The organism is Campylobacter concisus, from assembly GCF_050447445.1.
GTDB lineage: Bacteria > Campylobacterota > Campylobacteria > Campylobacterales > Campylobacteraceae > Campylobacter_A > Campylobacter_A concisus_BI.
This window is the reverse complement of the sequence record NZ_JALMFW010000001.1, coordinates 115,344-346,029: the sequence shown is the minus strand read 5'-3', so window position 1 is coordinate 346,029 and position 230,686 is coordinate 115,344. Positions and strand designations below refer to the sequence as shown.

General features: G+C 38.2%; 234 protein-coding genes, 4 tRNA genes and 7 pseudogenes (2 of these 245 only partly in view). 80 read left to right on the top strand and 165 right to left on the bottom strand.

The window, feature by feature from the left end:
* From napA to MTT30_RS01690, 16 genes and pseudogenes are all read right to left on the bottom strand, one after another.
* On the bottom strand, positions 1-1,256 hold the start of the coding sequence (gene napA / locus MTT30_RS01765; RefSeq protein WP_429800782.1) for a nitrate reductase catalytic subunit NapA. 1,525 nt of this gene lie to the left of the window's left edge; only the first 1,256 of its 2,781 coding nucleotides appear in the window; it begins with the start codon at positions 1,254-1,256; the stop codon falls past the left edge of the window.
* A gap of 538 nt (positions 1,257-1,794) precedes the next feature.
* Complete coding sequence (locus MTT30_RS01760; RefSeq protein WP_159070040.1) at positions 1,795-2,319, bottom strand: methyl-accepting chemotaxis protein; 525 nt, start codon at positions 2,317-2,319, stop codon at positions 1,795-1,797.
* Positions 2,320-2,976: 657 nt separating this feature from the next.
* Positions 2,977-3,717 (bottom strand): annotated as a pseudogene (locus MTT30_RS01755) (cache domain-containing protein); the annotation flags it as partial.
* Positions 3,718-3,945: 228 nt separating this feature from the next.
* Positions 3,946-4,386: a methyl-accepting chemotaxis protein gene (locus tag MTT30_RS01750; protein WP_374048479.1), complete on the bottom strand. Its 441-nt coding sequence runs from the start codon at positions 4,384-4,386 to the stop codon at positions 3,946-3,948.
* 795 nt (positions 4,387-5,181) lie between these two features.
* Positions 5,182-5,913: pseudogene (locus tag MTT30_RS01745) on the bottom strand (cache domain-containing protein); the annotation flags it as partial.
* 394 nt (positions 5,914-6,307) lie between these two features.
* On the bottom strand, positions 6,308-8,875 hold the full coding sequence (locus tag MTT30_RS01740) for a molybdopterin guanine dinucleotide-containing S/N-oxide reductase (RefSeq protein WP_429800781.1): 2,568 nt from the start codon (positions 8,873-8,875) through the stop codon (positions 6,308-6,310).
* Positions 8,876-9,121: 246 nt separating this feature from the next.
* Positions 9,122-9,697: a cytochrome C gene (locus MTT30_RS01735; protein WP_429800780.1), complete on the bottom strand. Its 576-nt coding sequence runs from the start codon at positions 9,695-9,697 to the stop codon at positions 9,122-9,124.
* A gap of 98 nt (positions 9,698-9,795) precedes the next feature.
* A complete protein-coding gene (locus tag MTT30_RS01730; protein WP_107785038.1) occupies positions 9,796-10,218 on the bottom strand; it encodes an EamA family transporter in 423 nt (140 codons plus the stop codon).
* A gap of 51 nt (positions 10,219-10,269) precedes the next feature.
* Entirely contained in the window at positions 10,270-11,193 is a 924-nt protein-coding gene (locus tag MTT30_RS01725; RefSeq protein ID WP_429800779.1) for a Dyp-type peroxidase, read from the bottom strand.
* 16 nt (positions 11,194-11,209) lie between these two features.
* Complete coding sequence (locus tag MTT30_RS01720; RefSeq protein ID WP_429800778.1) at positions 11,210-11,905, bottom strand: DUF4230 domain-containing protein; 696 nt, start codon at positions 11,903-11,905, stop codon at positions 11,210-11,212.
* Between the two features lie 115 nt (positions 11,906-12,020).
* The gene (gene ilvA, locus MTT30_RS01715; RefSeq protein ID WP_429801799.1) at positions 12,021-13,232 is read right to left on the bottom strand and encodes a threonine ammonia-lyase; all 1,212 of its coding nucleotides are present in this window, start codon (positions 13,230-13,232) and stop codon (positions 12,021-12,023) included.
* Positions 13,233-13,257: 25 nt separating this feature from the next.
* Positions 13,258-14,361 (bottom strand): tRNA (uridine(54)-C5)-methyltransferase TrmA, encoded by a 1,104-nt coding sequence (gene trmA, locus MTT30_RS01710; RefSeq protein WP_429800777.1) that lies wholly within the window; start codon positions 14,359-14,361, stop codon positions 13,258-13,260.
* Between the two features lie 2 nt (positions 14,362-14,363).
* Positions 14,364-16,058, bottom strand: coding sequence for a Na+/H+ antiporter NhaC family protein (locus MTT30_RS01705; RefSeq protein ID WP_429800776.1), 1,695 nt, complete (start codon positions 16,056-16,058; stop codon positions 14,364-14,366).
* A gap of 9 nt (positions 16,059-16,067) precedes the next feature.
* Entirely contained in the window at positions 16,068-16,814 is a 747-nt protein-coding gene (locus tag MTT30_RS01700) for an SDR family NAD(P)-dependent oxidoreductase (protein ID WP_429800775.1), read from the bottom strand.
* 8 nt (positions 16,815-16,822) lie between these two features.
* Complete coding sequence (locus MTT30_RS01695) at positions 16,823-18,034, bottom strand: ankyrin repeat domain-containing protein (RefSeq protein WP_429800774.1); 1,212 nt, start codon at positions 18,032-18,034, stop codon at positions 16,823-16,825.
* Between the two features lie 36 nt (positions 18,035-18,070).
* Complete coding sequence (locus MTT30_RS01690) at positions 18,071-20,656, bottom strand: bifunctional aconitate hydratase 2/2-methylisocitrate dehydratase (RefSeq protein ID WP_429800773.1); 2,586 nt, start codon at positions 20,654-20,656, stop codon at positions 18,071-18,073.
* Between the two features lie 125 nt (positions 20,657-20,781).
* On the opposite strand from MTT30_RS01690, the gene MTT30_RS01685 reads away from it, so the two are divergent.
* Positions 20,782-21,240: a methylated-DNA--[protein]-cysteine S-methyltransferase gene (locus MTT30_RS01685; protein ID WP_429800772.1), complete on the top strand. Its 459-nt coding sequence runs from the start codon at positions 20,782-20,784 to the stop codon at positions 21,238-21,240.
* 615 nt (positions 21,241-21,855) lie between these two features.
* Here the strand turns inward: MTT30_RS01685 and lon are convergent.
* Together lon and MTT30_RS01675 are read right to left on the bottom strand one after the other, a co-directional pair.
* Entirely contained in the window at positions 21,856-24,273 is a 2,418-nt protein-coding gene (gene lon, locus MTT30_RS01680) for an endopeptidase La (protein ID WP_429800771.1), read from the bottom strand.
* A gap of 8 nt (positions 24,274-24,281) precedes the next feature.
* Entirely contained in the window at positions 24,282-24,929 is a 648-nt protein-coding gene (locus MTT30_RS01675) for an outer membrane protein assembly factor BamD (protein WP_429800770.1), read from the bottom strand.
* Between the two features lie 112 nt (positions 24,930-25,041).
* Here MTT30_RS01675 and fliW point away from each other — a divergent pair, with 112 nt between their 5' ends.
* The 6 genes from fliW to hpf all read left to right on the top strand — a co-directional run bounded on the left by fliW (position 25,042) and on the right by hpf (position 32,427).
* Positions 25,042-25,425 (top strand): flagellar assembly protein FliW, encoded by a 384-nt coding sequence (gene fliW, locus MTT30_RS01670; protein WP_429800769.1) that lies wholly within the window; start codon positions 25,042-25,044, stop codon positions 25,423-25,425.
* 61 nt (positions 25,426-25,486) lie between these two features.
* Positions 25,487-29,695 carry a hypothetical protein gene (locus tag MTT30_RS01665; RefSeq protein WP_429800768.1) on the top strand — a complete coding sequence of 1,403 codons (4,209 nt, stop codon included), beginning with the start codon at positions 25,487-25,489 and terminating at the stop codon, positions 29,693-29,695.
* Positions 29,689-30,384 (top strand): type II secretion system protein, encoded by a 696-nt coding sequence (locus tag MTT30_RS01660; protein ID WP_103593077.1) that lies wholly within the window; start codon positions 29,689-29,691, stop codon positions 30,382-30,384. Before MTT30_RS01665 ends, MTT30_RS01660 begins: the two co-directional genes overlap by 7 nt.
* Positions 30,381-31,397 carry a type II secretion system protein gene (locus tag MTT30_RS01655; RefSeq protein ID WP_429800767.1) on the top strand — a complete coding sequence of 339 codons (1,017 nt, stop codon included), beginning with the start codon at positions 30,381-30,383 and terminating at the stop codon, positions 31,395-31,397. Before MTT30_RS01660 ends, MTT30_RS01655 begins: the two co-directional genes overlap by 4 nt.
* Positions 31,397-31,819 carry a hypothetical protein gene (locus MTT30_RS01650; RefSeq protein ID WP_103576256.1) on the top strand — a complete coding sequence of 141 codons (423 nt, stop codon included), beginning with the start codon at positions 31,397-31,399 and terminating at the stop codon, positions 31,817-31,819. The genes MTT30_RS01655 and MTT30_RS01650 overlap by 1 nt, the downstream gene beginning before the upstream one ends.
* Before the next feature lie 80 nt (positions 31,820-31,899).
* The gene (gene hpf / locus MTT30_RS01645; RefSeq protein WP_021090930.1) at positions 31,900-32,427 is read left to right on the top strand and encodes a ribosome hibernation-promoting factor, HPF/YfiA family; all 528 of its coding nucleotides are present in this window, start codon (positions 31,900-31,902) and stop codon (positions 32,425-32,427) included.
* Between the two features lie 462 nt (positions 32,428-32,889).
* Here the strand turns inward: hpf and MTT30_RS01640 are convergent, their stop codons facing one another.
* Together MTT30_RS01640 and MTT30_RS01635 are read right to left on the bottom strand one after the other, a co-directional pair.
* On the bottom strand, positions 32,890-33,432 hold the full coding sequence (locus MTT30_RS01640) for a DUF1523 family protein (protein WP_103589603.1): 543 nt from the start codon (positions 33,430-33,432) through the stop codon (positions 32,890-32,892).
* A gap of 71 nt (positions 33,433-33,503) precedes the next feature.
* A complete protein-coding gene (locus MTT30_RS01635) occupies positions 33,504-35,735 on the bottom strand; it encodes a nitric-oxide reductase large subunit (RefSeq protein WP_103604719.1) in 2,232 nt (743 codons plus the stop codon).
* 217 nt (positions 35,736-35,952) lie between these two features.
* On the opposite strand from MTT30_RS01635, the gene MTT30_RS01630 reads away from it, so the two are divergent.
* The 4 genes from MTT30_RS01630 (at position 35,953) to MTT30_RS01615 (ending at position 39,144) form a co-directional block, all read left to right on the top strand.
* On the top strand, positions 35,953-37,008 hold the full coding sequence (locus tag MTT30_RS01630) for an ABC transporter substrate-binding protein (protein WP_429800766.1): 1,056 nt from the start codon (positions 35,953-35,955) through the stop codon (positions 37,006-37,008).
* Between the two features lie 3 nt (positions 37,009-37,011).
* Entirely contained in the window at positions 37,012-38,019 is a 1,008-nt protein-coding gene (locus tag MTT30_RS01625; protein ID WP_429800765.1) for a FecCD family ABC transporter permease, read from the top strand.
* Positions 38,019-38,792, top strand: a complete 774-nt coding sequence (locus MTT30_RS01620; protein ID WP_429800764.1) for an ABC transporter ATP-binding protein — start codon at positions 38,019-38,021, stop codon at positions 38,790-38,792. The genes MTT30_RS01625 and MTT30_RS01620 overlap by 1 nt, the downstream gene beginning before the upstream one ends.
* 88 nt (positions 38,793-38,880) lie before the next feature.
* Positions 38,881-39,144 (top strand): excalibur calcium-binding domain-containing protein, encoded by a 264-nt coding sequence (locus MTT30_RS01615; protein WP_429800763.1) that lies wholly within the window; start codon positions 38,881-38,883, stop codon positions 39,142-39,144.
* A 62-nt stretch (positions 39,145-39,206) separates the two neighbouring features.
* Here the strand turns inward: MTT30_RS01615 and recG are convergent, their stop codons facing one another.
* The 3 genes from recG to MTT30_RS01600 are packed head-to-tail and all read right to left on the bottom strand — an operon-like array spanning position 39,207 to position 43,287.
* Positions 39,207-41,021: an ATP-dependent DNA helicase RecG gene (gene recG / locus MTT30_RS01610; protein WP_429800762.1), complete on the bottom strand. Its 1,815-nt coding sequence runs from the start codon at positions 41,019-41,021 to the stop codon at positions 39,207-39,209.
* Entirely contained in the window at positions 41,011-42,240 is a 1,230-nt protein-coding gene (locus tag MTT30_RS01605) for a M16 family metallopeptidase (RefSeq protein ID WP_429800761.1), read from the bottom strand. The genes recG and MTT30_RS01605 overlap by 11 nt, the downstream gene beginning before the upstream one ends.
* The gene (locus MTT30_RS01600; protein WP_429800760.1) at positions 42,241-43,287 is read right to left on the bottom strand and encodes a dehypoxanthine futalosine cyclase; all 1,047 of its coding nucleotides are present in this window, start codon (positions 43,285-43,287) and stop codon (positions 42,241-42,243) included.
* 132 nt (positions 43,288-43,419) lie between these two features.
* On the opposite strand from MTT30_RS01600, the gene MTT30_RS01595 reads away from it, so the two are divergent.
* Positions 43,420-43,632: a hypothetical protein gene (locus MTT30_RS01595; protein ID WP_429800759.1), complete on the top strand. Its 213-nt coding sequence runs from the start codon at positions 43,420-43,422 to the stop codon at positions 43,630-43,632.
* A 20-nt stretch (positions 43,633-43,652) separates the two neighbouring features.
* Here the strand turns inward: MTT30_RS01595 and MTT30_RS01590 are convergent, their stop codons facing one another.
* The gene (locus tag MTT30_RS01590; RefSeq protein WP_429800758.1) at positions 43,653-44,045 is read right to left on the bottom strand and encodes an NfeD family protein; all 393 of its coding nucleotides are present in this window, start codon (positions 44,043-44,045) and stop codon (positions 43,653-43,655) included.
* Positions 44,042-44,956 carry an SPFH domain-containing protein gene (locus MTT30_RS01585; protein WP_429800757.1) on the bottom strand — a complete coding sequence of 305 codons (915 nt, stop codon included), beginning with the start codon at positions 44,954-44,956 and terminating at the stop codon, positions 44,042-44,044. The genes MTT30_RS01590 and MTT30_RS01585 overlap by 4 nt, the downstream gene beginning before the upstream one ends.
* A gap of 80 nt (positions 44,957-45,036) precedes the next feature.
* On the opposite strand from MTT30_RS01585, the gene MTT30_RS01580 reads away from it, so the two are divergent.
* Genes MTT30_RS01580 through MTT30_RS01570 form a run of 3 tightly spaced genes read left to right on the top strand, consistent with a single transcriptional unit; the run spans position 45,037 to position 47,914 of the window.
* A complete protein-coding gene (locus tag MTT30_RS01580) occupies positions 45,037-45,465 on the top strand; it encodes a copper resistance protein NlpE (protein WP_429800756.1) in 429 nt (142 codons plus the stop codon).
* A 48-nt stretch (positions 45,466-45,513) separates the two neighbouring features.
* The gene (locus MTT30_RS01575) at positions 45,514-46,716 is read left to right on the top strand and encodes a copper resistance protein NlpE N-terminal domain-containing protein (protein WP_429800755.1); all 1,203 of its coding nucleotides are present in this window, start codon (positions 45,514-45,516) and stop codon (positions 46,714-46,716) included.
* A 1-nt stretch (position 46,717) separates the two neighbouring features.
* A complete protein-coding gene (locus tag MTT30_RS01570) occupies positions 46,718-47,914 on the top strand; it encodes an MFS transporter (protein WP_429800754.1) in 1,197 nt (398 codons plus the stop codon).
* A 48-nt stretch (positions 47,915-47,962) separates the two neighbouring features.
* Here the strand turns inward: MTT30_RS01570 and MTT30_RS01565 are convergent, their stop codons facing one another.
* The 9 genes from MTT30_RS01565 to MTT30_RS01525 all read right to left on the bottom strand — a co-directional run bounded on the left by MTT30_RS01565 (position 47,963) and on the right by MTT30_RS01525 (position 55,249).
* Positions 47,963-48,787, bottom strand: a complete 825-nt coding sequence (locus MTT30_RS01565) for a CheR family methyltransferase (protein ID WP_103624056.1) — start codon at positions 48,785-48,787, stop codon at positions 47,963-47,965.
* Positions 48,774-49,343: a CheB methylesterase domain-containing protein gene (locus tag MTT30_RS01560; protein WP_021090732.1), complete on the bottom strand. Its 570-nt coding sequence runs from the start codon at positions 49,341-49,343 to the stop codon at positions 48,774-48,776. Before MTT30_RS01560 ends, MTT30_RS01565 begins: the two co-directional genes overlap by 14 nt.
* A 111-nt stretch (positions 49,344-49,454) precedes the next feature.
* Positions 49,455-49,715: a FlhB-like flagellar biosynthesis protein gene (locus MTT30_RS01555; RefSeq protein ID WP_021090972.1), complete on the bottom strand. Its 261-nt coding sequence runs from the start codon at positions 49,713-49,715 to the stop codon at positions 49,455-49,457.
* Positions 49,715-51,361 (bottom strand): flagellar hook-length control protein FliK, encoded by a 1,647-nt coding sequence (locus tag MTT30_RS01550; protein ID WP_429800753.1) that lies wholly within the window; start codon positions 51,359-51,361, stop codon positions 49,715-49,717. Before MTT30_RS01550 ends, MTT30_RS01555 begins: the two co-directional genes overlap by 1 nt.
* Positions 51,362-51,364: 3 nt before the next feature.
* Positions 51,365-52,609, bottom strand: coding sequence for an MFS transporter (locus MTT30_RS01545; RefSeq protein ID WP_429800752.1), 1,245 nt, complete (start codon positions 52,607-52,609; stop codon positions 51,365-51,367).
* On the bottom strand, positions 52,599-53,147 hold the full coding sequence (locus MTT30_RS01540; RefSeq protein WP_429800751.1) for a hypothetical protein: 549 nt from the start codon (positions 53,145-53,147) through the stop codon (positions 52,599-52,601). Before MTT30_RS01540 ends, MTT30_RS01545 begins: the two co-directional genes overlap by 11 nt.
* On the bottom strand, positions 53,107-53,376 hold the full coding sequence (locus tag MTT30_RS01535) for an AtpZ/AtpI family protein (RefSeq protein ID WP_429800750.1): 270 nt from the start codon (positions 53,374-53,376) through the stop codon (positions 53,107-53,109). The genes MTT30_RS01540 and MTT30_RS01535 overlap by 41 nt, the downstream gene beginning before the upstream one ends.
* Complete coding sequence (gene hemL, locus MTT30_RS01530; protein WP_429800749.1) at positions 53,376-54,659, bottom strand: glutamate-1-semialdehyde 2,1-aminomutase; 1,284 nt, start codon at positions 54,657-54,659, stop codon at positions 53,376-53,378. The genes MTT30_RS01535 and hemL overlap by 1 nt, the downstream gene beginning before the upstream one ends.
* Complete coding sequence (locus MTT30_RS01525; protein ID WP_429800748.1) at positions 54,656-55,249, bottom strand: c-type cytochrome; 594 nt, start codon at positions 55,247-55,249, stop codon at positions 54,656-54,658. The genes hemL and MTT30_RS01525 overlap by 4 nt, the downstream gene beginning before the upstream one ends.
* A gap of 83 nt (positions 55,250-55,332) precedes the next feature.
* Here MTT30_RS01525 and folD point away from each other — a divergent pair, with 83 nt between their 5' ends.
* The 3 genes from folD to MTT30_RS01510 are packed head-to-tail and all read left to right on the top strand — an operon-like array spanning position 55,333 to position 57,744.
* On the top strand, positions 55,333-56,193 hold the full coding sequence (gene folD, locus MTT30_RS01520) for a bifunctional methylenetetrahydrofolate dehydrogenase/methenyltetrahydrofolate cyclohydrolase FolD (protein WP_429800747.1): 861 nt from the start codon (positions 55,333-55,335) through the stop codon (positions 56,191-56,193).
* Between the two features lie 2 nt (positions 56,194-56,195).
* On the top strand, positions 56,196-57,101 hold the full coding sequence (lepB, locus tag MTT30_RS01515) for a signal peptidase I (RefSeq protein ID WP_429800746.1): 906 nt from the start codon (positions 56,196-56,198) through the stop codon (positions 57,099-57,101).
* On the top strand, positions 57,088-57,744 hold the full coding sequence (locus MTT30_RS01510) for a site-2 protease family protein (RefSeq protein ID WP_429800745.1): 657 nt from the start codon (positions 57,088-57,090) through the stop codon (positions 57,742-57,744). The genes lepB and MTT30_RS01510 overlap by 14 nt, the downstream gene beginning before the upstream one ends.
* A 22-nt stretch (positions 57,745-57,766) precedes the next feature.
* On the opposite strand, the gene MTT30_RS01505 is transcribed toward MTT30_RS01510, so the two are convergent.
* On the bottom strand, positions 57,767-59,152 hold the full coding sequence (locus MTT30_RS01505) for a DUF4139 domain-containing protein (RefSeq protein WP_429800744.1): 1,386 nt from the start codon (positions 59,150-59,152) through the stop codon (positions 57,767-57,769).
* 109 nt (positions 59,153-59,261) lie between these two features.
* Here MTT30_RS01505 and rpiB point away from each other — a divergent pair, with 109 nt between their 5' ends.
* From rpiB to ychF, 6 genes are read left to right on the top strand one after another with little or no spacing between them, the layout of a single operon-like run.
* Positions 59,262-59,705: a ribose 5-phosphate isomerase B gene (rpiB, locus tag MTT30_RS01500; protein ID WP_429800743.1), complete on the top strand. Its 444-nt coding sequence runs from the start codon at positions 59,262-59,264 to the stop codon at positions 59,703-59,705.
* On the top strand, positions 59,702-60,034 hold the full coding sequence (locus tag MTT30_RS01495; RefSeq protein ID WP_002939538.1) for a hypothetical protein: 333 nt from the start codon (positions 59,702-59,704) through the stop codon (positions 60,032-60,034). Before rpiB ends, MTT30_RS01495 begins: the two co-directional genes overlap by 4 nt.
* A gap of 20 nt (positions 60,035-60,054) precedes the next feature.
* Complete coding sequence (gene apt, locus MTT30_RS01490) at positions 60,055-60,603, top strand: adenine phosphoribosyltransferase (RefSeq protein ID WP_002939787.1); 549 nt, start codon at positions 60,055-60,057, stop codon at positions 60,601-60,603.
* 1 nt (position 60,604) lies between these two features.
* Positions 60,605-61,210, top strand: a complete 606-nt coding sequence (locus MTT30_RS01485) for a DedA family protein (RefSeq protein WP_054196332.1) — start codon at positions 60,605-60,607, stop codon at positions 61,208-61,210.
* Positions 61,191-62,642 carry a leucyl aminopeptidase gene (locus MTT30_RS01480; RefSeq protein WP_429800742.1) on the top strand — a complete coding sequence of 484 codons (1,452 nt, stop codon included), beginning with the start codon at positions 61,191-61,193 and terminating at the stop codon, positions 62,640-62,642. Before MTT30_RS01485 ends, MTT30_RS01480 begins: the two co-directional genes overlap by 20 nt.
* The gene (gene ychF / locus MTT30_RS01475; RefSeq protein ID WP_429800741.1) at positions 62,642-63,745 is read left to right on the top strand and encodes a redox-regulated ATPase YchF; all 1,104 of its coding nucleotides are present in this window, start codon (positions 62,642-62,644) and stop codon (positions 63,743-63,745) included. The genes MTT30_RS01480 and ychF overlap by 1 nt, the downstream gene beginning before the upstream one ends.
* 481 nt (positions 63,746-64,226) lie before the next feature.
* Here ychF and MTT30_RS01470 read toward each other — a convergent pair whose 3' ends face one another.
* The 6 genes from MTT30_RS01470 to mscL form a co-directional block, all read right to left on the bottom strand.
* Complete coding sequence (locus tag MTT30_RS01470) at positions 64,227-65,021, bottom strand: phosphatidylserine decarboxylase (RefSeq protein ID WP_429800740.1); 795 nt, start codon at positions 65,019-65,021, stop codon at positions 64,227-64,229.
* A gap of 1 nt (position 65,022) precedes the next feature.
* On the bottom strand, positions 65,023-66,135 hold the full coding sequence (locus MTT30_RS01465) for a metallophosphoesterase (protein ID WP_429800739.1): 1,113 nt from the start codon (positions 66,133-66,135) through the stop codon (positions 65,023-65,025).
* A gap of 192 nt (positions 66,136-66,327) precedes the next feature.
* Entirely contained in the window at positions 66,328-67,695 is a 1,368-nt protein-coding gene (locus MTT30_RS01460; protein ID WP_084040848.1) for a multiheme c-type cytochrome, read from the bottom strand.
* A gap of 9 nt (positions 67,696-67,704) precedes the next feature.
* Entirely contained in the window at positions 67,705-68,277 is a 573-nt protein-coding gene (locus tag MTT30_RS01455) for a cytochrome c3 family protein (protein WP_054196326.1), read from the bottom strand.
* 120 nt (positions 68,278-68,397) lie between these two features.
* Positions 68,398-69,036: a Crp/Fnr family transcriptional regulator gene (locus tag MTT30_RS01450; RefSeq protein WP_429800738.1), complete on the bottom strand. Its 639-nt coding sequence runs from the start codon at positions 69,034-69,036 to the stop codon at positions 68,398-68,400.
* A 101-nt stretch (positions 69,037-69,137) separates the two neighbouring features.
* Positions 69,138-69,542 carry a large-conductance mechanosensitive channel protein MscL gene (gene mscL, locus MTT30_RS01445; RefSeq protein WP_103583782.1) on the bottom strand — a complete coding sequence of 135 codons (405 nt, stop codon included), beginning with the start codon at positions 69,540-69,542 and terminating at the stop codon, positions 69,138-69,140.
* Positions 69,543-69,687: 145 nt separating this feature from the next.
* On the opposite strand from mscL, the gene gltX reads away from it, so the two are divergent.
* Genes gltX through MTT30_RS01430 form a run of 3 tightly spaced genes read left to right on the top strand, consistent with a single transcriptional unit; the run spans position 69,688 to position 72,900 of the window.
* Positions 69,688-70,983 (top strand): glutamate--tRNA ligase, encoded by a 1,296-nt coding sequence (gltX, locus tag MTT30_RS01440; protein ID WP_429800737.1) that lies wholly within the window; start codon positions 69,688-69,690, stop codon positions 70,981-70,983.
* 8 nt (positions 70,984-70,991) lie between these two features.
* Positions 70,992-71,285, top strand: coding sequence for a YggT family protein (locus MTT30_RS01435; RefSeq protein WP_021090481.1), 294 nt, complete (start codon positions 70,992-70,994; stop codon positions 71,283-71,285).
* Positions 71,263-72,900, top strand: coding sequence for a lytic transglycosylase domain-containing protein (locus tag MTT30_RS01430; RefSeq protein ID WP_429800736.1), 1,638 nt, complete (start codon positions 71,263-71,265; stop codon positions 72,898-72,900). Before MTT30_RS01435 ends, MTT30_RS01430 begins: the two co-directional genes overlap by 23 nt.
* Here the strand turns inward: MTT30_RS01430 and MTT30_RS01425 are convergent.
* Positions 72,821-73,300 carry a hypothetical protein gene (locus tag MTT30_RS01425; RefSeq protein WP_429800735.1) on the bottom strand — a complete coding sequence of 160 codons (480 nt, stop codon included), beginning with the start codon at positions 73,298-73,300 and terminating at the stop codon, positions 72,821-72,823. The genes MTT30_RS01430 and MTT30_RS01425 overlap by 80 nt on opposite strands.
* 120 nt (positions 73,301-73,420) lie before the next feature.
* Here MTT30_RS01425 and mobB point away from each other — a divergent pair, with 120 nt between their 5' ends.
* From mobB to MTT30_RS01400, 5 genes are read left to right on the top strand one after another with little or no spacing between them, the layout of a single operon-like run.
* Positions 73,421-73,900, top strand: coding sequence for a molybdopterin-guanine dinucleotide biosynthesis protein B (gene mobB, locus MTT30_RS01420; RefSeq protein WP_429800734.1), 480 nt, complete (start codon positions 73,421-73,423; stop codon positions 73,898-73,900).
* Positions 73,900-74,763 carry a class 1 fructose-bisphosphatase gene (locus tag MTT30_RS01415; protein ID WP_429800733.1) on the top strand — a complete coding sequence of 288 codons (864 nt, stop codon included), beginning with the start codon at positions 73,900-73,902 and terminating at the stop codon, positions 74,761-74,763. Before mobB ends, MTT30_RS01415 begins: the two co-directional genes overlap by 1 nt.
* Complete coding sequence (locus MTT30_RS01410) at positions 74,763-74,981, top strand: hypothetical protein (RefSeq protein WP_085657632.1); 219 nt, start codon at positions 74,763-74,765, stop codon at positions 74,979-74,981. Before MTT30_RS01415 ends, MTT30_RS01410 begins: the two co-directional genes overlap by 1 nt.
* Positions 74,982-74,996: 15 nt before the next feature.
* Complete coding sequence (gene metG, locus MTT30_RS01405; protein WP_429800732.1) at positions 74,997-76,919, top strand: methionine--tRNA ligase; 1,923 nt, start codon at positions 74,997-74,999, stop codon at positions 76,917-76,919.
* Positions 76,920-77,903, top strand: coding sequence for a ferrochelatase (locus tag MTT30_RS01400; RefSeq protein ID WP_429800731.1), 984 nt, complete (start codon positions 76,920-76,922; stop codon positions 77,901-77,903).
* On the opposite strand, the gene ybeY is transcribed toward MTT30_RS01400, so the two are convergent.
* A complete protein-coding gene (gene ybeY / locus MTT30_RS01395) occupies positions 77,892-78,338 on the bottom strand; it encodes an rRNA maturation RNase YbeY (RefSeq protein WP_084108568.1) in 447 nt (148 codons plus the stop codon). The two genes, MTT30_RS01400 and ybeY, sit on opposite strands and share 12 nt — an antisense overlap.
* Positions 78,339-78,364: 26 nt before the next feature.
* Here ybeY and queC point away from each other — a divergent pair, with 26 nt between their 5' ends.
* Positions 78,365-79,078, top strand: a complete 714-nt coding sequence (gene queC, locus MTT30_RS01390) for a 7-cyano-7-deazaguanine synthase QueC (RefSeq protein WP_429800730.1) — start codon at positions 78,365-78,367, stop codon at positions 79,076-79,078.
* A gap of 206 nt (positions 79,079-79,284) precedes the next feature.
* On the opposite strand, the gene mrdA is transcribed toward queC, so the two are convergent.
* The 13 genes from mrdA to MTT30_RS01325 all read right to left on the bottom strand — a co-directional run bounded on the left by mrdA (position 79,285) and on the right by MTT30_RS01325 (position 90,902).
* Complete coding sequence (mrdA, locus tag MTT30_RS01385; protein ID WP_429800729.1) at positions 79,285-81,123, bottom strand: penicillin-binding protein 2; 1,839 nt, start codon at positions 81,121-81,123, stop codon at positions 79,285-79,287.
* A complete protein-coding gene (locus MTT30_RS01380) occupies positions 81,120-81,611 on the bottom strand; it encodes a hypothetical protein (protein ID WP_103579588.1) in 492 nt (163 codons plus the stop codon). The genes mrdA and MTT30_RS01380 overlap by 4 nt, the downstream gene beginning before the upstream one ends.
* Before the next feature lies 1 nt (position 81,612).
* Positions 81,613-82,227 carry a ribosome biogenesis GTP-binding protein YihA/YsxC gene (yihA, locus tag MTT30_RS01375; protein ID WP_107698080.1) on the bottom strand — a complete coding sequence of 205 codons (615 nt, stop codon included), beginning with the start codon at positions 82,225-82,227 and terminating at the stop codon, positions 81,613-81,615.
* Positions 82,224-82,700 (bottom strand): lipopolysaccharide transport periplasmic protein LptA, encoded by a 477-nt coding sequence (gene lptA / locus MTT30_RS01370; protein WP_429800728.1) that lies wholly within the window; start codon positions 82,698-82,700, stop codon positions 82,224-82,226. Before lptA ends, yihA begins: the two co-directional genes overlap by 4 nt.
* A complete protein-coding gene (locus MTT30_RS01365) occupies positions 82,673-83,212 on the bottom strand; it encodes an LPS export ABC transporter periplasmic protein LptC (RefSeq protein ID WP_429800727.1) in 540 nt (179 codons plus the stop codon). The genes lptA and MTT30_RS01365 overlap by 28 nt, the downstream gene beginning before the upstream one ends.
* Positions 83,191-83,679, bottom strand: a complete 489-nt coding sequence (locus MTT30_RS01360; RefSeq protein ID WP_429800726.1) for a KdsC family phosphatase — start codon at positions 83,677-83,679, stop codon at positions 83,191-83,193. Before MTT30_RS01360 ends, MTT30_RS01365 begins: the two co-directional genes overlap by 22 nt.
* Complete coding sequence (hisB, locus tag MTT30_RS01355) at positions 83,676-84,251, bottom strand: imidazoleglycerol-phosphate dehydratase HisB (protein WP_429801798.1); 576 nt, start codon at positions 84,249-84,251, stop codon at positions 83,676-83,678. Before hisB ends, MTT30_RS01360 begins: the two co-directional genes overlap by 4 nt.
* A 15-nt stretch (positions 84,252-84,266) precedes the next feature.
* Positions 84,267-85,124: a septal ring lytic transglycosylase RlpA family protein gene (locus tag MTT30_RS01350; protein ID WP_429800725.1), complete on the bottom strand. Its 858-nt coding sequence runs from the start codon at positions 85,122-85,124 to the stop codon at positions 84,267-84,269.
* The gene (locus tag MTT30_RS01345; protein WP_084040887.1) at positions 85,111-86,322 is read right to left on the bottom strand and encodes a lytic transglycosylase domain-containing protein; all 1,212 of its coding nucleotides are present in this window, start codon (positions 86,320-86,322) and stop codon (positions 85,111-85,113) included. Before MTT30_RS01345 ends, MTT30_RS01350 begins: the two co-directional genes overlap by 14 nt.
* A gap of 64 nt (positions 86,323-86,386) precedes the next feature.
* A complete protein-coding gene (locus MTT30_RS01340) occupies positions 86,387-87,172 on the bottom strand; it encodes a TatD family hydrolase (protein ID WP_429800724.1) in 786 nt (261 codons plus the stop codon).
* A complete protein-coding gene (locus MTT30_RS01335) occupies positions 87,169-88,425 on the bottom strand; it encodes a GGDEF domain-containing response regulator (RefSeq protein ID WP_429800723.1) in 1,257 nt (418 codons plus the stop codon). Before MTT30_RS01335 ends, MTT30_RS01340 begins: the two co-directional genes overlap by 4 nt.
* 88 nt (positions 88,426-88,513) lie before the next feature.
* Entirely contained in the window at positions 88,514-90,034 is a 1,521-nt protein-coding gene (locus tag MTT30_RS01330) for an AAA family ATPase (RefSeq protein WP_429800722.1), read from the bottom strand.
* A complete protein-coding gene (locus tag MTT30_RS01325; protein WP_429800721.1) occupies positions 90,027-90,902 on the bottom strand; it encodes an NAD(+) kinase in 876 nt (291 codons plus the stop codon). The genes MTT30_RS01330 and MTT30_RS01325 overlap by 8 nt, the downstream gene beginning before the upstream one ends.
* Positions 90,903-90,994: 92 nt before the next feature.
* Between MTT30_RS01325 and aspS the strand changes: the two genes are divergently transcribed.
* The 5 genes from aspS (at position 90,995) to MTT30_RS01300 (ending at position 94,740) form a co-directional block, all read left to right on the top strand.
* Positions 90,995-92,752: an aspartate--tRNA ligase gene (gene aspS / locus MTT30_RS01320; RefSeq protein WP_429800720.1), complete on the top strand. Its 1,758-nt coding sequence runs from the start codon at positions 90,995-90,997 to the stop codon at positions 92,750-92,752.
* Positions 92,753-92,937: 185 nt separating this feature from the next.
* Entirely contained in the window at positions 92,938-93,507 is a 570-nt protein-coding gene (locus MTT30_RS01315) for an adenylate kinase (RefSeq protein WP_429800719.1), read from the top strand.
* Positions 93,508-93,616: 109 nt separating this feature from the next.
* Positions 93,617-93,952, top strand: a complete 336-nt coding sequence (locus MTT30_RS01310; RefSeq protein ID WP_429800718.1) for a NirD/YgiW/YdeI family stress tolerance protein — start codon at positions 93,617-93,619, stop codon at positions 93,950-93,952.
* A gap of 70 nt (positions 93,953-94,022) precedes the next feature.
* The gene (gene ppa, locus MTT30_RS01305; protein ID WP_103579567.1) at positions 94,023-94,541 is read left to right on the top strand and encodes an inorganic diphosphatase; all 519 of its coding nucleotides are present in this window, start codon (positions 94,023-94,025) and stop codon (positions 94,539-94,541) included.
* Positions 94,542-94,663: 122 nt separating this feature from the next.
* Positions 94,664-94,740: transfer RNA gene (locus MTT30_RS01300), tRNA-Ile, on the top strand.
* Positions 94,741-94,856: 116 nt separating this feature from the next.
* Here the strand turns inward: MTT30_RS01300 and MTT30_RS01295 are convergent.
* The gene (locus tag MTT30_RS01295) at positions 94,857-96,749 is read right to left on the bottom strand and encodes an autotransporter domain-containing protein (RefSeq protein ID WP_429800717.1); all 1,893 of its coding nucleotides are present in this window, start codon (positions 96,747-96,749) and stop codon (positions 94,857-94,859) included.
* A gap of 25 nt (positions 96,750-96,774) precedes the next feature.
* Here MTT30_RS01295 and MTT30_RS01290 point away from each other — a divergent pair.
* From MTT30_RS01290 to MTT30_RS01280, 3 genes and pseudogenes are all read left to right on the top strand, one after another.
* A pseudogene (locus MTT30_RS01290) lies at positions 96,775-97,503 on the top strand (substrate-binding domain-containing protein); the annotation flags it as partial.
* Positions 97,496-98,308 (top strand): 4Fe-4S binding protein, encoded by an 813-nt coding sequence (locus MTT30_RS01285; RefSeq protein WP_429800716.1) that lies wholly within the window; start codon positions 97,496-97,498, stop codon positions 98,306-98,308. The pseudogene MTT30_RS01290 and the gene MTT30_RS01285, both read left to right, overlap by 8 nt.
* Positions 98,308-99,135 carry a radical SAM protein gene (locus MTT30_RS01280; protein ID WP_429800715.1) on the top strand — a complete coding sequence of 276 codons (828 nt, stop codon included), beginning with the start codon at positions 98,308-98,310 and terminating at the stop codon, positions 99,133-99,135. The genes MTT30_RS01285 and MTT30_RS01280 overlap by 1 nt, the downstream gene beginning before the upstream one ends.
* A 508-nt stretch (positions 99,136-99,643) precedes the next feature.
* Here MTT30_RS01280 and MTT30_RS01275 read toward each other — a convergent pair.
* From MTT30_RS01275 to MTT30_RS01240, 8 genes are all read right to left on the bottom strand, one after another.
* Positions 99,644-100,270 carry a sensor histidine kinase gene (locus MTT30_RS01275; RefSeq protein WP_429800714.1) on the bottom strand — a complete coding sequence of 209 codons (627 nt, stop codon included), beginning with the start codon at positions 100,268-100,270 and terminating at the stop codon, positions 99,644-99,646.
* Positions 100,246-100,809, bottom strand: a complete 564-nt coding sequence (locus MTT30_RS01270; protein WP_429800713.1) for a HAMP domain-containing protein — start codon at positions 100,807-100,809, stop codon at positions 100,246-100,248. Before MTT30_RS01270 ends, MTT30_RS01275 begins: the two co-directional genes overlap by 25 nt.
* A gap of 29 nt (positions 100,810-100,838) precedes the next feature.
* Positions 100,839-100,997 carry a hypothetical protein gene (locus MTT30_RS01265; RefSeq protein WP_429800712.1) on the bottom strand — a complete coding sequence of 53 codons (159 nt, stop codon included), beginning with the start codon at positions 100,995-100,997 and terminating at the stop codon, positions 100,839-100,841.
* Complete coding sequence (locus MTT30_RS01260) at positions 100,981-101,157, bottom strand: winged helix-turn-helix domain-containing protein (RefSeq protein WP_429800711.1); 177 nt, start codon at positions 101,155-101,157, stop codon at positions 100,981-100,983. The genes MTT30_RS01265 and MTT30_RS01260 overlap by 17 nt, the downstream gene beginning before the upstream one ends.
* Positions 101,158-101,243: 86 nt before the next feature.
* Positions 101,244-101,642 carry a response regulator gene (locus MTT30_RS01255; protein WP_429800710.1) on the bottom strand — a complete coding sequence of 133 codons (399 nt, stop codon included), beginning with the start codon at positions 101,640-101,642 and terminating at the stop codon, positions 101,244-101,246.
* Between the two features lie 31 nt (positions 101,643-101,673).
* Positions 101,674-102,342: a hypothetical protein gene (locus tag MTT30_RS01250; protein ID WP_429800709.1), complete on the bottom strand. Its 669-nt coding sequence runs from the start codon at positions 102,340-102,342 to the stop codon at positions 101,674-101,676.
* A 44-nt stretch (positions 102,343-102,386) separates the two neighbouring features.
* Positions 102,387-102,737, bottom strand: a complete 351-nt coding sequence (locus MTT30_RS01245; protein WP_429800708.1) for a PepSY domain-containing protein — start codon at positions 102,735-102,737, stop codon at positions 102,387-102,389.
* The gene (locus MTT30_RS01240) at positions 102,734-102,871 is read right to left on the bottom strand and encodes a hypothetical protein (protein ID WP_429800707.1); all 138 of its coding nucleotides are present in this window, start codon (positions 102,869-102,871) and stop codon (positions 102,734-102,736) included. The genes MTT30_RS01245 and MTT30_RS01240 overlap by 4 nt, the downstream gene beginning before the upstream one ends.
* Before the next feature lie 440 nt (positions 102,872-103,311).
* On the opposite strand from MTT30_RS01240, the gene MTT30_RS01235 reads away from it, so the two are divergent.
* The 5 genes from MTT30_RS01235 (at position 103,312) to MTT30_RS01215 (ending at position 106,560) form a co-directional block, all read left to right on the top strand.
* Positions 103,312-103,713, top strand: coding sequence for a hypothetical protein (locus MTT30_RS01235; protein WP_180382159.1), 402 nt, complete (start codon positions 103,312-103,314; stop codon positions 103,711-103,713).
* A 110-nt stretch (positions 103,714-103,823) separates the two neighbouring features.
* Complete coding sequence (locus MTT30_RS01230; protein ID WP_429800706.1) at positions 103,824-104,468, top strand: tyrosine-type recombinase/integrase; 645 nt, start codon at positions 103,824-103,826, stop codon at positions 104,466-104,468.
* Between the two features lie 96 nt (positions 104,469-104,564).
* On the top strand, positions 104,565-104,894 hold the full coding sequence (locus MTT30_RS01225; RefSeq protein WP_429800705.1) for a type II toxin-antitoxin system RelE/ParE family toxin: 330 nt from the start codon (positions 104,565-104,567) through the stop codon (positions 104,892-104,894).
* Positions 104,881-105,153 carry a helix-turn-helix domain-containing protein gene (locus MTT30_RS01220; RefSeq protein ID WP_429800704.1) on the top strand — a complete coding sequence of 91 codons (273 nt, stop codon included), beginning with the start codon at positions 104,881-104,883 and terminating at the stop codon, positions 105,151-105,153. Before MTT30_RS01225 ends, MTT30_RS01220 begins: the two co-directional genes overlap by 14 nt.
* A gap of 318 nt (positions 105,154-105,471) precedes the next feature.
* Positions 105,472-106,560: an acyltransferase family protein gene (locus MTT30_RS01215; protein ID WP_429800703.1), complete on the top strand. Its 1,089-nt coding sequence runs from the start codon at positions 105,472-105,474 to the stop codon at positions 106,558-106,560.
* A 216-nt stretch (positions 106,561-106,776) separates the two neighbouring features.
* On the opposite strand, the pseudogene gpmI reads toward MTT30_RS01215, so the two are convergent.
* Positions 106,777-108,253: pseudogene (gpmI, locus tag MTT30_RS01210) on the bottom strand (2,3-bisphosphoglycerate-independent phosphoglycerate mutase).
* A gap of 77 nt (positions 108,254-108,330) precedes the next feature.
* Here gpmI and MTT30_RS01205 point away from each other — a divergent pair.
* The 7 genes and pseudogenes from MTT30_RS01205 to MTT30_RS01175 form a co-directional block, all read left to right on the top strand.
* A pseudogene (locus MTT30_RS01205) lies at positions 108,331-108,641 on the top strand (phospho-N-acetylmuramoyl-pentapeptide-transferase); the annotation flags it as partial.
* Positions 108,642-109,443: 802 nt separating this feature from the next.
* Positions 109,444-110,226: a formate dehydrogenase accessory sulfurtransferase FdhD gene (gene fdhD, locus MTT30_RS01200; RefSeq protein WP_429800702.1), complete on the top strand. Its 783-nt coding sequence runs from the start codon at positions 109,444-109,446 to the stop codon at positions 110,224-110,226.
* Complete coding sequence (locus MTT30_RS01195) at positions 110,219-110,986, top strand: winged helix-turn-helix domain-containing protein (RefSeq protein ID WP_429800701.1); 768 nt, start codon at positions 110,219-110,221, stop codon at positions 110,984-110,986. Before fdhD ends, MTT30_RS01195 begins: the two co-directional genes overlap by 8 nt.
* Positions 110,987-111,013: 27 nt before the next feature.
* Positions 111,014-111,202: a hypothetical protein gene (locus tag MTT30_RS01190; RefSeq protein ID WP_004320751.1), complete on the top strand. Its 189-nt coding sequence runs from the start codon at positions 111,014-111,016 to the stop codon at positions 111,200-111,202.
* A 182-nt stretch (positions 111,203-111,384) separates the two neighbouring features.
* Positions 111,385-112,713, top strand: a complete 1,329-nt coding sequence (locus MTT30_RS01185) for an aminotransferase class V-fold PLP-dependent enzyme (protein ID WP_429800700.1) — start codon at positions 111,385-111,387, stop codon at positions 112,711-112,713.
* 70 nt (positions 112,714-112,783) lie between these two features.
* Positions 112,784-113,014, top strand: a complete 231-nt coding sequence (locus MTT30_RS01180; protein WP_429800699.1) for a hypothetical protein — start codon at positions 112,784-112,786, stop codon at positions 113,012-113,014.
* Complete coding sequence (locus MTT30_RS01175; RefSeq protein WP_429800698.1) at positions 113,011-113,976, top strand: hypothetical protein; 966 nt, start codon at positions 113,011-113,013, stop codon at positions 113,974-113,976. Before MTT30_RS01180 ends, MTT30_RS01175 begins: the two co-directional genes overlap by 4 nt.
* An 87-nt stretch (positions 113,977-114,063) precedes the next feature.
* Here the strand turns inward: MTT30_RS01175 and tupA are convergent, their stop codons facing one another.
* The gene (tupA, locus tag MTT30_RS01170) at positions 114,064-114,882 is read right to left on the bottom strand and encodes a tungstate ABC transporter substrate-binding protein TupA (protein ID WP_429800697.1); all 819 of its coding nucleotides are present in this window, start codon (positions 114,880-114,882) and stop codon (positions 114,064-114,066) included.
* 73 nt (positions 114,883-114,955) lie between these two features.
* On the opposite strand from tupA, the gene tupB reads away from it, so the two are divergent.
* The 6 genes from tupB (at position 114,956) to fdh3B (ending at position 121,386) form a co-directional block, all read left to right on the top strand.
* On the top strand, positions 114,956-115,648 hold the full coding sequence (gene tupB, locus MTT30_RS01165; protein WP_429800696.1) for a tungstate ABC transporter permease TupB: 693 nt from the start codon (positions 114,956-114,958) through the stop codon (positions 115,646-115,648).
* Between the two features lie 93 nt (positions 115,649-115,741).
* Positions 115,742-116,695 (top strand): tungstate ABC transporter ATP-binding protein TupC, encoded by a 954-nt coding sequence (gene tupC, locus MTT30_RS01160; protein ID WP_429800695.1) that lies wholly within the window; start codon positions 115,742-115,744, stop codon positions 116,693-116,695.
* A 301-nt stretch (positions 116,696-116,996) separates the two neighbouring features.
* A complete protein-coding gene (locus tag MTT30_RS01155) occupies positions 116,997-117,722 on the top strand; it encodes a TorD/DmsD family molecular chaperone (RefSeq protein ID WP_429800694.1) in 726 nt (241 codons plus the stop codon).
* Positions 117,709-117,885 carry a twin-arginine translocation signal domain-containing protein gene (locus MTT30_RS01150; protein ID WP_009496297.1) on the top strand — a complete coding sequence of 59 codons (177 nt, stop codon included), beginning with the start codon at positions 117,709-117,711 and terminating at the stop codon, positions 117,883-117,885. The genes MTT30_RS01155 and MTT30_RS01150 overlap by 14 nt, the downstream gene beginning before the upstream one ends.
* Positions 117,886-117,932: 47 nt before the next feature.
* A complete protein-coding gene (locus MTT30_RS01145; protein ID WP_429801797.1) occupies positions 117,933-120,743 on the top strand; it encodes a molybdopterin-dependent oxidoreductase in 2,811 nt (936 codons plus the stop codon).
* 1 nt (position 120,744) lies between these two features.
* A complete protein-coding gene (gene fdh3B / locus MTT30_RS01140) occupies positions 120,745-121,386 on the top strand; it encodes a formate dehydrogenase FDH3 subunit beta (protein ID WP_103604462.1) in 642 nt (213 codons plus the stop codon).
* Positions 121,387-121,584: 198 nt separating this feature from the next.
* Here the strand turns inward: fdh3B and MTT30_RS01135 are convergent, their stop codons facing one another.
* From MTT30_RS01135 to MTT30_RS01125, 3 genes are all read right to left on the bottom strand, one after another.
* Entirely contained in the window at positions 121,585-123,828 is a 2,244-nt protein-coding gene (locus MTT30_RS01135; protein ID WP_429800693.1) for a molybdopterin oxidoreductase family protein, read from the bottom strand.
* 515 nt (positions 123,829-124,343) lie between these two features.
* Complete coding sequence (locus tag MTT30_RS01130; RefSeq protein WP_429800692.1) at positions 124,344-124,586, bottom strand: hypothetical protein; 243 nt, start codon at positions 124,584-124,586, stop codon at positions 124,344-124,346.
* A gap of 102 nt (positions 124,587-124,688) precedes the next feature.
* The gene (locus tag MTT30_RS01125) at positions 124,689-125,348 is read right to left on the bottom strand and encodes a hypothetical protein (protein ID WP_429800691.1); all 660 of its coding nucleotides are present in this window, start codon (positions 125,346-125,348) and stop codon (positions 124,689-124,691) included.
* A 17-nt stretch (positions 125,349-125,365) separates the two neighbouring features.
* On the opposite strand from MTT30_RS01125, the pseudogene MTT30_RS01120 reads away from it, so the two are divergent.
* A pseudogene (locus MTT30_RS01120) lies at positions 125,366-126,120 on the top strand (IS1595 family transposase).
* On the opposite strand, the gene MTT30_RS01115 reads toward MTT30_RS01120, so the two are convergent.
* The 15 genes from MTT30_RS01115 to aroQ all read right to left on the bottom strand — a co-directional run bounded on the left by MTT30_RS01115 (position 126,092) and on the right by aroQ (position 136,545).
* On the bottom strand, positions 126,092-126,355 hold the full coding sequence (locus MTT30_RS01115; RefSeq protein ID WP_429800690.1) for a hypothetical protein: 264 nt from the start codon (positions 126,353-126,355) through the stop codon (positions 126,092-126,094). The pseudogene MTT30_RS01120 and the gene MTT30_RS01115 overlap by 29 nt on opposite strands.
* A gap of 148 nt (positions 126,356-126,503) precedes the next feature.
* Complete coding sequence (locus MTT30_RS01110) at positions 126,504-126,875, bottom strand: hypothetical protein (RefSeq protein ID WP_429800689.1); 372 nt, start codon at positions 126,873-126,875, stop codon at positions 126,504-126,506.
* 34 nt (positions 126,876-126,909) lie between these two features.
* Entirely contained in the window at positions 126,910-127,173 is a 264-nt protein-coding gene (locus tag MTT30_RS01105) for a hypothetical protein (RefSeq protein ID WP_054196281.1), read from the bottom strand.
* 335 nt (positions 127,174-127,508) lie between these two features.
* Positions 127,509-127,583 (bottom strand) — tRNA-Asn (locus tag MTT30_RS01100).
* 112 nt (positions 127,584-127,695) lie between these two features.
* Positions 127,696-128,718, bottom strand: coding sequence for a tRNA 2-thiouridine(34) synthase MnmA (gene mnmA, locus MTT30_RS01095; RefSeq protein ID WP_429800688.1), 1,023 nt, complete (start codon positions 128,716-128,718; stop codon positions 127,696-127,698).
* A 48-nt stretch (positions 128,719-128,766) separates the two neighbouring features.
* A complete protein-coding gene (locus MTT30_RS01090; protein WP_429800687.1) occupies positions 128,767-129,360 on the bottom strand; it encodes a TIGR00730 family Rossman fold protein in 594 nt (197 codons plus the stop codon).
* Entirely contained in the window at positions 129,360-130,208 is an 849-nt protein-coding gene (gene fliY, locus MTT30_RS01085) for a flagellar motor switch protein FliY (RefSeq protein WP_429800686.1), read from the bottom strand. The genes MTT30_RS01090 and fliY overlap by 1 nt, the downstream gene beginning before the upstream one ends.
* Positions 130,198-131,301, bottom strand: coding sequence for a flagellar motor switch protein FliM (fliM, locus tag MTT30_RS01080; RefSeq protein WP_054196277.1), 1,104 nt, complete (start codon positions 131,299-131,301; stop codon positions 130,198-130,200). The genes fliY and fliM overlap by 11 nt, the downstream gene beginning before the upstream one ends.
* Positions 131,301-132,005 carry an RNA polymerase sigma factor FliA gene (locus MTT30_RS01075; RefSeq protein WP_021090868.1) on the bottom strand — a complete coding sequence of 235 codons (705 nt, stop codon included), beginning with the start codon at positions 132,003-132,005 and terminating at the stop codon, positions 131,301-131,303. Before MTT30_RS01075 ends, fliM begins: the two co-directional genes overlap by 1 nt.
* Positions 131,977-132,321 carry a hypothetical protein gene (locus MTT30_RS01070; protein WP_021090750.1) on the bottom strand — a complete coding sequence of 115 codons (345 nt, stop codon included), beginning with the start codon at positions 132,319-132,321 and terminating at the stop codon, positions 131,977-131,979. Before MTT30_RS01070 ends, MTT30_RS01075 begins: the two co-directional genes overlap by 29 nt.
* A gap of 13 nt (positions 132,322-132,334) precedes the next feature.
* The gene (locus tag MTT30_RS01065; RefSeq protein WP_429800685.1) at positions 132,335-133,201 is read right to left on the bottom strand and encodes a P-loop NTPase; all 867 of its coding nucleotides are present in this window, start codon (positions 133,199-133,201) and stop codon (positions 132,335-132,337) included.
* Positions 133,194-134,561 (bottom strand): flagellar biosynthesis protein FlhF, encoded by a 1,368-nt coding sequence (gene flhF / locus MTT30_RS01060; protein ID WP_429800684.1) that lies wholly within the window; start codon positions 134,559-134,561, stop codon positions 133,194-133,196. The genes MTT30_RS01065 and flhF overlap by 8 nt, the downstream gene beginning before the upstream one ends.
* A 9-nt stretch (positions 134,562-134,570) precedes the next feature.
* Positions 134,571-135,047 carry a 2-amino-4-hydroxy-6-hydroxymethyldihydropteridine diphosphokinase gene (gene folK / locus MTT30_RS01055; RefSeq protein WP_429800683.1) on the bottom strand — a complete coding sequence of 159 codons (477 nt, stop codon included), beginning with the start codon at positions 135,045-135,047 and terminating at the stop codon, positions 134,571-134,573.
* On the bottom strand, positions 135,044-136,069 hold the full coding sequence (locus MTT30_RS01050; protein ID WP_429800682.1) for a M24 family metallopeptidase: 1,026 nt from the start codon (positions 136,067-136,069) through the stop codon (positions 135,044-135,046). Before MTT30_RS01050 ends, folK begins: the two co-directional genes overlap by 4 nt.
* Positions 136,066-136,545, bottom strand: coding sequence for a type II 3-dehydroquinate dehydratase (aroQ, locus tag MTT30_RS01045; RefSeq protein WP_004317604.1), 480 nt, complete (start codon positions 136,543-136,545; stop codon positions 136,066-136,068). The genes MTT30_RS01050 and aroQ overlap by 4 nt, the downstream gene beginning before the upstream one ends.
* 84 nt (positions 136,546-136,629) lie before the next feature.
* On the opposite strand from aroQ, the gene mqnF reads away from it, so the two are divergent.
* Both mqnF and sppA read left to right on the top strand, forming a co-directional pair.
* A complete protein-coding gene (gene mqnF, locus MTT30_RS01040; RefSeq protein ID WP_429800681.1) occupies positions 136,630-137,847 on the top strand; it encodes an aminofutalosine deaminase family hydrolase in 1,218 nt (405 codons plus the stop codon).
* Positions 137,835-138,698, top strand: a complete 864-nt coding sequence (sppA, locus tag MTT30_RS01035) for a signal peptide peptidase SppA (RefSeq protein WP_429800680.1) — start codon at positions 137,835-137,837, stop codon at positions 138,696-138,698. The genes mqnF and sppA overlap by 13 nt, the downstream gene beginning before the upstream one ends.
* A 69-nt stretch (positions 138,699-138,767) precedes the next feature.
* On the opposite strand, the gene MTT30_RS01030 is transcribed toward sppA, so the two are convergent.
* From MTT30_RS01030 to MTT30_RS01020, 3 genes are all read right to left on the bottom strand, one after another.
* On the bottom strand, positions 138,768-139,664 hold the full coding sequence (locus tag MTT30_RS01030) for a glutamate--tRNA ligase family protein (RefSeq protein WP_103640497.1): 897 nt from the start codon (positions 139,662-139,664) through the stop codon (positions 138,768-138,770).
* Positions 139,642-139,887, bottom strand: coding sequence for an RNA recognition motif domain-containing protein (locus tag MTT30_RS01025; RefSeq protein ID WP_009294719.1), 246 nt, complete (start codon positions 139,885-139,887; stop codon positions 139,642-139,644). The genes MTT30_RS01030 and MTT30_RS01025 overlap by 23 nt, the downstream gene beginning before the upstream one ends.
* A 223-nt stretch (positions 139,888-140,110) precedes the next feature.
* On the bottom strand, positions 140,111-140,662 hold the full coding sequence (locus MTT30_RS01020; RefSeq protein WP_429800679.1) for a DJ-1 family glyoxalase III: 552 nt from the start codon (positions 140,660-140,662) through the stop codon (positions 140,111-140,113).
* Positions 140,663-140,746: 84 nt separating this feature from the next.
* On the opposite strand from MTT30_RS01020, the gene MTT30_RS01015 reads away from it, so the two are divergent.
* Positions 140,747-141,004 (top strand): SelT/SelW/SelH family (seleno)protein, encoded by a 258-nt coding sequence (locus MTT30_RS01015; protein WP_257639230.1) that lies wholly within the window; start codon positions 140,747-140,749, stop codon positions 141,002-141,004.
* A 342-nt stretch (positions 141,005-141,346) separates the two neighbouring features.
* On the opposite strand, the gene efp is transcribed toward MTT30_RS01015, so the two are convergent.
* The 8 genes from efp to pheS form a co-directional block, all read right to left on the bottom strand.
* On the bottom strand, positions 141,347-141,913 hold the full coding sequence (gene efp / locus MTT30_RS01010; RefSeq protein WP_021090997.1) for an elongation factor P: 567 nt from the start codon (positions 141,911-141,913) through the stop codon (positions 141,347-141,349).
* 19 nt (positions 141,914-141,932) lie between these two features.
* The gene (gene serA, locus MTT30_RS01005) at positions 141,933-143,513 is read right to left on the bottom strand and encodes a phosphoglycerate dehydrogenase (protein WP_429801796.1); all 1,581 of its coding nucleotides are present in this window, start codon (positions 143,511-143,513) and stop codon (positions 141,933-141,935) included.
* Positions 143,507-143,989 (bottom strand): hypothetical protein, encoded by a 483-nt coding sequence (locus MTT30_RS01000; protein ID WP_429800678.1) that lies wholly within the window; start codon positions 143,987-143,989, stop codon positions 143,507-143,509. The genes serA and MTT30_RS01000 overlap by 7 nt, the downstream gene beginning before the upstream one ends.
* 5 nt (positions 143,990-143,994) lie before the next feature.
* The gene (locus MTT30_RS00995) at positions 143,995-145,671 is read right to left on the bottom strand and encodes a 30S ribosomal protein S1 (protein ID WP_429800677.1); all 1,677 of its coding nucleotides are present in this window, start codon (positions 145,669-145,671) and stop codon (positions 143,995-143,997) included.
* 80 nt (positions 145,672-145,751) lie between these two features.
* Positions 145,752-146,576: a 4-hydroxy-3-methylbut-2-enyl diphosphate reductase gene (locus MTT30_RS00990; RefSeq protein WP_103582460.1), complete on the bottom strand. Its 825-nt coding sequence runs from the start codon at positions 146,574-146,576 to the stop codon at positions 145,752-145,754.
* Positions 146,566-147,843 carry a 3-phosphoshikimate 1-carboxyvinyltransferase gene (aroA, locus tag MTT30_RS00985; RefSeq protein WP_103582459.1) on the bottom strand — a complete coding sequence of 426 codons (1,278 nt, stop codon included), beginning with the start codon at positions 147,841-147,843 and terminating at the stop codon, positions 146,566-146,568. The genes MTT30_RS00990 and aroA overlap by 11 nt, the downstream gene beginning before the upstream one ends.
* The gene (gene pheT, locus MTT30_RS00980) at positions 147,840-150,176 is read right to left on the bottom strand and encodes a phenylalanine--tRNA ligase subunit beta (protein WP_103582458.1); all 2,337 of its coding nucleotides are present in this window, start codon (positions 150,174-150,176) and stop codon (positions 147,840-147,842) included. Before pheT ends, aroA begins: the two co-directional genes overlap by 4 nt.
* Positions 150,173-151,168 (bottom strand): phenylalanine--tRNA ligase subunit alpha, encoded by a 996-nt coding sequence (gene pheS / locus MTT30_RS00975; RefSeq protein WP_087585548.1) that lies wholly within the window; start codon positions 151,166-151,168, stop codon positions 150,173-150,175. Before pheS ends, pheT begins: the two co-directional genes overlap by 4 nt.
* 118 nt (positions 151,169-151,286) lie before the next feature.
* On the opposite strand from pheS, the gene MTT30_RS00970 reads away from it, so the two are divergent.
* Positions 151,287-151,640 carry a histidine triad nucleotide-binding protein gene (locus MTT30_RS00970; protein WP_072594719.1) on the top strand — a complete coding sequence of 118 codons (354 nt, stop codon included), beginning with the start codon at positions 151,287-151,289 and terminating at the stop codon, positions 151,638-151,640.
* A gap of 40 nt (positions 151,641-151,680) precedes the next feature.
* Here the strand turns inward: MTT30_RS00970 and MTT30_RS00965 are convergent, their stop codons facing one another.
* From MTT30_RS00965 to argH, 3 genes and pseudogenes are all read right to left on the bottom strand, one after another.
* Complete coding sequence (locus MTT30_RS00965; protein ID WP_374048490.1) at positions 151,681-151,989, bottom strand: CZB domain-containing protein; 309 nt, start codon at positions 151,987-151,989, stop codon at positions 151,681-151,683.
* 84 nt (positions 151,990-152,073) lie between these two features.
* Positions 152,074-152,352: pseudogene (locus MTT30_RS00960) on the bottom strand (methyl-accepting chemotaxis protein); the annotation flags it as partial.
* A 461-nt stretch (positions 152,353-152,813) separates the two neighbouring features.
* The gene (argH, locus tag MTT30_RS00955; RefSeq protein ID WP_429800676.1) at positions 152,814-154,211 is read right to left on the bottom strand and encodes an argininosuccinate lyase; all 1,398 of its coding nucleotides are present in this window, start codon (positions 154,209-154,211) and stop codon (positions 152,814-152,816) included.
* A gap of 204 nt (positions 154,212-154,415) precedes the next feature.
* On the opposite strand from argH, the gene MTT30_RS00950 reads away from it, so the two are divergent.
* Entirely contained in the window at positions 154,416-154,805 is a 390-nt protein-coding gene (locus MTT30_RS00950) for a hypothetical protein (protein ID WP_148821238.1), read from the top strand.
* 2 nt (positions 154,806-154,807) lie between these two features.
* On the opposite strand, the gene MTT30_RS00945 is transcribed toward MTT30_RS00950, so the two are convergent.
* The 4 genes from MTT30_RS00945 to MTT30_RS00930 are packed head-to-tail and all read right to left on the bottom strand — an operon-like array spanning position 154,808 to position 158,284.
* Complete coding sequence (locus MTT30_RS00945) at positions 154,808-155,347, bottom strand: hypothetical protein (RefSeq protein ID WP_429800675.1); 540 nt, start codon at positions 155,345-155,347, stop codon at positions 154,808-154,810.
* Positions 155,348-155,350: 3 nt separating this feature from the next.
* The gene (locus MTT30_RS00940) at positions 155,351-157,528 is read right to left on the bottom strand and encodes a heavy metal translocating P-type ATPase (protein ID WP_429800674.1); all 2,178 of its coding nucleotides are present in this window, start codon (positions 157,526-157,528) and stop codon (positions 155,351-155,353) included.
* Between the two features lies 1 nt (position 157,529).
* Positions 157,530-157,733: a heavy-metal-associated domain-containing protein gene (locus MTT30_RS00935; protein ID WP_429800673.1), complete on the bottom strand. Its 204-nt coding sequence runs from the start codon at positions 157,731-157,733 to the stop codon at positions 157,530-157,532.
* Entirely contained in the window at positions 157,730-158,284 is a 555-nt protein-coding gene (locus MTT30_RS00930) for a GNAT family N-acetyltransferase (protein WP_429800672.1), read from the bottom strand. The genes MTT30_RS00935 and MTT30_RS00930 overlap by 4 nt, the downstream gene beginning before the upstream one ends.
* Before the next feature lie 152 nt (positions 158,285-158,436).
* Between MTT30_RS00930 and MTT30_RS00925 the strand changes: the two genes are divergently transcribed.
* Genes MTT30_RS00925 through MTT30_RS00915 form a run of 3 tightly spaced genes read left to right on the top strand, consistent with a single transcriptional unit; the run spans position 158,437 to position 161,018 of the window.
* On the top strand, positions 158,437-159,144 hold the full coding sequence (locus MTT30_RS00925) for a YebC/PmpR family DNA-binding transcriptional regulator (protein WP_429800671.1): 708 nt from the start codon (positions 158,437-158,439) through the stop codon (positions 159,142-159,144).
* A gap of 11 nt (positions 159,145-159,155) precedes the next feature.
* Positions 159,156-159,650 carry a peptidylprolyl isomerase gene (locus tag MTT30_RS00920; protein ID WP_429800670.1) on the top strand — a complete coding sequence of 165 codons (495 nt, stop codon included), beginning with the start codon at positions 159,156-159,158 and terminating at the stop codon, positions 159,648-159,650.
* Between the two features lie 12 nt (positions 159,651-159,662).
* The gene (locus MTT30_RS00915; RefSeq protein WP_103604243.1) at positions 159,663-161,018 is read left to right on the top strand and encodes a cation:dicarboxylate symporter family transporter; all 1,356 of its coding nucleotides are present in this window, start codon (positions 159,663-159,665) and stop codon (positions 161,016-161,018) included.
* A 358-nt stretch (positions 161,019-161,376) separates the two neighbouring features.
* On the opposite strand, the gene pckA is transcribed toward MTT30_RS00915, so the two are convergent.
* From pckA to MTT30_RS00880, 7 genes are all read right to left on the bottom strand, one after another.
* Positions 161,377-162,951, bottom strand: a complete 1,575-nt coding sequence (pckA, locus tag MTT30_RS00910) for a phosphoenolpyruvate carboxykinase (ATP) (protein ID WP_429801795.1) — start codon at positions 162,949-162,951, stop codon at positions 161,377-161,379.
* 105 nt (positions 162,952-163,056) lie between these two features.
* Positions 163,057-164,859, bottom strand: a complete 1,803-nt coding sequence (locus MTT30_RS00905) for a biotin/lipoyl-containing protein (RefSeq protein ID WP_103592986.1) — start codon at positions 164,857-164,859, stop codon at positions 163,057-163,059.
* A 122-nt stretch (positions 164,860-164,981) separates the two neighbouring features.
* Positions 164,982-166,370: a TRAP transporter large permease gene (locus MTT30_RS00900; RefSeq protein ID WP_054196248.1), complete on the bottom strand. Its 1,389-nt coding sequence runs from the start codon at positions 166,368-166,370 to the stop codon at positions 164,982-164,984.
* Positions 166,370-166,879, bottom strand: a complete 510-nt coding sequence (locus tag MTT30_RS00895; protein WP_021090735.1) for a TRAP transporter small permease subunit — start codon at positions 166,877-166,879, stop codon at positions 166,370-166,372. Before MTT30_RS00895 ends, MTT30_RS00900 begins: the two co-directional genes overlap by 1 nt.
* Positions 166,880-166,888: 9 nt before the next feature.
* Positions 166,889-168,229, bottom strand: coding sequence for a sodium-dependent transporter (locus MTT30_RS00890; RefSeq protein WP_429800669.1), 1,341 nt, complete (start codon positions 168,227-168,229; stop codon positions 166,889-166,891).
* Positions 168,229-169,560, bottom strand: coding sequence for a sodium-dependent transporter (locus MTT30_RS00885; RefSeq protein WP_429800668.1), 1,332 nt, complete (start codon positions 169,558-169,560; stop codon positions 168,229-168,231). Before MTT30_RS00885 ends, MTT30_RS00890 begins: the two co-directional genes overlap by 1 nt.
* A complete protein-coding gene (locus MTT30_RS00880) occupies positions 169,557-170,903 on the bottom strand; it encodes a sodium-dependent transporter (protein ID WP_429800667.1) in 1,347 nt (448 codons plus the stop codon). The genes MTT30_RS00885 and MTT30_RS00880 overlap by 4 nt, the downstream gene beginning before the upstream one ends.
* A gap of 205 nt (positions 170,904-171,108) precedes the next feature.
* On the opposite strand from MTT30_RS00880, the gene MTT30_RS00875 reads away from it, so the two are divergent.
* From MTT30_RS00875 to MTT30_RS00865, 3 genes are all read left to right on the top strand, one after another.
* On the top strand, positions 171,109-171,411 hold the full coding sequence (locus MTT30_RS00875) for a F0F1 ATP synthase subunit C (protein WP_004317263.1): 303 nt from the start codon (positions 171,109-171,111) through the stop codon (positions 171,409-171,411).
* 47 nt (positions 171,412-171,458) lie between these two features.
* Positions 171,459-171,543, top strand: a tRNA-Leu gene (locus MTT30_RS00870).
* A 54-nt stretch (positions 171,544-171,597) separates the two neighbouring features.
* Positions 171,598-172,461, top strand: a complete 864-nt coding sequence (locus MTT30_RS00865; protein WP_429800666.1) for a VIT1/CCC1 transporter family protein — start codon at positions 171,598-171,600, stop codon at positions 172,459-172,461.
* Here MTT30_RS00865 and ribD read toward each other — a convergent pair.
* The 12 genes from ribD to MTT30_RS00805 form a co-directional block, all read right to left on the bottom strand.
* Entirely contained in the window at positions 172,458-173,519 is a 1,062-nt protein-coding gene (gene ribD, locus MTT30_RS00860; protein WP_429800665.1) for a bifunctional diaminohydroxyphosphoribosylaminopyrimidine deaminase/5-amino-6-(5-phosphoribosylamino)uracil reductase RibD, read from the bottom strand. The genes MTT30_RS00865 and ribD overlap by 4 nt on opposite strands.
* Before the next feature lie 15 nt (positions 173,520-173,534).
* Positions 173,535-174,086 (bottom strand): hypothetical protein, encoded by a 552-nt coding sequence (locus MTT30_RS00855; protein WP_054196241.1) that lies wholly within the window; start codon positions 174,084-174,086, stop codon positions 173,535-173,537.
* A 12-nt stretch (positions 174,087-174,098) separates the two neighbouring features.
* Positions 174,099-175,748 (bottom strand): formate--tetrahydrofolate ligase, encoded by a 1,650-nt coding sequence (locus tag MTT30_RS00850; RefSeq protein ID WP_429800664.1) that lies wholly within the window; start codon positions 175,746-175,748, stop codon positions 174,099-174,101.
* A gap of 1 nt (position 175,749) precedes the next feature.
* Positions 175,750-176,166, bottom strand: a complete 417-nt coding sequence (rimP, locus tag MTT30_RS00845) for a ribosome maturation factor RimP (protein ID WP_429800663.1) — start codon at positions 176,164-176,166, stop codon at positions 175,750-175,752.
* Positions 176,159-176,524: a 30S ribosome-binding factor RbfA gene (gene rbfA, locus MTT30_RS00840; protein WP_021090755.1), complete on the bottom strand. Its 366-nt coding sequence runs from the start codon at positions 176,522-176,524 to the stop codon at positions 176,159-176,161. The genes rimP and rbfA overlap by 8 nt, the downstream gene beginning before the upstream one ends.
* The gene (infB, locus tag MTT30_RS00835; protein ID WP_429800662.1) at positions 176,521-179,169 is read right to left on the bottom strand and encodes a translation initiation factor IF-2; all 2,649 of its coding nucleotides are present in this window, start codon (positions 179,167-179,169) and stop codon (positions 176,521-176,523) included. The genes rbfA and infB overlap by 4 nt, the downstream gene beginning before the upstream one ends.
* Complete coding sequence (locus MTT30_RS00830; protein WP_429800661.1) at positions 179,156-179,410, bottom strand: hypothetical protein; 255 nt, start codon at positions 179,408-179,410, stop codon at positions 179,156-179,158. Before MTT30_RS00830 ends, infB begins: the two co-directional genes overlap by 14 nt.
* A gap of 21 nt (positions 179,411-179,431) precedes the next feature.
* Positions 179,432-180,316 carry a homoserine kinase gene (gene thrB, locus MTT30_RS00825; protein WP_429800660.1) on the bottom strand — a complete coding sequence of 295 codons (885 nt, stop codon included), beginning with the start codon at positions 180,314-180,316 and terminating at the stop codon, positions 179,432-179,434.
* A gap of 8 nt (positions 180,317-180,324) precedes the next feature.
* Positions 180,325-180,687, bottom strand: coding sequence for a glycoprotease (locus MTT30_RS00820; RefSeq protein ID WP_429801794.1), 363 nt, complete (start codon positions 180,685-180,687; stop codon positions 180,325-180,327).
* A gap of 80 nt (positions 180,688-180,767) precedes the next feature.
* A complete protein-coding gene (lpxC, locus tag MTT30_RS00815) occupies positions 180,768-181,652 on the bottom strand; it encodes a UDP-3-O-acyl-N-acetylglucosamine deacetylase (protein ID WP_429800659.1) in 885 nt (294 codons plus the stop codon).
* Positions 181,653-181,713: 61 nt separating this feature from the next.
* A complete protein-coding gene (locus MTT30_RS00810) occupies positions 181,714-183,084 on the bottom strand; it encodes a M23 family metallopeptidase (protein WP_429800658.1) in 1,371 nt (456 codons plus the stop codon).
* A gap of 62 nt (positions 183,085-183,146) precedes the next feature.
* Entirely contained in the window at positions 183,147-183,977 is an 831-nt protein-coding gene (locus MTT30_RS00805; RefSeq protein ID WP_084108777.1) for a prephenate dehydrogenase, read from the bottom strand.
* Positions 183,978-184,066: 89 nt separating this feature from the next.
* On the opposite strand from MTT30_RS00805, the gene bamA reads away from it, so the two are divergent.
* The 7 genes from bamA to recO all read left to right on the top strand — a co-directional run bounded on the left by bamA (position 184,067) and on the right by recO (position 190,734).
* Positions 184,067-186,322: an outer membrane protein assembly factor BamA gene (gene bamA / locus MTT30_RS00800; protein ID WP_429800657.1), complete on the top strand. Its 2,256-nt coding sequence runs from the start codon at positions 184,067-184,069 to the stop codon at positions 186,320-186,322.
* A gap of 129 nt (positions 186,323-186,451) precedes the next feature.
* Positions 186,452-187,366 (top strand): acetyl-CoA carboxylase, carboxyltransferase subunit beta, encoded by a 915-nt coding sequence (accD, locus tag MTT30_RS00795; RefSeq protein ID WP_429800656.1) that lies wholly within the window; start codon positions 186,452-186,454, stop codon positions 187,364-187,366.
* A gap of 2 nt (positions 187,367-187,368) precedes the next feature.
* Entirely contained in the window at positions 187,369-187,824 is a 456-nt protein-coding gene (locus tag MTT30_RS00790) for a 23S rRNA (pseudouridine(1915)-N(3))-methyltransferase RlmH (protein ID WP_103604259.1), read from the top strand.
* 10 nt (positions 187,825-187,834) lie between these two features.
* Positions 187,835-188,191 (top strand): RNA polymerase-binding protein DksA, encoded by a 357-nt coding sequence (gene dksA, locus MTT30_RS00785; protein ID WP_035167251.1) that lies wholly within the window; start codon positions 187,835-187,837, stop codon positions 188,189-188,191.
* A gap of 9 nt (positions 188,192-188,200) precedes the next feature.
* Positions 188,201-189,199 (top strand): uroporphyrinogen III synthase HEM4, encoded by a 999-nt coding sequence (locus MTT30_RS00780; RefSeq protein ID WP_107775896.1) that lies wholly within the window; start codon positions 188,201-188,203, stop codon positions 189,197-189,199.
* Positions 189,196-190,119, top strand: coding sequence for a tRNA dihydrouridine synthase (locus tag MTT30_RS00775; protein ID WP_429800655.1), 924 nt, complete (start codon positions 189,196-189,198; stop codon positions 190,117-190,119). The genes MTT30_RS00780 and MTT30_RS00775 overlap by 4 nt, the downstream gene beginning before the upstream one ends.
* The gene (gene recO / locus MTT30_RS00770; RefSeq protein WP_429800654.1) at positions 190,120-190,734 is read left to right on the top strand and encodes a recombination protein RecO; all 615 of its coding nucleotides are present in this window, start codon (positions 190,120-190,122) and stop codon (positions 190,732-190,734) included. It abuts the gene before it with no gap.
* A gap of 155 nt (positions 190,735-190,889) precedes the next feature.
* Here the strand turns inward: recO and MTT30_RS00765 are convergent, their stop codons facing one another.
* The 27 genes from MTT30_RS00765 to MTT30_RS00635 form a co-directional block, all read right to left on the bottom strand.
* Entirely contained in the window at positions 190,890-191,648 is a 759-nt protein-coding gene (locus MTT30_RS00765; protein ID WP_429800653.1) for a tRNA 2-thiocytidine biosynthesis TtcA family protein, read from the bottom strand.
* Positions 191,645-192,328, bottom strand: a complete 684-nt coding sequence (locus MTT30_RS00760; protein ID WP_429800652.1) for a 5'-methylthioadenosine/adenosylhomocysteine nucleosidase — start codon at positions 192,326-192,328, stop codon at positions 191,645-191,647. Before MTT30_RS00760 ends, MTT30_RS00765 begins: the two co-directional genes overlap by 4 nt.
* Positions 192,325-193,254: an ACP S-malonyltransferase gene (gene fabD, locus MTT30_RS00755; protein ID WP_429800651.1), complete on the bottom strand. Its 930-nt coding sequence runs from the start codon at positions 193,252-193,254 to the stop codon at positions 192,325-192,327. Before fabD ends, MTT30_RS00760 begins: the two co-directional genes overlap by 4 nt.
* A 9-nt stretch (positions 193,255-193,263) precedes the next feature.
* A complete protein-coding gene (locus MTT30_RS00750) occupies positions 193,264-193,866 on the bottom strand; it encodes an FKBP-type peptidyl-prolyl cis-trans isomerase (protein ID WP_429801793.1) in 603 nt (200 codons plus the stop codon).
* A 56-nt stretch (positions 193,867-193,922) separates the two neighbouring features.
* Positions 193,923-194,765: a tetratricopeptide repeat protein gene (locus MTT30_RS00745; RefSeq protein WP_429800650.1), complete on the bottom strand. Its 843-nt coding sequence runs from the start codon at positions 194,763-194,765 to the stop codon at positions 193,923-193,925.
* Between the two features lie 17 nt (positions 194,766-194,782).
* Positions 194,783-195,289, bottom strand: coding sequence for an OmpA family protein (locus MTT30_RS00740; RefSeq protein WP_021090913.1), 507 nt, complete (start codon positions 195,287-195,289; stop codon positions 194,783-194,785).
* Between the two features lie 64 nt (positions 195,290-195,353).
* Positions 195,354-196,610, bottom strand: coding sequence for a Tol-Pal system protein TolB (gene tolB, locus MTT30_RS00735; RefSeq protein ID WP_054196223.1), 1,257 nt, complete (start codon positions 196,608-196,610; stop codon positions 195,354-195,356).
* A gap of 15 nt (positions 196,611-196,625) precedes the next feature.
* Positions 196,626-197,582, bottom strand: a complete 957-nt coding sequence (locus tag MTT30_RS00730; protein WP_429800649.1) for a TonB C-terminal domain-containing protein — start codon at positions 197,580-197,582, stop codon at positions 196,626-196,628.
* Between the two features lies 1 nt (position 197,583).
* On the bottom strand, positions 197,584-197,982 hold the full coding sequence (locus MTT30_RS00725; RefSeq protein ID WP_021090535.1) for a biopolymer transporter ExbD: 399 nt from the start codon (positions 197,980-197,982) through the stop codon (positions 197,584-197,586).
* The gene (locus tag MTT30_RS00720; RefSeq protein ID WP_429800648.1) at positions 197,983-198,567 is read right to left on the bottom strand and encodes a MotA/TolQ/ExbB proton channel family protein; all 585 of its coding nucleotides are present in this window, start codon (positions 198,565-198,567) and stop codon (positions 197,983-197,985) included.
* Positions 198,568-198,957: an ATP synthase F1 subunit epsilon gene (atpC, locus tag MTT30_RS00715; RefSeq protein ID WP_429800647.1), complete on the bottom strand. Its 390-nt coding sequence runs from the start codon at positions 198,955-198,957 to the stop codon at positions 198,568-198,570. It lies immediately after the preceding gene.
* An 18-nt stretch (positions 198,958-198,975) separates the two neighbouring features.
* Positions 198,976-200,373, bottom strand: coding sequence for a F0F1 ATP synthase subunit beta (gene atpD / locus MTT30_RS00710; RefSeq protein WP_429800646.1), 1,398 nt, complete (start codon positions 200,371-200,373; stop codon positions 198,976-198,978).
* An 11-nt stretch (positions 200,374-200,384) separates the two neighbouring features.
* Positions 200,385-201,272 carry an ATP synthase F1 subunit gamma gene (atpG, locus tag MTT30_RS00705; RefSeq protein ID WP_148821208.1) on the bottom strand — a complete coding sequence of 296 codons (888 nt, stop codon included), beginning with the start codon at positions 201,270-201,272 and terminating at the stop codon, positions 200,385-200,387.
* A gap of 9 nt (positions 201,273-201,281) precedes the next feature.
* Entirely contained in the window at positions 201,282-202,799 is a 1,518-nt protein-coding gene (gene atpA / locus MTT30_RS00700; RefSeq protein ID WP_103640533.1) for a F0F1 ATP synthase subunit alpha, read from the bottom strand.
* 14 nt (positions 202,800-202,813) lie between these two features.
* On the bottom strand, positions 202,814-203,344 hold the full coding sequence (locus MTT30_RS00695; protein WP_429800645.1) for a F0F1 ATP synthase subunit delta: 531 nt from the start codon (positions 203,342-203,344) through the stop codon (positions 202,814-202,816).
* Positions 203,344-203,856, bottom strand: coding sequence for a F0F1 ATP synthase subunit B (locus MTT30_RS00690; RefSeq protein WP_429800644.1), 513 nt, complete (start codon positions 203,854-203,856; stop codon positions 203,344-203,346). Before MTT30_RS00690 ends, MTT30_RS00695 begins: the two co-directional genes overlap by 1 nt.
* 9 nt (positions 203,857-203,865) lie before the next feature.
* A complete protein-coding gene (locus MTT30_RS00685) occupies positions 203,866-204,288 on the bottom strand; it encodes a FoF1 ATP synthase subunit B' (RefSeq protein WP_429800643.1) in 423 nt (140 codons plus the stop codon).
* 95 nt (positions 204,289-204,383) lie between these two features.
* On the bottom strand, positions 204,384-205,244 hold the full coding sequence (locus MTT30_RS00680; RefSeq protein ID WP_087579660.1) for a ParB/RepB/Spo0J family partition protein: 861 nt from the start codon (positions 205,242-205,244) through the stop codon (positions 204,384-204,386).
* A gap of 15 nt (positions 205,245-205,259) precedes the next feature.
* Entirely contained in the window at positions 205,260-206,042 is a 783-nt protein-coding gene (locus MTT30_RS00675; protein ID WP_021090449.1) for a ParA family protein, read from the bottom strand.
* Complete coding sequence (locus MTT30_RS00670; RefSeq protein WP_429800642.1) at positions 206,039-206,674, bottom strand: biotin--[acetyl-CoA-carboxylase] ligase; 636 nt, start codon at positions 206,672-206,674, stop codon at positions 206,039-206,041. The genes MTT30_RS00675 and MTT30_RS00670 overlap by 4 nt, the downstream gene beginning before the upstream one ends.
* A gap of 1 nt (position 206,675) precedes the next feature.
* A complete protein-coding gene (thiD, locus tag MTT30_RS00665; protein WP_429800641.1) occupies positions 206,676-207,464 on the bottom strand; it encodes a bifunctional hydroxymethylpyrimidine kinase/phosphomethylpyrimidine kinase in 789 nt (262 codons plus the stop codon).
* A gap of 23 nt (positions 207,465-207,487) precedes the next feature.
* Positions 207,488-208,393 (bottom strand): methionyl-tRNA formyltransferase, encoded by a 906-nt coding sequence (gene fmt, locus MTT30_RS00660; protein WP_429800640.1) that lies wholly within the window; start codon positions 208,391-208,393, stop codon positions 207,488-207,490.
* Positions 208,394-208,416: 23 nt separating this feature from the next.
* Entirely contained in the window at positions 208,417-208,758 is a 342-nt protein-coding gene (locus MTT30_RS00655; RefSeq protein ID WP_429800639.1) for a hypothetical protein, read from the bottom strand.
* Between the two features lie 46 nt (positions 208,759-208,804).
* Positions 208,805-209,863, bottom strand: coding sequence for a GTPase ObgE (gene obgE / locus MTT30_RS00650; RefSeq protein WP_429800638.1), 1,059 nt, complete (start codon positions 209,861-209,863; stop codon positions 208,805-208,807).
* Between the two features lie 225 nt (positions 209,864-210,088).
* Positions 210,089-210,346 carry a 50S ribosomal protein L27 gene (gene rpmA, locus MTT30_RS00645; protein ID WP_002942569.1) on the bottom strand — a complete coding sequence of 86 codons (258 nt, stop codon included), beginning with the start codon at positions 210,344-210,346 and terminating at the stop codon, positions 210,089-210,091.
* An 11-nt stretch (positions 210,347-210,357) separates the two neighbouring features.
* Entirely contained in the window at positions 210,358-210,672 is a 315-nt protein-coding gene (gene rplU / locus MTT30_RS00640) for a 50S ribosomal protein L21 (protein WP_021090648.1), read from the bottom strand.
* Between the two features lie 112 nt (positions 210,673-210,784).
* Positions 210,785-211,741: a hypothetical protein gene (locus tag MTT30_RS00635; protein ID WP_429800637.1), complete on the bottom strand. Its 957-nt coding sequence runs from the start codon at positions 211,739-211,741 to the stop codon at positions 210,785-210,787.
* A gap of 131 nt (positions 211,742-211,872) precedes the next feature.
* Here MTT30_RS00635 and flhB point away from each other — a divergent pair, with 131 nt between their 5' ends.
* Positions 211,873-212,946 carry a flagellar biosynthesis protein FlhB gene (gene flhB / locus MTT30_RS00630; protein WP_429800636.1) on the top strand — a complete coding sequence of 358 codons (1,074 nt, stop codon included), beginning with the start codon at positions 211,873-211,875 and terminating at the stop codon, positions 212,944-212,946.
* Positions 212,947-212,997: 51 nt separating this feature from the next.
* Here the strand turns inward: flhB and MTT30_RS00625 are convergent, their stop codons facing one another.
* The 7 genes from MTT30_RS00625 to MTT30_RS00595 form a co-directional block, all read right to left on the bottom strand.
* Positions 212,998-214,665, bottom strand: a complete 1,668-nt coding sequence (locus MTT30_RS00625; RefSeq protein WP_054196208.1) for an anaerobic C4-dicarboxylate transporter — start codon at positions 214,663-214,665, stop codon at positions 212,998-213,000.
* 269 nt (positions 214,666-214,934) lie between these two features.
* Positions 214,935-215,010 (bottom strand) — tRNA-Phe (locus MTT30_RS00620).
* A 159-nt stretch (positions 215,011-215,169) separates the two neighbouring features.
* Positions 215,170-215,946 (bottom strand): energy transducer TonB, encoded by a 777-nt coding sequence (locus tag MTT30_RS00615; protein ID WP_087584630.1) that lies wholly within the window; start codon positions 215,944-215,946, stop codon positions 215,170-215,172.
* Positions 215,921-216,304, bottom strand: coding sequence for a TonB system transport protein ExbD (gene exbD / locus MTT30_RS00610; protein WP_429800635.1), 384 nt, complete (start codon positions 216,302-216,304; stop codon positions 215,921-215,923). Before exbD ends, MTT30_RS00615 begins: the two co-directional genes overlap by 26 nt.
* On the bottom strand, positions 216,291-216,719 hold the full coding sequence (gene exbB, locus MTT30_RS00605; RefSeq protein ID WP_429800634.1) for a TonB-system energizer ExbB: 429 nt from the start codon (positions 216,717-216,719) through the stop codon (positions 216,291-216,293). Before exbB ends, exbD begins: the two co-directional genes overlap by 14 nt.
* Before the next feature lie 135 nt (positions 216,720-216,854).
* Positions 216,855-217,799 (bottom strand): lipopolysaccharide heptosyltransferase II, encoded by a 945-nt coding sequence (gene waaF / locus MTT30_RS00600; protein ID WP_429800633.1) that lies wholly within the window; start codon positions 217,797-217,799, stop codon positions 216,855-216,857.
* A complete protein-coding gene (locus MTT30_RS00595) occupies positions 217,796-218,839 on the bottom strand; it encodes a glycosyltransferase family 4 protein (RefSeq protein ID WP_429800632.1) in 1,044 nt (347 codons plus the stop codon). The genes waaF and MTT30_RS00595 overlap by 4 nt, the downstream gene beginning before the upstream one ends.
* Before the next feature lie 119 nt (positions 218,840-218,958).
* Here MTT30_RS00595 and polA point away from each other — a divergent pair, with 119 nt between their 5' ends.
* Positions 218,959-221,595, top strand: coding sequence for a DNA polymerase I (gene polA, locus MTT30_RS00590; RefSeq protein ID WP_429800631.1), 2,637 nt, complete (start codon positions 218,959-218,961; stop codon positions 221,593-221,595).
* Between the two features lie 75 nt (positions 221,596-221,670).
* Here the strand turns inward: polA and MTT30_RS00585 are convergent, their stop codons facing one another.
* The 9 genes from MTT30_RS00585 to MTT30_RS00545 all read right to left on the bottom strand — a co-directional run.
* The gene (locus tag MTT30_RS00585; protein WP_429800630.1) at positions 221,671-222,069 is read right to left on the bottom strand and encodes a DUF2809 domain-containing protein; all 399 of its coding nucleotides are present in this window, start codon (positions 222,067-222,069) and stop codon (positions 221,671-221,673) included.
* A 380-nt stretch (positions 222,070-222,449) separates the two neighbouring features.
* Positions 222,450-223,538 (bottom strand): succinyl-diaminopimelate desuccinylase, encoded by a 1,089-nt coding sequence (dapE, locus tag MTT30_RS00580; protein WP_429800629.1) that lies wholly within the window; start codon positions 223,536-223,538, stop codon positions 222,450-222,452.
* An 8-nt stretch (positions 223,539-223,546) separates the two neighbouring features.
* Entirely contained in the window at positions 223,547-225,286 is a 1,740-nt protein-coding gene (locus MTT30_RS00575; protein ID WP_429800628.1) for an EAL domain-containing protein, read from the bottom strand.
* Positions 225,287-225,535: 249 nt separating this feature from the next.
* A complete protein-coding gene (locus tag MTT30_RS00570; protein ID WP_429800627.1) occupies positions 225,536-227,740 on the bottom strand; it encodes an endonuclease MutS2 in 2,205 nt (734 codons plus the stop codon).
* Positions 227,737-228,081 carry a hypothetical protein gene (locus MTT30_RS00565; protein ID WP_103623956.1) on the bottom strand — a complete coding sequence of 115 codons (345 nt, stop codon included), beginning with the start codon at positions 228,079-228,081 and terminating at the stop codon, positions 227,737-227,739. Before MTT30_RS00565 ends, MTT30_RS00570 begins: the two co-directional genes overlap by 4 nt.
* Positions 228,075-228,392, bottom strand: coding sequence for a hypothetical protein (locus tag MTT30_RS00560; protein WP_429800626.1), 318 nt, complete (start codon positions 228,390-228,392; stop codon positions 228,075-228,077). Before MTT30_RS00560 ends, MTT30_RS00565 begins: the two co-directional genes overlap by 7 nt.
* Positions 228,392-229,699, bottom strand: coding sequence for a UDP-N-acetylmuramate--L-alanine ligase (gene murC, locus MTT30_RS00555; RefSeq protein ID WP_429801792.1), 1,308 nt, complete (start codon positions 229,697-229,699; stop codon positions 228,392-228,394). The genes MTT30_RS00560 and murC overlap by 1 nt, the downstream gene beginning before the upstream one ends.
* An 86-nt stretch (positions 229,700-229,785) precedes the next feature.
* Positions 229,786-230,139, bottom strand: a complete 354-nt coding sequence (locus tag MTT30_RS00550) for an MmcQ/YjbR family DNA-binding protein (protein WP_429800625.1) — start codon at positions 230,137-230,139, stop codon at positions 229,786-229,788.
* Between the two features lie 74 nt (positions 230,140-230,213).
* Positions 230,214-230,686: the 3' portion of a carbon-nitrogen hydrolase family protein gene (locus MTT30_RS00545; RefSeq protein ID WP_429800624.1), read on the bottom strand. 322 nt of this gene lie beyond the right edge of the window; the window shows 473 of its 795 coding nt (coding positions 323-795); the start codon falls outside the window, past its right edge; it ends in the stop codon at positions 230,214-230,216.

Here is a 230,686-nt window from a genome sequence, read left to right as displayed (position 1 = left end):
ATCGTCCAGAAACTAACAACTTTGCGGTTTTTCTCTATATAAAGATCAGCAAGTGCTTTTAGTTTTGCTTTAAACTCATTAATGTCTTCGTTAGGATCGCCTTTTGCCACCTTTGCTGTAAAGTCAAGCGTGTAAGGATCAAGAGCTTTTTTAAACTCTTCAAATGTTATTTGCCAATGTGCGCCAGCTTTTGCAGCATTTTTATTTTCTAGTGTATCGCCAGCTTTTAGTCCAAGATATGCGAGTGTAACACCCTCAGCTTCACTTAGCACCTTTGACTTCTCAGTAGCAGCAGTGTCTAGCTCGCTTGGAGCATATTTTTTATGATTAATGTCTGGACGAAGACCATATCCGATATCGGCTGGACCAGTTGTAAATATACAGTGTTTTTTAACAAATTCTTCATCGATCATCTCTGGGTGGTTATAAACTATCTCACGAGCGATGTAGTTCCAGATAGCAAGATCAGATGACGGAGCAAAGATAATCTCTATATCAGCCAAATTTGATGTTCTAGTTGAGTAAGTGCTTAAATTTACAACCTTTACTCTATCAGGATCGCTAAGCTTTCTATCGCTTACGCGTGCCCAAAGGATCGGGTGCATCTCAGCCATATTTGCGCCCCATGCCACGATAGTATCAGTTAGTTCGATATCATCAAAACAGCCTGATGGCTCGTCTATACCAAAAACTTGCATAAAGCCAACAACCGCGCTTGCCATGCAGTGTCTTGCGTTTGGATCAATGCTATTGCTTCTAAAGCCACCTTTTATAAGCTTAACAGCAGCGTAACCTTCTGGAATTGTATATTGACCAGAGCCTAAAACTCCGATACCATGAGGTCCTAGCTCATCATATGCTTTTCTAAACTGAGCCTCCATAACATCAAATGCTTGCTTCCAGCTTACTTGCTTAAATTTACCTTTTTTATCAAATTCGCCTTTTTCATTTACACGCAAAAGCGGATGAGTGATCCTGTCTTCGCCGTACATGATCTTAGCATTAAAATAGCCTTTAATGCAGTTTAGACCACGATTTACTGGTGCTTCTGGATCTCCTTTTACAGCTACTATCTTGCCTTCTTTTGTAGCGACCATGATGCCACAGCCTGTTCCACAAAACCTACAAGCGGCCTTATCCCAGCGCCAGCCTTTTTCGGCTTCACTTGCTGCACTTAGCGAGCTTGGTACGGCTATACCAGCACTAGCACAAGCAGCACTAGCCGCAGCACTTTTTATGAATTCTCGTCGATTCATTCTTTCTCCTTTAAAGATTTAAAACAAATTTAATTGATATTAACCTTGCAAAACTTATTTACAACTGATTGACATTTACAAAAATTTCAAAAAACTTAAGATAAAAATGTAAATATTTTTCTACATAAAAATATTAATTTTCTTACAAAGTACGATTTTAAAAGAAAATACCATTTAATAAAATTTAAAAATTTTAGAGTAGTTATCAAAAAGCTAAAGAAATCAAAGTAAAATTGTTTTTAAATATTTGAGTAAAAAAGTAACATAAAGTATTATTAAAAATTTTATCTCCTTACTGAAATAGCAATAATTGTAAGGATAAATTCTAATAATTTTCACTACATTACGACAAACATAATCTATAAAAATTTAACTAGTAATATCACTATAAAGCTATAAATATTAGATTATTTTTAAAAATTTTATTATATTTATAAAACAAAAAATAATTTTAAGATTAGAGATAAAAAGGAGTTATTTTCATTCTCAAATTTTGAGAATGAAATATTAATAAAATTTTAGGTGTTAAGCTATAAGGTTAAAATTTATTCTTTTTAACATCAGCTACTATTGTCTTAGCCATTTCATCGATTTGAGCAGTGATTTCATTCGTTGAGCTCACGATATCAACATTTTGCTTTGTAATGCTATCAATCTGACTTACGCTTTGATTTATCATATTTATGCCTTCGCTTTGCTCTCTGATGCTCTCACTCATCTCATTGATACTTTGAGTAAGTATATTTGCATTAGTTTCGATCTCGCCAAGTGACTTTTGGGTGCGCTCGGCTAGTTTTCTAACCTCATCTGCAACTACGGCAAAACCTCGTCCATGCTCACCAGCACGCGCCGCTTCGATAGCAGCGTTTAGAGCAAGTAAATTTGTTTGATCGGCTATATCTCTAATAATAACGATGATGTTTTTAATCTCTTCAGATTGTTTTATAACATCTACAGTCTTTTGACTAATTGCACTCATTGAGCTACTCATTTGTTCGATTGCAGCAGCACTTTCTTGGAGAGAATTTGCCTGTGTGCTAGCACCTTGAGTTACTTGCTTCATTGATGCATCTAAATTTTTGGCTTTTTCTTCTAAAAATTGTGCTTGTTTTAGGTTAAATGCAAGCATATTAGCTATCTCTTCGCCAAGCTCATTTGTTACTAGCTCAACATTGCCTTTGGCATCCAAAATTCTTGAAGTAAAATCAGAATTTCTAAAATCATTAAAAGTTTTTTGGATCATATTTAAATCGCTACCGACTCTTTTTTCCAAAACATCTAGCATTTTATTTAAGACATCTTTTAATTCAATTAGTTTTGGATTGGCTGGAACATCTATTATCCTTGCTTTTAAATTTCCATTTTCTATCGCCTTTGCAGTCTCAACAGATTGAGATACCACTCTAGAGTCTTGATCGGCATTGTCAAAAATTTTAGCAATATTATCATTTATTAGTTTGCTCATTACGCCAAATTCATCTTTTGTTGCCACCTTTGAAACAACTGGCTCTTTTATCTCAAAATTTAAAAATCTAAAGAAACTAACCAAAGCATCTGTAATAGTTTTAATAGGATTAAGCGATCTTTTTAGCAAGAAATATACAAACGCAGACAAGACAACTATAAATATAAAGGCTAAAATAATCTGAACTTTTAAAATAGGCAAAGTATGCGAGCTAAAGATATTTTGATCCATTGCTGTTATTGCCAACCAACCTTTATCATTTATCTCTAACATATAGGCATAGACATCTTCGCCTTTTGTATTTTTATATGCTATTAATCCATTTTCATCAAATTTCTTTTCATTATATTGTTTTATTAGACTCTTTGCGATCTCGTGAGGTTTGCCGACTAATTCTTTATTTGGGTGCATTATAACGTTGCCATTTTGATCTGTAACAAAAGCATAGCTGTATTCAGTTTTACTGATTTGCGATATATTATTGCTCAACTCCTCAATAGACGCATCTATGCCCGTAACTCCAATATTTTTAATAGGTGCAGCAAAAGTTATAACCATCGCATTTAATGAAGCTGCCATATATGGATCAGTATATATTGGTTTATTCTCAGCTTTAGCTTGTTTATACCATCCTCTAACTCTTGGATCATATCCGGCTTTATTTTGCCCATTTGATCTAAACATAGCTCCATCTTCATATCCAGCATAGATAAGTGAAATCTCTTTACTAGATACAGCTTTTGCTTGAGATAAAGCTAAATTTATACCATCAGCATTCATCGAGCCATCACTTTTCTCGCTTATCTTACTAAGAGTCTCAGCCATTTTCTCTATAGCATACTGATTATTGTCAAAAAAGCTATTTAGTGTGATTTTCACATCTTTTAAAATTTGCTTTTGAGTTTGTATTACTAACTCAATGGCTTTATCATGAGCTGTGTTATAGCTAGCTAGAGATATTAGCAAGAATGATATGAATAATGCCAGTATAAGCATTAAAGATATTTTGTTTGCAATTGATCGCATTTACTTTCCTTTTACAAAAATTTTTAAGATGCGATTGTATATTTTTTTATATTAAATAGTATTTAATAATATTAATTACAAAATAGTGATGTATACATTAAATAATAATTTTGAATTATTTTTTCATTTTAGATAGTTAAAGTAAGTGAGATAAAATTAGAATTTAGGGGAAACAAACCCCTAAATTCGGCTCTAAGATTAAAATTTATTCTTTCTAACGTCGGCTACTATCGTCTTGGCCATATCGTCTATTTGGTCAGTAATTTCGTTTGTTGTACCAACAATATTAATATTTTGTTTTGTAATACTGTCGATCTGGCTTACACTTTGATTTATCATATTTATGCCTTCACTTTGCTCTCTAATGCTTTCACTCATCTCATTAATGCTTTGAGCTAGAACATTTGCGTTAGCTTCGATCTCGCCAAGTGATTTTTGAGTTCGCTCTGCTAGTTTTCTAACCTCGTCGGCAACTACGGCAAAGCCTCTGCCGTGCTCGCCGGCGCGTGCCGCTTCGATAGCGGCGTTTAGAGCAAGTAAATTTGTTTGATCGGCTATATCTCTAATAATAACGATGATATTTTTAATCTCTTCGCTTTGTCTCGTTACGTCGCTAGCTTTTTGACTAATGGCGTTCATAGAACTGCTCATCTCTTCTATAGCCGCCGCGCTTTCTTGGATAGAGTCTGCTTGCTTATGGGCTCCGTCGGTTAGGGTTCTCATAGATTCTGCTAGGATTTTAGCTTTTTCTTCTAGGACCTGAGCTTCTTTTAAATTTTCCCTTAGCATATTGCTTACGGCGTCGCCAGCGCTTTGAAGGCCTACTATCATATCTCTTAGATCGCTTTCAAGCTCCGGTTTTAGCTCTAGTCTAGGAGTGTAGTCGTTTTTATTGTAAGAAGCTAAAACTACCGCTATTCCTTTTAAATTTTCAGAAATTGATGCAAAGAATTTATTTAGCAGATCTTTTAACTGAACTAAAGCCGGATTATTAGGGACGGAGTTGATCTTAGCCCCCATGTGGCCTTTTATCATGAGATTTGCTATACCGTTCATCTCGTCTATTAAGGCGCTGTCTTTTTTAACGCCGTTAAGGACTTTTTCTATATTCTCGTTAATAGATTCGCTCATTCTGCCGAATTCGTCTTGCGTAGTTACTACTAGCTTTTCCGGAGCGTTAGGGGTTTCGTAAGTGATAAATTTAAACGCGTCTTCAAGCTTGGTTTGAATAGTTCTAATAGGACTAAGGGATTTTTTAAGAAGAGTAAATACGATAGCCGAAAGTATGACTATAAAAGCTACGGCAAGGATTATTTGAGCTTTTAATAAAGGCAAGGTATTAGACGAAAAAGTATCCGCTCCGATAGCGGCTACGGCTAGCCAGCCTTGGTCGTTTATAGGAAGGACTTTGGCAGTTACGTTTTCGCCTTTATAGTTTGTATAAGGAATAAGTCCATTTTCATCAAATCTTTTAGCTGCAAAAGCCTCAGCAATATATTTGCTAGCAGGAACGGTTTTACCAACATTGTTTGGGTCATTGTGCATTAGCATTACGCCTTCTTTGTTTATTAAATAGACGTAGCCATATTTTGTTTTACCCATTTCAAGAATTTTTTTACTTAAAGCATCCATATTTAAATCAAGCCCCAAAACACCATCAAAATTTCCATTTTTATTTACTGGAGCAGCAAAACTAATTACTAAAGCGTTAAACAAGGCAGCTTTATAAGGTTCGGTATAGATAGCACCATTTGCGCTCTTTGCTGCTTTATACCAACCTCTAGTTCTAGGATCGTAGTTATCGGCTGGAGTTGTTCTAGTGCCGTCAGACTGGAAAAAATGTCCATCACTCTCGCGACCATAAAAAATATCAGTAACTAGACGACTAACGCTTTCTTTTTGCATTTTTGTTTTTTCCATGTACGAGTCATCATTATTTGGTGTTTGTGCTATATCTAAAGCATACTTTTTAGCAACTTCTAAATATTCTTCAAAAAAAGAATCAGTAGTAGCTTTGATGTCACTTAGAATCTGATCCTGGGTCTGGCTGACCAACTCTACCACCTTACTTTCCGCTGTATAGTAGCTGACTGCCGAAATAGCAGCAAACGAAATAACAAGCAGCGAAATTATAATTATCGCTATTTTAGAAGTTATGGACTTCATCTTTCCTCCTTTAAATAAAAATCTGTTTAATCTATCTAAAAAAAATTAAAACTAAAATTAATTTTATACTACATTTAACGACTTTTAAATAATTAATCAAAAATTGTATCTATTAAGGTAAAAAAGTGAGTTTTTTAGTGATTATTTTGTCTTTAAAAGTCAGGTAGCTTGGCTTTAAAAAGGACTTTATAAAAATTTAATATAACTGGTCATTTAAATCTAGAAATTTTTATTTAACAATTAACAAAAATTATACCCATCACCTCAACATCCATTGTGAAATAAAATTTTATAGAGCTATAGGGCTTTAAATATAAATTTAAGCTTTTGTGAGTAGTAGATTTATTTTAAATTTTAAGTTCAAAAGCAGGAGAAGACTCCCCTGCTTTTAATATTATTTAGAAATTTTTGGCTCAGCAAAGGCTGTAAGATTTAACGCCTCGTCGCCTTTATATTTCTCGATATTTACAAGAGCTGTATGGCTAATATTGCCATTTGCTAGCTTGCTTGTTGGGATATCTATGGTTAGCACGTTTGCACCGCCATTTTTACAAATTCCACTATCAAAGCCGTCATACCAAGCGCCCTCAGCTAGTTTTACAACACCTTCTTTGATGTTTTTAGTGACATGAGCACCTGCTAAAACCTCGCCACGTGCGTTAAATACACGCACCAAGTCGCCGCTTTGTACGCCAAGCTCTTTTGCGTCTTTTTCGTTGATCCAGATAGGCTCGCGATTTGCGATAGCGTAGTTGTCACGAAGTGAAGTTTGGCTTAGCTGTGAGTGTAAGCGGTCAGTTGGGTGAGCGCTTATCATGTGGTATTTTGCAGGTTTGTCTTTCATGCCTAGCCACTCGATCGGCTCAAACCACATTGGGTGCGCCTTGCAGTCGTCATAGCCCATTTTCTCGATCGTATCTGAGTAAATTTCTATAAGACCGCTAGGCGTTCCAAGAGCATTTAGCACAGGATCTTCTCTAAATTCGCCAAATCTCACCCAGCTATCACTATCTTGAGATGAGGCAAATGTAACTGGCTTATTTTCATTCCAAAACTCTTCAAATGGCTTCATATCAGTAGTTAGCTCAGGCACAGCCTTGACCTGAGCGTAGGCTGCGTCATAGTACTCTTTGATCCAGTCAAACTCATCCTTGCCGTTATCTGTGTAGGCAACGACTAAATTTTTAGCATAAGCCTTGCAAAGATCAGTGAAAATTTGATAGTCATCTTTTGCCTCGTGGTATTTCTCAACGACTTGCTTCATTGGCACGATGTTCATATTTGAGTAGTCACCAGTCATGGTGATATCGTTTCTCTCATACTCTGTAGTGACTGGGAAGACAATATCAGCCATTTTTGCTGTTGGTGTCCAGTATGATTCATGTACGACAACCGTTCTTGGCTTTCTCCACGCTTTTAAATTTGTATTTGTATCTTGGTGGTGCACAAGTGGGTTACCGCCGACCCAGTAGATAAAGTCGATATCTGGATAGGTGATCTTTTTGCCGTCGTGGTCGATCACTTTACCAGGATGTAGCAATGCATCTGCAATCCTTGCGACCGGGAAGGCATAGTTGGTTGCTTTTTGTAGCCAACTTTGGCCTGTGCCTGCTGCTGCAGCTGCCTTTGCGACGAAGCGACCTCGTTTATCAAACTCGCCTGTGTCTGTGCCGATAAACTCACCTTTTTCGTTAAATTTACCCACACTTGCGCTATTTATGCCGCCGATGACTGCACCCTTGCAAGTCGGAGCGCCGCCGTTTGAGTAGTGATAGCTAAGGCCAAATCCCCCACCAGGAAGGCCGATCTGTCCTAGCATCGCCGCCAAAGTCACCATCGCCCAGTGTGGTTGCTCGCCGTGGTGAGCGCGCTGCATGCCCCAGCCGCTCATTATCATAGTGCGGTTTGCGATAAATGTATCAGCTAGCTCTTTTAAAGTATCTTTGTCGATACCACAAATTTTACTCGCCCACTTTAAATTTTTAGGAGTGTTGTCTGTTTTGCCAAGTAGATATGGGAGGAATTTATCAAAGCCAGTTGTGTAGGTTTCAATGAAATTTTTATCATACTTGCCGCTCTCATATAGGTAGTGCATCATACCAAGCATCATAGCTGTGTCGGTGTTTGGCACCGGAGCGATCCACTGAGCATTATCAAAGTATTGCGCTGTGTCACTCTTGATAGGATCGATGATGATCACTTTGATATCTTTTTTATTTTTGAGCTCTTCAAAGTATTTAAAGCCCTGCTCGTCGGTGCTAGTCCAAGCTATGCGAAGTGTCGCAAGTGGGTTTGCACCCCAGATGACTACGACTTTTGAGTTCTCAAGTACGACTGGCCAGCTGGTTTGCTGCTCATAGACCTCGATACTACCCACGACGTGAGGCATGATGATCTGGCTAGCACCTGTTGAATAGTCCCCTAACGAGCCAACAAAGCCGCCACTAAGGTTCATAAATCTATGAAGCAAAATTCTTGAGTTATGCACGTTTCCGCTTGACTTCCAACCGTAACTGCCTGCAAAAACGCTTTGCAAGCCCTTTTGCGCTCTTGTCTTTTTAAGCTCTCTTGCAACTAGCTTGATCGCCTCTTCGTAAGGCACCTCAACCCACTCATCCTTGCCGCGAAGCTCTGGCTTTGGATTATCTGGATTTTCAAGGTAGCTCTTTCTAACTGCTGGGCGTTTGATACGGCTTTTGTAGATCATATCTGGTGTGTAGTGCTGAAGTGGGTTGTAAATTTCACTTGTTTTTTGGATAGGCTCTGACTTTACTGCTACACCGTTTTTGGTTGTTACTTTTAACATACCCCAGTGAGCGGCTGTGATAACCTCGCTATCTCTTAAAACACTCTTTTTTACACCATCAGCAAATAAATTTGATGCTGTTACGCTTGAAAGCAAAGGTGTCGCTGCAATTGCTGTAGCACCTTTTTTTAGAAATTCTCGTCTGTTCTCGTTCATCTTATCTCCCTTTCATTTTTAACTTCTCGCTTGAGCAAGCCCAAGCTCCGACAAACCCCATCGGTTTGATCCCGCACTAAAGACAATGCTCTTTAGCGGCTTGGCAAAGCCAAACCTAAGAACCAACTCTAAAGCCTAAGATCGCAAGTCTGCGATCTAAATTTTGATTTTTATTAAGTAAAACCTTTTAAATTTAAGCCTTTTTCCTTGCTAAAATTTAGTGAAATTTAGCCTGCTAGGTTTTACTTATTTACCTAAATTTACGTCAGATGAGTGTTTTTGAAGGTATTCAACAACCAACCACTCGTCTTTTTTCTCTATTGCGGTTCTGCCAATCATTGATTTTAGAAGTGACGGCCATTGGTTTGCGTTGAAATGTGTGGTTTGAGGCAACGCATGGCAAACACCACAGCTCTCTTTATACATCTTATCAGCTTTTGCAAACATCGCATTTACGTCAGCACTAAAGCCATCTTTTTGAACAAAAACTGTTGTTTCTACCTCATTCCATTTGCCGTTTTTGCCCTCTTTTATGACTTTGATGTCAAAAGGTGCGGTTTTAGCAAATGCCACTGAGATGATCCTGGCACCATCAGCAAAATAAACTACGTTGCTAACGGCTGGATTTTGATAGCCTTTTACTTTAATTTGCGCTCTGTCACCGCTTATTTGTAAAATTTCAACTGCATTGGTTGGTAGCAGTCTACCTATACTTTTTGTTGAGCTAGCATCACCGTAAACATCTTTTACAACATCTGTGTAGTTTAGGCTAGCACCAAATGCCGCACAAGCCACGATGGCTGAAAAAATGATTTGTTTCATATTTCTCCCTTCAAAATGAAATCGTTCAAATTTTAGGAGCTTCTTGATTAATTACAAATTAAAATTAAAAATATACTTTAAGAATAATGCAGAAAATTTTATTTAAAAATGAGTAAAAATACGCCAGATACGATAAGACAGATGGCTAAAATTTCTTTTAAATTTAGCCTCTCACCAAGAAAGATGACAGCCAAAATGATAGCCAGCACAACGCTAAATTTATCAACTAGCGCCACTTGATAAACCTTGCCAACTTGCATCGCTTTAAAATACATGAGCCAAGATAGCCCGGTAGCTATGCCACTTAGTATGAGAAAGAGCCAGTTTTTAGGGCTTAGCGAGCTTAGTGGCTGCCATTTTTTAGCCACGCTTAAAAGCAAAACAAGCATCAAAATGACAACGATCGTTCTTATAAATGTCGCAAAATCACTGTCAATATCCTTTACACCAAGCTTTGCAAAGATCGCTGTAAGTGCAGCAAAAACAGCTGAAAGAGCTGCGTAGATAAACCACTCTGGCATTTTTATCCTTATAAATTTAAAGGGACAAATTTGCTTCGCCCCAAGCTAAATTTATCCCTCGTAATCGCCAATCATATCAACTGTTGGAACAAAGTATAGGGCACCAGTTACTGGCGTACTAAAGTCAAGCAGCCTATCTGAGTTACCCTTTGGCTCGCCAATAAACATCTTTTTAAGCATAAGCTCAACCGTTGAAAACGTACTCGCATAAGCGATGAAGTAAGTGCCTGTTTTACTACCTTCAGTAAATGGCATATTGCCACGCACGACTTTTTTATCATCTCCGACGTTTGCAGCAGCTGAGTGTGAATTTGTAGGTTTTACATCCTCACTCATCTCGATGTCAAGCTCTTTTGAACGACCTATTACCTTTTCTTGCTCACTTACGCTTGTAGCGTTCCACTCTTTCATATTGTGAAAGTATTTTTGTACAAAAACGTAGCTACCGCCTTTAAATTTAGCGTCCTCATCGCCAACTTTAGCAAAGAAGTCTCTCTCCTCGCCCTCAGGATTTTCAGTACCATCAACAAAGCCTATTATCGCCCTACCGTCATGATACTTAAAGCCTTGCGTCTCGTCTGTAAGCTCTGCAAATTTAAAAAGCACGGCCTTTATCGCTTGAGCCATATCGAAGCAATCAGGCACATTTAAGGCGCGGATATGGATGTGGATATCGCCCTTTGTGCTAACAGCCTCGTGTTTATCGCCCTTGATCGCTTTAAAATTTACAAGCTCTTTTGGCAGATCTTTTGAAATTTCAAGCTTTTTCCAAGCATCATGACCCACGCCAAGGACGCAGTTTACATTTTCATTTGCGCCAAATCTAATCTTGGCAGTTTTATTTAAATTTACAACCAAGGCGCAAAGCTCGGCAAAACCCTCTTTACAAGCCTTTTTATCAGCTGTTAAAACCCATGTTTGAAAGACCGTGTTGTTGCCTGGTGTCTGCGTGACCTCTTGTGAATTAAAACTCATTTTTTCTCCTTTAAATTTATACGATATTTTCTAAATTTAGCTGTGAATTTATCTGCTCATCGTTATCATCAAAAACAAATTCGACCTTGTTTGCCCCAAAGCTCTTTGCGATCGCTTCAAGCGTGTCGCGAGCCGATTTATGTATCTTGCTTTGAAGCTGTGATATAAGACGAACGCTCATCTTTTTCACTTCACTTCTAGCCTCTTCTATAAGTCTATTTTTATCCTCTTCTGTAAATGTGCTTCCAAAAAAGCCATTTAGCGAATCAGGCAGCAAAAATGGTATAAATTTGCCATTTTTCTCATCATAAAATTTCATATCTGCGATTGAGAATTTATACTTGCATGGTGGCATTTTTATCTTGTAGCTAGAGTTTGCGATCTGTATGATCTCGAGTTTTAGACTAGTTAGATCGTAGATGAAATTTATCTCAAACTCAAATATCATCGAAAGCTTCTTCTCGCTTACCAGCCACCTTAGATACTCTTTGCCAAAATTTCCAAACGCATGGTCGGTTTTTGTGACGATCTCTTTGCTATATACCTGAAAGACAGATAGCTCGCCTATACTTTTTAGCTGTGAAATTTCCGTACTGACAGATACATTTTGACTCTCATCTTTGGCCTTTTTTAAAGCCCTGCTCGCCCTATAAAATGCAAATGCAAGGACCGCAAGCAAAAGGGCTAATATCAAATTTACATATTCACTCATTCTTTCTCCTTTAAAGCTTGCTATTTTAGCTTAATTTTGTAAAGCAAAAAGAAATTTGGTTGAAATTTTGTTGGGTCTTGCCGCCTTAAAATTTCAAAAGGCAGCAAGGCTAAAATTAAAATAATTGAGTAAAAGAAAAACCGTTTTTAGCAAGAACTTCTTTGATCTTTTCTTGATGCTCAAGACCCTTTGTCTCAAGCGTGATCGTGATATTAGCATCACCGTAATCAAGCCTTGTTGAAAATCGGTCGTAATCGATCTTGACGATGTTTGCATTTGCTGATTTTAGGCTGTCAGTTAAGCTCATGAGCGCTCCTGGCTTATCCACAAGTGTTATTTGCAAGGTCATCTTGCGGTGAGACTTGATAAGGCCCTTTTCTATAATGATAGAAAGAACTTGCACGTCGATATTTCCACCACTTAGCACCACACCTATCTTTGCGCCTTTTTTAAATTTTATCTTATCATGCATAAGTGCTGCCACGCCAGCTGCGCCAGCTCCTTCAACTACGATCTTTTGAGTCTCTAGCAAAAATAAAATCGCAGTCGCAATCTCCTCGTCATCGACTTGTACAAATTCATCCACGCACTCTACGATATTTGCCAGTGTGATCTCGCTCGCATCACGCACAGCAATACCGTCAGCTATGGTGCGCACTGATTTTGAGTTTATGCTCTTTTTAGCGCCATAGCTATTAAACATAGCTGGAGCACCCTTTGCACCAACGCAGACCACTTTTGTCTTTGGATTGACCTGCTTTATGCAACTAGCCACACCACTAGCTAGCCCACCGCCACCAACTGGGACGATGACCATATCAAGATCACTTATCTCATCAAGCATCTCAAGCCCAACAGTACCCTGCCCTGCCATGACGTACTCGTCGTTAAATGGATGAACAAAGGTCATGCCCTTTTCTTTAGCATAGTTCACAGCAAAAGCGTATGCCTCGTCAAAGTTGTCGCCCTTTAAAATGACCTCTGCACCAAGGTCCTTTGTGCCAGCGACCTTTAAAAGTGGGGTTGATTCTGGCATGATGATGCAAGCATGCACGCCAAATTCCTTTGCGCTTATAGCTACGCCTTGAGCGTGGTTGCCAGCACTTGCAGCCACAACGCCACGTTTTCTCTCCTCATCACTTAGGCTAGCTATTTTATTGTATGCGCCTCTTATCTTATATGCACCAGTTCTTTGTAAATTTTCTTCTTTCAAATAGACACTTGCGCCTAAAATTTTACTAAGCTTTGCGCTTAGCGCAAATGGGGTCTTAGTCACGAAATGACCGATCGTGATCTTTGCTTGGATGATTTTATTTAGTGAAACCATTTTTTTCAAATTTTCCTTTTTAAAATTATTCTTTTGCCCTTAGTAACACGCCACACTCGATGTGATGAGTGTTTGCAAACTGATCAAAAATGGCAAATTTTATCACTTTATGGCTTTTACAAAGCTCTTTTAAATTTTCTTTTAGAGTCTCTGGATTGCACGATATATAGATGATATTCTTAAAATTTTTGATGAAATTTACGACACTTTCGCTTAGTCCTGCACGAGGCGGATCAACAAGGACATGAGAGAAGTTAAAGTCGCTTAAATTTATATCCTTGAGCCTATTAAATTCCCTAACACCAGCAAATGCGCTCATAAGCTCATCAGCATCCATACGCAAAAATTTGATGTTTTTAGCCTTGTTTAGCTCACAGTTTTTAAGGGCATTTGCGATCGAGCTCTTTGAAATTTCAGTGGCGAGAACGTTTTTAAATTTAAACGAAAGCGGAATAGTAAAATTTCCATGTCCGCAGTAGAGCTCAAGGAGGTCAGCACCGCCTTGCACGCACTCTTTTGCCCAAGCTATCATCTTTTCATTTACGGCTCTATTTGGCTGGATAAAGGCATTCTCAGATAGGCTAAATTTATAAATTTGCTCTCCAATATTTAGCTCATCGATCAAATTTAGCTCACCACTTAGTAGCTTTTGCCCACGCGATCTGGCAAGTATGGTAACGTCAAGCTTACTGGCTAGAATTTTCATAGCCACCTCAAACTCACCATCAAGCCTTTTATGATAAAGAAGTGTAACCAAAATACCACTTTTACAAGAGATAAATTCCACTCCAAAAAGCTTTGCGCGCAGTATTTCGTTCTCTTGCAAGTTATAAAGCAAGTTTGGCATAAGCTCTGAAATTTGCTCGCAAACCTTTGGGCAATCATCTATAAAGACCTTTTTGCCCTTTTCGCTTGCATACATCGTGTAGCTAAGCTTGCTGCCTTCATGCCAGATGCCAAATTCAGCCCTTGTGCGGTAGTATTTTGGGTTTGATCTAAAAACATCAAATTTACCGTCATAAAACTCTGAAAAATTTTGTTTTACAAGATCAGTTTTAAATAAAATTTGCTCATCATAAGGAGTAAAAAGAGTGCAAGAGCCGCACTCTTTTAGATAATTGCAATCCAAATTTACGCTTCCACCTTTTTGCCAACAAATCTAACTAGCGCCCAAATCGCTAAAAATCCACATGGAAGTGCCAGCCAAACACTAAGACCAAGAGCAACTGGCAAGTAACCAACTAGCACGCTTACCGCACAAACGCTTAGAGCATATACCATTTGCGTTGAGACGTGGTCGATGTGGTTACATCCTGCGCCCATCGATGAAAGGATCGTAGTATCCGAGATCGGCGAGCAGTGATCACCAAAGATCGCACCTGTAAGTACGCCTGAGATATTTACGATCATGTATGCATGCATAGCATCTCCGTCTAAGCCGTAGTTTTTACCAACAGCGTAAGCTAGTGGAATAGCTAAAGGCATCAAAATACCCATCGTGCCGTAACTTGTTCCAGTTGAAAAGCTTATAAACGAGCCAAGGATAAAAACAGCAACTGGCAGGATAAATTTAGGCGTTGAAGAGCTTAATAAATCAACCAAATATCTTGATGTGCCAAGCTCTTTGATAACTGCACTAAGGCTCCATGCAAGAAGTAAAATCACAACCGTAATTATCATAGTCTTCCAGCCCTTTACCCATGTGCTGATAGCCTCTTTTACGTCAAAAATTTTACGCCAAACACCCATTGTGATAGCTACGATACTAGCAAGTAGTGCTGCTTGAAATAGCGATGTAGCTGAGTCTGCTGCGCCAAAAGTATCTTTAAATGTAGAAAAAGCAAGAGGATTGGCAAGTGCATTTTTAAGAGCATCACCCTCAAGTGCAGCAAGACCACTAAAATAAAAACTAGTAAATGCGCCAATAACCAACACAAGAAGTGGCACAACAGCATTTGAGGCACTTAGTTTTACGCCCTCTTTTGGCTCAAGTGTTTTATCTTCTAGGTCTTGAATTTGAGTTTTACCTGAGTGAAGTTCGCCCTTTCTGGCACGTCTTTCAGCTAATAGCATTGGGCCGTATTCACGTTGCATCAAGGCAGTACAAACTATGAAAAACAGTATAAAAAGGTTATAAAATCTATATGGAATTGTCTCGATAAATACAGAATAAGCGTTAATTCCAGTTTCTCCAACTAGTTCATAGCCCTTTTCGATGAGTGAAACCTCAAGGCCAACCCATGTCGAGATGATAGCAATACCAGCGATCGGTGCTGCGGTAGCATCTATGATAAAAGCTAGTTTTTCGCGGCTTATTTTAAATTTATCACTTATTGGTCTCATTATAGGGCCAACGATTAGGGCATTTGCATAGTCATCGAAAAATACAAAAATTCCCATGAGCCATGTTGAAATTTGAGCCGAGATACCTGTTTTTGCCTTTTTGCTAAGCCAAAGAGCGACCGCCTTTGTACCGCCCATCTTTGTGATGAGTGCGACCACACCGCCGATACAAAGTACCTGAAGCAAAATACCTGAATCAGTCTTATCAGCCATTGATTCAACGACTCTTGAAACGATACCTGTAAAGCCTTTTACGATACCCATAAAGATATTTTCATTGATGATGTTTATGAGAAACGTTCCGCTAAAAACACCTATAAACAGCGACAATATAACGTCTTTTGTGATAAAAGCAAGTGCTATTGCCACAACAGGCGGTATAAGCGTAAATACGCCATAAATTTCAGCGTTTCTCTTTGCCACTTCTGGATCGACACCAAAAAGCGCAACGCTAAAAAAAAGTAATAATAAAATTTGTCTCACAAGAACTCCTTAAAATTTTTCTATCGCAAGCCCAGCCCAAGTCTGCGTATTTGCCATGACTTCGACCCTATTTATATTGACACTTCCAGGCATATTTAGACAATTTACCAAAATCGTCGCGATATCCTCAGATGTGATGAAATTTGTATTTTCATAAAGGCTATCTGCCTTTGCCTTATCTCCTCTAAATCTAACCTCGCTAAATTCGGTCTTACAAAGTCCTGGCTCGATGTTTGTCACCCTGATATTTGTACCGACTAGATCGTTTCTTAAATTTAGACTAAACTGCTTTACAAAGGCCTTTGTGGCACCATAAACGTTACTTCCAGGATATGGCCATGAGCCAGCTGTCGAGCCTAGGTTAAATATATAGCCCTTTTCTTGCTTATAAAGTAGTGGCAAAACCGCCTTTGTCGAGTAGATAAGACCCTTGACGTTGGTGTCTATCATCGCCTCAAAGTCCTCCACCTTCGCATCTATCGTCTTTTCAAGTCCAAGCGCCATGCCAGCGTTATTTACAAGCACTTCGATGTCTTTAAAATTTTCAGGCAAGCTATCAACTGCGTCAAAAACAGCTTCTTTATCGCGTATGTCAGCTACAATGATATGTGTATCGCCAAGCTCACCTGCAAGCTTCTTTAGCCTATCTTCTCGCCTTGCAAGAGCGACTATCTTGTAGCCCTCTTTTGAGAGTCTTCTGGCGATCGCCTCGCCAAATCCAGATGTTGCACCAGTTACAAAAGCTGTCTTTTTCATGATTTTTCCTAATTGAAATTTGGTTTTAAACCCAAATTTTCTAAAAATTTGATCGTATTTTCGTTTTGTTCTTTCATGGCATAGTCAAGCGCGTTAAATCCCGCATCATCAGTAGCGTTAATATCAGCGCCGTTATCTATCAAAAGCTTTAAAATTTCTGGCGTTGCGTGAGCTGCTGCGTGCATAAAAACGCTTCTATTTGTATGCTCTAGACCGCATGTATCTTCAACCTGCGCCATACCCAAATTTATCATATTCATCTTGGCATTTTCGTCTATGTAGCTCTCGTTTGCATTGGCACCATTTTTTAGCAAAAGCTCACAAAGTGGCTTATCGCTAAACTGCACAGCATAGAAAAGTACACTTTTTCCAAAGAAATTTTTATGATTTACATCGGCTTTATTTGCAAGTAAAATTTTTACGTTTTCTATATTTTTTAAAGCAAAAAATAGCGGCGTCTCATCACCCAAATTCACATCGGCCCCACGCTTTATAATCTCTTTTATCATATCGCTACTTTTTTCGTTTAAAAGAGCAGTATTAAGCAAATTTGTAAGCTCAGCGGTACTAAAATTTTTCGAGTAGAGCAAATTTGCCAGCTCATCAAAGCTTATCTTTTGGGCGATCATCTTTTGTTCAGGGGTTAAAATTTTAGCCTTATTTATATTTTTGCCAACGCTAAATGTCAAAAACTCATTTACCACGCTAGTTGCGTAATACGCAGCACTTGGTGTATCAAGTCCAAGGCTTTCATAAAATTTTACAAGTGGAGTTTGGGCATTTTTATAGGCTTCTAAAAATTTTTTATATTTTAAAAAATTAAACAAACTTTCATTTGCCCAGTATCTAAAATACTCCATTCTGGCATCTTTTTGCTCTTCAGCAATATCAGGCTTTGCAAGCTCTTTTGTGTAAAATTCAGGTGCGAATGACGCTTTTAGCAAAAGCCATCTAAGCTTATTTAAATTTTCTTTATAAACTCTATCACCAACGCAACTTTGAGACTCACTTCTCACAGCCACACTCGCATCAAAAAGCTCTTTTACCTCTTTTAAATTTAAAAGCGAACCATCACAGTAAAATAGCCCTTCATTCGCGTAAGCAAGATCATTTAGAGTAGTTTTAAAGCTCTCTTTTTTGGCAAGATCACTGCATTCTAAAGCGTGTAAATTTATCAAAAAACAAACGCTAAAAAAGAGAAAAAAAACTACTTTTTTCATCAAAGCTCCTTAAAATTTCGCGATATTGTAACAAATTTATATACTAAACTCACTTATTTCATTAAAATTTAGATATTTATAAATTTTATCTTTGTTTAAACTAAGACTATCTTTTACTATCTTTTTATATTCATCTACACTTGGTAAACGTCCAAGTAGTGCACAAACGGCGGCTAGCTCAGCACTTCCTAGATAAACCTTCGCACCCATGCCCATTCTGTTATCAAAATTTCTGGTTGATGTAGAAAAGACCACAGCATTGTCGTTTACTCTTGCTTGATTGCCCATACAAAGCGAGCAGCCTGGTACCTCTGTTCTTGCATTTAATCTTTTAAAAATTTCATAAACGCCCTCATCTTCAAGTGTGCTTTTATCCATCTTTGTCGGTGGTGCTATCCAAAGCCTAGTTGTAAGCTTGCTCTCATGCTCCAAAATTCTAGCGAGTGCCCTGTAATGGCCGATATTTGTCATGCAGCTTCCCACAAAAACTTCATCGATATTATGTACTCTTTTGTTATCAGCTAAAATTTCACTTAGCGTTGCCACATCGTCCGGGTCATTTGGACACGCCAAAATCGGCTCATCTATCTGCGATAAATCGATCTCCAAAATTTCAGCGTATTTTGCATCTTTATCGGCTCTTAAAAGAGTTGGATTTTCAAGCCATTTTTGCATTTTTTCTTTTCGTCTAAACAGAGTCTCACGGCTCTCGTAACCAGCTTTTATCATCGCGTCAATTAGCGCAACGTTTGAGCGAACATACTCCACGACACTATCAACGCTTAAATTTACCACGCAAGCAGCTGCCGAGCGTTCAGCCGAAGCGTCACTTAGTTCAAACGCCTGCTCTACTTTTAGATTCTCAAGCCCTTCTATTTCTAAAATTTTACCCGCAAAAACGTTCTTTTTATTTTTCTTCTCAACACTCAAAAGTCCTTTTTTGATGGCAAAATAAGGTATGGCATTGACTAGATCACGAAGCGTCACGCCCTCTTTTAGCTCGCCTTTAAATTTGATCAAAACTGACTCTGGCATATTTAGCGGCATCATCCCAAGCACCGCTGCAAACGCCACTAGGCCGCTTCCCGCTGGAAAACTAATGCCAATAGGAAATCTCGTGTGACTATCGCCGCCAGTACCCACCGTATCAGGTAGTACCATGCGGTTTAGCCACGAGTGGATGACGCCATCGCCTGGCTTTAGGCTCACCCCGCCACGTAAATTTATAAATTTTGGCAAGCTCTCATGCATCACAAGATCACTTGGCTTTGGGTAAGCAGCCGTATGGCAAAAGCTTTGCAGAACAAAATCCGCCCCAAAACTAAGGCTTGCAAGCTCTTTTACTTCATCTCTAGTCATTGGCCCAGTCGTATCTTGCGAGCCAACGGTCAAAATTTCAGGCTCCACGTAGGCCCCAGCTCTCACGCCGTCCGCGCCACAAGCCTTGCCAACCATCTTTTGAGCGAGCGTATAGCCACCACCTAGCTCTTTTGGCTGATCTGGCTTTATGAGGATCTGCTCCTCGCCAAGCCCTAGAGCTTCTCTGGCCTTTTTGGTCACTTGACGTCCTATCATAAGCGGTATCCTACCACCTGCTCTTATCTCATCGCTTAGAGTGTTTGGGTTTAGTTTGAAATTTGCCACGAGTTTTTTCTCAGTGCCTGCAAGCTTATAAATTTCGCCCTTAAATGGATAAATTTCTATCTCATCGCCCATCTCAAGCTCATTTACATTTGCAACTATCGGCATTGCGCCGCTATCTTCGGCGGTGTTAAAAAATATCGGAGCTATAGTAGTGCCTATCACGATGCCGCCCGTTTTTTTGTTTGGCACGCCCTCTATCTCATCGCCCAAATGCCACTGGATCGAGTTTATGCCGCTCTTTCTGCTGCTGCCAGTGCCAACCACATCGCCAACATACGCAACTTTTTTACCACGAGTTTTAAGTTCTTTTAAAATTTCTAGACCCTCAGGTATCTTTTTAACAAGCATTGCTTTTGCGTGAAGCGGTATATCAGCCCTTGTATAGGCCTCGCTCGCTGGACTTAGATCATCTGTGTTTGTCTCACCTGGTACCTTAAAAACGACTGCATTTATACAGGTTTCGATTGGCTTTTTATGCGTGAACCACTCTGCATTTGCCCAAGAAGCAAGTACATCTTTTGCAAATTTATTGTTGCTACTTAGCTTCACTATCTCGTCAAAATATTCATGCACCAGGATGATATTTTTTAGCTCATTTGCTGCAGCACGCGCGATATTTTCATCGCTATTTTTTAGAGCCCGCACCAAAATTTCCACGTTATATCCGCCAAGCATCTTGCCTAAAATTTTAATAGCACGCATAGCGTCAAGACCGCCAACAGCAAGCCCATCTATCACTTCGCCAAGAAAGTTTGCCTTTATCTTTGCAGCGTCATCAACGCCGGGATTGATACGAGTTTCAAGCAAACTTATAAGAAATTTTAGCTCGCTTTGCGCCTTTTCGTCACCACTAGACTTGCTGGCAATCTTTATTAGCTCGCAAACTTCACTTGTTTGCTTGGCATTTAGCGCAAGCGGTGGCACGCCCTCTTTTTCTCGCTCGCTCACGTGTTTTTCGTAGTCGGTAAAAAAGCTCATGAAATTCCTTTGTGGTTTTTGCTAGTTATTTTTAGTCTAAAATCGCTATTTTGCTTGCATTTTATCAAAAAGCAAAACAAACTAAAGTAAAATTTGCCCAAAATTTCAAATTTCAAGGAGCAAATGTGTCAAAAGCTTACCTAAAATCGCCTATCGGAATTTTGGAGATCATCGCTAGCGAAAATGGAATTTGTGAGATAAATTTTGTAGATAAATTTGAAAAGATAGCGGTAAAAGATAAAAATTTAAAGCTTTGCTTGAATGAGCTAGAGGCTTATTTTAATGGCAAGCTTAAAAAATTTAGCGTAAGGCTTGATATAAAAACAACTAATTTTAGAGCAAAAATTTACGAGGCTTTACAAAAAGTACCATACGGAGAAACGACCACATACGCGGCCCTAGCACTTGCCGTAGGTCACAAAAATGCCTACCGAGCAGCAGGCTCAGCCAATGCTAAAAATCCAGTGCCTATCATCGTCCCTTGTCACAGAGTGCTAGCTAGCAGTGGGCTTGGCGGATACTCGGGCGGCGAGGGCTTGCCAACTAAAATTTGGCTTTTAGAGCATGAAGCAAAGCATAAATAGCTAAAAATTTACAGCAAAATAAAAGTCCGGCAAATTTTAAAATTTACAAGCGAACATTTTTAAAATTTATTAGAGTATTTGAAACGCGTGAAGTGCTTTAGCGCCATTGTATACATCTTAAACGTGAGTGATTTAGCAGATTTAAAAAAAAGGAAGATAAGAGAACAGCCTCGTAATTTGAGTCCTCTTGTCTCTCTTTTGAATAAAAAAGGAATTTACAAATTTTAAAATTTCATTCACTCGCAAGAACTAAAATCTAAATTCGCTTACCGCTTAGTTCAAATTTTAGAACCAAAATTACTCATTCATGAAATTTTAAAATTTGCTTGACGCTCACTTGATTTAACAAAGCGAATTTGCAAATTTTAAAACTTTACTTGCTCGCCTTGGCAACTTACCAAATTCAGGTTTCATTATTTGCTTGTCACTGAAATCGAAGCGTGATATGTTCGCTCATAAATTTTAAAATTTGTTTTTCTCTAGTGTGCTGCATGTGCTTATAATGTTTAAATTATTAATTGCTTTTATGCGTTATATGGCTTTTTGTTTGGATTTTAGAATCGTCAAAATTTATAAATTTCTCTAGCCCTAATCTTACTTAGGACTAGAGAAAAATTATTTTTTAGTTACAAGAGCATTTTTTAACACATCATCGATCGTATCTACTGCGATGATCTTCATATCAGCTTTTACTTCAGTTGGGATATCGACAAGGTCGCGGTCATAGTTTTTACGAGGTATGAGAGCTGTTTTGATGCCAGCTTTGTGAGCGGCGATGAGCTTCTCTTTTAGACCACCGATCGGCAACACTCTACCAGTTAGCGTAATCTCACCAGTCATTGCGATGTCGTGTTTGACCTTTGTGTCAGTCAGTATCGATGCGATCGCAGTTGCCATCGTAATACCAGCGCTTGGGCCGTCTTTTGGCACAGCACCTTCTGGCACATGCAAGTGAAGGTCGTAACGTCTATAAACGTCGCTGGCTTCGAGCTTGTGCTTGTCATCATCTAGTTTTGGCACGATAGCCATTGGCACTTTTAGTTTTTTGTTATCGATCAGCACTTTTACCACGCTAAACGCGATCTGAGCGCTCTCTTTCATTACGTCACCTAGCTGACCGGTGATCTGCATATTGCCTTTGCCTTGGATCCTGATAGCCTCGATCCTTAGCACGTCGCCACCGACACTCGTCCACGCGAGGCCATTTACCAAGCCGATCTGATCTTTTTTATCCGCTGGCTCGATCTCATAGACCTTTTTCTCTAAAAACTCTTTTAAATTTTTAGCCGTGACGCTGATCTTGCCTTCATTCTTTTTGGTAAGGATATTTTTGGCGACTTTTCTTAGTATATCAGCGATCCTGCGGCGTAAATTTCGCACACCACTCTCTCTTGTGTAGTCGCTAATTATTAGCTCAAGTGCCTCTTTACTGATACTAACGTCGCTTGGTTTTAGGCCGTGCTTTTTAAGCTCTTGGGGCAAGAGATATTTTTTAGCGATCTCAAATTTCTCTTGTGGGGTGTATGAGCTAAGCTCGATAAACTCCATCCTATCGCGAAGTGCAGCTGGTATCATGCCCACGTCATTTGCTGTGGCGATGAAGATGATCTTGCTAAGATCGATGTTAAAATTTAGGTAGTAGTCTCTAAATTTGTTGTTTTGCTCTGGGTCTAAAATTTCAAGTAAAACCGCGGTCGGATCGCCTCGGTAGCTTCTGCCAACCTTATCGATCTCATCAAGAACCACTACTGGATTCATCTGCTTGGCTTCTATAAGACCTTGCACGATACGCCCTGGCATAGCGCCTATATAGGTGCGGCGGTGGCCTCTTAGCTCGTTTACATCCTCAAGTCCACCAAGAGCGATCCTAACTAACTCACGTTTTAGTGCTTTTGCGATCGAGTTGGCAAGGCTTGTCTTACCAACACCTGGAGGGCCTGCGAAGCATAAAATGGCGCCGTTATTTACCTTTTCGCCAACACCTCTAAGCTCCAAAAGCTCACGCAAGGCAAAATACTCTTCGATGCGCTCTTTTGGCTTCTCTAAGCTGTAGTGATCGGCATTTAGGTGCTTGCTCACTTCAGCGATAGATGATTTTTTCTTAGCTACATTTTCAAATGGTATCTCAAGTACCCAATCAAGATAGCTTTGCAAAGTGTTTGCATCAGCTGAGTCTGGGTGCATACGCGAAAGCTTATCTATTTGTTTTTTGATCTCTTTGTAAGCGTCCTCGGCCATAAATTTCTTCTTCGCATCAAGCTTTTTGCGGTACTCTTCAAGCTCCTCTTCACGGCTCGTGTCCGCTCCAAGTTCGGCTTGGATTTGCTTTAACTGCTCTTTTAAAAAGTACTCTTTATTTGTCTTATCGATCTTTGAATGGACTTTGTTTTTTATCTCTTTTTGAAGCTTATTTGCCTCGATCTCTTCGATAACATAGTCGATGAGTTTTAGCAAGCGCTGCTCTAAATTTTCCTCTACAAAAAAGCTATAGGCGATCTGTTTTTTTAGGCGAAGTGCACTTGAAACTAGGTCACAAACCCTGATCGCTTCAGCGCTCTCTTCGATCGTCTTTAAAAGATCAGGCGGGAAAAAATGGCTAAACTGTGAAAGCTCTCTTACCTTTTCTCTTAAAACTACGATTAGTGCGTCAGTTTTGACCTGTGATGGGCGCTTGACATGGAGCATATCAACGATACCACGGAGTGGATTTATGCCTGATTGTTTTAAAATTTTACCTTTGTCTATGCCTTGAAATAGAACTTTTACACGTCCATCAGGTAGCGGCACACGGCGCATTATCGTGCCGATAACGCCAGCATCATAGATGCCATCAAAATCTCTAGCGCCGTCTTGCTGAGGCTTTGTAGGCACCACAAGGATCGGAGTCTCTTCTTGTATGGCAAGTTCGAGTGCCTTTAAATTTTCATCATCACTTAAAAAAAGCGGAGTTATCATAAATGGATATAAAAATAGCTCGTCCTCAACAATAATGGGAATTTCGGTTGGGAAGCCTTTATTTTCGTTTATTTGCAAAATTTCTCCTATTCAAACAGTTTTCTATACCATGCTACATCAGGCTTGATAAGGTCAGAATTTCTAAACGGCGAATCTTCTAGCTTTTGCTCGTAAATTTTAGCCGAAACGTCACGACCAGTCCTATTGTAAAGATCTGCTATTTGCATATCTAGGAAGTAAAGCGCGAGTTTGAATTTAATAAGCATAGTCTCAATAAGTGGCTTATATTCAGTATTTGGATACATATAAAGAAATTTCTCGATCTCTGTTACGCTATCTTCCATAAGCTTTTGGTTGCGGTTTGGCTGAGCAAATGAGTCAAAATTTGCTTTTATCTTTAGATACTGAGCAAACTCTGTTTTTGGGCCGTTGTCGCCATATCTTTTGATATACTCGTCAAGATAGTGATTTGCCATCAGATACTCTTCATCATTTGCGTGAGCTTGGGCAAGGATGAGTAAAATTTGCTCCAAAAGCGGGCTTGCTACGTGTTCGCTTGCCATTGAAACATAGTGTTTATCGGCCGCTTCAAGATCACCATCTTTTATATCAGCGATAACCTGAGCATACCACTCATCAGGAGTTAGATTGTAAAGCTCGGTATATTTTTCAGCACAACCACTAAAAAGCCCCAAAAGAGCCACAACTGCTAGAAATTTAGAAAATCTTTTCATGCTTTTCCTTAAAAAGTTTAAATCCTCGTATTCTACATTTTTTGCTATTATTTTTGTATAAATTTTTTAAAACTATGATAAAATACGGCAACTTTACAAAATAGGAGTTAGTATGATTTTTAGTGTTAAAAGCCCTATTTTAGGCTTTGAGCATATCAAGACGATGGAGTTAATTGAGCTTGATAAAATTTTTGTTAAGCTAGCAAGCAAAGATGATGAGACATCTTTTACAATGATAAATCCTTTTGCATTAAGAAGCTACGAATTCGATATTCCAAGCTATTATGAAGATCTTATGGAGATTAAAGAAAGCTCTCAACTTAGAATTTATAACATTATCGTTGTTGCACTCCCGCTTGAAAAATCAACTGTAAATTTTATAGCTCCTATCGTTTGCAATATGGATAATATGACCTTATCTCAAGTCGTTTTAGACATTGCCAAATATCCTCAGTACGGGCAAGCTGAAATGATAGAAAATTTTATACAAAAATAATAGCTAAAAGCTTTTAGAAAATCTAAGGAGAGATTTTTTATTGTTATTTAGAGGATTTGTTGTGAAGATAGCATACTTACTCTGTTCTATTGTCACGTTTGGTTTTTGTGCACCCAGAGCTTGTACGACAGCAGAAGCAGCATCTATTGGTTGTAGTGGAGCAAATTATTCTTGCTTTATAGACGCTGAAGAGTACCAAGATAACTCTTCTAAAAATATCCCACATTGCATAAGAAAATCTGATAGAACTTGGACGATAGATACTAACAACTTTGTCTCAGGTGTAGCACAAGATCATTATCATATTTATGCAAAACAATTTTCTCCATGGGGATATGGGCTATTAACTGGTATGTGGGATGATAATTCTAAAGGGTTAAGACAAAGATCAATAAATGGCAATCTAAATACCAGAGTAAATGGCGATATAGCTACCATTGGTGCTACTATTATGATTCCACAATACACTGGATATAATTTTGTTCCAGATCCATCTAATGTAACAAAAACATCATCTACAGCCGATAGAATATTTTTAAATGATGGTGGCTTTACGTCTAGTAATTACACGCTTTGCCAAAAAACATATATTTATAATCCTAGCAAGTATCCTTATTGTCAAAATTCATCCTCTTCCACATTTGATTTTAGTGAGAAAAATACCTTTATACAAAATAATTTAAAAGGCAAAAACGTAGTCTATGCCAGGCTTTACTGGGGTGGCTCTCTTTATCAAAACTGGGCCATTAAAACAAATTTATATACAAATGCTCTAAATTACATAAAAGGATATAGCAGGATTGATTTTAAAGCCCCTGGAAAGAGTGTAATCACAATAGATGCTGATCCCAAAGATGTCTTTTGGTTTGGCTCATTTAGTGAGTATAAACCAAAATCAATGACTCTTGAATCATACAATCAAAACGAGTCTAATAGCTACTATGTAAAGGCTGGAATAAACTACCAATATGTTGCAAGCGCTGATGTAACAGATATAGTTAGAGACTCTCTTGGTACTAGTGAATCAGATAGGACATTTTATGCTGGCAATATCAGATCCACTACGATTCCATTCAGTGATGATTTTATAGACCCAAATGATGGCATATATAAGGTAAACAATTCCACTAATAGAAAACTAAAAAAAACATACGGCACGCTACTATTCTCACCAGTTCAAGGGCAAAATGGTTACTGGATACAATCCATCGCACCACAATTTGCGGCTTGGAGTTTGGTCATCATTTATGACTTTGATGATAAAACTGCCGCAGCAAACAATATAGAGCCAAAGCTTGTTAGTATATTTGATGGACTAGAAAGGCTTGCAGCAGACTGGATGAAGTCAAGCGATCCATTTGGTACTGTAAAGAGCTCAACCGTAGATGTAAAATTTGAAAATATCTATACACCAAAAGCAGGCGATATAAATGCTACGCTTACAATGTTTTCTTTTGGCGGAAAGCCAGAAACAAAAGGTGAGAATATTGAAATAGAAAACGAAGGTAGCTATCTGAGTATAACCAGCAAATACAATGCAAAAGGTGATCAATTTAACTCAACCATGACAAAATTTGGACAACCTATAAATCTAGGCAAAAAATTTCACTCTCAAGCAGACTTAGATATATTTGATATATCAGACAAAATGTCACATTCCCAAAAAGAAGCAGATATAAAATTTACAGTTACAACAATTAAAAATTCAGGCAGTGCTAATGTTGTAAGCGCTGACCGTATAAATTTGGCTATGGTAGGCTTTTCTACCCGTATATATAAACCAGATGTTTGCTATATGGAATATATTTATGCAAAAAAACCTAGCGATAGTACTTTTACAAAGGTGCAGGAAAATACCCCGACAGTAGTGCCAGCAAATACTATTTTAAAAACTTTCGTTGAAGTTACAAACAATACTAATGAAGCTGCCCAAGACTTTGCACTAAAAGCTACAATAGATCCAAGCCAAATTTATAATCCAAACTCAACTTACATATACGCAGATAAAGCATCGCAAGGACCTAGTGATCTACTTACTATGTCAGGACAGGTACACTATAACGACAACACAGGCTTGCAGCAATTAAGCGGAAGCGACTTAACTTTTTATTTAGGACAAGGTGCTGCTGCAAATAAGGGTGGAGAAATGCTAATTCATCAAGGTAACTACGCTTATGCCATATATGAGACGACCCTTAAGTCTAAATTTGAGCCAAATAGTTACAAAGCCACAGTTGCTAATGCTGATATAAATTTACAGCCCTATGATACATATATAAGAAGATGCAGCAATCAAAACTACAACATTACTTTAGGCGTTAGTGCCAGTCCAAATAATTTCGTCGCAAGCAATAGACAAGACGATGGCTCGGCAACTTTTAAAGCTAAATTTAAAAATAGACTTCTAACTAAAATCGTTTCTACGCCATTTAATGTCTATATCACGAACTATGATACAGATGGCAATAAAAAAGTACCAGATGCTCCAGTGGATATAAAAGTAGAGTTGGTCGAGTCTTGCAATGCTCCAACAAATTTATATGAACAAGATATAACTTTTAATGGCGTAACTGATATTTTGTTATCAGGCATTAGTATTGACAGAGCCTATAAAAGCGTAAAATTTAGAATTTCTCATCTTGATCCAGTGACAAATACTACAAAGGTTGAATGCGAAAAATTAGATGATTTTGCCATAAGACCAAGTCACTTCAGGCTATGGGATACTGACAAGAATACGATCAATAATAACAATGTTTTAATAGGCGGCAAAGCTTATAACAACATTGCTCTTGCGGCTATGAAACCTCTTGATAGTGGCTTAGCAAATGGTTATATAAATAACATAAGTGGCTCAAATGGAGAGATAAAACTTGTGCCAGCATATAGTGCGACTTGCGATCCTAGCATTATAGAGAGTGAGAACAAACTAAGCGTAGATTTTAACGATCCAAATAAAGCATTGGGTAAAATTTTCCGTCACACGTCAAGTGGACCTGTTGGCTTTTCTTACTCAGATATAGGCGATACATATTTTTATGTATTAGACAAAGACTATACAATAACTGATCAACATACGCCATCAAGAGCTGATGATTGTGTAAAAAACTCAATTAGCAACGATCCTTCACAAGATACTGCTCAAGAAGGAAGAATCGGATGCAATATAAAGCTAGAAGGTAATAGAGATTATTTATTTAGACCAAAAGATATACAAATAAGCAAGCTAAAGATAACAAAAGATAGCGATATAACATACCTTGATAATGAAGGCATACAAAAAGCAAAGCTTAACTTTGAAGTAACTGCCAGGTTGTTTAACGATGACCCTGCAAAACTTTATAATGAAGATTGCTATGCAAAAAATATGAACTTTGACATAAAGCTAGACAGAGTTCCTTTAAATTTTACAGATAATGATGGCAATGCCGGTACATTAGCAAAAGCAAATGAAGAAATTTTATTTTTTGAAATTCCTGGCTCAAATACTAGAAAAGCAATAGATCCAAGTGCTACAAAATCAACATTTTATGTAGAGAAAAATACTTTTGTAAATGGCGTAGGCAAAGGTGAAGTATATTTTAATTTTGAAAGAAAAGTAAATCATGCTAAAAACCCTTTTACTATTTCAAGTAATGATTTTAGCTTTAGTGGCATGTCAGATAGCACCGATACAGTAAAAAAATATGAAAAACCAGTAACAGAAACAACGGCAAAATTTTACTTTGGTAGGGTTTATGCACCATTTTATGAAGGGCTTTATAGCGGCTTTTACGCCAAAATTTATTATGGTGCCTACTGCGATGGATGCAATAAAAATATCTATATGAAAGATAATGGCAAACTATGGCAAGACTTTCCAGCTGCGCCATTTTGGGCCACCAATCCAAAACACAATGCAGGAGTACTTAACTATCATGACTTTAGCTTTACAAACACTTACAGCGGCACTGTTTTAAGAAATGATGTAAGCAGCATAAGCAATGGCGAGCAGATAATTTTTATAAGAAACCCTTCGGCAGTTACTGATGTGGCTAAAATGAGAGCACCTAGCTGGCTTCTTTATAGTGAATTTGATGAGAAAACTGAAACAAATAATTTTAATCTAAATTTTCTAGTACCAAATGGCGAATGGGCTGGTAAAGTCCTAAAGAGCAATAACATAGAAGATAAGACAAGCGGCGCAGTTGGAGGTTTTATAGGAGTAAAATCAAATAGTGATAGTAACCTAGATATAAGCGACAAGACAAACAGGAGAATAGAGTGGTAAAAAGGGGCGGCTTTTCATTGATAGAGCTTATCTTGTCAGTGCTTGTAGTAGCCATAGTAAGTGCAAGCTTGCCACTAGCAGTAAGAACTACTTCAAATTTAAGCGAGCAGTCCTTAATGCAAGAAGGGCTAATGAATGCTAAAACCTATATGTCATTAATATTAAAAGCACCATTTAGCGATCAAGTCTTAATAGCCGGTAAAAACACCATGCCATCATCTATAACCACTCAAGAGGCTATAATTTTTCCTCTTATTATCTGCGACCAAGGGGCAAATCCGGATTTTTATGAAAAAAGCGGTGTAAAAGGAGAAGGACATAGGATACTTGCATATCCGGTGCAAAATTCATCTGCATGTGCCACAAGGCCTATTGATTCAAAGCTTCCAGAATCAATCAAAAGCGTAAATTTTAAAGTAAAATCTATCAAAAATTTCAATACCCAAAAATCCATCTCACCAACTGCTAGTACTACTAAACGCGACTTTATCATAGACACAGAAACGACTCCAACTATAACAAATGGAGCTGATAAATTTGTAGTTAGCACTCCTTTAAACGATAGTGACGTTTTACAGATAAAGCTAGATACGACTATGAAAACTACAAAAGAGAGCAAAAGCGTACTTTATGGATATGCCTTTAACATAGGTGAAAGTAGCACTCTAAGTGTAAAAGAATGGAAATGAAAAAAACAAAAAAAGCTTTTACATTAATTGAGCTAATAATAGTTATCACCGTACTTGGCGTTATCTCACTTATGAGCTTTAATACGCTTATGAATTTATATCAAAACTATTTTCAAAGCAAAGTAATAAACGAACTAGAAACACAAAGCGAAATCGCTCTAGAGCAAATTTCAATGCTGCTTAGCCACAGAATCAAACAAAGCGTTATCGCTAGGAAAAAAAATGGAGATTATCTAGCTCTAAATGATAGTGGCGTAAATTTAAGTAGTGACTTTGAAATTTTAGAATTTATCCCAGCTGCTTATGAGCTATTTGACGGTATCAACGAATATAAAGGAGATGATACTAGCGGAGATCCTATCATCGAAGAAGGCATATATAGCGGATATGTAGATCTTGCAAATAGCTCTGTTGCAAATGGATTAAAAAGCCCTGGAAGCAAATTTAATGATGCTTTTAGAAACGGTGTAATGGACTTGACCTGCGAAAATGACAGCAATGAAGAAGATGTAAATAGCGGCTCTAGGTGTATAAACGCCGATAATGAAAATGGTGGTTTAGTAGCGATATTTTCTAGCATACTTTATAGAGTTGGTAGTAGCTTTGGCTATCAAGAAAATTTAGACCAAAGGCACTTAGATATCGCAAAAGTTGGCATACAATCAATCGACACGCTTAAGATTTCAAGTGATTTTAAAAATAAAAAAATTTCAGAACAGTATAAGCTAGCTTACACAGCCATTGCCATAGCGCCAGCTGAGCAAAGTGCCGAGGATATACAAAATGGCTCTTTTGACCTTAAAATTTACTACAATTATAGGCCATGGCTAAATGAAAGCTTTAAAAAATTTAGCTCAACATCTACAAAGGATATCAAAGCCGAAAGTGCAACACTAGCTAAACATGTAACAAGATTTGTCTTTACAGAAAAAAATGGAGTCATCGCGCTAAAACTTTGCCTTAAAGCAGAAAAATCAGAAGTAACCATTTGCAAGTCAAAGGCGGTTTATTAATGAGAAAAGGATTTACGTTAATAGCAGCGATATTTTTTCTAGTTGTGGCAGCTTCTATCAGTACTCTTGCCCTTTCGATAGCTAGCACATCAGCTAGACAAAGCAGTGAAATTTATCTAAGAGAGCAAGCACAACTCGTTGCTCAAGCAGCAGCAGAGTATGCAATGTTTGAAATTTTTAGAACTGATTTCTCAAACAAATGCTTAGATAAAGTAGATGGAGAATTTAACGATATGTTCGACTTTAATGTAACAATAACTTATTTTGGAGATATCGGCATATGCACTCCACCGACCATCATGCCAGGAACAAACGGAGTCGCAAGTACTGGCAACATGATCTTTGATGTTTTTGTAAAATCAAAAGATAAAAAAACACCAAATCCTATAAATTTTCACAAACGAACTCTTCAGAAACTTTAAAATTTTATAAAGATTTTAGTTTAATTTGTTTTTAGTTTTAGCGTGTTATAATCATCTTACTTTCTATAAAGGAGATTACGATGAACATAAGCATTGTAGGAAAACAATTTGAGCTAACAGAGCCAATCAAAAACTATATCCAAGACGCTTTTGATACACTTGGCAAATACAATCTCGACATTATCTCAGCAAGATGTGTTGTAGCAGCCGATGAAAAACAAGGAAAAAAAGGCTTTAATGCAGAATTTTCTCTAAATATGGCTCACAAAGATACGATAGTCGTTCGCCAAAAAGATAAAGATCTTTACGCTGCGATCGATCTTGCTATCGAAAAAGCATCAAAAGTTTTAAGAAGAGAGCATGATAAGAAATTTACTGTTAAAGGCAAGGCTGACGACAAAGAATTTCGCTCAAGAATAGGAGAAGAAAAGATCGAAGGTGTCGAGGAGATCGTACCTATGGAACTTGAAATTTATAAACCACTTGAGGTCGAAGAAGCACTTGAAAAACTAAAATCAAGCGATAAACAATTTTATGTATTTAACGATGTTGACGCAAAAATGCGTGTGATCTACAAAAGAACAGACGGAACTTTCGGTCTTTACTAAAACTAGGGGCAACTTTGCCCCTAAAATTTATGCCAATCTACTATAAATTTCTTCTTATAGTTCAAAACCCTGCTTACAAAGACTGCTACGCCAGCAAATGGCTTTAAATTTTCAAAAATAGAATAGATATCCTTGCGTGAGATAGGTATAGATACAAGGTGAGCTTTCGTGCGAGCGCCTCTTTTTAAAAGATCTTGGCGAACTAAACTAGGTCACAAATAATAAATGGCAAGGCAAAGAATTACATGCCATAAAAAAGTGGGTGATTTTCTTAAAAATAATTGCAAGCATCAAGGCGTAGAATTTGTTTTATAGGATGAAAAACATAGATAAATATACCAATGGTATAGCAGAGCAAACGAGCTAAAAATGCCTGATAACGTCAGAAATTTTTAAAGATAAAAGAGAAACGAAGCTCCCTTTTTGATTTTTAAAATATCAAATAGCTAAAACAAACACTATCTATTTCTCTAAATTTTCACTAGTTTTTGGTCTAAAGGCCTTATTTATCTTTCTTATCCAAATGATTAGCGAGATAAACAAGATAAAGTAAAATACATAGCTAGTTACTGGCCAACTAGTATCTGTACCACTTTCTTTTAGCGAGATGACATTTCTAAATTCTTGAAGCATAGAAATTCTATATCCATAATATTTTACAGTTACGTTTTTATCGCTATTTGCAAAGCCCTGGGCCTTGGCTTGTACATCAGCTGAGTTAAATTTAAAATAAAAAGGAAATCCCCACGCAGTATCTTCATTTCTATAAGCCATGACTTTATTTGAATTATTAGAATCTTTAGTGTAGATAAAATAAACATCTCTGGTAGGGCCATCAGCTGGATTTTTAGCATCGATGATACCATCTTTGTCCATACGTTTGACATCGCCACCTGTGATTTGCACATTTGCATAGTGTGGAAATGAATAATCAACTACAAGAGCCAAAAAAGAGTGTAAGAGTACGATAAAAATAACGCAAATTCTTTTAAAAAATGTAATCATTTCTTTCCTTTTAGATTTGCGTTATTTTATGAAAAGATAGCTTAATAAAGGGGCAAAATACCCCTTTAGTTTTAAGCTTTTTTATTAAGCATGAATTTTAGAAGTTGTGCAAAGAAGCTGATTCCACCAATTATTAAAATCGTATCGCCAATCATTCTTACCCATCTTAAATTTTGCAAGTGTGATTGTTGTAAAAGCTCAGCGCTTCTTGCATACCACATACCATGCTCTAGGCTTGCAAATGCTTGATAAATTCCTATTGGAAGTAGTGAAAGCACGATCATTAGCATAAGGCCTATATTTAAACCCCAAAAGCCTACTTTCATAAGTTTTTCATCAAATTCTTGACCTTTGAATAGATAAGTAGCTACTAGCCAAACAAATCCAAGTGCTAAAAATCCATAAACACCAAATAGCGCAGCATGTCCGTGAACTGGAGTCGTATTTAGGCCTTGGATATAAAATAATGAAATCGGAGGATTGATTAAAAATCCAAATACACCAGCGCCTAGCATATTCCAGAAAGCAACTGCGATAAAGCAGTAAAGTGGCCATTTTAATGTCTTAGCCCAAGTTTGAGCAAACTGAAGTCTATAATGCTCATAAGCTTCAGCGCCAAGCAATACAAGAGGAACTACCTCAAGTGCTGAGAAACTAGCGCCAACTGCCATTATAGGTGTTGTAGTGCCTGCAAAATATAAGTGGTGGAAAGTTCCTGGAATTCCGCCTACTAAGAAAAGTGATGCACTCGCAAGTGTTGAAAATGTAGCAAATCTCTTTGAAACAAGACCAAGACTAACAAATACAAAAGCAAGTGAAGCGGTAGCAAAGACCTCAAAAAAGCCTTCAACCCAAAGGTGTACAACCCACCAGCGCCAGTATTCCATCACTGGAAGTGGACTTCTTTGACCGTAAAATAATCCTGCTCCGTAAAATAATCCAACTGCAACAGCAGAAGCTGCAAAGATAGCAAGTAAATTTTTGTCACCTTTGTTCTTAAATCCACCGATAAATCCGCGAAGTAAAAGTAGCATCCAAATGACGAGGCCAACAAATAAAATAATTTGCCAAACACGTCCAAGCTCGATATATTCATATCCTTGGTGTCCAAACCAGAAGCTTAAATTTATAGGCATAATATTTGCAATCGCTAAATACTCGCCAGCAAAACTGCCAACCACAAGGATTAGTAGTGCGTAAAATAATAAATCTACGCCAAGCTTTTGGAATTTTGGATCTTTACCGCCATTTATAATAGGTGCTAGGAAAAGACCACCTGCTAAAAATCCTGTCGCAATCCAGAAAATACTAGCCTGAATGTGCCATGTTCTAGCAAGTGAATAAGGAATATAAGCTGATAAATTTATACCGTAAAATTCCTGTCCCTCGACTGTATAGTGAGCTGTAAAGCCGCCTATTAAAATTTGGAAAGCAAAAAGAGCCAAAGTTACAAAAAGATATTTTTTAAGAGCTTTTTGAGATGGAGTTAGGCTTAATTTACTAAGCGGATCCTCGCTAATAGCTTCCAACTTTTCATCATCTTTTTTGCCATAAAAAGAGCTAAACCAAACAAGAAATCCAATACCAGCAATAAGTATTACAACACTTGCGATTGACCAAAAGATATTTTCGCTTGTTGGTACATTATCTATTAGTGGCTCATGTGGCCAGTTGTTTGTGTATGTAGCATCGCTATTAGGTCTGTTTGCTGCAGTTGCCCAGGCTGACCAGAAGAAAAAGTTATTAAGATCATCTCTATCAGAAGCATTTGGAAGAGTATTTTCTTTCATCGCATAAGCTTCTCTTAAAGATTTAAACTTAGGGTCATTTCCAAAAAGTGACGAATACTCTTGGCTTACTTGTTTCATAGCCTTTAATCTATCGCTGCTAAGTACGATTTTATCGTCTTTTACGCCATTTTCTCGGTACTCTTTTTTAAGTAGAACTTTTAGATTTGCCTTTTGCTCGTCATTCAAGTCAGCATATTTTGAGTGATAAATTTCATCTGCTTTTAACTCTAAAAATATAACTAACTCTTTATGAAGCCAGTCCGCACTCCAATCGGGTGCTTGATATGCGCCGTGTCCCCAAACAGAGCCAACTTGCATACCTCCTATGCTTTGCCAGGCCTCTTGACCTTTATAGATGCTCTCTTTGTCGATCACGACATTGCCATTCTCATCTGTAAAATTTACAACTGGTGGCGAGCTTCTATAAACCTCAACGCCGTAGTAGCCTAAAATACTAAAGCAAATTACTAGTACTGCAACAAGTGCTAGCCAATACTTTTTGTATTCACGCATTGATTCTCCTTTTTTTAAAAATTTTGAGGTGAAGTTTAGCTCATTTTAAAAAAGCAAATAATGACATATGTCAATAAAAGGAGAGAATTTATCCCATTAGTTTTATAAGAATTTACAATATATGCAAATTCTTCATAATGTATATGCAAAATTTACATAGAATTAATATAAATATTATTAACATACATGTTTATACTTCAAAAATAAAGGAAAAAATATGCAAACAAATTTTATGCATAAAGTAACCAAATTTAGCCTTGTTGCTTCACTATTTATGGCTCTTAGCCTAAACGCAGCTGAGTCTGCAAGAAGCATAACCGATATGCAAGGCGTAAAAGTAAGCGTCCCAGAAAAAGTTGAGAAGATCGCTGCACTGTGGAATGCAAACAACGAGATCATCCTAGCACTTGGCGGTATGGATAAGGTTGTAGCCACAACCGATCTGATCAAAAACAACAAGTGGTTTGAGCACGTCTATCCAAAACTTAAAAATTTACCAGCTGCACTAAATGGCAAAGACCTTCAGATCGAAGAGCTTGTTAAACTTGCACCTGACGTTATCATAGTGTATAACAAAAATTTTCAAGATGAACTTATCAAAAACGGCTTTAGCGCGGTAAATTTGATCTTTAGAGACTATCCAGATATGGAGAAAAGCATCTACGCAACAGCTGAAGTCATAGGCACTGATGATGCTAGAAAAAAAGCTGAAAAACTTGCTAGTAAAATCCACGATAACTCTGAGTTTGTAACAGCAAGAACAAAAAGCATCCCTGATGCTAAACGTCCAAAAGTACTTCACCTTCTTGGTGGTGCAAATTTGCTAAAAGTTGATGGTACAAACACCATCCAAAACACTTGGATCAAGCTAGGTGGCGGTGTAAATGCTATCAATACTGAGGGTTCAATGATCGAAGTTAGCGCTGAAGAGATCATCAATGCAAACCCTGATATCATCATCGTTGGCGGCAATGACACAGACGCACAGATCAAAAAGATAAAAGAGCACCCTGCATTCTCTGGCTCAAACGCTGTTAAAAACGGCAAAGTTTATGGTAACCCAAAAGGTGTATTTAGCTGGGATAGATATGGTGCTGAAAACGTACTTCAAATTTTATGGGCAGCAAAAACTATCCAACCAGATCTATTTAAAGATGTCGATATGAAAGTAAAAACAAAAGAGTTTTATAAAGAGTTTTTAAATCACGATCTTAGTGACAAAGAGTATGGCTATATCTTAAAAGGCCTAAACCCTGACGGTAGCAGCAAGTAAGACATGAAAAACACAAATTTTTCAATAGTTGTTATCTTTTTAGCTCTACTAACGCTTGTTTGCGCCTTTGTCGCACTTGGCGTTGGTAGATTTTACATACCTTTTAACGACGTCTTTAGCGTGCTAGCTCACAGCTTTGGTTTTGGAGATGGCGCAGCTAGCAACATCACAAACGTGATAGAAAATTTACGCATACCTCGCATTATAGCCGCTATCTTAGTCGGTGCCGCTCTTAGCGTGAGCGGTGCAGCCTATCAAGGTGTCTTTAAAAACCAGCTAGTAAGCCCTGACCTTCTAGGCGTATCAGCAGGTGCTTGCGTGGGAGCTGCAACTGCGATCATCTTTGATCTATCGCTAATTTGGATACAAATTTTTGCATTTGGCTTTGGCCTAGCAGCCGTTGCTATCACTCTAGCCATACCTAAGATGATGGGACGCACGAGCACGCTTATGTTGGTTCTTTCTGGTATCATCGTAAGTGGCCTCATGGGTTCAATAATCGGCTTTTTAAAGTATGTCGCAGACCCTGAAACAAAGTTACCTGACATCGTCTACTGGCAGCTTGGTAGCCTTGCTAAGCTTGATAGCGATAACTTAATATACATCGCCCCAGTGATGATCATCTGCGCCATTTTACTTATCGCCATGAGCTGGCGTATAAATTTGCTCTCTCTTGGCGACGAGAGTGCGGCAAGACTAGGTGTAAATGTGGCTTTTGAGCGTGCTATCGTTATCATTTGCGCTACGCTTCTTACAGCATGCAGCGTCTGCATAAGCGGAATAGTCGCTTGGGTGGGGCTCCTCATGCCACACCTAGCACGCATGCTAGTTGGTGCAAATAACATAAAAAGCATGCCAGCAAGCATATTTATGGGTGCGATGTTTTTGCTATTTGTCGATACTCTAGCACGTAGCATAAGCGTGAGCGAAGTGCCTCTTGGCGTACTTACCGGCTTTATCGGCACAGTATTTTTCGTCTGGGTCTTGTGGCGAAATAAAAAGGTTGCGTGATGCTTGAAGTTAAAAATTTAAACTTTAGCTACCCAAATGGAGCTGGCAAACTAGAAAATGTAAATTTAAAGATAGGCGCTGGGGAAATTTTAACCATTCTTGGGCGAAACGGAGCCGGCAAATCAACAACCCTTGGGCTGATAAGTGGCTCACTAAAGCCAGTATCTGGAGAAATTTTTCTCGATGGCAAAAACGTAGAGAGCCTAAGTAATAAAGACCGAGCAAAAATAATGGCATATGTGGCTCAAAGCGAGATCACAGAGTATGACTACACAGGGCTTGAGTTTATCACGATGGGGCGTGCTGCACATCTTGGTATCTTTGCAAGGCCTAGTAAAGAGGACGAGGAGATCGCTAAAATTTACACTAAAAAACTTGAGATCGAGTATCTTGAAGATCGCTTTATCACGCAGATGAGTGGTGGCCAAAAGCAAATGTGCATGATCGCACGTGCGATGGCTGCGCAGCCAAAGATGATTATATTTGACGAGCCAACGAGCGCACTTGACTTTGGCAACCAGTATAAATTCCTACGCACAGTAAAATGGCTAAAAGAGCTTGGCTACTCGGTTGTGCTAACCACTCATAACCCTGACTTTGCTGTGCTTCTTGGCGGATATGTCGCTCTTGTAAAAGGTGATGGAAATGTTGAGTTTGGCTCAGTCAGCGAGATTATTAAAAGTGAAAATTTAAGTAAACTTTATGGACTCGATCTAAACGTGAGCTACATCGACAAAGTGCAAAGAGAGTGTTGCCTAACATATCCTCTTTAAATTTATCTGCTTTCAAAAGGATAAATTCTTTTGAAAGCACTTTTTGTACTTTTTTTGTTATTTCACACATACTGCCTTTGGAGTAAAAATGAAAAAGTTAATTTTGATTTTATTTTTTGCATTGATAGCAAATGCGGCTGATAAATTTGATTGCTCTAAACGCTATTGTAAAGAGATGAAGAGTTGCGATGAGGCGTATTACTATCTAAAAGAGTGTGGACGCAGTGGCTTTGATCGCGATCATGACGGTATACCATGCGAGAATGTATGCAAAGAACGTAGAGTAAAAAATAATTTTATAAATTTTACAAAGCTTAGCCTTGCCACTCATTTCAAATTCGATAAATTATAAAAAATTTAAACAAGTCAAAAGAGCCAGTAAAAGAAAATCAAAATTTTAGACTAAAATAGCCACTAAACGTTATTTTTAAATTCCGCCACTCTCATCTTTGCAGCCTGTGTGATATCATCCTCGTAGTCGTAGAAGTTAAAGGTCGCCCCGTGCTGAAAAAAGCCATTTAATATATCACCGCTTTGGCGGTTTTTCAGATCAAGCTCAGCCACCTTAAAGCCGTCATTTGTCGCGCAAAATTCTTTTAGTCTTGCTGGTGCCTCTTTTAGCTTGGTAAATAAAAAGCAGTATCCATCGCCGCCGTTTCGCCCCACTCTGCCTCGCAGCTGATGAAGCGTGGCAAGCCCTAGCCGCTCAGCGCCCACGATCACGATAGTATTTAGCCTTGGCAGCGAGATCCCGACCTCAACAACGGTTGTTGAGAGCAAAATTTCACCTTCTTCTCTAAACCGTCTTAAAATTTCTTCTTTCTCTTTGTCCTTGCCGTGCGTGACGAAGACATTTCTGAAATTTTTTAACCAAAAGCCCTGTGCCTCGCTTAAACTTTGGTAGTTTGAGCTCTCGCTGCTCTCAACTAGCGGATAGATGATGGCTACTTGAAAGCCACCCGCAAGCTGCTTTTTGATGTGCGTTAGCAAAAAGCCAAACTCACTAGCGCCTAAAATTTGGCTCGTTATATTTTTCTTAAACGGCATCTGCTTTAAAAAGCTAAAATTTACGATAGATGACTGGATCAAACTTAGCGTCCTAGGTATAGGTGTAGCTGAAAACTGCACAAAATTTGCTCGCTCGTCCTCGTTTGAGGCCAGCTCCTCTATCTTTTTGCGCTGGTTTGAGCCAAAGCGGTGCTGCTCATCGACCATGACAAGCGGCGATTTTGGTAGCTCGTGAAAGAGTAGTGCATGCGTACCAACGATCAAGTTTACCCCGTCAAAATTAAGCTTTTTCTCTCCGCTTTGAACCAACATAACATTCATAAAAGATGGCAGTAGCCTCTTTGCTTCGTTAAAAATTTGCTCGCTTAAGATGCTTGTTGGCGCCATCAAAATGGCACTTTGCGGATAGACGCTGAGTGCTGCTGCTAGGATCACTAGCGTCTTACCGCTTCCCACGTCGCCCATTATGACGCGCCTTTTTGCCTGCACAGCACTAAGGTCGTCTCTGATGTCGTTTATCGCTTTTATCTGGTCGTTTGTCGGCGTAAATGGCAAGCTCTTAAGCCAAGAGCTTATATCAAAAAGCTTGATTTTTGGGCTTTTAAAGTAGGTTTTTTTAGCACTTAGCTTTTTTATGTAGTTAAAAATTTCTACAAATTTTAAGATCTCCACGCCCTCGCCATCATTTTTTAGGCGGTATAAAATTTGTACACTTTGCTCATCTAGCCTTTGCAGATTGGCTAAAAATTTAGCCTCTTTTTCATTTAAGCCCTCGGCCAGTAAATTTTGCAAATTTAGATATTTTAAGATAAGTTTTTTTAACTCATCATCTTTTAGCTCAGTCTTAAATTTAGGCACGATCTGGCCTACTTTTGTGGTGATTTTTGGATTTATTATCTGCCACGAGCCAAAGGCGTAGGAGCAAAGCCCATATATCGCCATCTCTTTGCCTACCTTAAAAGCGCCGTAGTGCCAAGACTTCGCGTTAAAAATGACGATCTTTACGCTACTTTGCCACTGCTCGCAAAAGGCAAGTGCTGTTAGCATGCCAGGGCGTGAGGCAAGCGAAGTGATCTTTACATTTATGCAGACCTGCCCTTCTCTTGGGCTCTTAGCGATCGTCGTATCCTCAAAGCCCTTTGGTAGCACTAGAGCAAGGTCAAGTAGGCTAAGCACGCCTATTTTTAGAAGTTTTGCTCTGTCACTTGCTTCAAATTTCATTTTTTAGGACGCAAAAACTTAGCCGATTGATCTCTGCGTGGGCTTTTATGAAGCTATTTAGCTCGCTTAGCGAAAGGGCTGAAATTTTATCTAGATCCTTTAAAAATGCCCCAAGCTCGCCATGCTCATAAAACTCGCTTTGCGCGATGTCAAGGCGCTTAAATAGCGTCTCAAGTCTAAGCGGCAACGAACCAAGTAAAAATTTCTTCGCCTGCTCAAGCTCGGCCTTGCTAACGCCTTTTTTACTAAATTTTAAAATTTCCTCTTTTATAACGGCAATGGCCTCATCTTTTTTTTCATTTTTTGTCTGCATATAGCCGTAGAGCTGGCTGTAAGAGAGATTTAGCAAATTTCTAGCATAGGCGCTATAAGCAAGCCCTCTTTTCACGCGGATCTCCTCCATGAGCCTTGAGCCAAAGCCACCCTCACCCAGGATAAATGTCGCCACTGCAGCCTTGTATTTCTCCTCTGGTTTTACGTTAAATGGCGCACCAAAGTAGATGTATGCCTGCTCGCTTTGCCTGATGATCTCGCTACTTTCGCACTTGCCATTTGGGCTAAAGTGCTCTAACTTTCGAGCTTTACCAGGCTCTAAAATTTCTAAAACACTAGCGAGCTCTTTTGTCTGCTTCTCGTCTATATCGCCACCTAGCACGCAAAGCAGATTTGAAAGATCTAAATGCTCGTTTAAAAATTTACTTACATCCTCAAGCGTGATCGCTTTTATGCTCTTTTTAGTGCCGATACTTGGCAGAGCTAGCACGCTTTTTGGGTACAAAAGCTCAAAGAGCCCCTGCCTTGCCACGTAGTCAAAGTCATTTTCATTTGCTGCGATCTCGCCAAGTGTGACGGTTTTGCACCTATTTAGGATCTCGTCTGTTAAATTTGGAGCGCTCAAGAGCTCTTTTAGCTTGCCACACGCAAAGGCAAAATGTTCTTTTAGGCAGTTTAGATCGATGCAAAATGTCTCAAAGCCACAGCTTGCGTTTAGGCTGATCGCCCTTACCTCAAGCTCTTTGGCAAATTTAGCCGAGCCTAGCTTTATATCGCCCTCGTTTAGTAAATTTGCGCTTAGTCTAGCTAAGCCTGCAAGCTTGCCATTTTGAGAGCTACCAGCTGCTTTGAAAACAAGTCTAAGGCTCACTACTGGCATCGCTTTTGAGCTTTCAAAAACGACTGGAATTTTTATATTTTTTACATTGATATCTAAAATTTTCATCTAAAATTTCTCCAAAATATCGTAGTTTGTGTTACGCTTAGCTGGAATTTCTCCGACGTCTTTTATAAGCTCGATCATCTGGTCCTGATTCATCCTAAAGCTCGCTCCTGCGGCTTTTACGACGTTTTCTTCCATCATTGTGCTGCCAAGGTCGTTTGCGCCAAAAAGAAGCGCTAGCTGACCAACGTAGCTGCCCTGTGTAACCCAGCTGCTTTGGATATTTTTAAAGTTATCCAAAAAGAGCCTTGAAACGGCAAGAAGCTTTAGATAGACGTTTGAGCTTTGTTTTTTGATCTCTGGAAATTCTTGCATAAGCTTTGTATTTAACCCTTGAAAGCTCCAAAGTATAAAGGCTCTAAATCCAGCCGTTTCATCTTGTAAATTTCTGATATGCTCCCAGTGCTCCACGATCTCACGAGTGCTCTCAACCGTGCCAAACATCATCGTCGCAGTCGTCTTCATGCCAAGCTCATGCGCCTCTTTGTGTATGCGAAGCCAGTCTGCGGTGTCACATTTTTTTGGCGCAATGATGTCACGCACTCTGTCGCTTAAGATCTCCGCTCCAGCCCCTGGCATCGAGTATAAGCCCTTTTCATTTAGGCGTCTTAAGACCTCTTTTGTAGAAATTTTTGAAACTCTTGCTATGTAGTCGATCTCAACGGCTGAGAAGCCATGTATCGTGATGCTTGGATAGTGTTTGCTTATGTAGTCCACAAGCTCCTCGTACCACTCGATCTTTAGCTTTGGATGCACGCCGCCTTGAAATAAAATTTGCGTGCCGCCGATGGCTATTAGCTCCTCAATCTTCTTGCCGATCTCCTCAAAACTTAGCACATAAGCGTCTTCCTCTTTTGCGTGGCGGTAAAATGCGCAGAATTTACAATCCACCCAGCAGACATTTGTATAGTTGATGTTGCGATCTACGATAAAGGTCGTAATGCCCTCTGGATGAAGCTCTTTTTTTCTAGTTAACGCCATCTTGCCAAGCTCGTAAAGCGGTGCATTTTCTATAAGATCGATGGCTTCATTTACACTAAGTCTTTTCAAATTTAACCTTTTATTTTGCTTATTTTTGGGCGAGAGTTTAGCCAAAAATGCTTTTAAATATGATAAATCAGGCGTTATGAAAAATTAATTTTTAAAGGCTAAAATGTGAGAAATTCTTTAAAGGAGAGAGTTATGAAAAAGGTGATATTTGCCGTTATCTGCGGATTATTTTTAGTTGGTTGTGCTAAAAACGAGCCAAAGCCAGCTGAGCCACAAGGTGCAAGTTGCGGATGTGCTCATCATCAAAAAATGATGCAAGAAAATATGCCAAGCTGCCCTCATCACGGCATGCAAGGGGCGATGCATGGGCAAATGCCAACAGGTTGCCCAGCCCACGCAAAATAGATAAAGTGCCAAACGGCACTTTATTTTAATATAACTTTGTCGCCTTTAGTGCCTAAAACCTGCACTTTCTCGCCATTTTTTAACGCTCCGTCATACTTCCAAAGAGTGCCTTTAAAATAGACCATATTTTCTCTAATCTCACCAACGCCAGCTTCATCTAAAAACTCTTCGTTAAAGCTCTCTTTTTTAGCCATAAATTTACTCTTTAACGGCGCTTTTAAGAGCACAAGGAGCACGATCGCAATCGCTGCTGTAATTAAAATTTGATAGCTCCAAGCAAAACTAAAACCAAAATTTATAGCTCCAACTACGATAAAAGCTATACCAAAAAATAGCAAATAAAATGAAAAAAAGATAAACTCGGTGATGCACAAAACCACACCGATTGCTATCATTATAAAAGGGCTAATCACGCCTTATCCTTAGCTAGGAAATTTTTCAAAACACTAAGTGAACCAATAAGCTCAGTCGCCTCGTAAGGGACTAAAATTTTATCTTTTGAGCTGTTTTTAGCTAGCTCGCTAAATGCCCCAACTCTATCGCGTGCGAGCAAAAATTCAGCCGCATTTGCGTTTTTGCTCATACTATCATTTATCATATCCATAGCCTCTTTTTGAGCCGTTGCAATGGCTATTTGCTCGTATTTTTTCGCATCAGCCATACGCTCTATAGCCTCTGCTTGAAGCACTTTTTCTTGTTTTAACGCTTCGGCATTGCGTATTAGTGCCTCTTTTTCAGCCAAGGCTTTTAGCTCGATCGCACGCTTTTCACGCTCAGCTTTCATCTGCATATTCATCGCCTCTTCTATGCCAAGTGGGACAGAAATTTCAGAAATTTCTACGCGCATGATCTTTACGCCCCAGTTGCCAGCAGCGTCGCCAAGAGCCACTTGAAGTGCGGCGTTTAGGCGGTCACGTGAGCTTAGCGTGTCGTCAAGATTCATTGCGCCTATCTCGCCACGAAGCGTTGTCATGGCTAAATTTGCAATGGCACGCTTATAGTTATCTACATTATAAACTGCCATTTTTGCGTCAAATACCTTTAAAAAGACAATACCATCGACGCTTATGTTTACATTATCTTTTGTGATGACTTGCTGTTTTGTGATGTCTACAAGCTGCTCTTTTACGGTGATTATCGCTCTTATTTGATCGGCAAATGGGATGATTATGTGAAATCCGCCATCAAGCACTTTGTGAAATTTACCAAGTCGCTCGATGAGCAGATTATCAGCTTGTGAGACGATCTTGATGCCAGCCTTTAAAAACAAGAACGCAAAGATAACCAGAACTACGACTAAAACGCCAAATGCTTCGATTTGCATTTTTACTCCTTTAATTTATAATTTGTTATTTTCTTAAGTATTATAATACATTTTAAATTTTATTTTCAAAAAGGATTAGCATGAAAAATTTTATATTTGCACTAAGTGCGGCTCTACTTTTGGCAGGTTGTGCCTCATCTAGCCAAAACGCAAACGTCCCACAAGGCAAATGTGAAGTAAAAAGTAGCTGCGAAGCTCCAATTAACAGTATCGAGGGCACTTATAAAGCATTTTTACCTTGCGCTAGCTGCATGGGTATTGACTCACGCCTAACATTAAAAAAAGATGGTACATTTGAAAGCGTGATGGACTATAAGTCAAAAGACAACTACAAAGCCGTTAGCAAAGGCAAATACTCAATCGAAAATGGTGTGATAACAACAATTGATGAGTATAAAGAAAAGAGCTTTTATAAAATAGAAGGCGAGAACCTAAAAATGCTAGATATGGATCAAAAAGAGGTCACTGGCGAGCTAAAAGATAAATACATCTTTAAACGCGTAAAATAAATTTTAAAGGCAAAATGATATAATTTTGCAATTTTTAAGGAGTTGCAAATGAAATATCTTTTTGCCATACTTATCTCATTTTTCATCCTTGGCTGCGCAAAAAATGAAAATTTAGAGCCAAAACAAAACACACAAAATACAGCAAAAGAAGATAAACCGCTAGTTCAGGCAAATACACCCAAAAAGCCAGAAAAGCTAATGCTTCCAAACTCAATTTATAGTAGTTTTCACACTATTTTGCCTTGCCCAAACTGTGAGGGCATAAAAACTATCATTACGCTAAATAAAGATAAAACCTACACAAAAACAATGCTTACTATGGATAAAGAAGCAAGCTTGGTTGAAAAAAATGGCACATTTGATGTTGATGATAGTGCTATCATTTTAAAAGATGAAAATGGCAATCTTAGCTACTTTGCGCCAAATAAAAATTCCATTCTTCAGCTTGATGACAAGAAAAATAAGCGAGTTGGCGTGCTAGCTCAAATTTATAATTTTGAACCGGTAAATAAAGCTTACAAAGATAGTTTTTTTGCTAAATTTTATAAATTTAAAAACAAAGATAACTTTTTAGATATCGTAATCGTGTCAAGTAAAAATGGTGCGAAAATAAGTTTTTATTCATCATTAAAAAATGGCTCGCCGCTTTGCGAGTTTAGTTCAGAGCTACTTTACGACAAAGGAATTTTTTACCTTTTAGATGAAAAAGGCATCGCCCTAAGCATACACAGAATAAATAATGCAATTTTTCTAGTGGCAAACGATAAAATTTGTAAAAATGCTCACATAAGCGGACGATATAAAAAAGATAAAGATCAAAAAAATCTCTTTGGCAAAGGCTTTTTTGCAGAGCTGACAAACGAATCAGCAAATAGAGATGTGATAAAAATTTATGGCTCAAAAAACATAAAACGGGATAATACAAAAAAAGAAAGCAGCTACATCGTAACAAGTAAAAATGAAAGAATTTTTGAATATACCTTGCTAAATGGCATTATCACAAGCATTGAAATTTACTCAAACGAGTTTAAAACTCCAGAAAATATCAGCCTTAAATCAAATTTCAAAGATATAAAAAATTCTCTTGTTATCTCTAAATTTAGTAGTGACAAAAACAATATCTATCTAAAAATAGATAGCCACGATATGCTAATCACACTAAAAAATCCACTTGCCAAAGATATAACAAGCCTAAACGATATCCCAGATGAAACAAAGATAGAGCAAATAACGCTAATGTGGAATCAATAAGTTGAAAGGATATCTTAAACTCTTAAAAGAAGAGAAAAATTTTCGCCTCTTAAGCATCATTCAGCTTATATGCTATTTTGGCGTATGGTTTTCGCACACAGGTATTTTTACACTTCTTATCAAGCTTGACGCTCCTGTTTGGGCGATTACGCTAAGTGCAGCGATGGCATTTATCCCAGGTGTTGTCATAGCTCCATTTAGTGGAATTTTAGTTGATAAATTTAGCCCAAAACCAATGCTTGTCATCATGATGGCAGTTGAGACGATAAGCGTTTTCATGCTTCTTTTTATAGACTCACTTGATTTTTTATGGTTACTTTTACTTATCATTTTTATTAGAAATGGCACTGGCGGAATGTATTTTCAAGTAGAGATGAGCGTACTGCCAAAAATTTTAAGCAAAGAAAATCTCAAACTCGCAAATGAGATCCACTCTATCATCTGGGCAGTCTCATACACTGCTGGCATGGGGCTAGCGGGAGTTTATATACACTTTTTTGGTATTAAAAGCGCATTTTTACTTGATGGCATACTATACATTCTTAGCTTTGGATTTTTATATTTTTTAAATTTGCAAGGTCTAAAGCCAGAATTTATAGAAAAACCACTAAAAATGCTAAAAAATGGCCTTGTGTATTTAAAAGAAAATAGACTCATCGTGCATCTTATATTTTTACACGCCTTTGTTGGCATTACCGCTTATGATGCATTGATCGCACTTTTGGCTGATTACAAATATGCAAATTTACTCTCAACATCGCTAGTTATAGGACTATTAAATACTTCAAGATCCATTTCACTCATGTTTGCTCCAGCTATACTTAGTAAATTTATAAATAAAAATACGCTTATTTTCGTATATATCGGTCAAGGCCTTGGTATTATTATTTGGGCTTTATCGCTTTGGAATTTTTATCTATCGCTTATTGGCATTATCTTCGCTGGATTTTGCACATCAAGTCTTTGGAGCTACACCTATACGATGCTTCAGCAAAACTGCAAAAAAGAATTTTATGGCCGAGTGATTGCATATAACGATATGGTTTTTCTTGGCTTTAGCGCTCTCATTTCATTTATCATTGGTCTGCTTTATGATATTGGACTTAGTGTTGAGATGATTGCAAGTTTTATGGGAAGTCTCTTTTTTATAGGGGCTTTTTACTATCACATAGTATTAAAAAACTACAAAATAAGGTGATTGATTTTAAATTAAGTCGCCCAAGTTAAAAGGCGACTTGGCAAATTTTTATTTTTTTAGATAGTAGGTAGTTCCATTTGAAAAGCGCTTTTCATAAGCTGGAGTGTAAGGCACAAGATCAGCGTGCCCAGCGTAAAGCCTACCATCTGGCTTAAGCAACTTATGAAGTCTCTCAACACATTTTAATCTAAAATCATCATCAAAATAGATCATCATATTTCTTGAAAGCACGATATCAAATTTTCCTAGATTAAAAATAGCATCATCAAAAACATTTAAAATTTTAAACTCGCACCTTGGTAAAATTTCTTTTTTTATCTTAAATTTATCATCGACTTTTGTAAAAAATCTCTCTTTTTGAAAATCGCTTAATCTATGCAAGCTCCTCTCACTAAAAATACCATTTTGACAGCTTGCTATGGCTTCTGAGTTTATATCTATACCTACGATTGAAATTTCATGCTGTTTAAATCCCATCTCATAAGCAAGCATTGCAAGCGAATATGACTCATCTCCAGTAGAGCAAGGAGCACATAAAATTCTAGCTCCTCCAAGCTCCTTTGCGTAATAGATCACATCTTTAAGTTGAGGCAACTCTCTATAAAAATAAGTCTCATTTACAGTTACTAGATTTAAAATATCTTGTCGTAAGCTTGTGTTATATCTTATCATCGAAACAAGATCTTTAAAGCTTTTTATCTGGCGATCTCTAATAAAAATGGTAATTCGCTGCAATGTAATATCTCTTTTTGGCTCCAGATCAACTCCGCAAAGAGTTTTGATAACATTCATAAATTCATTAAAACTATCCATATCTTGTGAAGTATTTGTTTGCATTGTTTTTGTATCTTTTGCGTCATTAGTTAATAGCATTTAAAAAATCCTCCAGCTCTTTTTTTATCATAGTTAGATTTAATGATTTTAAGCTTTGATTTAGCTCTTTTGCACGTTTTGGCATACCATAAACTATCGCACTCTCTTCATTTTCAGCTATACATTTTGCTCCAGCCTTATAAAGCTTATCAAGCCCAGATGCACCATCGTCTCCGATGCCAGTTAGTAAGATAGCTAGGACATTTGCACTCTTACAAATTCCGACTCCAGATTTAAACAGCACATCAACATTTGGCGTATATATAGTCTTTTCTTCTGTATTTGGCTTTGCACTGATCGGTAAATTTGGTGATACCACTACATTTTGCTCGCAAACATATACGGTATTTTCTTTTAAAATTTTCCTCTCATTTAAAATTTCAACATCCAAGCCACACTCTTTTCCGATTTGCATAGCAAAAGAGTTTATAAACATTTTATTCATGTGCTGGGCTATCACGATGATAGCTCCATTTAGTTTTACGTTTTTTAGTAACTTTTTTAAATGCCCAGGCCCGCCAGTAGACGCCCCTATTAATATTAATTTTTGTGCCACAAATAGCCTTTAAAATTTTAATTTAATATTTAGCTTACGCCACTTTTTGTATATCGTCAATATCCCTGCCACTCTTTATATGCCTTGCTAATTTTTAAGCAAATTTATAGATTATTTCTTTGTGATCTTATATAAAAAGCTAAAAATTTCAGCAACAGCTTTATATAAATTCGGTGGAATTTCTTGATCAACTTCAACCTTGCTTAAAATTTCAATAAGGTCAGGGTCCTCTTTGATCGGTATATCATGCTCTTTTGCAAGATCAATTATTCTATTTGCTATCTCTCCAGCGCCACTAGCCAGCACTCTTGGAGCATTATCTTTAGATCTGTTGTAGCCAAGAGCTACTGCTTTTTTCTTATTTACTTGCATTAAATTTTCTTATCAAAGCCCACATCAAGGCCGCCAAATTTTTTAAATCTATCATTTAGCTTTACTTTTGATAAAGTCTTGATATTAAAGTTTGAAACTATAAGCCCAAGCTTTGATATTGCTTGTTTTAATTCGCTAGAGTTTGAGAGGATTAGCTCCTTAAACTCATTTGTTTGCGTAGCTACCGAAAGATCAATGTATCTTTTATCAATAAGTCCAACCATCACATTTATCTGTCCAAATTTTTTAAAATTTAGATCGATCTGAGCGTAAAATTTATCCTTTTTGCCTTGCTTAAATGCGATATTTCCACCCTCAACGCCATCCCAAATATAAGGCATATAAGTTTGAATCCCGCCTTGAAGGCTTGATATCATTTGATGCATCTCGATCTGCGAAATCATCTTGTTTGCAGCATTTACGCTTTGCGGGTTTTGACTCTTTTCACTGATATTTAAAAGCGTACTTTTTATATCTTGGCTTAGCACTTTTGAAATTTCGCTGCTATTTTTAGTCGTAATGTTATTTATATCGTTTGTGGCGAGATTTAACTGCTTTAAAAGCGCCTTGCTCTCACTTAGCTCATTTTTAGCCAAACTTGCCTTAGCATCAGCAAGACTTAGGCTATGAGCAAGACGTCTCGCCGCACTTTGGAGCTTATCTTGTAAGCTGCCATCCTTTGAGACATCACTCATCTCATTAAACGCTTTTACAAGCCCTGCTTCATCGCCTATATTATTTAGCGTTTTTAGATCGTTTTTTATGCTATCAAGGATAGTTTTTAGCTCTTTGTGATTTTGGCTAAAACCAAAATTTTGATTTAGCTTTTCATTTGCTAGGCTTGCGACCTTTTCACTTAAATTTGAGATGAAATTTTGCATTTTGCCTATTTGATTTTTTACTAGCTCGCCATTTTGATCTTTTGAAAAATTTTTATCTAAAAATTTAACCACACTATCAAGCTTATCAACATCTTTTAAAAGGGTTTTTATGTTTGAGTTATCAAGTATGTTTTTTGCGTCATTGCTCGCTTTTTCAAGTATAGAAGCAAGTTTTGAAAAAGAATTTTGATTGTCTAATTTTTCATCATTTAGGGTTAAAATTTGATTTAGCAAATTCCCACTTGAGAGATTTTTTATATCGCTTAGTAGCTTCTGAACTGAGCTTGGAAGCTTCTCTGGACTAAGTGCATCTTTTAAATTTGCTTCAAGCATTACGCCTGAGTTTTTGATCTGATCATTTAGTGAGCCAGCTTTTAAATCAGCTATTGGTTTTAGAAATTCTTTTAGCTTTAGTGCAAGGCTCTTTATCTCAGGGCTTTCATTTTGCGCTGCTTCAGCCTCTAAGCTTTTTGCAAGGTCCGATAGCTCGCTGGCTAAATTTGGAGCGATTTTCGTATCTTTTGCCTGAGATAAAATTTGTTCAGCTTTGCTTAGGCTTGAAGCACTTTTTAAATCATCAAGTACTCTTGCAACGAGTTTTCCAACATTATCAAGAGCATTTGAGAGGGTCTGTTCGCTCGGAGCCCCAGCTGGCTGACCCTTAAAAAGAGAGCCCTCATTTTTACGAACGGAGGTGCTAGTAGCAGCATTTTGCCCTGTTTGGACAGAGGTGTTTGATATGTTTAAAGAATTTGCTACGTTCATTTTTTACTTTTTATTTTTTCTATCGGCAAAATTACTATTTTGCTGAATAGTAGCGATGCCAGCCGTTCTTGCTACAAGCTTGTCATTAAATTCTTTTCTCATGTATTGTGGTATTGTTTTTTGAGTCATAGCAAACAAGATAAGCAACGTATAAAGCACCAAATAAACATAAATAAAACCAAACGAGCCAAAAATTTTCATCGCATAGCTCATAAGAAGTGGCGAGAAAAGTGAGGCAAAAGAGTAGCTAAAAAGCAGTGCACGTGCTACTTGAACGCTCTTTGCCTTATCTGTGATCTCGTCGTTTGCCCTAGCAAGAGAGAGTCCATATGTGCAAAAAATACCACCGCCAAAGAAAAATGAAAGAATGTATTGAATGCTTAGGTTGTTGCCATTTAATAAAAATAAAACCGCACTCACCAAAGCCACGCTACTGCATAATATCAAGGCTGGTCTTCTTCCATATTTATCAGAAAAACTTCCGATGAAAATCTGAGCCAAAAAGCCCCCAATCATGGCAACAGTCATAAAAAACGATGCTTCCTTTGCGCCGTATCCTTGAAGCATGATAAAGAGGCTTGCCATCGAGAAAAAGCCATTTATCGCTAAGCCAGCAATGAGAGCCCCCACAAGAGCTAGTGGGACTATGCCAAAAATTTTTGGGATATTTATGGGCTGACGCTCTGGGATTTGAGGCTGATTTATACGGATTAAATTTAGCGGAATACTTGAGAGCATGATAAAGGCTGCACTTATTATAAAAATTTCAAATACACTAAGATCAAGAGCCAAGATCAAAATACCTAGCCCAAAACTGGTGTAAAAAACGCCTTCATAAAAAGCTATCACACGAGATCTTATCTTATTTGGAATTTTTGCATTTAGCCAGCTTTCTATAACCATTAAAAGCGCGTAATAGCAATATCCCAAAAATGCACGCAAGATCGCCCAGAATACTAAATTTTGATTTACCGCATGAAGCATAGCTGAGACTGCAAAAATGGCTGAAAAGATGGCAAATGCTCTGATGTGTCCAGTAGTTGAGATGACTCTGTGAGCTGTAATGGTGCTAATTAACGCACCCACAAAAAAGCCTGTATTGATTAATCCAATCTCTAGCTCACCCACTCCATTTTGCTTAAGCAGTGCACTACAAGATGCGATGACTAGGCCATTTCCGATAAAAAGCAAACTCATGCCCAAAAATAGCGGTCCCATCGAGCGGATGATCCTAAAGCTACTTGCCATCAGTGTCCTTTGCGGTATTAAATTTATTCTCCATAAGCCCAAAAATAAATGCACCAATAGGCATCGGAGCAAGCCCAACTAAAAAACCAGACACATTTAGTAAATTTTCATTTTTTAAAAAAATAAATCCAAAAAAAAGTATCGCATAAGCGACCAAGCGATAAGGCATAAAGGCTGCTACGAAACTCTTATCTTTAAATGAAAATCTCTGCTTTTTTAGCCTTACTTTTTCTTCTTTTAGGCTAAATTCTTTTGTCTCATTTTGCACCAAATTTTCATCATCTTCATCGTCCTCTTCTTCTATCTTAGCTAAAATTTCATCTCTTGCATTTTCTAGCCGAGAATTTATGCGGTTTTTATAGGCAAAAAAGCTAGCCGTTAAGATGATAAGCGAGGCAAAAAATGAAATTTGCGAGCTTATAAAAAATTGATTTGATATAAATTTGCCAACCGCGCTAAGAGCCAGCCAAAGCACAAAATAGCAAATCAAAAGCCTACTAATCATCGTCTTTTGTGTAGCCTTTGTATCTGCTTTCATCTTTTAGCTCATCCAAGCTTTTTATCTGCGCTTTGTAAGCTTTATAGACGTTTAAAATAGCAGCTGCGATGCCAATAGCAAAGCCTATCCAAAGAGCTGGCGTAAAATTTGTAGCCTTTTTTACAAAATACCCAAGTCCGGTGCCAAGCAAGATCGCAACTACGATTGAAACGCCAAGACTTAGCTGCTCAGCACCCGCTACGATATCTTTTATCTTAAATTTTGCCATTAGGCTTTTATCTCCAAAAATGCCTCTTTGGCTGCGCTTACCGCTAGATCGATATCCGCTTCACTCATCGCATCGCAGACAAATCCTGTCTCAAACTGACTTGGCGCTAGATAAATTCCACGCCTAAGCATTGCTTGATGAAATTTAGCAAAGAGTTTTGTGTCGCTCTTTAGCGCATCGTCGTAGTTTTTCACAACGTGATTTGTAAAAAAGTAGCCAAACATCGAGCCACGAACATCAGTTTGGATGGTGATACCAGCACTCTTTGCAGCCTCTTTAAAGCCGTCCATTAGTTTTATAGCAAGCTTTTCGAGTCTGGCGTATAAATTTACGTCGCTATTTATCTTAGAAATAGCCGCTATACCAGCACTCATCGCCACTGGGTTGCCACTTAGCGTGCCTGCTTGATATACAGCACCCTCTGGACTTAAGCAGTCCATTATCTCAGCTTTACCCCCAAATGCAGCAACGTTCATGCCTCCGCCTATAACCTTACCAAATGTTATAAGATCAGCGTCCACCTCGTGAAATGGATATGAGCCGAGGCGAGAAGCCCTAAAGCCGCTCATAACCTCATCAAGAATGAGCACAGCGCCAAATTTATCGCAAAGCTCTCTAAGCTCACGTAAAAATTTCTTATCAGCTGGCACAAGCCCCATATTTCCTGCGATTGGCTCGATTATGACGACGCCTATTTTGTCTTTGTTGTTCTCAAAAATAGCTTTTACGCTCTCGATGTCGTTGTAGATAGCTAAAAATGTGTTTTTTACAACATCTTGTGGCACGCCGCCGCTTGAAGCGTTACCGTATGTTGTAGCGCCACTTCCTGCTTTGATAAGAAGTGCATCGCTGTGTCCGTGATAGCAGCCTTCAAATTTTATTAGACCATCTTTTTTGGCGTATCCTCTAGCTACTCTGATCGCGCTCATGGTAGCCTCTGTGCCAGAGCTAACGAAGCGAATTTTATCTATTTGCTTAAACTCATCACATATTAGCTTTGCTAGAGCTGTCTCTTTTGGCGATGGGGCACCGTATGAAACTCCTTGCTTGACCGCAGATGTGATCGCCTCTTCGATATCTTTGTCGCAGTGACCAAAGATGAGCGGTCCCCAACTTTGGATGAAGTCTAGATACTTTTTACCCTCGACGTCGTATAGATAAGCACCCTTTGCGTGATCTATCATCACAGGCTCGCCACCCACACTTCCAAATGCACGAACAGGTGAGTTTACGCCACCTGGGATATATTTTTTAGCTTCGCTAAATGCCTCTTTATTTGTCATTTTTTATCCTTTTGATTTTGTGTTTTTAAATTTGCTTTTTGATTATCTTTTGAACTTGCTGGTGTTTTTGCCACTTGTGTGGCAGCTTTTGCTGGCTCAGCCGGCTTTGTAGCTGGCGCTTGCTTAGCTGGCTCTGTAGCCTTTGTGGCAGGAGCAACTTTGGCTGGCTGTTCAGGTTGTTTTTGTACAGCAGCAGGTACTGCGGGCTTGGTTAAATTTTGCGCTTTTGCCGCCTTTGCAGGAGTTTTCATCTTGTTTGTGATGTACTCATAAAGGATGGTTGTCTCCTCATCTGTCAAAAAATAACTTGGCATGACACCTTTTGGCTTTGTTAAAGCGGCTTTAAAGCTCTCAAAATCTATATCATTTATCTTTGGGGCTCTAAGCTCATCATCAACCGTTTTGTTTGTCTTTTTGTCAAAATGTTTGTATTTGGATATCAGACTACCCTCGCCCTTTGCACCGTGACATTTGTCGCATCCTATGCCACGTGGATTTAGGTAGAGCATCTTGGCGTACTCGGTCTTTGTGATAAAATCAGCACCAAAAATCGTCACACAAAAAAGCAAAATCAAAAAAACAGACCGCATAAACCTCTCTTTTAAAAATTTAATTTAATTTTAGGTATGATACCACCCTTGTGATTAAAAAAGCTTTTAAATAAGGATCCAATATGAAAATTTTAGACGGTAAAGCCGTATCTTTAAAGGTCAAAGAAAGCGTAAAAGTAAGAGCCGAAGAACTAAAAAAATTTGGCGTAGAGCCTACATTGGCTGTTATCCTAGTGGGCGAAGATAAAGCATCTCAAACATACGTTAGAGCCAAAGAGAAAGCCTGCAACGAATACGGCATAAAAAGCGTAGCTCACCGCCTAAGTGAAAATACAACCCAAGCAGAGCTTCTAGCACTTATAAATGTGCTAAATTTAGACGATAGTATCCACGGTATCTTAGTGCAGCTACCACTTCCAAAACATATAGATACAAACACCATTTTGGCAACGATAGATCCAGCAAAAGACGTAGATGGTTTTCACGCTGTAAATGTTGGCAAGCTTGTTAGTGGATTAGATGGATTTGTGCCTTGCACACCGCTTGGAGTTATGGAAATTTTAAAAGAGTATGGCATTGACGTGGCTGGGCTAAACGCGGTTGTTATAGGTAGAAGTAATATCGTTGGAAAGCCTATGGCAAACTTGCTTTTAAACGCTTCAGCAACCGTTACGATCACTCACAGCAAGACTAAAAATTTAAAAGAAATTTGCAAAAACGCTGACCTCATCGTCGCGGCCATTGGCAAGCCATTTTTCTTAAAGGCTGATATGGTAAAAGATGGCGCAGTGGTCATTGATGTGGGCATAAATAGACTTGATGATGGTAGGCTTGTAGGCGACGTGGACTTTGACGAGGTTGCGCCAAAATGCTCATACATCACACCAGTTCCAGGAGGCGTGGGTCCGATGACGATTGCGATGCTTTTAAATAATACAATCCTTGCAGCCCAAGCTAAGATAGCTAGCCACAAAAGAGCGTAATAATGAAAAAATTTTTTACTAAATTTTATGACTTTTGCTCGAGCTGGACTGGCACTATTATCATTGTTTTACTAGTCATTTTTTTTGTAGCTCAAGCCTTTGTTATCCCTTCAGGATCGATGAAAAATACGCTTTTAGTTGGTGATTTTTTATTTGCCAAAAAATTTGTTTATGGCATACCAACACCAAGGATTCCATGGCTTGAAGTAAAAATTTTACCTGAGTTAAACGATAATGGACATCTTGTAACAGGTGATGGCCCAGCAAGAGGAGATATAGTCGTCTTTCGTTATCCAAAAGATGAAAAGACCCACTTTGTAAAACGCTGCTTTGCCACAAGCGATGACGAGATAGTATTTACCGAAAAAGCCTTGTATTTGCGTCCAAAAGAGGGAGATGATTTTATAAAGGCGAATTGCCGTGAAAACGCTAGAGACAAGAAGAGCAATCTCAACTACTCATGCGGTGACATAGTTGATCTTGACGGTAGGCTTTTCATCAAAGAGCCATATAAATTTAGTGGCATCCACTATGACGAAAGTGTAAATTTGTTTGAGCAAATGGTCTTTATGCTAAATACAAATAAAGCTAGTGTTTTTATGAAGCCAGCCGTTATTAACTCACTACCTCAAAATACAAATTTTGGCTTTAACGCATTTTACGTAAAAGTGCCAAAAGATGAGTACTTTATGATAGGTGACAACCGCGACCATTCAAATGATAGTCGTTTTTGGGGAAGTGTGGCATATAAAGATGTTGTTGGACAGCCTTGGTTTATATATTTTAGTTGGGATAATAATTATAAGGTCCGCTGGGAGCGTATCGGACGTTTTGTAGATACGATAGAAAATGATGAATTTTTTACTAACAAAGCTCTAAAAGAAGGCGAAGTAGATGGACTTCACTAATATAGATCTAGTTAGAATAGCCAGCATTGTAATAGCACTTGTCATCGCCATTGTAGGCCACGAAATAGCTCACGGCTATGTTGCATATAAATTTGGCGATAACACTGCAAAAAATCTTGGTAGGCTTAGCATAAATCCTATAAAACATATCGACCCAGTGGGCACCGTAATAGTTCCTTTGGTGCTTTATTTAAGCACTGGTATGATGTTTGGCTGGGCAAAGCCAGTGCCAGTAAACACTTATACTGTCGTGCGAAATGGTGGATATAAGGCGGCTATTTACGTAAGTCTTGCTGGTATTTTATATAATATTATTTTAGGCATTGCAACGCTTTTTGTGCTAAAAGTATTGCTAAATATAGAAACATTTGAAATTTTACTTCAGTTTTTGTATACACTTGCGCTTTTAAATTTAATTTTGGCCGTATTTAACCTCTATCCGATCCCACCACTTGATGGTTTTCATGCGGTTGAATATGCTCTTAGAAATTTTGGCTTTCATGCCTTAGCTGATAAGCTAGATAGTATATCAAGATATGGATTTATCATCCTTATCATCATTCTCATTTCACCTTTAAAAGAGACTATCTTCTACCCAACAAGATATATAATACAAATCGCAACAGCCTTTATAAATGGCTAAATTTAGAGCAAGACAACTTGCTCTATTTCTTTGGTTTTGAAATTTTATAAGAGTACTCTTTTTTAAATTCCTCTTTTGGTGCAAGGCTAAATTTGAGCTCCACCCTGCCCTCTTTGCTGATATCTTTTTTATCAAAGCCTTTTATCTCGACTTTTACTGCCTCGTCAGTAGAAACCGGTACACGCTCAACCAAAGTCAGATCAACACTCTTGCTTGAGTTGTTTTTAACACTTATCTCATATCCCTCTTCACTTATACGCTCTTTACCAAGGAGTGAGCTTTTTTTGAATTTATTTAGCCTCTCTTTTTTAAGCTCAATTAGCTCATTTTGCCCCAAAAATAGCTGAGAAGCTTCTTCTTTTGTCCTCATTTCAAACTCATGTGAGCTGCCGATATTTATACCGTCTACGTAAAATAGCGTTCTAGCTGGCGCTAGATCGTCGTTTAGCTCAAAGCTAGCTACGTTATAAGCCTTTAGCGAGCCGTAAAAATCAGCAAAAACGCTAAAATTTGCATCTATTTTTTGAGTATCGTAGGTTATATATTTACTCTCGCCTTTTTCTAAATTTATCCCATCTATCTTCCAAATTTTAGCAAACTCAGTCTCGGCTCTTTGCACACGCATATCAGCGACCTCAGCGGACATCTTTGCTGCTCTTGACTCACCCCTTAAAGCAACATAGTTTTCAGTGGCTATCTCGCTCTCTTCATACCAAGGATAGAAGCTACTTGGCGCAAGGGCCTTTTGATATCTGGTCGGATAGATAGTAAGCTTTAGGTTTTTAACATCGCTTGCAAAAGGATTTGTGACTAAAATTTTTTGATTTATTAAGATATTTTTTGCCTTTGTATCAGCGTAAATTTCATTTAAGATCTGAGTTTCATCGCCGTATGGATATGAAATTTTAACCTCTTTTGGTTCGCAAGCAAATTTCATATCAAGTACTGCAAATCCAGCTGTTTTGCTCTCTGGCTTATTTTGCTCGAGCTTTTTTATCTCACTCTTTACGGCTGAAATTTTCTCATAATTTTCTAGGCTTAGCTTATAAAACTCATCAGCTCTTTTTGTCACATCGTTACTTTTGTTTGAGTCAATCAACGCGTGTTCTATAAACCTACCTCTTGCACTTAGTGCATCGAGCTTATTACTTAAATTTTTAAGATCTTGCTGCCACTTGATACTTCTCTCATCATTTGCATTTTTACCATCTTTTAAAGTAGCACTCACGTCGCAATCAGCATTTATCATGATCCTTTCTTCATCTGCACCTTCAGGTATTAGCACACTAAAATAGCTGTTTGCATCGATAAATTTTTGAGTGACGATGGTTTGGTCTGTATAGATACTTATCAAATTTTCATTTGCAAAGGCTAGCGTTAAAGCCATTAAAAATAGTACTTTTTTCATATCTTTTCCTTTAAAATTTTGTGAAATTATAGCCTCTTTATGGTTGCAAGCAAAATTTTATTTTAATGCAAATTTCACTATAATCGTCAAAAAATTTAATGGATTTTTCATGAAAATAGATAAAATTTTTATCGCTTGCGACCACGCTGGTATAGAGTTAAAAGCAGAGCTAAAAGAGGTCATAAAAAGGCTTGGGCACGAAGTCATTGATCTTGGCACTAATGACAAAAATAGCGTTGATTATCCCGATTATGCACATTTACTAGCCAGCAAGCTTGAGCCCAACTGCTATGGCGTGCTGATTTGTGGTACCGGTATTGGTATTTCAATCGCTGCAAATAAGCACGAAAATGTAAGATGCGCCCTTTGCCATGACGAATTTACCGCAAGGCTTGCAAGAGAGCACAACGACTCAAACGTCATCGCCTTTGGAGCAAGAGTGATCGGAGCTGGCGTTGCGAGCTCAGCACTTGAGACATTTTTAAAGACCGAATTTGAAGGCGGCAGACACGAAAGACGTGTGCAAAAGATAGAACTTAAGGCAGGCAAATGATAGGCGAGTGGATCGTTTTTACTGCTTTGGTTTGTGCTGCGATCTACCTTACCGTCATGGTTTTTTACTTCAAGACACTTCTAAAAAAAGAGCGTGCGACAAAAGATTTTATGAAAAACAATCTTCAAGATACAGAAGTTGTAATAAGAAAATTTCAGATCCAACTGCAACGAAGCCTGGGAAATATCGATATCCTAACAGATGAGCTAAACAAAACCAAAAACGACGTCACCTCTCTTCGTACTAGAAATTCTCAGTACCGCTTAGAAAATGACAAGCTAAGACAGCGCATTCGTGAGCTTGAGGGCAAGATCGAAGCATTGCTATAACATCAAATTTAAGGAAAATTATGAAAATTTTAGATCAAAAAGGCAAAGAATTTTTACTAAACTCTATTCGTTGTATAAACGATTTTCCAAAGCCTGGCATCGTTTTTCGCGACATCACAACGCTTTTAAACAACAAAGAGGCATTTAACTTTTTGATAGATCATTTGGTGGCTAGATATGAGGATGCAAATATCGACTATATCGCTGGTATCGAGTCACGAGGCTTTATCTTTGGCGCGGCGCTTGCGGCAAGACTAAGGCTACCTTTTGTGCCTATTCGCAAGCCAAAAAAACTGCCTTTTATCACGCTTTCTCAAAAATATAGCCTAGAATACGGCGTAGATGAAGTGCAAATTCATATCGACGCCTTTGGAGAAAAAGCGGGCGCTAGAGTGCTTTTGATGGACGATCTCATAGCCACTGGAGGTACTGCAAAGGCTTCAGTTGAGCTTATCAATCAAACTAACGCAACCTGCGTAGAGGCGTGCTTTCTCATAGATCTAGTCGATCTAAAAGGTAGCGAAAAGCTAAAGTCGCTTACTAAAATTTACAGCGTTTTAGAGGTTTAGAATGGAAGAGTTTTTTATAGAACTGCTTAAAGAGTACGGCTACATCATACTTTTTGTCTGGTGTATCATGGAGGGCGAGATGGCCTTGATAATGGCTGGTATCCTCGCTCACACCACGCATATGCACATCGCGCTTGCTATCTTTGTGGCTGGACTTGGAGGCTTTGTGGGGGATCAAATTTACTTCTATCTTGGCCGTTATAATAAAAAATACATCGCAAAAAGGCTTCACACGCAGCGGAGAAAATTTGCAGTGGCGCACATAATGCTGAAAAAATACGGCTGGCCGATCATCTTTTTGCAACGCTATATGTATGGCTTTCGTGTCATCATCCCGCTTTGCATAGGACTTACTGGTTATGACGCTAAAAAATATGCCTTTATAAATTTAATCAGCGCTTGGTGCTGGGCGGCGATCACCACCATACCTGCTTGGATACTTGGCGAGCATATACTTGTGCTTTTGCAAGAAGCAAAAGAGCACTGGTATGTCGCTATCCCAGTGGTTGCCATATTTATGGGGCTTTTGATCTATGCATTTAAGCGCATCGAAAATAAAATTTTAAACGAAAGGAGAGATAGAAGACATGCAGTTTCAAATAGTTGATAAGAAATTAAAAGATATAAAAGCTGATATTGAACTAATTTTCGTAGTAGATAAGGAGTTAAAACATAAATTTATAGGCGATAAAGAGGCTATTAAATTTAACAATTACAAGGGCGAAAGCGTCCTCATCCTAAGCGAGGCAAAAAGAGCTTACGTGCCACTTTCTAAGCTTGATCTTGACGAGCTTAGAGTTGCAGCCGCTAAAGCTTATAACGCGTTAAAGTCGCTAAACATCAAGAGCATAAAGCTAGCTTCATATGTAGCGCAGTGCCAAAAACTAAGCTTTGAAGCACTTGCTGAGGGCTTTTTGCTTGGGAGCTATGAATTTAACAAATATAAAGAGAAAAAAGAGAAATACACCCTTAAAGAGATCATCTTTTCTACTGAAGAATTTGCTGGCAAAAAGATCGATCTAAAAGCTGCGAGTGAGGGCTTTAAAGAGGCAGAGGTAATAGCAAATGCTACAAATTTTACAAAAGATATCGTAAATGAAATCCCAGAAATTTACACACCACAAAAGATGGCCGAGGACGCTTTAAATTTAGCCAAAAGTCACGCAAGTATAAAGTGCGAGGTCTATGACGAGAAATTTTTAGCAAAAGAGAATATGAACGCATTTTTGGCGGTAAATCGCGCAAGCGTGCATAAACCAAGGCTCATCCACCTAACCTATAAGCCTAAAAAATCTAAAAAACGCATCATCTTTGTTGGCAAAGGCCTAACATACGATAGCGGCGGACTTAGCTTGAAACCGGCTGATTATATGCTCACTATGAAATCAGACAAAAGCGGCGCAGCAGCAGCTCTTGGCATTATAAAAGGTGCAGCGGAGCTAAATTTACCATTTGAAATTCACGCCATTTTGGGTGCGACTGAAAATATGATCGGTGGCAACGCTTATAAGCCTGATGACGTGCTTATTTCAAGAAGTGGCGTTAGCATAGAGGTGAGAAACACCGACGCAGAGGGGCGTTTGGTCTTGGCTGATTGCCTAAGCTACGCACAAGACTTTAAGCCAGACATCCTAATTGATATGGCAACCTTAACTGGCGCTTGCGTCGTGGGACTTGGCGAATACACAACAGGTATCATGGGCAACAGCGAGAGCCTAAAAAGCGAGTTTAAAAACAAGATAAAAGATAGCGGCGAGCTAGCGACTACGCTTGATTTTAACCATTATCTTAGCGAGCTTATCAAAAGTCAGATCGCAGACGTTAGCAACTGCGCCTCAAGCAGATATGGCGGTGCGATCACAGCTGGCATGTTTTTGGCTAAATTTATCAAAGATGAGTATAAAGATAAGTGGCTACACCTTGATATCGCAGGTCCAGCATACCGCGAAAAGGCTTGGGGATGCAACCAAGCAGGTGCGAGTGGAGCGGGCGTTAGGATGAATTTATACTTTTTACAAGCACTTAACAAGGAGAATTGATGGGACTTTCAGTTGGAATAGTAGGCCTACCAAATGTGGGTAAATCAACGACATTTAACGCACTTACAAAGGCACAAAATGCCGAGAGTGCGAACTATCCGTTTTGCACTATCGAGCCAAATAAAGCCATCGTGCCAGTGCCTGATAAACGCCTAAATGAGCTTGCAAAGATAGTTAGTCCTAATAAAATTCAATATTCAACCATCGAATTTGTCGATATCGCAGGTCTTGTAAAGGGTGCAAGCTCAGGCGAGGGGCTTGGCAATAAATTTTTATCAAATATCAGAGAAACTGAGCTTATCTTACACATCGTTCGCTGCTTTGAGGATGAAAACATCACCCACGTCGAGGGTAGCGTCGATCCAGTAAGAGACATCGAGATCATCCAAACCGAACTGATACTAGCCGACATCGAGCAGCTAAACAAAAAGATAGAAAAGCTCACAAGAGAGGCGAAAGCAAACGCAAAAGGCGCAAAAGAAGCGCTTGAGATAGCAAATTTACTTTTGGCTCACCTAAATGAAGGTAAAAGTGCAAGCAGCTTTGAGCAAAGAGATAGCGAGGCATTTTTAGCGTTAAATAGAGAACTAAGACTTTTAAGTGCCAAAGAGGTAGTTTATGGTGCGAACGTCGATGAAGAAGGGCTTAGTGAAGATAATAAATTTGTAAAAGCGCTAAAAGAGTATGCAAAAGCCTCAGACCACGAGGTGATCAAGCTTTGCGCCAAGGTTGAAGAGGAGCTAATCGGACTAAGCGATGAAGAGGCACACGAGTTTTTAGCCTCTCTTGGCACGAGCGAAAGCGGACTTGAAAAGATCATCAAAACGTCTTTTGCAAAGCTAAATTTGATAAGCTATTTCACCGCTGGCGTCGTGGAAGTAAGGGCTTGGACGATCACAAATGGCTGGAAAGCGCCAAAAGCAGCAAGCGTCATCCACAACGACTTTGAGAGGGGTTTTATCAGAGCTGAAGTGATAAGTTATGACGACTATATCGCACATGGCGGCGAAAACGGAGCCAAAGAGGCTGGCAAGATGAGACTTGAGGGCAAAGACTACGTCGTGCAAGATGGCGATGTTATGCACTTTAGGTTTAATGTTTAAATTTAGCCCTCTTTTGGGCTAAACAGCTAAAGTTTATTTAAGTCTTAAGCTATAAGTCAAATTTAAACTTCTTTATTATAGTTAATAAAAATTCTTTTGAAAAATATACTAAGTTATCTCATGTCTCATTAATATCTTTATTTATACATAAGCTTCTCTATATAAGTGATGATGTAAATGCCATCTCGGCTTTGTGATATTTATAAGTAAGGATAATAGCTTAGTTGCAGAGATTGATGGTTTAATGAAGACGCATTAAAGCAAAAGAGTAAGATTTTGATAGATAAAATAATACACTCATTATATTTTACAAACTTTCATACCTATAATAAATTTTGAAAACTATGAGTTTATGACTATAAAAAACATGACACTGTTTTAAGCTCATATTATAATGAATATATGAAAAACCACCAAAATCTAAGCAAATAGGGCACCAGCCAAGTAAGGTATAAAAATTTTACTTATATGCCAAGCACATTTATTTTATAAGCCCGATGGTCTCAGCGAATTTAAGCTCTTTATTTTCAAAGAGATTATATTCGATCGCATCTTTTTCGCTAAGCATCACAATAGTTGAGCCAAGCTCAAAATTCCCAAGGCGCTCGCCCTTTTTGATATGTAAATTTTCATACTTGTAAATTTGTGTAAAATTTGCCATAGCATTTGTCTGTATACGCTCATCAAAACAAAATTTCATCTTTCCGACATTTAACGCACCTACAAAAACAAGCCAAAGTTTCTTACCATTTTTTATCTCACAAGATAGCGCTACGCGTTCGTTTTTTGTATAAAGGCTGTCTACTTTTGCAAGCCATTTTGCAGCCACGCTGTAAAGCTTACCCGGAATGTATATGGCTTTTTTAATGGCAATATCGCAAGGCGCATGATAATGATGATAATCTTTTGGGCTAAGATAGATATTTGCAAAGTCATATTCGCCCTCAAGCTTGCTCTGCCCCAATAGTTCACTTACACTATACTCCATGCCTTTTATGCTAAAAGCCTTTAGTTCCTTTGTGCTACCAAAACTAAGACAAGTACCATCAACTGGGCTTATAAATATCTCATCTACCGCATCAAAATCTCTTGGCTTTATGAGCCTTCTAGTAAAAAGCTCATTTAAATTTTTATATTCATTCGCTGGCTTAAACTCGCTCATATCTATCTTAAACAGCTTTATGTAAAAAGAATTTATGGCCTCTTGAAGTGGTTTGTAAAAGTTAATCCTTGCAACCTTTCCAAAAATTTGAGAAAACAGATTGTCTTTATTCATTTTATTCCTTACTTAAATTTAATATTGCAATCTCGCTTGGAGCAAAAATTCTAACAGGAGGCCCCCAAAATCCAGCACCACTGCTAACATAAGCTTGCATTCTATCATTAATCTTATAAAGCCCATGTAAAAATCCCTGATCAAGTAAAACCAAAAGACCAAAAGGGAAAATTTGACCAGCGTGCGTATGGCCGCAAAGCACCAGATCAACGTCTTGCTGCATTGATTTTATAAATTTTGGCTGATGAGAGAGCAAGATAGTAGGTAGCGATGGGTCACGTCCTGTCAATGCCTCATCTAAATTTGGCTCTAAATGTTTAAACCTAATGCCAGCCAAATCGTAAACGCCAGCTAGATTTATACTCGCAATTTTTTTGTTTTTATTACCTAAAATTTCTATGCCAAGAGAACTGATCTTTTCTAAAATACCATCTATCCCATGATAATACTCATGATTGCCGGGGACATAGAAAGTCCCATAAGTGCTTTTAAGACTTTTTAATGGCTCTAAAAAATCTCCTATAAAAGCAGCATTTACATCAACTAAGTCACCCACTATCACTACGATGTCAGGATTCGCCAAATTTATGTCATTGACGAGTTTTTTCATAAAATCTTTCTGCAGAAATTCTCCTATATGCACGTCCGTTATCATGGCTATTTTTATGGTGCTTTGTAAATTTTTTATTTTTATATCTACTTGTCTGATCTTTGGTGGTGTTAAAGCATTGAAAATACCTTTTAAAAAACAAGCAATTACAAAAATGACAAATGTAATATCAAAACAAAATTTTATAAATTTTCGTCTTGTTGGACTAAAATTACTTTTAGAAAAAATACTACGTAAAATATCGTAAAATAGACTAACAGCAAACAAAAATAGTGAAAAACCTATGAGCATACCAGCGATCAAATAAAGCTCAATACTTAGGAATGAAAACCTGATCTGAAGAACAAATATAAACTCAAAGATACAAATAACATATAAAAATATTCTAATTTTAGCAAGATATGGTATAAAAAATGAGACCTTTTTTATGAAACGATTATACGAATAAAAATTTATAAGAAAACTAAATACGAATGCTCCAATAATAATTCTCAAAAGTCCCAAAAATTATCCTTGTAAAAATAAAAAATTATATTTTATATTTTTAAATTTGTACTATAAAAATTAATATCTTACTTTTAATGTTATTAGTCTTAAAAATTGTATAGTTTTGAACGTATAAAAAATGATTTAAGTTGAGTAAATCTAATAGTTATTTAAGAAAGTAAGGTGGGAGAAAACCCACCTTATAAAGAATTATTTAACTTTACCAGTCTCAATTCTTTGTTTATAGATCTCACGAAGTTTTCTAATGTCGTTCTTAACTTCAAATACTCCATGCCAATGTGAATAGTCAGGACCACCCATTAGAGCGCCTTGTCTCATACGGCGACCTTCGTGGTGCCACATATGATAGTAAACATCTTGGAATTCATCTTCCCAAGCGTCTGCGAGTAGTAAGTTTTTAGCTTTCAACTCTTCAAGCATCTTAGTTGCTTCAGCATTGTAAACGTTATAAAGCTCTACTTGCTTATCACCCATAATGAAGAAGTTATCTGTATGAGTTGATGTATGGCAAGCTTTACAAACTAGCTTCATCTCAGCTCTTGCTGCTTCTGGTCCATTTGGATGACCTGCAAGTGGCGTTCCTATGGTTAGTTTGCCAGTTTTTTCGTAAACAACAGCAGCTTGTTCATCACCAGCTGTTCTTAGCTTACTGCTGACGCCCCATAGGTTCCATTTTAGTCTTCTTGAAACATTGTGAGTTGTTGTTGTTTCACCAACACCACTCATGTGGCAAGCTGCACAAGTTGGAGCTCTAAAGTCTGGTACATCCCATGTATCAGGAGCAGCATCAAAATTCCATTTGTGAGCTTCGCTATTATAGATATGTCCGTGCATTGAGTTGTTAAAGATCTCAATATCTGGGTGATCAGGTCCAAGGTGGCAAGATGCACAAGCAGCTGGTTTTCTAGCTTCAGCTATGCTAAATGTGTGTGCGCTGTGGCATGATTTACATCCGCCTACGCCACCATCAGGATAAACATTACCTATACCGTAGTTTGGCCAAGTCTCTTTTGTAGGTTTGTGATCAGCGTCTAGTTTGATGACGGTTCCGTGGCACTGTGTACAACCAGTAGCGTCTGGAGCCATTTTGTATTCTGGATGATCCATACCTTCATAGTGATACATTAGTTTTACCATCGCAGGGTTAGCATACATTTGCATAGCACCTCTTGCGTGACCACTCTTAACAAATTCTTCAACCTCATTCTCGTGGCACTTAGCACAAGTTTTTGGGCTAACTAGCATTGATACGTGGTTGTTAGAATCTTTTGGATGCACCTTAACTGAAGCCATAGGATTATCTGCATTTACAGAGTGGCAATCCATACAACTTACGCCAACGTGAGCGTGGCGACTATTTTTCCAATCGGCAACTATGCCGGGTGTCTCTTTAGCGTGGCACTCAACACAGCTTTTTGATAAGTCTGACATTTTGTGAGCAACTTTAATGTTTTTTACAACATTAAGGTTTAAAGCATCAGATTTATTTGCATCCATGTTTGCGGCAAAGCCAAAAGACATTAGACAGGCTAATAACATTAGCGACTTTTTAAACATCTCTCCTCCTTACTTGGTTTTATTGTTTTCTTGTTTTTTAATTGCTTCAAATTTATCTATATGAAGTCCTAAATTTTTGTGGCCTACGTGATTATGACAATCTACGCACGATTTTTTATTAGGATTTCCAAGAACGAAATAGTCTCTATGCGGTAAGAATGATTTACCAGCTTGAATAACATTTTTTAAATTTGAGTGACAAGTCAAACATCCACTATCATAGACGAAATGAGATGCATGCTCACGTTTTTTTCGCCAGTCGATCTTGTCAGTATCTGTAAAAAATGTCTTATAACCATCGTTTATTGATACTTTAAGTTTTGTAAGCACATAAGTATAGGCACTTGTATGATTTAGATGACAGGCTGAACATTCAGCTTTTATGCCAAGTTTGTTATTGCCACCGTGTACATCTTCATGATATGCAGCATTCATAGGATCCATCGTGTGACAAATGGTACAGATGTAGCCACTGCCAGTCGCATGAAGCGCATCTGCTATACCCATAGATGCTATAAGTCCAATCACGATACCAATTATCACAGATGACCAAACAAAAAATTTCTTCTTAACTTCAGCCAAAACTTCCTCCTGAATTTATCAATATATCGTAAATTTTTACGAAAATTTTAAGTGAATACTATCAAAAAATATATAAATTTTTTCTTTAAGTAAATAAAAATATTTATTTGATATTAACTTTCAATAAGAATAAATTTCTTGCAGTCCACCCACATCTTTTTCCAAAATTTGGTTCTTTTCGTCAAGTTTAACTAAACCATTTGTTTTAAATTTATTTAAAATCCTTGAAAAAGTTTCTGGAGTCATATTAAGTATTGATGAAATTTTTGTATGTTTTAGCTCGTTAAATAAATCTTCATGATCTAAAATAAACTTAGCCACTTTTTCTTCTGAGCTTAAAATTAACTCTTGATGAAGTAGATTTGTTGTGATTCTTATCTTTTCAGACATTGATTTTAAAAATTTCATACAAATTTCTGGTTTTATTAAAAATTCTGCCGCAAATTTTTCATAATTTATCTTTAACACCTCGCCAGATATTGTAAAAATGGCACTAGCTGGGTAGACAATATTTTCAAAATTTACGACTTCAGCTACAAAATTCATAGGTGCTAACTGATGAATAAAAATTTCTTTTCCATTTGCTGTGGTTTTATAAAGCTTAACAGAGCCGCTTATTAAAAATATTAACCATTTTGGCTCCTCGCCTTCTATAAATAAAAATTCACCCTTTTTATACTTTTTTACGACACTTATGGCTTCAAGTTTGGCTAAATCTTCTTCGTTTAAGTCTTGAAAAAACGGGATTTTTTCTATCATATTTTCACTCGCCTTTTTTAAAATAAAAAACATTTTAGCATATAAAAATAAGATAAATTTTAATAGATTTTCAAAGGGAATTTTCCCTTCGAATTTAGAAATTATTTTTTAAGTAGATCTCTAATCTCAGTTAGAAGTGCAATATCGGCTGGAGTTTCAGGCTCTACTGGAGCTGGCTCCTCTTTTGGTAATTTATTTTTAAGTGTATTTAAAGCTTTGATAACGCAGAAAATACAAAATGCGATTATTAAAAAATCAACCATTGTTTGTATAAATGAGCCATAGTTTATCGTAACAGCAGGTACACCATCTACTGCTTCTTTTAATGTAAGTTTAAGATCAGTGAAATTTACACCGCCAGTTAAAACACCAACAACTGGCATAATAACATCGCCAACTAGTGATGAAACGATCTTTCCAAACGCGCCACCTATAACAACACCAACTGCCATATCTATGACATTTCCACGCATCGCAAATTCTTTAAATTCGCTTATAAAACTCATTGTTTCTCCTAAAAATGTTAAATTTTTGTTCGGATTTTATTCAAGAAATGCTTTGCTTCGGCTAAAAAAATCAAATTACATAACTTTAAATTTATCAAGCTGGTGTTATAATCCAAACTCAAAATTTAACGTAAGGAATGAGCTTATGTATCGTTTTGCACCCTCTCCAACAGGAGATATGCACATAGGAAATTTACGTGCCGCTATTTTTAATTATATTTGTTCTTTGCAAGATAAAAGTGGCTTTATTTTACGCATAGAAGATACCGACAAAGAGCGAAATATTAAGGGAAAAGAGAAAGATATCTTAGAAATTTTAAGCAAATTTGGCATAAAACCAGAGCAAATTTATATTCAAAGTGAAAATTTAAAATTCCACAGGCAGTTAGCTTCAAAGCTTCTTATCGATAAAAAGGCCTTTGCTTGCTTTTGCACCGAAGAAGAGCTCGAGGCAAAAAAACAAAAAGCAAAAGAGCAAGGCGTGGCATATAGATATGACGGTACCTGCGAGAGACTAAGCGATGCTGAAGTTTTAAACTGTGAGAAGCCATTTGTCATCCGTATGAAAAAGCCAACACGCACTATGAGCTTTACAGATGCGATCAAAGGCGAGCTAAGCTTCGAACCAGACGCCGTTGATAGCTTTGTCATCATGAGAGCAGACAAAACACCAACTTATAACTTCGCCTGCGCAGTCGATGATATGCTTGAGGGCGTAACCTTTGTCATACGTGGCGAGGATCACGTGAGCAACACACCAAAGCAAGACCTCATACGCGAAGGCCTTGGCTACACTGGCAAGATGAATTACGCGCATTTACCTATACTTTTAAATATTGAAGGTAAAAAAATGAGCAAGCGCGAGAACGAATCAAGCGTAAAATGGCTCTTTGAGCAGGGATTTTTGCCCGAGGCAATTGCAAACTATTTGATACTTCTTGGTAACAAAACTCCAACTGAAATTTTTACTATCGAAGAGGCGGTGAAGTGGTTTGATATAACCAAAATTTCACGCTCGCCAGCTAGATTTGACGTGAAAAAACTTGAGCAGATAAATAGAGAACACATCAAGCTTGCTTCAAAAGAGCGTATAAAAGAAATTTTTGGCGTAGATGAAAATTTGGCTGAGCTAGTTAAATTTTATACTCAAGAAAGCTCACTAGTGCCTGAGATAAAAGCAAAAGTAGAAGCTATATACTCACCAAAAATAGCTCCAGATGAGTACAAAAATGAATTTGAAATCATCAAAAAAGCAGCTCGTAATTTAAAAGCGTGCGAGAGCTTTGATGAGTTTAAAAAAGAGCTTATGAGCGCTACAAATTTAAAAGGTAAAAACTTTTTCATGCCGCTACGTGCGCTTCTTACAAACGACCTTCACGGTCCTGAGCTTAGCGAGCTCTATCCGCTCATAAAAGATGATCTGGCCAAAATTTTAATCTAGGAGCAAAAATGATACTTTCCACCCTATTTTCAGCGATTGCGAACATTTTGCACCTTATTATCACGGTCTATACTTGGGTCATCATCGCAGCAGCACTCATTAGCTGGGTCAGACCTGATCCTAGCTCGCCGGTCGTGCAGCTACTTTATAGGCTAACTGAGCCGGTTTATAGCTTTATTAGGCGCTACATAAAAACAAATTTTAGCGGCATCGACTTTACTCCGCTTATTGTGCTTTTAGCACTTCAATTTTTAGATCAATTTTTAATAAGGCTTTTATTTGGTTTTGCTGCGTCACTTTAGTATTCTCTCTCTTGCTTGTGTTGCTCTTTTGGGCAAAATTTATACCTATGAAGAGCTAAAAAACGAGCCAAAAAGCCTAGCAAAAGACTACTACATCAACCGCCTTATCAACGAGGGCAGTTATACAAAAGAGCAGATAGCAGATCTTTCGCGTGATGTATTTAGAAAAGCAGGTCTTGTTCAAAAATCAATCGATAAAATTTTACCTCCAAAAGCAGCTCCTAGCAAATGTCCTGGTGTAAATGCAAAAAATATCACCCAGGCAAATCTAACCTGCCAAAATTTGCTAACATCTATTGCTTTTAGCTTAAAGCTTGATAATCATACTCGTGAAATTTTAGCGACCAATCTTGCAAAGACAAATCCAGAAAAATCAAAAATTTTACTCGCATTAAATGAAGCAAATCCGGCTAAAGCATTTGTAAAACTAAACGATACAAAGAGCTTTTTAGAGCTATTTAACGCCTCTAGCCCGCAAAACAAAAGTACACTTTTTAGTGAAAGCTTTGATGCAAATTTTATGACCAAGCTCTACTCACAAAAGGGCTTTACAAATTTATTAAACGATATTGTTTTTAATAAAAAATATGAAGGCTTTAGGAGAAATTTGCTAAGCATCGATCCAGCTGTCACTGAAAAAAATGACGCTTTTACACTTGGATTAAATGCGATTTTACTAGGACAAGACGATATCGCCTTTAGCCTTTTTGCAAGAGCCAAGAGCACATTTGAAAGGGCATGGCAAAGAGATAATGCGACCTTTTGGCAGTACCAGATAAGCAAAAACGAAAGCTTTTTAAAAGAGCTAAGTGCCAGCAAGGACGCAAATATATACTCACTTTACGCAAGAGATGTGGTAGGTGGTGAGCCGCTCGAGGTTATAGTGCCAAGACCAAGCAAGCAAAATATCGAAAATTTTGACGTGAGCGATCCGTTTTTATGGAACAAAACTGCAGCCCTTGCAAAGGATATGAATGCCACGCAAGCAGGCGAATTTGCGAAGAAATTTTATACAAACGAAAGTATCGGTGCCTATGCATACTTCATGCAAAAGGCGCATGGCTGGGAGAAGCAATACTTCTTGATGCCAAGCTCTCCTGAGCTCAATGGTATCAGCAACGAGAGAAAATCGATGATCTACGCCCTAGCTAGACAAGAGAGTCTCTTTATCCCAAGCGTGGTTTCTACTTCATACGCCCTTGGCATGATGCAGTTTATGCCATTTCTAGCAAATGCGATTGGTAAAAAAGAGCTAAAGATTCCAAATTTTGATGAAGACGATCTTTTTAAAACAGATATTGCATTTAAATTTGCAAATCACCACCTAAACTATCTTGATAAATTTCTCTATCACCCGCTATTTACAGCCTACGCATATAATGGCGGTATCGGCTTTACCAAAAAGCTTATCACAAGAGATGATATGTTTAAAGAAGGGAAATTTGAGCCATTTTTATCGATCGAGCTTGTCCCTGTGGCAGAAACTAGAAACTACGGAAAGAAGGTGCTTGCCAACTACGTGATCTATATGGCACTTACTGGTTCCAATATAAAGATTTCGCAACTTTTCGAAAATTTAACAAAACCGGCTTTGACTGATAAATTTCGAAACTAAGCGCGAGATCGTCGCTTTGCTTGCTTGGTGCGGTCACTTCATAATAGAGTGCCCAAGACATCGAAAATCCAGCAAATTTTAGCATCTCATCATTTTCATCAAGCAGCCTCGCATTTGTGGCATTTGAGTCGTTGTTTACCTTGATATTATTTAGCTCACTAGCGTGCTCTTTTGGATTTATAGCCACCAAAAAGTGCTCTTTGCTTGCATCTAAATCTGAGTTATAAATAGGATTTAAATAAGTTGCTACAATTAGCGTTCTATCAGTGCCGTCAATGATCTCGCTCTTACTTGTGTAGGCCAAAAGCTCATTTTTTAACGGCTCATGCACGATTACTTTTTCACCAGCACAGCCAAATATCATCAAAATAAATACAAAAAACGATATAAATTTGCTCATAAAAACTCTTAAATTTCTAAAATTTCTGCCATTTTAGCATTTTAATTTTTAAATTTCACTCATAAATTTTAAAGCCAACATAAGTTATAATCGCGAGAAATTTTAACAAAAAAGGTTTTTATGAAAAGACTTGCTATCGCTTTTTCTGGCCCTTCAAATAGCGGAAAAACAACTCTTATTTTAAAAGTTGCAAAGAAATTTATAGACGATGGTTTAAAGGTTGCGATAGTAAAACACGATCCAAGCGACAAGGCTAAATTTGATGTTGAAGGCAAGGATAGCTTTAAATTTTTTCAAACTGGAGCAGATGTGGTGGTGATGAGTCCGACTAGAACAACTTATTTCTCACAAAATCCACAAGAAATTAATGATGTCATTAAAATGCTAGGTGAGTTTGACATGCTCTTAGTCGAGGGTTTGAAGACGCTTCCACTACCAAGATTAAGTGTTTTTAAAGATGAAATAGATGAAAAATATCTTAGCTTTTCAGATGCGATCACAACATACAAAAAACAAATTCCTTACAAGATAAAAAATATAAATTTAGACGATATAGACGCCATTTGTGCGTGGATAATCAAAAATGCAAAGGCTGTATAATGCAAGAATTAAATCAAATTTTTAACACCATAAAAGAGATCGCAAAAGAGATAAGCGAAGTGATAAAATACGCCGATCTTGGCTACACAACTCACGAAAACGCAACCGGCGACACACAGCTAAAGCTTGACGTCAAAAGCGACGAGATCATCACAGCTAAATTTAAGGAGCTTGCCTGCGTAAAAGCGCTAATTAGCGAAGAAAAAGAGGACGCTCTTGAGATAAATAAAAATGCTAAATTTATAATCGCTTACGATCCACTTGATGGCTCAAGCCTAGTTGATGTAAATTTTGCTGTTGGCTCGATCTTTGGCATCTACGAAAACGAGGTAAAACCAGAAAATTTAATAGCCGCGGCTTACACTATATATGGCCCAAGACTTGAGCTAGTAATTGCTGAGAAAAAGGGCATTTTGCCTAAATTTTATAGACTTGGCAAAGATGGCGAGTTTAAATTTGTAAAAGAGCTTAAGCTAAAAGAAAAAGGCAAGCTAAATGCCACGGGAGCCACACAAAAAGGCTGGAGCCAAACGCATAGAAATTTTATAAATGAGCTATTCAACCAAGGCTATAGACTAAGATACTCAGGTGCTATGGTGAGCGATCTGCATCAAATTTTACTAAAAGGTGGCGGCCTTTTTAGCTACCCAGCAACGAGCGATCATCCAAATGGCAAACTAAGAGTAGTCTTTGAAGTGTTGCCATTTGCCTTCATATATGAAAACGCAAAGGGCGCAACGACAAACGGCGAAAATCAAACACTTTTTGATATAAAAATAGAAAAAATTCACCAAACAACGCCATGCTTTTTTGGCTCACGTGATGAAATTTCACTTTTACATAAATTTTACGAGCAAAAATAATGCAAGAAACACAAGTAAACGAGCCACTTGACGCATTTGAGCTAGCCTTAAAGCAAAAAGCAAAAATTTTGCAAGAGTGCCAAAGCCAAAAAGGGCAAAAAAGCTGCTTTAACTGCGAAGTATTTTTTGACTGCGAGACAAGAAAAGAGTACGTAAATAGCTGCTATAACTCGATGTCAAAAGGCAATACTGGCAGCGATGGCGGATTTGATTTTTAAAATTAAAGGAAAAATATGAAAGAAAAAGCTTATATAACGACCCCAATATACTATGTAAACGACGTGCCACACATCGGCCATGCCTACACGACTATCATTGCTGATACACTTGCTAGATTTAACCGCCTGCAAGGCAAAGAAACATACTTTATGACAGGCACAGACGAGCACGGACAAAAGATCGAGCAAGCAGCACGTGCTAGAGGCAAGACTCCAAAAGAGTATGCTGACGAGATTAGCGCTAAATTTAGATCACTTTGGGATGAGTTTGAAATAAGCTACGACCATTTTATAAGAACGACTGACGAAGAGCACAAGCAAACCGTACAAAATGTCTTTGAAAAGATGCAAACAAATGGCGATATTTACAAAGGCGAATATGAGGGATTTTATTGCGTTAGTTGCGAGACATTTTTTAATCAAAGAGACCTGCTTGAGGACAACCGCTGTCCAGACTGCGGCCGTGTAACATCTTTGGTTAAAGAAGAGAGCTACTTTTTCAAGCTTTCAAAATATGAAGATGCGCTTTTAAAATGGTACGAAAATGACGAGCTTTGCGTTATCCCAAAAGGTAAGAAAAACGAGGTTGTAAGCTTTGTAAAAGGTGGACTAAAAGATCTTTCGGTAACAAGAACGAGCTTTGACTGGGGCATAAAACTACCAAAGAGCGCAAACGACGACAAGCACGTTATGTATGTTTGGCTTGACGCACTTATAAACTACCTAACAACACTAGGATATTCAAGAGATGACGCTAGAATGGATCTTTGGCCATACACTACTCATATCGTTGGCAAAGATATTTTACGCTTTCACGCAGTTTACTGGCCGGCATTTTTGATGAGTCTTGGCTTGCCACTACCAAAACACGTAGCAGCGCACGGCTGGTGGACCATAAATAGCGAAAAGATGAGCAAAAGCAAGGGCAATGTCATAAACCCAAGAGAGGTCGCAAACGCTTATGGACTTGAAAATTTCAGATACTTTTTGCTTAGAGAGGTACCATTTGGTCAAGATGGCGACTACAGCCAAAAGGCCTTGATCGAGCGCATAAACTCAGAACTTGGCAACGGACTTGGCAACCTGCTAAGCCGCATTGTTGGCATGAGCGCAAAGTATAGCGACTATAAAATAGACTCAAAAGACGTGATCAAATTTCACAAAGCCGAGCTTGATGAGGCGAAGGGCTGCCTTGATGAGGCTATTAAAAATTTAGAAAATTTAGCGACGAACCGCTATTTAGAGGATCTTTGGAAGGTTGTAACTCTGGCAAATGCAGCCGTTGCGAAGTATGAGCCATGGTCACTTGTAAAAGCTGGCAAAACTGACGAGGCAAACGCGCTTGTGGCACTTTGCGCAAATTTACTTGCAAAAGTGGCGATACTGCTTAGTCCAGCCATGCCAAAAACTTGCGCAAAGATAGCTGACACGCTTGGCTTTAGCATAGACACAGCATCTTATGAAAGCCTTGTTTTGAAAAATGAAATTTCAAATTTTGTGGCAAAAGCTACCGAGCCACTTTTCCCAAGAATAGAAAAAGAGCTAATGAGCGAGGCAAATGAGCCAAAGGTTGAGGTAAAAGCTGAGCCAAAAGAGAATAAAAAAGAGGACGAAATCATTAGCATCGATGACTTTGCTAAGATAGTGATAAAAGTAGGCGAAGTGCTCGAGTGCGAGAGGGTCGAGGGTAGTGAGAAGCTACTTAAATTTAAGATAGATCTTGGCGAGGAGCAGCCACGTCAAATTCTTTCTGGCATCGCCAAATACTACGAGCCTAGCTCGCTTGTGGGCAAGCAAGTTTGCGTTTTAGCAAATTTAAAAGAGCGAACGATGATGAAAAAATATGTCTCTCAAGGCATGATCCTAAGCGCATCAGACGGCTCGCTAACGCTTCTTGGCACGCAGGGCAAGGTCAAAAACGGTGCGATCGTTGGCTAAATGACAATAGAAAATTTAACTCGTCTAATAAATGCCGAGGCTCTAAATACACCGACGATAACTAGCGTAAGCGAGTTTGTTTTCGAGCTAAAGCATGTAAGACGTGGCTTTGCATATATTTGCTTGAATGCAAACGATAGCGATATAGAAACGGCAATCAAACAAGGTGCATACGCCATAATTAGCGAAGATAATGTTCCAATTATTGATCAAGAAATCGCTTTTTTGAAAGTCAGCAGTTTGCAAACTGCCATGATAAAGCTTATGAGATTTGAGTCAACTCACAAAGATTTGAAATTTTGTGCTGTAAATCCTTATATAAATGACTTTTTGGAAAAATCAAAACTTGGTTCCAATGCACATGTCATGTCAAAAAACATAACTGATCTTTTTAATCAAATTTTTCATGCAAAGGTCTTTGATATCTTTTTTGGCGATGATACAAGAACACTTCAGCGAATATCGCCTCTTTTTGAGACTATTTACACAGACACGACGATGCACGAGATAAATCCAAGTTCGATCTTTTTTACAAATACGGTTTTTAAGCAAACTTACTATCAAAACTTAAACATACCACGAGTTTTTGCCGGTATGTTTTATGGGCTTTTAAAATTTCTTGATAAAAATAAAATTTCATTTAAGCCTTACGAAGGTAGGATTCACGGGCATTTTGACCCGATTTTTATAGATAAAAATTTTATTCCAACGAGCTTTGGAAATAGCTTTAGAGCTATAATCACTGAAAGCGATGAAGATCTATTTGTAAGTCAAAGTATATTTTTAAATAAAAAATTTAGCCCTGATGAGATAAAAATTTGCTTGCCAGAAGGCTCGTTATTAAAAGTACAAAATGCAATCTACTTTAAAAATTTAAGTGAGATAAAAAAGCTTAAAAATTTTATCTATATATTGATTTTATGCCAAAAAGAGGAGCTTTTAGAAGAGCTTCACAAAACATCTGAAGAAAATCTACTCTTTTAAGTTTTTATTATTTATAAGATCAATTAGCCTAACATCCTCACTTCTTACGATTAGACTTTTAGGCAGCTCAAATTTTTTTATCACTTCGCACTCTTTTTCTCTCATTTCACCATCATCTTTTTCATGATCAAATCCCAAGATATGAAGCAGTCCATGCGTAAAAAGTAGTGCAGTTTCAGCTTCTTCACTATGATTTAGCTCAGCAGCTTTCTCTTTTACCATATCTTTGTTTATAACGATTGAGCCAAGTGGGGCATGAATGACAAGCTCAAGCGGAAAGCTTAAGACATCTGTAGTTTTATCAATGCCTCGCTCGGTTTTATTTAGTTCTCTCATCTCTTCCTTATCGACAAAAACTAGCTCGATTTCTCCTAGTGTCAAATATTCACAAATTTCATCTAAAATTTTTGGATAGCTCTCTTCGCAAAGTATCATTTTAGGCTCTTTCCTTAGTAACTTTTTTGTATAATTCTAGCAAAAATAAAAGGCAAAATATGAAAAAAGCAGTTTGTATAATGAGCGGCGGTATGGATAGTACGCTTTGTGCTGTAATGGCAAAAAGGGCTGGATATGATATCGTAGCGCTTCATTTTGACTATGGCCAAAGGACGATGAAACGTGAAAAACGTGCATTTAACGAAATTTGTGAAAGATTGGGCATTACAAAAAAGATGAGTTTGGATGTTAGCTTTATTGCCCAAATAGGCGGGAATTCTTTAACCGATGAAAGTTTGCAAATAAGAAAAGATGGGGTGGAAAAAGATGTGCCAAATACTTACGTGCCTTTTCGAAATGGTATTTTTATCTCGGTCGCTGCCGCACTTGCCGAAAAAGAAAATGCACAAGCTATCTATATCGGTGTTGTAGAAGAAGATAGTTCAGGCTATCCTGACTGCAAAGAAAGCTTCATAAAAAGTATAAACGGGTCCATAAATTTAGGCACATCACCTAGTTTTTCGTGTGAGATAATTACTCCACTTGTAAATTTAAGCAAGGCTGACATCGTAGCAAAATCTCTTGAGCTTGGCTCGCCACTAGAGCTTACTTGGAGCTGCTACGAAAGCGATGACAAGGCATGCGGGCTTTGCGATAGCTGCAGATTAAGGCTAAATGGCTTTAAAAAGGCAAACGCCACTGATAAAATCGCATATAAAAATCAAAAATTTTCCTTATGAGTCTCTAAAATAAGGGCATTTAGCAAAATTAAAGATATATCAACGCTTAGACTCTTGCTAGCTACCAAAAACATAAATTCTCAGTCAACCTTGCCAAAATTTAATAAGGAGGATTAAAAAGTAGTTGATAAATTTAGCTAAAAACGCACTAAGCACAAGGTAAAAATTTCTAAGTAAGTGGTCGCACCTACGGCTTTCTAGTGATCTTATTTTTTCTTATTGTCTTGTTTTTTATTTTGATCGCTTTGGATTTTTTCTAAATTTATATATCCCATTTCAACGAGTTTATTATAAATTTGAGCGATTTTTGGCCCAGCCGCACTTCCGCCATGGCCACCATGCTCGATAACCATTGTGATGACATATTGCGGATCTTCATAGGGCGCATATGTAGTCATCCATGCATGAGATCTTTGCAAATACGCCATATCCTCTTCTTTCATACGTTTCTTTTCAGTTTGAGAAATTCCAACAACCTGGGCAGTACCGGTCTTTGCAGCAACTTTGACTAGGCTTCCAATAAAATGCCTATTTGCCGTACCTCTTGGATGATTTGCCACTTCGTACATTGCATGCCTAATGGCTGGTAACTGTGATTTTTCAAACGGCGTAAAAGCATCGTCTGTTGGTGTAAAATCAACATCCTTACCATCAATGCTCTTTAAAAAATGTGGAGTCACATTTAGCCCAGTTGCAAGGCCCGCTGTATATTTTGCCGCTTGCATAGGCGTGACCAAGAAATTTCCCTGGCCGATAGAAGTGATGAGGGTCTCGCCTTGAAACCACGCTTTGCCATACTTCCTCATCTTCCACTCTCTACTTGGTAAAGTCCCCACAAACTCATTTGGCAAATCAACCTCGGTTTTTCTACCAAATCCCATACGCTCAAGTATCGGCACAATAGCGTCAATCCCTATCTTTTGACTACCTTTATAAAAATAATCATCACAGCTCTCTCTAATTGCCGTATTCATATTAACATTTCCATGTCCATGAGAATTCCAGCAGCGAAATTTACGTCCTCCAAGCTCATACGAGCCACTACAAAAAAAGCTATCGTATTTACTCATGCCATTATCCAAAAACGCTAGCGCCATACCCATTTTTACGACAGATCCTGGCGGATAAAGGCCGTTTATTAGCTTGTTTGTGAAAGGATGATCGACGTTTTTTACAAGCTCTTCCCATTCAGGCTGAGAAATTCCAAGCACAAATGGATTTAGATCATACTCTGGAAAGCTACCAGCAGCTATGATAGCACCATCTTTTAGACTCATGACTATGACGCTTCCTGCATCCTTACCAAAGACATCAGCCACAAACTGCTGAAGCTCAAGATCGACTGCAAGCTTGATATTTTGACTTTGTGGTGCTTGATAGCTTATCTGCTCGATCTCTTCATTTAAGGCATTTACCTTTATCTTTTTAAACCCTTGAATTCCTTGTAAGATCGGATTATAAAACCGTTCCACACCACTTCTTCCAATGTAATTTGTAAGCTTTGTTAAAGGATCATTATCCATATCTTTTTGATTTGCCCTACCGACATAGCCTATGATGTGAGAAGCTAGATCGTTATACGGATAGTGGCGTTTTGAAGCGGGCCTTATCTCTAAATTTTCACGCAAAGAAAGCGATGCAAAAAATGGTAAAAATTTATCATAATCAATAAATTCGACCACATTTATAAAATCTTGGTTATAAGCCGAGTCATTTTTTATGTATTCATTTTTAAGCTTTGTAACATTTAGATCACTAAATAGTGAGCCAATGTAAGCTAGCTCATCATCTAAAATTTTTACCTTTTTATTAGCACTTAAATGAGGTCTAATGGATACCGAAAAACCAAGACGATTAACAGCCATTGGCTTATCATGTGCGTCAAAAATAATGCCCCTAACTGGCGGAATATAAATAGTCTTTATCGCGTTTTGCTCCGCGATCTCGTTGTAGTAAGTATTTGAGTTTATGCTTAGGTGATAAATTCGTCCCAAAAGTATAATCCAAAAAAGAGCGATCACACTAAAGACGATGCGCATCCTCATAGCACTTTATCCCTAAAAAGAACAATAGCAAGGATACTCTCAAGTGCTATAAAAAATAGATATTCAGACGAAAATGCTAAATTTTGCTCATTTAAAACGTAAGCAAATAGATTATTTACAAGAAAGGTTAAAGTATATCCAGCTGCTACAAAGATGATAAGTAGGCAGTTTCGCCACTTCATCGTGGTATATAGCCAGTCTAAAATAAAATTATAAAAAAGCAAAAAAGCAATAATCGTTGAAAAAAGATGAAATCCATGAATTTGCTCAGCAAATATTATAAAAATTATCGCAAAGTACCAATTGTGCTTAAACTCGTCATATTGCTTTTGTTTCCTTGAATACTCCAAAATCATATAAGTAAAAAAAATACCAATGAGTGGTGGCAAAAAGCCAAATTGCGTAGTTGCGATCTCATATGAGAATAAAAAAACAGCCCACCAAAATTCTTTAAAAATTTTAATATCTAAGCTGCTTATGGTTTGCATTTTATCTACCAAGAGCGTTATTTATGATAGCTTCTCTAGCCTTTTCGATACCGCTTTTATTAAGAGTTGAGACCAAGATACCACTTGGGTCAAATTTCATTACAGCACTCTTTTGGCTTTGATTTAGCTTATCGCTTTTTGTATATAAATTTAAAATTTTCTGATCAGCCCTTAAAAAGCTTTTTAGATAAGCATCTACATTTACGTCTATATCTAAATCAAAATGTCTAGCATCAATTAGATGTATAAAAAGTCTAATGTCGCTTCTAAATTTCAAAAACTCATCTAAATTTTTGCGCCATTCATCATGCTTTGTTTTTGCCACTTTTGCATAGCCAAAGCCTGGCAAATCAACCAAAATGAGCTTAAATTTATCTTTTTCTTCCTGCTCATCTTTTTGCTCACAAAACTCGGCCTCAAAAAAATTTATAAGCTGAGTTTTACCAGGAGTCGATGAGCTTTTGGCTAGATTTTTTTGATTTACAAGTGTATTTATGAGGCTGCTTTTACCAACATTTGATCTACCCAAAAAGACAACTTCGCTTGTTACGAAGCTTGGAGCCTCTTTTATACTTGGACTTGATGTGATAAATTTAGCACCTAGTGGCCTTATCACTTATCTTTTTCCTCTACCTGAAAGATAAACTTAACAGGCTTTTTTTCATCACTATTTACACTATACGTGCCATCTTTTTGATTAACAACGATCTTTTCGCCATAAACATTTTTATCAGTTTCTACCTCATGCAAATAGCCATTTCCACTAACAGTATAGATCTGTTTTGCTGGCTCGTATGTAAGAGTATTGCCTTTGCCATCATAGTGCTTATCTTTTATAAAAATTTTAGCTCTTGCATTGCCAGTAGCCACATATTTTATAGGTTGGCGTTTTTTGTCAAAATAGACGATAACTTTGTCTGCCTTAAGCTCATCAAACGAGCCCTTTTTGATATTTACATTACCTATAAATTCACTAGTTTGCTTATTCTCATCTGCAAAAAAATCATTTGATGTGATTTCAACTTGCTCTGCATTTAAAAATGTAAAACCCAATATCACCGCTAAAATCGCTGATTTTCTTCTATCCATGCCCTTAACCCTTTTACCTGCGTTTGTTTTTTGCCAAGATCATAGCTTCCACTCTCACCCAGTGCCTTATCATTATTTCTTATGAGCGTGAAATTTGCTTCAGATCTTACTATTTTTGTTTTTGTTCCATATATCACTTCGTCACTTATAAATCTCAAACTATCGTTGTTTTCATAGTTCGCATTCTTTTGAAAGATGATTTCGTCATTTTGTGAGATTGCTTTGTCTGAGCTTAAAAAATGTCTTAAATTTCCTCTTAAAATTTTTGCTTTAAAACTCAAAAATTCATCTTTATCATTGTATCTATTTAGCTCGTCAGCCTCATAGACTCCGCTTATTTTTGTGGAATTTATCTCATAATCTATCACGTCATTTATCTGCATATTTGATATCTTTGTGTCGATCTTTAAAACATTTGCAAGGTATGGATCTTGAGTTGCCAAAAATATCATCACGACACTAAAAATTGCCACGACGAAGTAGAAAATTTTTACAACCAACGCTTCGACCACTCGTCATATAAATTTTCTGATTTTATAATAAGCTCGATCATCTCTCTAACCGCGCCATTGCCACCCTTGTGCTTTAGTTTTGTCTTTACATCAAGCTCTTTAATGGCATCTTTTGGTTTAAAGCTCCAAGCAACTGCATTTAAAATTTTATAGTCATTGTAGTCATCGCCGATAGCTGCTGCATTTTTAAAGCTAAGCCCTTCAAATTTCAAGATCTCGCTCGCCACTGCAAATTTATCGCCAACGCCTTGATAGACGTGATTGATCTTTAGATCCTCAGCCCTTCGTTCAACGATGGCTGACTTTCTACCAGTGATAATAGCCACCTTTTTGCCAAGCTTTAGCCAGCTTTCTATCGCATAGCCATCTTTTACATCAAAAAATTTAAACTCTTCGCCGTTTGCATTATAGATGATCTTGCCATCAGTTAGGCAGCCATCAACATCTAAAAATATAATCTCTATCATAAAACACCCTTTGTGCTTGGTGTGCCAATTCTTACGTTTTTAGCAAGCGCTCTGCGAAGTGCGACGGCAAATGATTTAAAAGTAGCCTCAATGATGTGGTGAGTATTTTTACCACGAATTTGATTTAGATGAAGCGTGATACCAGAATTTACAGCAACTGCCCTAAAAAATTCCTCCACAAGCTCAGTATCAAACTCCCCTACTTTGGCATTTTCATTAAAATTTTCATATACAAGGTAGGCTCTATTGCTAAGATCTAGTGCGCAAAAAACAGCAGCTTCGTCCATAACGACGCTTGCCTCACCAAATCTCTCAACGCCACTTAAAGGATACAAGGCCTCTTTTAAAAGCTGACCCAAAACTATGCCGACATCCTCAACACTGTGGTGAAAATCCACATAGGTATCGCCCTTGCATGAAATTTCGAGATCGAGCAAAGAATGCTTAGTAAATGCCTCAAGCATATGGTCAAAAAAGCCAATACCTGTGCTTATCTTTGTAACCCCGGAACCATAAATTTTAAGCTTCATTGAAATTTGAGTCTCTTTTGTATTTCTAGTTAGTTCTAAAATTTCTTCTCTCACGCCCTAACCTCTTACTATAAATGCACCTTGGAATTTACCGCTTCTTGCATAATCCCTAGCCTCGTCCTCACTTCTAAAGCCATTTAAAAATACTCTATAAATAGTAGATCCATCTATAGTAAATGTCCTAATTACCGACTTGTAACCATCTATGCTTTGATGCTCTCTTTGATATCTGTTTGCGCCCTCAAGGTTTTTAAATGAGCCAATTTGCACCATAAAATCTCCACCTACGACTCGTTGCTCTGACGAAATAATAATACCTCCAGTTGGAGCTGTCGGAGAGACTGGATTTGGCACTTTTATGCCAGTGCTTGTCGGTTTTGCTTGAGTGTTAATGCTTGCAATAGCATTAATATCTTCATTAAAGCCTATGACTTCCATACTGACTGGAGCTGTGCCTGTACCGATAATATCAAGTTTAGTTGCAGCCGCCTTTGAAAGGTCTAAAACTCTATCAGCCACAAAAGGTCCACGATCATTTACACGCACAATGACGCTTTTTTGATTTCTTAAATTTGTTACTTTAAGGATTGTATTCATCGGCAAAGTTTTATGTGCTGCAGTCATGTTATACATATTATAAATTTCGCCATTTGAGGTTGTTTTGCCATGAAAATTTGGACCATACCAGCTTGCTGTGCCACTTGCCCTATCACCCACACTTACAACGGTTGGGTAGTATGTTTTGCCATTTATCGTGTAAGGTCTCATTGTTGCTTTTTGGATAGAAGCCGAATTGTTGCCCTTTACATTAGTTGGGCCACTTGGTGTAAATGGTGCCCCGTTCCAAGAGCAACCAGTAACTAGAAGAGTAAAACTTAGTCCTATATAAAATTTTAGGCTCTTATGGTATGACAATATTTGCTCCAACATTTAAATTTGAACTAGCAAAAGAATTTGCATCTTTTAAATCTTTTTCGCTTACATTAAATTTTTTAGATAAAGAAGCTATCGTGTCACCAGTTTGAACTATATAGTTTTGAGATTTATTTTGGGCAGAAAATGGAATAATTAGTTTTTGATTATAGCTTACGGCATTTGTGCTAAGCTCGTTGTAGTCCTTGATTGCTCTATGACTAACACCTGTTTTTTTAGAGATAGAAAGTAGTGTTTCGCCTTTTTTTACGACATAGGCATAAAAATTATTTTTACCATTAAATGGTTTAAAATTTTCTGCAAAAAGCTGCTTTTTATTTTCAGGGATATAAACATAATAATCTTTTAGAGTTGGTGGAGTAAATACAAATTTTAAATGCGGGTTGTTATTTTTCATCTTTTTTGTACTAAGGCCGATACTATCGCCTATTTGAGCTAAATTTGTACCGCCAGGTACTTTTACTTTTACAAGCTTTAGTCCTCCGTTTATGTTTAACAAAGATGAATCTTTAGACATCAAGAAGTCCGCGTCTTTTGCGGTATACGCTGCTCTTAAAATTTTAATAACAAAATTTCTAGTTTCGGCTGGAAGGTATTTTTTCTCCGCATCAAGAAGTGTTACAAGATCATCTGTGCCAGCTTTTTGTATAGCTCTTTTTAACGCACCATCGCCGCAGTTATAAGCCATAGCTGCTAGATACCATTTGCCAAATTGATTTTTAAGCGACTTTAGATAATTTGTAGCTGCGATAGTAGACTCTACTGGATCTTTTCTCTCATCTACATATTGACCCACTTTTAAACCATGAAGTCTAGCCGTTTGCTCCATAAACTGCCACATACCAGTAGCTTTTGCGTTTGAGACTGTATGATTTGAAAAGCCTGATTCTATCATAGCTAGATAAAAGAATGACTCAGGTACACCGGATTTTTTGATCTGCTCTTTTACCATCGGTATATACATATAACCATTTTTTAGAGCTTCTGTAAATGTTTCAAGTTGTGATTGTTTGATACCTTGTCTCATCTTTGCATAGTGAGAAGTCTTCATAAAGCTAGCATCAATGTCTAGCTCTTTTAAAATTTTTACCTGAGTATCGTATGAGCTTTTTTCAGGTGTATTTGCTAGTAGCAAGGTACTACATGCAAACATTAAAAATATTTTAAGCATTGCTTTCATTTCTATCCTTTTTCGTGTCAAAACTTAAGATGCTAGCATCTTAAACAAGTGCAACGCTCAAAATTTAAGCAAAGCACTTAAACAACCTTTTGGCATTATTTGAAGTTTTTTCACAAACAACTTCAAACTCAAGGTTTAAAATTTCAGCTATCTTTTTAGCAACAAATGTCGTAAACGCCGGCTCATTTCTCTTGCCACGATTTGGTTCTGGCGTGAGATAAGGAGCGTCAGTTTCAATAACTATCCTATCAAATGGGATTTTTGGCAAAATTTCGACTAAATTTTTAGCATTTTTAAATGTTAAAACACCGCCTATGCCAAAGTAAAAATTCCCAAATTTACAAAGCTCTAAAAGAAGTGGCGAAGCATTATAACAGTGTAAAATCGCTCCAGCTTCAAGCTTTGATGCATACTCTTTCAAGATATTAAAAGAGTCCTCATTAGCCTCCCTAATGTGAAGAATAACGGGTTTTTTTAACTCAACAGCTAAATCAAGTTGAGCTAAAAAAATACGTTTTTGATCTTCTTTTTCTTTTATCTTTTCATTTTCATCTTTTGGTAAGCGAAAGTAGTCCAGACCACATTCACCTATTGCCACACACTTTTCATCTTTGGCAAAATTTCTTAAAATTTCAATACTAAAACTCTCTTTATCATATGGATGAACTCCAGCGGCAAAGAAAATGTCAGAATTTTCATGCGCTATTTTAGCCGCTTTTGGTAAATCATTGATATCAGCTCCCGGGATAATAAAGCCTTTTAGCCCTAAATTTCTAGCTTCATCTAAAATTTTATCAAGGTCAGGATCATAAACTTTACTATCTAAATGACAATGCGTATCTATAATCATAAAGCTATTTCTACTCTGTTTCTACCATTTTCTTTTGCGGTGTAAAGTGCTGAATCGCAAGCCTCAAGCATATCGTCTATCTCGCAATGCCCATTGCCAAAAGATACACCTATTGATATAGTAACTTTTACTTTTTCCTTTTTTATAGTTACTTCATTTTCAGCCACTTTGGCTCGTAAATTTACAAAAAATTTAACAGCTTCTTCTTTGTTTATTTTTTTAAGGACAACGCAAAATTCTTCGCCGCCAAATCTAGCAACAATATCACTTCCTTTTGTATTATCATTTAAAATTTTTGCGATTGATTTTAGTACCTTATCTCCGCCATCATGGCCATATTTATCATTTATCTTTTTGAAATAATCAACATCAATCATTGCAAAAGCGTAAGGCTCATTAGTCTCTTCAGCTACTTGAACATACTCTTCTACGTCAGAATAAAAAAATCTTCTATTATAAACTCCGGTTAAGAAGTCGCGATTTGCAAAATTTGCTATTTTGTTTATATTTTCCATAGCTTCGATCGTATTATTAACGCGGCATATTAGCTCTTCTTTTGAAAATGGCTTTGCTATAAAATCGCTCGCACCATTTTTTAAAAATATTGATGCGTCAGTCTTTTCGCTAGGCGATGTCATAACTATTACGCCAAGACTATTTTTATCTTTTTCTTTTCTAACCTCTTTTAAAACTTCAAGGCCATCTTTTACTGGCATTCTATAATCAGTTATTATAAGATTTATATCAGGATTATCTGCAAAATAACTCATTGCCTCTTCGCCATGAGCCGCAGCCAAAACTTTAAACTGAAGGCTAGTTAATATCTTTTTTATCATATTTCTAAAAGGAAGCGAGTCCTCAACAACCAAAACCTTGTATTGTCTATTTTTGCTCAGTCTATTTATCATTTGAAAGATATAGTTGATATCGTCCATATTTCCTTTATAAACATAATCCACAATATCTTTATTTATAAAATTTTGCCTTGTTTCATCATCAATGCTACCTGTTAAAACGATAGCCGAAAGCCCTTTGGAAAGCGCATAATCAACAATCTCGCCATTTGGAGCATCTGGCAAATTTAAATCCAAAATAGTCATAAAATAATCTTTATCATGCTCATTAATTAGCATTTGAGCCTCAGCAAAACTATATGCGACATCAATTGCCATCTCATCAATAGTCTTTTCCATTTGCATAACAATCAGCTTTGCTAACGCCTTATTATCATCAACTACAAGGATTCTTTCCATATTATTCCTACAAAAATTTTTATCAAATTAGTGGCGATTTTATCAAATAAATTTATTTATAAAGCTTAAATTAATAATTTAAATTAAGCTACTTTAAAAGCCCTTTCGCAAAATTTATTGCCTCTTCACTTATGTGCTCACCGCTTATCATACGTGCCAATTCGCTCACTCGCTCATCTTTGCCAAGCTCTCTTACGACCGAGTTTTCTCCATGACGCTCTACCAAAAAGTGTGAATTTGCCTTTGAGCTAAGCTGTGGCTGGTGAGAAATGGCAAAAATTTGATAAAAATTTGCAAGCTTAAGCAAAACATTTGCTATACTCATCGCTTCTTTTCCACTTAAATTTGCATCTATTTCATCAAGTATGATGACATCACCGCCCGTTTTTGTGATCTCACTAGATGCGGCTATAAAAGCCAGTCTTAGGCGGTTTAGCTCGCCCGAACTTAAATTTTTAAGCGAAGTCTCATTTAAATTTAGACAAACCTCATCAAGCCCTAAAATATCAAGTCTTTTTTCTTCTATCTTTAGCGTGATATCTGGCATATAAAGCTCTTTTAAATATAAATTTATCATAGCCTCAAGCTCTTTTAAATTTACGCTCCTTGCCCTGCTTAAAGCACTGGCAAGCTCATTTGCCTTTTTGCTCAAAATTTCAAATTTTTTCTCAAGCTCGCTCTTTTCAAAGCTTAAATTTTCATACCTGGCAAGCTCTTTTTCCTTTTTATCAAGTGCCTCTAGCGCCTCTTCCTCGCTACCATATCTTCTGATGATAGCATTTAGCGCCTCTATCCTATCAAGCACGCTCTCCACGTCGATATCGTCAAGCTCCTCCATATTTAGGCTATCTCTTGCGACCCTTAGCTCGTTCATCGCATCTTCAAAAAAGCCATTATCAAGATCGCTGATACTTAGCGCCTCATTTACGCTGTGCTCTAGCTCAAATATCCGCTCAGCTCTAGCCCACGCCTCATTTATCTTATCCTTTTTACTAAGCCTTTTTTTAGTCTCCATAAGCTCTTCAAACTCGCCTTTTTTAGGCCCAACACTTCTTATCTTCTCGATCTCAAAGCTAGCAAGCTCCTTTAGCTCCTCGACCTTTTTCTCTTCCTCTTTTATAGTGGCTAGCTCTTTTGAAATTTTAGAAAATTCCAAAAAGGCCTCTTCAAATTTCTGCTTTGTTTCTTTAAATTTCTCATTTTTCGAAATTTCTAGCCTGTCAAGCAAATTTAGAAATTTCTCATTTTCAAATTCATTTGCCTCTTTTGCCGAGAGATATTTGATATGCTCACGCGCTACCTGGGCTAAATTTTTCTTTGAAATAGCCTGCTGGTTTATAAAATATCTCGTGCTCTTATCTTTTAAAAGCTTGAAAACATTGACCTCTTCATTTTCTATGCCAAACTCATCAAGCTCAAATTTATGCTCTACGTCAGCCTCTATTAGCCTCGCCTCGCTATCTTTTAGCCCAAAAACAGCCATAATAGCGCTCATTAGCACGGACTTGCCTGTACCACTAACGCCCGTAAATACACTAAGACCCTCTTTGAAATTTAGCTCGACATTTTTAAAATTTAGATAATCTTTAATCAAAATTCGATCAATCATTATAACCCCAGTGAAGTTTCTCTTTTAAAATTTGAAAATAATCCCTGCCAATATGGCGTATCAGCCTCGCTTTTTTATCGCTCAGACTCATGCTAACGGCTGAAATTTTACTCATATCAAAGCGGTCTTGTCCGTCTATGACTAAAATGGCGTCGCTATTTGTTCTAAATTTGACCGTGTGGTTTTTCGTAAGCACGACTGGACGCTGCGTGAGCGAGTGCGAGCAGATGGGAGTTAGCGCAAAGACCTCGCTTAGCGGATATATGATAGGGCCATTTGCGCTCATATTATATGCCGTAGTTCCTGCTGGTGTTGCCACTATGACGCCGTCTCCGTAATATGAGTTAAAATACTTTTCATTTAAAAGTGCCTCGATATGCGTCATCGAGCCGCCATTTTTACTAACGATGACCGCGTCGTTAAATGCTATCTTTTTCTCAGTTTTGCCATCATTTTTATGAAGCGTAACATCAAGCATAAAAGGCGTTTCTACCTCAAATTTATCATCAAAAAAGTCTTTAAAAAACTTCTCACTCTCATTAATCATTATGTCAGTTAGAAATCCAAGTCTACCAGCGTGTATGCCAAGGACAAGTGGCGAGATGTGAGCTAGCTTTCTACAAGTTGAAATGATCGTGCCATCTCCGCCAAGAGTGATCAAAAATTCGCACTCTTTGGCTAGTTTTATCAGTTCAAAACCATTTTTCTCTATACGCTTAGCACAATTTTTTTCAAGCAAAATTTCTGCGTTATACTTTTTTAAAATTTTTTCTAATTTTTCTAAATCTTGCCTAAATAATGGATAATCTTTAGCAATAAGTCCTACTTTTTTTGTGCAAAAAGTATTAAATTTTTGTTCATTTTTCATGTAAATGATTGTAACATATTTTATTTTAACAAAGCTTTTCAAAAGAAAAAAGCGATTATAATTGCCTAAAAAACATTGCAAAGGAGCATTTTATGCGAAGTCATTATTGCACCGATCTTAGCAAAGCTGACATCGGTAAAGAAGTAATACTTTGTGGCTGGGCAAACACATATAGAGACCACGGTGGCGTTGTTTTCATCGACTTAAGAGACGTTAGCGGGCTAATACAATTAGTCTGTGACCCTGCTGACAGCAAAGAAGCACATGATATTGCTGCAAAAGTAAGAGATGAATATGTCTTAAAAGCAAAAGGAAAAGTAAGGGCTAGAGGCGAAGGACTAACCAATCCAAAGCTAAAAACTGGTGAGATAGAAGTAATAGTAAGTGAGCTAATCATCGAAAATCCAAGCGAGCCGCTACCATTTATGATAGGCGATGAGAGCGTAAATGAGGACATTAGGCTAAAATACCGCTTTTTAGATCTAAGAAGCGAACGCTTGCAAAATATCTTTAAAATGCGTTCTCGCGCGGCGATAGCAGCTAGAAACAGCCTAGACAAAATGGGCTTTATCGAGTTTGAAACTCCGGTTTTAACACGTGCAACACCAGAAGGTGCTAGAGACTACCTAGTGCCGAGCCGTGTATATCCTGGCCAATTTTACGCACTCCCACAAAGCCCGCAGCTATTTAAACAGCTTTTGATGTGTTCTGGTTTTGATAAATATTTCCAAATCGCAAAATGCTTCCGTGACGAAGATCTAAGGGCTGATCGCCAACCAGAATTTACCCAAATAGATATCGAAATGAGCTTTGTAGAGCAAGAAGATATCATAAATATGGCTGAAACGATGTTAAAAGACATCTTTAAAGCCTGCGGACACGACATCAAAACGCCATTTAGACGCATGAGCTACAAAGAGGCGACTGAGACTTATGGCTCAGATAAGCCTGATCTTAGATATGATCTAAAAATGATCGATGTGATTGATATTTTCGAGCGCTCAAGCAATGAAATTTTTAGCTCTATCGCAAAAGATAAGAAGAAAAACCGTATCAAAGCGTTAAAAGTGCCAAATGGCGACAACATCTTTAGTAAGCGCGAGATGAATAGATTTGAGGAGTTTGTACGTAAATTTGGTGCACAAGGTCTTGGCTACTTCCAAATGAAAGAAGAAGGACTAAAAGGCCCACTTTGCAAATTTTTTGAACAAAGCGATCTTGACGAGATCGTCTCAAGATGTGAATTAAAAGTTGGTGACGTTGTATTCTTTGGTGCTGGCAAGAAAAAGATCGTGCTTGATTATATGGGAAGATTTAGAATTTTCCTAGCTGAACAAATGGGTATCATTGATCAAGACAAACTTGAGTTTTTGTGGGTGCTTGACTTCCCAATGTTTGAGCAAAATGACGATGGCAGCTACTCTGCGATGCACCATCCATTTACTATGCCAAAAAATATAGACGAGCCTGATCTTGAGGATATCCTCTCTATCGCTCACGACGTCGTACTAAACGGCTTTGAGCTTGGCGGCGGAAGTATAAGAATTCACAAGAACGATATCCAACAAAAAGTATTTAAACTTCTTGGCATAGATGAAGAGGAGCAGCATGAGAAATTTGGCTTCTTGCTTGATGCCTTGACATTTGGTGCACCTCCACATGGTGGTATCGCGATCGGCTTTGATAGGCTAAATATGCTTGTAAATAAAGCAAGCTCGATCCGTGACGTCATAGCCTTCCCTAAAACACAACGTGCTCAGTGCCCACTAACAAAGGCACCAAGCCACGCTAGCAACGAACAGCTTAGGGAGCTAGGACTAAGGATAAGAGAAAAAGAGCAAAAGGCTTAAAATTTTTGCAATAAATTTAGACTTTTAGATGTCTAAATTTGAGTTATTTTATTTAAGATTAAATTTTTGAGATGATTTTGGATGTTGTGCAGAAAATTTCATCCCAAAGCTAGACATATAGTCTGCTACAGGGTGAAATTTTCAAACTCATTCAAAGGTGCTCAAAAATATAAAAAAGGGAAAGAATGAAAAATTTATTTTTAATCATCGGCGCTCCAGGTAGCGGCAAAACAACAGATGCATCGATCATCGCACAGCATGATGAGAAATTTGCGCACTTTTCAACTGGCGATCTTTTAAGAGCTGAAGTCGCAAGTGGTAGCGAGCTTGGCAAACTAATAGACGGCTTTATCTCAAAAGGAAATTTGGTCCCACTTGACGTTGCCGTAAATGCGATCGTCTCAGCTATCAAAAGCTCGAATAAATCAAACATCATAATCGACGGCTATCCAAGAAGCGTTGAGCAAATGACCGAGCTTGACAAAGTCTTAAGCGAGCAAGATGAAATTTCTCTAAAAGGTGTCATCGAAGTGGATGTTAGCGAGGACGTGGCAAGGGCTAGAGTACTTGGCCGTGCAAGAGGCGCTGATGACAACAACGAAGTCTTTAACAACCGTATGAAAGTCTATCTTGATCCGATCAAACCTATCCGCAAATTTTACAGCGAAAAAGAGCTACTTCACGTGGTAAATGGCGAGCGTGGCATCGACGAGATCGTAGCTGACATCAAAAATTTACTAGCTAAACTTATATAAATTTACAGACCTTGCATCAAAAGGTGCAAGGTTTTAAAACTTACCATTTATTAACACCAAAAATGTAATATCCTTTTAAAATTTCACAACCAATTTTAAAAGGATAAAAATGAAAAAAATCATTATCGCTTCACTAGCTGCTAGCATCGCAATGGCTGGGGGCTTCGCATCAAAACACTCAAGCGAGACGATAAGCGTAAAAGAGGCTTTAAAACTAAATGACGACGCCAAAGTCGTGCTTGAGGGCAAGATAAAGTCACATATCAAATCAGATAAGTATGAATTTGTCGATAAAAATGGCGACGTTATCGTTGTTGAGATCGACAACAAAAAATGGGGCAATGTAACAGCCAACGAAGATACGCTTTTAAGAATAAGAGGCGAGGTGGATAAAGACTTCACAAAAACAGAAATCGACGTAGGTAGCGTAGAGGTTGTAAAGTAGTTAAATTTTACGCATATTTAATGCAAAAAATACTAAAATCACCAAAATTTCTAATAAAAAGGACGAATATATGGACGTTTCAAAGATCAAAGCTGGTTCAAACCCTGACAAAATCAACGCCGTGATCGAGATCCCGTACGGCTCGAACATCAAATACGAGATCGACAAAGATAGCGGCGCGGTCGTAGTCGATCGCGTGCTCTACTCGGCGATGTTCTACCCGGCAAACTACGGCTTCGTACCAAACACGCTCGCAGCAGACGGTGATCCTGCCGATATCTTGGTGCTAAACGAATATCCGCTGCAAGCAGGCAGCGTGATCCCGTGCCGCCTAATCGGCGTACTCGTGATGGAGGACGAAGCAGGTATGGATGAGAAACTTTTGGCTGTGCCAGTTACAAAGATCGATCCAAGATATGAAGCGATAAAAAGCTACGAAGACTTGCCAACTGCGACACTAAATAAGATCAAAAATTTCTTTGAAACTTATAAAATTCTCGAGCCAAACAAATGGGTTAAAGTGAAAGAATTTAAAGATGCAAATGCTGCAAAAGAGATTTTAGACGCTGCAATAAAAAATTATAAATAATTTATAAGCCCTATTTTAGGGCTTTTCTTTTTAAATTTGCTCTCTTTATACACCACATAAAAAAGGCTATTTTTATATTTAGATAAGCTTTTTCTTGTATAATACGATTTTCTTTCAACTGTGGGTTCATAGCTCAGTTGGTTAGAGCATCCGGCTCATAACCGGATGGTCCCAGGTTCGAGTCCTGGTGAACCCACCACCTACTTTCAAGCTTTAAATTTCACTATTTTTCATTAGATTTCAAAATTACCAAATTTAAAACAATCTGCTTTTTAACAACGTCAAAGTGAAATTTAAATTCACTTTGACATAAATTTAAAATTTATACTCGATCTTTAAACCACCACTTATGCCGTAGTTTTTATCATTATCAAGCATGCCACTTAACTGAGAAGAGAGAACCAAATTTTCGCTAAGTTTGGTTTCTGAGTTTAAAGTAAGCTTATAGCTTAACTTGTTGTTATCAAGTTTGTAATCAACATACTCATTTGAATTATTAAGCGAAACATAAGACTTATCTTCTGAATTATATACACTTTGTTTTACTAAAAATTGCACGCTAAATGCGTTTTTATCGCTGTTTAAAGCATATTCTACTCCTGTGGCTACAGCCACATTAAAGTCATTGATGCTCTTTTGGTCATATCGGTCATTTTTAAATCCATCAATGCCGTTAGCGCCAAGCTCTAGTGCTAGTAGTGGCTTTATGCTTTGCTCATACTCGCCACTTTTAGAGAGTGAAATTTTATATTTATAGTAGTTGCTTGAGAGGATGCCTCTGCCTTTTGCGCTAGCTTTTTGCGCCTCATCTAGGCTGCGTTTTGAGTTTATAAAGGCAAAATTTAGGTTGCTTTGTATCTCATGAGGTCCTCTTTCAAAAAGCCCATACGCACCAAAACTATAAATTTTAGCATCATCTTTTAATATGTCTGAGCTAAATTTGGCCTTGCTTACTCCAGCGCTTACACCTAAGATAAACTCGTCATAACCTCTATCATAGCCGATATTTGTACCATAAAATTTAAGGTCGCCATCGCTTATTTTATCTTTAAAATAAGCACCATTTACATTTGCCCAGAAGTTGTTTCTCTCCCTGCTAGCTTCTGCTGCTTCGTAAGCTATCTTCGCGCTTGGCATGATGTCACTTTCGAGCCCAGCTAGCTTCAACTGCGAGATATCAGCCTTTGCCCTTAGCTGTGTGACCTGAAATAACCTAGAGTTCATCAGCTCGTTACTATTTTGCAAGGCTTTTATGCTCACTTTAAGCGAAGAAATAGAAATTTCTTTCATCTCTTTATCCGCTTTTTGCACTAGCTTTCTTAGTGCCTCATTGTCACCACTTGAGATTGCTTGCACAAATTCAGGCGTGCCTTTTAGCATGCTTAGGATTTTACTTTCTCTTTGACTAAATTTAGAAACCCTCTCTTGTACTATATTTGGCAAAACGGCTGGATTTTCTCCCTTTTTGTCACTTGGCCTCATCTCGATCTTGCCACCATTTATGGCATAGGTCATAAACAAATCCCCGAGTTTTTGCTCGTTGTTAAAGATAGCGCCCTCATTTATGATGCTTTGTGCGCTTACTAAAGTATATGTTTTATCAAGCGCCATACCGCCTTTAAGTGCTGCAGTAAAATCAACATCAAATTTCATCCCAGCGCCAAGGGTTAGGACCTTTTTAAAGTCAAGTACTGGCTCATTTTCACTGCCAAAGCTCTTTATCTTTAGGCTCTTTTTTATGAAGCTATCAGGCTCAAAGCCAAGCTTTTGCGCACCACTAACCTCTAAATTTTCTACCTCAAATTTACCATCGCCTAAGAGCACATTTTTAGCTAGAGGCGTATCTTTGCCATTTACGACCAGCTCTTTTAGCTTAGTTGCGCCGCCTCCCACTCTTAGCAGGCTATCACTATCCATGACGATTTTATTGTCAAATTTAACGTCTTTAACAAGTAAATTTTTACTCTCAATATCCTGGCGGTACTTTAAGCCGTCATCATAAGTATTTGAGCCATCAAATTTATCGATATAGTGAGTTAGCTTGCCACTTAAATTTATGACCGAGTTTTTAGCTGTGATGTCGCCAACTAGCTTAGTATCTTTACCTATGGTAAGCTCTGTTGATTTAAGCTTTATGCCATATTTTGCACTAAATTTCCTCTCGTCCCAGTCAGGCTGAGAGAGTGTGGATGGGCGAGTTAGATCCATATAGTCTGGCTCGCTTCAAGTTTGGTCGTGTGGAGGCCTATCTAAAGCTTTTAATGAGCTAAACGCCATTTACGAGTCAAGAACAGGGCACAACATCCAATATACAGGCGCTTTTGCTGGTGCTCTTGGCAAGTCGCTTTTAGCACTTCAAAGCACGACCGAGCTCTTTGGAGCAAGGGTCTTAGAGCTTTCTAAAAAACTTCGCAAAGCTGGCCTTAGCCTCCACTTTAGGCCACTATGCTTTACCGACTACGTCCTAGTCGTGCCAAAAGGCAACCCTGCTGGCATTCGCGACTTAAAAGACCTTGCTGAGCCAGGAGTTAGAGTGATGCTGCCTCTTAGATCATCGCCCCCTGGCAGTGGCCCAGTCAAAGGGATCTTAAAAAACTCAAACCTCACTGATGCAGTGATGAAAAACATGGTCGCAAACGGATCATGCGTCATAAATATGATGTGCGAGCTAGTTGATGGTAAGGGCGACGCTTCGATCATCGAAAAGCGCCTAACAACACACGATAGGTTCAAAGACAAGATCGAGTATATGCCCATCGATGAAAAGCTCATCCCGCCTGGACCGCTCACTTTTACGCTAAATATAATGAAATATGTAAAAGATGAAAGGCTCGCAAATGACTTTGCAGACTTTGTTTGCGGCACTGAAGGGCAAGAAATTTTTGAAAAACATGGCTTTACCTCCATTTATTCAGCGCGTGGGCTAGAGCTTATAGAAAGGTTTGGTGTAAAAGATGTGTAGTAGCTGTAATAGCGCATGCTCTAATAACAGTGCATGCGGCAATGTAAATTTAAAAAAGAGAAGCAAAAACTCTCCCACAACAAAGATAAGACGCTTAGTGCAGCTCATCTTTATAGCTGGTATCGGTCAATGGGCGTATTACGGCATTTTTAGATGCCCTTTTGTAGTGCCATTTGTAAATTGCCAAAGCTGCCCTATCATCACCTGTTGGGGGCGGATCACGTCGCTGTTTTTTGGATTTTGGCTATTTATCCCAGCGCTTGTCATCCTTTTTGGTAGGGCATTTTGTGGTTGGGTCTGTCCAGCTGGCTTTGTCAATCAAATGCTTGGTAAATTTGCCTTTTTCAAGCTAAAAATCCGCAGCAAAAAGCTAATAATCGCTCAAATAGGCATGCTAGCTACCATAGCAATCAGTCTTTGGGTCTATTTCATCTGGGGCAATCCACGCATGATGATACCTATAAGAACGAGTGATGAGTACCTAACTGCCGTCACTTTGTCACTTCGCTTTGGCGAATGGGAGTGGGTCACTCGCACAGTGATCATCATCTCAGTCATGCTAGCCTCGCTAATTGTAGCTAACCTTTGGTGCCGTTTCGTCTGCCCATCAGGTGGCGTGCTTGAAATTTTGCGTAAATTTTCGATCTTTCGTGTCTATAAAACAAGTGCTTGTGACGACTGCGACGCATGCTTGCGCAAGTGCGAGATGGGGACAAGACCTGATGAGATAAACTGCACAAACTGCGGGGACTGCCTAAATGTCTGCCATGCAAATGCCATTAAATTTGGAAGGAAAAAGAGCTAATGATTTTTCGCACTAAGGCTGATCTAGACAGCCACCCATGCTTTAACAAAAAGGCCTCCGCTAACTACGGACGCGTGCATCTACCAGTTGCCCCTCACTGCAACATCCAGTGCAACTTCTGCAACCGAATATATGACTGCGCTAATGAAAACCGCCCTGGCGTAACAGCAAAGGTGCAAACGCCAGATGAATCGGTGAATTTTTTAGAAAAGCTCTTTAAATTTAGACAAGACATCTCAGTCATCGGCATCGCTAGACCTGGCGATCCGATGTGCGATGCTGACAAGACGCTAGCGACCTTTGAAAAGTGCAAGTCCCACTTCCCAAATGTCCTGCTATGCCTATCAACTAATGGCTTAGCACTGCCTGAGCACGTTGATGAGATCGTGCGTCTTGGCGTGAGCCATGTGACAATGACTGTTAATGCCGTGACACCAGATGTTGGCTCGAAGGTCTATTCGTGGGTGAGGTATGAGGATAAAAACTACTACGGCGAAGAGGCTGCTATGATACTGCTAGCACGCCAGGACGAGGGCATCCGCAAGCTAAAAGAGGCTGGCATGCTAGTAAAGATAAATACCGTCGTCATCCCTGGGGTCAATATGGACCACGTCCAAAGCATCTCGGCAAAGGCAAAGCAGTGGGGAGCTGACATAATGAACTGCATGGCGATGATACCGGTGCATGACACTCCTTTTGAAAATTTAAAATCCCCTTCAACTGATGAGATCCACCGCATCCGTAGATCAATAGGTAGTGACATAAATCAAATGTCACATTGCAGTAGGTGCCGCGCTGATGCATGTGGAAAGCTTGGCGAGAGATAGCGATAAAAGGCACTGAATTTAGTGTCTTTTGCATTTTTGGTTTTTATTTTTTGGTTTTACTTGTGGCTCTCGGCTAAATTTTGTAAATTTTGTTAGATATCAAAGTTATAAAAGGCATAGAAAAGAGTGGTTCATTCGTAGCTAGAGTGGTTTTTGCTCAAAACCAAAATGGCGAAAATTTATTTACATTACTTTGAAAAATATCTTTTTACAAACCCTTTTAAAAGCCGTTTAAATGGGCTTTAAATCATACGTCTTAGTGCTTTACCTACTATATAGACCTCAACCGCTACCATCTTCATCTATCTCGTAGCTTTGATAGTCTTTATTGATGTTTATGATATAAGCATGCCCTAAGAGCTCTTTTTGGGGCAACTTAACCATGAAATTTCTACAAAAGTTTATAAATTTAGCTTTACTATAAAAATATAGACGCCATTTTATGCGGCATTTAAATTTATGCTCGTATTTGTTTTACTATTTCATAAATTTTGTCTTAGCAAACTGCCTAAATTTTTACTTCTTTTAAATTTACAAGCTCAAATTCTGCCCAAAATTCACTTCCGGCTCCAGTATCGCTTTTTACTCCAAGCTTTGCGCCGTGAATTTTAGCGATGTTTGCGGCGATAGCTAACCCAAGACCGCTGCCTGTGTTTAAATTTTTATTTCTTGAGCTATCGGCTTGATAAAATTTATTCCAGATTAGCTCGCTATCTTTTTGCGAGATGCCAACTCCGTCGTCTTTCACAGATAAAAGTGCGTACATTTTTGAGACACTTAAATTTAGATCAATTTTACTTGTGGTAAATTTTAGTGCGTTGCTTAAAAAGTTATCCACGAGCCTTGATATCATCAGCTCATCGCCCCGAATTTCAACATTTGGTGCTATTTCGCAACTAAATTTTATCCCTTTGGCGCTAGCTAGCTTCCCATAGTCGGTGGCTGAATTTTGCAAAATAGAGCTTAAATTTATGCGCTTTAGCATCAAATTTTTACCAGATTCTAGCCTTGAAAGCTCTAAAATTTGATCTATCAGTAAGGCAATCTTTTTAGACTGCCTGGCGATGACGCCCAGTGACTCCTTGGCTTCGTCCAAATTTTGAGCATAGTTTACGGCGTAGTCGCTCTCAGCCATGATGACAGATAGCAGCGTTCGCAGCTCGTACGAGACGTCTGAGATGAGCTGTTTTTGCTTTGATAGACCTTTTCAAGGGAGTCAAGCATCTGGTTAAAAACGCTCGCAAGCGCGTGCAGTTCGTCTTTGCCAGCAGGTAGGTCGATACGCTTTGAAAAGTCCCGGCTGCTGCCTATCTTAAGCGCAGTTTTTGACATCATAGTGACTGGCTTCATCGCATTTTTTATCGTTTTATAGCCGCCGTAAAGCACAAAGAGAAATAAAACCGGCACAAGAACGCCAAGCGCTAGTAAAAATAGCCCCTCTTTTTTGAAAAATTTCTCTGCATTTATCACGCCTCTGACCCAGACATCTTTGCCTTTAGCTTTGATATCGTAGTAGTAAAAGCGGTTTTCACCTTCTTCATAAAGCTGCACCGCACCGCTGTTCATTTTAAGTGAAATTTGAAAGCGCTTTGGCGCTAAACTGCCGATCACATCGCCTTTTGCGTTATATTTTATAAAAAATATCCCATCATCATATGGCTCAAACTCATCCATATCATTGGCGATCTTGGTGACTGATTTGGCTAGCTTTTTTGGCTCACATCCTCAAAAACCCCATCCGCCACGACCGCTGAAATGGCGACTAGAGCCGCCACGATAGCGATGATAAAAAACGAGTACCAAAGCGTTACGCGCACCGTTATTGGGATGTTTATGAGAGCTTGTTTAATCCTTAATAACATAGCCAAGCCCTCTTTTAGTCTGGATCACATCGCACTCGCCAAGCTTTTTTCTTATGTTTTTTATAAGCACGTCAATGACATTTGAGCTGCCCATGTAGTCGAAATCCCAAACATGCTCCTTGATCTGATCGCGAGTTAAAATTCTACCCTTGTTTAGCATCAAAAGCTCTAAAATTTCATACTCTTTGCCAGTTAGCTCAATCTGCTCGCCACTAAATTCGACTGACTTTTTTGAAAGATCGACCTTTAGCTCGCCTGCATAAATTTCATTAGCCGTATTGCCGCTGTTTCGGCGAATGAGCGTGCGTACCCTATAGCTAGTAGCTCCTTAAAATCAAATGGCTTTATCAAATAATCATCCGCGCCCGCATCGAGCCCCTTTACAACGTCCTCCACATCGTCCTTTGCCGTTAGTATCAGCACAGGGGTTGCTAGCTTTGCGGCGCGCGATCTTTGCAAAAATGTAAGTCCGTCCATCACTGGCATCATAAGATCAAGCACGATGAGATCGTGGTGCGCAACGGCAGTAAAGTCCATCGCCTCCTCGCCGTTAAACGCGCTATCGACGCTGTATCCGTTTTTCTTTAGGTGCTTTACTATGACGTTGTTTAGGTCTATTTCGTCCTCAACGACTAAAATTTTCATCTTACCTCTCTTGGTTTTGCTAGCTATTTTATCAAATTTGGCTTTTTATTTTTAGATTTAAAATTTCACCATTCATTGCGCCGATCTTAAAATCATACAAAAAGCCCTTATTTTTAGCCCTTGCCTCATAAAAATACTCCGTACAAAATGTGCCAAAGTTTTGTTTTTTCGCTAGATAGATCGGCGCAAATTCCACCTCTTCTGGCTCTACTTTTAGGCGCTCTAAGATTAGCTCTTTAACTTTTTCTGGCAAGATATGAGCTAGTCCTTCAAATTTAGCCTGCCCTTCATTTATCTTTGATAGCTCCACCCTTTGCGCCTCATCTTTTAGGCAGTTTGAAGCGTTTGATAGCCAAACTCCAGCCTTACCAACGTAGATAAGCGCATCCGCTACACCTTGAAGCGAAAGTTCAAATGCTTTTTTAAAGAAATTTTGAGCTTTGCATTTTGAGGTACCTTGGCTTAAAATTTCTGCTCTACTGTTTGCTTCACTAGAGCTTTTATCTAAATTTTCGGAGCTTTGCTCGCTTTTTCTTAAATTTTCGTAACTATTTTTATTAGCAGCATTTTTACTTAAATTTTCTCTCTCGTTTTCGCTAAAATCAGCGACTTTATTTTCGCTTAAATTTTTATTCAAATTTCTCTCTAAACTCTGCTTGCTAACTTTCTCGTTTAAATTTTGATCTAAATTTTTACTCATCTTTTTCACCTTTATAAAATTTAACGCCCAAAAAAGGCACTATATCACTTTGTGTAGTTGCCGATTATCTCGCCAGTTTGAGCGTTTATGATCACCTTTTTCTCGCTTATACCACGCTCAAGCTCGACCTCATAAACCCAAAGGCCGTTTTTGTTATCAAGCTCAGCCCCCTCAAGGCTCCAACCAGCCTCGAGTGCTAGCGCTTTAGCCACAGTCTCGTCGATGCTTAGGGCAAATTTTGAAAAATCTACCGCTTCGATCGGTAAGATATGTTTTTTATTTTTATTCTCTACTTTGACGATTTGACCGCTATTAGCGTCGATCTTAATATCTTGTTTAACGATATCTTTAAAAGACTCTATCTCGTAAAATGTCACGCCGTTTTTGACGTTCATTTCGATATCTTTGACACTTGAGCCTGGGAAATTTTCTCAGCTATATTTAAAGCATCTTTTGATGTGATGGCTGCTTGCAAGCTTGTTACTCCTAAAACTGCTGCTAAAACTGCCGTGCCTAATATCTTTTTCATTTTTGATCCTTTTGTTTTTTAATTTCCAACTTTCGTTTGGATGAGTGCATTATAAAAGCCTAAAATGAAGCTAGGATGAATGAAAAAAATTATTTTAACTTCGTCCAAAGATGAATATCTAATAGTATTTTGACCGCGAACAGAACAATATACTTTGAAACAGCAAATAAATCTGAGGGTAAATAAAGGGGAAAAATACAAAAAATAATAAAACTTAAAGTTCTTAAAATATCGTTAAAATCGGGATTTTAAAATGATTTTTGAAGATAAATGGCTCCGGATGCTGGGTTCAAAAATATATAATTCTTAAACACTCCAAAATATTCTATAAATCCCTAAAATACGCCATTTAATAGCTTAAGTATATTCTACGTTACACTAGAATATCATGCATTTTTGTAAATTTTGGGAACAAATAGGGAACAAATTTAGGGGGTATTATGGCAGGAAAGCTTAAAAATTACAACTCTGCTTTTGGAGTCAATAAATACCCGGGAATTTTCTTTAATAATCTAGCCAACGGCGACGTGGTTTTTTATATGAGAGTTACGCTTGAGGGTAAAAAGGCAAACGTCAAAATCGGATCAAAATCCGAAGGTGTAAATATAACCTACGCGTATAACAAAAAGAAAGAATTCGACGCAAAGCAAAGAAACGGAGAGCTTCCCGATAGCATATCCAAGAAAATGGCTGCCAAGAATAACAAAAACTCGCTTAAATTTGATGAGATCGCAGACGCCTTTTTTAATTTTAAACTAGAAAAAGAATCTGATAATGCCATCAATATAAAAGAGCAACGAAGGGATTATGAAATTTACCATAAGGATAAGTTAGGGGTCTAACTACGACGCAGATAACGCTCGAGACGATAAACGAGCATCATAAAGATATCTCTCAAATCATCTCTCCTAAAACCAAACGTAAATTATCGCAATCTCGCATAAATGCCATAATGGGTATAGTTAGGACGATTTTTAATCACGCTATAAAAAATGACCTTATCGATCATATTAGCCCGTACAAAATAGAGCTAAAAAAACCAAACAACAAGCGAGAAAGGTTTTTGGAGCTTATCGAGATAGAACTTTTACGCAAAGAAGTAGCGGGCAAGAAAGACTTCGCCCTAGGGCTGTTTGTTGAGCTTGCTTTATGTACGGGAGCTAGATTGGAGGGAATTTTAAACATCAAGAAAAAGGATTTAGTGCTATCTACTAAGTCTGTTACCATAAGTGATTTTAAAACAAAGAGCACGTATACGGGGTTTTTAAGCAAAAGGGCCTTGGAGATGATCAATCAAATTTATACTGCCCTATCCCCGAACGACTTTTTGGTAAATAAACCAAAAGCTACTATTCAAAATGTCTTACAGCCGCTACTAAACAAGCTTTTTAATCAAAATTTAGATATAAGCGACGCAACCAATAGAGTAGTTATTCATACCCTTAGGCATACGTTCGCTTCGCATCTTGCTATAAAAGCCACTCCGATACTAACGATAAAAAAGCTAATGAATCACTCCGATATCAATCATACTCTAAGATACGCTAAACTAATGCCCGATAGCGGAAGGGAGATGGTGGAGACGTTGTATGAGTAGGTTTATACAAGTTATTTATTCAGCGACAAATGTGTAATAAACTGCATTTTATATCATATATGGCACAATAAGACTTAGTCGCATAAAAGGGTTACGATGCGGAGCGTAAAATTTGCAAACGAAGCCATAAAAGACGAGTTCTTGGAGCTGCCGACCGGACTTAGACAAAGAGGCTATAAAATGTTCGAGCTCTTAGAGGCTAGGGGTAATACCTTGGGAGAGCCGTACACTAAAAGCATAAAAGACGGGCTGTTCGAGATACGCATAAAGTCGGATGAAGGAATAGCTAGAAGCATATATTGTTATGAAATCGGCAAAAGAATAATAATCCTACTAACTTTTGTTAAAAAAACACAAAAGACGCCTAAAAGTATACTAAATTTGGCAGAACAAAGACTGAAGGAATTTAAAGATGAGAACCGTTAATTTTAGAGAAGTTTTAAAAGAGGAGCTAAAAAACCCCGAATTTAAAACGCAATACGATGCGCTGGAGGACGAATATAAAGCCATAGAAGCTTTGATAGACGCTAGAAATAAAGCCGGACTAACTCAAAGCGAGGTAGCTAAAAGGATGGGTATAACCCAATCAGCCGTAGCTAGAATAGAAAGCGGGGCGTATAATATCAAGTATAAAACATTCTTTAACTACATAAAAGCTTGCGGTAAAAGAGTGGCGATAGTGTAAGTAAGATTAATTATCTAGCAAATACTCAAACCGATACAGAAGAGAAAAATATTAAGCTTTGTCGGTTCTCAAGACGGGATTCTTGCGGATACGATAGTTAAGATTTGGAAAAATAAGGCTCTTATAACATTGATGATTAAAATTGTATTTTAGCTAAATATAGTAAATTTACAAGTCAGTAAAGGGCAATACCACTAAACAACAATGAAAATTTATAAATTTATATTTTAAGTTATTCTTAATACTCTTAAACAACATTTAACAAAAATAAATATATAATTCAAAATTTAAAATATTTTTAAAAGTTATAAAATAAACATGGGTAGAAATTTAGAGATTGATCGACTTCGAGCCGTTGCTGTACTTATGGTAATATGGGCACATATAGATATATTATTTTTTAATCAAGTTTCTTGGTATCCCGATATAAGACAATACACTATGGGCGAAAATGGCGTCATGCTATTTTTTGTTATATCTGGTTTTGTTATAAGCAAAACACTTATAAAAAGTATTGACAAGGCAAAGTTTGAATCAAAGAGTATAAAAAATGTCATTATATCGTTTTTTATAAAAAGACTAACAAGAATAACTCCTATGGCTGTTTTATGGATCATCATAACCTTGCTTTGCACTGCATTTTTAAATAAATCAAATGTTTTTGGCTATATGGAGTATAACATAAGGGGGGGGGTGGCGGCGGCTCTAAATATTTTTAATTTCTACAATACCTATTATGACCATGGCAAAAGCATATTTGGTGTTTATTGGACTTTATCAGTCGAAGAGCAATTTTATATCATATTCCCATTTTTCTTAATTTTATTTACCAATATAAAATTAAGAATTATTTTATTACTTATCACATTATATTGCGTTGTATTTGTATTGCCTTTTGAGCTTTTTAGTATAATAAGAGCAGAAGGTATAATTGCTGGCATACTTTTATATTTGATATTTGATAGGAATGTAGATAAAACGAATTTCTATCTATCAAAGTTAGGTGGAAAAGTTTTTTATAATCTTGCAACCATAGCATTAATTTTTATTTTATTTGTTGTATGTAGGTTGTTAAATTCCCATCATACTTTTATTGTTACATCGCTACTTTCATCTAGCTTTTTGGTATTTCTAGCTATACAAAACAAGGGCTATATTTTATCTTATTACATAATCTCTGGATTTTTAGATTGGGTTGGCACTAGATCTTTTTGTTTATATTTGGCCCATACCATATATTTTAGAGCATCGTTTGCTTTTTTATATGATACTCCATACAATACCCCTATATGGCGTTCATTAATTAGTATCGTACTTACAATATTTGTGACAGAAATTTTTTATAAAATAATAGAAGAGCCAATAAGAAAATATGGGCGCAATTATACAAAGAAGCATTATAGCTAATAATAATTATATTTTTTATGTTTTACCATAGTGTTTGAAATTATTATTGATATACTTTTCGAACCTAGCTTGCAAAGGGCTAAATTACTATGATCTTAATGTTTGCCTTATGGCTTCACTAAAAAATCAAACTAAGATACCACATCGCTTCGCAGCCTTACTTCACACTAACAAGTCTAAGCTATGTGTTGCTTTATTTTAAAAATGGGGCTTTTATTAAAACAAAGCTTCGTCCATTTGGGCTGGTTTTTCTAACCCCATCAGCTTTAACACCGACGCGGCGATATTGTTTAGACCGCCCGCTTTTACCGCCTTTACGCCCTCACCCATCACGAAGCAAAATACATCAAAAGTCGTGTGATTGGTTAGCAGATTGCCCTGCGCGTCCTTCATCTGCTCACAGTTGCCGTGGTCGCTCGTGATGATTAGCGCGTAGTTTTTCTCTTTTGCTTTTGCTACGATGCGCCCCAACGCCGCATCCACGGCCTCGACCGCCTTAACTGCCGCGTCAAATTCGCCAGTATGGCCGACCATATCGCCATTTGCGAAATTTACTACTATAAAATCCTGTCCGTCCTCCATCCCTTTTAGCACTGCTTCGCACACGGCCTGCGCGCTCATTTCAGGCTTTTCGTCGTAGGTTTTTACTTTGGGGCTTGGCACCAGCACTCTCGTTTCGTTTTGTGCGAGCTCCTCGACGCCGCCGTTAAAGAAAAAGGTCACGTGCGCGTATTTCTCGGTCTCGGCGGTGTGCAGCTGCGTTAGGCCCGCGTTTGCGACGACTTCGGCAAGGGTATTTTTTAGCTTTTCGTTTTCAAATAACACGGGAAAGGCGAAATTTGCGTCGTATTCGGTCATCGTGAGTAGATTTTTGACGACGAACGGACGCGCGAATTTGCTAAAATTTTCATCGCCCAAAGCCGCCGCGATCTCGCGCACGCGGTCGTTTCTAAAATTTATAAATATCACGCCGTCATTTTCACCGATACCCTCAAATCCGCCAAAGCTAGCCGGCACGATAAACTCGTCCGTCACGCCCGCCTCGTAGCTTTGCATGACGTATTCTAGCGGCGATACGGTTTGCGTGTTTTCTCCTTGCATCATCGCGTCGTAGGCTGTTTTCACGCGCTCCCAGCGTTTATCACGGTCCATCGCGTAAAATCTACCGCTAACACTAGTCAGCTTAAAGCCTTTATTTTGCGCCTTTTCTTGCAGCGATTTTATGAACGCCAGCCCGCTTTTCGGGCCTACGTCGCGCCAGTCGGTTATCGCGTGGGCAAACACCTCGCAACCGTTTGCGACCGCAAGAGAACACATCGCGCCAAAGTGGCTCATGTGCGAGTGCACGCCGCCGTCTGAGTAGAGTCCGACGACGTGAACGCGTTTGCAAGCTTTAAATAAATTTAAAAGCTTTTCGCTTTTGGCTAGCGAGCCGTTTTCAAAACCGAGCGAAATTTTTACCAAATTTTGATACAAAACCCGCCCACTGCAGATACACATGTGCCCGACCTCGCTGTTTCCCATCTGTCCGTCAGGTAGGCCCACTGCCAGGCCCGAGGTTTTTATGAGCGTATTTGGCCGTTTTAAACAACCAGTCGTATGTGGGCTTTTTTGCCGCTGCAAACGCGTTAAATTCACTACTTTCATTATATCCGATGCCGTCTGTGATCACCAAAATAGTTTTTTGCGCCATTTTTAAATTTTCGCCTTAAATTTAGATATTTTTTAACGGCATTATACTAAAATTAGTTTTTTTAAATAAAGGCTTTTATGTTTTACTATATTTATGAATTCTCAAATTTTAATATCTTTCAGTACATCACCGTTCGCGCGGGATTTTCGTTTTTTATCGCATTTTGCTTGACCGTTTGGGCGCTGCCCAAATTTATCGCGTGGGCAAAGGCCAAAAACGCCGCCCAGCCCATCTACGAGCTAGCTCCGCAAACGCACCAAAAAAAGGCCAAAACGCCGACACGATGGGCGGGCTGGTCTTTATCGGAGCCGCACTTCTTGCTAGCGTGATTTGCGCGCGTCTTGATAACGTCTTCGTCCTTGCTTCGCTGATCTGTCTAGCGGGCTTTAATTTTAAAATTTGTACTAAAATATCAAATAAAAAAACAAAAGTAAATTTCCCTATAAACCAAAATTTACTTTAACTTAATAAAAAATAATAGCTTCTAATTCTATCATACAGCCTTAGAATTTGATACCATTTATCATAATATTAAGGACAAATAACCCCTACATAGGACAATATGTTAATACTTACTTAGCAAACTCAAATGAGTTAGCTGTAAGGTCTTGACAGACGGCCTATATTTTTCTTTGGTCAGGCAAAAAGAAAAATATAAAAACTTAGACGAAACTTTATCGCTCGAAAATGATTTTTCGTCGATAAAAGGTCTAAGTTTTCATATAAAAAGCCCTTAATGAATATAATTAAGGGCTTTTTATATACGGTCGGCGTGTTTGAGTCATACACGAGCCATATAACAGTAAAATACGGCTTGATAAAAATTAGTTTTTTTAACTTGACTCTATAATATAAATTTCCTTCTCGGTCTTACGTCAGGCCGCAAATTATATTTATAATTTTTCAAGATTTAACCTACATATGCGGCAAGTTATGTGCGATCTAATTCTAGCCTTATACTATTTTTAGTATTCCTTCATTTCTTATATAAATAATAGATAATGATAAAATCTTAGTCAAAAAATATCTTAAGATATATGCTAAATTTGCATATATAAATCATCATCAGATACCGATAAAAACGTGCTAAAAAGCGTTTAAGTTTTTGCTTGATTTAAGCAAGATTTCACTACAATCAAATCTTAAATTTAGATTTTCAGGCTATCATTTCGCAAAAATTAAGGAAAATCATGCAACCTATTTTTACGACCCAAATCACCAAATTTAAAGGCGTGCAAAAAAGCGTCGTTGATGATATTTTGGTGCGCGAGATCAAGCTTGAGATCTACATAAACGGCAAGCGTTTCGGCGCGCTCATGGCGACTCCGACCGATCAGGAGGCACTAGCTGCAGGCTATCTCATCAGCGAAAATTTGATCGCAAGCCCTGAGGATATCGAGAGTATCGAGCTTTCAGAGGATGCTTTAAGCGTGTGGGTAAAGGCTAAAATCAACGAAAAACGCCTCGAGCAGTTTGATGAGGAAAAGGTGATAATCAGCGGCTGTGGACGCAGCTCGACGGCAAACATCGATCCTGAGGCTATGGCGGCGCGCTCGATAAAGGGCGACGTTAAATTTAATAAAGACGAAATTTTGCGCCAGATGGGGCAGTTTTACACGCAGTGCGAGCTTTACGAGATGACTGGCTGCGTGCACACGGCCAAGCTTTTTGTTAGCGGCGAGCAGTTTTTTATCGGCGAGGATATCGCCCAGCACAACACCATAGACAAAGCCGTCGGCAAAGCTATACTAGCAGGCTCGCAGCTGCAAAATTCGTTTTTGATGGTGAGCGGCAGGCTAAGCTCCGAAATGGTCGCAAAGGCCGTCATGCACGGCATCCCCATACTCGTCTCACGCACGGCTCCTACTAGCCTAGGCGTCGTGATAGCGCGTAAATTTAACCTCACGCTGTGCGGCTTTGCGCGCGGCGAAAACATAAACGTATATAGCGGCGCGGAGAGAATCTATGAGTGAGCAAATCCAAGAACTGATAACAAAACTGCTAAATCCAAAGGGCAGGCTGGACTGTGGCGCGGCGTTTAAGATCGCCGCAAAACTGGGCGTAGAGATCGGCGAGGTTAGCGACGAAGCCGAAAAAATGGGCGTAAAGATCGACAACTGCGAGCTAGGACAATTTGGCGGGCTGGAAAACGGACGCGGCAAATACACCGTTATGACGCAGCTAAAGCAGATGACTGACGAAAAGGACAGGATCCTGTGCAAAGACGCTAGAGATGCGGCTGCGGGCATGGGTCTAAAGGTGATCCGATCGACGTTAAAAGACTATAAAATCGACGTAAAATACTGCCAGCTGGGGTGTTTTAAGGAGAAGAAAGGAAAAAAGATGAGAGTAAAAACCAAAACTTGGATAGAAAACGACGAGGGCGAGCTTATCTTCGGCAAGGGCAAAACCGAAGTCCTAGACGTCATCGCCGAGGTCGGCTCGATCTCAAAGGCCGCCGAAATCCTAGGCATGAACTATAAAAAATGCTGGAATCATCTGCAAATTTTGCAAAAAAATCTAAAAGAGGAGCTCTTTACCACCAAACAAGGCGGCGGCGAGAACGCCGGCACGACGCTAAACGAGCGCGCGCATGAGCTCATAAACGCCTATAGGCAGCTACAAAACGATATCGAGGACTTTGCGGATAAGCGCTTTAAGGAGCTGTTTTTGAAAAAAGACGGCGAGAAAAAGGACTCGGCCAAAGACGACTCAAACGATAAAAAGAAATAAAACCACATCAAATTTAAGGGAGAAAAAATGTATGTAAAACTAAACGATAGGGTCTATCTAAACAAAGACAAGATCACTAGAATAAAGGTAGATAGCGTCCAAGACGGTATCAGGATTCGCTTCTACGAGGGGCAAAATCAGGTCGCTAAAAGCGGACGCTTCGAGAGCGAAGCAAAAGCTATCGAGTGGCTAGAGAAAAATTTTATAAACAAATAATAAAATGGTCGTGAGCCTCTGTGGCTCGCGCTTCTGTGCTTTATCAAGTTAAATTTGCCGCTTTGCGGTTAAATTTGACTTGCTCAAATTTAATCTCCAAATTTACTAAATCATTTCCAACGCAAAAGTCCCAAATTTGCGAAAATTTACTATAATTACCGCATCAAATTTAAAGAGTAAAAATGGCAAATTTAGACGAAATAAGAAAAAATATCATCCTAAAACAAGGCGTGCACTATTTTGATTTCGCGGCTTCGGGGCTTGCTTATGAGCCCGTAGAGCGCGAGATAGCGGACGTTTTAAAAACCTACGCCAACACACACTCCGACAGTAGCTCCAGCGCTATCATCACGCAGCGGCGCTATGAGGGCGCGAGAGAGAGTCTAAAAAAGCTACTTGGGCTTGACGAGCGGTTTTATCTCATCGCCTGTGGACAGGGTGCGACAGCCGCGATCAAGAAATTTCAGGAGTTGCTTGGCATCTACTTGCCGCCTGCGACCAGAAGCGCGATCGGCGAGGCGAATTTACGCGCCGCGCAGCTTCCGCTCGTGCTCGTTTCGCCATACGAACACCACTCAAACGAGCTTAGCTTTCGCGAGGGGTTTTGCGACTACCTGCACGTACCTCTTAGCGAGTCCGGCGAGATCGATCTGATTGCGCTTGAGCGCATCCTAAAGCTAAATGCCGGACGCCGCATCATCGGCTCGTTTAGCGCTGCCTCAAACGTCACGGGCGTCATCAGCGACTATAAAAAGATCAGCGAGCTAATAAGGACCGCGGGCGGTATTGTCGCTTTTGACTGCGCGGCGCTGAGCTCGCACGCAAATTTAGACTGCGATTATTTCGACGCTATTTTCCTCTCGCCGCATAAGTTACTTGGCGGACCTACTAGCTGCGGGCTTTTGGCGATCAAAAAGGAGCTGTTCAACGGTGACGTGCCGACATTTGCCGCGGGCGGGACGGTTGCATACGCTAGCCGCGAAGGGCACGTATTTTTAAAAAATCCCGAGCAGCTAGAAGAAGGCGGTACGCCGCCTATCACCGGGCTTATGCGGGCAAATTTGGCATATGCGCTGCGAAACGAAGTGGGCTTCGAACAAATAAAAAGTGCCGAGGACGAGCTCGCGCGGCTTTTTGAGCGCGAGCTAGCAGGCATAGACGAGATCATAAACTACGCTCCAAAGGGCGCGCCGCGGCTGCCGATAATTTCCTTTAACGTGCGCGGCGTCTCGGCGTATGATTTCGCCGCGAGCCTTAGCAACGACTTCGGCATCCAGACTCGCGCGGGCGTGATGTGCGCGGGGCCCTACGCTCACGATCTGCTAGGTATCAAAGAGGGGCGCATGCCAGAAAGTAAGCCCGGCTTCGTGCGCGTGAGCCTGCACTACACGCACACCGAGCAAGACGTGCGCTATCTCGTGGGCGCGATAAAATCTTGCATCAAAAAACACCGCGAAATTTGGGGCGAAGAAAAAGCGATGTATGAGATGTTCGGCGGGAAAATTTTCTAAGCGCAAAAAATAAAATTAACTATGTAAAAGTTAGATTTATGCGAGCAATATAAACCACCTGGAGTATAAAATGAATATTCAAGTACTAACTCAACGCACTTGCTTTTTGAGAGATAAGAATTTTTGTATAAGCAAAATAAGCGAGCCGAGAAGTTTTGATGAATTTGATTATAATATAGTAGATTTTAACGATGGTCAGCTCTGGAAATTTGATAAAAATAAAAGTATATGTTTGGACATTAAAGGATTTGCTCGCTTATTATCAAAAATACTTCAGGAAACTAAAAAAGTAATACTTTGATAATAATGCCACAAAATATAACAACAGGAGAAATTGGTGGCGATGGCTGGACAATAAGTACTTACAATATAAAAATATCTAGTATAATTCAATATTTTCCAGATTCTTTATCGCCAATGATACGCAATTTTCCAACTATCAGATATGAAAAAAGTGTAACTAAAATAGATGATGACATATTCTTATCTGATTTTGTTTTTGATGAGTCTATATACAGATCGTTAAAAAAATCAAACGGTGGAAAAGATGTTATATTGGATATTGAGGGCATATATGTAACAACATTAGATATAAAAGATAATAATGAGGTTGGCGTTATGCTTGATTTTATATTATCTCAATACCATAAATCTATAGCTCCAGAATGGATAAGTAATATAGAATATTTTAGTAATAGAAGTTATTTGAGTGAAAAAGACGAAGTATTGAAACAGCTTGATGTATTAGAAAAGGAAATATCTAAAAATAATAAAATCAAATCAATCCTATATTCAACAGGGGATGAGCTAGTTGGTGTAGCGAAGGAAATTTTAGTAGATATTTTCAAACTAACAGACAGTCATTTTACAGATTTGAAAAAAGAAGATTTTAGATTCGAATTTGAAGATGTTAACTTTATGGTAGAGATAAAGGGAATAAATACAAACGTCAAAAATAGCAATATAGCACAGTGCAAGAAACATGTAACTGATTTAATAGCCGAAGACGATACCAAGTCTCCTGGCAATGTAAAAGGCTTGCTAATAGTTAACCCTCAACGTGACATAGAGCCTGGCAAAAGGGAGCCGATACATGCCAATCAAATAAGCTATGCAAAAAGTGAAGGTATATTAATAATAACGACTTTAGAATTACTAAAATTATATCAAGCATACACTAAAGACGAAGTTGTTAGTAATAAATGTTTTGAGACGTTTAAAAATAACGTCGGAGAGTTTAAATTTGAAGAAGAGGCAAAATAAATTTTGATTTATAAAAAGGGCGCAAAGCGCACCCGAATCACGCAAATTTAAGCCATAAATTCGACTCAAATTTGCGCGTAAATAAAATTAGTTTTTGCGACTGTTTGCGTCAGGCGTGAAAAGCGGCTTATCTAGTAGCTTAAAGTCGCCGATAAATTTCTGACCCTCTTCGCTTGTAGCCCATTTTATAAATTTCTCTGCATTTTCAATGTCAGTTTTAGGGCAGTGTTTTGGATTTACTGCGATTAGAGAGTAGAAGTTTTTAAGATCGTTGTCGCCCTCGTTGATGATGACCATCTCAGGATGACCTTTTTGGTTTGCTTCATATTTAATGTAAGTACCGCGGTCAGTAAATGTAATGCCTTTTTGCTCAGCAGCGGCATTTATCGTAGCTAGCATGCCTTGGCCTGTTTGCATATACCAGCTATCTTTTTCAGGGACTTCACCAGCGATCTTTTTCCAGATGCCTTTTTCTTTATTGTCTGTGCCTGATTTATCGCCACGTGAGAAGAATTTGATGCCCTCTTTTTTGATAAGCTCAAAGCTTTGTTTTATATCTTTGCCTTTAAATTTATCAGCGATTGATTTATCAGCGATGACGACGAAGTCATTGTACATTACGGGTTTTCTCTCAACGCCAAAGCCTTTTTCTACGAATTCTTTCTCAACTTTTGGCGAATGCACGAAAAGTATGTCTGCATCGCAGTTTTCGCCAAGTTTTAAAGCAGCGCCCGTACCTACGGCGGTCCATTTGATATCGACGCCGGTTTTTGCCTTATACGCAGGGTAGATCGCGTCTAGTAGCCCCGTGTTATCGGTGCTGGTGGTGGTAGCCATGATGAGTTCGCTATCGCCCGCAAACGCCAAAACGCTCGCAACTAGCGAGCCTAATATTACTTTTTTCATTTTTATCCTTTTTTTAAAAGTATGCTATTATAGCATATTAAATTAACGACATAAACATATGGAGAAATAATATTTGGACTTTCTACTAAACGGATTTTTAGAGGCCTTTAGGCTGCTTTTTAGCGGCGGCGAGGAGACGTATTCGGCGATCAGAGCGACGCTTTACACTTCAAGCGTTTCGATATTTTTTGCGATTTTAGTCGGCTTTCCGCTAGGATTTACGCTGGGATTTTACAATTTTAAATGGCGCAGGATTTTGCGACTGCTCAGCGATACGGCGCTTGCGATGCCCACCGTTGCGATCGGGCTTATTTTGTATGCATTTATCACGCGAAACGGCCCGTTTGGTGAGTTTGGACTGCTTTTTACGCTAAAGGCCGTGATGCTGGGGCAGTTTGTGCTGGCGCTACCTATCATCATCTCGCTAAGCGCTAGCGTCGTGGAAAATATGGACAAAAAACACTATCTAACGATACTAAATTTACGCCTGAGCGCGCCGCGGCTCGTTGGCTGCGTGCTTTACGAGCTAAGGTATGCTCTGATGGTGGTCGTAGCGACGGCGTACGGGCGCATCGTGGCTGAGGTGGGCGTGGCGATGATGATCGGCGGAAATATCAAATATTTTACCCGCACGATCACGACTGCGGTGTCGCTGGAGACGAACAAGGGCGAGTTTGCCATGGGTATAGCGCTGGCTTTGGTACTTATCTTTATCGCATTTGCCGTAAATTTGACGATACACGCGCTAAAAAGGCTGGATAAATGAAATTTGATAAAATTAGAAATTTTACGCTCGCAAAATGCGCTCTAGGCGAGTCAAATTTGAGCTTTTTTGTAAATTTAACGAGAAAGGCGCAAAGTGATAAACGTTAGAAATTTACGCCTAAACTACGGCGCGAGCGAGATTTTAAACATCCCGCACCTTGATATCGACGTTAGTAAAATCACCGCGCTAACGGGCAGCAACGGCAGCGGCAAAAGCACGCTAATGCGAGTGATGTCGTTTTTGCAAAAGCCAAGCTCAGGCGAAGTGCGGCTGTGGGGAAGTAACTCGCCTAGTCTAAATTTACTGCGCGACGTTAGCGTTTTGCTACCAGAACCCGCGCTTTTAAAACGCTCCGTGAGGGAAAATTTTAAAGCCGTTTTAAAAAGCCGCGGAGTACTGGGAGAATTTGACGAGCGAGCGAGCGAGGCGTTAAATTTGGTCGGGCTTGACGAGAGTTTTTTAAACAAGCGCCACTTTGAGCTAAGCTCCGGGCAGACGCAGCGCGTTAGCTTTGCGTTAAATTTGGCGCTTAGATCGCGTCTTTATCTACTCGACGAGCCAACAAATAGCGTGGACGTGGGCACGTCAAAGCTGTTTGGCAAAGCGGTGCTTTACATGCGGCAAAGATACGGCTGCGGCTTTGTGATCGCTAGTCACGACGATAAATGGCTAAGCGCGGTCGCCGAAGAAAACGTCTTTTTGCACAAGGGGCGCGTGTGCGAATTTGAATACAAAAATATATTCGACGCGCGGGACGGAGTTTTAAAATTTGACGAAAACGCGATCGTAAATTTGCCGTCAAATTTGCGTAGCGCCGCAAAGATCGCCGTAAATCCAAGCAAAATCATGCTAAGCAAAACTCCTGTAGATGGGTGCTTGAGCGGTATTTTGCACTCGGTTTCGCTCTATCTTGGCAAAGAGCTTTTGGTGAAAATCAAAGTCGGCGACTTTTTGATTAAAACGCTGGCGGCGAATTCGCAAAATTTTAGAGTCGGCGAAAATATTTATTTTAAATTTGATGAGGAAGCGTTTTTGGGGCTTGAGTGAGCCCTGAAATTTTGCAAATTTCACTTCAAATTTTAAATTTAAACTCGTTTAACGCCCGTTAAAAGAGCCTAGTTAAAAGTAAATATCAAAATGAAGCGTAAATGCAATATATATGCTGAAATTTCATATTTATTTTATCTCCTAAAATTCGCCGTAAGTAATATGCAATTAAGGCATATTTAAGCGTATATTAATTTTTTTAATTTATTTTTTTTTAAGTATAAGAAATAAGTCAAAAAGTAGTATAGTTTCACAATCGAGAAAAATCTCAAAAAATAGACAAAAATGATAAAGGAAGGCGATGACTAGCAAGGGCGAATTTGCGGCGGGGCGCGGGCTTTACTACTCGCTATTTTCGCGTTTTTTCGTTTTTAGCCAAGAAGCCGATAGATTTAGCGGCGTAAATGCGATGCTGGGCCTTGCCTCTGCGCACGCTCTAAACGAAGAATCGGCCGCCGCGATAATGCGCATACAGGCAAAATTCGACGAGAAAAATTCGCAAAATTTAGCGGATGAATTCGATGAAATTTTCCACGCTCTGCCAAGTCCGCTTAGAAACTCGCTGTCCTACTACGACGAGGGCTACGAGGTCGGACACGCCTGCGCTAAAGTGCGTAAAATTTTAGCTCGCACAGACATTAGGCGCGACGAGGCTAAATTTAAAGAAAACGAAGACAACGTAGGCTTCGTGTTTGCGCTAATGAGCGAATTTATCGCGCGAGAGAGCGAGCTGGAGCTATACGGCGAGCTTGAGGAGCAACTTTTTAAAGAGATCATAAACCCAAATATCGACGAGTTTATAAATGATCTTTTTAACCACGAAAGCAGCGAAGTTTACAAAGACGTCGCGGTACTACTGCAAGGATTTATCGAGTTTGAGCGCGTAGTTTTAAACGCGCCGCGTCCTATAAATCACGGCGAAAACAAAAAGACTTTGGACGGAGTTTCAAGATCTGAGGCCATAAGAAGGCAAAAAAACCGAGTGAGAAAGCTAAAAGCTATGGAGGAAGAAAATGCAAAAAAATAGGCGAGAATTTTTAAAAAAGGCGGGGCTAGTCGGAGCTGTAGCGGCTACGGCCGGAGTAGCGACAGCAGCGGCGTCAAACCTAAAATACGGTAAAAGCAAAAAGACCGAAGTGCTTTATAAAAGAAGCAAAAACTGGGATCTGTACTACGAGCAAGCGAAATAATAAAAATTTAAGAAAGGATAAATATGTCTGAGGCAAATTTACGTCTTATGCCCCACTCAAATGCAGTCGGGCGAAGATCGTTTTTAAAAATGGCCGCGCTAGCAGGCGTAGCTGGCGGCATGAGCGGGCTGGCTGCTAGCGACGTAACTAGAAGCGCCACAAAAGAAGAAATGGCAAATCCGTTTCCAAACTCTAAAATCGTAAAAACCGTTTGTACGGTTTGCTCTGTTGGATGCGGAGTGCGCGCCGAGGTAGAAAACGGCGTTTGGGTACGCCAAGAGGTAGCCCAAGATCACCCGGTAAGCGCTGGCGGCCACTGCTGTAAAGGCAGCGACGTCATCGATATGGTGCGCTCTCACTGCCGCGTAAAATACCCGATGAAAAAAGTAGGCGGCAAATGGAAACGCATCAGCTACAAAGAGGCTCTTGATGAAATCGGCGCCAAACTAAAAGCGTATCGCGAAAAAAATCCAGAGCAAGTAATGTTTCTAGGCTCTGCAAAAGATTGCAACGAACAAAGCTATTATATAAGCAAATTCGTAGCGATGTTCGGGACTAATAACCTAGATCACCAAGCACGTCTTTGACACAGCTCTACAGTCGCCGGTGTGGCGAATACTTGGGGTTACGGAGCTATGACCAATCATCTTGGAGATATCCAAAACGCGAAGTCTATCTTTATAGTGGGTGCAAATCCGGCGGTAAACCACCCGGTTGGCTTTAGGCATTTTCTAAAAGCGAAGGAAAATAACGGCGCAAAGCTGATCGTGGTCGATCCAAGATACACGAGAACTGCGGCTAAGGCTGATTATTTCGCTCAAATTCGCACCGGCACTGATATACCTTTTATGTACGGCATGATGAATATCATATTTCAAAACGGCTGGGAAGATAAGGAATTTATAAACGACCGCGTCTACGGTATGGATCTGATCCGCGAAGAGGCTACTAAATGGACGCCTGAAGTCGTAGCAGATGTTTGCGGGATCAAAAAAGAGACGCTTCTTGAGATAACCGAAGTTTACGCTAAAAATCGCCCGGGATCGGTCGTTTGGGCGATGGGTCTAACTCAACACACCATAGGCAGCTCAAATACCCGTATCGCTCCGATCCTGCAACTAGTGCTAGGAAATATGGGCGTTAGCGGCGGAGGCTGTAATATTCTGCGCGGTCACGACAACGTTCAAGGCGCGACGGATATGGCGAATTTGCCGACCGAGCTACCCGGGTACTATCCAAAAAACGAAGCCAACTGGAAATACTTCGCTAAGATGTGGAAGGTTGATTTTGAATGGCTCCAAAAGAATTTCGTTAAGCCTGAAATGATGTTTAAGCCCGGATTTACGCTATCAAAATGGTGGGCGGGCGTGCTTGACGGTAAAAACGGCAACGAAGCCGTAGATAATGCCGGCGACAGTATAAAAGCCTTAGTGGTAATCGGCAACGGTATCACATCAACCGCGCAACAAGTAAAAGTAAAAGAAGGCCTAGATGCGCTTGAGCTTTTAGTGCTGGTAGATCCTTTCGTAAACGATGCCGGCGTGATAACTGACAAAAAAGACGACGTCTACATACTGCCTGCGGCGACGCAGTTTGAAACCAGCGGTACGGTTGTAGCGACAAACCGTAGCGGCCAGTGGAGAAGTCAAGTCGTAGAGCCTTTGTTTGAGAGTATGCCGGATCACGAAATTTTGTTTGAGCTTGCCAAAAGGCTAGGCTACTATGACGAGCTAACGCGCACGATCAGAGACGCCGAAGGTAAGATCGAGTGGCCTGAAGTCGCTACGCGCGAGATCGCAAATATAATAAAAACTATCGGCATGACGGGTTGGACTCCGGAAAGGCTAAAAAAGCACCAAGAAAACTGGGATAAATTTGACGAAAAAACAAGTCTAGGAAAACCGGGCACCGTAGTCGAAGGCGAATACTACGGTCTGCCGTGGCCGTGCTGGACGGAGGATCATCCGGGCAGCCCGATACTTTACGATATAAACAAGTCCGTTAGGCAAGGCGGTATGGGTTTTAGAAACCGCTTCGGCTTAGAGCATAACGGAGTTAGCCAATTAGCCGCAGACGGTAGCGCGCCCGTAGATTCGTTTGTCAAGGGCGGATATCCGGAGATCAAAAAAGATAACATCGAAAAGGTGCTAGGCATCACGCTAACCGAAGATGAAAAGGCTAAAATAGGCGGCAGCTGGATACATGACGATAGTAATATCATCGCTAAAAAATGCATGGAGAAAAACATCGCTCCGTACGGCAACGCGCGAGCTAGGACGATCGTTTGGACTTTTGCGGATCAAATTCCTCTTCACAGAGAGCCGCTGCATACGCCTAGATTTGATCTAGCGCAGAAGTATCCGAGCTTTGAGGATAAGAAACTTCAAAACCGTGTCGATACAAAATTTAAATCCGTCCAGCTAGCAAAGGACTACTCAAAAGAATTTCCTATTATCCTCACGACGGCTCGCCTCGTAAATTTTAGCGGTGCGGGCATGGAGACGAGAGCTAGTATGTATCTAAGCCGCTTGACGCCTGAGATGTTTGCGGATATCCACCCTGAACTTGCGGCTAAACACGGCATTAAAAACTGGGATTTCATCTGGGTTCATTCGCCTGAAGGTACTAAGGTTAAGGTGCGCGCCAGAGTGGTACCGTCCGTTAAACCCGACACCATCTTTATGCCGTTTCATTATGCGGGTTATATGCAAGGCGTTGATATGACTGGTAATTTCCCGGAAGGCACCAAGCCTTATGCGGTAGGCGAGAGCGCAAATACCGTCACTAACTACGGATATGATATAAACACTCAGATTCCTGAAACCAAAAGCGGTCTATGCCGCATAGAAAAGGCGTAAAATGAGCGAATTTAACGATAACAATAGACTTAAATTTTACTGCGACGACGATAGATGCATCGACTGTAACGGCTGTGCGGTAGCTTGCGACGAGGCTCACGAGCTGCCTCTTGGCATCCGCCGTCGCCGCGTCATTACGCTAAACGAAGGCGTACCAGGTAAGGAAATATCAACCTCGATAGCTTGCATGCACTGCGAGGACGCTCCGTGCTCGCTGGTTTGCCCGGTTGATTGCTTTTATATCAGGAGCGATGGTATCGTGCTACACGACAAAGATATCTGTATCGGCTGCGGATACTGTCTATACGCGTGTCCGTTCGGTGCGCCTCAGTTTCCGCGCGAGGGAGTGTTTGGAGCCAAAGGTTCGATGGATAAGTGTACGATGTGCGCAGGCGGTCCGCTACCGACGAATAGCGAAGCCGAGCGCGAAGAGTACGGACAGGATAGAATTTCCGAAGGAAAGGTGCCGGTTTGTGCGGCGATGTGCTCGACAAAGGCGCTGCTAGTAGGCGAATCAGCGATGATAGAAAAAATCTACGGCGATAGAGTCAAGGCTCGCGGCTACGGCTTTAAAGACCTAAAACAAACTCCGACCTGGAAGCTCGCCTACTACGCGGGCGATAGGCTTAAAATAAAATCTTAAAATTTAGCTCGCTCTCGCCGAGATTGCGGGGGCGAGTAATCTCGTCAAATTTGACGCGGTTTGTCTGCGTCAAATTTGACTCACACTTCTTTAGCTTCATTAAATTTTACGCGATATTTCGTCAAATTTGAATGCTGGTAAATTTAAAATAAAAATGGATAAATTTAAGTAGAAAAAGGGCGGTCTCCCGCCCTAAATTTACGCTCTAATAGGAGACAAATACGGATTTGCCGAGTGCATCGACATTTCGTTTTGCTCTCTAAATTTGATAAACTCCTCTTCGCTTAGACGCCTGATATTTGCTATCGTCATCTTTAGCGGCGTGATGCCTGAGAGCGGATCGGGATCGCCCGCATTGGCTAGCTCGTTACCGTCGGCCTCGCTATAGTGGAAGGTCGTAAATATCGTACCCTCTTTTAGATCCGGATTTACGCGAAGCTTGGCCGCGATCTGGCCGCGTTTGTTTTGCACGAGCGCGTAGCAGCCTTCCTCCAGCTCTCTCTCGCGAGCGATATCGGGACTCACCTCGATGAGCGCGCCTTCTACGCCAGCACCGTATTCAAGAGCAGGACACTCTCTAGTCATCGTGCCGGTATGGTAGTGAAAGACCTTGCGTCCGGTCGTAAATAGGCACGGATATACCTCGTCTGGCACTTCGCTAAGCGCGCCGCTACCGACTGGGTAGCCATCCGGGATATTCATCTTGGCTCTAAATTCGGCCTCAGCCTTTGCGCGCTCCTCTTTATCGTCTACGTAAAGTACCGGCGCGAAGCGGAATTTATCGCCAGGCAGCATGGATTTATGATCTGCGTAAAGCACCGGCGTACCCGGATGGTCCTCGTCCGGGCACGGCCAGCTGATACCGCCTAGCTTGCCTAGTCTATAGTAGCTGATGCCGCCGAAAAATTTAGGCATAAGCTCCCTTAGCTCGTTCCAAATTTGCTCAGGACTCGCAAAATCAAACCCCTCTAGCCCCATGCGGTTTGCGATGTTACAAACGACTTTCCAGTCGGGCTCCACGCCGCTAACGGGCTCGCTAGCTTTGCGAGTGCGTTGGACGCGGCGAGAGGTGTTGATAAAGGTTCCGTCCTTTTCGCCCCAGCCCGCGGCAGGTAGCACCACATCAGCCTTGTGCGCGCTCTCTGTGAAAAACAAATCCTGCACGATAAAGCAGTCTAGATGGTGTACGGCGTGGACGAAGTGCTCGGTCCAAGGATCGCTCATTACGGGGTTTTCGCCGTAGACGTAGAGGACTTTTAGCTCGCCGCTATCCATTTTATCCGGTGCTTGCGTTAGCTTAAAGCCCGGAACCGGATTTAGCTCAAAGTGCCATACTTTGCGCGCTTGCTCCTGCGCGTAAGGGCTGTTTACCGCGCCGGCCGGGATGACGTTAGGCAGCGCGCCCATGTCGCATGCGCCTTGGACGTTGTTTTGACCGCGCAGAGGATTTACGCCAGCACCCTTTTTGCCTAAATTTCCCGTTAAAACGGCTAAATTTGATAGCGAAAAGACGTTTGACGTGCCGTCGCTAAACTGCGTGATACCCATCGTGTAGCAAATCGCCGCCGCGCCTGCTTTAGCATACATTCTAGCTGCCTCTATGATGAGCTCTTTTTTTATACCCGTTTCTCGCTCGAAACGCTCGGGCGTAAAGTCCTTAACCGCTTCTTTTAGATATTCAAATCCCTCGGAGTACTTCTCGATAAATTCGCTATCTTGCAAATTTTCGGCAATTATGACGTGCATCATCGTATTTAGCGTTTTGATATTCGCTCCGATCGGAATTTGCAAGAAAATATCGGCTTTTTTGGCCATATCGGTGCGTTTTGGATCTACGACGATCATCTTCGCGCCTCGCTGAAGGCCGCGCTGCATCTGCATAGCGATGATCGGGTGGCACTCGCTCGTGTTGGTACCGATGAGTAAAAATACGTCCGTGTCGGTCGCAAATTCGACCAAATCGTTCGTCATCGTTCCGTTTCCTAGCGTGCTGGCAAGACCTGCCACTGTAGGAGCGTGTCAAAGACGGGCGCAGTGATCGACGTTGTTGCTACCCTGGGCGCGGAAAAATTTCTGGAAAACATAGTTGTCTTCGTTATTTGAGCGCGCAGAGCTAAAGCCCATGATCGAGCTTGGGCCGTATTTTGCGACGGTGGATTTAAATTTATCCGCGAGGAAATCATAAACCTCCTCAAAACTCACTTCTTCAAGCTCTCCGCGCTTGTCGTAGACGCCGTTTAGCTTTCTCATCATCGGTCGGCTTAAGCGTTTAGGAGAGTTTACGAACTCCCATCCGAACATTCCTTTTAAGCAAAGCTCGCCGTCGTTTACGTGGTGGTCTTTGCTAGGTTTGGCATCTACGATTCTACCGTTTCGCACGATAAGATCGATGCCGCAGCCCGTACCGCAATATGGACAGGTGGTCTTTACGATCTCTTCCATTTTTGATCCTTTCTGGTATTACTGAAAATTATGAGATTATTATACAACTGCAAATGTAAATTTAGTTTTAAAATTAGTATATTTTTTTAAGAATTATTTAAGTAATATGCAAATTTAGCATATTACTCTTTTGGCTAAATTTGTCTTTAAAATCGTATTTTGAAAGCAAAATCACATATTGGTCATTTTGATAAAATTTGTCCTACCGGTACCCACTCTATAACAATCTATTAAAGATTTCTTGCTGCCGATAACTTGCTTATATCTCCATCCCATCCCTACTATACATCTTACCTTTTATCTCATTTTGTTCGTCATCTAGCAGCTTATTAAAATTCGGTATTAGATTGCTTATTTTTGAGATAAAACCAATAACCTTCGTTTTAAAGTTTTCTAATACAGTTAACTTATCCTGTAAATTTTCTATCGTTTCGTCTTTAACTTTTGCTTCTTCTTTCGGCTCCGATATTTTTCGGCATTATGTAGTATCCGCACAAATTCATTTTTTATTAAATCTAAATAATGTTCGCAAATTTTAGTGTTTTTATGTAATTTTCCATAAAATCCCAATCTGGCTCAAAATCGGTTTCGTCTATTTTTATGGCTGGCAACAAAATGTTTGTTTTTAGGAGCCTATCGCCTATCCAACTTCTACCGTATGAAAATTTATTTCTTTCTAAGTCTAATATAGTGGTTAAAAACAATCCATTATATTTATTTAGGCGTTCACTGTATCCACAGGAAGTCTTTCCACTCATTCCGATAAAATCATATCCTTGATACAGCGAGTAGCCTGCGCTTCCTTGCTCAAGTTGTATGAATAAATACAATTGCCCATTGAAATGTATTCTTTATTGTCATTAAGCGACCACATAAATTCGTATCCGTTTGATTCTTTTTTTGCAGCTATATACGCAACGTCTCGCCCCCCCCTCTATTAAATTATTAGTATTATTTCCTTTTGTTGATTCAATTTTAAATAAAGCTCCCAATTCAAAATACTTCCAATTAGAAATATTTAAATTTTTATTTATTTTTTGTATCTTAGGTGCAGTATTGCTCAGATTTGCTTTTCCTAATTTTACGACAAAAGACGCATATTCTCTTACGGCTTTTTCAAAATTCTTTATTGATATACTAGAATAGTTTGTTTTCATATATGCTTCAGCCAACCATTCGTCATTTGCATTTATTGTTTTTAAAACAGGGATTCCGTCTTTTTCAATTTTGTTACGATAAAGATTAAACCATTCTTTCTCCGTTTCAGCCCACGAGCCCTCAGCCTTCTCTACTCTACCTAATTTTTTTCTTTTTTGAAAAACATCATCTTTATAATATCCAAAAAATGTTTTATGGGTGCAAGAATACCTAACACCCAATTCAAAAACTATACAACACGCTACTGAAGAAGAGCTGGGATGAAAGACATCCGAAAGCAAAGAAAATACTGCTAAAAGAGTGTGTTCTTTCAGCATTTTTTCTTTATAATTTTTGGCTCTCTTTAACTTAAGCTCACGCAAAGGAGCATTAAGTTACGATGAGTTCGATGAAAAACAAATATACAATCCGTTCCCGAATTTCAGAGAAGAAATTTAGAGAAATTCTAAAGTACTTCGCAGAAGATATAGAAGCATCAAAGATATCGAATTTAACTAAAATTTCAGAAGTAACCCTATGTAAAATCTTTAGAGAAATAAGAATTCTTATGTCTAAAGAGCGTGAGAAGATATCTAAGTTTTCAGGCGAAATAGAGATTGACGAAAGCTACTTTGGAGCTAAGAGAGTAAGGAGTCTTGTGCTTGCGCTCTCTTTGAGAAAAGAGGCAGAAGCGCGGCAAATAAAACACTGGTGTTCGAAATGTTAAAGCGTGACGGTAAGGTCTATACCCAAATAGTTAAAAACTGTTCTGCTAATGAAATAATATCGATATTATCGGAGTTTAGCGATCTAGACGAGAGCGTTATTTACTCTGATTGTTGAAAGGCTTATGATGGCTTGGTTGATTACGGAGCCAAAGCGCATTATAGAGTGAAGCACTCTAAAAATGAATTAGCAAATAGTAAAAATCATATCAACGGTATAGAAAACTTTTTGGGATATGCCAAGCATAGATTATCTAAATTTAAAGGCATTAAGAAAGAGAATTTCTTGCTTCGTCTTAAAGAGTGCGAATTTAGATATAATACTAAAACTACACAGGAAAACTTATATCAAAAACTATTAAAATTGATAAGAGAGAATCTGCTTAAGTTTAATTGGGCCTTTAATTTTTTAGCTCTTGCTTGTCGTTAAACTCTTTTTCGTCTAGGTGTATTTGCTTTAGATTTTTATGTCTTGCCTTACTGCCGATCTCACCCCTTAGAGCAATGCCTTCAAATGCCGCTCCGCCCATTTCTTGCATACTTCTGTCAAATTTTAACGTCTCGCCTTTGCCGTTAAACCTAAGATTTTTATGGTTTTCAAATTGGTAGTTCGTAAAAATAAGCTGATAATGCTTGGTCTTTTCGTCGTTATGTTCGCTAATCAATAAACACTTTCGCCATATTTTGCACAGTACGATCTTGCAAATTTAAGAACTCTGTCAAGCGAAACTTGAGCATTAACAAAATTAACTTCGGTTTGATTTAGTCCTTCTTTGGGGTCTTTGGACGCTCGGTGCCGAAACTTATGATCACTTAGGAAAACCCAACCATATTGTTTCGCCAATGGTTCTTTACCGCCTTGCCGTTTTTATAGATTTTAGTTTGAGCTTCGTAGTCGGCTTTCATCTTTTCGTGATATTCTCTCAAAAGTGCTTTTATATATTTCTTATCGTTAAATTCTTTATCTCCGCTAATTATCTCTCGCATATTGCCGTTATCGTTATATTCGCTAAGCACTATGTATCTATTATTTCGGCTGTTACCTCTAAGATATCCGATTTTAGAGGCATGCTTAGCCTCTCTAACATTGTGCTCATATCTTGTTGCAGTCTTCTTTAAGGTTAAAAACTCGCTTCTTACACAAAGGACCATGTTGTGTCCGCCTATTTGAAGGGCATTACTCATTTTTGATCCTTTTCTTTATTATCTACTATAGAAATTAAGAGCATGTTTTAACCCTTTTTTGAAAAATATAAGCTGCAATATCGGTTATCGCAAACGCCATGCGAGAATTCTTTGCATCTCTCATTTTGATATAACGTGGAATATCTCTGCTCTGCGATATACGAAGATCAAGAGTAGATACACCGATGTCAAGAACCCCTGCGGTTTGCTTTCTGTCTAAAACCACTTTTCCTTTATATTGGCTAGATATGTGCTCAAGAAGCGTTTTGTACCCTACGTCGTTATATAGTTTAAGCATATTATTTTTCTCCTTCTGCTTAGTTCTTACATAACTAATTACAGCAACTTTTCGTTTACTTTTGCATTTTTGAATGATTTTTAAGTAATTTTCGAAAAATTTTTAATACCCTATGGTTCCTTAGGGTATTTTAGAGTAATTGAGAGTAAAAAATTATTTTCGTATTTTTAAAAACAAAAATAAAGTATCTTAGATTAACTTAGAAAGCTTGGTAAGAAATTTGAATATTAAAAAATTTCGGGAACAAATAAGGAACCAATTTAATAAACCAATAAAGCTTAAAGCTCTTGAAATATCGGTAAAATCGGGGCTTAAAATGGATTTTTGGGTATATATGGCTCCGGATGCTGGGTTCGAACCAGCGACCAAGTGATTAACAGTCACCTACTCTACCGCTGAGCTAATCCGGAACACTTGAAAAGAGCTCGTATTATAGACGAAAAGATATGTTTTGTCAATAAATTTTAGCTTAATTTATAAAAAATCGCACAGAGCCCAATAAATTTTTATAAAAGGCTAAAGCTAGCCTTTTATAAATCCACTTGCAATAACCTTATCGCCATCATACATCACACAAAGCTGACCTTGCGCCACACCAAGTGCATTTTGATTTAGCATTAGTTTTGCTGTTTTATTCTCTTTATCAACCTCAACAAAAGCATCAAGTTTAGGGCTTCTATATCTTATCTTGGTTTCGCACTCAAATTTATCTTTATCTATAAACAAATTTACGTTTTCAAGCTCGACTACCTTTTGAGCCAAGTCATCTTTTGTTCCTACGACGATCTCATTTTTATCGGCATTTATCTTTATAACAAAGTGTGGCTCATGGGCGCCAAAAACCTCAAAACCACGGCGCTTACCGATAGTATAGTGCATGTAGCCTTGATGGCGACCTATTATTTTGCCGTCTTTATCAACTACGTTTCCTGGTAAATTTGTATTGTAATGCTTATTTAAAACTTCGATATAAGTATCTTCCACAAAGCAAATTTCACTACTTTCTGCCTGCGTAGCAAATTCTTCAAGCACTTTTACACTTCTTGCAAGCTCTTTTATATCTTTTTTAAATTTATCCCCAAGCGGGAAAATAACATCTTTTAATATCTCTTTTGGCACTTGGGCTAAAAAGTAGCTTTGATCCTTGCTAGGATCTTTTGCACATGTGATAAATCCATCAATAACTTGCACATAATGCCCAGTAGCAAGCTTCTCACAGCCATTTGCCTTTGCAAAATCAAGCAACGCACCAAGCTTTATAAATTTATTGCACAAAGCACAAGGATTTGGCGTCTTGCCCTCTTTATAGAGCTTCACAAAAGGATCATAGACAAACTCGTTAAATTTATCCTGCAGATCCAAAATATGTACCTTTATGCCAAGATACTCGCCTACTTTTTTCACTTTTCTAATATTTTCTTCGTGATATCCTGGCTTTTGATGCAGCATCATATAGCAACCTTGCACTTCATGACCAGCTTCTTGCAGAAATTTAGCCGTCATAGTGCTATCTACACCACCGCTCATTGCGACCATTATTTTCATATTTTTTACCTCTTTGAAATTTAAAAGGGGATATTTTATATCTTATTTTTAAATAGCCAAAATTTCATTCACAATAAGCTCTAAATCATCGGTGATTTTGTATAAATTTATATCTTCTTTTTTTATTGTTTTTTGGCTAACTAGCATATTTTTTATAAATTCATCAAGCCCTTGCCAAAACTCACTTCCAAAAAGAAAAATTTTTACTTTTTTGCTACCAACTTGAGCAAGTACTAAAATTTCAAAAAGTTCATCAAGAGTGCCAAAGCCGCCCGGAAAGACGACAAATGCGACTGAACGATCGGTGAGTGCAAATTTTCTTGGGCTTAAATTTGAAAAGAGATATTTTGCCGTGACGTAAGGGTTTGTATTTTGTTCAAACGGAAGTCTCACATTTAGGGCTATACTTGGCGATTTTGCACTATCAAACGCGCCCTTGTTTGCGGCTCTCATTATGCCGTCCCCGCCTCCGGTTAAGATGGCATATCCTAGCTCGTTTAGCTTATAAGCTAGCTCATAAGCCTTTTTGCAGTAGAAATTTTCTTCATCAAATCTAGCCGAGCCAAAGAAGGTAACATTTTTATTTTTATATTTTAAGACGTTTGGAAAATTTAAAAGATCGCTAACTAATTCATTATTCATTATTTTAACTGTTGGAGCCTCTCGCGTTTTGAGCCTATCTGAGTGATCTGGATGCCAAAGTTTCCATCGATTATGACAACTTCGCCAAGGGCTATTACCTTATCGCCGATCAAAATTTCAAGCGGATCATTTGCTAATTGATTTAACTCGATAACTGAGCCAATATCCATGGTAAGCACATCTTTTAAAAGCATTCTTTTTGAGCCGATACGAACACGAATAGGCAGCCTAACGTCCATTATAAGCCCGATATTTCTCATCTCTTCAGCGCTAAAATCGCCCTTAGCTACGTGAGGGGTGCTTGCTGGTGCAGCTGGGGCTTCAGTCTTTGTTGGCTCAAAAAATTTCATCAGCGAATGATCGCAAGCAAAACCGATATGCTCACTTAGATCTTCGATTTTGACATTAAATAAAGATAGCTTTTCATAAACACTAAAATCAAGCGAAGAATTTTCATCTAAAAAATTTACATTTATTACTTCAAAATTTATCTTTGGCATGCCCTTTTGAGCGCCCAAAGATGTACTAAAAGCACTAAAAAGGTTTGAAAATATCTCTTTTGCAGCGTCAAGCTCATCACTGCCTAAATTTTCATTCTTTGAAATTTCCTCTTCGCCCATCATCCATTCGCTAATGGCACTTATTAAAACCGGAGTGCATACTATCTCTGTTTTAGCATTGATGTCGCCGCTTAAAGAGACATTAGCCATCACTACCGGCGGCTTTATGCCATTTTGCGTTGGTGCGTCAAATTCATTTCTTTCACCAACCTCAGGAGCTCTGCCCGTAAGTCCTTCGATAGTAGCTTTTAATTCATTAGAAAATATATTAAAAAAATCATTCATCATCTTCGTCGTCCTCTTCTTCTTCCATTTTGCGCTCATTAGCTTCATACGCCATTAGCTTTGCTTTTCGCTCCTCTTCGTATTTTTCTAAGATATTTTTGATCTCATCTTTATCAGAGCGTATTAACTGTTCAATCCTTATAGATTTTCTAAATCTATGAAGTCCGACTTCAGCTAAGAAAACTTCTTTTTTATCGATACAAACGATCGCCTTATCATCAGCTCCTCTATCAAGCCTTAAAATATCGCCTTCTTTTAAATTTAAAAACTCATTTACGCTGATGATCGATTTGCCAAGTATGGCTTCATATAAAATTTCTGCTCGTCCGATAAGTGTTTTTAGCTCTTTGTTTCTACTTTTTTTTGCACTTGTTTCACCAAGCATAATGTCCCTGTTTGCAAGGCGTGATAGTATCGGTTCTAGGTAGATGACTGGATAGCATAAATTTATCATACCGCTTGAGCCACCAACTATGATCTCCATAACAACCATAATAACAATCTCATTTTGAGAGACGATTTGTACGACATTTGGACTGCTCTCTTTGGCTTCCACATTTGGGTACATATCAGTTATCATCGACCAGCTCTCTTTAAGACGCTGCATGATCATTCTAAGCACCGCATCAAGCAAATTTACTTCAATGTCGGTTAGTTCCCTATTTGCCTCAAAATTTTCACCAGTTCCGCCAAGCAAACGATCTATCATCGGAAAAGCAATGCTTGGATTTATCTCCAAAACACAGTTTCCATCAAGCGGCTTTATAGAAAAGACGTTGAAACTAGTTGGACTTGGCAAACTCATCAAAAATTCGCCATAAGTCATTTGATCAACACTGTGAAGTCTGATCTCGACGATACTTCTCATAACACTAGAAATTTGACTAGCCAAATTTCTGGCAAGCTTATCATGGATGCCTTTTATCGCACGGAGTTGCTCTTTACTAACGCGGTTTGGACGTTTAAAATCATAAATAATAATCTGTTTTTGTTCGCCTTGCGATCTCTCTTCAACCTCGATATTACTCGTATCGCCGTCTTCATCAACAACTTCAAGTAGCGCGTCTATCTCTTCTTGACTTAAAATATCAGCCATTAAACCCCCAAGCTACGCCTGATACGATCAAGCAAACGTTTATGAATTTGTGAAATTCTACTCTCGCTGATATTCATGATCTGGCTTATCTCTTTTAAATTTAGCTCTTCATAATAATAAAGCTGAACCAACATCTGATCTCTTTCGTCAAAATCTTTTAAAGCTTCTTCTATTTTTAAAATGAGATCCTCTCTCTCAATGCTTTTCTCGACGTCATTTTGACCAATTAGCTCCATTTGCTCGTCTATTGGCAAAATAGTGATAATACCGCTAACGCCTCTTGCCTCTCTTATCTTTTCGATATCTTCATTAAGCTTTTCGGCCAAATACTCATCGCTTGGCTCTTCTTCAAATTCATTAAAGTAGTTATCTATCTCACTATTTATGCTCTTTACTAGCTTTCTATCGCTTCTACTGACAACATCAAGTGTCCTTAGATAATCAAGCATAGAGCCATAAATTCTCTTTTTGCCATAACCCCAAAAAGAGTCATTTTGCTCCTTGTCATACTTCCTGCTAAGTTTTATCATCTCTTCAACACCAATGCTTATTAGGTCATTTGTATCTATACTTGATGGCAACCTCTCTTTAAGTCTAAACGCCATTGCACGCAGTGCTGGCATGTATTTTAAGACGATCTCGTCTTGTTCTTTTTTTATCGTGTTTTTATAAGCGTTAAGCTGCTTTTGCTTTAACTCGTGCATTTCGTTTACCAGAATCAAAATTTTCAGCAGTCATTTTTACCATTATATTTTCCATGCGCTTTTCTCTAGTATTTAGCTCAGAGATGAGATAGTCTGCGATCTCTTCGTGTTTTTGTTTATCAAAAATTTTAGTTAAAGCCCTTTTTACATCGATGTAGTTCATGATAACAATGTGAATTATAAGATAAAAAAACAAAGTAATAACTAGTGTATAAACAAGCATTTCGATAGGCTCACTCACCTTTAACAAGGTAAAAACTATACCTACAAAAAAACCACAAACCGTAAAAAATGCTATAAAATTTTCTGCACGCAAAGCTCAATCTCCATTAAAATTGTTCTATCAAACGCTTAAAGAAGCCCCCAAAGCTCCTGCTTTGCTCATCGTTAAGCACTTTTCGTTCCAACCTATAAAGTAAATTCGAAGCTATTTGTTTTATCTGAGCGCTAGGCTCAGCATAAGCAGCATCGTCTGTAAAAAGCGTTCGTTGTTTTATGCTTCTTGAAACATTCTTATCAGAAGCCACAAATCCTATAAGCTCTAAATTTAAGCTAGGTCCGATATTTGCATTAGCAACACGTTTGATATTTTCATAAATTCTAGTCGCTTCTGCCTCATTTTTTACCATATTTAAAAGCAAAAGCTCACTATTTTTAAACCTTGAGACGATCTTTATGACAGCGTATGCATCAGTTATCGCCGCAGGATCAGGCACAGTCACCACCACGACCTCATCAGCCGCTTCTAAAAATAGCTGCGTGCTACCACCTATACCAGCTCCGGTATCAATGATCAAAAAATCAAGCTCATCAAGCTCGCTCGCCTCATCCAAAAACCTCTCAAATAAAAATTGATTGTTAAATTTTAAAATTTCATCACCGCTTTCGCCAGGAATGAGAATCAAATTTTTATTTATAGGTATCAAGATATCTTTTAGGCTGCACTCACCTTTTAGCACGTGAAGCAGGTTTTTACCCATTTTTACATTTAGTATGACGTCAAGGTTTGCAAGGCCAATATCAGCATCAAATAGTCCTACTTTGTAGCCATTTTTTGATAAAACATTTGCTAAATTTGCGCTTATCGTACTCTTACCAACACCGCCCTTACCGCTAGTTATCGCAACAAAATGTGTATTTTTGCTCTTGCTTTGAGACTGGACTAAACTTTGTAATTTTTGCGCTTGATTATTCATCGCTAGCCTTTTGCTTTGTAAAGCCGTCAAACACACACTCTACTAAAAATTCGCTCTTTGCCTCCACAAGATCATCAGGCACCTCTTGGCCTACGCTAAAGTAGCTAACCGGCGTGTTTGTCTCATATATCAGCGAAAAGACGTTGCCAAAAATTTTTGTCTCATCAAATTTGGTGATTATCAGCGTGTCAATATCCAAAAATGAAAACCCATTATAAATTTCTATTAGATCTTCGACCTTTGAGCCAGCCGAAAGGACCAAATTTACATCAATCTTTGCGCCGCTATGCTTTAAAAATTTATCAAGCCTTTCAAGCTTTTCTTTATCATACTGAGAATTTCCAGTCGTATCAATAAGTATCACATCACAATAATTAAGCTGCTTTATAGCATTTTGAAAGTCATCTATCTCGATAACATCGAGAATAGGCAGCTTCATCATTTTAGCGTATTGAAATAGCTGCTCAACCGCTCCAATACGGTACGTATCAAGCGTGATGATACCTGTTTTATAGCGCTTTTCATTGCCGTAAGCAAAACGAGCAGCTAGCTTTGCAAGAGTCGTCGTCTTGCCAACTCCAGTTGGGCCAACTAGCATCATTATGCGCTGTTTTTTATCGTTTAGCTCTTTTCTGCATGGCAGCATATTTCGCAAAAGCGAGTAAAAGTACCTTTTTACCGCGGTTGGGTTGCTTTTCATCGAAATAGGCAAATTTTCAAGCGTCGTTTGCATGATCGCCTCTAGATGCTCCTCTTTCATGCCACTTTGTTTTGCGAGCTTGTAGATGCTAGCAAACTCAGGTGGGATCGAGAGATTGTTGCGATTTGGGGCTTTTTCATCCCAGATCATGTCAGTTATGAGCCCTATTTTTTCGCTTAACACGCTTACTTGCTTTGCCACATCGTCTATTTTTTTATTCATGCCGCTTGGTATGCTTGACTCTTTATCTTTGACATCATCGATATTTACATTTGCGATCGTACTTATCTCTTTTGCAGCAGCTGAGATATTTAAAAGCACGCTCTCGTTTGGATCGTAAGGCTCTGGCGATGCTGTCTTTGCCTCAAATTTAGCCGGCTCTTCTTTTATCTCAAATTTTGGCTTTGGCGGCTCGTAGTTTTTACTAAATTTAGAGTAGGCATTTTCGTAATTTATGGCTTTTGCATTTGGTTTTGGGTGTTGCTTCACGTCGTCTTCTTCGACACTTACTAAAATTTCATAAACCGGCTTTTTATTTATCGTTTTGGCTTGAATCTGTTTTGTAGTAACTAGTATGGCCTTTTCGCCGCACGTTTCTTGAGCCTTTTTCAAAGCCTCAATAGTGCTCTCACCTGTAAAAGTATGAAATTTTGTAGCCATTTATATCCTTTAACCTCTCATAAGCCCTAGTGGCACGATCACGCTAAGCCTCTTATCGGCTCCTGAATGCGGGACGATAAGATGCGGCGTTTTATAGACTTTTTTACTAAAATACAAAATATCCAGATCAAGCGTGCGCGGTGCATTTTTAAATGTCCTCACGCGCTTAAATTTACTCTCATAGTGCCTTAAAATTTTTAGTAAATTTCTAGGTCCCAGAGATGTTTGTAAATTTATAACAGCGTTACTAAAATCAGCCTGTGCCTCGTAGCCAAACGCCGCATTTATAAGGATCGGCGAGACTTCCACCACGTGAAATCTGCTATCACTTGTAATCGCTCTTATAAATCTATCAAACCTCTTTGCGCTATCGCCGATGTTGCCACCCATGCCAACTAGCGCCTCATACTTAAACTCTTCTCTTTTTTCAAAAAAACTAGGGCAAAAACGGCTTTTTACGATCTTTCTTGCTCCAGCTAGCCTCATAAAATTTCGCACCCACCTTCTCTTGCGACCACCACGTCTTCTATGCGCACGCCAAATTCATTTTCTAGATAAATTCCAGGCTCTATACTAAAAACCATGCCCTCTTTTATGAGCGTTTCGCTCCTTGCTGAGATGACTGGAAGCTCGTGTATATCGACTCCCACGCCATGTCCTGTCGAGTGAAAAAAGGCCTTTTCATATCCAGCCTTTGCTATGACACTTCTTGCCGCAAGATCTATCTCGCATGCCCTCACGCCAGCTCTTGCGACCTTTATCGCAGCAGCCTGAGCCTCTTTTACGATCTCGTAAATTTCTTGCATCTTGGCGTTTTTAAATTTTTGCTCCTTTGAGAAGTTAAAATTTTCATCAAAGCAAGCAGTTCTGGTGCGATCAGAACAGTAGCGACTAAATTTCACTCCAGCATCAAGCAGCAGCAAATCGCCTCTTTTTAAAATTTTATCTCCAGGCAGTGCATGCGCCTTGGCGGCATTTTCATTTATCGCCACGATCGGATCAAAGCTAAGACCTAGCTCGTTTTTTTGCCTAAATATGAGTGAAGCGTTAAAATGAAGCTCCTTTTCGCTCATTCCCTCGCCATTTTCACGCACAAATTTAGCAAATTCATCAAAGCATTTCGCTCCAAATTCGCTAGCTTTTTTTAAAATTTTTATCTCATCCTCACTCTTGCAAATTCTCTTTAGTCTAGAGAAATTTGACTTTGGCTTGAAATTTATCTTAAAGCCCTTGCTAAGCGCGTTAAACTCGCTTAGACTTAGCTCATCAGGGTTAAAAACGAGGCTGCTTAGCTTCATCTTTCTTAAAAATGCCCGCACCTCGCTTATTAAATTTCTCTGCGCTAAAAGAACAACTACGCCTGCATTTACGCAGCTTTTTGCCTCGAAATAATACCTCGCGTCCGTAAAAAAATATTTCACGCTATCAACGCATAGCAAAAACTCATTATCGCAACTATAACCGCACTCGTAAAATACGGCGTTTTCGTCCTTTAAGATGAAATTCATTGTGCTTTTTGATTTGCTCTTACTGCTTTGATTTGTTCAAAAATTTGAAGCATGCCTATCATCGCCAAATGATAGCCAACTGGTCCAAAGCCCACGATCTGGCCTGCTGCAACTGGTGCGATGAGGCTTTTGTGGCGGAATTCTTCTCTTCTGTAAACATTGCTGATATGCACCTCGATAACCGGCAGCGCAACCGCACTTAGCGCGTCACGGATAGCAATAGATGTGTGAGTGTAAGCAGCTGGGTTTATGATGATGCCGTCAGCATCGCCCAAACACTCTTGGATCTTATCGACTAGCTCGCCCTCAAGGTTGCTTTGAAAAAACTCGATCTCGACATCATTTTGATCGGCAACGATCTTCATTTGAGAGTGGATATCCTCCATCTTCATAACGCCGTAGATTCCTGGCTCTCTAGCGCCAAGCATGTTGATATTTGGGCCTTGGATAACCATTATTTTTAGCTTCTTATCCATGTCACTCCTTTTTGATTAAATAGCCTAAATTATACATTTTCGTTCCTAAATTTTCGCTACAATAACAAAAATTTAAGGCCAAAAATGGAAATTCTAAAAGCAAAAAAGATCATCACTGGCGGAGAAAATCCAAAAATTTTAAGAAATTCTTGTGTTGTCATCGATGACGATAAAATTTTAGAAATTTTAAGCGAAAAAGCAGCAATTGAGAAATTTAAAGAGGCTAAAATTTGCGACTTTGGTGACAGCGTGATCACCCCGGCCTTCGTAAATACTCACATTCATTTAGAGTTTAGCTCAAACATCAGCACCCTAAAATACGGCGACTTCATAAAATGGCTTGGCTCTATCATCGATAAAGGTGGTGATCTAGCCAAAATAGACGCTAAAAAAGCGATGAGCGAAGCTATAAATTCACTGCTTAAAAGTGGAGTTTGCACCATTGGCGAGATATCTAGCTTTGGCTCTGAGCTTGAGATTTTAGCCGCTAGCCCTCTAAAAGTCGTGCTTTTTAGTGAAATTTTAGGCTCAAGCGAGCAGATGACTCACCAAAATTTGCAAAATTTCTTAACCAAATTTGAAAAGACAAAGAGCTATAAAAGTAAAAATTTCACCCCAGCCATCTCGCTTCACTCGCCCTACTCTGTACACCCAAGACTCGCCAAAGCCGCACTTGAGATCGCTAAAAAAGATGACCTGCTTGTAAGCACGCACTTTTTAGAGAGCAAGGCTGAAAAGCAGTGGCTAGAACGTGGCAGCGGTGGCTTTAAAAAACATCTTTTAAGATTTAGCCCAGATCCAAGGCCGATGTATAACGCGGAGGGCTATTTTGTGATGTTTCGTGAGATAAATACGCTATTTACGCACTGCGTTTATGTGAGTGATTTTGCTAAATTTAAGCCTCATCACAGCGTGACACACTGCGCCGTTTCAAACAGGCTACTTGGCAAAAAGGCGCTAAATTTAAAAGAAATTTTTAAAAACAATGTGAGCCTAAACATTGGCACAGACGGTCTTAGCTCAAACATCAGCCTAAATTTTTGGCATGAACTAAGAGCCGCCCTATTTACCCACGCGAGCCTTGATCTAAACGAGCTTGCCACCAGGCTTTTTGTCGCTGCAACGCATGGGGGCGCAAAGGCGCTTAGGACAAATAACGGCGAGATAAAGGCAGGACGCGCAGCAGATATCGCAATCTATAACGACCTAAAGTGCGATGATAGCGAGCTAATACTTCAGCTCATACTTCATACAAACGAGGCTAAAAAACTATATATCGGAGGTAAAATTTGCAAATTTTAAGGCTTATTTTTAGAGGAATTTTGGGAATTTTTAAATTTATAAATAGCTACTTTAAGGCACTTATATTTTTACTCATCTTATTTTTTATTTTCGCGCCAGATGGCAAGATGAAAGAGCCAAATTTAGCCCGTATTGACATCACCGGCACGATAATGGACACAAGCGAAATTTTAGAAGCGCTAGAAAAAGCAAGGCTGGATAGCAACATTAAAGGCGTGCTGCTCTACATCGACAGCCCAGGCGGAGCGCTAAGTCCCAGTGTGGAGCTTGCTATGGCGGTCAAGCGGCTAAAAGAGAACAAAAAAGTGCTCGCATACGCAGCTGGAAACATGGCAAGTGGTAGCTACTACGCTGGCGTAAATGCCGATACTATTGTCGCAAATCCAGGTGCTTTCATCGGCTCGATCGGCGTCATCATGCAAGGGGCAAATATTGAAAATTTAGCCAAAAATTTAGGCGTGAGCGAGCAGGTGGTAAAGGCTGGCGAGTTTAAAGAGGCTGGCACCTTTATGAGGAGCTGGAGCAAGCAGGAGCGTGAGAGCCTACAAGAGCTCGTAAATGATGCCTACATGCTCTTTGTGAGCGATGTGGCGGAGGCTAGAAATTTAGACATCAAGAAAAAAGACGAGTGGGCAAACGCAAGGGTTTTTTTAGCTCACAATGCCCTTAAAATGGGTCTAATTGATAGCCTTGGTAGCTACTTTGACGCTCAAAATGAGCTAGCTAAAATAAGCCTCGTAGATGAGCCCGTCTGGCAAGAAAAACCAGCTATTGAAAAAATAATGGATAAATTTACAAAGCAAGGCATAAACTCGCTTTTTAGTGCATTTCTTGAGACAAAGCTCAAATAATCAAAGCAATACATGGCTAATCAAAGCAAAAGATCAAGGCGGGGATAAACTGCATATCATAGTATAAATTTAGCTCATGCTTTGCAAAAATTTTTTGGCTATATTTTTTAGCTTAAACTCGTAAAGTAGATTTTGGATTTTGTCCGTTGATTTTATATCCAAACCAAGATCATTTGCTAAAATTTTGTAATAAATTTTCGGGCTATCTTTTAGATTAATTGGCGCTGATTTTGAGCTTTTTGAGAGCTTTTTATCATCTTTTAAAAGTAGCTTATGATGAATAAAATTAGCATTAAAAAATCCAAAATTTAGCCTTTTTGCAAGGTATCTTTGAGCTAGCGTGCAAGGTAGCAGGTCTTCCCCTCTAATAACCAAATTTACGCCCATATCTTCATCATCTATCACACTTGCAAAGTTGTAAGCCGGAGTAAAATCTTTTTTGTAAATCACAAAATCGCCCATTTGCTCTGCCACAAGCTTACCAAGAGAATCACCCTCATCCACGCTTAGTCTAATGGCGGTCTTGTCTTTTATAAATTTTAGATTTTTATTTTTACAAATTTTAGTGTAAATGCCGTTTTTATAGGCATTCTTTGTGGTCCTTGAACACTTGCAGATATAAATTTCATCTAGTTTTTCAAGTACATCTTCGTATCTTTTAGCTCTTATTTTGAAGCTAAAATTACGCTCAAAGTCACTTACGCTAATTGGACCTTTATCGTATTCAAGCCCTAAAAACTCTAAAACATCAAAGATATTTTGGACAAATTCTTGCCGGTATCTACCAAGGTCATAGTCATCGATGCGTAAGTGCAAAATACCATTTACCGAACGTGTCAAAAGATAAGTTAGGATGAAGTTATAAGCATTGCCAGCATGCAAAAAACCACTAGGAGTAGGAGCTATGCGGGATGTTATGCCACCATTTGGTGGCAAATAGTCATTAATCCCTTGGTCTAGCCTCATTTACCCTTAAAGTACGTCCGCCTAGTTCTTTTTCATTTAGTGCGTCTATGGCTTTTTGTCCCTCGTTTGCATCGTCCATTTCAACAAAGCCAAAGCCTTTTGAACGGTCAGTTTCTCTATCTTTTACTATTTTTGCTCGCCTTACTTCACCAAATTGTGCAAAGGCTTCCTTTAATTCTGCCTCTGTCGTTCTATACGACAAATTTCCTACATAAATATTCACAGGAGTGTTCCTTAAAAAAATTACCGATTTATTCGGTTAGTGTGATAATAGCTAATTTTCGTCAAAAAGATGTAAAAAATCAAAAATTTATTATATTTTTTTGAAAAATATTCTTAAAAGCTACAAGCTCGTATATATAGAACTTTTATAACTATCACTAAACAAAATCTAATCTTAAGTTTAAAAAGAATAATTAAATAAAAAACTATTTTATCTTTATAAGCTATTTATAAAGTAAATCATTCTTTACTTGAAGATAGGCTTCATCGCCAAGTAAATTTTTAACTATAAAAAGTGCAAATTCCATTGAAAAAGCAGGACCTTTTGCTGTAATAATATTTTGATCCCTCAATACACTCTTGCCGTTATCATAACCCCTTTTGTCACTTCTTACATTTTCTTCAAATCCTGGATAACAAACAAAATGATCTTTTAGTACACCAGCGCTCTCAAGCACCATAGGAGCAGCACAAATGGCACAAATAAGCTTATTGCTTTTATCAAAATTTTGCAAAATTGCTTTGAGCCTTGTATCGTTTGCTAGATTGCTAGCTCCTGGAAGTCCACCAGGAAGGACGATCGCATCATAGTCTAGCTCTTTCATCTCGCGAAGTGTTACGTCGGCTTTTACGCATATATTGTGACATCCTTTGATGTTTACGTCATTTAGCCCAACAATAGAAGCTATCGCTCCAGCTCTACGTAAAACATCAACAGAAGTTAGTGCTTCTATCTCCTCAAATCCATCAGCTAAAATCACAGCAACTTTTTTCATAAAATTATCCTTTAAAATAATATGTTTTATTTGTTAAGTAAAATTTTATATAATGTTGGCTTATTTCACAAGAAAGGACAGAGCATGCAAGTAAAAATTATTTACTGCAACTCTTGAAACTATCGTCCGGTAGCTTCTCGTGTAGAAGATGAAATAAAAGCGAACTTTAGTGATGCAAGAGTCGAAAAGGTTATAGGTGATGGTGGAAATTTCATCGTCGAGATTGATGGAGATGTTATATTTTCTAAGAAAGATCGCATCGGAAATGATGAAGCGAGATTTCCTCACGGTGAAGAGATCACAACTCTTATAAACAAATATCTCAAAGAAAAGTCGGCTTAATGCTAGCTACCGAGACGGGAAACCGTCTCGTTTTTTCCCATTTTTAACTTACGGTTCTACTATCCTAATATAAAAATTTTATAGTTAAAACATTTACTTATCTCGCTAAGAATTTTCATTATTTTATATATTTTTTGATTTTTAAATATTTTATGAGCCGATATTTGACTATATTTGGATTTTTATAAAATATAAAAATTTTGTGTATTCTAAGCTAACACTGTTTGAAATTTTACAATGTAGAAATGAAGTTTTTTGCTAAAGCCAATACTTTTTAAATAGTGACTTTAGCTAAGCATTAGGATTACTAAACGTAAATTTAGTAAGAAAGATTAAGCTGCTTTATTTATTTGCACGCTCGATATACTCGCCACGAACTGTATCAACACGAATTACTTCGCCCTCAAGTACGTGAAATGGTATCTGAACAACCGCACCACTCTCAAGAGTAGCTGGCTTTTTGCCGCCTTGTGTATCACCTTTGAAATTTGGTGGAGTCTCAACTATCTTTAGCTCAACTACTTGTGGCACTTCAACGCCGATCGCATTGCCATTGTGAAATAAAATTTCAACCATCATGCCATCGATCATCCATTTTTTTACATCACCCACATCCTCATCGCTAATAGCAACTTGTTCATAAGTAACCGTATCCATAAATTGACAATACTCACCATCATCATAAAGATACTGCATCTCTTTTTCTTCAAGATGTGGTTGCTCGCATTTATCGCCTGCGTGAAAAGTCTTTTCAAGCACTTTTCCGTCGATAAAAGATTTGATTTTCGCACGAACAAAAGCTGCACCTTTGCCCGGTTTAACGTGTTGATATTCTACGATTTTATAAGGAACGCCATCGATCTCGATCTTTAGCCCCTTTTTTAGATCGCCCATTGAATATGAAGCCATTTTTTATCCTTTCAAAATTTTATATAACTGCGTATTGAGCCCAAACGCAAGCTTCAAGTGCGTTTAGTCTCTCTAACGTTTCTGCTTTTATATGTTCATCAACCAAAATGACAGCAAGTGCCATATTGTGATCATCTCTGCCAAGACGGAAGTCTGCGATATTAATCTTTTCATCAGCTAAAATTTTACTAATCTGAGCAATAACACCTGGCACATCATGGTTTTTAAAGATAATCATCTTGCCTTTTGGTTTAAAGTCGGTCTTAAAACCATTTATCGTTACGATACGTTGCTGATTTTCACCAAATACCGTTCCACCTACGGTTACAATGCCATTTTCAGTAGTTAAGCGAACGGTAATTTTATTTTTAAAAATACTATCTCCGCCAAGACTAGTTTCGGTCACTATGCCTTTTTCATCACATAAAAATTTAGCATTTACATAATTTATCGTTTCACCAAGACTCTCTTTTAAGGCGCCCACGATTGCAAAAGTTAGCATTGAATTTGCATATTCGCTAATCTGGCCGTGAGTCTCGATACGAATAGCCTTAATAACACTTTTATTTATCTGTGCAGCAAGAAATGCCATCTTACTTGTAAGATCGATATAAGGCTCAACAAATGGCGGTAGATCTTCTGTTTTTATAGGTAAATTTAACGCATTTGGATAGCTTATACCGCGAGCTGATAAAATAGCTTGCTCGACTGCCTCTACTGCGATATTTCGCTGCGATTCAAGCGTATTTGCCCCAAGATGTGGAGTGACGCTTACATTATTTAGATCAAGAAGCGGATAATCAGTTGCTGGCTCTCTTGTAAAAACATCAATACCAGCAAATGCTATTTTGCCACTTTTTAGTCCTTCATAAAGCGCTTCTTCGTTATAAAGACCGCCTCTAGCGCAGTTTATAAGTCTTACGCCATCTTTCATTTTTGCGATCTCTTTAGCGCCTATCATATTGGTCGTCTCTTTAGTTTTTGGCGTATGTATCGTGATAAAATCACATGCTAAAATATCATCAAAATTTTTAGTATAAGTACCGCCCATATCGATAACTTTAGATGGATCAATATATGGATCATAAGCGATAATCTCCATACCAAAAGCTTTTGCACGAACAGCTACTCTCGAGCCAATATTTCCAAAGCCGATCACGCCAAGCTTTTTCTTAAAAAGCTCAACCCCATACCATTTCTCACGCTTCCAAATTCTATCTAGCTTTAGATCATTATGAGCGTATTCAAGAGATCTAGCTGAAGCTAGCATATGAGCCATTGTTAGCTCAACTGCAGCAATAGTGTTTGCAGTTGGAACGTTCATAGCTATTATGCCACGCCTTGAGCATCCTTCTATATCAACATTATCCACACCAACACCAGCTCTAACAATAGCTTTTAGTTTTTTACCAGCATTTAAAAACGCCTCGTTTACTTCAGTTGAGCTTCTTGTTATAGCAACATCAGCCTCGCCTAAAATTTTTAAAAGTTCATCTTTGGGAGTATTAACTGCATCTATTACGTTTATATCTTGCTCTTTTTTTAAAAGTTCAAAACCTACTGGATGTATCGCATCGCAAACAATGATAGTCTTCATAATTTTACCTCTCTCACACTTGAGTGGATATCATAAACTCTTAGTTCTAAAATGATATTTTGTAGAAGTTTAGAGTCTTGAGTATTTAAAAATATCTGGCTTTTCGCACCATCTTTTACAACAGTAAAATCAACCTCACTTTTTCTTAAAGTCTGCATCAAACAAAACATTGAATAGATATCATTTTTATCTATCAAAAGTTCATATGCAGTAATCTTTGGTTTTTCTATTTTGGGTCGGTTGTATTCTATAAAAATTTCATTTACAGGCAGCACATAATCTCTTTTTCTAATAGTTGCTAGCTCACTCATCCAGTTAATATTGCTGGTCGTGCTTTTGGTTAAATTTTGCTCATTTGTGATATTTTCTTCAGATATTTGACTGAAATTTACACTTGCAAATTTAACAAGAGAAATTCCAACCAAACCCAATATTACAAATAGCAGGACAACTACTAATAAAAGTATGCGTCTGCCCATTTAAACTAAAGTAATTGTTCTTTTATAATATCGCCAAGTGTTACTTTATCATCGTTATCATTGATCTCATTTAACACTTCACGCTCTTTTTGTTTTGCTAAACGGCGTATGCTCAGGCGAATTCTATTTTTCTTCTCATCGATAAATGCGATAGCTGCTTCGATCTCATCGCCAATCTTAAGTGTACTAACATCTACACTACCTAAATCTTCTTTGCGGATCAGTGCATCAACGTTATCGCCAAGTTCAACAAATACGCCAAAGTCTTTAATATCGCGAATTGTTCCTTTTACGATATCGCCTACATTAAATTTATCAGCAAATGCTTGAACTGGACTTTGTTTTAGGTCTTTTAGGCTAAGTGAAACTTTTTGTTCAGCACTATCGATTTTGATGATTTTTACTTCAAGCTCGTCACCAGCTTTAAACATGTCTTTGCATTTATCGTTTCTATCCCAAGATGCGTCTTCATTATGCAACAAGCCTTCAACGCAACCCACTCTAACAAATGCACCAAAATTTGTGGTAGTTGTCACAACGCCTTTTACTACGTCACCCTCTTTGTGTTTTGCCTTAAACTCATCAAATGGCTTTGGAAGTAAATTTTTAAGGCTTACTCTTAGGCGGTGTCCTTTTGCATCTATCTCGATAACCTCAACATCAATCTCTTGACCTTCATTGATGTGATCTTTTGGATTTTTGATATTTTTGTCCCATGAAATTTCAGATATATGCAAAAATCCTTCAATATCATTTCCAAGATCAACAAATGCGCCGTAAGGCTCGATATTGCTAACTGTAACTTTAATAGTGTCACCAACCTCTAATCCATCGTTTATGATCTCTTCCCAAGGATCTGGAGTAGCCGCCTTAATAGATAGAGACAAGTGGCGTTTTTCGTTGTCATAACTGATAACTTTAACTAAAACTTTATCACCTTCTTTATATAGTGAGCTAGGGTTTACTGGGCCCTTATAGCTTATCTCGCTGTAATGAACAAGTCCATCGACTCCACCAACATCAACAAACATGCCATAAGTTGTGATTTTTTTAACTGTGCCTTCTATAACGCTATCATTTTCTACTATGCTTGATAGAGCTTCTTTACGTTTTTTGCGATCATCGTCTAAAATTTTCTTTCTAGAGACAACTATGCTATTTTCTTCTTTATCAATTTTTATAACTCTTACTTTATATATTTTACCAATTACTCCTTCAGCGTTTTTAAAGCCACTGTGAGTTTTTGGTAAGAAAAATTCCACGCCATTTGCATCTTGAGTTATAAAGCCACCTTTATTTTTTCCAACTACTTTTACGTCGATTTCGCCAGAATTTTCAGGATCGTAAGCTTCGATGAAAGCTTTAACTTTCTCTTTTCTAAGTGCTTTTTTATGCGATACTATAGGTCTTCCATTTCTTGATCCAGTTATAACAACTTTGATCGTATCGCCAACCTTATGCGTCAGGTTTCCGTTTGCGTCAGTGATCTCAGAAACATTCAAAATACCTTCTGACTTCTTGCCAACGTCGATTAAAACCTCATCGCCATTGATACTGACGATCTTTGCGTCACTATCTTCTTCAGTCTTTTTAAAAGACTCCTCTAACATCGCAGCAAAATCGATATCTTCAATATCTTCGTCTTTTGCTTTTCCTAATTGAACACTTTTGTTCACAGCCATCTTGATCCTTTAAATTTTATTATGCCAGTAGAGGCAAATTGGCTTATTATAGTTAATTGTGGCTTTAGCTAGGATAAATTTTATACTTTTTTGATTCTGTCAACGACTTTTTGTATGATCCAGTCAGGCGTACTTGCACCCGCACTTATGCCACACAAATTTTTGCCATCAAACCATGATTTTTCAAGCTCTTCTTCGCTTTCAATTAGGTAGCTATCTTCGCAGAAATTTTTAGATATTAGGTAGAGTTGTTTTGTATTTGAGCTATTTTTTCCACCAATTATTATCATCACATCAGCTCTTTTTGCCAAATTTTTAGCAGCCTCTTGGTTTTCAAATGTTGCGTTGCAGATAGTGTTAAAAACACGCACCTCTTTTACGTGAAGCATAAGGTAGTTTGCGATCTGCATAAATTTCTCGACTTTTCTAGTCGTTTGGCTAACAAGTGCAACCTTTTGCTTAAATTTAATATCCTCTAGCTCACTCTCTTCAAGCACGACATAGACGTTACCCTTGGCGTATGACTTCACGCCTTTTACCTCAGGGTGGTGCATGTCGCCATAGATCACCACATCATAGCCCTCTTCGCTCATTTTTTCACAAATTTGCTGTGGCTTTGTCACAAATGGACAAGTTGCGTCAATCACTTTTATATCTGTCTTTTTTAGCTCTGCAAGGTCATTTTTAGTGATACCATGAGTGCGGATGATCGCCTTTTTCTCATCTTTTAGCTCGTCTATACCCTCAAGTGTTTTTACATTGTAGTTTTTCTCAAGCCTGTTTATCTCTTCGTTATTATGGATGAGTGGCCCGATGGTCGCAGCATCTCCTGCATTTTCAGCAATCTTTATCGCCCTTTTTACACCAAAGCAAAATCCATAACTACTAGCAAGCTCAATCTTCAACTCTAGCTCCCATTTTCTTTAAAATTTCAGCAAAATTTGGAAATGAAGTGGCGATAAATTCGCTCTTTTCTATCTGCATGCCGCACTTTAGTCCAAGCACAGCAAAACTCATCGCAATCCTGTGATCCCCGTGACTATCTATCTTGGCAAATTTAGCCTCTGAACCATTTATGATAAAGCCATCTTCAAGCTCGCTAGCATCAACACCACACTGCTTTAGCGCATTTATCGTGACAGTAATTCTATCGCTCTCTTTTACACGAAGCTCTTTTGCATTTATTAGCTTGCTTTGGCCTTTGGCGCAGGCAAATGCGATGGCTAAAGCTGGAGCTTCGTCAATGAGCCACGAGATATTTTCGCTAACTTCTACACCTTTTAAATTTGGTGAGTACTTGACCTCGATATCACCGATATCTTCATATTTGCTTGAAGTTTTGTAAAATTTTATCTCAGCTCCCATTTTTTCTAGAATTTTATAAGCTTCGATGCGAGTTTTATTTAGTAAGATATTTTTTAAAATAATGTGCGAGTCCGGAATGATAAGTGCTGCGACTGCAAAGAAAAATGCCGAGCTTGGATCATTTGGTACGTCTATATCAAGTGGCGCAAGTGAGGCTTTCATCGGCTCTAGCTTGATCTCTAGGCCGTCACGCTTTATATCAGCTCCCATGCCAGCAAGCATGCGCTCAGTATGATCCCTACTTAGTTCTGGCTCACTAAATTTGCAGCCATTTGAGTAAAGAGCTGCCAGCAAAAGCGCACTTTTTACCTGGGCTGAGGCAATCTTGCTTTCAAAACTAAATCTTTCAAATTTCGTCCCTCTTATGCAAAGTGGAGCGTTGCTTGCGTTGTTTGCACCATCTATCTTTGCACCCATATCGTTTAGAGGTTTTGCTATTCTAGCCATTGGACGTGAGTTTAAATATCTATCGCCACTTAGTACGAAAAAGCCATCCTGTACGGCTAGTAATCCCATAAAAAGCCTCATCGCTGTGCCTGAGTTGCCACACTCTAAAATTTCATTTGGCTCTTTTATCTTTTGCGGCGGTGTGATTGTTATTTCGAAACCATTGTCCTCAACTTTTGCGCCTAAAAGCTCGACTATTTTTAGAGTATTTAGCGTGTCGCCTGCTCTTAGATAGTTTCTAATGCGAGATGGCTTATCACTCAAAAGCGAAAAAATCGCACATCTATGCGATATTGATTTATCCGCTGCAATATCGTTGATAGTTAAATTTAGACTTTTTTCTAATGGATAAATTCTCATCTTATTCCGATATTTAGTTTATCTTTTAGCTCACCTAAAATTTTATCCATAAGTGCGTTTATATCATCATCCTCAAGCGTTTTTTCCATATCTTGGAATGTAAATTTCAAACTAAGGCTGATCGAGCCATTTAGTTTCGCATCTTTGTAGATATCAACTGGTAAAAATTCTTTTAGCTCTTTTAGGTTTAGCCCTCTTATGCACTCATAAATTTGTCCAGCCTCAAAATTTTCAGGCACGATGAGACTAAGATCCCTTGTTGTGCTTTGAAATTTAGAGTAAGGCACTGCCAAAATCGGCTCAAATTTAAGCTTCGCAAAATCAATCTCGCAGACGTAAGTTCTTGGCAGATCTCTCTTTGCCTCAACCCTTGCATCAACTCTTCCGATATAGCCGATATTTTCGCCATTTTGATAGATGTGTGCTTGCTCGTATGGGCTAAGATATGAGATACCCTGGCAAGGTTTTAGCTCAAATTTACCTATGACGTTTTGCACCATCGATGCAAATGCATAGAAATTTGCCTCCTCACCTTTTGCGCCGTTTATTAATGTAGGCTCTTTTAAAAGGCCAGACACAACAAAGCCTAAATTTAAGCCCTGATTTGCATTTTCATCAAAAATTTCTCCAAGCTCAAAAAGTCTAACTGAGCGTTTCGAGTTTTTGATATTTTTCTCGCTTGAGCTTAGAAGGTGATTAACAAGCGTCGGTCTAAGCGTGTTTAATTCGTTGTTTATAGGATTTAGTATCTTGACTTTGCAAGGTTTAAAATTTAGCTCACTAAGCTCGTCCTCACTATCAAAAACATAGTGTACGCTTTCAAAAAAGCCATTATCGGCTGCTCTACGCCTTAAATTTAGGGCGTTTTTATAGTCAAAATATGTCTTATTTAGCCTATTTTTCTCAGAGAAATTTAGTGGTTTTGAGGCGATATTGTCTATGCCTACCATCCTTACGATCTCCTCGCAAACATCGTGAGAATTTACTATATCATGGCGAAATAACGGTACTTTTACGTTAAAGCTTTCTTGCTCAACGTTTACCGCGATCTCAAAGCCAAGTTTCTTTAAAATTTTAACAACATCATTTCTAGCAATATCTTGACCGATCATATTTTTAATCTCAAAAAGAGAGATACTAAGCGTGATAGGTTCGGTATTTAAAAGCGACTGCTGTGAGCCAGCAAAGAGATTTAGAGTATCTTTAAAATTAGCAAGTCTTTTAAATAAATAATCCGCACCATAAGCTAAATTTGGCTCACTGCCACGACTTGAGCGATAAATTTGATCACCCTTTGGTAAATTTTTATTTTCAAAAATAGCTTTTGAAACTACATCTGGCTTTACGTAGCTAGCTTCTACTATGATCACTTTTGACTTCTCATCTACCCTTGCTACATCACTTTGGTAAATTCCAGCAATGCCTAAATTTTTATCCCCGCAATAAACGACACATTCGCCATTTTTGCCATTTTTTATATCAAAAACAGCCTTTTCGCCTTCACTTACAAGTTTAGCGTGATCATAAGCCCTAAATAAAACACCCGTGCAAAATGTCGCGTATTCAAGCAGTCTCTCAACTAAATTTGTCTTTTGGCACTCTATTAATGCTAGACGCATGCGAGTTATTAAACTTTCATATAGTCCCTCTTTTAGCTCAAAAGCCTTATACAAAAATGACCCATTTACTTTATCCTCTGCTCGCACAGAAGCTATTCTGCCAATACCTAGTAAATTTTCGCTCTCATCGTCTTCGTGACTATCTTTCATATTTAAATCAAGCGCTGCACAAATTTCTCTTGCGATGCCATGTAAATTTTGGCAATCGCCTCTGTTTGCTGTGACATCAACTTCGATTATCGTATCTTTAAATATCTCAAATTCGCTAAGACTTGTACCAAGTTTTAGCTTGCCGATGCTCTCATCAAGTGGCAAAATTCCATCGTTTACCTTTGGAAGTCCCAGCTCACTTGAAGAGCAGATCATGCCACTTGACTCGATACCTCTTAGCTTTGCTTTTTTTATCTCAAGACCATTTGGCATAGTCGTGCCAATAAGTGCAACTGGCACAAACTGGCCAGCTTCAACATTTTTAGCCCCACACACGATCTGAAGCGTCTCTCCGCCAACATCCACTTGACAAATGCTTAGTTTATCGGCATCTGGGTGCTTCTCTCTACTTTTTATGTAGCCAACCACAATACTCTTTGGTAAATTTATCTCTTTATAGCTATCAACCTCTAGCCCGATAGAATTTAATGTCTTTGAAAGTGTCTCGCCGCTAACGTCGCTAAGGTCGATCCACTCGTTTAACCAATGCTTTGAAATTATCATTTAAACTGCTCCAACAATCTTAAATCTCCCTCAAAAAGCGACCTTAGATCAGGCACTCTATGAAGCAACATCGCAAATCTCTCAACGCCAAGACCAAAAGCGTATCCACTTACATTTTTATAGCCAACCGCCTTAAATACATTTGGATCAACGACGCCACATCCAAGCACCTCAAGCCAAGTAGTCTGCTTGCACACTCTGCAGCCCTTGCCATGGCAGAATATACAACTAATATCAACCTCTGCGCTAGGCTCCGTAAATGGAAAGAAGCTAGGGCGAAAACGTACTTCAACATCGCCAAACATATGCTTTAAAAAGCCTTCTAGCATTGATTTTAAATTTGCAAAGCTAACTTTCTCAGCATCCTCAACCACAAGGGCCTCGACCTGGTGAAACATCGGTGTATGCGTTAAATCCATATCACGTCTAAAGACGGTGCCTGGCGCTATCATACGAATAGGTGGCTTTTGATTTAGCATAGTTCGCACCTGAACTGGACTCGTATGCGTCCTTAAAAGCCTAAAATCATCTAGGTAAAATGTATCTTGCATATCCCGTGCTGGGTGGTATTTTGGTAAATTTAGCGCCTCAAAGTTGTGAAAATCGTCTTCTATAAGTGGCCCAGTCTCAAGTGAGAAATTTAGAGCTAAAAAATATTCAATTATCTTATCCATCGTGGCCATTACAGGGTGCAGCGCCCCGCTAGCAACAGGCTCGTTAAAAAGCGTGATATCAGCAGCCTCTTTTTTCATCTTGCTATCGATCTCTTGCTCGCCAAGCTCGGCCTTTTTGGCTTCTATAAGCGCGCTTAGCTCATCTCTTTGCTTATTTAAATTTGCTGCAAATTCCTTTTTCTCATCTTCGCCAAGCTCTTTTAGCTTTGCAAAGCCTTGCGCCAAGATGCCCTTTTTGCCAAAAATTTCTACCCTGACCTTCTCAAGATCGTCAAGCGTTGAAATTTCATTTTTGATTTTATTAACGAAATCTTGCAATTTTTTACCTTTATAAATTTTTGAGTCGATTTTATAGAAAAAGAGTTAAAATCAAGATAAAGAGCACGAAATTTAAGCACACTTTGATATAATTTTGCAAAATTTCAAAGGAGCTAAAATGACCATATTTGAAAAGATCGTTGCTGGTGAAATCCCTTGCAACAAAGTGCTTGAAAGCGAGAAATTTCTAGCTTTCAATGACATAAATCCAAAAGCACCGATCCACATCCTAATCATCCCAAAAAAACACTATAAAAATTTCCAAGAGATGGATCCGATTTTAATGGGAGAGATGACAAAATTTATCCAAGAAGTGGCGACCTTAATGGGCGTTGATAAGAGCGGATACCGCCTCATCACAAACTGCGGCGAAAACGGCGGTCAAGAAGTTATGCATCTACATTTTCACCTGCTTGGTGGAGCGAAGCTTGGCTGGAGCGAAGGCGTAGCTGATCCACAAAGCACATTTTAATAACTTCTAAATTTTAGACTCAAAGCATGAGTCTAAAATTTTATTTTCTTGCAGACTTAATAGCTTCAAGCAACTCTTCAAAACCTACTTTACTTGAGTTTTCGACATCTTTTAATATTTCAACGCCAGGTAGATTTCCTTTGTCTTTATCAGCAAAAATAACCATCGCTTTTTCTAGTCCATGATGAACATTTTCATGATGAGCTGCGATACTTGAGAGAATTTTGGCATCTTTTACAAGAGTATTTTTCACATCTTTTTCATACCATTTGCCAAATCTACACTCATGAACATCTTGAATTTTATTAAATTCATTTAAAAGCACACCTCTATATCCATTTAGCTTCATATTTATATGATCTATTTTTCCATTACTTACATAGACTTCATTTGTAACATTTAGAGCCTGATTTAGGATATTTTGCGTATTTGCGTTTACACTTGAGATATTTCCTTCAAATCCACCTAAAATCTTCATAGCATTTGCAGAAATTTTTGAAAAATTCTCACTCATTTCGATCATCGTATTCGCACTTTGCTTAAGGCCATTTATATTTACTTCTACTTCAAGTGTCGCTTTTTGAGTGCGCTCGGCTAGCTTTCTAACCTCATCTGCCACGACAGCAAAACCTCGTCCATGCTCACCAGCACGGGCCGCCTCAATAGCAGCATTTAGAGCTAGCAAATTTGTCTGATCTGAGATATCTTTAATAAGATTTATAATCTCAGCAATCGAATTTACGCTTCCATTAAGCGAAGAAGCATCATTTGAAAGGTCATTGCTCATCTGGCTTACTTGCTCGATCGAGTTTAAAATTTCAGCCGTTTGCGACTTGAGTTCGCCCGTCTCTTTGAAAGTCTTTTCATTTAGTCCATTTATACTTTCAAGCATTTTTAGGTTTTCTTCCATTGTTAATTGCAAGAAATTTATACCATCTTGATAACTTGAAAGCAATAAATTTACAGCCTCTTGCTTATCCTTAGCTTGCTCTTTTGGCTCACAAGTTTTAACGTTTTTTAGCTCATTTTTAAGTGCTAAAATTTCAGCCTTTAAAGCTTCATTTTCTCTCTCTAAAGCTTCATTTTTACTAGAAAGCTCTTTATTTTTACCATCAAAAAACATTTTTCATCCTTTAAAATTTGTAGATTTTGCGTAATTATAACTCTTTTTTCTTAGAGCCAGTAATCTAAAATTTCTATCTGCTCATCAACGCTTTTATTTGCCGTGCCGCCTTTTGAAGTTCGAACCTCTTTTGAAGCATGAAGATCTAAAAATTTAATAGCATTTGCATCTAAATTTTCATCCACACTTTTTAGTTGCTCTTCGTTTAATTCACTTAAATCAAGTCCCAAGCTTTCAGCCTTTGCAACAGCTTTACCTGTAATAAAATGTGCTGTTCTAAATGGAATATTTTTTTCACGCACTAGATAATCTGCCAAATCAGTCGCACTTAGATGCCCAGTTTTTGTCGCTTTTAGCATGTTTTTTTCGTTAAATTTAGCTGTTTTTATCATCTCATTTAGGATAGTAGCCGAGCTTAAAATGGTTGAGACGCTGTCAAACACACCCTCTTTATCTTCTTGCATATCTTTATTATAAGCAAGTGGCAGACCTTTCATCGTAGTTAGTAGCGCTACCAAATTTCCATTTACGCGCCCCGTTTTGCCGCGTATGAGTTCGGCAACGTCTGGATTTTTCTTTTGAGGCATTATGGAGCTGCCCGTGCTATAAGCGTCACTGATACTTACAAAGCCAAATTCTTGTGAGCTCCAAAGTATGAGCTCCTCACAAAGTCTGGAAGCGTGTGTCATGAAAACGCTAATGTTAAATAAAATTTCCAGCGCAAAATCACGGTCACTCACGCTATCCATCGCATTTTGTGTGCAATCTGCAAAGCCAAGCTCGCTTGCAACGATAGTTCTATCTATCTTATGAGGAGTGCCTGCAAGGGCTGCTGAACCAAGCGGACTTAGGTTGTTTCGCTCATATGAGCTAACAAAACGCTCGAAATCTCTTTTAAACATAAATGCATATGCTAGCAAGTGATAGCTAAGACTTACTGGTTGAGCATGTTGAAGATGTGTGTAGCCTGGCATTAGCGTATCTTTGTGGTTTTTTGCCAAATTTGTAAGCGTGGAGATGAGCTCTTTTATACATGAAGAAATTTCTAAATTTTTCTTCAATACGTAAAATTTAAAATCAAGCGCAACTTGGTCATTTCTACTTCTAGCTGTGTGCAATCTACCACCAAGCTCAGCTCCGATGATCTGGCTAAGGCGCTTCTCAACTGCCATGTGTATATCTTCATCTTCTAACTTAAACTCAAATTTACCTGCTCTTATCTCAGATAAAACCTCATCAAGCCCCATTATGATCGCCTCTGACTCATCTTTTTTCAAAATTCCGCAAACCCCAAGCATCTTTGCGTGAGCCTTACTTCCAGCGATATCTTCCTCAAAAAGATTTTTATCAAAATTTATAGAGGCGTTAAATTCCTCAAGTAACTTCGAGCTAGCCTCGCTAAATCTGCCCTCCCACATCTTTTTGTGTGCGTTTTTCTCTTCTTTCATAGCTTTGCCTTTAATTAATTTTGCGTGATTTTAACAAAATAGCACTTAACTGGGTATTTTAACTATAAAGTTGCAAAAAAGTTATAAATATAATTTATCTTTAAGGATATAGAAATATAATTCAAAATATAACTTTTTAAAAACTATTTTAATTTTCTATTGAAATAGTTTAAAATAAAAATAATCTATAAGAGGAAGGATGATATGCAAATAGATGCGAATATGAACTCAAACATTTTCTATCATGATGGCTATACATCTATCTCTTCAAATAGCTCAAAAACAAGCATGTTAGTATCTTCTGGCTATGACAAGAAAGATATTGTTAGAAGCAATGAAGTACATGTAGAACAAAGAGAAGATGCTAAAATTTCCCCTATAATTATTAATAAAGCGAGCGCTATACAGTTACAAAAAGACTTAGAAAAATTACAAGAGCAAAAGCTAGATATTTCACATCAAATTTCAAGCATCCAAAGCCTAAAAGATCGTAATTCTATGCAAATGCTTCATTACTTAAATTTAGAGCAGTCAGCCATTCAAAATAACATTTTAAGCATTAAAACTCAAATGATAGAAATGGCACAGGCTTAAAACTAAGCCTTGCCAATAATAGTTTCTAAAACTAGGCAAAAATCCTCTAAAAAATATCCCATTGATTTATAAAAATTGCTAGTTGCGTCTTTTTGGATGTCTCTTGAAAGCTGTTTAGCATAAGGCAAGAAAAATGAGACACTAAAAGCTGCAAGAAGTCTCATAGACTCCTTAGATGCTTTGCTTTTTAAAATATTTGCTATTAAAATTAGCTGATTTGAGATGCTATCAATCTCGCCCATTTTTGGCTGAAAATTTATAGCCTTATAAAATTGAGCTAGATCATCTTTTGCAGACGAAAAATAGTAACTTGCCTCAAATTTTGACTTTAAAATGACAAAATCGTCACATAAAGCAGCACTACTTTCATCTTTGATAAATTTAGCATAAAGCTCATTGCCTTTTTTATTTGCTTCGTTATTTGTCTGCGTTATCCACGCATTTGTCTTTTTGATACGTATAAAAGATGAAACGTCTAAAATGCCACTAAAATTTGTAGCAAGCGCAGCCGCTACAACGCTATAAAGTTTTCCAAGTTTCAAATTTTAATCCTTAAGTCGTAGATATCTAAGTCTAAGTGCGTTTAAAACAACAGTAACAGAGCTAAGACACATTGCCATTGAGCCATAAACTGGGCTTAAAAGTAGCCCAAAGACCGGGTAAAGTACGCCAGCAGCTACTGGGATACAAATCGCGTTATACATAAACGCCCAAAATAAATTTTCTTTTATGTTTGCCATAGTAGCATTTGCCAGTCTAACTAGCCCAGTCACGCCACGCAAATCATTTTTAACAAGCACGATATCTCCAGCACCTTTTGCTATATCTGAGCCTGAGTTCATAGCGATGCCAACACTTGCCTCTTTAAGCGATGGTGAATCATTTACGCCATCTCCAACAAAGATAACGCCACCGTGGCTTGCAAGCTCTTTTATCTCATTAAATTTATCTTCAGGCAACATATTTGCGTGATATTTACTCACATTTAGCTTCTTGGCAATACTTGCAACCACCTTCTCATCATCGCCTGAAAGGATCACACTTTGTAAATTTAGACTTGTAAGCTCATTTATAACATCACTTGCCTCGTCTTTTAGCTCATCACTAAGCGTTAAAAAACCGACAAATTTTTTATTTATAGCACAAAGTATGACGCCACTTCCATCATTTGTAGTCTCTTTTATAGCGTTACTTTCATCTAAATTTAAACTAACTTCATTTGCCAAAAGCAGCTTTTCGTTTCCAATTATTATATGATTATTCTCATCTTCATAGATGATGCCTTGCCCGACAACATTTTGAAATTTTCCATTTAGCTTTTGTAAATCTATACATTTTTGCTTTGCATATCTAACGATAGCTTTTGAGATGAGATGCTCACTTAAATTTTCAGCAGAAGCGATAAGAGCTAAATCTTGCTCACTTAAATTTGAGCTTTTGACGCTGATTTGCCCTTTACTAAGTGTGCCAGTTTTATCAAATGCTACGAATTTAGCATCTTTTATTAGCTCTAAAACTTCTGGATTTTTTACTAAAATTCCAGCTTTTGCACCACGTGCAAGCGAGCTTACTATTGCTATTGGCGTAGCAAGTCCAAGAGCGCATGGACATGAGATTATTAAAACGCAGATCGCGCTAGAGATCGCATAGGCGAAATTTCCACTAAAAATTATCCATATTACAAATGTAAGAACTGAGATCGCCACGACACTTGGCACAAAGATGTTTGCTATCTTGTCAGCCAGCCGTCCGATAGGCATCTTTTTAGAGCTAGCGTCGCTTAGTAGGTTTAAAATTTGAGATAGCAAGCTCTCGTAAGAGCTCTTTGTCACCTTGACGCTTATGTAGCCATTTGTGTTTAGAGTGCCGGCAAATACGCCATCTCCCACCTCTTTATAGACTGGCAAGCTCTCTCCTGTAAGCATAGAAGCATCTATCTCAGCGCCACCTTGAACTATCACGCCATCACTTGGGATGTTGTAGCCATTTTTTACGATGACGATGTCGCCTACTTTTAGCTCATTTACATTTACCTCTTTACTATGTCCATCTGGCATGACCAAAAAGGCGGTCTTTGGCGAAATTTTAAGTAGTCTCTTTAGATAATCCCCTGCCTTTGCCTTTGAGCGCTCTTCAAGATACTTACCTAGCAAAACAAAGGCTATTATCATCGCTGCGCCCGAGACATAGACATTTTTTAGATCATCTGGGATGAAATCTGAAAAGATCACAACAAAAAGCGAGTATAAAAATGCACTGCCGCTTCCAAGAGCTACAAGCACGTTCATATCGTAGTTTTTGTTTTTAACAGCCTCTATGGCGTGAGCAAAGAAGTCTTTGCCACTAAAAGCTAGCACCAAAAAGCCAAGCGCTAAAATGGCTAAATTTACAACCACGCTAGGCCTTACAAACATCTCAAGCGCCATGATGACCATGCTCGCTAGAAATGCAAATATAAATTTATTTCTGATCGCAGTTATATGCTCGTCTCTTTTGGCTTCAAATTCATCAATATTTGTCGCCACAAAGTAGCCAAGCTTCTTTATCTTTTGCTCTAAAACTTCACGCACGCTAGCGTCTTTTAGGACAAATTCGCCGCTTGCATTTGCAAAATTTACATTTGCTTCAAGCACCCCATCTATCTTTTTAGAAACTTTCTCGATAGCGTTTGAGCAATTTACGCAGCTCATTCCAGCTATATTTAGTTTGACTTTTAAAGGCATATCAAAGCTCCTTTATAATGTCAAATCCAAGATCAGCCATTTCTGATTTAAATTTCTCTACATCGCCATCTTTTATATCGACGCTTACTTGTCTTGGCTCTTTGCTAAGATCGACTTTTATCTCGCCAAAGTCATCTTCAAGTGCGTTTTTTATAGTGTTTGCGCAGTTTTGGCAGTGGATATTGTTTGCTTCAAATGTTTTCATATTATCTCCTTTATCATATGGTCGTATTCATGTAAATTTATAATTTTCTTGACATTAAATTTAAAGCCCAAACTCTCGTAAAATTTACGAACTTTTGGCTTATTTGTATCTACTATTAATGAAACCTTTTTATGCCCTAGCTCTTTTGCCTTGACAAATGAATGCCTTATGAGCTCTTTTGCAAGCCCTTGGCCTCTAAAATTTTCATCAACAGCGATACTATCTATATAAAACTCATCATCAAAACACTCTTTTTCTACTTGAGCGTCTTTACCAAGAGCCTTTAGATGCTGCGAAATTTCTCTATCAAGCTGCGCTACGTCGCCACCAAAATATACACACATCGCAGCGATAATTTCCTCATTATATTTATAAACAAAGACATTTTTATAGCTAAGTCTATTTGTCTCACTTTTGAAAAAAATTTCTAAAATTTCATTACTTTTAATAGGATCATCGTAACCACTTAGCTTGTAGGCGATATCCTCCATTGCTAGATTTAGTAGCTTTATGCAGCTTTTTGCATCTTGTTTTTGAGCATTTTGTATCATGTGCGTCATTATAAAACTCTAGCTTAAATTTTTACCAAATATCAATCTGCGATTTACAAATTAATAACCCGCAATATGCAAACTAAAAATGTTTTAAAAAAGTATAAAATTTTTTTAGTTATAATCCGTAAAAAATTTATTTAAGGATATTTATGGGACGAGCATTTGAGTACCGAAGAGCCGCAAAAGAAGCTAGATGGGATAAGATGAGCAAGGTATTTCCAAAACTTGCAAAAGCTATAACAGTAGCCGCAAAAGATGGTGGTTGTGATCCAGATATGAATCCAAAACTTCGTGCAGCTATCGCAGCGGCAAAAGCTGAAAATATGCCAAAAGATAACATCGATGCAGCTATAAAAAGAGCAAATGGTAAAGATAGCGCCGATATCAAGACTATTTTTTATGACGGCAAAGCAGCTCACGGCGTGCAAATCATCGTTGAGTGTGCGACTGACAACCAAACTAGAACGGTTGCCAATGTTAAAGCGATATTTAGCAAAAATGGCGGAGAAATTTTGCCAAGTGGCAGCCTTAGCTTTATGTTTACAAGAAAGAGCGTTTTTGAGCTTGAAAAACCAAGCGCAGACATTGAAGAGATCGAACTTGAGCTGATAGATTATGGCCTAAGCGATATCGAGACTGACGATGAGACGCTATTTGTTTATGGCGATTATGCAAATTTTGGCACACTTCATGAAGGTATCGAAAAGCTAAATTTAGTAGTTAAAAAAGCTTCACTTCAATACTTACCAAATCAAACCGTGAATCTAAGCGAAGAGCAAATGCTTGAGGTTGAAAGGCTTCTTGATAAGCTAGAAGACGATGATGATGTTCAAGCAGTTTATACAAATATCGAATAAAAGGGAAATACATGCGTTTTGATGAATTAAAAGTTTATGACATAAATTTAGACGAGCTTAAAAAAGATAAATTTGTAGTTTTAGAGACAGACAAAGGCGAGATCAGACTTGAACTTTTTGCCGAAGAAGCTCCACAAGCTGTTGCAAATTTTGTACATTTGATAAAATCGGGCTTTTATAATGGCCTAAATTTTCACAGAGTTATACCAAATTTTGTCATCCAAGGTGGCTGCCCAAATGGAACAGGTACAGGCGGTCCTGGCTGGAGAATAAAATGCGAATGCGACAACCAAAAGGTAAAACACGAGCGCGGTAGCCTAAGCATGGCTCACGCGGGGCGTGATACTGGCGGATCACAGTTTTTCATCTGTCATAGCAAACAGCCTCATCTTGACGGCGTGCATACAGTCTTTGGAAAATGCGTTGATGATGAGAGCCTAAAGGTGCTTGACGCTATAAGACAAGGCGATAAGATCATCTCTGCTAAGATCAGAGAAAGCCTATAAAGGGGAAAATTTATGAATAATGCTAAAAAGCAAGGAAATCTTGCTGTAAGATTATTTACCAATCTTGCCTTTTGGGTTGTGATCGGTATTGTTGGTGGCGTTATCGTTGGCATGGTCGCACCTGAGCTTGGTATAGCAAGCAAGCCAGGAATCGACTATTTTATAAAAGCACTTAAAATTTTAATTGGCCCTATTATCTTTTTAACGATCGTTTCAGGTATCGTTGGGCTTGAAAGCTTAAAAGATCTTGGATCTATTGGATTAAAGGCATTTATCTATTTTGAGATAGTTAGCACACTTGCGCTTGCTGTTGGTATCATCTTTGGCGAGACACTTCGTCCGGGACATGGCATGAATCTTGACTACACTCAGCTTGATGCCTCAAGCGTAGCTAAATTTACATCTCAAGCTGCAAATATGGACGCAAATAGCGGATTTGTAGCACATACACTTCATCTTTTAAGAGGAGCTGTGCCAGTAGATGATATTTTCCCTTACGTACATATACTTGATCCATTTATAAAATCAAACACACTTCAAGTACTTTTCATGGCTATTATCGTTGCCATCGTGCTTTCGCTGCTAGCTCATGATAAAAAACAAGCTTGCCTAAAGCCACTTGAATTTATTCAGCACTATGTCTTAAAGCTTCTTAGCTGGCTTATGCTCTTTAGTCCAGTGGCTGCATTTTCGGCTATGGCTTATCTAATCGGCAAATTTGGTATCGGAACGCTTCTTGGCATGATGGAGCTTTTGGTTGTTATGGCACTTGCAAGTTGCTTTTTTATCTTTGTGGTGCTTGGCATTATCTGCTATTTTGCGAAAATCAATGTCTTTAAATTTATGCGTTTTATTTCAAAAGAGGTATTGGTAGTCTTTGCAACAAGCTCGAGCGAAACAGCTCTTGCGCCACTTATGCAAAAGCTAGAATCAGCTGGTATAAATAGAGGTGCTGTTGGCCTTATCATTCCAACTGGCTACTCATTTAACCTAGACTGCACCAACATCTATCTAAGTCTAAGTGTTATTTTCCTAGCTCAAGCATTTAACATCCCACTAAGTTTTGAGCATCTAATAAGTATACTAATCGTACTAATGATTACAAGTAAAGGCGCTGTTGGCGTGACAGGATCAGGCTTTGTTGTACTTGCTGGCACACTAAGCGCACTTCCAAGTACTGGCATACCAGTCGTAACCGTGGCCGTGCTACTTGGCGTTGATAAATTTATGTCAGAGATGCGTGCCGTAGGTAACCTTTGCGGTAATGCGGTTGGCTGCATGATAGTTTCTATCTGGGATAAAAAAGTCGATATGGATAAATTTAGATATGCGCTAGATCATCCAGAAGAATTTCACTTCCACTCATAATATAACTTTATAACTATAAGGGCAACTTTGCCCTTATTTTTCTCTTTTTATTCTAAATTTATCCGATCTATCTCCTCCTCTCAAACCTATAAAAATTTTTAGAAAACAGTAGCACAATAAATGATATTTAATACTTGGTTCAAGCACAAAAAGAAAAACTAGAGGCTAATTGTAATAGGAAAATTTTATTAGTAACTCATATATTTGGCAATATCTAATATTTTGTTACTTACTAGAATAAATTTACAACTGTAACACTTGAGATTGGAATTTAGAAGAGAGATACTTTAAATTTAGTCATATCAAAAATACCAACTAAAAAGACTAGCCTTGCAAGCTCTTTGCAAGGCCATATAAATTAAGCTTTTGGTCCAGCTTTAGCGTACTCAACGCCCTCTTTTACATCTTCATAACGCTTGAAATTTTCAACAAACATTTTAGCGAGTTTATCACGTGAAGCGTTATACTCAGCCGGATGCGTCCATGTGTTTATAGGATTTAGCAGTTTTGTCTCGACACCATCAAGCTCTTTCGGAATGGCAAAGTTAAATTTATCAAAATTTTCAAATTCGCATTTTGTGATGCTGCCATCAAGGATTGCATTTATGCAAGCACGAGTTGCTTTTATGCTCATACGTTTACCAACGCCGTAAGCACCACCGCTCCAGCCTGTATTTACAAGATAGACATTAACGCCGTGCTTATCGATCTTCTCGCCAAGTAGTTTTGCATAGACGGTTGGATGAAGTGGCATAAATGGCTCGCCAAAGCAAGCGCTAAAAGTAGCGACAGGCTCAGTTATACCGCGCTCTGTGCCAGCAACTTTTGCTGTGTAGCCACTTAAGAAATAATACATCGCTTGCTCTTTTGTAAGCTTCGCAACTGGAGGAAGTACACCAAAAGCGTCAGCACTTAAAAAGATGATATTTTTTGGATGGCCAGCGCTTGAGCTTGGCTCGTAATTGTCGATGTGATAGATCGGATAGCTCACACGTGTATTTTCAGTCTTTGAGCCATCCTTATAATCAACTACGCCCTTTTCGTCAGCTACAACGTTTTCAAGTAGCGCATTACGCCTGATCGCTGCGTAAATTTCTGGCTCACTGCTTGGATCAAGGTTGATACATTTTGCGTAGCAGCCACCCTCAAAGTTAAACACGCCATCATCGTCCCAGCCGTGCTCATCATCGCCTATTAGCTTGCGTTTTGGATCGGTTGAAAGTGTGGTTTTGCCAGTACCTGATAGGCCAAAAAATAGCGCTGTATCGCCCTTCTCGCCTACGTTTGCAGAGCAGTGCATGCTTAGCTTACCCTCAAGTGGCAACCAGTAGTTCATCATAGAAAAAATGCCCTTTTTCATCTCGCCGCCGTACCATGTACCACCTATTACTGCAACATTTTCTTCGACGTTAAAGATAACAAAGACATCTGAGTGTAGCCCATCAGCCTTGTAGTCCTCATTTTTTGTTTTACAAGCGTTATATACTACAAAATCAGGCTCAAATTCAGCTAGCTCCGCTTCACTTGGACGGATGAACATATTTTTCACAAAGTGTGCTTGCCACGCTACTTCGGTGACAAAGCGGACTGATTTTTGGCTCTTTTTGCTAGCTCCACAAAATGCGTCTTGGATGAAAATTTCCTTGCCGCTTAGCTGCTCTTTTGCTTTTTTAAGAAGCTTGTCAAAAAGCTCTTTTGTGATAGGCTGATTTATCTTACCCCAGGCGATATACTTTTGGCTTGGATCTTGCTTGACGAAATACTTATCTTTTGGGCTTCTTCCAGTAAAAATTCCCGTATCAACCATAAATGTGCCGTTGCTTGAAACCCTACCTTCGTTGTTTGCCTTTTCAAGCTCAAAAAGCTCGTCGTAGCTTAGATTGTGATTTATCTTTTTGATCTCTTTTAGACCTAGTTCGTCTAGTTTGTTTATCATGTTATTTCCTTTTAAAATTTCATTTTTTATAAATTCTGACCTAAAAGTCATCAAAATGTTAATCAAATTTCGCTTAACACTCTCTTTTTAAAATGGGCAAATTTATTTAAATTTAGCCACCACTTGATTGTTCGCGACACTTTGACCTTTGCTAACTTCAATAGAGCCTATCACACCATCTTTTGGGGCTTTGACCTCTATCTCCATCTTCATTGCTTCAAGCACGACTACAGCTTGCCCTTTTTTGACTTGATCGCCAGGACTTACTAAAATTTTATGCACAGCGCCTGGCAAGCTAGCAACGATATCATTTTCAGTTGCACCTGCTGCTGCACTTTTGGCATTTTTTACGCTCTTACCTTCAACTTCAGTGATTGATTTTACTTGGATGCTATCGTTAAAGCCCTCGCTTACTTCGACATTGTAGCGGCTACCATTTACGACGACACTATATCTGCCACTTTGAGTTTGTCTGCCCTCGTTTGCTTTAGCATTTGGATCGATCTTTCTTACATTTACTTTGGCTTCACCTTTTAAAAATGCGATGCCCTTTTCTTTACAAGCAGCTGCTATAAATATATTTTCTTCGGTAGTTTTTATATTGTTTTGCTTTAGAATTTCTTTTACATGCGCAAGTGACTTGCTCTCATCTTTATCAGCTATATCAACAGCGTGTTTTGTGGTTGGTTTTAAGCCTAGTTGCTCGCTAGCAAGCTTGATGATCTCTTTATCAGGTGTGACCGGAGTCTTGCCAAAGTAGCCAAGTACCATTTTGCCGTACCCCTCGGCGATCTTTTTCCACTTGCCAAACATCACATTATTAAATGCTTGCTGGAAGTAAAACTGACTAACCGGGGTCACTGAAGTACCGTATCCACCCTTTTGCACTACTTCACGCATCGCAAGGATAACCTCTGGAAATTTATCTAAGATGTTGTTATCTCTCATCATCTGGGTATTTGCAGTGAGCGCACCACCTGGCATCGGTGAAAATGGTATGAGCGGACTTACTTGCACGGCTTCAGGTGGTAAGAAGTACTCTTTTAAGCAGTCATTCAAAACGCTTTCGTATTTTAAAATTTTCTCCACGTCAAGTCCGCCAAGATCATAGTTTTTGCCTTTAACTGCGTGAAGCATAGTTAAGATATCTGGCTGGCTTGTACCGCCACTTACTGGGCTTGCGGCTAGATCTATGCCATCGACACCAGCCTCAAGCGCTGCAAGATAGCAAGCCACACTTACGCCTGCGGTTTCATGAGTGTGAAGTCTGATATGAGTTTTTTCTGGTAGTAGCTTTCTAGCCATTTTTATGGTTTCATAGACCTTTTGTGGGCTGCTTGTGCCACTTGCATCTTTAAAGCAAACGCTGTGATAAGGGATGTTTGCATCTAAAATTTCTCTTAAAATTTTCTCATAAAATTTAACATCATGAGCTCCCACACAACCACTAGGTAGATCCATCATAGTAACGACGATTTCGTGTTTTAGTCCGTGATGAGCGATCCTCTCGCCTGAATATTTTAAATTTTCAACGTCATTTAGTGCGTCAAAATTTCTGATGGTGGTGGTTCCATGTTTTTTGAAAAGCTTTGCGTGAAGGTCGATTAGCTCACGGCTGCCAGTATCAAGTGTGACGGTATTTACGCCCCTGCTTAGGGTTTGAAGATTTGCTTTTGGTCCTACGATGCTTCTAAATTTATCCATCATTGCAAAAGCATCTTCATTTAGGTAAAAATAAAGGCTTTGAAATCTCGCTCCTCCGCCAAATTCAAAATGCTCTATGCCAGCCTCTTTGGCTGCTTCAAGCGCGGGCAAAAAGTCGTTCATAAGCACTCTAGCGCCATAAACTGACTGAAAGCCATCTCTAAAAGTCGTATCCATAACATCGATAAATTTCTTCGCCATCACCCACCTCATTAATTTTATAAATTTATTTAAAGAATTCATAGAAAATGGCTAAATTGGTTAGAAACTCAAATTAGCCATTTTGCTTGTTTTTTGGTATTTTACAACCAAAAACTTTTATATCATTTAAAAAGTGAGAGTAAGAAGTTTAATAATCCGCCGTGGCTCGCATCAAGCATTGGCTTTAATTCCATTAGAAAGACGCAGAAAAATACAAGTACAGCAAGCTGAATAAAAATATAAGGCACAACACCTTTATAAATAGCAGTCGTTTTTATCTCAGCTGGTGCGACTGATCTTAGAAAAAATAAGCTAAATCCAAATGGCGGCGTCAAAAATGAAGTTTGTAAATTCATAGCAACTAAGATTGCTAGATAAATTGGATTTATGCCAAGCTTTGCGGCTATTGGCACCAAGATAGGAAGCACAATGTATGAAATTTCAACAAAGTCGATAAAAAAGCCAAGCACAAAGATGACAACCATACTAAAAATAATAAAGCCCCACTTCTCGCCTGGTAAATTTGTCATAAATTTTTCAACAATCTCATCGCCACCAGTATAACTAAATACCATAGAAAAAGCTGTCGCACCAACAAGTATGGCAAAGACAAGTGCTGTGGTTTTTACGCTTTCTGCCAATGCCTCTTTTATCATAGAAAATGAAAATGTCCTATAAAAAATAGCTAAAATAATGGCTCCGACGCAGCCAAAAGCTGAACTTTCAGTTGGTGTAGCGATACCTGCAAATATAGAACCCAATACACAAATAACAAGCAAAAGCGGCGGAAAGATAGCGATTAGCGCTCTCATGATCTGCTTAAATTTACTAACACCGCTCTCATCTTTTACTACCGGTGCAGTATCTGGTTTCAAATAAGCAACAATCAAAATATAAATGATATAAACTGCTACAAGTGTGAGTCCTGGGATGATGGCTTGATGAAAAAGCTCACCAACTGGCACTGAAAATATATCACCCAAAATAATCAGCACGATAGAAGGTGGAATGATCTGCCCAAGCGTACCAGCGGCACATATAGTGCCACAACCTAGCGCTTGGTCGTATTTATACTTTAGCATGACAGGCAAGCTTATAACGCCCATTGCAACGACACTTGCACCAACAACACCAGTTGAAGCCGCAAGAAGCGCTCCAACCAAGATGGTGCTAATAGCAATGCCTCCGCGAATTTCTCCAAAAAGCATACCCATGCTCTCAAGTAGCCTCTCAGCTAGTTTTGACTTTTGAAGCACAACGCCCATAAAGACAAAAAGTGGAACTGCTATAAAAATTCTACTCTCCATGATAGAAAAAATTCTATAAGGCATGAAGTTAAACATATCTTTGAAAACTTCGATACTTCCAAGTAGTCCGTCTCCGTCTCCAATGCTCTCAACAATACTACCAATCATGCCAAATATCATCGAAACCGCACCAAAGGTAAAGGCTACCGGAAAGCCAATGCCTAGCATCAAAAGTGCGGCTATAAACATTATCAAGCCAGCCATTATTCCCCCTTTTTAGCTTTTTTGTAAAGATTAAAATTTCTTATAAAAAAGCCGATCGCAAAAAATACAAGTAGATAAAAAGAAAAAGGAATAAGTGCTTTTATGATCCATCTGTGAGTAAGACCGCCTGGATCTGCACTAGCTTCAGCTGAAGTATAAGCATCACTCACAAATTCAAATGATAAATTTGAAACCAAAAGTGCAAATGGGATTACAAAAATAACAGTTCCTATCATATTTACAAGAGCTTTATTTTTTGGTGAAAATTTAGCATAAAAGATATCAACTCTAACGTGTGCATCTTCTTTTAATGCATAGCTCATGCCAAGCAAAAATATCACAGCAAAAAAATGCCACTCAAGCTCCTGAAATGCAACGTTTCCATAAGAGAAAAAATATCTTGCCACAACGTTAAAAAAGACGTCTATTATCATCAAAGCCATAATAAACATGCAAATATAGCCGACTATATCACCGACCTTATCAAAAAATTTCTCAACTTTTTGCATAAACAACCCTTAAAAAAACAATTTATTTATCATGATGATAAAGACGCAAACTGGCGCTACATATCTTAATAAAAAATACCATGCACTAAATACAAAGTCACTCATATATGGACTAAATAGCACATAAAGTGCCTCTCTTTTCATAAAATATCCAACAAATATCGCTCCACCTATACCACTAATTGGAAGCAGAACATTTGAAGCGGTAAAGTCAAGAAAATCAAAGAAATTTTTACCAAAGAGCATAAATTTGTCGCCAACATTTTCTATATTTGATAAAAGACACAAAAATCCCAATATAAAAACACCGGTTCCAACTATACTAAGAGCTTTTATCCTACTAATGCCATACTCTCTGATCAAGAAAAATACAAACGGCTCTACGATAGAGATGGCTGAAGTAATGCCAGCAAAGATAAGTGCTGCAAAAAATGCCACAGCTAAAATTTGACCTATCACACCAAGCTTAGCAAAGAGCGTTGGAAGCGAGATAAAGACAAGTCCTGGTCCTTGAGACGGCTCGGCACCAAATTCAAATATAAATGTAAAGATAACAAGACCCATCATGATGGCTAAGACGATATTTATAAAGACGATACTTAGCGTAGAAGTAGCTAAATTTGTATCATCGCTTAGGCTAGCTGAATATGTAATGATCGCTGCCATACCAAGAGATAGTGTCCAAAAAGCAAGCCCAAGAGCAAGCAAGAGTGAGTTAAATGAAATTTTGCTAAAGTCAGGAACAAGTAAAAACTCAGCCGATTTTGTAAAGCCATTCATCGTCATAGAAAAGATAAGCATGATTAAAACCATGATAAATAGGCTTGGCATCATCCAAACATTTAGCTTTTCAATGCCACTTTTCACTCCTTTTGAAAGGATAAAAAAGCAAGCTACAAATGCTATAACAAAATAAAGTGTCTGCTCGCCAAGACCGTGTGTAAGCAGCTCGTTAAATATCGCCTTTGAGCTATCTATGTCGCTTGGAAGACCGCTAAATGAGAGCGTGAAGTACTTAAAGACCCAGCCGATAATCACGATGTAGTATGATGAGATGATGGCTGCTGTCACCATAGCTAAAATTCCTACTATCTGCCATAAATTTTTATTTTTTGGAGCGAGTTTTCTAAAAGCATTTACACTGTCGCTTTCGCTAAGCTTGCCAATACTAAGCTCCGCCATAAAGATAGGTACGCCAACTAAAAACGTTATCAAAAGATATAAAATAACAAATGCTGATCCGCCATTTTCACCGACCATATATGGAAATTTCCATGCATTTCCAAGTCCCACAGCCGATCCAGCGACTGCTAAAACATAACCTATTTTAGAAAACTGTTCTTTTGCCATTATGCAATCTCCCTTACTAGCACCACAAAAACTAAAACTGGTGCCACAAACCTTATTAAAAAATACCAAATTTTAAAAACAATCTCACCCATATAAGGCAAGAATAGCTCTTTTAAAAGCTCAAATTTCATAAAGTATCCAACAAAAATGGCAAATATAATGCCACCAAGTGGGAGCATAATGTTTGAGCTAAGATAATCAAGCAAATCAAAAAAACTCTTACCAAAAAATGTAAGTGACTCCTTAAAATCGCCAATGCCGCTTAACGCACATAAAATTCCCAAAAGATAAACTACGGCACCGACAATGATAATTGATCTATTTCTACTAAATCCCAAGCTTTTATTTAAGAAAAATATAAATGGTTCAACTAGTGAAATAACCGATGTTATACCAGCAAAAAATAAAGATGTAAAAAATGCAAAAGCTAAGAAATTTCCAAGCAAACCAAGCTTTGCAAAAAGCGTTGGAAGCGAGATAAATGCTAACCCTGCACCCTTTGATGGCTCTGAGCCAAATTCATAGGTGAATGTAAAAACTATCAGCCCTATAATTACGCTAATAATTATATTTGCAAAGACTACATAAAGCGATGAAATAAATAAATTTGTATCATTGCCTAGGCTTGATGAGTAAGTTAAAATGCAGCCAATGCCAATACACATCGTAAAAAAAGCTAACCCAAGAGCATTTAAGATAGCGCCTTGATCTATCTTTGAAAAATCAGGCACAAGTAGAAATTTAGCCGCCTCATCAAATCCATTCATGCCAAAAGAGTAGCCAAGCATAAGCAAAAGCAAAATAAAAAGTGCCGGAATAAGATATACATTTATACGTTCTATTCCACTTTTTATACCTTTTGTAAGTATAAAAAAGTATGCAAAAAAAGCGATGCTAAAATATAAAATTTGCTCCTCTATGCCCTTTGAAGTAAAATTTACAAAAAGCACTTCTGAGCTTGCCATATCTTTTGGAAGCTCACCAAGACTTAAGATAACGTATTTTAAAACCCAACCAATGATGAGCGTATAAAAAGATGCGATGAATAACCCTGTCACCATCACAACACCAGCAAATTTCCAAGAATTTGCCCCCTTTGTAGCTAGACTTTTAAATGCCCCAACCGTATCAAGGCGTGAAATTTTACCCATTGCCATCTCAGCAAAAAATATACTAAGTCCAACAACAAAAGCAAAAAATAGATATATAAGAATAAATGCTGAACCGCCATTACTACCGACCATATATGGAAATTTCCATGCATTACCAAGGCCAATAGCCGCTCCAATGATAGAAAGAACAAAACCAACTTTACTAAATCTATCCATCATTTACCTGCTATCTGGTAGATCATGATGGCACAAATTGCAATTGGCACTATATATCTTAGAGTGAAGTACCAAATTTCAAAAAATGCTTTTCCCATAAATTCACCAAAGAGTAGATATAAGCTCTCTTTTTTAAGTTTATAGCCAACAAAGAAACTAAAAATTATGGCACCTATTGGCATCATTATATTTGAAGTAAGAAAATCAAGTGCATCAAAGACTGGCTTGCCAAAAATACTAAAGATATTAGCCGTCTGCGCATAATATGAAAAAATACAAAAAAGGCCTAAAATATAGACAAAAATTCCAATATAAACAAGAGCCATTTTACGTGAAATTTCAAATTTTCTAACCAAATAATAAGCAAATGGTTCAATCATCGAAACAGCACTTGTAATACCAGCAAATAAAAGCGAAACAAAAAATGCGATGGCCATGACATTGCCAACTATCCCAAGTTTTGCAAAGAGCGTAACAAGTGAGATAAAAATAAGCCCTGGGCCACTTGCCGTGCTATCAGCTCCATAAGCAAATATAAATGTAAAGACCACAAGTCCCATCATAATGCCTATTAAAATATTTATAAATATTATAGAAAGCGTTGATTTTATAAGATTTGTCTGCTCTGGTAAATTTGCAGCGTATGTCGGTATGACGCCGACACCCATAGATAGCGAGAAGAATGCAAGTCCAAGAGCTTGCAAAACAACATCTGGCGTGATCGCACTAAAATTTGGCACAAATAAAAATTTAGCCGCCTTAACAAAGCCATCACCCATGCTAATTGCATAAAAAAGTATACAAATAAGCAGTATAAAAAGACCCGGCATCATCCAAATATTTAGCTTCTCAATGCCACTTTTCACACCCTTTGAAACAGCAAAAAATACCATCAAAAAGACCAAGCTAAAGCAAACAATAGCACTACTTAGATCATTCGATAAAAGCGTATTAAACTGTTGGACTGCCTCTTCTTGATTGCTCAAAAGTGGCGAAAAACTAAGATAAATGTATTTTAATATCCAGCCAATGACAACCATATAAAATGAAGCAATAAGTATCGCTCCTATCATAAAAAAGCCTGAAAGGGACCATATTGTTTTATGTTTTGGAGCAAGTTTATAAATGGAGCTTACAACGTCACTTTCACCGAGCTTTCCTATACTAAGCTCCGCCAAAAACGCCACAAATGCGATAGCAAATGTAAGGAGCAAATATAAAATTATAAACGCTGAACCGCCATTGTTTCCTACCATTGTTGGAAATTTCCATGCATTACCAAGTCCAACAGCCGATCCTGCCATAGCAAGAACAAAGCCTATTTTTGAAAATTTTTCATTTATCATTGATTACCTGAGATTAAGAATAAATTAATTTTTTCAAAGATAACATAAAAAAACTTTTATTTTTCTAAGCCAAGAATTTTTTATGGGCAATTTAAATTTTTAGTGTTTTTATTTGAAACAAAGTTTTGTTTTTGTAATATTACGGCTTATAAAGTTTTAGTAGGGGGCAGATCCGAAAGAGCTTTAAAATTTTAAAGGAGCAACGATGAAAAAGATCGTGTTTTTAATTCTTGGTCTTGCCGCATTTGCATTTGGCGCTGATGGCGAGATGATTAGATCATATTCAGTTATCGCTGGTGGTATTGGCCTTGGTCTTGCAGCTCTTGGTGGCGCTATTGGTATGGGTAATACAGCTGCTGCAACAATTAGTGGAACAGCTAGAAACCCAGGTGTTGGTAGCAAACTTATGACTACAATGTTTATCGCTCTTGCGATGATCGAAGCACAAGTTATCTACGCACTTGTTATTACACTTATCGTTCTTTACGCAAACCCAATGCTTGGCTAAGCGTAAAGCTTAAAATTTGGCCCCTTTTTTGGGGCTTTGCTCTTTTTGCGATCATGGTGGAATTGGTAGACACGCTATCTTGAGGGGGTAGTGCCGCTAGGTGTGCGAGTTCGAGTCTCGCTGATCGCACCATCTAATCTTATACTTCAAAATCCAAAATCTTACAAAATTTAAAAAGGGGAATTTATGCTAGATAAAAAGCGTGCTTTAAAACAGCTACAAAATGAAGCAGATGATACCGCTATCTATACGTTACTTGAAGCTAGTGAAAAAAATGAAGAAAATAAAAAAATACTTCGTAAATTAATCACTGAGGAAAAACGACATTATGCTTTTTGCCAAAAGATAACAGGTGAGAGCAGAACTGCAAATTTATTCAAAGTCATCTTCTATACGATACTTGTTAAAATTTTTGGTACATCTTTTACTTTAAAATTTATGGAGTCACGTGAAGAAGACGCAGAGCAATTTTATCTTGGTGTTGTTGATGAGTATCCTGAAGCTAGAGATATTTATAATGAAGAAGTAAATCATGAAAATAATTTAATCTCTATGCTAAAAGACACGAAACTAGTCAATGCCGGTGGTATCGTTCTTGGTATGAATGACGCATTAGTTGAGCTAACTGGCACGCTAAGTGGCATCGCTCTAGCTTTTTCAAATACAAAATCAGTTGGTGCAACGGGCCTTATCATGGGCATTGCAGCTGCTCTTTCTATGGCAGGGTCAGCCTATCTCGAGTCAAAAGAAAATCCAAGTGACGAGATCAAACCGCTTACCTATTCGCTCTACACAGGTGGTTCGTACATCATAACAACGGCGTTTTTGATACTTCCATTTTTCATCTTTTCAAGTGGTGTTTACGCTGTCTTGTCGATGTTCTTCTTTGCCTTTGTTGCCATTATCACTTACAACTTTTACATAAGCGTGGCAAAAGAGCTTAAATTTTTGCCAAGAGTGATTGAAATGTGTGTGATAACTTTTGGTGTTGCGATCATTTCATTTGGCATTGGCTTTTTAGTCAAGCACTATTTTGGCCTAGATATTTAATCCAAAATTTCATACCAAGTGTAGCTATCGTCTCCAAAATTCCCACTAAATAGTGGCTTTAAATTTAGGTCAAGGCTTAAATTTTTACCATCCTTAAAATTTGAGCTTTGATAGATAAGTAGCCACTTTACGTTTGCTAGCTTGCCATCTTTTGCAAGCTTTAAAAACTCATCAGCTCCTTCAAACATAGTAAGCCCTGTTAAATTAAGTTCTTTTTGAATGCCGACTTTTCTACCTGGCACACTAAAAAGCGGTATCGTTTCATCAAATTTATCACTTCTTGAGTAGATTATAACATCTGGGTTTTTACCGCTGCCCACTAACCTGCTGTCAAGCTTTGGCCGGTCTGTTCGCACTGTATTGCCACCGATCACTAGCGTATCTATGACGCTTCTAAGTTTATGGACATGCTTGCGGCTAAGCTCATTTGTGATGATGCCACCACTTGCCACGCCATTTTTACTAAGAGCTATTTTTAAAAAACTAAATCCACCATTTTGATAGGCTAAAAATGACTCAAGCAGCTTATCACAGCGCTCTTTTAAAATGCCAAATTTAACTCCCACGCCAGCACTTTGCAGTAAATTTGCGCCACCACTTGCTATTTTGTTTTCATCATGAGCACCTATTATTACCTCGGCAAAACCAAGCTCTTTTAGCAAATTTGCACAAGGAGGTGTTTTGCCATGGTGCAAGCAAGGCTCAAGCGTGACGTAGGCTTTTGCGTTTTTTAGTAAATTTGCGTGATTATTTAGTAGAAATTCGTAAGTAAATTTTGGCTCTAAAAGGCCAAATTCGCCCTCTTTTATATTAGAATCAAATTTGGCGTTATATGCCTTTATGAAATCATCTTTAAATTTTTCACTTTTTTTGCAAAGCGCAAAAAGTATCGCTGTTGGTTCAGCGTGTAAAAATCCAGCCTTTTCATGAGCCTTGCAAGATAAAATTTGTCCATTTTCATCAAGAATAAGACATCCAACGGCTGGATTTGGATAGGTCAGGATCTGAAATTTCCAAGCCTCGCTCAGAGCAAGATCCATGTAAAATTCGTCGTTCATCTTAACAAGCTATATTTATTTTCCTATATCTTTTATCTCATCAACAAGAGTTTTTGAGATCAAGTCGATATCGGTCGGCTCATCCTCCGCGTCCCACCTAAAAGCAGCAATCTCTGCCGAAACGGCGATATCTTTAAAATAGCTATATTTCGTTGTAGAGAGTGGTATAGCGTAAGAAACCAAAAGCCTATCAGTGTTATCATAAATTTTCACGCTATAGCGAAAGTGTGGCTTGTTTAACGCCTTGCCACCCCAGTTAAACCATCTTTCATAGTCCATTTGTATTTTTATCTTGAAGCTATTTTCATCCCCTAAAATGCCCTGCTCTTTTAGATGTTTGTTTATAAATTCCACAAACTCATCACGAAGTTCGCTTTCATTTTTATAGTTAGTGTTGTGCTCGTATCTAGTTGGTTGATTTGTCAATGTTAGGTTAAAATCACTAACAATGTATTTAGCCACGCCTTTTTGTATCGGCGTTGGCTCAACATTATATTTATATCTTCCCCCACATCCAACAAAGAAAATACCTAAAACTATTAAAAAGAGTATTTTTACAAATTTCATATTTCTCCAAATTTACGACAAACCGTCGATCTTGCCATCTACGTCTATCTTCATATTGACAGCGGCTGGTACTTTTGGAAGTCCTGGCATCAGCATGATCTTACCACAAACCGCGACGATGAAGCCGGCTCCCGTTCTAATGTCAAGGTCTTTTACGCTAAATGTAAAGCCCTTTGCTCTGCCCAAAAGCTTCGCATCGTCGCTAAATGAGTACTGTGTTTTTGCGATACAAACTGGCAAGTGGCTCAAATTTAGCTCTTTTATCATCTCGATCTTTTTAAGTGCAGCTTCCTCAAAAACAACCTCACCTGCTCCATAAATTTCCTTAGCGACCTTTTCTATTTTAGTTCTCGTATTGTCGCTCATCTCGTATGTGAAATTTATCTTACTTGGATTATCGCATGCTTTTAAAACTAGCTCGGCAAGCTCAAGCGCACCTTTGCCACCTTTTACAAAATTCTCACAAACAGCCACTTCTACGCCAAGCTCACGGCAGTATTCTTTTACGAAATTTATCTCTTCATCAGTGTCAAAGCCAAATTTATTAAGCGCCACAACTACGTTTTGACCAAATTTGACTTTTAAATTTTCGATGTGTCCGCCAAGGTTTTCGATACCTTTTTTAAGGGCATTCATGTCTGGTTTTGTGATCTCGTCTTTATTTGCTTCGCCGTTATATTTTAGCGATCTGATCGTGCTTACAAGCACCACAGCACTTGGTTTGATGTCAGCAACCCTGCACTTTATATCTAAAAATTTCTCCGCGCCAAGCTCCGAGCCAAAACCAGCTTCAGTGATGACGTAGTCAGCTAAATTTAGAGCTGTTTTTGTTGCGATGACGGAGTTGCAGCCGTGTGCGATGTTTGCAAATGGGCCGCCATGCACGAGCGTAGGTGTGTGTTCAAGTGTTTGAAATAAATTTGGTTTGATCGCATCTTTTAAGAGTATGCAAACAGCGTCCTCACAGCCTAGATCACGCACATAGATAGGCTTTTTATCGCTATCATATGCGACCATTATGTTTGCCACGCGCTCTTTTAGATCAGAAAGGCTTGTGGCTAGACAAAGCACAGCCATGATCTCGCTTGCGGCGGTGATGTTAAAGCCATCTTCTCTTGGCACGCCATCAGTCCTGCCGCCCTGCCCCACAGTGACAAATCTTAGCGCGCGGTCGTTCATATCCATACAGCGCTTCCATAAAATTTTCTCTATTTTTAGTGGGTTTTCTTGATAGAGGCTATTATCTATCATCGCTGAAATGAGGTTATTTGCCGATGTTATCGCGTGAAAATCGCCAGTAAAGTGTAAATTTAGATCCTCCATCGGCGCTAGCTGCGAGTAGCCGCCACCTGCTGCTCCGCCCTTTATGCCAAAAACTGGCCCAAGAGATGGCTCGCGAAGTGCTAGGCAGACCTTTTTATTAAGCAAATTTAGTGCGTCAGCTAGACCTATTGACATAGTCGTTTTGCCCTCACCGTATGGGGTTGGATTAGTCGCGGTGACTAAGATGAGTTTTGAGTTTGATGGCTCAAGCCTAGGGGAAATTTTAGCCTTAAATTTGCCGTAAAGCTCAAGTTCGTCTTCGTTTAAGCCTAGTTTTGCGGCAACTTTACTGATGTGTTCTAACTTCGTTTGGTGAGTTATCTCGATGTCGCTTAGCATTTTACCACTCCAAATATGTTTTTGCTTTTTTTATCTCACTAATGTTGATCTCAAAAATTCCCTCTTCGTTTTCTACTGCGATGCTCTCTTCGTCAGCTTTTACAAGCCTTCCTGCAAATTTCTCACTCTCGGTTTGAACTTTAACTAGCTCACCAACGCTCGCTTTAAAATGCGAAGACTTACTAAGCTTTCTCTCAAGGCCAGGCGAGCTAACCTCGAGGTTGTAGTCTCCACTAACTGGCGGTGTCACGTCAAAGATAGGCGAGAGCAGACGGCTCACTTTTTCGCAATCATCAAGGCTCACTCCGCCATTTTTTGTGATGTAAACTCTAAAAATAGCCCTACCATTTTCATTTGTGATCTCACTGTCATAAAGCTCTACGCCGCACTCGCGTACTAGTTTGTCTAAATTATCCATTTTTGTTTAAATCCTTTGAAATTTTATCAAACAACTTATCCATATGGTTTTGATACTCTAATCTATCGTCAAATTTAAAGTGAAAATTTGGACATCTATACCAGCCCTCAGCAGCCATGCAGTGGTTTTGCAAGTGCCTGCAAACTCGCTTTAAATGCCCCAAAATATACTCTTGTTCACGCTCATCAAATGCCATTTTGTCAAGATAAACAAAGGCATCGTATCTGCCCTTTTTACATTCGACATCAGTGACACAAAGCCCCTTTAAAATGCTATCTTCAAGAGTAGCTAGAGCCTCTGGGATGAGCTCTTTTAGCACACTCTCTGTTCTCATACGCTTTATTTCGTTAGCGTTCATAGAGTAGCTTTCTCCTTGACTTCTTTGAAGCTTTCGATATAGTCGTTTTCTCTGATGTCGTTGAAATTTTCGATACCAACGCCACATTCATAACCTTTAGCAACCTCTTTGACGTCATCCTTGAAGCGTTTGAGCGAACTTACCGAGCCCTCATAAACAACCACACCTTCTCTAATAAGGCGAATTTTTGCGCCTCTATTTATAGTGCCCTCAGTGACGATACATCCAGCAATAGCACCAACTTTTGGCACATGGATCACTTGGCGAACCTGAGCTTGGCCAAGCTGCTCTTCTCTGATAATCGGTGACATTAATCCACCTAAAATCGCTTTCACGTCGTCGATTAGATTATAAATAACGTTGTAAGTTTTAATCTCAACGCCGCTCTCTTTTGCCTTTTCTTTTATCTCGCCAGTTGGTCTTATGTTAAAACCAAGGATTATACAGTCTTCGCTCGCACTAGCAAGTGCTACATCGCTTTGCGTGATGCCGCCAACACCTGAGTGGATGACATTTACCCTGATCTCATCATTTGCTAGTTTTTCTAGGCTTGCTTTTAGTGCCTCAAGTGAGCCACCAACGTCAGCCTTGATAATGACTGGAAGCGTCTTTAACTCACCCTCAGCGATCTTAGCACTAAGCTCGTCAATACTAACTTTCGTACTCTTACTAAGCTCTTTTTGGCGGATATATTCAGCCTTTTTCTGCGCGTATTCACGAGCCTCTTTATCTGTTTTTACACCTATTAGCGTCTCGCCAGCCTCTGCTATTTCGCTAAGACCTACTATAACACCACATTCGCCTGGTTTTATATCTTGCAAAGGCTTACCTTGGTCATCAAGCAAGCTTCTTATCTTTCCATATGCGACACCAGCTACGACAGTATCTCCAACATGAAGCGTGCCATTTTCAACGATAATAGTAGCGACTGGACCACGACCTTTTTGAAGTGAGCTCTCGATAACAGTTGCTTTTGCGTTTGCCTTTGGATTTGCTTTTAGCTCTAAAAGATCAGCTTGTAAAAGCACGATCTCTAAAAGATCATCTATACCCATACCTGTTTTTGCAGAGATTGGCACAAATTCATACTTTCCGCCCCACTCTGTTGGCATGATATCAAGCTCGGCAAGACCAGTCTTTACTAGGTCGGGATTTGCTGACTCTTTATCCATTTTGTTTATCGCAATGATTATTGGTACACCAGCAGCTTTTGCGTGGCTGACCGCCTCTTTTGTTTGTGGTTTTACGCCGTCATCTGCTGCAACAACTATAATAACTATATCAGTTACACCAGCACCTCTTGCGCGCATAGCAGTAAATGCTTCGTGACCTGGGGTGTCAATAAATGTGATGTTTTTGCCGTTTTTATTTACCATATAAGCACCAACATGCTGAGTGATACCACCAGCCTCTCCTGCTGCTACACGTGATTTTCTTATGTAATCAAGCAATGAAGTTTTACCATGATCAACGTGACCCATGATGGTTATAACTGGTGCTCTTGGCTGGAGATTTTCATCGTCTTTTATCTCTTCTTCATAGGCTGCTACGTAGTCAAATTCTTTTTGATCGTCGATGATATTAACCTCTACATTAAACTCATCAGCCAAAATTTCTATCGCATCTTCATCCAAAAAGTCATTCTTTGTTGTCATCATACCTAGCATAAAAAGTTTACCAATGATCTCACTTGGCTGTTTGTTTAGCTTTTCAGCAAATTCATAAACACGAATTTCTTTTGGAATACTTATAGATGTCACAGCTTCATTGTTTTGTTTATTTTCAGGCTTTTTGTGTTTTTTTCTAGCTCTTCTTTGAATGCCGCCCTCACCAAAAGAATTTATCGTATTATTGACCGTAGTTCTCATAACATTTGGCTGTTTTGTCTTTTGAGCTGGTGCTGGTGCTGGGGTTTTAAAACTAAAATCAGGAAGAACAACTACATCTTCATCTTCTAGCACTATGTCACCAAAGTCACTTCCGCCAAGCAGATCCATCTTCTGGGTGTTGTCCTTTTTACTTGCAACAACTACTTTTTTATCTTTTTTCTTTTTCTTAGCTAAATTTTCATCATTTGCTGAAAACATACTTTTAAAATCGCTTATATTAGCTATGCTTGGTTCAGGCTTTTTCTCTTCTTTTGTAGCAATCGGCGCTTCATAGTCTTTTTTCTTTTTTACTATCACAAGGCCACGTCTTTTTTGAGTCACATCAGCCAAGCTCTCTTTTGGTCTTGGAGCTTCGACTTGTTTTTGCTCTACTTTGATTTCTTCTTTTTTAGGCTCAATTTTTTGTTTTTCTTCCAAAATTTGTGCCTCTTTCTTAGGCTCAGTTTTTACCGACTTTGACTCAGTTTTAGTAGTAGCTTTTTTAGATTCACTTTTTTGTTTTTCTTCTTTTTTTACTGGCTCTTTTTCTACTTCTTTTTTAGGCTCTTTTTTTGGTTTAGGTTCACTCTTTTTCTTTTTAAATTTATCTGGTATCACGCCAGTTTGAACATATTCATATATAGCTTCGGCCTCTTCAAGGCTAACTGCATTTGAGTGAGTTTTGACTTTTAATCCTAGCTCTTGAGCTTTTTCTACTATCTCTTTACTTGGATAGCCAAGCTCGTTTGCGATCTCTGAAATCCTAACATTGCTCATTTAAGAGTATCTCCTTTAACTTCGGTGCATCACAAATAAAAACACCTTTAGTTTGTTTATCAATTATTTTTTTTAAAATTTTTATATCTTTTTGTATACATTTGTCGCACAGATAAAAGCTACGACCATTTCCTTTGCCATGCTCTAAATTTTTACCTACCAAGCGGTATCTTTTTAGCAAGCTCTGAGAAATTTTAATTTTACAAGCGACACATGTCCTTACAGGATTATTTTTGTTCATTATATCTTTTTAAACTTGTTTTTAGCTTTGCGTAATTTCGTATCCATCGTTATCAAATGAAAAAACCTCAACCCTAAAATCACTAAATTTACTCTTTAAAATATCTCGTAAATTTTTAGCATCATCTTTGTAAGCGATATTTAAAAAGCTTGAACCTGAGCCTGAAAGCGTGCTCATTAAAGCACCATTTTCATAAGCTACTTTTCTAACTTCAAAAAGTTCTTCTAAAGCGTGCATTCTACGCTCTTCATGCATCAAATCTTTGCTTGCTATTTTTAAGAGATCATACTTTTTTTCATAAAAACAAGACGTTAAAAAAGCGGCATGAGATAAGTTATTTACGCATTCTTTCATCGTATAGTTCTTTGGTAAAATTTGTCTTGACGAGGATGTGCTCATCGGTTTATTTGGGATGACAACTACTGCTTTTATCTCATCGCTTAAACTTATTTTATTTGCGTAAACATTACCATTTTTTACGATCGCGCTGATAAATCCACCATGAACTGCTGGCGAGATATTATCAGGATGGGTTTCATAGATGATAGCTTTATTTAAAACTGTCTCTTTGCTTGCCTTAAAGCCAGCCATTTCGTACGCTGAAGCAATGGCCCCAACGATAACAGCAGAGCTACTGCCAAGCCCCCTTGAAAATGGGATATTATTTTCAAAAACGACTCTAAAATTTTCATTTTTACCAGTTAGCTCAAAAAAAATTTCATTAAAAATACTTAAGAATATATTGTTTCTCTTTAAATTTACACTTCCACTGCCTTCGCCGTTTATCGACACTGAGCTAAATTTTGCTGGCTCGATTTTCACACTATTAAAAAGCTTCAAACTAAGCCCCAAAGCATCAAAACCAGGACCCAAATTTGCACTTGTTGCAGGCACTAAGATGTTCAAAATTTCTCCTAAACTGCTTGGATGATATAATCTGGAAGTGTATCTGAATTTAGTTTTAATTCATCTAAATTTAAAGGCAACCTAAATCCTACTGGCTCCACTTTTTCAAGTAAAATTTTGCCATCTTTTAAAACAAAACTTAAATTTTTATTTGCTCTTATAGCTTGGTGACCATTTAAACTAAAGCCACTAACGGCGTAAAATTTGCAGCCTTTAGCCAAAGAAAATGTTTTTAATATTACATAGGCCACCTTTAGCCCCATAAAACTGCCTGGCGTATTTGCATAGATAATTTTTGTGATATTAAATTTAGAGGATAAATTTTCTAAGATTTTTATCAAAGCTTCACTGACATGTTCATCAGTCGTAATTTCATCAAATTTTACGCCGTCTTTATATACTCCAACTAAAAGCGGAGTAGATAAAGAGACAACTAAAATTTCAATATTTTCTATGCAAATACCTTTTGATACTCTTTTAGAAGTTCACCATTTAGAGTTGCGATCTCGTAGTTTTTCTCATCAGCCATCAAAGCAAGAGTTAATTTGTGATTTAGATCGTGGCTTCCAGCAAATGCTGTATAATCACCCAATAAAGGTGCTCCAAGCAAGCTTAAATCACCAATCGCATCTAAAATTTTATGCCTTACAAACTCATTTTCAAATCTCAAACCTTCTGGATTTAGGATATGCGTATCATCGATTGCCACGACATTATCAAGCGATGCACCAAGGGCTAAATTTTGAGCCTGCAAACGTTGTAAATCTTTCAAAAAGCCAAAAGTCCTAGCACGAGCTATATTTTTTATAAAAGAGCTTTTACTAAAATCAAAAACATATCTTTGTTCACCAATAACTGGATGATCAAATTTTATTGTATAGTCAAATTTTGGACTTCTTGAAGGTGAAGTTCGTACAAATTTAGAACCCTCAACGACTTCAACTTCACGTCTAACAAGAATTACTTTTTTACCGGCATCAAGATATCTTATGCCAGCCTCATCAAGTAGCATGCAAAAGCTTATCGCACTGCCATCCATGACTGGAATTTCATTTGCATCAACAGAGATTCTAATATTATCAATGCCATAACCATTTATGGCTGACATTAGATGCTCAATCGTACTAATAAAGCCCTTTTCATTGCCAACAACGGTTGCCATCTGCGTATTTATCACATTTTTAGGTTCGGCTTTAAAACTAATACCAAGATCTTCGCGGTGCAAAATAATACCAGAATTTGCATCAAGAGGTTCTAGTATAAGTCTTATCGGCTCACCTTTATGAAGCCCTATACCAACGGTCTCAACGCGTCTTGCGATAGTAGTTTGTTTCAAGAATTTTCCTTATATTTTAATTCACTTATGATAGCACTAAAAAATCAATTTTGCAAATTTTTTAGTTCTTGTCTATCATTGCTTTTGCAGCATCTAAAACACTTGTGATATTGTCTTTTATCCACTTTTTATCCATCCATTGTTGAGGTCTTACCTCTTCGCCTTGGACCAAAATTCCAAAGTGAAGGTGATCGCCAAGCGCAAGACCACTAGTTCCAGTAGTACCTATCTGATCGCCAGCAGCGACCATATCGCCCTCTTTTACTCTAGTGCTTGAGCAGTGTCCATAAAGCGAATAAAGCCCAAATCCATGATCGATCACAATATTTAATCCATAAATTCCATTTTCGGATGCAAGTACGACACGACCAGCATTACTAGCTATTATAGGAGCCGCTGCCACACTTGCAAAGTCTATTCCCATATGCCAAGATTCGCTTACTTGCTCGTTATTATATGTATAGTATCGGTGATCGGCGAAGTCAGCCACTTTTTTACCATTTCTTAGTGGATAAAATGGTGTCACACTAAAGTCAGTTAACATCTCATCGCCAGGATTTGTAGTAAGTGCTGTTATTTTTTCTTCGTTTGAATTTCTAAGCGTTTCATTGACAAATCTCATTTTCTCAAGCCTTGAAAGCGCACTTGGATCTTTTGCATATTGATCCGTTAAATCAACTATCTTACCATCTAAAAATCTATCATTTAATGCAATAGTTGAAGTTTTATACTTTACATTTTCGTAAAAATATCTGATATGTGACTTGCTTTCGTTGCCTGCAAAGTCTCTTGCAATGACCTCAGCACTAAAATTTTCAACCTGAACTGGCCAAGCAACAAGTGCTGCATAAAAGCCCTCTTTATAAAACGGCACTGCCTTAAATTTTTTACCAAAATTTGTCTGGACATAGACCTCTTTTAGTTGGTTGTCAGTCGCTCTAAATACAACAACCGCACTACCACCTTTCGAGATAGAATAAGACTGCGAAAGCACGTAAAGATCAGGCTTTGAAGTATCAAGCACTACTTCGACTTTTTTACTAGCTTTATTGCCAGTAAAAAAGCTCCATTTGCTAGTATCTACAGCTTCGATATTCATCTCATAGGTATCTTTTTGAGCAAAAAAGCCAGTCTTTGGAAAGGTTAAATTTACATCAAGCTCAGTACTTGGCTTTTGTATGATTTGATTTAATAAATTTAGATCATTTTTCCCATCATTCATACTAATTCGTACAAATTTTATACCGCTATCATCTTTAAATTTGATATTCATTGGGGTTCTAAGATTCCAATAAACCTTATCAGCAACACCAATTATCGGCTCATTTCGCTCAAAATCTTTTGACATCAAAGCATAGCCAAAACCACCGGCTAAAATTAAAATTAGCAAAAGCACAACAATACCAAAACCACCAATTCCACGTCTATACATATATTTTTACCTTAAATTCAATTTGCAAAATTTTACACGTAAATCAATAAATTTTTAGTTAATTACAAAATTTCTCTTACAGCCCTAGCGTCGCTCATCCAAGCAAAAAGTTCGTCCCAGCGTTCATCTTTGATGAGATCTTTACACAAATTTAGCTCTTTTTCAAACATATTTATAGCTTCAACAACATTATTTTTATTTTGCTTAAAGATATCGCTCCACATAAAAGGCGAACTCTTTGCGACACGTATCATACCCTTAAATGTAGGTCCACCAAGTGCTACGATGTGCCTTTTATCCTCTTCTTTTAAAATTCCACTCGCTAGAGAAAATGCAATCGCATGAGGCAAATGCGAAATAAGACCCACATGATGATCATGCTCTTTCGCACTCATAAAAATGATCTTCATACCAAGGCAAGAAAATAGCTCAACGCTTCTTTTTACATGTTTTTCTGCGCTTTCTGCAAAGTCGCAAACGATAACAGTTGCTCCTGTGTAAAGTGATTTAAAAGCAGCCTCTGGACCAGAATACTCGGTACCTGCCATCGGGTGAGCTGGGATGAAATTTTTACGAATTTTTTCTGGCACGGCTTCTATTATCTTTTGTTTGGTCGAGCCAAAGTCGATGATAGTTGTATCTTCGCTAATGTCGGTTAAATTTTGCACGATGCTCACAATGGCTTCGACTGGCACAGCTAAAAAGATGATGTCACACTTCTTTTTCATCTCATCTATGCTTAAAATTTCATGCACCAAGCCAAGTTCTAAGGCCTTTTTGCTATGATTTTCGTCTTTGTCGTATCCGCTAACACAAGAAATTAATTTTTCATCTTTTAATGCTAGCCCAAGCGAGCCACCCATAAGACCAAGTCCGATGATACCTATTTTCATAAAAAACCTTCAAAATTATAAAATTTAAATTTATTAAAAATAAAATATGATATTATACGCACTTATACTAAAACTCTAGGTTAAATTTAATGAGAAAGAAATTATTTTTATTAGCATTAGCTTTTAGCGGCCTAAGCGCACAAACAATCCAGTCAATAAATTTTAAAGGCCTAATTCACCTTTCGCCTGAAGTAGCAAGCCAAATAATGGGCTTAAAAGTCGGTCAGGATCTGACTCCAAAGCTTAGCGATAAGGCGATCACAAATTTATACAAACAAAACTATTTCGACGATATCTACATAGAAGATACAGGCAATGGCAATCTTTTGGTGGTTGTAAAAGAGAAACCAAGTGTTGCTAGAGTCGATCTAAAAGGTGTTGTAACAAATGACAAAACTGCGATCGAGTCGCTAATCAACATCAAACCAGGCAATATGTATGATGAGCTTACAATAGAAAAAACTAAAGAGAGAATTCGTCAGTATTATGAGTCAAAGGGCTATTTCGATACCGTTGTAGACGTAGAAAAACAACCAGTTGCAGATAACGACAGCTCACTTTTTATAACACTCAACATAAACCGCGGCGAAAATATGATAATCAAAAATGTAAATTTAGTCGGCGCAAAAGAGTTTGATTATGACGACATTGAGCCAGTAGTTGCAAATAAAAGTAGAGAATTTATGGGCTGGCTTTGGGGTAGAAATGACGGTAAAGTTAAACTTTTTGAGCTTGAAAATGATCCAGCAAGAATACAAGACAAATATTTCCAAAAAGGCTATTTAGACGCGACTATTTCGTCACCTTATTTAAATTCATCGTTTGATAATTACACAGCTGATCTTACTTATTATGTTCATGAAGGTGAGCCTTATAAGGTTTCAAATATAAGTATTACAGCACCTGAAGAGCTAGAGCTTGACACTAAAAAGATCATAGATGACTTTAGGCTTGAGGCTGGTGATACGATGAACTCAGCAAGACTTCGCCAAGATATGAAAAAGCTCGATGATATGGTTGCTGACAAAGGTTATGCGTTTGTAAAAGTCTATCCAAAGACTGATAAATTTGATGAAAATAAAACTGTCGATATTGATTATGAAGTCGATCCTGGCGAGAAAGTATATATAAGGAATGTTCAAATTTCAGGAAACGATAGGACCGTTGACCGCGTTGTAAGACGTGAACTTTATCTAACTGAAGGAAATTTATATAGTAGAACCGACCTTCAAGACTCAAAAGATGCGCTAAAAAGAACAAGCTACTTTGATGACGTTGAGATAGAAGAAGATCCGGTTGATAAAAATACAGTTGATCTAAAAGTAAAAGTAAAAGAGGCTTCAACTGGCTCGATAAGCGGTGGTATCGGATACGGTAGTAGTGACGGACTACTACTAAACGCGGCACTTTCTGACACAAATATCTTTGGCTCTGGTCTTCAAGGACAAGTAAGCGTAGATAAGAGCGACAGAGAGCTTTCAGGCCAGATAAGTCTTACAAACCCGAGAATTTTCGACTCAGAGTATAGCCTTGGCGGAACACTTTATGCAAATGACTATGACTGGAGAACATACAAAGAGAGAAGCTATGGCTTTAGCACAACACTAGGCAGAAAACTAACTAGAAATTTAAGCGCATCACTTACTTACAACATTGAGCAAAGCAAAATTACTTTAAAAGATGATGAACTAAGAGATATCAACACAAAAACCAAAAAAGAAATTTATAGAGAAGGTAAAGCTATAAAAAGCGCTATAACTCCGGCTTTAACATATAATAGTACTGATGATTATTACTTACCAAGACGTGGCATCATAGCTAGCACATCATTTGAGATAGCTGGGCTTGGTGGCGATATAGACTTTATCAAAAATCGCACAAATTTTAACTACTATCTAGGTCTTAGAGAGTACATCGACTACGATCTTATCTTAAGATATAAAGCAAGCTTTGGTAAAATTTGGGAAAGAGGTTATACTCCGATCAACGAAAGACTTTACCTTGGTGGCATAAGAAGCTTACGTGGTTACGAGAGCAGAACCGTATCTCCAAAGGTAAAATATAATGGCGACTACTACGAATACGGTGGCGAAACTTCATTTAATAATTCAGCTGAAATAAGCTTCCCTATAATAGATCGTGTCAAAATGCGTGGTGTTGTATTTTATGACTACGGTATGATCGGCGAAAATAGCCTAAATGAGATAAAAAGATCATCAGTCGGTACTGGCATTGAGTGGATAACTCCTATTGGACCACTTCAACTAATCTTTGCAAAAGCTCTTAAACCTAAAGAGGGCGATGATACAAATACATTTGAATTTACTATCGGAAGACGCTTCTAACAAGATACTTTAAAGGGGCTAACTTGCCCCTTAAAACCTCTACAAATAAACAAACTTTAAGTCATATAAGAAAAAGCAAGGCAAACATTAGATATAATCCCACAATTTTTAATATAAGTGGGTAAAAATATGAATTTCTCAGATATTTTTTCAAAGATAAGAAAAGCTCAACCTCGTCCAGAAGAAGCGCCTACACACTGGGTAAAATGCGATAATTGTCACTCACTGATGTACTACAAAGAAGTTGAAGCTTGTTTTAACGTATGCCCAAAATGCGGCTATCATATGAGACTAAAAGCTACTGATCGTATAAATTTGATCTGTGATGAAGATAGCTTTGTAGAATTTGACGCAAATTTAAAACCGGTAGATCCATTAAATTTTGTTGATAAAAAATCATACAAAAAAAGAATCACAGAGAATAAAGAAAAAACAGGACGCACAAGCTCAGTGATATGCGGCGAAGGCAAATGCGACGGACAAGAGATACAGCTAGTTGTTTTTGACTTTGGTTTCATGGGTGGTTCGCTAGCTTCAGTTGAGGGTGAAAAGATCGTAAGAGCGATAAAACGAGCAATAAAAAAACGCCAAGCTTTAGTCATAGTGAGTGCTTCAGGTGGAGCTAGAATGCAAGAGAGTACATTCTCTTTGATGCAGATGTCAAAGACTTCAGCTGCCTTAAAACTACTTGATGAAGCGAAACTACCTTACATCTCAATACTTACTGATCCGACAATGGGTGGCGTTAGTGCCTCTTTTGCTTGGCTTGGAGATCTAATAATCGCCGAACCTGGCGCATTGATAGGCTTTGCTGGTCAAAGAGTTATCAAACAAACCATTGGTGCTGACCTTCCAGAGGGATTTCAAAGAGCTGAGTTTTTGTTAGAGCATGGCCTAATCGATGCTATTGTGCCAAGAAGCGAACATAAAAAATATATAAGCGATATGGTTAAATTTCTCACAAACAATAAGACAATACATCAAAAAGATAAACAAGATGAGAGTGGAAACAACTTTGAACTAAAGCTAAAAACCAAAGGCTAAATTTGGAAATTTCAGTTTTTAGCATTCAAAAATCATCACGTGATAACTTTGAAAACGAGATACAAGAATATATAAAAATGAGTGCAAAATTTGCTAAGATAAACGATAAAGTCTTTTTCAATGAAAAAATAGCAAAAGCTCAAAGTGCCGGAAAAAGCGAAGCATTAAGAGCCTATGATGAAATTTATGAGCCAAATTTAAAAGGCTTTTGCGTAATGCTTGATGAAAATGGCTTGCAACTTGATAGCCAAGAATTTGCACAAATTTTAAACTCAAATTCACAAATTAACTTTTTCATAGGTGGAGCTTATGGCCTTAGCCAAAATTTAAAGAATAAAGCACAAAAAATCGTAAGTTTGAGCAAGATGACGATGGCACATAAGATTGCCAAGCTTGTACTTTTTGAGCAAATTTTTAGAGCACTTTGCATAAATGCAAACCACCCATATCACAAATAAAGGAATATAAATGACACAAACTGAGCTAAATTTTTTTAAAAAATTACTTGAAGAAAGAAAATTACAGATCAAAAAAAATATCTATGATTCATCTGTTGAAGTAAATGGCTTAAGAGATAGTGGTGTAAGCGATGAGTTTGATATAGCCTCAGTAAATACAGACCAGCTAATAGAGCATTCCATCTCGACGCAACAAAGAGCGGAGCTATCAGAGATAGATGAAGCACTAGAGAAGATAGCAAATAAAACTTATGGAATTTGTGATATGTGTGAAGAGGAGATCAGCATACCGCGACTAAAAGTAAAACCACATGCAAAATACTGCATAACTTGCCGTGAAATAATCGAAAAAACAGCAAAAAACTAAGGAGAAAACATGAAAACTAGAAAATTTCTCGTCTACTGCATAATCTACATAGTAGTTGTTGCAGGGCTTACTTATTCTCTTAATAGTTCTGATTACACATTTGAGCTTTTAGGCCAAACTATAACTCTGCCAATTGCTATTTGGGTCGCTCTTCCAGTAGCTGTTTTAGCACTTCTTGCCCTACTTCATATTGCCTATCATGGATATGCTTTTTATAGATATAAAAAATGGATCAAAAAAGATAGCCAGCTTTATAAAGATTTAGCTAAAGAGACGCTTCTTGGCTTTGAGAGCAATAAAGACTTCAAAACCGACACTTACAAGATCGCCTCGCAGCTCACTCGCTCTATCTCACCAGTAGGCGAGCTTAAAGATGTCGGTGTAGATGATGCTGAGATAAACAATATCTTACAAACTATAAAAAGTATAAAAAATAAAGAGATTGTCGATCTAAAGAAATTTAGACTAGCAAAAGATAGCAAGTTGAATATCCTAAATGAGCTAAATAAGATCGAGCAACTACCTACTTACTATCTTGACATACTTAAAAATCAAGATCAAAATGAGAGCCTTAAAAAAGCTGCATTTGATAAACTTATAAAAGTAGCTTCTTTTAGCGAGATCAAAAGATTAAATTTTGAGCTAGCAAGTGAAGATATAATGCTTATTATTACTCGCTTTGTAAATGACGAGATCGATCTAAGCAGTGATGAAATTTTTGATCTTTTAAACAACGCAAAAGTGACAAAAGCACAATACGACAAAGCAGCCATAATGCTTAAAAATAAGCTAAAACCAGATGCATTTATCGGAATCTTTGAAAAACTAAAAAGCATCCATGCTGACGCTGATGAGGCTTACGTATATGCGCTATTTGAGCTTCAGATGCTTGATAAAGTAAGAGAGGCTATCGAAGGTAGCGACCCAGATGAGTTTAAAGAGATAAAGGTTTTACTATTTTTACGAGATAACGGCAAAATAGTGCCTAGCTCGCTATTTTTTAAATGATAGACTTTAGTAAAAAGCCACTTTTCTTAGCGCCACTTGCTGGCTTTTCTGACCTGCCATTACGAAGTGTCGTCAAGAAATTTGGCTGTGACGTCACTGTTAGCGAGATGATCAGCGCAAATGCTCTAGTATATGAGAGTAGTGACAAAACGCTTGAAATGATTAAAAAATCCCCAAACGAAGAGCCTTATGTAGTTCAAATAGCTGGCAATGACATAGAAAATATAAAAAAAGCTGTGCAAATCATTAATAAATTTGATGGGATTTATGGGCTCGATCTAAACTGCGGCTGCCCCGTACCAAAGGTTGTTAGACAAGGAGCGGGTTCTGCTTTACTAAATAATCTTGACAAACTTCAAAGCATAATCTCAGCTATAAAAAGCGTCTCAAACAAAGAGAGCCTAAGCGTTAAATTTAGACTTGGTTTTAACGACAAAAATGAAGAAAAAATAGCAAAAGCATGCGAAGAAGCCGGCGCAAACTACATCGCAGTGCATGGTCGCACAAGAGCTGGCGGGTACAGCGCAAAGGTTGACTACGAAGCGATCGCTAAAGTAAAGGCTAGTGTAAAAATTCCAGTCGTCGCAAATGGCGATATAAATGCGCAAAATGCAGATGAAATTTTAAACCTTACAAAGTGTGACGCCCTAATGATCGGTAGAGCAAGCATCGGTAACCCTTGGATATTTCACGAGATAAAGACTAAAACTAGCGTGGATAAGGCGCTAAAACAAAAGATCATCCTAGCTCACTTTGATGCGATGATCGAGCATTACGGTGAGCACGGACTTTGCATATTTAGAAAACATTTGCACCAGTACAGCAAGGGTATCGACGGTGCAACAACCTTTAGAAACGATGTAAATTTCATCATAGACGCGACAGCGATGAGAGAGCGCATAAGGGAGTTTTTTGCCTAGATGCAAGGCTACATCCTGCGCGTGCAAAAGGTCAGAGACGAGGACCTTTTAGTCTTTGTGCTAACTCCAAATTTACTCGTTAAATCATATAGATTTTTTGGAGCTAGACACTCAAACATCATGACAGGCTACAAGATCGACTTTGAGCTTGAGCAAGAGGCAAAATTTCTACCAAAGCTTAGAAATATACTTCATCTGGGATTTAAGTGGCTACTTGAGCGTGACAAGCTTATCATCTGGCAGCAGTTTATGCGTCTAGTTTATGACCATCTTAAAGAGGTTGAGCAGCTTGATGAAATTTACTTTAATGAGCTTGATCGCTGCGCCAGACAAATGCAACTGCAAAATCCCAAACGCCTTATAATAGAAAGCTATGTTAAAATTTTAGAATTTGAGGGTAGGCTTCATAGCGAACTTGAATGCTTTATCTGTGACGAAGAGATAGAGAGTGAGCTTTGCCTAACTAGAGGCTTTTTACCATCGCATAAACACTGCCTTGACAGAAGTGAGTTTAATACCAGCAAAATTAAAAATTTATTTGATACAAAAAGTACAATCGAACTAAATGACGATGAAATCAACCGTCTTTATAAAATTTTACTTGATGGGCTTTAAGCTAAATCAAATTTGCTAGAAATTTGGAAAAAGTAGTATATGAAGGTATAAACTTTAGATGATACATAAAAAGAATAAAAATTTATATGCGAGTTATAGATTTTAAATTTCGTTGCTTACCCCAAAAAGGAGCAAGCAAATTTATGAGAGATGATTTACTCTTCACTACCTTCATTAAGGCCAAAAAATGTATCACTGTGGATATTTTCAAAAGCTGCTTTGAGTGAGACAAAAAGCTTTAGATTTTCTTTTTCCAAATTTGCTAGAAGCTGTTTTGTTTCATATCTAGCATGTGGCATCTTTACATCAAACCTCATCGCTGGACACGCCTCATCGCCAACAACCCTAAGCTCATTTTTGATCGCATTTTCACGAAGTTGTCTTTCTCTAACAAATATAAATGGCCTAATCACAACGATACCATTTTTTGCAGTGTATTTCGGGGCAAGCGTTCTTAGAGCACCATTGTAAGTAAAATTCATAAAAAAGCTCTCTGCAGCATCATCTAAATGATGAGCAATCGCGAGTTTATTAAAGCCGTGTTTTAGTGCATAAGTATAAAGATAACCTCTTCTCATGCGTGAAAAGAAGCTACAGAAGCTAGAATTTTTACGGATCTTTTCTTTTGAAATTTCAAATATCGAGCTATCTATCACTTCATGCTCTATACCATGTTCATTGCAGTGTTTGGTAAGATATGCGTAGTCTTCGCCCATACCATAGCTTAGCGTTACTGCTTTAAACTCAAATTTCTCAGGAGTGACATTTTGAATATGCTTTAGAGTATGAGCAAGAGCCAGACTGTCTTTGCCGCCACTAAGGCCAAGCAATATCTTATCTCCGCCCTCTATCATCTTATATCTAGCATTTGTCTGACCAACTTGTCTTAGAAGTCTCTTGCTAAGATCTATCATAGATTCTCTACCATTTCAAGTATAAATTTTGCGCTCACATTTGCCGAGTCTTGCAAGAATGTATCAAAGTCAAACTCTGCCGCATCACCAGCTCCATCGCTGATAGCTCTTAGTATAAAAAATGGCACACCAAGTGTTTCGCAAACTAGTGCAACGCTAGCACCTTCCATCTCGGTAGCACTCGCATTAAATATCTTTTTAATCCAAGCTTTCTTTTCATTATCGCAGATAAACTGATCTCCGGTCGCAATAATACCAGCACTTAAGCTCATATCTTTTTTATCAGCTATCTTTTTTGCCAGTTCGTTTAGTCCTTCATCGCTTTTGACAAATATACTTGTGCCTGGTACATAGCCATAAGGATGGCCAAAAGCCGTGATATCAAGATCATGTTGCACCAAGCTAGTAGCATAAAGCATATCGCCTATTTTTAAACTCTCATCAAGCGAGCCAGCTACGCCAGTAAAGAGCAACTTTGAGGCCTTAAATTTTTCTACCATTAAAGTTGCCGTTATGGCTGCATTTACTTTGCCTATCTTTGAATAGGCAATGACTAGCTCTTTTCCTTTATAGTTTGCTAAGTAAAATTTATTATTTGCATATTGAACAGTTTTATATTCACCAACCATTTCAAGGATCGGTGTTATCTCTTCTTGCATAGCTCCAAGTATCGCTATCATCTCTCCTCCAAAATTTTCACAACTTCTTCAAGACTTGCCATATCAGTGACGCTATAAGTTGGCTTATCGGTAATTTTTTTATTTATACCTTTTAGTGTTGCAGCACCAAGTTCGATAAAACAATCAACATCATTTTCATAGTTTTTAATGCTTTGTTTATAGCAAACTGGTTTTATTAGCTGCTCTTTTAGTAGGACTAGTGCTTCGCTTTTATCAGTATAAATTTTAGCATTTACATTTGAGACAACTGGAGAAAATTTAGTAGCCAAAGTACTCTCAAGCTCGCTTGCCAGCCTAACACTAGCTGGTTCAAGTATCGGACAATGGCTTGCCACCGACATATTTAAAAGCATTGCTCTTTTTGCGCCAGCTTCTTTAAATTTTGCTTCATAGCTAGCAAGATCAGCTCTTATACCAGCGACAACGATTTGTCCATCGCAGTTGTAGTTTGCAGCATAAATTTGTAAACCTTCTTCTCTTGCTTTTTTACAAATTTCTTCAACTACTTCGTCACTAAGTCCAAGAACCACCATCATGCCGGCATCTTTGCCAACGCAGGCTTCTTGCATAAATTTACCACGTAAATTTACAAGCCTAATCGCATCAATAAAATTAAATGCTCCACTAACTGCAAGAGCGGTAAATTCTCCAAGTGAGTGCCCGAGACTAAATTCTGGTTTTTCTTTAATAAAATTTGAAAAAGCCAAATAAGTCATTAGCGAGTTTAAGACGATAGCTGGCTGAGTAAATTCTGTTTTATCTAACTTATCGTTTTGTGTAAATAAAAGCTCTTTGTAATCAATGCCAGTGTCATTACAAGCATCATTTAAAAGTAACTTAGCAGTAGAAAAATTTTCGTAAAAGTCTTTTCCCATACCAATACTTTGCGAGCCTTGGCCCGCAAAAACAAAAGCAAATTTTTTCATTTTAGCTTCTTAGTGATGGTGATGTCCATGTCCACCGCAACCGCAACCACCATCCTCGTGTCCGTGTCCATGCCCGTGTCCATGACCCCCGCAGCACTCATGCTCATGCTCATGATCGTGACCACCACAACCGCAAGTATGAGCCCCAGCCACCATGCCTGTTGCTTTTTCATCTTCTGTCGCATCTCTAACTTCTAAAACTTCAACATTAAATAGTAAATCTTTACCAGCATATGGGTGATTAAAATCAACTGTCACTTCATCATCTTTAATCTCTTTAACAATAACACGAACGCTTGAGCCATCCTCATTTTGACCAAAAAGTTCCATTCCTTCATGCAAATCTATACCAGCAAATTGCTCTTTTGGTAACGACTGAATGGCTTCATTATTATATTCACCACAACCCTCTGCTGTCTTTACGCTTATAGTTGCTCTTTCGCCTGATTTTAATTTGCTTACTTCTTCTTCAAGCTTTTCTATAATATGGCCATGCCCTGTTATAAATGAAATTTGGCCACCTTCTTGCATGTTTGACTCTAAAATTTCACCAGTGTTAGCATCTTTTAGTTCGTAAAACATAGTTATAACTTGATCTTTACTCACAATAATCTCCTTAGATTTGGTTTTTTGATTAATGTGGGATTATATCTAAAAAAGATTAAAATTTAGTTTCTATTGGGAGAGGCTTTGGCTTCTTTGCTATCTGGATAACCGACTTTTAAAGCCTTATAAAATCTATTTGCACTTTGCGTATCACCTATCTTATCAAAGCTTATAGCTGTGTGATATAGAAGTTTTGGTGTATAGTCAGCCTTATCTTCGTCCTGTATGCTTTTTTTGTAGTATTGTATAGCTGTGCTGTATGATTTTTGACTGTAAGCAACTTCACCTAAATAATAATTTGTTGCACCAGTTTTATAGCCTTTTTTATTTAAATATTCAAAATATCCAGCTGCTTCTGTGCTATTGCCAGAATTTAGAAGTTTAATGCCATCAGCCAAAATATCTTTATCACTTTTTCCACTAAAATTTGAAGTTGGCTTACTTTGTTGTTTTGGATTTGCATTTTGCTTTGGTTGAGCAGCATTTTTATCCATTATTGCACCTAATTTATTTAAGGCAGCAGTAATATTCTTGTAGTTTTTGTCTTGTATATCTCTAGTTTCATCAACATAAGCCTTCAGTGATGTCAAACTTACACCAGAATCACTTATGCCACCATTTACCTTCGTCTCTATATCATTTATTCTTTGCTCAAGCTTATTCATTCTAGCACTCATGCTCTCAATCAAGCTTTGCAAACCTTGAAGTTGTTCTAAAACACTATTTATATTCTCTTCAATGTTTTGAACACTTCGCTTATTGTTCAGGGTAATTTTTTCATTATCAGTTAGACCGTATGGATTAGCACTATCCATATTGCCTGCATCAAAAGCTGAAATCTCTTGGCCGGAGGTAATAGATATAGTGGCTCCTATCAGAGCCACTATAATTATTTTTTTACTCATTATTATTTAATTATAAATTATGGAAGTACTTTAAAATCTGCACGTCTATTTTGAGCATCGCAAGCTTTTGTTTTGTCTGTACAAACTGGATTGCTTTCTCCAAAGCTAACTACAGCGATTCTATCAGCACTAACGCCATTTCTTACAAGAGCATCTTTAGCACTTTTAGCACGTTTTAAACCAAGAGCATAGTTATACTCATCTGTACCCCACTCATCGCAGTTACCTTCTACTTTTATAGAAAGAGCTTGGGCATCAGCTTGGTTGAATACTGATGCATTTGAGCTAACAACGCCTTGTTGATCAGCTTTGATATTAAATTTATCAAAGTCAAAGTATACACTTTTAACTTGACTCTCGATATTAGCAATAAGAGCTGCTAATCTATCAGCATCACTCATGCTACCTGAATTGTCTGCAGATTGATTTGAATTTGAATTCATATCAACTTCAGGGTTTTTTGAGCTACAACCGCTCAACAATAAAGTTGCAACTGCAACACTTGCTAGAACTACTTTTTTCATTCCTTATCCTTTTTTAGAAATTTGGTCGAATTATATCACAAAAATTTTAAATTTTATCAGAATCTTACCAATCTATAGACTGAATTTTTCCTACTTTTAGAGGAAACTGAAAACTTCTGTTTTCATTTAATCTAACAACCCCTAGTGAACTTTGACCACCAAGCTCTTTTATAAAGACGACACTTTGCCCGTCGCTTGAGAATCTTGGATAGTTATTTTTGCCATTTGCTGTAAGCTGGCGTATAAAATCCGTTTGAGTTGAAATTAGATATATATTAAAACTACCGCTTGCTTCCCTGCTTGAATAAACAACATAATTTTCAAATGTGCTCACAGAGTTGTTATTTTTGCCATGAAATACCATTTGTTCAACACTTCCACCAGAAATCGCAGGAGTTGCAAAAACATTTGGATAACCAAGCCTATCTGATACAAAAACTATCTTGCTATCATTATCTACAAAATTTCCATTTACATCTATACCTGGATAATTAGTAATCTGCGTCAAATTTTTACTATTTGTATTATAGATAAAGATATCTGGTTGATCTTTTGGTGCCATAGTTAATAAAATTTTACTTCCATCTTTACTAACATCTGAGGCTATAAGCATGCCAATACTATCAATTATCTTTGTTTTTGTACCAGAATTTAGATCATACCTAAATAAAGTTGGTTTATTATTTACATAAGATGTATAGTAAAATTTGCTTTGATCGGCCCCAGCCCATTTAGGAAAAATATTTAGTCCGCCACTTACTATGGTCTTTTGATATGTAAGTGTATAATCAGCAACTATGATAGAGCTTTGGCGAGCTGAAGTATATTTTGAAAGAATAATAAATTTTTCCATCCAGCCAACTGGTGGTAAATTTAGCTCATTAGTAAGCTCAACTATACTTTTATGTGCCAGAAACGGATACTTTGCGCCGTCTGGCATAGTGTAAACCTTCTCATATCTTGTAGTTGCTGTCTTAGCGTTTATCAGTTTTACTCTTAAAGTAAGAGGTGAGCCCATAGAGCCTTCAAGAGCATATCTAAAGATAAGCTCGACGCCTTTATCACTCATTGTATTAGTAGTTGCATCCCCTTCATAGGTAGAAGGCACATGATCTTCGATTACTTCAAAATCGGAACTAACCTTTAGATCTCCTAGCATGATTTTAAAGAATTTATCTTTAAACCCCGCATCGCTAACAGCAGTTGTTGCATCTTGCAAAGCTATCTTTGGCAAGGCAATACCTTGATTTACAACAGATATGGTTGCATCAGCAGCATAAAGCCCTAGAGCAACACATAAAAAAAGAAAAATTTTCTTCATCTCTACTCCATAATTTTATAAATTTTGATCTATTTTATCTTCTAAATTTAAATTAAAAGTAGTGCTTTTGTCTGGATTAAATGGAAATTTCTCCGTTGTAAGTTTTTCTAAGCACTCTCTTACTTTTGCGTTAAATTCTTCATTATATGATAGCTCTAAAATTTCATAGCTAAAATTTCCGCTCTGATCTATCATAACTTTAACTTTAGCCAAATTTGCAGAGTCGGCCTTATAGCTTTGCCATCTTCTTTGAATTTGTTTTGTTATCGCACCCATTAGTGGATCGTAAGTACCAGTAGATTGTGATTTTGGAGCAGTTGGATTTTGATCTATCTTTAAACTCTTTATTATATCACTAGCTTCTTTTGCAGCCTTTGAGCTAGAAGCCTCGCTTTTTTTACGACTTTGTACTTTATTTTCGGTCTTTTTTATACCATCATCTTTTTTGAGTTTTGTAGGGTCTATGTCACTAAAGAGATCTTTTATATTTGGCTCTTTTGGTTTTGGCTTTTCAACTGGCTTTGGTGTAGGCTTAGGCTCAGGTTTTGGTTCTGGCTTAACATCTTCTTTAGGCTCTTCACTTGGTTTTAAAATTTCTGGTTTTGGTTCTGGTTTTTTAGGCTCAGGTTTTGGTTCCTCTTTTGGAGGAGTTGGTAAGCTTGGGGTAGGTAATGGTTCATCTGGTACAACAGGCTTATTTGTAGTCTCTTGCTTATCTTCTTCAGATTCCTTTTTAGGTTCAGGCTTTGCCTCTTTAACTACTTCATCTGCTTGTTTTGGAGCTTTAATGGTTTGATCAACTTCTCTATCAACCATAACCACATCCATAATAGCATCTTTATCATCGGTATATTTTTTAGGAGATTCTGCAAAAAAAGTAAGCTTTATAAACAAAACAAGTATAATAATAACGTAAATACAAGATGCTACAAGAAACGAACTAAGCGTTGGAAATTTAACTTTATTTGACATTTTAACCGTTTGTCTCTAAAGCTACTTTATTAAAACCAGCACCTTTCAAAGTCTTTAATACAAACATAACATCATCGTATTTTAAATTTTTGTCAGCTTTTATATAGATAGGCGAGGTTTTATCGTATTTTGTACTCATTAATGCGATATTATCAGGAAACTCAGCAAGGCTCATAGTACTCTGATCAACTCTAACTTGTCCTTGCGAATTTATAGATACTATAAGGTCTTTTTGCTTAGATGTTGAAGTTTTTGCCTTTGAACCATCCGGAAGAGTAATATCCTCTTGATATGTTATAGTTGGCATAGTAACCATTAAAATGGCTAGTAAAACAAGCATAATATCAACAAGAGGAGTTATATTTAGCTCTGGTGTCTCATCGGTAAATTTAACGGCCATTTATAGTATCTCATCATCTTTTTTAAGTGCTATCATAACATCAGCCTGACGCTCAATAACACTCATTAATTCATAAGCTTTTCTTTTTATGAGTAAATTAAATGTATATGCTGGGATGGCAACAAAAATTCCGCAACCAGTTGCAACAAGTGCCTCTGAAATAGCTGGAGCGATAATACCAAGTGATGAACCTCCACCATTTCCAAGCTGTGAAAATGTCTCTAAAATAGAAACAACGGTTCCAAAAAGACCGATAAAAGGCGAAGTAGATGCTATTACACTTAGCCACGTTAGCCCACTTGTAGCATTTTTCTCGGCTATACTTATACATACGTTTAGTTTTTCTCTTGAGATCCTTCCATTTGCACATTTTCTCAAAGACGAATCATTTGGGATATTTTTAGCACCCATGAGAAGTGCTTCAAGAGCACTTTGCTCACGCTTTTGCCAAGCACCGATGCCAGCCATCCTTGAAAACAAAATCGTAAAACTAATTATAAAGTATATTGATAGCCACGTCAAAACAATGATTGTAATAAAACTACTTCTTTGAACATAATTTAAAAATAGATCTATACCACCCACTTATCTTGCTCTCACTACATTTTCCATTTTTGATATAGTCGCCGCAAAAGCATTTGTATCACTACTCATGCTCTCTATCAATTTTCTAGCGGCTTCCAATGAATTTGCAAGCTCGCTTTCACTATCACCAGAGACATAGACCGCACCGTCAGCCAGTATAACTACTTTGCCTTCATCGATCTTTGCGTAGCCCCAGTTGATAGCAACTACATCGTGCTTTTTATGCTTATCTTCTATATCTATAATACCTGCTTTTAAAAGAGATATTAATGAGGCGTGGTTTGGCAAAACACCAAACTCACCCTCGCTACCTGGAAGCACTACACTACTCACGTCATCATTAAATATCTGACCTTGAGGAGTTACGATCTCTAAATGTAATTTATCCATTACGCTTCCTTTTTAAATTTAAGCCTTAAGTTTCTCAGCTTTAGCCAAAGCCTCATCTATATTTCCGACCATATAAAATGCATTTTCTGGCAAATGATCATATTTACCTTCTAAAATTCCCTTAAAGCCAGCGATATTTTCGTCAAGACTTACATATTTACCAGGGCTACCTGTAAATACTTCAGCAACGAAGAATGGCTGAGACAAGAATCTCTCGATCTTTCTTGCTCTATCAACTATTAGCTTATCCTCCTCGCTAAGCTCGTCCATACCAAGGATAGCGATGATATCTTGAAGGTCTTTATACTTTTGAAGTACAGCTTGAACACCACGAGCTACTTTATAATGATCTGCTCCTAAAATTTGAGGATCAAGCATTCTTGAAGTAGAATCAAGCGGATCAACGGCTGGATAAATACCTTTTTCTGCGATTGATCTATTAAGAACTGTTGTAGCATCAAGGTGAGCGAAAACAGTAGCAGGTGCTGGGTCAGTAAGGTCGTCAGCTGGAACATAGACAGCTTGAACTGATGTGATCGAACCTTTTTTAGTTGATGTAATTCTCTCTTGGAATTTACCCATTTCACTTGCAAGAGTTGGCTGATAACCAACAGCCGATGGAATACGTCCTAGTAGAGCTGACATCTCTGCGCCTGATTGAGAGAAACGGAAGATGTTATCGATAAACATCAAAACGTCAAGTCCCATCTCGTCGCGGAAATACTCAGCCATTGTAAGACCTGTTAGAGCGATACGGTTTCTTGCCCCTGGTGGCTCGTTCATTTGGCCGTAGCACAAGGCAACTTTATCCAAAACGTTACTTTCTTTCATTTCGTGATAAAGGTCGTTTCCTTCACGAGTTCTCTCACCAACGCCTGCAAACACAGAATAACCGCTGTGTTTAAACGCAACGTTGTGGATAAGCTCCATAATAATAACCGTTTTACCAACGCCAGCACCGCCGAATAGTCCGACCTTACCACCCTTTGCGTAAGGAGCTAGAAGGTCGACTACCTTGATACCAGTTTCAAAAATTTCACTTTTTGTGCTTTGCTCTTCAAACGGAGGAGGATCGCGGTGAATAGACCAATGTTTATCAAAATTTATACCTTCACCCTCATCTATCAAATCGCCAACTACGTTAAAAATTCTACCCAAAACTTTTTCGCCAACTGGAACACTAATAGGTGCACCAAGCGCTTTAGCTTCAAGGCCACGAGTCAAGCCCTCACTCATATCCATAGCAATAGTTCTAACTCTATTATCGCCTAGGTGAGCAGCAACTTCTAATATTAGTTTATGTTTCTTGCCCTCAACCTCAAATAAAACTTCGATAGCTTCATTGATCTTTGGCAAGTAGTCATTAAAGTCAACATCGACCACAGGGCCCATAACTTGACTAATAACACCCTTCATTCATACTCCTTTTATTTCATTGATTCAACACCACTGATGATCTCGATAAGCTCAGTGGTAATAGACTCTTGTCTTGCTTTATTGTAAGCAAGATTTAACTGTTTTACGCGCTCTTTAGCATTATTTGTTGCATTATCCATAGCTTGCATTCTGGCACTATGTTCAGCAGCCAAAGAATCAACCAAAGCATAATACATGCTATACTCAAAATACTTATTAAGCAACTCGTCCATAATCTTAGTATAGTTGTCTTCTGGTTCAAATTCCATCAAAGAATTTGTCTCAACCGCAACTATCTTAGACGGCTCAATAGGCACAATATCATTTACTCTGATCTCTTGAGAGATCATATTTTTATAGCCATTGTGTATTAGCACAACTTTATCTGTTGTGCCGTTCATAAAGTCATCAATGGCATCTTTTATGATATTTTGAGCTTTTTCATATGTAGGTGATGAACTGGCTCCGACATAAGTCTCAAGTAGTTCAACGCCTTGGAAATTGAAAAATTCTATACCTTTTTTACCAACAGCCCTTAGTCTAACTTTGATCTTTTTAGCCTTTAACTCATCGATCATACGCCTAACTGTCTTTATGGTCTGAACATTAAAACCACCGCAAAGTCCTTTATCAGCCGTCACAAATATAATATCAACCTTTTCTACACTCTTTGTAGTGTTAAAAAATTTACTCTCAGTCATGACTGATGCATATTGATTGATCTTATAAGCTATTTCTGATAAAACCTCATTGATCTTAAGTGCGTAAACTCTAGAATAGCGTGCAGCCTCTTCGGCTTTTCGAAGCTTTGCTGTTGAGACAAGCTTCATCGCACGTGTCGTCTTTTGAGTGTTCTGGACGCTCTTAATCTTTCGTTTTATATCTTTTAAATTTGACATATCTTAGCCCTAGTTCGCGGCAAAAGTCGCTTTAAAATCTTTCAACGCTTTATGTAAATTTTCTTCTACTTCTTTGTCAAGAACCTTTTTAGTTCTTATTTGCTCGAAAATTTCAGGATACTTTGCCTCAATATATGGATATAGCTCAGCTTCAAATTTTGTTACGCTTGTAGTTGCAACATCATCCAAGTAACCCTTAGCACCAGCAAATATTATAACTACTTGATTCTCAACTGGAAGCGGAGAATATGGAGGTTGTTTTAGTACTTCAACCATCTTTTGACCGCGCTCTAGTTGTTTTCTTGAGCTCTCGTCAAGATCACTTGCAAACTGAGCAAATGCTTGTAGTTCACGGTACTGGGCAAGGTCTAGTCTTAGCGTACCAGAAACTTGTTTGATAGCTTTAATCTGAGCTGCACCACCGACACGAGAAACAGAAAGACCAACGTTGATCGCTGGACGGATACCTGAGTTAAATAGGTCGCTCTCAAGGAAAATTTGACCATCTGTAATAGAAATAACGTTTGTTGGAATATAAGCTGATACGTCGCCCGCTTGAGTCTCGATAATAGGCAGAGCTGTTAAAGATCCCGCACCTAGTGCATCATTTAGTTTACTTGCTCTTTCTAGAAGTCTTGAGTGAAGGTAGAAAACGTCGCCTGGGTAAGCTTCACGGCCTGGTGGTCTTCTTAGGATCAAAGACATCTCACGGTAAGCAACCGCGTGTTTTGACAAGTCATCATAGATGATTAGCGCGTGGCGAGAGTTATCTCTAAAATATTCACCCATTGTTACGCCAGCATATGGAGCAAGGTATTGAAGTGCAGCTGCATCGCCAGCACCAGCATTTACAACTATTGTGTAGTCCATAGCGCCGTACTCTTCAAGTTTTTTAACGACTTGAGCAACGGTTGATTGTTTTTGTCCAATAGCTACGTAGATACAAACAACGTCTTGACCTTTTTGATTGATGATAGTATCTATCGCAACTGTTGTTTTACCAGTTTGGCGGTCGCCGATAATTAACTCTCTTTGACCTCTACCGATTGGCACAAGTGCGTCGATCGCTTTGATACCTGTTTGAAGTGGCTCATGAACGCTCTTTCTAGCCATGATACCTTTTGCTTTTTCTTCGACGAAGCGAGATTCAGTAGCTTCGATTGGTCCTTTTGCGTCGATTGGCTCACCGAGTGAATTTACAACACGGCCAATCAATGCGTCACCAACTGGAACGCGTAGAAGTTTTTTAAGTCTTTTTACAGAGCTTCCTTCTGTGATACCGCTAGTTTTTCCAAGGATAACTATACCAACACTGCTCTCTTCAAGGTTAAGAGCCATACCTTTTTCGCCGCTTTCAAATTCAACCATCTCGCCAGCCATAACGTTTTTCAAACCGTAAACGTTTGCAACGCCATCAGCGACTGAGATGACTTTACCGGTCTCTTCTACATCAACACTTAAATCAAAATTTTCAATACGCTCTTTGATTATCGTGCTAATTTCGTCAGCTTTAATTTTTGCACTCACGCTTTCACTCCTTTTTAAATTGCTTTTAATATATATTCACTCATTTGACTTTTTAGTCTATCGATAGAGAAATTCACCTCAACGCCTAAATCATCCAACTCAACTTTTACGCCATTGTAATCACTTTTTGAGCCATCAAGCTTGATCTTAGAGTTAAATTTCTTAGAGAAATTCTCTTCTAGAGCTTTTAACTGATCGGCGCTTAGATCAAAATTTCCAATGACCTCGCCGCGATATGTATTTTCAAGCAAAGACTGCTCTATCTTCATCTCGTTTAAGATCGCTGGTATAAGCTCTAGTCTTTTGTTTACACCAAGAAGCTTTATAAAATTTGCAAATTTGGCATCTGAATTTTTCACTAGAGAGAGTATAAATTCAACTTTTTTTGCTGCTTTTAAAGTTGGCAAGCTTATGATACTTTTAAATTTATCATTTCCAAAAGCGGCAGCTAGCTCAACTAAATTTTCTATAAATGCATTTAGCTCACCTGGTTTTGCATCACTCAGAATTGCTTTTACATATTTTTTGGCTACTACTTCATTCATTAGCTAACCTTTTTAAGTATGATATTTACAAGCTCTTTTTGATCGACTTTTAGGCTATCGCTTGAGAAAATGTCGCCCAAAATTTCATTTACAACGCCTTTTGTCATCTTGCGTTCTTCAAATTCTTTTTGCTCTTTGTAACCCTTTTCGATATTTGTGATATCATTTTGGGTCTCTTTTTTAACTTTAGCAACTAAATTTACGGCCTCTTTTTTCGCAGTTTCAATTAGAGCGTTTGCATTTTGCTTGGCCTCTTCTACACGCTTTAGAGCATCATATTTTTTAGCTTTAGAGTCACGAAGTTTTTCCTGGATACTCTCAAGCTTATTTGCGATCCCATCAATCCTGCTTTGATAAAGAGCCCTAAGTGGCTTAGCAGCAAAATAGACCAAAATACCAAAAAAAAGTAAGAAGTTTAGCGTTCTCTCAACTATATCATAGTTTGTTCCGCCATGCTCGCTCGCATATGCTAAAAATGGAAGTGCTATAAAAAATAAAATTTTTATCTTCATAAATTTCCTTTATATTTTAGAGAGTTTAGCATTTAAAGCAGCTCTAAGTTCTGGTAGTTTAGCCGATAGGTCTGCTTTTAGGCTATCTTTTTGAGAGCTTAAGGCGTTTAGAAATTCATTATAGTCAGCATCTAGGCTACTTTTTACAGCATTAACCTCTTTTAAAGACTCTTCTCTTGCCAAATTTAAGGCCTCTTGTCTTATTTTGTTAGCCTCTGCTCTTGCATTTTGTATGATCTCTTCGATCTCTTTTTCATGAACGCTTAGATCACTTGCGTTTTTGCTTGTGCTCTCTTCGTCATGTTTTATAGAGGCATTTCTGTCATCTATAAATTTGAGCATTGGCTTATATAGCAAGGGATTTAAAATGGCGATCAGGGCAAAGAAAACGATAGCCGTTAAAAGCATCAATGGCACATCTATTTCTAACATCCACTCTCCTTATTTTATCATTAAGTTTTATTTAATATTCAAATTAAAGTCTGATTTTACAATAAATTACTAAAAATAAAAATAAATTTGTAATTCTATTTTAGCCTAGAAATAAATTCTTCCACCTGTGAAATATTATTAAATTCTAAAACTAGATTGCCAGATTTTACTTTTGTCTTTATCTTTAAATTTTTAAAAATTTCTTGTAAATTTGATAGTTTTTTACTCATTTCCTCAGAAATTTTTGGTTTTTTGTCTTTTATCTCTTCCTTGTTTTTTATCTTTTTTACTAAAATTTCTGTGTCTCTAACGCTTAACTTTTGACCGATGATCGTATCAACAACCATCTTTTCTTCTTCGGTGCTAAGCCCAACTATAACTTTAGCGTGACCTTGTGTAAGCTTATCTTCTTGTAAAAGTTTTTGTGTATAGTCGCTAAGAAGCAGAAGTCTCATTGTGTTTGTTATTTGAGTTCTGCTCTTATGGATGATGTTTGCTAAGCCGTCTTGTGTGATCTTATACTCATTTATAAGCTCTTTATACGACTTTGCAAGTTCGATTGGATTTAAATTTTCACGCTGAATATTTTCGATAAGCGCAAGCTCTCTTAAATTTTGAGACTTGATGTCAGCGATGATCGCCTTTATCTTGCTTGCTCCAAGCATCTTTGTAGCGCGGTATCTTCGCTCACCGGCTATTAGCATATAGCCATCATCTTTTTTGATGACGATTATTGGCTGGATCAATCCGTGCCTTTTGATGCTGGCACTTAGCTCTTTTAAAGCTTCTTCGTCAAAATGCGTTCTTGGCTGGTATGGGTTTGGTAAAATTTCATCTATATTTATCTCTTCGACTATCTCAGAGTCGTTTAAATTTGCAATCTCTTTGCTGTAGGCCTGCTCTACATCTTCAAGTATCGCACTAAGTCCACGCCCTAATCCACCTTTTTTAGCCATTTTTTTCCTTATTTTTTAGTTTAAAATACAATATGCCAAATTTTGATATGCGATCGAGCCTGGTGATTTTATATCATAAAGTATCACTGGCTTACCAAAACTTGGGCTTTCAGCAAGTTTCACATTTCTTGGAACGACCACAAATTCCTCTTTGCTGTCCTTACTCTTAAAGAGCTTATTTTCAAAATGCTGCTTTAAATTTGCAATTGTCTCTTTTGAGAGATTATTTTGCGAACTAAACATGGTCGGTAAAAAGCCTTTTATATTTAGCTTTGGATTTATCGTTTTTTTAATAATCTTGACTGTATTTAGGATCTGCGCTAGCCCCTCAAGTGCATAAAATTCACATTGAATCGGGATGATAACACTATCACTTGCACTAAGAGCATTTATCGTAATGCTACCAAGTGCCGGAGGACTATCGATGATGATAAAATCATAATCGTTTACAACTTCTGAAATTTTATTTTTAAGGATTAGTTTATAATCCTTATTTTGATCGTTAAATTCTTGCTCAATGCCGACAAGTCCTATATTTGACGGAGCTAAAAAAAGTGTTGGGATCTCAGTTTTTAATACGATTTGCGAGAGCTTTTTTCTATCTGTTAAGACGTGATAGATGTTAAACTCATAGTCACTTCTGCTAAAACCAAGTCCGGTTGTCGCGTTTGCCTGCGGATCGATGTCTATTAATAATACTTTTTTTTCAGCAACCGCCAGTGATGCGGCTAAATTTACGGCCGTTGTGGTCTTACCAACGCCGCCTTTTTGGTTAGCTATTGTTATTATCTCGCTCATCTTAACGAATATACCTTTTCCCCATTTAATAATATCGCTCCATCATCGCAAATTTCAGCATCCTGAAGCGAAACAGCTCTATTTGCAATATGCGTAATAAAACCTTTTGACTTGCAAAAGTCTATCCTAAATTTGCTAAAAATTGGCTTCCATAAAATCTTTTTATCAAGCATGCTAACAAAGCCCCAAACTAGCTCATCTACGCTAGTTTTTATATCCAAAATGCCCGCATTTTCGGGCGCGCTATCTAAATTTATCCCCATGCCACAAATGTAAATTTCATCCACTTTATTTGTCAAAGTGCCGCCTATTTTACGCTCGTCCACATAAAAGTCATTTGGCCATTTTAGCCAGCACTTTGAGCCAAGCTCACTCAAGACTTCACGCATCAACATAGAAAAATATATCGAGATCGAGGGCGGAGGTATGTCGCTTGGCAGCTCATCTTCGCTTATGCAAAATGACATAAATAAATTTCCGCCAAGCCCCTCCCAACTGTTGCCGCGGCTACCGACCCCTTTTGTTTGATTGTACGCCACGACCATATGTGGAGGCTTTATCTCGCCGTTTTTTAGGGCTTCTATCAAAAATTCCTGCGTCGAAGGCAGGCTTTGGATAAACTCAACCTTCAAATCACACCTTAAATTTATAGAAGTGATTTACCGGATTTTGTCCGCCGCCGATAATAACTGCGTTTTTAATAGCATTAAAGATATAATCATGTGCGTTTTTCACGCTATCTTTTAGACTAAGACCACTTGCTAAATTTGATGCTATCGCACTTGATAGCGAGCAGCCTGAGCCGTGAGTCGCAGTAGTTTTTATGCGCTCGTCGCTAAAAATTTCATATTCACTGCCATCATAAAATATATCAAGCGACTTGCCATCAAGCTCGCCACACTTTAGATAGACGCTCTTTGTGCCAAATTTCAAAAGCTCCTTGCAAGCCTCTTTTAGCTCGCTCTCGCCCTTTAGCTCACGCTTTAAAATTTCGCGTGCTTCAAAGATATTTGGCGTGATCACGCTTGCAAGTGGGAAAAGCTCCTCCACGATCGCATCTTTTGCAGCACCCTCTAGCCAGATGTCGCCATTTTTACAGCTCATTACAGGATCAAGCACGACTGGCGGTAAATTTTTGATCTCTCTTAGCGTTTTTGCGACGCTTTTGATGATCTCAACGCTTGGGACAACGCCTATTTTTATAACATCAACTCTTATATCATCAAATATCGCTCTTATCTGATCCTCGATTAGCTTAGTATCAACTAGCTGCATGCCAAAGATACCCTTTGTATTTTGAGCAGTGACCGCTGTGATCGCTCCCATCGCATATACGCCGTGTGCTATAAATACCTTTATATCAGCTAAAACCCCAGCTCCACCGCTTGGATCAACACCTGCTATACTTAGCGCATTTTTCATAACCGCTCCTTTAAACTTTAAATTTATTTTAATTCATCGCCAACACTAAGACGCTTGCCATTTATATATGCTTTTGCGTTTGTTGGCTTTTTACTTGGCTCTTGAAGCTCGTAAATTTTGACCGCCCCACTATTGCAAGCAACCACAACGTGATCTTTTTCTACGCTTAAAATTTCTCCACTTTTGCCACTTTTTTCGCTTAACTCAAGCGATAAAATTTTTAGACCGCTTGCTAAATAAAGCCCCGGCCAAGGTGTGAGCGCACGAAATTTATTATAAATTTGCCCTGCATCTTCCTCAAAACTAAAAAGTCCGTCGCTTTTACTTATCTTTTTGCAGTGCGTGGCCAGTGCGTCGTCTTGCTTTTGTGGTTTTAAATTTTCAAAATTTCTTAGCACTTTTACTATTAGCTCACCGCCAAGCTCGCCTAGCTCACTAAAAAGTTCGCTTGACATCTTACTCTCGCAAGGTGTGTAGATGAAGTCCAGCATATCGCCAGTATCAAGGCCAGCGTCCATTAGCATTGCAGTAACGCCAGTTTGCTTCTCGCCTGCTAGGACCGCGCTTTGTATAGGGCTCGCACCTCTATATTTTGGTAAGATCGAAGCGTGCAAATTTATGCAAGTTGCCACGTCAAGCACGCTTTGAGGCAAAATTTTGCCATAAGCCGCTACTACAATAAATTTAGGCTCAAATGCCTTTAGCTCGGCAACCACCGCCTCATCCTTTAGCGTATTTGGGGTAAAGACTGGTACGCCTGCTAGCTCGTTTTGCACGTAAATTTTAACATCACTTGGAGTTAAAATTTGCTTTCTGCCAACTGGCTTATCAGGCTGGGTAAAGACCGCTTTTATATTAAAGCCAGCTTCTTTTAGGTGCCTAAGTATCCTAACCGCATAATCAGGCGTCCCCATAAAAACCACATTCATCACTTTCCTTTAAATTTAGCACACTATTTAGCAATGCTTTTGTTTTGATCTACGTTTTTGCTATCCGGCTGCCAAAAAGCGCACGGATCTTCTTTCCAATCAATCTTTTGAAACAATAAACTTCCTAGCTCATCAAGGCTAATTTTGCCGTTGCGGTTTGTATCAAGCCTCTTAAATTCCTGCCTTGTGCATAGATCTGGCGCTATTTTTAGAGCTTGGGGCGCTTTGCATGTTACCCACTCATCTAAATTTAGCGTGCCGTCGCGATCTATGTCATTGTAATCCAAAAACATATACACCGGATCCGCTGGATCACAGCTATATACACCAAGACAAAATAGCATAATGCAAAAAATTTTCTTCATTTTATACTCTCAAATTTCTATGCCCAAAGCACTAAAAAGTCGCAACTCAAAGCTCATTTTTAAGTAGCTCAAGAAGTGCAAATTTAAGCTCATCTATGTTCTCGTTTGTCGCTGATGAGATCGGCAAAATGAAATATGGCTTTGAATGATCAAAGCTGAGTAAATCTTGTTTGTAGATAAATTTACCGTTTTGCTCTGGCTTTAGCTTTAAAAATTTCATAAATTCTTTTATATTTTCATCTAAATTTTCCGCCGCATCGACTCTGGTGATAGCGATAGCATAGTCCCTGCTAGCAAGTACGCTTGAAAATTTAGCGACTTCTTCTTTTAGCACACTAAACTGCTCGCTCATACCTCTATAGTTTGCTCCGTCTATCATGAAAAGTAAAATTTTATTTCGCTCGATATGTTTTAGAAATTTAACGCCCAAACCGCGTCCATCGCTCGCCCCCTCGATAATACCAGGAATGTCAGCCATGACAAAGCCACTAAACTCATCGACCTCAACAAGGCCAAGCTTTGGCGTAAGCGTTGTAAATTCGTAGTTTGCGATCTGTGGTTTGGCATTTGATACTGTTGAAATAAGCGTTGATTTACCGACATTTGGAAAGCCCACCAAACCAACATCAGCGATGAGCTTTAACTCGAGCCTTACTTCAATGCTCTCTTCAGGCATGCCTTTTTGTGCGTATTCTGGAGCTTGGTTGATAGAGCTTTTAAAGTGAAAATTTCCGAGTCCGCCTTTACCGCCCTTTAAAAATAGCGTCTTTTGGCCCTCGCTAACTATATCACAGAGTAGTTCATTTGTCTGCGCGTCATAAACAGCTGTGCCAGGAGGGACTATGAGTTCTAAATTTTCGCCCTTTTTGCCAGTCATTCGCTTGCCCATGCCAGCTTCACCATTGCCAGCCTTCATGGCTCTTTTACCCTTATAATTTGCTAAAGTATGGGTATTGTTGTCACAAACAAAATAAACATCTCCGCCATCTCCGCCATCTCCGCCATCAGGACCACCTAAAATGATGTGTTTTTCACGGCGAAAACTCACAGCTCCAGCTCCACCATGCCCCGAACTTAGAGTCAATCTTGCACTATCTATAAACATTTTTTACCTTAAATTTTTTATTTGGATTATATCCAACTTTACTGAAATTAAATCGTAATATCTTGTCTAAAATAAAGCAAAGATAATCAGTATGAAGCCTAAAATATAAAGTTATGGTTGATTTAAAATTTCTCTCAAATAGCTATTTGAAAAATTCTAAACACTAAATAAAAATTTTGATTTTTGAATAATTTTAAGAAAGAAAGGGGGCGATTGCCCCTGAGATTATGCAGCTGGATAAACAGATACTTTTTTTCTGTTTTTATCAAGTCTTTCAAATTTTACAAAGCCATCGACTAATGCAAAAATTGTGTGGTCTTTGCCAAGACCTACGTTATTTCCAGCGTGAGTTGCTGTTCCTCTTTGGCGGATGATTATATTTCCAGCACGAACGAACTCACCACCAAATTTTTTAACACCTAATCGGCGTCCGATACTATCACGGTTATTTTGGGTTGAACCCTGACCTTTTTTATGTGCCATATCTTATCTCCTTAAGCTGCGATACTTACGACTTTTACACGTGTAAATTGTCTTCTAAAGCCGCGTTTTAGTTTTGAGTCTTTACGTCTGCGTTTTTTGTAGATAACTACTTTTTTGTCTTTGCCTTCATTAACGACCTCAAGAACAACTTTTGCACCCTTCACAAATGGCGCACCTACCTTTACTTCGCCGTCATTTACAGCTAAAACTTCTGTAATCTCAACGGTTGATTTAGCTTCAGCACTAAAGTGATCTAGCTTAAGGTACTCGCCCTCGCTAACACGATATTGCTTACCGCCATGCTTAAATATAGCGTATTTTGACATACTCTACCTTTCTAAAATTTGGTAAGACCAAAAAGCACTTTTTTGCAAAAGATTTATGGAGCTTTGTTGGTTGCAAGGTGTGAATATTAGCCAAAAGTTTATAAATTCTACTTTAATGCTCCTGATTTATGATCTCGTCGGCTAAATTTCTAATCATCGCATCGTGATCCATAAAAAATGTCTTATCATTTGGCAAATAAGGCTGATATATCAGTGTTTTGACTACTGGCGCATTTAAGATCACATTTATCAGTTCAAACTCAGGCGGCAAAGTAAAATAGAGTTTTGGCTTAGGAATTTCACTTTGAAAAAGCCTTTGCGCGTAAAATTTACTAAAATTTTTATTCTTTGGAAGCTTTATCTCTTTAAAAAGATCAAATGGCAAAAAGTAACGCGCCAAAGCGTGAAGTCCATGCGCAAAGATGTAGAGGCATTTTTCAAATTTGGGCACATCTGTCCTGCCAAATGTGGAGCAAAATTTCTGCAAATGCTCGCTCATAGCAGCCGTATCTTTTTCATGCAGGGCAAGCACAAACTTAACCGCTTCTCTTTCATTTGCTGGCCTTTTAGACTCTGCAAAGGTGTGAGCCTTTTCTAGGGCAGGGGCGAGTAAATTTTCATCTTGCCAAAGCATTGCCGTGAGCAAATCATGCATGACGCATAGAAATTTATAGCCGTTTTTGCTAGGTGGCAAGCCTTTTGGAAAGATCCTTGCCATACTATCTGTGTCGCCGCAAGCGATATCAAAAAATGCTGGTATGAGCCTCTCACACTGATCGTATCCACCGCTACATCCTGGGAGTAAATTTAGCTTAGCGTATTGAAAAATGAGATCATTTAGTGCCTCGGCGTCGCCCTCAGTTAGGCACTTTTCAAGATAAAAGTCGTAATCTCTAGCTCTTGAAAAAGAGAGTAATCGTATGAGCTCACATAAAAAGTCGTATTTGTTTAAATTTTTCTCTTTTATTTGGGCGTAAATACTTGCATACTCGTCTAAAAGTAGCTCTTCATCGCTTTTTGGTGGTTTTTTGGCTTTGAAAATGTTGAATAAGCCTTCTAAAAATGGCATTTTGTGTTTCCTTATTTTTGCTAATTTTAACCAAAAAGGCCTAATTTTCCACGTGCAAAAAGGTGGCTTTGCGGATAGTTTAACCGCATTTTGGCTATAATCGCTCAAATTTAAGCAAGCTTAGGATAAAGATGGCAGGCGAAGATCAGGAAAAAACCGAAGAAGCAACCCCCAAAAAGATAGAAGATGCCAAAAAGGACGGCAACGTCCCCAAAAGTCAGGATCTAGCTGGGTTCGTGACCCTAGTTATTGCTATTGGCGTACTACTTACGATGCTAAATTTTATGAAAGAACAGATCATCTCACTTTATATATACTATTCAAAATTTATCGGTCAGCCACTTACCTTGCCAACTGTAAAAATGATCGTTGTAAATACCTTTGCAAGGTCGCTTCCTATGATACTTCCAGTTTGTATCTGTGTGGCGATCGCTGGTGTCATCGCAAATGTAATGCAGTTTGGATTTATCTTTACCACAAAACCCATAATGCCAAATTTTGGCAAGATAAATCCGCTAAAAGGGCTAAAAAATTTATTCTCGATGAAAAAAGTGATAGACAGTATTAAAATCGTGCTAAAAGTTAGCATCGTCTTTGGTGTTGGATTTTATTTTTTCTTGCAGTTTATAAAGGAGCTACCGCACACGCTCTTTTTTTCTATGTTTGATCAGCTTGCTTGGCTAAAAGAAAAGCTCATTATTCTTGTTAGTGTCATGCTTTTTATACTTTTCGTGATCGGACTTATCGACCTTCTTATCGTGCGCTTTCAATATTTTAAAGACCTTCGTATGAGCAAGCAAGAGATAAAAGATGAGTATAAGCAAATGGAAGGAGATCCGCAGGTAAAAGGCAGAATTCGTCAAGCCCAAATGCGTGCAGCCAAGCGTCGAATGATGCAAAATATCCCACAAGCTGACGTAGTCATCACAAACCCTACTCACTACGCCGTGGCGATAAGATATGATAAAAGTCGCGACGATGCGCCGATAATACTTGCCAAAGGTGTTGATTTTTTAGCACTGCAAATCAAAAAAATAGCCGTTGAAAATGGTGTGCAAATTTATGAAAATCCACCACTCGCAAGAGAGCTTTATAAAATTTGTGAAGTCGATGATACGATACCAGCACATCTTTTTAGAGCCGTAGCCGAGGTGCTAAGCTTCGTTTATATGAGCAATAAACAAAAATTTAAAGATAAGCTTTGATAAATTCTACTCTTGCCACTAGAAATTACTAGCAGCAAGAGATTTTATCTATTATAGATATCCAAAAGCAGTTGCAAAAATATAGCCAAATATACAAGAGGATATAACACCAATAAGACCCGGAATGATAAAGCTGTGATTGATAACAAATTTACCAATATGTGTCGTACCGCTTCTATCAAACTGAATAGCTGCAAGGTCGCTTGGATATGTTGGCAGGATGTAGTATCCGTAGCAAGCTGGTGCAAAGGCTAGAATGATAGCAGGATTAACATCAATATTTAATGCTAATGGCACAAATGCAACCAAGGCTGCAGCTTGAGAATTTACAAATTTTGAGATAATCAAGAGCATAACCGCATAAGTCCAAGGGTGCTCTTTTACGATGCTTCCTAGCGCCTCTTTCATCATCGGAGTGTGCACTGCAAACATAGTCTCAGCCATCCAAGAGATGCCAAATACTGCAACAAGAGCGATCATACCTGATCTAAATATCTCGTTTTTACCGATCTTGCTAGCATCTGTTGGTGTAAAGATTAAGATGATAGCACCAGTTAAAAGCATGAAAATTTGTATAACATGAACCATGCTTAGGCTCTTTGAAGATGCTTGTTTGTTACTTATATTGATGTAAGCACCTTGGAATTCTTCTTTTGCGCCTTTTTCATTTATATATGTTACTGCACCATCAGCTGTGCGAGTAAGAGTTTGATTTGCATCTTTGCCGATGATTTTGACTGATTGAGCTTTTTGATTGGCATTTAGCTTATCGTTTGCTACTTTTAGCTCAGCCGCCTCTGTTTGGATGCTAGCGTCTTTTATTTTTAAGGTTTTTAAGACTTTTTGCTCAGTTGGGAGGTTGGCTATTACTTGAACGACCGTTGCGTCTTTGTAAGTAGTCCAGCTTGGACGAAGATCTTTAAAATATCCAAGAAGCGCAACTACAAGGATAGAGCCTAAAAATATCCACATCGCAGCCCATTGGTAGCCAGGAAGCTTTTTGCCCAAAAGTGTCGCACTATCACCATAAACATATTTTTTAAACTCAGGATCTTGAAGCTTTGCTTGAAAGACTTCGTCTTTATCAAGATCTTTACCTCTAAACCAGCTAAAAATTCCTACCACTAAAACACCGCAAAATGTTGATGGAATCGTAATCTTTAAAAGATCCAAATACCCATCAAAGCCAGCTAGGTGAGTTTTAGCATTAATAAGAAAGCTTGTAAGAGTTACAACAGCAACTGAAACTGGACTAGCTATGATGCCCATTTGTGAAGCAATAGAGCTTGCGGCCATTGGTCGCTCTGGGCGGATGCCATTTTTGATAGCGATATCATAAACGATAGGAAGCACGGTATAAACAACGTGTCCAGTGCCGCATAAAATAGTAAGCGTACATGTCACAAAAGGAGCCAAGATACTTACGTATTTTGGATTTTTTCTAAGTATGGTTTCTGCTATTTGAAGCATAACATCAAGGCCACCACTGGCTTGAAGCGTAGCACTTGCCACAACAACAGCAAGGATAGTTAGCATAACATCAATAGCTGGCTTACCAGGCTCGATATTAAATCCAAAAACAAGAACTATAAGACCGATACCGCCCAGCATACCAAGTGCGATACCGCCTTTTTTAGCTCCGTAGAACAAACAGATAAGGACAATGAGAAGCTGGATAGCAAACTGCATGCCTTCACTTAAATTCATGAGAAAATCCATGAAACCTCCTAAGTTAATATAAATTTAATCAAGATTATATCTCTTATGGATTTAGATTAAACTTATATTTTAAGGATGATTTGATACAAATATAACATTTTGATTAATAAGGCTTATTTAGGATAAAATTTATAAGATTATCTCTTGCAAATTTTTTATTTGATCTTGAAGATTTTATTTGTCTTAGAATATATAAAATGAAAATAGCATTGTTATATTTTAAATTTAAAAGAACCAAGAGAAAATGATTGATGTTTAAAGAAAGGTAATGGTGGTTAGAGGCAGAATCGAACTGCCGACACGCAGATTTTCAGTCTGCTGCTCTACCGACTGAGCTATCCAACCACTCGTTAAAGAAAGTCAGATTATACATGTTTAATATTTAAAGCAAGTTTAAAATACACACTTTTTTAAATAAAATAAGTTATGTTTTTCTATTTTGACTTGAAATACAAAAGAAATTCTACAAAGCAAATAAATTACGAGCTTAAATAAGCTTGTAATTTATTTTAGTGTATATGAAATAGGAAAGCGCAGATAACGATCTTGTTTAGGCTTTGGAAACTCAGAACTTGCTCTTTGAATATTTTCTAAAGCACCATTATCAAGCGACTCAAAACCAGAGCTTTTACTAACTTTAAGTTCATCTATGCTGCCGTCTTGCTTGAGTAAAAACCTAACTTCTACAACACCTTGATGCTTCATACGTCTAGCATTATTTGGGTAACTTTTATGTCTCTTAACTGCGATTATAACCTTCGTAAAATCTTCATCACCTTGTGAATTTGATAAATTTAGCTCAGGTGTTACATTTTGAACTGGAGCCGCAGCGATAGACTTGTTATTGGCTGGCAAATTTGTATTTACACTAGCTGGCGGTACAATAGGCTGCACTGGCTGAGCAATTACCGGTTCAGGCTTGGGCTCTATTTTTTTCTCTTTTTTAGGCTCTACCTTTTTTATTTCACGCTTTGGTTTCTCCACCTTTTTAGGTTCAGGTTTTGGTTCTGGCTTTGGCTCAGGTTTTGGTGGCTCTGGTGGTGGCGGTGGAGCTGGTGGAGTTGGCTCTGGTATAAGCATTTGCTCCGCTATTTGAGGTGCTGAGACTTGTGGCACTGGAGTAAATGAATTAAGGGCTATTTTTATCGGTTTTTGCTCACCTATTTTTATCTCATCAAAATTATGTGAAAGCAAAAAATATACTGCTGCTCCATGCACTATAAGCGAAACAGCTAAGCCGCTGTAATTTGAAATTTTATTCAGAGATTGTTTGGATTGCAAAATTTTCGTGGCCCTTCTCTTTTAACATATCAATTACTTTGACAAAGCTATCAAATTTCGAATTTTTATCGCTTTTTAGTTCGATTAATGTCTTTATATCAACCGCATTTAGCTTATCTTTGAGTTCGTTCTCAGAAATTTCTACATCATCTATAAAAAATTTATTATCCTTATCAATTACTACGCTTACCTTTTTATCGTCCTCTTTACTTTGCTCAGCACTGTTTGCACTTGGAAGATCAATAGCTATCTTGCCTTGAGCAATAAAAGTCGAAATACTAAGCACAATAGCAAGCAAAACAAGCATAATATCAATAAATGGGACAATATTTAACCCATCTTTTTTATTTAAACGCATTTTCAGCCTTGTATCTATTTAGCATTACATCTACTTTTCTGACAAAACCATTGTAAATCATCAACGTTGGTATCGCCACAAGTAGTCCAAAAGCAGTTGCTTTTAGCGCAAGAGAGAGGCCGACCATTATACTTTTAGTATCGATTCCGCCTGCCATACCCATATCATAAAATGTGATCATAATTCCAGCAACTGTACCAAGAAGTCCTACATATGGTGCATTTGAGTAGATAATGTAAAGCGTGGTTAAATTTTTGGTTAGTGCTTCTTCAAGCGCTTCGATACTTTTGTAGCCTTTTATATCAACGCGTGAATAAAAAATAATACGCTCAATCGTATACCAAAGTACAAAAAAACTCATAATGCCTAAAATCGCAATAATTACATGATCAATGTGATGTTTAATTAGCTCCATAATACCTTCTTAGTAAAAATTTTTGCGTGATTATAGCTATATTGATAACCAATGTCAAATATTTAGTAAAAATGTAATCAAATAAAAACTAAAATTTTTAATTTTGTATGTATATATTTAATTATGTTTAGAATTTCAAAAATTTAATTTTTTTCTTAGTAGCTCTATTTCAGTGATGACCATTTTTGGCGTAAGATCCTTCATACAGGCATGTGTTTTTATAGGACACACTCGCTTCATGCATGGCATACACTCTAAATTTAAATGCACTATCTTTGCACTCTCATCTTTCCATGGGCTAGTCTCTTTAAATTTAGTCGGTCCAAAAAGAGCCACAAGTGGTACTTTATAGGCGGCTGCAATATGCATAGGACCACTATCATTTGTCAAAAAGATACCATTTTTTATAGAGCCTATTAGTTCACAAAGCTCTTTTATGCTTGTTTTTCCAGCCAAATTTTCACATTTCATACCATTTTGTAAGAGTATCTGCTCGATTTCATTGCAAATTTCAAGCTCAGCTTTTGAGCCAGTGATCTTTACATCAAATTCATCTTTAAAATGAAGTGCAACCTCTGCAAAATAGTGCGGATACCACCTTTTGGCACTTCCGTAGCTAGCACCTGGATTTAGCACGAGGAGCTTTTGCTCGCTTTTTTTGACTTCATAATAAATTTTTAGTTCGTTTGAAATTTCTTTTAAATTTAGGCATTGCTTTATGAAATTTAGGTATTTCTGCACCTGATGCAAGCTCTCGCTACTCTTTTTAAAGCAAAATTTTTGCGTTGCTTTTAGAAAAAATAGCAAAAATTTACTAGCAAATGAGCTTCTAAAGCTAATAGCGATATCAAATTTTCCAAGCTTTCTAGCTGTTTTTATAAGGCTTAAATATCTTGAGCTTTGCTTTTTACTATCGTCAATAACTACTTTTTCGCACTTTGGATGTGATTTGTAAAGCTCACAGGCCACATAAGAGCCAAAAAATACAATATTTTTAGCATTTTTACTTAAATTTTCTATCGCTGCACTCGCCATCACAGCGTCTCCAAGCCAAGTTGGAAGCTCTATAAACACTCTCACTTTTGCTCCAAATTTAGCACTTCGTTTATGATTTCAAGAGTTTTGCTTGCATTTTCTTCTATACTAAATTTTTGTGAAAGTAAAAATGACTTCTCTTGCAGCTCTCTCATCATCTCATTATCATTAAGTACCTGCTCCACTAGCTCCAGTATACTTTCATCATTTGGTTCACGCATGATAAAACGATTTTCTAAAATTTCAGCTGCCCCATTTTGAGCCGTTGTAAAGACAATATTTTTAAAGCTAAGTGCCTCTAGAACGACATTTGAAAATGGTTCGTAGTGCGTTGGAAATATAAAAATATCACTTGCTTCATAAAATTTTGCAGTCATTTTTTGCTCACCTGTAAAAAATGCCTTTATCTTTAGCTTTTTTGCTAGCTTCTTATATGAATTTAAATTTTTATCTTTGCCTACTATTAGCGCATTTACTGGTGTTTTTAGCTTTGAGACAAGAAGCAAAAAGTCCTTTGCTCCTTTTCTCTTAAAGCCATTTCCGACAAAAAGCACAATTGGTAAATTGTAATCGAGTCCAAATTCTTCGCATACGCTAAGTTTTGCTTCTCCTTTTTCCACTTTTTGTGGCAAATTTATACCGTTGTAGATAGTAACAATCTTCGACTCGTCGATACCATAGGCCGAAATGATTTGCTCTTTTATGTAGTTTGAATTTGCGATTATCTTTTTAGAATTTTTAAAGCAACGTTTTTCTAAATATGGATAGACAAAATTTAGAGGATTAACCCACCAAAATGGCTTTGTAGCACGATAAATTTTATGCACGCCATCCCCTGCTCTGTAAATATCTGCACAGCTTACTCGCTCCAAGCTAAAATATACCTCATCGCTTTGTTTCTGGCGTTTTACTTGTGCGTTATATCTCAAAGCCTTTTTCCATGACGAGATCCTAGCCTCTCCTAGATATGAGCGTATAGATGTGTCTATGCCTACGTCTTTTAAGGCTTTGGTAAGCCTTCTTAAATAGCGTTCGGCACCACCGACTGCATTTGGATTGATACGTAAAAAAACTATTTTTTTCATGACCTCAAAGCTTTTTGTTTTTGTGATTTTTTATTTGTAATGTCCGCCATAATATCAAAAATTTTTATAAATCAGCCTATTTTTTGCCTAAATTTCATAAAATTACACAAAGGATAAAAATGAAAACACTTACGATTATTGACACTTTTGGTTTCTTTTTTAGGCTCTACTACGCTATGAGCGGACTTAAAAACCGCGAGGGCAAGCCAAGCGGAATGATTAGTGGCTTTGCAAATTTTATAGCAAGCCTTAAGGATGAATACCAAAGTGACTACCTTATCTTTGCACTTGACAGCAAGGGTAAAACCCTCAGGCATGAAATTTTAGGCGAATATAAAGCCAACAGAAACGAGCCGCCAGCTCAGCTAAAAGAACAGCTTCCAGTTTGCATAGATATGATAGAAAAAATGGGGCTTTACAGCCTTAGTCGCGAGGGCTATGAGGCCGATGACATCATCGCAAGTGCGGTTAAATTTTGCAAAGACAAAGATATATTTGTACGTATCGTCACGCACGACAAGGATCTCTACCAGCTCATAGAAGACGGCAAAGTAAGCATCTACAGCCCTCAAAGTAAGATCGATCACGACAGTGCTAGCTGCTTTGAAAAGTATGGCGTCTATCCGGCTCAAGTAAGGGATTTCTTAGCGATCGCAGGCGATAGCTCGGACAATATCCCAGGTGTCAAAGGCATCGGCGCAGTTGGGGCCAAGAAACTTTTGGCTGAGTATGGAAGCTTAGAGGGAATTTATGAAAATTTAGCCCTTCTTAGAAATGAGCGCACTAAAAATATGCTTGCCGCTGCAAAAGACGAAGCATTTTTGAGCAAAAAACTAGCCACTTTATTTGATGATGCAGTTAGTTCGCTTGATCTTGAGCACTCTAAATTTCCAGAGCAAAATCCTCTGATAAATATCTCAGAAATTTTAAAAGAGTACGATCTAAATAGGCTTCTTAAGAGCTTGCAAAAAGAGGAAAATGCTGAATTTAAGCTTGGCTTTAGAGCAAATTTACTCCTTGATGAGGCTAGCATTGAAAAGCTACTCTCTAACGTCACGCCAGAAACTATCGTCGCCTTTGACACCGAGACCACGGGCGTTGATAGTAGGAGCGCAAAGATCGTTGGATTTAGCTTTTGCTTTAACGATGAGGATGCCTACTACGTGCCAGTGGCTCATAACTACCTTGGTGTGCCGCAGCAAATTAGCCTAAAATTTGCCACATGGGCGGTAGCGCAAATTTACAAAGGCTGCGTAATTGGACAAAATTTAAAATATGACTTTGAGATAGTTAAAAATAACCTAGGTCTAAATCCCCCAGCAAATTTTAAAGATACGATGATACTTGCGTGGCTTAGCGATCCAAACTCAAGTGTCGGCATGGACGCGCTAGCAAAGAGGCTTTATGACTACGACACGATCAAATTTGAAGACGTGGTCAAAAAGGGGCAAACTTTTGGCGATGTGCCACTAGAAAATGCTGCTAAATACGCGAGCGAGGACGCTTGGATAACGCTTAAATTTTATAAAACTTTTTTAAACACGCTTGATAAAAATTTACTAGCCCTTGCCGATACGCACGAGTTTCCTTTTATCCTCACGCTCTTTGACATGGAGCAAAACGGCATCAAGATAAATGAAGCCAAAATGCAAAAGCTCATCCTTGAAAACGACACAAAACTAAAGGCACTAACAAGTGAAATTTACGAGCTAAGCGGCGAAAATTTCAACATAAACTCAGTAAAACAGCTTGGCGTCATACTTTTTGAGCATCTAAAGCTTCCAACCAAAAAGAAGATAAAAACTGGCTATAGCACCGATGAGAGCGTGCTTGCTGAGCTCATAGACGCCCACCCAGTGATAGAGAAAATTTTAGCTTACAGGGAGCTATATAAACTGCAAAGCACCTACTGCGAGCCACTTTTAGCACTTGCGAAAAAGGATGAGGGCTCACGAATTTACACGAGCTTTTTGCAAACTGGCACGAGCACTGGCAGACTATCAAGTAAAAATCCAAATTTGCAAAACATCCCTGCTCGTGGCAGCCTCGCAAAGGATGTCAGAGAGTGCTTTGAGGCGCGTGAGGGCTATAGCTTTGTAGGGCTTGACTACAGCCAGATCGAGCTTAGACTGTTAGCTCACTTTAGCTGTGATCCTGCGCTACTTGAGGCGTTTAAAAATGACGAGGATATCCACGCAAGGACGGCTATTAGTATATTTGGCAGTAGTGATGGGCAAAATAGAGCTGTGGCAAAAAGTATAAATTTTGGCCTTATTTACGGCATGGGCTCAAGCAAGCTGGCAAATCAAGTAAATATCACAAGAGCCGAGGCAAAAGAGTATATAGAGCGCTATTTTAAGGCTTTTGAGACGATCAAAGAATTTTTAGAGGGGATAAAAATTTCAGCTAAAAACGAAGGCTTTGTGCAGACGCTACTTGGAAGGAGACGCTACTTTGACTTTAAAAGTGCCACACCTATGCAAATAGCTATGTTTGAGCGTGAGGCGGTAAATACGGTTTTTCAAGGCTCTGCGGCAGATCTTGTCAAGATGGCGATGGTAAAAGTTAGATCGAATTTAGGAGAAAACGCAAAAATGTTACTGCAAATACATGACGAGCTAATCTTTGAAGTAAAAGACGAGTTTGCGCAGGAATTTGGAGAAACGACACAAAAGACGATGGAGGAAATTTACACGTTAAATGTGCCACTTAAAACATCGCTAAATATCGCCAAAAACTGGGGTGAACTAAAATAGATAGATAAATTTTGCTGGAGCTTTTAAGATGATTAGTTCCTGCTTTATACTTAAAAATAAAGTTGTAATTTATCACTATATCTTTGGACTTTTATACTTTTGCAGAAAGCAAATGACATCAATCAAATAAGCCAGCAAGCAGCCCAACGCGTAACATGCGATGTCGCTAACGTCAAATGTTCCGCCAAAGACTATACGTATTATTAAATTATGAATATCTAAAATTTCAAGTACTTTAAAGTATTGTAAAATTTCTATAAATAGCGAGAAGATAAATATTTCAAACGCTAAAATTTTTGGTGTAGTTTTAAACACGGCTCGTCCAAATGCGTAAAGCATCACCGTAACTAGCACATCACCCAAATAATGACGCACGAAGCCACCTTTAACAAAAGCTGCGATATAAATTTCGGTTGCCAAAATCACGATTGCTACGAGCAAAAAGAACAATCTAGCTCGCAAGCTATATCTCATTTTCTCGTATTTAAAAGACTTATATATTTTTCGTTTTACTTGCATTTTTTTATTTATTTGAAATTTTACTTTTTTACAAATTAGAAATGATATCCATACCATCTTTAAAGCCGGGATCGTGCTGGATATATTTCTCGCTCACAAATGTATTTATAACTTCTGCCTTATGCTCGTTAAAAAGAGTATTCCATTAGGTTTTACTTGAAATTGCCAAAACCCAGCTATTTCATGAATTGTAACAGATAATAGCAATATTGCCAAATAAAGAAAATTTCTTATTTTTAAAATTCTTTGACAAAAAATATCAATCAAAATAGCTTTTGAAAGTATTTTTTAGACACTTAATAACTTTTTTGTTTAAGGATAATAAAATTTATGGATTAAAATTTTTCTATCAAATCTTTAAAAATTTCATAAAGTTTATTTACTTCGTGGGTGCTAACTCGCTCGTTTTTAGCGTGTATGCGGTCGTTTATGACGCCAAATTCTATCGTATCTATGCCAAATTCAGCAAAGTGCCTTGCATCGCTCGTGCCGCCCTTTGTATTTAGAACTGGCGTGACACCGGTAATTTTTGCGACAGAGGCCATTAAATTTTTTACGATTTTGCTATCTTTATTCGTTAAAAATCTCTTTGAGCTTTGCTTTATGCTAAGCTCGTAATCAAGCTCTTTTAAAACCTCTCTAAGATAGCTCTCGACGTCATTTACGTCGGTTAAATTTGAGTTTCTCACATTAAACATTATGCTAAGCTCGCTTGGCGTGACGTTGCAAACTTGCATGCCACCTCTGATATCAGTTACCACGATCTTACTTGGGCTAAAAAACTTGCTTCCAGCGTCCATATCGTGATCAGTTATTTTATTTAGAAGTGGAGCTATTAAATTTACCGGATTTATGCACTTTTCAGGATATGCCACGTGTCCTTGAATGCCCTTTATCACGATCTTGCCATTTATTGAGCCACGTCTGCCAACTTTTATGCTATCGCCAAATTCTTTATCGCAAGTTGGCTCAGCCACTACGCAAAATTTTGGCAAATCATTTATTTCGCGCAAATATTCAAGTGCTAAAGGCGTGCCATATGTGCCATCGCCCTCTTCGTCGCTTGTTAATATGATGCTTAGCTTCCCATCAAATTTCGTATCTTTAGCAGCGCAAACAAAAGCAGCCACGCCACTTTTCATATCCTGTGCGCCTCTTGCGTAGATGTAGCCATCTTTTTCTAGTGGAGTAAATGGCTCACTATCCCAGCCCTCACCTGGAGGCACGACATCAACGTGTCCAGCAAAAGCTAGATGCTCACCGTCTCCATAAATTTTAGAAAGTATGAGATTTTTTGTGCCATTTTTTTCTATAAATTTAGCCTCAAAATCAGGCAAAAATCTAGCGATAAATTCTAAGCTTCCAGCATCATTAGGTGTGATAGAGCGAAAGCTTAAAAGCTCTTTTAAAAAGCTAATTACCACTAAGGGCCTTATGAGCCGGCACGCTCTGGTGCACCAAAATAAAAGCCCTGGAACTCATCTACACCGATCTCTTTACAGATTTCAAATATCTCTTTTGAATGCACATATTCAGCAATAGTTTTTATACCAAGGTCTTTTGCAAATGCCACGATCGCACTTGCGATAGAGTGTGAATCTTTATTTATGTCTATATCTTTTATAATAGAGCCATCGATCTTCACATAGTCAGGTTTGATCTTTATAATGTAAGAAAAATTTGAATATCCTGAGCCAAAATCATCAATAGCGATCTTTGCGCCCATACTTTTTACACGCTCGATAAAATTTGAAACTCTCTCTAAATTTTTAAGTTCTTCATCTTCAACGATCTCAAATACTACTCTACCAGCAACATTGTGCTTGTTCAATAAATTTAAAACAAGTGAGCTAACATCACCATCGATCATATCTCTACTGCTTAAATTTATAGAAAGTACTAAATTCTTATCCTCTACAAGCTGTTTAAAACACTTTACAATGAGTTGTTTCTCAAGATCAGCATAACGCTTAATACGCTTTGAGATATCTAAAAAGACATTTGGTGATATAACATCGCCTCTATCTAAAAGCCTTATCAAGCATTCATATTTTACAGGTACCTTTTGGTCATTAACTATCGGCTGAAAATAAGGAACAATATTGTTATTTATAGTGGCGTATTGTATCAGTTTAGAGCGTTCTATTTGAGTTGCGTATTCCTCTTTTTGATTTAGCCCTTTAAAATAACAAACATAGTCTTTATCTTGCTCTTTTGCTGTTTTTAATGCTATTGTTGCTTTTCTTAGTGTTTGATCACTATCAAGAGCAAAACCTATCGTGCTATGTATCTCGATACCTTCTATCTCTCTACCATCTTCATCGACTATACTTAGCATACGACCTTTAAAAATTTCTATCAAATCTTCAACCATATCTTCATATCTATCGATAAAGCTATCGCTATCTTCTACCAGAGCAAACCTATCTGCTTCTATACAGTAAGCTTTCATATTCTCATCTTTGGCAAATTCACTGATCAAATCAGCCATCTTTACCAAAATCTGATCACATGCAAATTTACCGTAAAAGTCATTCATCTTACCAAAATCATCAATATCTATAAGCACTACTTTAGGATTTTCATAGCTATTAATATCACGCACCAATGCTGTTTTATTTAAAAGTCCAGTCATCGGATCGATATAAAGCTTTTCTCCAAGCTCTTCTATCTGTTTTTTAGTATCTATTTTTAATGCGTTATAGTTATTTTTTTCTTTTATATACTTAACCGCATACCATATACAAGTAGATAAAGCAACTATTGCACCAACGAAGCTTAAGATAAATGTTAAAGTCATATTATTTAAAAGCCACTCAAAAAAGTACTCATCATGCGTACCAGTAATACGTTGATCGACCTTTCCTTTAAAGCCTAATATATACTCTCCGACCGGCACAAACATACAAACTTGAGCAGCATTTTCTGGCAAAATTTTTGCCCAAAAATAATCTTTTTGGAAATTATGAGCAAAGATATTTCCACAGCTTTTATCGTTAAATTCTTGATTTATTATTCTTTTATCTGAAGACGCTACGACCTTGTATCCATTTTTATTATCATCCTTTAATAAAAGGACATCACCCATAGCGCTATCGTTAATGTAAGATTGAAAATTTACGACATCATATTTGCTGACATTTTTGAAATAATCAACATATTGATATGTCAAATAATCAACTTTCTTTCGAAGATTAAAACCATTTTCAGCAGAAGCATTATTAAATTTAAAATAAAAAACTGCCAGGTTTTCGACTAAAAAAATACTTCCCAAAACAAACACCAAAACAACAATTGTCTTAGTGATATTTAAGTGGCTACTTGCCCGTTCGTCCTTGTTACTCAAAAGTTACTTCCCTTGTTTTGTGTAATTGCACTGATTATATCAACCTTAAAATAAATTTTAACTTTTGGAAAAAAGTTAAAGCCTGACTATTTTAGCACCGTATCCACCCTGATTCGCCGGTGCGTCAAAAAACTCTTTCACGCTTGGATGCTCTTTTAAGAAATTTTTAACAGCAAAGGCGAGCTTGCCAGTGCCAATACCGTGAAATACGCTAACCTCATCAAATCCCATAACAAGACTATCTGAGATAAATTTATCAAGCTTTGCTATCGCCTCGTCAGCTCTCATGCCGTGCAGATCAAGCGAGAGTGAGGCCGACTTTGGCTTATCAACATTTAAGCTCACACTACTTTTTTTAGGCGGCACCACTTCGTTGCCATTTTTTCTTAAAAGCTCAAGTGGTACGCGCAAATTTATACCATTTGATTCGATCATCGCATCATTTTTAGAGATGCTTAAAACCGTACCTTTGATATTTTCATACTTCACTCTATCGCCTACTTTTAGGCTCTCGCGCTCAGTTTTTTTAGGCTTAACGATAGCAGCTTTTTTCTCATTTGCCACATTTAGCGCTCTTTGTTTGTCTTTTATATCCTTGAAATTTATAACCGCTTTTGCCGCATTTATTGCTTCAAAATACTCTTTTTCCAGGCGTGAAATAGTCGCATTTAGCTTGATCTCATTTTTCTCTTTTAGCTCTTTTTGCTCCTCAAGCAAGCGCTCCAGTCGCTCCTCTTTTGCCGTGACCTCTTTTATCCCATCGTCAAGCTTAGTTTGTAAATTTAGCGTCTTTGTGATGATCTCATTTAAATTCTCTTTATCTTCGCCATAAATTTTCTTTGCCTGCGCCACTAAATTTTGAGATATGCCGTATCTTGCCGCCGTTTCAAAGGCGTAAGACTTACCGATCGTGCCCTTTAAAAACTCAAATTTAGGCCTTTGAGCTGCCTCGTCGTAAAGTGCCGCCACTAGCTCAACCTCTGGATTTTTAGCTAATAGCATCGCAAGGCGCTTGTGGTGGGTCGTGATGATCATTTTGATATCTTGAGTGATGAGGCGCTCTATCATGACGCCATACAAGCTCGCAGCCTCCTCAAAATCGGTACCAAGCTCGATCTCGTCGATACCGATGATGATCGATTTTTTAGTAAAAAGCTTTGCAAAATGCACCATCCTGCCAGCAAAGGTCGAGATGTCGTTTTTCACGCTTTGTGGATCTTCGATGATCGCGTCAAATTCTTTAAAAGAGCCGATGCTTGAGCGATTTGCGTCAATACGCATAGGCAGCAGATACTTTGCAAGCAGCGTGGCTGAGATGATAGATTTTAAAAGCATCGACTTGCCACCAGCATTTACACCGGTTATTAAAAGCACCTTTTTGCTAAAATCCACACTCACGCTTTTTGGGTTTTTAAGCGCTGGGTGGGCAAATTTCTCAAGCTTGATAACGTGTGAGCTGCTTGGCAAAACAAACTCATAGTCGCGCGATCTAGCCAAATTTACACGCGCTTGATATGCGTCAAACTGATCAAAAGCGTTATTTATAAATTTCAAAAAGAGCAGGCTCTTGCTCATCTGCAGGCTAAATTTCTTGCAGTGCTCAAAAATGATCTCCTCTTTTCTATCAAGTAGCTCGCTTTGCTCCTTTTTTAGGCGCTCAGTGCTCGCAGGTGCGACGTAGAAGTAGCCGCCTGAGCTTCTAGCGATCACGGTGCCTTTTAGGGCATGGTTAAAGCCACCACGCACCAAAAGTGCCTCTTGCGAGTTGATGTAGTGCGTCTGGGTGTCGACTAGATAGGGCGTGATGTGCTTTGAGTAGATGAGCTTTTTAAGTTCAGCATCAATCTGGCGTTTTTTCTCGCTAAACGCCTGTTTTATCGCGTAAAATCTCTCATCTACGCTGTCACTAAACTCACCATTCTCATCAAAACTATTTGCCAAAGTAATCATCACTTCAGGAATTTCTACCTTTGCGATCCACTCGCCAAGCCTACCTTCAAATTTTTGCTTTTTTAGATATGAAAAATACTTAATAATCTTTGCAAACTCGTAAATTTCGCTGATGTGAAGCACTGCTTGCTTACTAAGTCTCATAAGCGCGTCATCGAGGTTTTTTATCTCATCAGGTGCTTTGAAGTCATACTTTGAAAGCTCGTTTATGTTTTCAAAGTGAATTTTGCTATCACCTTGTAAAAATAGCGGTTTTTGCCTTGCTAAAAAGGAGTGAAATTTATCTAAATACTCGCCCAGATCGAGCTTTGCAAATATATCTTGAGTCATTGTTCGCAACTCTTTATAGGCACAATCACGCCTGAGAGATCGCTAAATTCTCTTTTAGCTAAAAATGACGCCGTGCCAAATTCGTAGTTAAATTTCTCAGCACTCACGTTATATTCGCCACATTTTAGTGTTTTGCCCTGTTTAAAATCGCTAACTAGCTTTGAGATGGCGTCCTCGTTTTTTGATAAATTCTCTTCGTAAAAATAGACGCAAATAAGGATTGCTACAAGCACCGCGCTAACGAGCGCTTTTATGCCTTTGCTGATCTTTTCATCTTTTATCGCCCAGATCGCTCCAAAAAGTAGCATCATACCGGCGATTATTATCAAATTTCTTACCATTTTACGCCCTTATACTTTGCGATGAGCTCTTTGTAAAGCTCAGCATGAGGCTCAATCTTTTCTAAAATTTCAGCCTTAACCTCGCTGATATCTTGCTTTTCAACTAGCAAGCAAACAGCCATATACGAGGCATTTGGCAGCATCTCTTTTATCTGAGTACTACTTAGTTTTTGCGACCTTGCAAGAGCGATCAAGATATCTTTTTTGCCTAAATTTATAAGGCTTGAAATTTCATCCTCGCTTAGCTCTTTTTCATTTATCTCTTTTAAAATTTCATTTTCATCTTGAGGCTTGAAATTACTTAGATCCATTAATATCCGCCTCTTAGTTGCACGCTGATATCACCCGCTCCAAAGCCAACTACGATGCCGTCACTTAGGCGGTTTTTCACGCCAAATTCATCTGTAAATTCTATCCCCTCTTCAACCCTCTCGACCTTGTCGGTAAAGATCGGGTTATACTCGCCAAACTCACTCTTTATATCAACTTCGATCGGATTTTCACCAGCTGCATAAACTGGCAAGATGACAAGCTCATCAACGCCCTTAAAGCACTCTTTAAAGCCATGTAAATTTGTGCTAAGTCTTGTGTAGCGGTGTGGCTGAAATATCGCTGTGACGCTGTTTATGCCTAAAATTTTGGCGTATTCAAAGACTGATTTTAGCGTCGCTTTTATCTCGGTTGGATGGTGCGCGTAGTCGTCTATTAGAACAAAATTTTTGTTTGCACAAAGTATGTCAAAACGTTTTTTGATCCCTTTAAAATTTAGTAAATTTTCTCTGATGTCTTTTAGCGGTGTCTCGTGCATCGCAGCAAGAATAGCCAAAGATGCGTCTATGGCAATGTGCTCGCCCATACCAAAGGCTTCAAATTTACCTAAATTTTTAAGATTAAAACTAGTGTATGGCTGATAGTCTCTTACAACCATCGTAAGCTCGGTGATATCAGTGCTTGGAAAGAGTCTAATAGCATCAAGCTTAAGCGTACTTAAAAACTCGTCCTCAGCGTTTATCACTCTAACCTTTGCGCGCTCCAAAAAGCCCTTGTAGGCTGCGTAAAATTTAGCTAGATCGTAGTCGTAGTGCTCCATATGCTCTGGCTCTGCGTTTGTGACGATGGCTAGATATGGGTTTGAGTTTAAAAAGCTTGAGTCGCTCTCATCTGCCTCAAATACGACATTCTCGCTCTTTGCATAACGCATATTTGAGCCAAACTGCTTTGAGATGGCGCCGATGATGACTGAACCTTCGATTAGACTTGCCAACATCGCAGAGGTCGTACTCTTGCCGTGTGCACCAGCTACCGCAAAGACACACTTATCCTCAAGCACATAAGGCAAAATTTCCTTTCTAGAAAAGCACTTTATACCCTTGTTTCTAGCCTCGACTAGCTCGATATTATCCTCTTTTATCGCGGCTGAGTAGACCACAAAGTCTTGGTCTTTTATCGCCTCTTTGCAGTGCGGTGTGATGACCTCGATGCCTTCATTTTGAAGCTCTAGCGTAGTCTTGCTCTCTTTGATGTCGCTACCACTTATCTTGTGGCCTTTTTCGTGTAAAAATCTAGCGATAGCTGAGATACCGATGCCGCCGATGCCTATAAAATGGACTTTTTTGATCTCATTGTTTAGCTCTTGCAAATTTTATCCTTAAATTTTTCGTGATTTTAACAAAAACTACTAAATTTAAGGCTGAAAAATGGCTTTTATTTGCTTAAGGTAAAGCTCTCGTCTATCAGATCAAAAACTGTTTTTTGTGAGATTTTGGAGTTTAAATTTACACTTATCCAGTGCTTTTTGTTCATGTGATAGGCTTTAAAAATTTGCTGCTCATCGACTAGCACCATCGCTAGATCAGGGCTACATTTTAGATTTAAAACCTCGGTCACTTCGTCACTTTCAAGCCCAAGCTTGCTAGCGCTTATCTGCATAAGTAATGCAAACCACTTCTCATTTTTCTTATGACGAAAGGCACTAATTTTTGGATATTTTGGGAAAATTTGCTCACCTAAAACGTCAAATTTCTCTTTTATATATCTCTCAACATCACTTCGTTTCAAAATTTACTCCAAAATTCCTTTAAAGAGCGCTCACTCTTGCTAAGCTCGCTTTCCCGTCCAGTTACGGCCTTCTTTCATCTTTTAAATTTAGCCTCTATATGCATAAAGCCCCAAGTGCTTCTAGCCTCACTAAGCTCCTTTTTGCTAAGCTCATCTATCATCATCTCTTCATTTTTTCCGAGCCTATTTTTGACCTCTCCAAACGGATTAATAAGCATCGAATCGCCGTAAAAGCTCCATTGCGTATCATCACTTTTATGGCTTCCTACGCGGTTTACACGCAGCACGTAGACGTTGTTTGTAAAGGCCCTAACCTTTAAAAGCTCCTCCCAACGCGCCTGAGAAAAAAATGTACAAGCCGTTGGCACTAGAACAATATCTACCTTTTTAGCGCTCATATAAGCCCAGCAAATGTCAAAATGTGCCTCATAGCCAAACATGACGCCAACTTTAAATTTATCGTAGGTAAAAATAGGCAAATTTAGCTCATCGCTTGTGTTATTAAAGAATTTCGCCTCATTCCAGTGAGCGTAAGGCATGAGAATTT

Bases quoted from the DNA above. Each gene is read 5' to 3' on its own strand.
- MTT30_RS01265 (WP_429800712.1), bottom strand. From the start codon at position 100,997: ATGTTATTAAGGATTAAACAAGCTCTCATAAACATCCCAATAACGGTG.
- MTT30_RS01225 (WP_429800705.1), top strand. From the start codon at position 104,565: ATGCGGAGCGTAAAATTTGCAAACGAAGCCATAAAAGACGAGTTCTTG.
- MTT30_RS00625 (WP_054196208.1), bottom strand. From the start codon at position 214,665: ATGGATTTTCTCATGAATTTAAGTGAAGGCATGCAGTTTGCTATCCAG.
- MTT30_RS01650 (WP_103576256.1), top strand. From the start codon at position 31,397: ATGAGAAAAGGATTTACGTTAATAGCAGCGATATTTTTTCTAGTTGTG.
- MTT30_RS00635 (WP_429800637.1), bottom strand. From the start codon at position 211,741: ATGCCATTTTTAGAAGGCTTATTCAACATTTTCAAAGCCAAAAAACCA.
- hpf (WP_021090930.1), top strand. From the start codon at position 31,900: ATGAACATAAGCATTGTAGGAAAACAATTTGAGCTAACAGAGCCAATC.
- MTT30_RS01425 (WP_429800735.1), bottom strand. From the start codon at position 73,300: ATGAGCAAATTTATATCGTTTTTTGTATTTATTTTGATGATATTTGGC.
- MTT30_RS01450 (WP_429800738.1), bottom strand. From the start codon at position 69,036: ATGATAGAAAAAATCCCGTTTTTTCAAGACTTAAACGAAGAAGATTTA.
- lptA (WP_429800728.1), bottom strand. From the start codon at position 82,700: ATGGATAGAAGAAAATCAGCGATTTTAGCGGTGATATTGGGTTTTACA.
- MTT30_RS00890 (WP_429800669.1), bottom strand. From the start codon at position 168,229: ATGGCAAAAGAACAGTTTTCTAAAATAGGTTATGTTTTAGCAGTCGCT.
- aroQ (WP_004317604.1), bottom strand. From the start codon at position 136,545: ATGGATAAGAAGCTAAAAATAATGGTTATCCAAGGCCCAAATATCAAC.
- MTT30_RS00675 (WP_021090449.1), bottom strand. From the start codon at position 206,042: ATGAGCGAGATAATAACAATAGCTAACCAAAAAGGCGGCGTTGGTAAG.
- folD (WP_429800747.1), top strand. From the start codon at position 55,333: ATGAAAATTTTAGACGGTAAAGCCGTATCTTTAAAGGTCAAAGAAAGC.
- MTT30_RS01310 (WP_429800718.1), top strand. From the start codon at position 93,617: ATGAAAAAAATCATTATCGCTTCACTAGCTGCTAGCATCGCAATGGCT.
- MTT30_RS01270 (WP_429800713.1), bottom strand. From the start codon at position 100,809: ATGGATGAGTTTGAGCCATATGATGATGGGATATTTTTTATAAAATAT.
- rpiB (WP_429800743.1), top strand. From the start codon at position 59,262: ATGAAAATAGATAAAATTTTTATCGCTTGCGACCACGCTGGTATAGAG.
- atpG (WP_148821208.1), bottom strand. From the start codon at position 201,272: ATGTCAAATTTAAAAGATATAAAACGAAAGATTAAGAGCGTCCAGAAC.
- fmt (WP_429800640.1), bottom strand. From the start codon at position 208,393: ATGAATGTGGTTTTTATGGGGACGCCTGATTATGCGGTTAGGATACTT.
- MTT30_RS01245 (WP_429800708.1), bottom strand. From the start codon at position 102,737: ATGAACGTCAAAAACGGCGTGACATTTTACGAGATAGAGTCTTTTAAA.
- MTT30_RS01495 (WP_002939538.1), top strand. From the start codon at position 59,702: ATGATAGGCGAGTGGATCGTTTTTACTGCTTTGGTTTGTGCTGCGATC.
- fliM (WP_054196277.1), bottom strand. From the start codon at position 131,301: ATGGCTGATATTTTAAGTCAAGAAGAGATAGACGCGCTACTTGAAGTT.
- MTT30_RS01655 (WP_429800767.1), top strand. From the start codon at position 30,381: ATGAAAAAAACAAAAAAAGCTTTTACATTAATTGAGCTAATAATAGTT.
- obgE (WP_429800638.1), bottom strand. From the start codon at position 209,863: ATGTTTATAGATAGTGCAAGATTGACTCTAAGTTCGGGGCATGGTGGA.
- MTT30_RS00730 (WP_429800649.1), bottom strand. From the start codon at position 197,582: ATGTCAAATAAAGTTAAATTTCCAACGCTTAGTTCGTTTCTTGTAGCA.
- MTT30_RS00895 (WP_021090735.1), bottom strand. From the start codon at position 166,879: ATGCAAAAAGTTGAGAAATTTTTTGATAAGGTCGGTGATATAGTCGGC.
- MTT30_RS00930 (WP_429800672.1), bottom strand. From the start codon at position 158,284: ATGATACAAAATGCTCAAAAACAAGATGCAAAAAGCTGCATAAAGCTA.
- MTT30_RS01635 (WP_103604719.1), bottom strand. From the start codon at position 35,735: ATGCGTGAATACAAAAAGTATTGGCTAGCACTTGTTGCAGTACTAGTA.
- MTT30_RS00695 (WP_429800645.1), bottom strand. From the start codon at position 203,344: ATGAATGAAGTAGTAGCCAAAAAATATGTAAAAGCAATTCTGAGTGAT.
- MTT30_RS01065 (WP_429800685.1), bottom strand. From the start codon at position 133,201: ATGAATAATCAAGCGCAAAAATTACAAAGTTTAGTCCAGTCTCAAAGC.
- MTT30_RS01030 (WP_103640497.1), bottom strand. From the start codon at position 139,664: ATGAGGCTAGACCAAGGGATTAATGACTATTTGCCACCAAATGGTGGC.
- MTT30_RS01555 (WP_021090972.1), bottom strand. From the start codon at position 49,715: ATGCAAGTAAATAAGAAAAAAGCAGTAGCTCTTGGCTACAACAGATCT.
- flhB (WP_429800636.1), top strand. From the start codon at position 211,873: ATGGCAGGCGAAGATCAGGAAAAAACCGAAGAAGCAACCCCCAAAAAG.
- tupA (WP_429800697.1), bottom strand. From the start codon at position 114,882: ATGAAAAAAGTAATATTAGGCTCGCTAGTTGCGAGCGTTTTGGCGTTT.
- MTT30_RS01525 (WP_429800748.1), bottom strand. From the start codon at position 55,249: ATGCGGTCTGTTTTTTTGATTTTGCTTTTTTGTGTGACGATTTTTGGT.
- MTT30_RS00760 (WP_429800652.1), bottom strand. From the start codon at position 192,328: ATGATAGCGATACTTGGAGCTATGCAAGAAGAGATAACACCGATCCTT.
- MTT30_RS01345 (WP_084040887.1), bottom strand. From the start codon at position 86,322: ATGAAAGCAATGCTTAAAATATTTTTAATGTTTGCATGTAGTACCTTG.
- MTT30_RS01540 (WP_429800751.1), bottom strand. From the start codon at position 53,147: ATGAAAGCAGATACAAAGGCTACACAAAAGACGATGATTAGTAGGCTT.
- MTT30_RS01760 (WP_159070040.1), bottom strand. From the start codon at position 2,319: ATGAAGCAAGTAACTCAAGGTGCTAGCACACAGGCAAATTCTCTCCAA.
- MTT30_RS01575 (WP_429800755.1), top strand. From the start codon at position 45,514: ATGAAATATCTTTTTGCCATACTTATCTCATTTTTCATCCTTGGCTGC.
- ribD (WP_429800665.1), bottom strand. From the start codon at position 173,519: ATGAACGACGAATTTTACATGGATCTTGCTCTGAGCGAGGCTTGGAAA.
- MTT30_RS00905 (WP_103592986.1), bottom strand. From the start codon at position 164,859: ATGGCGAAGAAATTTATCGATGTTATGGATACGACTTTTAGAGATGGC.
- MTT30_RS01435 (WP_021090481.1), top strand. From the start codon at position 70,992: ATGATACTTTCCACCCTATTTTCAGCGATTGCGAACATTTTGCACCTT.
- ilvA (WP_429801799.1), bottom strand. From the start codon at position 13,232: ATGGTTTCACTAAATAAAATCATCCAAGCAAAGATCACGATCGGTCAT.
- MTT30_RS01330 (WP_429800722.1), bottom strand. From the start codon at position 90,034: ATGATTGATCGAATTTTGATTAAAGATTATCTAAATTTTAAAAATGTC.
- MTT30_RS01240 (WP_429800707.1), bottom strand. From the start codon at position 102,871: ATGAAAAAGATATTAGGCACGGCAGTTTTAGCAGCAGTTTTAGGAGTA.
- MTT30_RS01285 (WP_429800716.1), top strand. From the start codon at position 97,496: ATGTGTAGTAGCTGTAATAGCGCATGCTCTAATAACAGTGCATGCGGC.
- MTT30_RS01675 (WP_429800770.1), bottom strand. From the start codon at position 24,929: ATGAAAAGATTTTCTAAATTTCTAGCAGTTGTGGCTCTTTTGGGGCTT.
- rpmA (WP_002942569.1), bottom strand. From the start codon at position 210,346: ATGGCACATAAAAAAGGTCAGGGTTCAACCCAAAATAACCGTGATAGT.
- MTT30_RS00725 (WP_021090535.1), bottom strand. From the start codon at position 197,982: ATGGCCGTTAAATTTACCGATGAGACACCAGAGCTAAATATAACTCCT.
- exbD (WP_429800635.1), bottom strand. From the start codon at position 216,304: ATGCGTTTAAATAAAAAAGATGGGTTAAATATTGTCCCATTTATTGAT.
- MTT30_RS01690 (WP_429800773.1), bottom strand. From the start codon at position 20,656: ATGAGCTTTTTTACCGACTACGAAAAACACGTGAGCGAGCGAGAAAAA.
- MTT30_RS01110 (WP_429800689.1), bottom strand. From the start codon at position 126,875: ATGAGTAATGCCCTTCAAATAGGCGGACACAACATGGTCCTTTGTGTA.
- MTT30_RS00595 (WP_429800632.1), bottom strand. From the start codon at position 218,839: ATGAAAAAAATAGTTTTTTTACGTATCAATCCAAATGCAGTCGGTGGT.
- MTT30_RS01130 (WP_429800692.1), bottom strand. From the start codon at position 124,586: ATGAGTGGAAAGACTTCCTGTGGATACAGTGAACGCCTAAATAAATAT.
- MTT30_RS01580 (WP_429800756.1), top strand. From the start codon at position 45,037: ATGAAAAATTTTATATTTGCACTAAGTGCGGCTCTACTTTTGGCAGGT.
- MTT30_RS01235 (WP_180382159.1), top strand. From the start codon at position 103,312: ATGGCAGGAAAGCTTAAAAATTACAACTCTGCTTTTGGAGTCAATAAA.
- MTT30_RS00865 (WP_429800666.1), top strand. From the start codon at position 171,598: ATGCTAGATAAAAAGCGTGCTTTAAAACAGCTACAAAATGAAGCAGAT.
- MTT30_RS00920 (WP_429800670.1), top strand. From the start codon at position 159,156: ATGCGTTTTGATGAATTAAAAGTTTATGACATAAATTTAGACGAGCTT.
- mnmA (WP_429800688.1), bottom strand. From the start codon at position 128,718: ATGAAAATAATGGTCGCAATGAGCGGTGGTGTAGATAGCACTATGACG.
- bamA (WP_429800657.1), top strand. From the start codon at position 184,067: ATGAGAAAGAAATTATTTTTATTAGCATTAGCTTTTAGCGGCCTAAGC.
- MTT30_RS01725 (WP_429800779.1), bottom strand. From the start codon at position 11,193: ATGAGTTTTAATTCACAAGAGGTCACGCAGACACCAGGCAACAACACG.
- mobB (WP_429800734.1), top strand. From the start codon at position 73,421: ATGAAAAGACTTGCTATCGCTTTTTCTGGCCCTTCAAATAGCGGAAAA.
- polA (WP_429800631.1), top strand. From the start codon at position 218,959: ATGAAAACACTTACGATTATTGACACTTTTGGTTTCTTTTTTAGGCTC.
- MTT30_RS01150 (WP_009496297.1), top strand. From the start codon at position 117,709: ATGCAAAAAAATAGGCGAGAATTTTTAAAAAAGGCGGGGCTAGTCGGA.
- MTT30_RS01595 (WP_429800759.1), top strand. From the start codon at position 43,420: ATGAAAAAGGTGATATTTGCCGTTATCTGCGGATTATTTTTAGTTGGT.
- mscL (WP_103583782.1), bottom strand. From the start codon at position 69,542: ATGAGTTTTATAAGCGAATTTAAAGAATTTGCGATGCGTGGAAATGTC.
- MTT30_RS01400 (WP_429800731.1), top strand. From the start codon at position 76,920: ATGACAATAGAAAATTTAACTCGTCTAATAAATGCCGAGGCTCTAAAT.
- MTT30_RS01105 (WP_054196281.1), bottom strand. From the start codon at position 127,173: ATGCTTAAACTATATAACGACGTAGGGTACAAAACGCTTCTTGAGCAC.
- MTT30_RS00775 (WP_429800655.1), top strand. From the start codon at position 189,196: ATGATAGACTTTAGTAAAAAGCCACTTTTCTTAGCGCCACTTGCTGGC.
- accD (WP_429800656.1), top strand. From the start codon at position 186,452: ATGAATTTCTCAGATATTTTTTCAAAGATAAGAAAAGCTCAACCTCGT.
- MTT30_RS01480 (WP_429800742.1), top strand. From the start codon at position 61,191: ATGCAGTTTCAAATAGTTGATAAGAAATTAAAAGATATAAAAGCTGAT.
- MTT30_RS01505 (WP_429800744.1), bottom strand. From the start codon at position 59,152: ATGAAAAAAGTACTATTTTTAATGGCTTTAACGCTAGCCTTTGCAAAT.
- MTT30_RS00995 (WP_429800677.1), bottom strand. From the start codon at position 145,671: ATGGCTGTGAACAAAAGTGTTCAATTAGGAAAAGCAAAAGACGAAGAT.
- MTT30_RS01020 (WP_429800679.1), bottom strand. From the start codon at position 140,662: ATGAAAAAAGTTGCTGTGATTTTAGCTGATGGATTTGAGGAGATAGAA.
- MTT30_RS01730 (WP_107785038.1), bottom strand. From the start codon at position 10,218: ATGCCAGAGTGGTTTATCTACGCAGCTCTTTCAGCTGTTTTTGCTGCA.
- MTT30_RS00560 (WP_429800626.1), bottom strand. From the start codon at position 228,392: ATGGATCTAAGTAATTTCAAGCCTCAAGATGAAAATGAAATTTTAAAA.
- fdh3B (WP_103604462.1), top strand. From the start codon at position 120,745: ATGAGCGAATTTAACGATAACAATAGACTTAAATTTTACTGCGACGAC.
- MTT30_RS00855 (WP_054196241.1), bottom strand. From the start codon at position 174,086: ATGAAATTTGTAAAAATACTCTTTTTAATAGTTTTAGGTATTTTCTTT.
- hemL (WP_429800749.1), bottom strand. From the start codon at position 54,659: ATGACAAATAAAGAGGCATTTAGCGAAGCTAAAAAATATATCCCAGGT.
- MTT30_RS01230 (WP_429800706.1), top strand. From the start codon at position 103,824: ATGGGTATAGTTAGGACGATTTTTAATCACGCTATAAAAAATGACCTT.
- aspS (WP_429800720.1), top strand. From the start codon at position 90,995: ATGCGAAGTCATTATTGCACCGATCTTAGCAAAGCTGACATCGGTAAA.
- rbfA (WP_021090755.1), bottom strand. From the start codon at position 176,524: ATGAACGCTAACGAAATAAAGCGTATGAGAACAGAGAGTGTGCTAAAA.
- thiD (WP_429800641.1), bottom strand. From the start codon at position 207,464: ATGAAAAATGCGCTAAGTATAGCAGGTGTTGATCCAAGCGGTGGAGCT.
- MTT30_RS00585 (WP_429800630.1), bottom strand. From the start codon at position 222,069: ATGAGATATAGCTTGCGAGCTAGATTGTTCTTTTTGCTCGTAGCAATC.
- dksA (WP_035167251.1), top strand. From the start codon at position 187,835: ATGACACAAACTGAGCTAAATTTTTTTAAAAAATTACTTGAAGAAAGA.
- rplU (WP_021090648.1), bottom strand. From the start codon at position 210,672: ATGTCAAAATACGCTATATTTAAGCATGGCGGTAAGCAATATCGTGTT.
- rimP (WP_429800663.1), bottom strand. From the start codon at position 176,166: ATGGATAATTTAGACAAACTAGTACGCGAGTGCGGCGTAGAGCTTTAT.
- ppa (WP_103579567.1), top strand. From the start codon at position 94,023: ATGGACGTTTCAAAGATCAAAGCTGGTTCAAACCCTGACAAAATCAAC.
- MTT30_RS01155 (WP_429800694.1), top strand. From the start codon at position 116,997: ATGACTAGCAAGGGCGAATTTGCGGCGGGGCGCGGGCTTTACTACTCG.
- MTT30_RS00830 (WP_429800661.1), bottom strand. From the start codon at position 179,410: ATGAACAAAAATAATCCTGTAAGGACATGTGTCGCTTGTAAAATTAAA.
- MTT30_RS01195 (WP_429800701.1), top strand. From the start codon at position 110,219: ATGAGTGAGCAAATCCAAGAACTGATAACAAAACTGCTAAATCCAAAG.
- apt (WP_002939787.1), top strand. From the start codon at position 60,055: ATGAAAATTTTAGATCAAAAAGGCAAAGAATTTTTACTAAACTCTATT.
- fabD (WP_429800651.1), bottom strand. From the start codon at position 193,254: ATGAAAAAATTTGCTTTTGTTTTTGCGGGCCAAGGCTCGCAAAGTATT.
- MTT30_RS01620 (WP_429800764.1), top strand. From the start codon at position 38,019: ATGCTTGAAGTTAAAAATTTAAACTTTAGCTACCCAAATGGAGCTGGC.
- MTT30_RS01535 (WP_429800750.1), bottom strand. From the start codon at position 53,376: ATGGCAAAATTTAAGATAAAAGATATCGTAGCGGGTGCTGAGCAGCTA.
- MTT30_RS00940 (WP_429800674.1), bottom strand. From the start codon at position 157,528: ATGCCTTTAAAAGTCAAACTAAATATAGCTGGAATGAGCTGCGTAAAT.
- MTT30_RS00875 (WP_004317263.1), top strand. From the start codon at position 171,109: ATGAAAAAGATCGTGTTTTTAATTCTTGGTCTTGCCGCATTTGCATTT.
- MTT30_RS00950 (WP_148821238.1), top strand. From the start codon at position 154,416: ATGCAAATAGATGCGAATATGAACTCAAACATTTTCTATCATGATGGC.
- MTT30_RS00745 (WP_429800650.1), bottom strand. From the start codon at position 194,765: ATGAGTAAAAAAATAATTATAGTGGCTCTGATAGGAGCCACTATATCT.
- MTT30_RS01050 (WP_429800682.1), bottom strand. From the start codon at position 136,069: ATGAATTTCATCTTAAAGGACGAAAACGCCGTATTTTACGAGTGCGGT.
- MTT30_RS01695 (WP_429800774.1), bottom strand. From the start codon at position 18,034: ATGAAAAAAGTAGTTTTTTTTCTCTTTTTTAGCGTTTGTTTTTTGATA.
- mrdA (WP_429800729.1), bottom strand. From the start codon at position 81,123: ATGAGGATGCGCATCGTCTTTAGTGTGATCGCTCTTTTTTGGATTATA.
- MTT30_RS01510 (WP_429800745.1), top strand. From the start codon at position 57,088: ATGGACTTCACTAATATAGATCTAGTTAGAATAGCCAGCATTGTAATA.
- MTT30_RS01295 (WP_429800717.1), bottom strand. From the start codon at position 96,749: ATGGATCTAACTCGCCCATCCACACTCTCTCAGCCTGACTGGGACGAG.
- atpC (WP_429800647.1), bottom strand. From the start codon at position 198,957: ATGGATAAATTACATTTAGAGATCGTAACTCCTCAAGGTCAGATATTT.
- argH (WP_429800676.1), bottom strand. From the start codon at position 154,211: ATGAAAGAAGAGAAAAACGCACACAAAAAGATGTGGGAGGGCAGATTT.
- MTT30_RS01075 (WP_021090868.1), bottom strand. From the start codon at position 132,005: ATGCACGAGTTAAAGCAAAAGCAGCTTAACGCTTATAAAAACACGATA.
- MTT30_RS00925 (WP_429800671.1), top strand. From the start codon at position 158,437: ATGGGACGAGCATTTGAGTACCGAAGAGCCGCAAAAGAAGCTAGATGG.
- fliW (WP_429800769.1), top strand. From the start codon at position 25,042: ATGATTTTTAGTGTTAAAAGCCCTATTTTAGGCTTTGAGCATATCAAG.
- MTT30_RS00900 (WP_054196248.1), bottom strand. From the start codon at position 166,370: ATGGCTGGCTTGATAATGTTTATAGCCGCACTTTTGATGCTAGGCATT.
- MTT30_RS01250 (WP_429800709.1), bottom strand. From the start codon at position 102,342: ATGAGTAAAAATTTAGATCAAAATTTAAACGAGAAAGTTAGCAAGCAG.
- exbB (WP_429800634.1), bottom strand. From the start codon at position 216,719: ATGGAGCTAATTAAACATCACATTGATCATGTAATTATTGCGATTTTA.
- MTT30_RS00765 (WP_429800653.1), bottom strand. From the start codon at position 191,648: ATGATAGATCTTAGCAAGAGACTTCTAAGACAAGTTGGTCAGACAAAT.
- MTT30_RS01720 (WP_429800778.1), bottom strand. From the start codon at position 11,905: ATGAGTGAATATGTAAATTTGATATTAGCCCTTTTGCTTGCGGTCCTT.
- MTT30_RS01185 (WP_429800700.1), top strand. From the start codon at position 111,385: ATGGCAAATTTAGACGAAATAAGAAAAAATATCATCCTAAAACAAGGC.
- pheT (WP_103582458.1), bottom strand. From the start codon at position 150,176: ATGATAATTTCAAAGCATTGGTTAAACGAGTGGATCGACCTTAGCGAC.
- MTT30_RS01090 (WP_429800687.1), bottom strand. From the start codon at position 129,360: ATGAATAATGAATTAGTTAGCGATCTTTTAAATTTTCCAAACGTCTTA.
- efp (WP_021090997.1), bottom strand. From the start codon at position 141,913: ATGGCTTCATATTCAATGGGCGATCTAAAAAAGGGGCTAAAGATCGAG.
- MTT30_RS00965 (WP_374048490.1), bottom strand. From the start codon at position 151,989: ATGAAGCTAAATGGATATAGAGGTGTGCTTTTAAATGAATTTAATAAA.
- recG (WP_429800762.1), bottom strand. From the start codon at position 41,021: ATGAAATTTGAAGCAAGTGACAGAGCAAAACTTCTAAAAATAGGCGTG.
- MTT30_RS01735 (WP_429800780.1), bottom strand. From the start codon at position 9,697: ATGAAACAAATCATTTTTTCAGCCATCGTGGCTTGTGCGGCATTTGGT.
- tolB (WP_054196223.1), bottom strand. From the start codon at position 196,610: ATGAAGAAAATTTTTCTTTTTTTATGTGTTGCTCTAGGGCTTTATGCT.
- MTT30_RS01700 (WP_429800775.1), bottom strand. From the start codon at position 16,814: ATGAAAAAGACAGCTTTTGTAACTGGTGCAACATCTGGATTTGGCGAG.
- MTT30_RS01585 (WP_429800757.1), bottom strand. From the start codon at position 44,956: ATGCAAATCGAAGCATTTGGCGTTTTAGTCGTAGTTCTGGTTATCTTT.
- MTT30_RS00565 (WP_103623956.1), bottom strand. From the start codon at position 228,081: ATGGTAAGAAATTTGATAATAATCGCCGGTATGATGCTACTTTTTGGA.
- MTT30_RS01415 (WP_429800733.1), top strand. From the start codon at position 73,900: ATGCAAGAATTAAATCAAATTTTTAACACCATAAAAGAGATCGCAAAA.
- infB (WP_429800662.1), bottom strand. From the start codon at position 179,169: ATGAGCAATGTTAGGATTTCAGAGATCGCAAACGAGCTTGGCTATCCA.
- MTT30_RS01750 (WP_374048479.1), bottom strand. From the start codon at position 4,386: ATGAACGCCATTAGTCAAAAAGCTAGCGACGTAACGAGACAAAGCGAA.
- MTT30_RS00850 (WP_429800664.1), bottom strand. From the start codon at position 175,748: ATGCTAAGCGACATCGAGATAACTCACCAAACGAAGTTAGAACACATC.
- MTT30_RS01000 (WP_429800678.1), bottom strand. From the start codon at position 143,989: ATGGGCAGACGCATACTTTTATTAGTAGTTGTCCTGCTATTTGTAATA.
- MTT30_RS01215 (WP_429800703.1), top strand. From the start codon at position 105,472: ATGGGTAGAAATTTAGAGATTGATCGACTTCGAGCCGTTGCTGTACTT.
- MTT30_RS01740 (WP_429800781.1), bottom strand. From the start codon at position 8,875: ATGAACGAGAACAGACGAGAATTTCTAAAAAAAGGTGCTACAGCAATT.
- MTT30_RS01545 (WP_429800752.1), bottom strand. From the start codon at position 52,609: ATGGCAAGTAGCTTTAGGATCATCCGCTCGATGGGACCGCTATTTTTG.
- MTT30_RS01410 (WP_085657632.1), top strand. From the start codon at position 74,763: ATGCAAGAAACACAAGTAAACGAGCCACTTGACGCATTTGAGCTAGCC.
- MTT30_RS00780 (WP_107775896.1), top strand. From the start codon at position 188,201: ATGAAAACTAGAAAATTTCTCGTCTACTGCATAATCTACATAGTAGTT.
- MTT30_RS01180 (WP_429800699.1), top strand. From the start codon at position 112,784: ATGAATATTCAAGTACTAACTCAACGCACTTGCTTTTTGAGAGATAAG.
- MTT30_RS00970 (WP_072594719.1), top strand. From the start codon at position 151,287: ATGACCATATTTGAAAAGATCGTTGCTGGTGAAATCCCTTGCAACAAA.
- MTT30_RS01550 (WP_429800753.1), bottom strand. From the start codon at position 51,361: ATGAACGTAGCAAATTCTTTAAACATATCAAACACCTCTGTCCAAACA.
- flhF (WP_429800684.1), bottom strand. From the start codon at position 134,561: ATGGCTACAAAATTTCATACTTTTACAGGTGAGAGCACTATTGAGGCT.
- MTT30_RS00680 (WP_087579660.1), bottom strand. From the start codon at position 205,244: ATGGCTAAAAAAGGTGGATTAGGGCGTGGACTTAGTGCGATACTTGAA.
- MTT30_RS01625 (WP_429800765.1), top strand. From the start codon at position 37,012: ATGAAAAACACAAATTTTTCAATAGTTGTTATCTTTTTAGCTCTACTA.
- lepB (WP_429800746.1), top strand. From the start codon at position 56,196: ATGAAAAAATTTTTTACTAAATTTTATGACTTTTGCTCGAGCTGGACT.
- MTT30_RS01335 (WP_429800723.1), bottom strand. From the start codon at position 88,425: ATGGAAAGAATCCTTGTAGTTGATGATAATAAGGCGTTAGCAAAGCTG.
- MTT30_RS01260 (WP_429800711.1), bottom strand. From the start codon at position 101,157: ATGCTAAACAAGGGTAGAATTTTAACTCGCGATCAGATCAAGGAGCAT.
- MTT30_RS00915 (WP_103604243.1), top strand. From the start codon at position 159,663: ATGAATAATGCTAAAAAGCAAGGAAATCTTGCTGTAAGATTATTTACC.
- MTT30_RS00570 (WP_429800627.1), bottom strand. From the start codon at position 227,740: ATGACTCAAGATATATTTGCAAAGCTCGATCTGGGCGAGTATTTAGAT.
- metG (WP_429800732.1), top strand. From the start codon at position 74,997: ATGAAAGAAAAAGCTTATATAACGACCCCAATATACTATGTAAACGAC.
- MTT30_RS01220 (WP_429800704.1), top strand. From the start codon at position 104,881: ATGAGAACCGTTAATTTTAGAGAAGTTTTAAAAGAGGAGCTAAAAAAC.
- MTT30_RS00880 (WP_429800667.1), bottom strand. From the start codon at position 170,903: ATGATAAATGAAAAATTTTCAAAAATAGGCTTTGTTCTTGCTATGGCA.
- MTT30_RS01640 (WP_103589603.1), bottom strand. From the start codon at position 33,432: ATGATTACATTTTTTAAAAGAATTTGCGTTATTTTTATCGTACTCTTA.
- MTT30_RS01630 (WP_429800766.1), top strand. From the start codon at position 35,953: ATGCAAACAAATTTTATGCATAAAGTAACCAAATTTAGCCTTGTTGCT.
- atpD (WP_429800646.1), bottom strand. From the start codon at position 200,373: ATGAAGGGTGTTATTAGTCAAGTTATGGGCCCTGTGGTCGATGTTGAC.
- recO (WP_429800654.1), top strand. From the start codon at position 190,120: ATGCAAGGCTACATCCTGCGCGTGCAAAAGGTCAGAGACGAGGACCTT.
- gltX (WP_429800737.1), top strand. From the start codon at position 69,688: ATGTATCGTTTTGCACCCTCTCCAACAGGAGATATGCACATAGGAAAT.
- MTT30_RS00935 (WP_429800673.1), bottom strand. From the start codon at position 157,733: ATGAAAACATTTGAAGCAAACAATATCCACTGCCAAAACTGCGCAAAC.
- MTT30_RS01190 (WP_004320751.1), top strand. From the start codon at position 111,014: ATGTATGTAAAACTAAACGATAGGGTCTATCTAAACAAAGACAAGATC.
- ychF (WP_429800741.1), top strand. From the start codon at position 62,642: ATGGGACTTTCAGTTGGAATAGTAGGCCTACCAAATGTGGGTAAATCA.
- ybeY (WP_084108568.1), bottom strand. From the start codon at position 78,338: ATGATACTTTGCGAAGAGAGCTATCCAAAAATTTTAGATGAAATTTGT.
- MTT30_RS00690 (WP_429800644.1), bottom strand. From the start codon at position 203,856: ATGAAGATAAAAATTTTATTTTTTATAGCACTTCCATTTTTAGCATAT.
- MTT30_RS01325 (WP_429800721.1), bottom strand. From the start codon at position 90,902: ATGAAAAATGAACAAAAATTTAATACTTTTTGCACAAAAAAAGTAGGA.
- MTT30_RS00805 (WP_084108777.1), bottom strand. From the start codon at position 183,977: ATGAAAATAGGTATCATCGGACTTGGTCTTATGGGTGGCTCGCTTGGG.
- folK (WP_429800683.1), bottom strand. From the start codon at position 135,047: ATGAGGCTAGCTGGAGCAAGAAAGATCGTAAAAAGCCGTTTTTGCCCT.
- fdhD (WP_429800702.1), top strand. From the start codon at position 109,444: ATGCAACCTATTTTTACGACCCAAATCACCAAATTTAAAGGCGTGCAA.
- MTT30_RS01615 (WP_429800763.1), top strand. From the start codon at position 38,881: ATGAAAAAGTTAATTTTGATTTTATTTTTTGCATTGATAGCAAATGCG.
- MTT30_RS01360 (WP_429800726.1), bottom strand. From the start codon at position 83,679: ATGATAGAGATTATATTTTTAGATGTTGATGGCTGCCTAACTGATGGC.
- aroA (WP_103582459.1), bottom strand. From the start codon at position 147,843: ATGAGAATTTATCCATTAGAAAAAAGTCTAAATTTAACTATCAACGAT.
- MTT30_RS01380 (WP_103579588.1), bottom strand. From the start codon at position 81,611: ATGCAAACCATAAGCAGCTTAGATATTAAAATTTTTAAAGAATTTTGG.
- MTT30_RS01565 (WP_103624056.1), bottom strand. From the start codon at position 48,787: ATGCTATTAACTAATGACGCAAAAGATACAAAAACAATGCAAACAAAT.
- MTT30_RS01255 (WP_429800710.1), bottom strand. From the start codon at position 101,642: ATGAAAATTTTAGTCGTTGAGGACGAAATAGACCTAAACAACGTCATA.
- MTT30_RS01460 (WP_084040848.1), bottom strand. From the start codon at position 67,695: ATGTTTAAAAAGTCGCTAATGTTATTAGCCTGTCTAATGTCTTTTGGC.
- mqnF (WP_429800681.1), top strand. From the start codon at position 136,630: ATGGAAATTCTAAAAGCAAAAAAGATCATCACTGGCGGAGAAAATCCA.
- MTT30_RS00655 (WP_429800639.1), bottom strand. From the start codon at position 208,758: ATGAAGAAAATTTTTTGCATTATGCTATTTTGTCTTGGTGTATATAGC.
- MTT30_RS01275 (WP_429800714.1), bottom strand. From the start codon at position 100,270: ATGGCTGAGAGCGACTACGCCGTAAACTATGCTCAAAATTTGGACGAA.
- MTT30_RS00685 (WP_429800643.1), bottom strand. From the start codon at position 204,288: ATGTTAGAAATAGATGTGCCATTGATGCTTTTAACGGCTATCGTTTTC.
- MTT30_RS01605 (WP_429800761.1), bottom strand. From the start codon at position 42,240: ATGAAAATTTTAGATATCAATGTAAAAAATATAAAAATTCCAGTCGTT.
- MTT30_RS00810 (WP_429800658.1), bottom strand. From the start codon at position 183,084: ATGTATAGACGTGGAATTGGTGGTTTTGGTATTGTTGTGCTTTTGCTA.
- MTT30_RS01280 (WP_429800715.1), top strand. From the start codon at position 98,308: ATGATTTTTCGCACTAAGGCTGATCTAGACAGCCACCCATGCTTTAAC.
- MTT30_RS00885 (WP_429800668.1), bottom strand. From the start codon at position 169,560: ATGATGGATAGATTTAGTAAAGTTGGTTTTGTTCTTTCTATCATTGGA.
- MTT30_RS00740 (WP_021090913.1), bottom strand. From the start codon at position 195,289: ATGAAAAAAGTAGTTCTAGCAAGTGTTGCAGTTGCAACTTTATTGTTG.
- MTT30_RS01315 (WP_429800719.1), top strand. From the start codon at position 92,938: ATGAAAAATTTATTTTTAATCATCGGCGCTCCAGGTAGCGGCAAAACA.
- MTT30_RS01470 (WP_429800740.1), bottom strand. From the start codon at position 65,021: ATGAATAAAGACAATCTGTTTTCTCAAATTTTTGGAAAGGTTGCAAGG.
- MTT30_RS01340 (WP_429800724.1), bottom strand. From the start codon at position 87,172: ATGATTATAGATACGCATTGTCATTTAGATAGTAAAGTTTATGATCCT.
- fliY (WP_429800686.1), bottom strand. From the start codon at position 130,208: ATGATGAATGATTTTTTTAATATATTTTCTAATGAATTAAAAGCTACT.
- MTT30_RS01485 (WP_054196332.1), top strand. From the start codon at position 60,605: ATGGAAGAGTTTTTTATAGAACTGCTTAAAGAGTACGGCTACATCATA.